The organism is Proteus sp. G2609 (assembly GCF_963896135.1).
GTDB lineage: Bacteria > Pseudomonadota > Gammaproteobacteria > Enterobacterales > Enterobacteriaceae > Proteus > Proteus mirabilis.
Genome location: NZ_CAWQNB010000008.1, coordinates 1 through 196,843 on the forward strand (window position 1 = coordinate 1; position 196,843 = coordinate 196,843).

Annotated in this window: 178 protein-coding genes and 3 pseudogenes; 70 read left to right on the forward strand and 111 right to left on the reverse strand. The window is 36.5% G+C overall.

The window, feature by feature from the left end; all coding sequences use genetic code 11:
• The 4 genes from rsxC to AACV01_RS02450 all read right to left on the reverse strand — a co-directional run.
• On the reverse strand, window positions 1–1,673 hold a 1,673-nt coding region (gene rsxC, locus AACV01_RS02435), incomplete at its 3' end, for an electron transport complex subunit RsxC (RefSeq protein ID WP_161682355.1).
• Window positions 1,666–2,292, reverse strand: coding sequence for an electron transport complex subunit RsxB (gene rsxB, locus AACV01_RS02440; protein ID WP_004243020.1), 627 nt, complete (start codon window positions 2,290–2,292; stop codon window positions 1,666–1,668). The genes rsxC and rsxB, both read right to left, overlap by 8 nt.
• A complete protein-coding gene (gene rsxA / locus AACV01_RS02445) occupies window positions 2,292–2,873 on the reverse strand; it encodes an electron transport complex subunit RsxA (protein ID WP_004243017.1) in 582 nt (193 codons plus the stop codon). The genes rsxB and rsxA overlap by 1 nt, the downstream gene beginning before the upstream one ends.
• A gap of 93 nt (window positions 2,874–2,966) precedes the next feature.
• Complete coding sequence (locus AACV01_RS02450) at window positions 2,967–3,434, reverse strand: DUF2569 family protein (RefSeq protein ID WP_020945673.1); 468 nt, start codon at window positions 3,432–3,434, stop codon at window positions 2,967–2,969.
• A 132-nt stretch (window positions 3,435–3,566) separates the two neighbouring features.
• On the opposite strand from AACV01_RS02450, the gene AACV01_RS02455 reads away from it, so the two are divergent.
• Together AACV01_RS02455 and AACV01_RS02460 are read left to right on the forward strand one after the other, a co-directional pair.
• Complete coding sequence (locus AACV01_RS02455; protein WP_036894957.1) at window positions 3,567–4,610, forward strand: oxidoreductase; 1,044 nt, start codon at window positions 3,567–3,569, stop codon at window positions 4,608–4,610.
• A 22-nt stretch (window positions 4,611–4,632) separates the two neighbouring features.
• The gene (locus AACV01_RS02460) at window positions 4,633–5,619 is read left to right on the forward strand and encodes a bile acid:sodium symporter family protein (RefSeq protein WP_004243014.1); all 987 of its coding nucleotides are present in this window, start codon (window positions 4,633–4,635) and stop codon (window positions 5,617–5,619) included.
• Between the two features lie 68 nt (window positions 5,620–5,687).
• On the opposite strand, the gene add is transcribed toward AACV01_RS02460, so the two are convergent.
• Window positions 5,688–6,689: an adenosine deaminase gene (add, locus tag AACV01_RS02465; protein WP_004248098.1), complete on the reverse strand. Its 1,002-nt coding sequence runs from the start codon at window positions 6,687–6,689 to the stop codon at window positions 5,688–5,690.
• A gap of 559 nt (window positions 6,690–7,248) precedes the next feature.
• Here add and AACV01_RS02470 point away from each other — a divergent pair.
• On the forward strand, window positions 7,249–8,202 hold the full coding sequence (locus tag AACV01_RS02470; RefSeq protein WP_046334312.1) for a hypothetical protein: 954 nt from the start codon (window positions 7,249–7,251) through the stop codon (window positions 8,200–8,202).
• Between the two features lie 81 nt (window positions 8,203–8,283).
• Here the strand turns inward: AACV01_RS02470 and AACV01_RS02475 are convergent, their stop codons facing one another.
• Window positions 8,284–9,957, reverse strand: a complete 1,674-nt coding sequence (locus AACV01_RS02475; protein WP_004251140.1) for a YdgA family protein — start codon at window positions 9,955–9,957, stop codon at window positions 8,284–8,286.
• 574 nt (window positions 9,958–10,531) lie between these two features.
• Here AACV01_RS02475 and fumC point away from each other — a divergent pair.
• Complete coding sequence (fumC, locus tag AACV01_RS02480; RefSeq protein ID WP_004243002.1) at window positions 10,532–11,929, forward strand: class II fumarate hydratase; 1,398 nt, start codon at window positions 10,532–10,534, stop codon at window positions 11,927–11,929.
• A gap of 75 nt (window positions 11,930–12,004) precedes the next feature.
• Here fumC and tus read toward each other — a convergent pair whose 3' ends face one another.
• Both tus and AACV01_RS02490 read right to left on the reverse strand, forming a co-directional pair.
• A complete protein-coding gene (tus, locus tag AACV01_RS02485; protein WP_004248095.1) occupies window positions 12,005–12,934 on the reverse strand; it encodes a DNA replication terminus site-binding protein in 930 nt (309 codons plus the stop codon).
• A gap of 472 nt (window positions 12,935–13,406) precedes the next feature.
• Window positions 13,407–14,672 carry an MFS transporter gene (locus AACV01_RS02490; protein WP_161682358.1) on the reverse strand — a complete coding sequence of 422 codons (1,266 nt, stop codon included), beginning with the start codon at window positions 14,670–14,672 and terminating at the stop codon, window positions 13,407–13,409.
• Window positions 14,673–14,810: 138 nt separating this feature from the next.
• On the opposite strand from AACV01_RS02490, the gene AACV01_RS02495 reads away from it, so the two are divergent.
• The 3 genes from AACV01_RS02495 (at window position 14,811) to bioD (ending at window position 17,933) form a co-directional block, all read left to right on the forward strand.
• Window positions 14,811–15,725 carry a LysR family transcriptional regulator gene (locus AACV01_RS02495; protein ID WP_004242999.1) on the forward strand — a complete coding sequence of 305 codons (915 nt, stop codon included), beginning with the start codon at window positions 14,811–14,813 and terminating at the stop codon, window positions 15,723–15,725.
• Between the two features lie 129 nt (window positions 15,726–15,854).
• Window positions 15,855–17,066 (forward strand): sugar metabolism global transcriptional regulator Mlc, encoded by a 1,212-nt coding sequence (gene mlc, locus AACV01_RS02500; protein WP_004242997.1) that lies wholly within the window; start codon window positions 15,855–15,857, stop codon window positions 17,064–17,066.
• A gap of 195 nt (window positions 17,067–17,261) precedes the next feature.
• Window positions 17,262–17,933, forward strand: a complete 672-nt coding sequence (gene bioD, locus AACV01_RS02505; RefSeq protein ID WP_004242994.1) for a dethiobiotin synthase — start codon at window positions 17,262–17,264, stop codon at window positions 17,931–17,933.
• A 229-nt stretch (window positions 17,934–18,162) separates the two neighbouring features.
• Here the strand turns inward: bioD and AACV01_RS02510 are convergent, their stop codons facing one another.
• The 5 genes from AACV01_RS02510 to AACV01_RS02530 all read right to left on the reverse strand — a co-directional run bounded on the left by AACV01_RS02510 (window position 18,163) and on the right by AACV01_RS02530 (window position 21,165).
• A complete protein-coding gene (locus tag AACV01_RS02510) occupies window positions 18,163–18,399 on the reverse strand; it encodes a DUF1161 domain-containing protein (RefSeq protein WP_004242993.1) in 237 nt (78 codons plus the stop codon).
• A gap of 49 nt (window positions 18,400–18,448) precedes the next feature.
• The gene (locus AACV01_RS02515; RefSeq protein ID WP_004242992.1) at window positions 18,449–18,805 is read right to left on the reverse strand and encodes a DUF1283 family protein; all 357 of its coding nucleotides are present in this window, start codon (window positions 18,803–18,805) and stop codon (window positions 18,449–18,451) included.
• A gap of 97 nt (window positions 18,806–18,902) precedes the next feature.
• Window positions 18,903–19,652 (reverse strand): bifunctional NADP-dependent 3-hydroxy acid dehydrogenase/3-hydroxypropionate dehydrogenase YdfG, encoded by a 750-nt coding sequence (gene ydfG, locus AACV01_RS02520; RefSeq protein ID WP_004242991.1) that lies wholly within the window; start codon window positions 19,650–19,652, stop codon window positions 18,903–18,905.
• Between the two features lie 541 nt (window positions 19,653–20,193).
• Window positions 20,194–20,415, reverse strand: a complete 222-nt coding sequence (gene osmB / locus AACV01_RS02525) for an osmotically-inducible lipoprotein OsmB (protein ID WP_004248092.1) — start codon at window positions 20,413–20,415, stop codon at window positions 20,194–20,196.
• A gap of 258 nt (window positions 20,416–20,673) precedes the next feature.
• Entirely contained in the window at window positions 20,674–21,165 is a 492-nt protein-coding gene (locus AACV01_RS02530; RefSeq protein WP_004242988.1) for a hypothetical protein, read from the reverse strand.
• A 154-nt stretch (window positions 21,166–21,319) separates the two neighbouring features.
• On the opposite strand from AACV01_RS02530, the gene AACV01_RS02535 reads away from it, so the two are divergent.
• The gene (locus AACV01_RS02535) at window positions 21,320–21,829 is read left to right on the forward strand and encodes a GNAT family N-acetyltransferase (protein WP_161682360.1); all 510 of its coding nucleotides are present in this window, start codon (window positions 21,320–21,322) and stop codon (window positions 21,827–21,829) included.
• 134 nt (window positions 21,830–21,963) lie between these two features.
• Here the strand turns inward: AACV01_RS02535 and AACV01_RS02540 are convergent, their stop codons facing one another.
• Window positions 21,964–22,281, reverse strand: coding sequence for a hypothetical protein (locus AACV01_RS02540; RefSeq protein ID WP_237584983.1), 318 nt, complete (start codon window positions 22,279–22,281; stop codon window positions 21,964–21,966).
• Between the two features lie 204 nt (window positions 22,282–22,485).
• Between AACV01_RS02540 and AACV01_RS02545 the strand changes: the two genes are divergently transcribed.
• On the forward strand, window positions 22,486–23,214 hold the full coding sequence (locus AACV01_RS02545) for a RipA family octameric membrane protein (RefSeq protein ID WP_202611848.1): 729 nt from the start codon (window positions 22,486–22,488) through the stop codon (window positions 23,212–23,214).
• Window positions 23,215–23,521: 307 nt separating this feature from the next.
• Here the strand turns inward: AACV01_RS02545 and AACV01_RS02550 are convergent, their stop codons facing one another.
• Together AACV01_RS02550 and AACV01_RS02555 are read right to left on the reverse strand one after the other, a co-directional pair.
• Window positions 23,522–24,229 carry an ArsR family transcriptional regulator gene (locus AACV01_RS02550; protein ID WP_060554669.1) on the reverse strand — a complete coding sequence of 236 codons (708 nt, stop codon included), beginning with the start codon at window positions 24,227–24,229 and terminating at the stop codon, window positions 23,522–23,524.
• 33 nt (window positions 24,230–24,262) lie between these two features.
• Window positions 24,263–24,577, reverse strand: a complete 315-nt coding sequence (locus tag AACV01_RS02555; protein ID WP_004248086.1) for an antibiotic biosynthesis monooxygenase family protein — start codon at window positions 24,575–24,577, stop codon at window positions 24,263–24,265.
• A 221-nt stretch (window positions 24,578–24,798) separates the two neighbouring features.
• On the opposite strand from AACV01_RS02555, the gene AACV01_RS02560 reads away from it, so the two are divergent.
• Entirely contained in the window at window positions 24,799–25,803 is a 1,005-nt protein-coding gene (locus tag AACV01_RS02560) for an alpha/beta hydrolase family protein (protein WP_237584984.1), read from the forward strand.
• 154 nt (window positions 25,804–25,957) lie between these two features.
• Window positions 25,958–26,242, forward strand: a complete 285-nt coding sequence (locus tag AACV01_RS02565) for a VF530 family protein (protein ID WP_004242975.1) — start codon at window positions 25,958–25,960, stop codon at window positions 26,240–26,242.
• A 12-nt stretch (window positions 26,243–26,254) separates the two neighbouring features.
• Here AACV01_RS02565 and AACV01_RS02570 read toward each other — a convergent pair whose 3' ends face one another.
• Complete coding sequence (locus AACV01_RS02570; RefSeq protein WP_161682362.1) at window positions 26,255–27,424, reverse strand: XylR family transcriptional regulator; 1,170 nt, start codon at window positions 27,422–27,424, stop codon at window positions 26,255–26,257.
• Window positions 27,425–27,612: 188 nt separating this feature from the next.
• On the opposite strand from AACV01_RS02570, the gene AACV01_RS02575 reads away from it, so the two are divergent.
• The 4 genes from AACV01_RS02575 to xylB all read left to right on the forward strand — a co-directional run bounded on the left by AACV01_RS02575 (window position 27,613) and on the right by xylB (window position 33,124).
• Window positions 27,613–28,782, forward strand: coding sequence for a MalY/PatB family protein (locus AACV01_RS02575; RefSeq protein ID WP_063108665.1), 1,170 nt, complete (start codon window positions 27,613–27,615; stop codon window positions 28,780–28,782).
• Window positions 28,783–28,788: 6 nt separating this feature from the next.
• On the forward strand, window positions 28,789–30,264 hold the full coding sequence (nhaC, locus tag AACV01_RS02580; RefSeq protein ID WP_161682364.1) for a Na+/H+ antiporter NhaC: 1,476 nt from the start codon (window positions 28,789–28,791) through the stop codon (window positions 30,262–30,264).
• A 10-nt stretch (window positions 30,265–30,274) separates the two neighbouring features.
• The gene (gene xylA, locus AACV01_RS02585; protein WP_049210333.1) at window positions 30,275–31,591 is read left to right on the forward strand and encodes a xylose isomerase; all 1,317 of its coding nucleotides are present in this window, start codon (window positions 30,275–30,277) and stop codon (window positions 31,589–31,591) included.
• 78 nt (window positions 31,592–31,669) lie between these two features.
• Complete coding sequence (xylB, locus tag AACV01_RS02590; RefSeq protein WP_046334349.1) at window positions 31,670–33,124, forward strand: xylulokinase; 1,455 nt, start codon at window positions 31,670–31,672, stop codon at window positions 33,122–33,124.
• A gap of 61 nt (window positions 33,125–33,185) precedes the next feature.
• Here the strand turns inward: xylB and AACV01_RS02595 are convergent, their stop codons facing one another.
• From AACV01_RS02595 to AACV01_RS02635, 9 genes are all read right to left on the reverse strand, one after another.
• Window positions 33,186–33,785 carry a LysE family translocator gene (locus AACV01_RS02595; protein WP_161682366.1) on the reverse strand — a complete coding sequence of 200 codons (600 nt, stop codon included), beginning with the start codon at window positions 33,783–33,785 and terminating at the stop codon, window positions 33,186–33,188.
• Window positions 33,786–34,144: 359 nt separating this feature from the next.
• The gene (locus AACV01_RS02600) at window positions 34,145–34,408 is read right to left on the reverse strand and encodes a DUF3811 domain-containing protein (RefSeq protein ID WP_004242966.1); all 264 of its coding nucleotides are present in this window, start codon (window positions 34,406–34,408) and stop codon (window positions 34,145–34,147) included.
• 172 nt (window positions 34,409–34,580) lie between these two features.
• Window positions 34,581–35,606, reverse strand: a complete 1,026-nt coding sequence (locus AACV01_RS02605; RefSeq protein ID WP_020945661.1) for a threonine aldolase family protein — start codon at window positions 35,604–35,606, stop codon at window positions 34,581–34,583.
• A gap of 137 nt (window positions 35,607–35,743) precedes the next feature.
• On the reverse strand, window positions 35,744–37,096 hold the full coding sequence (gene yegD, locus AACV01_RS02610) for a molecular chaperone (protein WP_036918329.1): 1,353 nt from the start codon (window positions 37,094–37,096) through the stop codon (window positions 35,744–35,746).
• Between the two features lie 91 nt (window positions 37,097–37,187).
• Window positions 37,188–37,586 (reverse strand): DUF6122 family protein, encoded by a 399-nt coding sequence (locus AACV01_RS02615; RefSeq protein ID WP_004242961.1) that lies wholly within the window; start codon window positions 37,584–37,586, stop codon window positions 37,188–37,190.
• Window positions 37,587–37,643: 57 nt separating this feature from the next.
• Window positions 37,644–39,119, reverse strand: a complete 1,476-nt coding sequence (locus AACV01_RS02620; protein WP_036918325.1) for a TolC family protein — start codon at window positions 39,117–39,119, stop codon at window positions 37,644–37,646.
• Window positions 39,116–40,972 (reverse strand): FUSC family protein, encoded by a 1,857-nt coding sequence (locus AACV01_RS02625; protein WP_161682368.1) that lies wholly within the window; start codon window positions 40,970–40,972, stop codon window positions 39,116–39,118. Before AACV01_RS02625 ends, AACV01_RS02620 begins: the two co-directional genes overlap by 4 nt.
• The gene (gene mdtN / locus AACV01_RS02630; RefSeq protein ID WP_004242957.1) at window positions 40,959–41,999 is read right to left on the reverse strand and encodes a multidrug transporter subunit MdtN; all 1,041 of its coding nucleotides are present in this window, start codon (window positions 41,997–41,999) and stop codon (window positions 40,959–40,961) included. Before mdtN ends, AACV01_RS02625 begins: the two co-directional genes overlap by 14 nt.
• 3 nt (window positions 42,000–42,002) lie before the next feature.
• Complete coding sequence (locus AACV01_RS02635) at window positions 42,003–42,284, reverse strand: YtcA family lipoprotein (protein ID WP_004242955.1); 282 nt, start codon at window positions 42,282–42,284, stop codon at window positions 42,003–42,005.
• Window positions 42,285–42,587: 303 nt separating this feature from the next.
• On the opposite strand from AACV01_RS02635, the gene mnmH reads away from it, so the two are divergent.
• The gene (gene mnmH / locus AACV01_RS02640; RefSeq protein WP_161682370.1) at window positions 42,588–43,676 is read left to right on the forward strand and encodes a tRNA 2-selenouridine(34) synthase MnmH; all 1,089 of its coding nucleotides are present in this window, start codon (window positions 42,588–42,590) and stop codon (window positions 43,674–43,676) included.
• Window positions 43,677–43,877: 201 nt separating this feature from the next.
• Here mnmH and AACV01_RS02645 read toward each other — a convergent pair whose 3' ends face one another.
• Window positions 43,878–45,284, reverse strand: a complete 1,407-nt coding sequence (locus tag AACV01_RS02645) for an MFS transporter (RefSeq protein WP_020945657.1) — start codon at window positions 45,282–45,284, stop codon at window positions 43,878–43,880.
• Between the two features lie 92 nt (window positions 45,285–45,376).
• Here AACV01_RS02645 and AACV01_RS02650 point away from each other — a divergent pair, with 92 nt between their 5' ends.
• From AACV01_RS02650 to yidZ, 3 genes are all read left to right on the forward strand, one after another.
• Entirely contained in the window at window positions 45,377–46,168 is a 792-nt protein-coding gene (locus AACV01_RS02650; protein ID WP_004248073.1) for a helix-turn-helix transcriptional regulator, read from the forward strand.
• A gap of 125 nt (window positions 46,169–46,293) precedes the next feature.
• Window positions 46,294–47,478 carry an MFS transporter gene (locus AACV01_RS02655; protein ID WP_004248072.1) on the forward strand — a complete coding sequence of 395 codons (1,185 nt, stop codon included), beginning with the start codon at window positions 46,294–46,296 and terminating at the stop codon, window positions 47,476–47,478.
• A complete protein-coding gene (gene yidZ, locus AACV01_RS02660) occupies window positions 47,471–48,442 on the forward strand; it encodes an HTH-type transcriptional regulator YidZ (RefSeq protein ID WP_004248071.1) in 972 nt (323 codons plus the stop codon). Before AACV01_RS02655 ends, yidZ begins: the two co-directional genes overlap by 8 nt.
• A 76-nt stretch (window positions 48,443–48,518) precedes the next feature.
• On the opposite strand, the gene AACV01_RS02665 is transcribed toward yidZ, so the two are convergent.
• A complete protein-coding gene (locus AACV01_RS02665; protein WP_004251191.1) occupies window positions 48,519–49,919 on the reverse strand; it encodes an amidohydrolase in 1,401 nt (466 codons plus the stop codon).
• A gap of 56 nt (window positions 49,920–49,975) precedes the next feature.
• On the reverse strand, window positions 49,976–50,431 hold the full coding sequence (locus AACV01_RS02670; protein ID WP_004251194.1) for a YaiI/YqxD family protein: 456 nt from the start codon (window positions 50,429–50,431) through the stop codon (window positions 49,976–49,978).
• 250 nt (window positions 50,432–50,681) lie between these two features.
• Between AACV01_RS02670 and AACV01_RS02675 the strand changes: the two genes are divergently transcribed.
• Window positions 50,682–52,280 (forward strand): ABC-F family ATPase, encoded by a 1,599-nt coding sequence (locus AACV01_RS02675; RefSeq protein ID WP_004242947.1) that lies wholly within the window; start codon window positions 50,682–50,684, stop codon window positions 52,278–52,280.
• A gap of 131 nt (window positions 52,281–52,411) precedes the next feature.
• Here AACV01_RS02675 and AACV01_RS02680 read toward each other — a convergent pair whose 3' ends face one another.
• Both AACV01_RS02680 and AACV01_RS02685 read right to left on the reverse strand, forming a co-directional pair.
• Window positions 52,412–53,416: a hypothetical protein gene (locus tag AACV01_RS02680; protein WP_161682372.1), complete on the reverse strand. Its 1,005-nt coding sequence runs from the start codon at window positions 53,414–53,416 to the stop codon at window positions 52,412–52,414.
• Window positions 53,417–53,849: 433 nt separating this feature from the next.
• Window positions 53,850–54,446, reverse strand: a complete 597-nt coding sequence (locus AACV01_RS02685) for a TetR/AcrR family transcriptional regulator (RefSeq protein ID WP_012367925.1) — start codon at window positions 54,444–54,446, stop codon at window positions 53,850–53,852.
• Window positions 54,447–54,600: 154 nt separating this feature from the next.
• On the opposite strand from AACV01_RS02685, the gene AACV01_RS02690 reads away from it, so the two are divergent.
• Window positions 54,601–56,103 carry an MFS transporter gene (locus tag AACV01_RS02690; protein WP_060554662.1) on the forward strand — a complete coding sequence of 501 codons (1,503 nt, stop codon included), beginning with the start codon at window positions 54,601–54,603 and terminating at the stop codon, window positions 56,101–56,103.
• A gap of 3 nt (window positions 56,104–56,106) precedes the next feature.
• Here the strand turns inward: AACV01_RS02690 and AACV01_RS02695 are convergent, their stop codons facing one another.
• A complete protein-coding gene (locus AACV01_RS02695; RefSeq protein ID WP_004242940.1) occupies window positions 56,107–56,994 on the reverse strand; it encodes a LysR family transcriptional regulator in 888 nt (295 codons plus the stop codon).
• A gap of 72 nt (window positions 56,995–57,066) precedes the next feature.
• Window positions 57,067–58,029, reverse strand: a complete 963-nt coding sequence (gene accA / locus AACV01_RS02700; RefSeq protein ID WP_112843375.1) for an acetyl-CoA carboxylase carboxyl transferase subunit alpha — start codon at window positions 58,027–58,029, stop codon at window positions 57,067–57,069.
• Between the two features lie 262 nt (window positions 58,030–58,291).
• On the opposite strand from accA, the gene ydeE reads away from it, so the two are divergent.
• On the forward strand, window positions 58,292–59,476 hold the full coding sequence (gene ydeE, locus AACV01_RS02705; protein WP_046334808.1) for an efflux MFS transporter YdeE: 1,185 nt from the start codon (window positions 58,292–58,294) through the stop codon (window positions 59,474–59,476).
• Window positions 59,477–59,482: 6 nt separating this feature from the next.
• Here ydeE and AACV01_RS02710 read toward each other — a convergent pair whose 3' ends face one another.
• Window positions 59,483–60,328 carry a helix-turn-helix domain-containing protein gene (locus AACV01_RS02710; protein WP_004248060.1) on the reverse strand — a complete coding sequence of 282 codons (846 nt, stop codon included), beginning with the start codon at window positions 60,326–60,328 and terminating at the stop codon, window positions 59,483–59,485.
• A 196-nt stretch (window positions 60,329–60,524) separates the two neighbouring features.
• Between AACV01_RS02710 and AACV01_RS02715 the strand changes: the two genes are divergently transcribed.
• Window positions 60,525–61,070, forward strand: a complete 546-nt coding sequence (locus AACV01_RS02715) for a GNAT family N-acetyltransferase (protein ID WP_049197080.1) — start codon at window positions 60,525–60,527, stop codon at window positions 61,068–61,070.
• A 68-nt stretch (window positions 61,071–61,138) separates the two neighbouring features.
• Here the strand turns inward: AACV01_RS02715 and AACV01_RS02720 are convergent, their stop codons facing one another.
• From AACV01_RS02720 to ddlA, 6 genes are all read right to left on the reverse strand, one after another.
• Window positions 61,139–62,422, reverse strand: a complete 1,284-nt coding sequence (locus AACV01_RS02720) for a cystathionine gamma-synthase family protein (protein WP_161682374.1) — start codon at window positions 62,420–62,422, stop codon at window positions 61,139–61,141.
• 135 nt (window positions 62,423–62,557) lie between these two features.
• Window positions 62,558–63,358 (reverse strand): MetQ/NlpA family ABC transporter substrate-binding protein, encoded by an 801-nt coding sequence (locus tag AACV01_RS02725; protein WP_161682376.1) that lies wholly within the window; start codon window positions 63,356–63,358, stop codon window positions 62,558–62,560.
• A 216-nt stretch (window positions 63,359–63,574) separates the two neighbouring features.
• Window positions 63,575–64,096: a carbapenem self-resistance protein CarG family protein gene (locus tag AACV01_RS02730; RefSeq protein ID WP_004242928.1), complete on the reverse strand. Its 522-nt coding sequence runs from the start codon at window positions 64,094–64,096 to the stop codon at window positions 63,575–63,577.
• A gap of 189 nt (window positions 64,097–64,285) precedes the next feature.
• Window positions 64,286–64,663 carry a lysozyme inhibitor LprI family protein gene (locus AACV01_RS02735; RefSeq protein WP_237584985.1) on the reverse strand — a complete coding sequence of 126 codons (378 nt, stop codon included), beginning with the start codon at window positions 64,661–64,663 and terminating at the stop codon, window positions 64,286–64,288.
• Between the two features lie 257 nt (window positions 64,664–64,920).
• Window positions 64,921–65,304 (reverse strand): VOC family protein, encoded by a 384-nt coding sequence (locus AACV01_RS02740; RefSeq protein ID WP_004248057.1) that lies wholly within the window; start codon window positions 65,302–65,304, stop codon window positions 64,921–64,923.
• A gap of 35 nt (window positions 65,305–65,339) precedes the next feature.
• Entirely contained in the window at window positions 65,340–66,440 is a 1,101-nt protein-coding gene (gene ddlA / locus AACV01_RS02745) for a D-alanine--D-alanine ligase (protein WP_004242920.1), read from the reverse strand.
• 472 nt (window positions 66,441–66,912) lie between these two features.
• On the opposite strand from ddlA, the gene AACV01_RS02750 reads away from it, so the two are divergent.
• Entirely contained in the window at window positions 66,913–68,655 is a 1,743-nt protein-coding gene (locus AACV01_RS02750) for an ABC-F family ATP-binding cassette domain-containing protein (protein WP_161682380.1), read from the forward strand.
• A gap of 94 nt (window positions 68,656–68,749) precedes the next feature.
• On the opposite strand, the gene yqfB is transcribed toward AACV01_RS02750, so the two are convergent.
• From yqfB to leuE, 5 genes are all read right to left on the reverse strand, one after another.
• Window positions 68,750–69,079, reverse strand: coding sequence for a N(4)-acetylcytidine aminohydrolase (gene yqfB / locus AACV01_RS02755; protein WP_036894919.1), 330 nt, complete (start codon window positions 69,077–69,079; stop codon window positions 68,750–68,752).
• Window positions 69,080–69,123: 44 nt separating this feature from the next.
• Window positions 69,124–69,987, reverse strand: a complete 864-nt coding sequence (locus tag AACV01_RS02760) for a methylated-DNA--[protein]-cysteine S-methyltransferase (RefSeq protein ID WP_161682382.1) — start codon at window positions 69,985–69,987, stop codon at window positions 69,124–69,126.
• Window positions 69,988–70,066: 79 nt separating this feature from the next.
• Complete coding sequence (locus AACV01_RS02765; RefSeq protein ID WP_004248053.1) at window positions 70,067–70,678, reverse strand: DNA-3-methyladenine glycosylase family protein; 612 nt, start codon at window positions 70,676–70,678, stop codon at window positions 70,067–70,069.
• Window positions 70,679–70,799: 121 nt separating this feature from the next.
• The gene (locus AACV01_RS02770; RefSeq protein WP_004242912.1) at window positions 70,800–71,417 is read right to left on the reverse strand and encodes a pyridoxamine 5'-phosphate oxidase family protein; all 618 of its coding nucleotides are present in this window, start codon (window positions 71,415–71,417) and stop codon (window positions 70,800–70,802) included.
• Window positions 71,418–71,520: 103 nt separating this feature from the next.
• Window positions 71,521–72,168 carry a leucine efflux protein LeuE gene (leuE, locus tag AACV01_RS02775; protein WP_004248051.1) on the reverse strand — a complete coding sequence of 216 codons (648 nt, stop codon included), beginning with the start codon at window positions 72,166–72,168 and terminating at the stop codon, window positions 71,521–71,523.
• Window positions 72,169–73,007: 839 nt separating this feature from the next.
• On the opposite strand from leuE, the gene AACV01_RS02780 reads away from it, so the two are divergent.
• From AACV01_RS02780 to AACV01_RS02790, 3 genes are all read left to right on the forward strand, one after another.
• Window positions 73,008–73,766: a GNAT family N-acetyltransferase gene (locus AACV01_RS02780; protein ID WP_004242909.1), complete on the forward strand. Its 759-nt coding sequence runs from the start codon at window positions 73,008–73,010 to the stop codon at window positions 73,764–73,766.
• A 315-nt stretch (window positions 73,767–74,081) separates the two neighbouring features.
• Window positions 74,082–74,480: a RidA family protein gene (locus AACV01_RS02785; RefSeq protein WP_004248050.1), complete on the forward strand. Its 399-nt coding sequence runs from the start codon at window positions 74,082–74,084 to the stop codon at window positions 74,478–74,480.
• On the forward strand, window positions 74,477–75,451 hold the full coding sequence (locus AACV01_RS02790) for a threo-3-hydroxy-L-aspartate ammonia-lyase (RefSeq protein WP_060554655.1): 975 nt from the start codon (window positions 74,477–74,479) through the stop codon (window positions 75,449–75,451). Before AACV01_RS02785 ends, AACV01_RS02790 begins: the two co-directional genes overlap by 4 nt.
• Window positions 75,452–75,541: 90 nt before the next feature.
• On the opposite strand, the gene AACV01_RS02795 is transcribed toward AACV01_RS02790, so the two are convergent.
• From AACV01_RS02795 to AACV01_RS02825, 7 genes are all read right to left on the reverse strand, one after another.
• Window positions 75,542–76,453: a dihydrodipicolinate synthase family protein gene (locus AACV01_RS02795; protein ID WP_046334802.1), complete on the reverse strand. Its 912-nt coding sequence runs from the start codon at window positions 76,451–76,453 to the stop codon at window positions 75,542–75,544.
• A 23-nt stretch (window positions 76,454–76,476) separates the two neighbouring features.
• Complete coding sequence (locus tag AACV01_RS02800) at window positions 76,477–77,088, reverse strand: dihydroxyacetone kinase subunit L (protein ID WP_017827726.1); 612 nt, start codon at window positions 77,086–77,088, stop codon at window positions 76,477–76,479.
• Entirely contained in the window at window positions 77,088–78,083 is a 996-nt protein-coding gene (locus AACV01_RS02805; RefSeq protein WP_017628117.1) for a dihydroxyacetone kinase subunit DhaK, read from the reverse strand. The genes AACV01_RS02800 and AACV01_RS02805 overlap by 1 nt, the downstream gene beginning before the upstream one ends.
• Before the next feature lie 133 nt (window positions 78,084–78,216).
• Window positions 78,217–79,704 (reverse strand): tripartite tricarboxylate transporter permease, encoded by a 1,488-nt coding sequence (locus AACV01_RS02810; protein WP_004248045.1) that lies wholly within the window; start codon window positions 79,702–79,704, stop codon window positions 78,217–78,219.
• An 18-nt stretch (window positions 79,705–79,722) separates the two neighbouring features.
• Window positions 79,723–80,157: a tripartite tricarboxylate transporter TctB family protein gene (locus tag AACV01_RS02815; RefSeq protein ID WP_012367913.1), complete on the reverse strand. Its 435-nt coding sequence runs from the start codon at window positions 80,155–80,157 to the stop codon at window positions 79,723–79,725.
• A gap of 30 nt (window positions 80,158–80,187) precedes the next feature.
• Complete coding sequence (locus tag AACV01_RS02820) at window positions 80,188–81,132, reverse strand: tripartite tricarboxylate transporter substrate binding protein (RefSeq protein WP_004242895.1); 945 nt, start codon at window positions 81,130–81,132, stop codon at window positions 80,188–80,190.
• On the reverse strand, window positions 81,132–82,376 hold the full coding sequence (locus AACV01_RS02825; protein WP_004242894.1) for a PfkB family carbohydrate kinase: 1,245 nt from the start codon (window positions 82,374–82,376) through the stop codon (window positions 81,132–81,134). The genes AACV01_RS02820 and AACV01_RS02825 overlap by 1 nt, the downstream gene beginning before the upstream one ends.
• A gap of 793 nt (window positions 82,377–83,169) precedes the next feature.
• Here AACV01_RS02825 and dmsA point away from each other — a divergent pair.
• From dmsA to dmsD, 4 genes are all read left to right on the forward strand, one after another.
• Window positions 83,170–85,614 carry a dimethylsulfoxide reductase subunit A gene (gene dmsA / locus AACV01_RS02830; protein WP_017628118.1) on the forward strand — a complete coding sequence of 815 codons (2,445 nt, stop codon included), beginning with the start codon at window positions 83,170–83,172 and terminating at the stop codon, window positions 85,612–85,614.
• 11 nt (window positions 85,615–85,625) lie between these two features.
• Entirely contained in the window at window positions 85,626–86,243 is a 618-nt protein-coding gene (locus tag AACV01_RS02835) for a DMSO/selenate family reductase complex B subunit (RefSeq protein ID WP_004242892.1), read from the forward strand.
• A 1-nt stretch (window position 86,244) separates the two neighbouring features.
• Window positions 86,245–87,105: a DmsC/YnfH family molybdoenzyme membrane anchor subunit gene (locus AACV01_RS02840; protein ID WP_004242891.1), complete on the forward strand. Its 861-nt coding sequence runs from the start codon at window positions 86,245–86,247 to the stop codon at window positions 87,103–87,105.
• 139 nt (window positions 87,106–87,244) lie between these two features.
• Window positions 87,245–87,856, forward strand: coding sequence for a Tat proofreading chaperone DmsD (dmsD, locus tag AACV01_RS02845; RefSeq protein WP_004242890.1), 612 nt, complete (start codon window positions 87,245–87,247; stop codon window positions 87,854–87,856).
• Between the two features lie 52 nt (window positions 87,857–87,908).
• Here dmsD and AACV01_RS02850 read toward each other — a convergent pair whose 3' ends face one another.
• Both AACV01_RS02850 and AACV01_RS02855 read right to left on the reverse strand, forming a co-directional pair.
• The gene (locus tag AACV01_RS02850) at window positions 87,909–88,370 is read right to left on the reverse strand and encodes a nucleoside deaminase (protein WP_004242888.1); all 462 of its coding nucleotides are present in this window, start codon (window positions 88,368–88,370) and stop codon (window positions 87,909–87,911) included.
• Complete coding sequence (locus tag AACV01_RS02855) at window positions 88,370–89,056, reverse strand: ankyrin repeat domain-containing protein (protein ID WP_060961380.1); 687 nt, start codon at window positions 89,054–89,056, stop codon at window positions 88,370–88,372. The genes AACV01_RS02850 and AACV01_RS02855 overlap by 1 nt, the downstream gene beginning before the upstream one ends.
• 335 nt (window positions 89,057–89,391) lie before the next feature.
• Between AACV01_RS02855 and kdpA the strand changes: the two genes are divergently transcribed.
• Genes kdpA through kdpE form a run of 5 tightly spaced genes read left to right on the forward strand, consistent with a single transcriptional unit; the run spans window position 89,392 to window position 97,152 of the window.
• Window positions 89,392–91,092, forward strand: a complete 1,701-nt coding sequence (gene kdpA / locus AACV01_RS02860) for a potassium-transporting ATPase subunit KdpA (RefSeq protein WP_004248043.1) — start codon at window positions 89,392–89,394, stop codon at window positions 91,090–91,092.
• An 11-nt stretch (window positions 91,093–91,103) separates the two neighbouring features.
• The gene (kdpB, locus tag AACV01_RS02865) at window positions 91,104–93,161 is read left to right on the forward strand and encodes a potassium-transporting ATPase subunit KdpB (RefSeq protein ID WP_004242885.1); all 2,058 of its coding nucleotides are present in this window, start codon (window positions 91,104–91,106) and stop codon (window positions 93,159–93,161) included.
• Between the two features lie 10 nt (window positions 93,162–93,171).
• Window positions 93,172–93,765 carry a potassium-transporting ATPase subunit KdpC gene (gene kdpC, locus AACV01_RS02870; RefSeq protein ID WP_004248042.1) on the forward strand — a complete coding sequence of 198 codons (594 nt, stop codon included), beginning with the start codon at window positions 93,172–93,174 and terminating at the stop codon, window positions 93,763–93,765.
• 4 nt (window positions 93,766–93,769) lie between these two features.
• Window positions 93,770–96,472, forward strand: coding sequence for a two-component system sensor histidine kinase KdpD (gene kdpD, locus AACV01_RS02875; RefSeq protein ID WP_060554652.1), 2,703 nt, complete (start codon window positions 93,770–93,772; stop codon window positions 96,470–96,472).
• Complete coding sequence (gene kdpE, locus AACV01_RS02880) at window positions 96,469–97,152, forward strand: two-component system response regulator KdpE (RefSeq protein WP_004242882.1); 684 nt, start codon at window positions 96,469–96,471, stop codon at window positions 97,150–97,152. The genes kdpD and kdpE overlap by 4 nt, the downstream gene beginning before the upstream one ends.
• 27 nt (window positions 97,153–97,179) lie before the next feature.
• Here kdpE and AACV01_RS02885 read toward each other — a convergent pair whose 3' ends face one another.
• From AACV01_RS02885 to AACV01_RS02895, 3 genes are read right to left on the reverse strand one after another with little or no spacing between them, the layout of a single operon-like run.
• On the reverse strand, window positions 97,180–98,307 hold the full coding sequence (locus AACV01_RS02885; RefSeq protein WP_004242881.1) for an ABC transporter permease: 1,128 nt from the start codon (window positions 98,305–98,307) through the stop codon (window positions 97,180–97,182).
• Window positions 98,308–101,076, reverse strand: coding sequence for a ribosome-associated ATPase/putative transporter RbbA (rbbA, locus tag AACV01_RS02890; RefSeq protein WP_161682384.1), 2,769 nt, complete (start codon window positions 101,074–101,076; stop codon window positions 98,308–98,310).
• Window positions 101,073–102,146 (reverse strand): HlyD family secretion protein, encoded by a 1,074-nt coding sequence (locus AACV01_RS02895; RefSeq protein WP_004242877.1) that lies wholly within the window; start codon window positions 102,144–102,146, stop codon window positions 101,073–101,075. The genes rbbA and AACV01_RS02895 overlap by 4 nt, the downstream gene beginning before the upstream one ends.
• 713 nt (window positions 102,147–102,859) lie before the next feature.
• On the opposite strand from AACV01_RS02895, the gene AACV01_RS02900 reads away from it, so the two are divergent.
• Both AACV01_RS02900 and AACV01_RS02905 read left to right on the forward strand, forming a co-directional pair.
• Window positions 102,860–103,897, forward strand: coding sequence for an isoaspartyl peptidase/L-asparaginase family protein (locus AACV01_RS02900; RefSeq protein WP_004242876.1), 1,038 nt, complete (start codon window positions 102,860–102,862; stop codon window positions 103,895–103,897).
• 307 nt (window positions 103,898–104,204) lie between these two features.
• Window positions 104,205–105,197, forward strand: a complete 993-nt coding sequence (locus tag AACV01_RS02905) for a tyrosine-type recombinase/integrase (protein ID WP_012367910.1) — start codon at window positions 104,205–104,207, stop codon at window positions 105,195–105,197.
• Window positions 105,198–105,276: 79 nt separating this feature from the next.
• Here the strand turns inward: AACV01_RS02905 and AACV01_RS02910 are convergent, their stop codons facing one another.
• The 7 genes from AACV01_RS02910 to AACV01_RS02940 form a co-directional block, all read right to left on the reverse strand.
• Window positions 105,277–106,728 (reverse strand): AMP nucleosidase, encoded by a 1,452-nt coding sequence (locus tag AACV01_RS02910; protein WP_004242872.1) that lies wholly within the window; start codon window positions 106,726–106,728, stop codon window positions 105,277–105,279.
• A gap of 71 nt (window positions 106,729–106,799) precedes the next feature.
• A complete protein-coding gene (locus tag AACV01_RS02915; protein WP_161682386.1) occupies window positions 106,800–108,098 on the reverse strand; it encodes a hypothetical protein in 1,299 nt (432 codons plus the stop codon).
• Between the two features lie 122 nt (window positions 108,099–108,220).
• Window positions 108,221–109,129: an AEC family transporter gene (locus AACV01_RS02920; RefSeq protein WP_004248036.1), complete on the reverse strand. Its 909-nt coding sequence runs from the start codon at window positions 109,127–109,129 to the stop codon at window positions 108,221–108,223.
• A gap of 192 nt (window positions 109,130–109,321) precedes the next feature.
• On the reverse strand, window positions 109,322–109,804 hold the full coding sequence (locus AACV01_RS02925; RefSeq protein ID WP_049197104.1) for a GNAT family N-acetyltransferase: 483 nt from the start codon (window positions 109,802–109,804) through the stop codon (window positions 109,322–109,324).
• 158 nt (window positions 109,805–109,962) lie between these two features.
• Window positions 109,963–110,445 (reverse strand): hypothetical protein, encoded by a 483-nt coding sequence (locus AACV01_RS02930; protein ID WP_004242866.1) that lies wholly within the window; start codon window positions 110,443–110,445, stop codon window positions 109,963–109,965.
• Window positions 110,446–110,706: 261 nt separating this feature from the next.
• Complete coding sequence (locus AACV01_RS02935; protein WP_049197106.1) at window positions 110,707–111,699, reverse strand: alpha/beta hydrolase family protein; 993 nt, start codon at window positions 111,697–111,699, stop codon at window positions 110,707–110,709.
• Between the two features lie 262 nt (window positions 111,700–111,961).
• The gene (locus AACV01_RS02940; RefSeq protein WP_259695278.1) at window positions 111,962–112,102 is read right to left on the reverse strand and encodes an ogr/Delta-like zinc finger family protein; all 141 of its coding nucleotides are present in this window, start codon (window positions 112,100–112,102) and stop codon (window positions 111,962–111,964) included.
• 80 nt (window positions 112,103–112,182) lie between these two features.
• Here AACV01_RS02940 and AACV01_RS02945 point away from each other — a divergent pair, with 80 nt between their 5' ends.
• Together AACV01_RS02945 and AACV01_RS02950 are read left to right on the forward strand one after the other, a co-directional pair.
• Complete coding sequence (locus tag AACV01_RS02945) at window positions 112,183–113,490, forward strand: hypothetical protein (RefSeq protein ID WP_060555128.1); 1,308 nt, start codon at window positions 112,183–112,185, stop codon at window positions 113,488–113,490.
• Between the two features lie 418 nt (window positions 113,491–113,908).
• Window positions 113,909–114,055, forward strand: a pseudogene (locus AACV01_RS02950) (phage portal protein); the annotation flags it as partial.
• A gap of 426 nt (window positions 114,056–114,481) precedes the next feature.
• On the opposite strand, the gene AACV01_RS02955 reads toward AACV01_RS02950, so the two are convergent.
• The gene (locus AACV01_RS02955; protein ID WP_060555130.1) at window positions 114,482–115,870 is read right to left on the reverse strand and encodes a reverse transcriptase domain-containing protein; all 1,389 of its coding nucleotides are present in this window, start codon (window positions 115,868–115,870) and stop codon (window positions 114,482–114,484) included.
• The gene (locus AACV01_RS02960) at window positions 115,871–116,437 is read right to left on the reverse strand and encodes an SLATT domain-containing protein (protein ID WP_161682388.1); all 567 of its coding nucleotides are present in this window, start codon (window positions 116,435–116,437) and stop codon (window positions 115,871–115,873) included. It lies immediately after the preceding gene.
• Window positions 116,438–116,815: 378 nt separating this feature from the next.
• Between AACV01_RS02960 and AACV01_RS02965 the strand changes: the two genes are divergently transcribed.
• Window positions 116,816–117,379: a phage integrase gene (locus AACV01_RS02965; RefSeq protein WP_277274263.1), complete on the forward strand. Its 564-nt coding sequence runs from the start codon at window positions 116,816–116,818 to the stop codon at window positions 117,377–117,379.
• Window positions 117,376–117,594: a tyrosine-type recombinase/integrase gene (locus tag AACV01_RS02970; protein ID WP_275259465.1), complete on the forward strand. Its 219-nt coding sequence runs from the start codon at window positions 117,376–117,378 to the stop codon at window positions 117,592–117,594. The genes AACV01_RS02965 and AACV01_RS02970 overlap by 4 nt, the downstream gene beginning before the upstream one ends.
• A gap of 131 nt (window positions 117,595–117,725) precedes the next feature.
• On the opposite strand, the gene ahpF is transcribed toward AACV01_RS02970, so the two are convergent.
• From ahpF to AACV01_RS03025, 11 genes are all read right to left on the reverse strand, one after another.
• Window positions 117,726–119,291: an alkyl hydroperoxide reductase subunit F gene (ahpF, locus tag AACV01_RS02975; RefSeq protein WP_020945621.1), complete on the reverse strand. Its 1,566-nt coding sequence runs from the start codon at window positions 119,289–119,291 to the stop codon at window positions 117,726–117,728.
• 92 nt (window positions 119,292–119,383) lie between these two features.
• Entirely contained in the window at window positions 119,384–119,947 is a 564-nt protein-coding gene (gene ahpC, locus AACV01_RS02980) for an alkyl hydroperoxide reductase subunit C (protein WP_004242845.1), read from the reverse strand.
• A 292-nt stretch (window positions 119,948–120,239) separates the two neighbouring features.
• On the reverse strand, window positions 120,240–120,947 hold the full coding sequence (locus AACV01_RS02985) for a hypothetical protein (RefSeq protein ID WP_041701119.1): 708 nt from the start codon (window positions 120,945–120,947) through the stop codon (window positions 120,240–120,242).
• Window positions 120,948–121,228: 281 nt separating this feature from the next.
• Complete coding sequence (locus tag AACV01_RS02990) at window positions 121,229–121,384, reverse strand: hypothetical protein (RefSeq protein ID WP_004242841.1); 156 nt, start codon at window positions 121,382–121,384, stop codon at window positions 121,229–121,231.
• Entirely contained in the window at window positions 121,377–122,195 is an 819-nt protein-coding gene (locus AACV01_RS02995; RefSeq protein ID WP_103429219.1) for a PadR family transcriptional regulator, read from the reverse strand. Before AACV01_RS02995 ends, AACV01_RS02990 begins: the two co-directional genes overlap by 8 nt.
• A 355-nt stretch (window positions 122,196–122,550) precedes the next feature.
• The gene (gene disA, locus AACV01_RS03000) at window positions 122,551–124,383 is read right to left on the reverse strand and encodes a swarming inhibition tyrosine decarboxylase DisA (RefSeq protein ID WP_161682390.1); all 1,833 of its coding nucleotides are present in this window, start codon (window positions 124,381–124,383) and stop codon (window positions 122,551–122,553) included.
• A 513-nt stretch (window positions 124,384–124,896) separates the two neighbouring features.
• The gene (locus tag AACV01_RS03005) at window positions 124,897–125,922 is read right to left on the reverse strand and encodes an NAD(P)H-quinone oxidoreductase (protein ID WP_060554651.1); all 1,026 of its coding nucleotides are present in this window, start codon (window positions 125,920–125,922) and stop codon (window positions 124,897–124,899) included.
• A gap of 130 nt (window positions 125,923–126,052) precedes the next feature.
• Entirely contained in the window at window positions 126,053–126,937 is an 885-nt protein-coding gene (locus AACV01_RS03010) for a 4Fe-4S binding protein (RefSeq protein WP_004242836.1), read from the reverse strand.
• Window positions 126,938–126,957: 20 nt separating this feature from the next.
• Window positions 126,958–127,830 (reverse strand): dimethyl sulfoxide reductase anchor subunit family protein, encoded by an 873-nt coding sequence (locus AACV01_RS03015; protein WP_004248022.1) that lies wholly within the window; start codon window positions 127,828–127,830, stop codon window positions 126,958–126,960.
• Window positions 127,827–128,456 (reverse strand): DMSO/selenate family reductase complex B subunit, encoded by a 630-nt coding sequence (locus AACV01_RS03020; RefSeq protein WP_004242832.1) that lies wholly within the window; start codon window positions 128,454–128,456, stop codon window positions 127,827–127,829. Before AACV01_RS03020 ends, AACV01_RS03015 begins: the two co-directional genes overlap by 4 nt.
• A complete protein-coding gene (locus AACV01_RS03025) occupies window positions 128,453–130,849 on the reverse strand; it encodes a DMSO/selenate family reductase complex A subunit (RefSeq protein ID WP_036918287.1) in 2,397 nt (798 codons plus the stop codon). The genes AACV01_RS03020 and AACV01_RS03025 overlap by 4 nt, the downstream gene beginning before the upstream one ends.
• Window positions 130,850–131,414: 565 nt before the next feature.
• Here AACV01_RS03025 and AACV01_RS03030 point away from each other — a divergent pair.
• Complete coding sequence (locus tag AACV01_RS03030) at window positions 131,415–132,173, forward strand: FNR family transcription factor (RefSeq protein ID WP_004248018.1); 759 nt, start codon at window positions 131,415–131,417, stop codon at window positions 132,171–132,173.
• Window positions 132,174–132,315: 142 nt separating this feature from the next.
• On the forward strand, window positions 132,316–133,266 hold the full coding sequence (uspE, locus tag AACV01_RS03035) for a universal stress protein UspE (protein WP_004248016.1): 951 nt from the start codon (window positions 132,316–132,318) through the stop codon (window positions 133,264–133,266).
• An 82-nt stretch (window positions 133,267–133,348) separates the two neighbouring features.
• On the opposite strand, the gene pntB is transcribed toward uspE, so the two are convergent.
• The gene (gene pntB / locus AACV01_RS03040) at window positions 133,349–134,737 is read right to left on the reverse strand and encodes a Re/Si-specific NAD(P)(+) transhydrogenase subunit beta (protein ID WP_049197115.1); all 1,389 of its coding nucleotides are present in this window, start codon (window positions 134,735–134,737) and stop codon (window positions 133,349–133,351) included.
• Between the two features lie 11 nt (window positions 134,738–134,748).
• Window positions 134,749–136,278 carry a Re/Si-specific NAD(P)(+) transhydrogenase subunit alpha gene (pntA, locus tag AACV01_RS03045; RefSeq protein ID WP_049203301.1) on the reverse strand — a complete coding sequence of 510 codons (1,530 nt, stop codon included), beginning with the start codon at window positions 136,276–136,278 and terminating at the stop codon, window positions 134,749–134,751.
• 387 nt (window positions 136,279–136,665) lie between these two features.
• Between pntA and ydgH the strand changes: the two genes are divergently transcribed.
• The 6 genes from ydgH to AACV01_RS03075 all read left to right on the forward strand — a co-directional run bounded on the left by ydgH (window position 136,666) and on the right by AACV01_RS03075 (window position 144,462).
• On the forward strand, window positions 136,666–137,619 hold the full coding sequence (ydgH, locus tag AACV01_RS03050) for a DUF1471 family protein YdgH (RefSeq protein WP_020945613.1): 954 nt from the start codon (window positions 136,666–136,668) through the stop codon (window positions 137,617–137,619).
• Between the two features lie 268 nt (window positions 137,620–137,887).
• Window positions 137,888–139,282, forward strand: coding sequence for an amino acid permease (locus AACV01_RS03055; RefSeq protein ID WP_020945612.1), 1,395 nt, complete (start codon window positions 137,888–137,890; stop codon window positions 139,280–139,282).
• 489 nt (window positions 139,283–139,771) lie between these two features.
• A complete protein-coding gene (locus AACV01_RS03060; RefSeq protein WP_161682392.1) occupies window positions 139,772–140,338 on the forward strand; it encodes a fimbrial protein in 567 nt (188 codons plus the stop codon).
• Window positions 140,339–140,365: 27 nt separating this feature from the next.
• On the forward strand, window positions 140,366–141,040 hold the full coding sequence (locus AACV01_RS03065; RefSeq protein ID WP_161682394.1) for a fimbrial biogenesis chaperone: 675 nt from the start codon (window positions 140,366–140,368) through the stop codon (window positions 141,038–141,040).
• 8 nt (window positions 141,041–141,048) lie between these two features.
• A complete protein-coding gene (locus tag AACV01_RS03070; protein WP_161682396.1) occupies window positions 141,049–143,448 on the forward strand; it encodes a fimbria/pilus outer membrane usher protein in 2,400 nt (799 codons plus the stop codon).
• Window positions 143,449–143,457: 9 nt separating this feature from the next.
• Window positions 143,458–144,462: a fimbrial protein gene (locus AACV01_RS03075; RefSeq protein ID WP_161682398.1), complete on the forward strand. Its 1,005-nt coding sequence runs from the start codon at window positions 143,458–143,460 to the stop codon at window positions 144,460–144,462.
• 388 nt (window positions 144,463–144,850) lie between these two features.
• Here the strand turns inward: AACV01_RS03075 and hrpA are convergent, their stop codons facing one another.
• A complete protein-coding gene (hrpA, locus tag AACV01_RS03080) occupies window positions 144,851–148,747 on the reverse strand; it encodes an ATP-dependent RNA helicase HrpA (RefSeq protein ID WP_161682400.1) in 3,897 nt (1,298 codons plus the stop codon).
• A 221-nt stretch (window positions 148,748–148,968) separates the two neighbouring features.
• Between hrpA and AACV01_RS03085 the strand changes: the two genes are divergently transcribed.
• The 7 genes from AACV01_RS03085 (at window position 148,969) to AACV01_RS03115 (ending at window position 155,828) form a co-directional block, all read left to right on the forward strand.
• Complete coding sequence (locus tag AACV01_RS03085; RefSeq protein WP_041701115.1) at window positions 148,969–149,589, forward strand: FMN-dependent NADH-azoreductase; 621 nt, start codon at window positions 148,969–148,971, stop codon at window positions 149,587–149,589.
• A 299-nt stretch (window positions 149,590–149,888) separates the two neighbouring features.
• Window positions 149,889–150,554, forward strand: a complete 666-nt coding sequence (locus tag AACV01_RS03090; protein ID WP_161682401.1) for a fimbrial protein — start codon at window positions 149,889–149,891, stop codon at window positions 150,552–150,554.
• A 293-nt stretch (window positions 150,555–150,847) separates the two neighbouring features.
• Window positions 150,848–151,051 (forward strand): hypothetical protein, encoded by a 204-nt coding sequence (locus AACV01_RS03095; protein WP_249121620.1) that lies wholly within the window; start codon window positions 150,848–150,850, stop codon window positions 151,049–151,051.
• A gap of 384 nt (window positions 151,052–151,435) precedes the next feature.
• Entirely contained in the window at window positions 151,436–151,987 is a 552-nt protein-coding gene (locus AACV01_RS03100) for a fimbrial protein (RefSeq protein WP_237584987.1), read from the forward strand.
• A 124-nt stretch (window positions 151,988–152,111) separates the two neighbouring features.
• Window positions 152,112–152,813, forward strand: a complete 702-nt coding sequence (locus AACV01_RS03105; protein WP_020945603.1) for a fimbrial biogenesis chaperone — start codon at window positions 152,112–152,114, stop codon at window positions 152,811–152,813.
• Window positions 152,806–155,220, forward strand: coding sequence for a fimbria/pilus outer membrane usher protein (locus AACV01_RS03110; RefSeq protein ID WP_046334780.1), 2,415 nt, complete (start codon window positions 152,806–152,808; stop codon window positions 155,218–155,220). Before AACV01_RS03105 ends, AACV01_RS03110 begins: the two co-directional genes overlap by 8 nt.
• A 41-nt stretch (window positions 155,221–155,261) precedes the next feature.
• Complete coding sequence (locus AACV01_RS03115) at window positions 155,262–155,828, forward strand: fimbrial protein (RefSeq protein WP_161682405.1); 567 nt, start codon at window positions 155,262–155,264, stop codon at window positions 155,826–155,828.
• An 87-nt stretch (window positions 155,829–155,915) separates the two neighbouring features.
• Here the strand turns inward: AACV01_RS03115 and AACV01_RS03120 are convergent, their stop codons facing one another.
• Genes AACV01_RS03120 through AACV01_RS03130 form a run of 3 tightly spaced genes read right to left on the reverse strand, consistent with a single transcriptional unit; the run spans window position 155,916 to window position 159,102 of the window.
• Window positions 155,916–156,248 carry a YdbL family protein gene (locus AACV01_RS03120; RefSeq protein WP_161682407.1) on the reverse strand — a complete coding sequence of 111 codons (333 nt, stop codon included), beginning with the start codon at window positions 156,246–156,248 and terminating at the stop codon, window positions 155,916–155,918.
• Between the two features lie 14 nt (window positions 156,249–156,262).
• Complete coding sequence (locus tag AACV01_RS03125) at window positions 156,263–156,469, reverse strand: YnbE family lipoprotein (protein WP_004242803.1); 207 nt, start codon at window positions 156,467–156,469, stop codon at window positions 156,263–156,265.
• Window positions 156,466–159,102, reverse strand: coding sequence for a YdbH family protein (locus AACV01_RS03130; protein WP_052715537.1), 2,637 nt, complete (start codon window positions 159,100–159,102; stop codon window positions 156,466–156,468). Before AACV01_RS03130 ends, AACV01_RS03125 begins: the two co-directional genes overlap by 4 nt.
• 158 nt (window positions 159,103–159,260) lie before the next feature.
• Between AACV01_RS03130 and AACV01_RS03135 the strand changes: the two genes are divergently transcribed.
• Complete coding sequence (locus AACV01_RS03135; protein ID WP_161682409.1) at window positions 159,261–160,259, forward strand: 2-hydroxyacid dehydrogenase; 999 nt, start codon at window positions 159,261–159,263, stop codon at window positions 160,257–160,259.
• Window positions 160,260–160,386: 127 nt separating this feature from the next.
• Here AACV01_RS03135 and AACV01_RS03140 read toward each other — a convergent pair whose 3' ends face one another.
• Both AACV01_RS03140 and AACV01_RS03145 read right to left on the reverse strand, forming a co-directional pair.
• Complete coding sequence (locus AACV01_RS03140; protein ID WP_060554642.1) at window positions 160,387–161,940, reverse strand: methyl-accepting chemotaxis protein; 1,554 nt, start codon at window positions 161,938–161,940, stop codon at window positions 160,387–160,389.
• A gap of 679 nt (window positions 161,941–162,619) precedes the next feature.
• Window positions 162,620–163,243, reverse strand: coding sequence for a TetR family transcriptional regulator (locus tag AACV01_RS03145; protein ID WP_124725344.1), 624 nt, complete (start codon window positions 163,241–163,243; stop codon window positions 162,620–162,622).
• A gap of 94 nt (window positions 163,244–163,337) precedes the next feature.
• Between AACV01_RS03145 and AACV01_RS03150 the strand changes: the two genes are divergently transcribed.
• From AACV01_RS03150 to fetB, 4 genes are all read left to right on the forward strand, one after another.
• Window positions 163,338–164,252, forward strand: coding sequence for a helix-turn-helix domain-containing protein (locus tag AACV01_RS03150; RefSeq protein ID WP_161682411.1), 915 nt, complete (start codon window positions 163,338–163,340; stop codon window positions 164,250–164,252).
• A 118-nt stretch (window positions 164,253–164,370) separates the two neighbouring features.
• Complete coding sequence (locus AACV01_RS03155) at window positions 164,371–165,294, forward strand: alpha/beta hydrolase family protein (RefSeq protein ID WP_161682413.1); 924 nt, start codon at window positions 164,371–164,373, stop codon at window positions 165,292–165,294.
• 294 nt (window positions 165,295–165,588) lie between these two features.
• The gene (gene fetA, locus AACV01_RS03160; RefSeq protein ID WP_004242790.1) at window positions 165,589–166,239 is read left to right on the forward strand and encodes an iron efflux ABC transporter ATP-binding subunit FetA; all 651 of its coding nucleotides are present in this window, start codon (window positions 165,589–165,591) and stop codon (window positions 166,237–166,239) included.
• Between the two features lie 65 nt (window positions 166,240–166,304).
• Window positions 166,305–167,075, forward strand: a complete 771-nt coding sequence (gene fetB, locus AACV01_RS03165; protein ID WP_004242789.1) for an iron efflux ABC transporter permease subunit FetB — start codon at window positions 166,305–166,307, stop codon at window positions 167,073–167,075.
• 44 nt (window positions 167,076–167,119) lie between these two features.
• On the opposite strand, the gene AACV01_RS03170 is transcribed toward fetB, so the two are convergent.
• The 4 genes from AACV01_RS03170 to AACV01_RS03185 are packed head-to-tail and all read right to left on the reverse strand — an operon-like array spanning window position 167,120 to window position 169,746.
• Complete coding sequence (locus tag AACV01_RS03170) at window positions 167,120–167,563, reverse strand: YcgN family cysteine cluster protein (protein WP_004242788.1); 444 nt, start codon at window positions 167,561–167,563, stop codon at window positions 167,120–167,122.
• A 33-nt stretch (window positions 167,564–167,596) separates the two neighbouring features.
• Complete coding sequence (locus tag AACV01_RS03175) at window positions 167,597–168,253, reverse strand: fumarylacetoacetate hydrolase family protein (RefSeq protein ID WP_004242786.1); 657 nt, start codon at window positions 168,251–168,253, stop codon at window positions 167,597–167,599.
• A 53-nt stretch (window positions 168,254–168,306) separates the two neighbouring features.
• Window positions 168,307–169,434, reverse strand: coding sequence for a lytic murein transglycosylase (locus tag AACV01_RS03180; protein ID WP_161682415.1), 1,128 nt, complete (start codon window positions 169,432–169,434; stop codon window positions 168,307–168,309).
• 24 nt (window positions 169,435–169,458) lie between these two features.
• Window positions 169,459–169,746 carry a YcgL domain-containing protein gene (locus AACV01_RS03185; protein WP_004247993.1) on the reverse strand — a complete coding sequence of 96 codons (288 nt, stop codon included), beginning with the start codon at window positions 169,744–169,746 and terminating at the stop codon, window positions 169,459–169,461.
• A 133-nt stretch (window positions 169,747–169,879) separates the two neighbouring features.
• Here AACV01_RS03185 and minC point away from each other — a divergent pair, with 133 nt between their 5' ends.
• The 3 genes from minC to minE are packed head-to-tail and all read left to right on the forward strand — an operon-like array spanning window position 169,880 to window position 171,689.
• Window positions 169,880–170,581: a septum site-determining protein MinC gene (gene minC, locus AACV01_RS03190; protein ID WP_020945591.1), complete on the forward strand. Its 702-nt coding sequence runs from the start codon at window positions 169,880–169,882 to the stop codon at window positions 170,579–170,581.
• 22 nt (window positions 170,582–170,603) lie between these two features.
• On the forward strand, window positions 170,604–171,416 hold the full coding sequence (gene minD / locus AACV01_RS03195; protein WP_004242782.1) for a septum site-determining protein MinD: 813 nt from the start codon (window positions 170,604–170,606) through the stop codon (window positions 171,414–171,416).
• Window positions 171,417–171,419: 3 nt separating this feature from the next.
• On the forward strand, window positions 171,420–171,689 hold the full coding sequence (gene minE, locus AACV01_RS03200) for a cell division topological specificity factor MinE (RefSeq protein ID WP_004242781.1): 270 nt from the start codon (window positions 171,420–171,422) through the stop codon (window positions 171,687–171,689).
• A 273-nt stretch (window positions 171,690–171,962) separates the two neighbouring features.
• On the opposite strand, the gene rnd is transcribed toward minE, so the two are convergent.
• The 5 genes from rnd to AACV01_RS03225 form a co-directional block, all read right to left on the reverse strand.
• Entirely contained in the window at window positions 171,963–173,081 is a 1,119-nt protein-coding gene (gene rnd / locus AACV01_RS03205) for a ribonuclease D (protein WP_004247992.1), read from the reverse strand.
• Window positions 173,082–173,180: 99 nt separating this feature from the next.
• Entirely contained in the window at window positions 173,181–174,869 is a 1,689-nt protein-coding gene (gene fadD, locus AACV01_RS03210; protein ID WP_004242778.1) for a long-chain-fatty-acid--CoA ligase FadD, read from the reverse strand.
• A 302-nt stretch (window positions 174,870–175,171) separates the two neighbouring features.
• Window positions 175,172–175,765 (reverse strand): Slp family lipoprotein, encoded by a 594-nt coding sequence (locus AACV01_RS03215; protein ID WP_004242776.1) that lies wholly within the window; start codon window positions 175,763–175,765, stop codon window positions 175,172–175,174.
• A 90-nt stretch (window positions 175,766–175,855) separates the two neighbouring features.
• The gene (gene tsaB / locus AACV01_RS03220) at window positions 175,856–176,557 is read right to left on the reverse strand and encodes a tRNA (adenosine(37)-N6)-threonylcarbamoyltransferase complex dimerization subunit type 1 TsaB (RefSeq protein WP_020945590.1); all 702 of its coding nucleotides are present in this window, start codon (window positions 176,555–176,557) and stop codon (window positions 175,856–175,858) included.
• 93 nt (window positions 176,558–176,650) lie between these two features.
• A complete protein-coding gene (locus AACV01_RS03225; RefSeq protein WP_020945589.1) occupies window positions 176,651–178,588 on the reverse strand; it encodes an ATP-dependent DNA helicase in 1,938 nt (645 codons plus the stop codon).
• A gap of 85 nt (window positions 178,589–178,673) precedes the next feature.
• Between AACV01_RS03225 and AACV01_RS03230 the strand changes: the two genes are divergently transcribed.
• The gene (locus AACV01_RS03230) at window positions 178,674–179,018 is read left to right on the forward strand and encodes a RidA family protein (protein ID WP_004242773.1); all 345 of its coding nucleotides are present in this window, start codon (window positions 178,674–178,676) and stop codon (window positions 179,016–179,018) included.
• A 29-nt stretch (window positions 179,019–179,047) separates the two neighbouring features.
• Here AACV01_RS03230 and AACV01_RS03235 read toward each other — a convergent pair whose 3' ends face one another.
• The 4 genes from AACV01_RS03235 to zwf form a co-directional block, all read right to left on the reverse strand.
• A complete protein-coding gene (locus AACV01_RS03235) occupies window positions 179,048–179,911 on the reverse strand; it encodes an SDR family oxidoreductase (protein ID WP_004247987.1) in 864 nt (287 codons plus the stop codon).
• Between the two features lie 292 nt (window positions 179,912–180,203).
• Complete coding sequence (gene mdtI, locus AACV01_RS03240; protein ID WP_004247986.1) at window positions 180,204–180,536, reverse strand: multidrug/spermidine efflux SMR transporter subunit MdtI; 333 nt, start codon at window positions 180,534–180,536, stop codon at window positions 180,204–180,206.
• Between the two features lies 1 nt (window position 180,537).
• Complete coding sequence (gene mdtJ, locus AACV01_RS03245; protein ID WP_004242769.1) at window positions 180,538–180,978, reverse strand: multidrug/spermidine efflux SMR transporter subunit MdtJ; 441 nt, start codon at window positions 180,976–180,978, stop codon at window positions 180,538–180,540.
• Between the two features lie 582 nt (window positions 180,979–181,560).
• A complete protein-coding gene (gene zwf / locus AACV01_RS03250; RefSeq protein WP_004242768.1) occupies window positions 181,561–183,036 on the reverse strand; it encodes a glucose-6-phosphate dehydrogenase in 1,476 nt (491 codons plus the stop codon).
• Between the two features lie 355 nt (window positions 183,037–183,391).
• On the opposite strand from zwf, the gene AACV01_RS03255 reads away from it, so the two are divergent.
• Both AACV01_RS03255 and pyk read left to right on the forward strand, forming a co-directional pair.
• Window positions 183,392–184,234, forward strand: a complete 843-nt coding sequence (locus AACV01_RS03255) for a MurR/RpiR family transcriptional regulator (protein WP_012367880.1) — start codon at window positions 183,392–183,394, stop codon at window positions 184,232–184,234.
• A gap of 230 nt (window positions 184,235–184,464) precedes the next feature.
• Entirely contained in the window at window positions 184,465–185,907 is a 1,443-nt protein-coding gene (pyk, locus tag AACV01_RS03260; RefSeq protein ID WP_004242765.1) for a pyruvate kinase, read from the forward strand.
• A gap of 97 nt (window positions 185,908–186,004) precedes the next feature.
• Here pyk and lpxM read toward each other — a convergent pair whose 3' ends face one another.
• The 3 genes from lpxM to znuA form a co-directional block, all read right to left on the reverse strand.
• Window positions 186,005–186,979, reverse strand: a complete 975-nt coding sequence (gene lpxM / locus AACV01_RS03265) for a lauroyl-Kdo(2)-lipid IV(A) myristoyltransferase (RefSeq protein WP_004242762.1) — start codon at window positions 186,977–186,979, stop codon at window positions 186,005–186,007.
• Between the two features lie 106 nt (window positions 186,980–187,085).
• Window positions 187,086–188,414 carry a murein DD-endopeptidase MepM gene (mepM, locus tag AACV01_RS03270; protein ID WP_004242759.1) on the reverse strand — a complete coding sequence of 443 codons (1,329 nt, stop codon included), beginning with the start codon at window positions 188,412–188,414 and terminating at the stop codon, window positions 187,086–187,088.
• Window positions 188,415–188,426: 12 nt separating this feature from the next.
• Window positions 188,427–189,371 carry a zinc ABC transporter substrate-binding protein ZnuA gene (gene znuA / locus AACV01_RS03275; RefSeq protein ID WP_004251364.1) on the reverse strand — a complete coding sequence of 315 codons (945 nt, stop codon included), beginning with the start codon at window positions 189,369–189,371 and terminating at the stop codon, window positions 188,427–188,429.
• 74 nt (window positions 189,372–189,445) lie between these two features.
• Here znuA and znuC point away from each other — a divergent pair, with 74 nt between their 5' ends.
• Both znuC and znuB read left to right on the forward strand, forming a co-directional pair.
• Window positions 189,446–190,171 carry a zinc ABC transporter ATP-binding protein ZnuC gene (gene znuC / locus AACV01_RS03280; protein WP_004242756.1) on the forward strand — a complete coding sequence of 242 codons (726 nt, stop codon included), beginning with the start codon at window positions 189,446–189,448 and terminating at the stop codon, window positions 190,169–190,171.
• Entirely contained in the window at window positions 190,164–190,949 is a 786-nt protein-coding gene (znuB, locus tag AACV01_RS03285) for a zinc ABC transporter permease subunit ZnuB (protein WP_004247983.1), read from the forward strand. The genes znuC and znuB overlap by 8 nt, the downstream gene beginning before the upstream one ends.
• A 460-nt stretch (window positions 190,950–191,409) precedes the next feature.
• Here znuB and AACV01_RS03290 read toward each other — a convergent pair whose 3' ends face one another.
• From AACV01_RS03290 to AACV01_RS03330, 10 genes and pseudogenes are all read right to left on the reverse strand, one after another.
• The gene (locus tag AACV01_RS03290) at window positions 191,410–191,619 is read right to left on the reverse strand and encodes a hypothetical protein (RefSeq protein ID WP_228077854.1); all 210 of its coding nucleotides are present in this window, start codon (window positions 191,617–191,619) and stop codon (window positions 191,410–191,412) included.
• Between the two features lie 662 nt (window positions 191,620–192,281).
• Window positions 192,282–192,818 (reverse strand): hypothetical protein, encoded by a 537-nt coding sequence (locus AACV01_RS03295; protein ID WP_161682417.1) that lies wholly within the window; start codon window positions 192,816–192,818, stop codon window positions 192,282–192,284.
• A 122-nt stretch (window positions 192,819–192,940) separates the two neighbouring features.
• Window positions 192,941–193,315 carry a hypothetical protein gene (locus tag AACV01_RS03300; protein ID WP_064506292.1) on the reverse strand — a complete coding sequence of 125 codons (375 nt, stop codon included), beginning with the start codon at window positions 193,313–193,315 and terminating at the stop codon, window positions 192,941–192,943.
• On the reverse strand, window positions 193,315–193,410 hold the full coding sequence (locus AACV01_RS17835) for a hypothetical protein (protein WP_367889975.1): 96 nt from the start codon (window positions 193,408–193,410) through the stop codon (window positions 193,315–193,317). The genes AACV01_RS03300 and AACV01_RS17835 overlap by 1 nt, the downstream gene beginning before the upstream one ends.
• Window positions 193,371–193,742 carry a polymorphic toxin type 30 domain-containing protein gene (locus tag AACV01_RS03305; RefSeq protein ID WP_161682421.1) on the reverse strand — a complete coding sequence of 124 codons (372 nt, stop codon included), beginning with the start codon at window positions 193,740–193,742 and terminating at the stop codon, window positions 193,371–193,373. Before AACV01_RS03305 ends, AACV01_RS17835 begins: the two co-directional genes overlap by 40 nt.
• Window positions 193,743–193,830: 88 nt before the next feature.
• Complete coding sequence (locus AACV01_RS03310) at window positions 193,831–194,151, reverse strand: hypothetical protein (RefSeq protein ID WP_049210474.1); 321 nt, start codon at window positions 194,149–194,151, stop codon at window positions 193,831–193,833.
• 577 nt (window positions 194,152–194,728) lie between these two features.
• Window positions 194,729–195,424, reverse strand: a complete 696-nt coding sequence (locus tag AACV01_RS03315) for a barstar family protein (RefSeq protein ID WP_161682423.1) — start codon at window positions 195,422–195,424, stop codon at window positions 194,729–194,731.
• Between the two features lie 145 nt (window positions 195,425–195,569).
• Window positions 195,570–195,815 (reverse strand): immunity protein TriTu family protein, encoded by a 246-nt coding sequence (locus AACV01_RS03320; RefSeq protein WP_017827480.1) that lies wholly within the window; start codon window positions 195,813–195,815, stop codon window positions 195,570–195,572.
• Window positions 195,803–196,105, reverse strand: a pseudogene (locus AACV01_RS17840) (TreTu family toxin). The gene AACV01_RS03320 and the pseudogene AACV01_RS17840 overlap by 13 nt, the downstream one beginning before the upstream one ends.
• A 42-nt stretch (window positions 196,106–196,147) precedes the next feature.
• Window positions 196,148–196,843: pseudogene (locus AACV01_RS03330) on the reverse strand (RHS repeat-associated core domain-containing protein); the annotation flags it as partial.

Genomic DNA, 196,843 nt, shown 5'->3' on the forward strand with positions numbered 1-196,843 from the left:
TCGGCGGTGGTATGGGTATTTTGTGGTACCTGTTGTGCCAATTTAGCAGCTTGTTTTGCTCGGGCTTCTTCTTTACGTTTTTTGCGTGCAGCAATAGCCGCTGCGTTGTCAGGTTGTTCTCCTGCTTTAACAGCAATAATTTTGCCAATGCTATGTTTTTCTTTTACACGAGAAAGTGCAGATTGCACTTCATTTTGTTGGTGATCATCAAGCTTAACTGCAGCACGTTGATGTCTTGCCTCACGTTCAAACTTTTCTCGTTCCATACGGATTTTTTTCGCTTCAAAGCGAGCCTTAGCTTCAGCCGCTCGCTTAGCTTCCGCATCAATTTCTCGTATTTCTGCTTTTTCTTGGCGGTAATATTGCACTAATGGAATATTACTAGGGCAGACAAAAGCACAAGCCCCGCACTCAATGCAGTCAAATAAATTATGTTGTTGCGCTTTCTCATGCTCTTTCCCTTTACTAAACCAGTAAAGTTGTTGTGGTAGTAAACCACTAGGGCAGGCGTCAACACATTGACCACAACGGATACAAGCTTCTTCAACATTATCTGTATCCATCTCTTCTGGAGAGGGAATTAATAAGCAGTTAGTAATTTTTATAACGGGGGCATTTAAGTCAGGTAAGGTGAAGCCCATTAAAGGCCCTCCCATAATGACCATCTGCTCAGAGCCAGCAACAAAGCCTGCTTGTTTTATAAGTGCATAAATAGGAGTACCTAAACGCGCCCAAAAGTTGCCTGGGGTTTTAGCCCCTTGTCCAGTTACGGTGACGACACGTTCAATTAAAGGTTCATCATCGATAATGGCACGTTTAATTGCCACTACCGTCCCCACATTTTGCATTAATACGCCAATATCAGAGGAGCGACCGCCAGAAGGAACTTCTTTGCCCGTTAATATTTTGGTTAACTGTTTAGCGCCTCCAGATGGATATTTGGTAGGGATCACCCGAATAAAAATACGTTTTTCATTTGTGAGTGCTGCTAATGCTTGTTTTAAGGCGGCAATAGCTTCAGGTTTGTTATCTTCAATACCAATCAGCACTTCATCCGGTGACAGTATATGCATTAATATCTGACAACCCGCAATAACTTCATCTGCGTGCTCTTGCATAAGTCTGTCATCAGCTGTGATATAAGGCTCACATTCAGCGGCATTTATGATGAGCGTTTTAACTAAATCACCACCACCTTTTAATTTTGTGGCTGTTGGAAAACCCGCTCCCCCTAATCCAGCAATGCCTGCTTCATGAATACGGGTAAGCAATACCTCTTTACTTTGTGATTGATAGTCAACTAGCGGTGATTTTTCTCGCCATTCGTCTTTACCATCAGAGACAATTTTCACTGCAATTTCAGGCAGACCAGAAGGGTGAGTGCTTGGAAATGGCTCTATTGCCGTGACCGTACCTGATATAGAAGCATGAACAGGTAATGTTCTTCCTACACCACGAGTTAAGGCTTGGCCTTTTAAAACATGATCACCCACTTTAACGCAAAGTTGCCCAGGAGTACCTAAGTGTTGATGAATAGGGATGGTAACCTCATCCGGTAACTGGGCTATACGCATAGGCGTGCGACTTGATTGTAATTTCATTTCGGGAGGATGAATGCCGCCTTTAAAATCCCAAATTTTATCTTTTTTAAATAACGAAAAGAGATTAAACATGAGCGTTATCCTCCGTCTTTAATGACGGTTCATCTTCGGGTGTTTCTTCTGGCTCTGCAGGAATATTTCTTACAGGGATAGTATTTAAATCCCATTTCCAATTAGAGGTCGTCATTTTCACAGGAACTAAAGTAATACAGTCTGTTGGACAAGGTGGAACACATAAATCACACCCTGTGCAGAGATCTTCTATTATGGTGTGCATTGCACGAGTAGCGCCGACGATGGCATCCACTGGGCATGCTTGAATACATTTTGTGCACCCGATGCAGTTGTCTTCATCAATTAAAGCCACTTTTCTCACCGGATTTAATGCTTCTTCATCACCGTCAAGTGGTTGTGGATCAACCCCCATCAGTTCGGCAATTTTTAACATAACCTGTTCACCACCCGGTGCACAACGGTTAATCATTTCTCCATTATTAGCTACCGCTTCTGCATAAGGGCGACAACCAGGATGACCACACTGACCACATTGACTCTGTGGCAATATGGCATCAATTTTTTCCACAATAGGATCTTCTTCTACTTTAAAGCGACGAGCGGAATAACCTAAAATCAGGCCGAATAGAAGCCCTAGTACACCCAGTACACCAATTGCTATCCATAAAGAATTCATTACAGTTTCACCAAACCACTAAAACCCATAAAGGCAAGAGACATTAAACCCGCAGTAATTAAGCCAATAGAAGAGCCTTTGAAAGGAGCAGGAATATTGGCAACAGCCAGTCTTTCTCTAATGGCTGCAAATAACACCATAACTAAGGAGAATCCTACCGCAGCACCAAAACCATATACTGCTGATTGCATAAAGGTATGTGATTGATTGATATTCAGTAACGCGACCCCTAATACGGCACAGTTGGTGGTAATTAAAGGTAAGAAAATCCCCAATAGACGATATAACGTTGGACTCGTCTTTCTTACGACCATTTCTGTAAATTGCACCACAACAGCAATCACTAAAATAAAGCTGAGTGTACGTAAATAGAGTAAGTCTAAGGGAACTAAAATAAAGGTATCCATTAGCCAAGAGCTAATAGAGGCAATCGTCATGACAAACGTTGTCGCAAACCCCATTCCTATCGCGGTTTCTAATTTTTTTGATACACCCATAAATGGGCATAAACCGAGGAATTTGACGAGTACAAAGTTATTCACCAAGACGGTACCAACGAATAAAAGCAAGTAATCAGTCATTGCTATGCCAAAATTGTTAAAAAATGGAGAAAAAGCCTCATAAAATAAAGAGGCTAAACGGGCGAGTATAATATCAAGCTGAAATGTATGAAGTTATCGATCTTGTGTGAAAGTTTCACGGACACGCTTAGCATATTTGATATAAGGCACAAAGCAGACAGTTGCCATAACGGCCCATAATAGTGACTTAACTGCGGTTTGATCATCAACAGGGGCAAAACCGAAACTTTTTATCGCCAACAATAAGTTAATTAATAACCAAATAATAAATAAACGAGGAAAATTTTTAGCGCGGTAAAAGAACTGTCTTAATAAATAAGCGGTAAATGCAAACATCGCCCATGTTGTTAACACGGAAAGATACCAGCTTGATACCACATGAAAAGGTAGCTGGTGGATAATCGAAAAATCTGAAAAATATCGTATTAAATATAAAACAGACATTAAACCTAAGCCCACTATCGACAACAGCAAATAAGCCAAAGGGGCAAGTAACCAACCCGTAATAGGGGCTTTAGGGGAATGCTCGGGCAAAACGTTTGTCTGAGGTTTTAATTTCATTAATCAAAGATCCTACTATTATACTAAGTTCTAAACGAGATATTATCACAAACTTTGTTATTATTTATTTAGCTGTAGAAGTGAAAGTCATTTTTTATTTATAGAATAAAAAGATAAAAGCGGGATAGGGTTATGACAAAAAATTTAAACGTGGGGATTATAGGCTATGGTTATGCAAGTAAAACCTTTCATGCTCCCCTGATCTGTACCACTGAGGGGTTAACACTATCAGCCATTTCAAGCTCTGATGAAAGTAAAGTTATCGCTGATTTTCCTAATATTACGGTGTATGCCAACCCACAACGACTGATTGATGATCCAGACATCGATTTAATTGTTATTCCAACACCTAATAACACTCACTATACCTACGCCTCACAAGCCTTAAAAAACGGTAAGCATGTTGTTGTCGATAAACCTTTTACTTTGACACTCGATGAAGCAGAAAAATTGGCACAACAAGCGAAAGAAGCTAAGAGATTACTCTCAGTTTTTCATAATCGTCGTTGGGATGCCGGTTTTCTTACCGTTCAAAAATTACTCGCCGATAAAACATTAGGTGAAGTCAGTGCCTATGAAGCGCATTTCGATCGTTTTAGACCCGCTGTGCGCCAACGTTGGCGTGAAGATGCCGGACTTGGTGGAGGGCTTTGGTATGATCTGGCTCCTCATTTACTAGACCAAGCGGTATGTCTTTTTGGTCAACCTTATGCAATCACTGCTGATATTGCTCAGTTGCGCCCTAATGCTAAAAATGCTGACTACTTTCATACACTATTAGACTATGGTCATCTGAAAGTTATTTTACATGCCTCTATGTTGGTTGCCTCACCTACGCCTATTTTTGCTATTCATGGGACCAAAGGCAGTTATGTAAAATATGGTTTAGATACCCAAGAAGATGCATTAAAAGCGGGTTATCTTCCGACGGAAATGTATAACTGGGGGGCTGATCCTCAAGAGGGTGAATTAACATTATCGACAGAGAGTGGTGAATTAGTAACAACAAAGTTACCGACTCTATCAGGTAATTATCCCGCTTATTATCAGCAAATTTATCGTGCGATTGCATTTGGTGAAGAGAGTCCTGTTACTGTGTCACAAGCCATTAATGTTATGCGTTTAATTGAAGCCGGTAGCCTTTCAAATCAATCAAAAACCACAATTAAGCTGTAAACATTAGGGAGTGACGAAAACCATGTCTTGGTGGCAAAAGCTAAAAATTGACTCTTTTTTAATGATTATGATCTTGGTGGTCATACTCGCAACATTATTACCTGCGCAAGGTGAGATAAAAGTCATCTTTCAACATCTCACTACGGCTGCGATTGCCTTATTGTTTTTTTTGCATGGGGCAAAGCTTTCTAGAGAAGCAATATTGTCAGGACTTGGTCATTGGCGCTTACATTTAGTGGTTTTTGCTAGTACTTTTGTTTTATTCCCATTACTAGGGTTGGGACTACAGTTTATGGTGCCTGACTGGATGTCACCTACCGTTTATATGGGATTTTTATATCTTTGTGCTTTACCTGCGACAGTACAATCCGCTATTGCCTTTACTTCTGTTGCCGGTGGTAATGTAGCCGCGGCAATCTGTAGTGCATCAGCATCAAGCATTTTAGGGGTATTTTTATCCCCTGTGCTGGTGGGTTTTTTAATGGAAACACAAGGCTCTGCTGAGCATTTTGATACTGCGGGGGCGATACAATCTATTTTATTACAACTGATGGTGCCTTTTATTATCGGTCATTTATCTCGTCCATTAATTGGCCGTTGGGTTGATAATCATAAGATGTTAGTGAATAGAACCGATCGCTCTTCTATTTTGCTGGTGGTTTATGTTGCATTTAGTGAAGCCGTCGTTGAAGGTATTTGGCATAAAATTGACGGTTGGTCATTATTAACTATCACCATTGTCAGTTGTGTATTACTGGCTATTGTACTTGTTATTAATATTTATAGTGCAAGATGGCTTGGCTTTAATAAAGCCGATGAAATCACGATTGTATTTTGTGGCTCGAAAAAGAGCTTGGCGAATGGGGTTCCCATGGCAAATGTACTATTTCCCGCAGCAACGGTGGGTATCATGCTATTACCGCTGATGCTATTTCATCAAATTCAATTAATGGTTTGTGCCATATTAGCTCAGCGTTATGCTAATCAAGCTAAAAAACACCATCAGTAGTCACTGTAAAAATAGAGCAAAAGATAAAAATACCGCCTTAGCAATAAGGCGGTATTTTTTCGTTAATATTAACCTAAACTCACTTTTTTAATTAATGCATCACGTTCAGCTTGGCTAATAAAAGCCATAGTAAGACCATTAATTTGTGCTTGGCGAATTTGTGCTGCGGTTAAACCCGCCGCAGGAGCAGCAACAGTATACTCATGTTTTAACTCAATACCTTCCACGGCCGGATCGTCAGTATTGAGTGAGGCGATAATACCGTGCTCTAAGAACTTCTTAAGAGGATGTTGTGCTAAAGAGGCAATAGTACTGGTTTGAATATTTGAGGTTAAGCAAGATTCAATACCAATTTGGTGCTCTGCGAGATAATCCATCAAACGGGGATCTTCAATGGCTTTAACACCGTGACCAATACGACTTGCCCCTAATTCTTTAATCGCGTGCCAAATACTTTCGGCACCAGCCGCTTCACCTGCATGAACGGTGATCTTCCAGCCAGTATCACGAGCACGATTAAAGTGAGGTTGGAATAAATGCCCAGGGAAACCTAATTCATCGCCAGCTAAATCAAGTGCGGTGATTTTATCTTGATGTTTTAATAGACCATTTAATTCTTGCTGGCAGGCATTTTCACCAAAAGTACGGCTTAAGATGCCGATTAAACGGATCTCAACATCATAAGTGTGTAAGGCACTTTGTACACCATCAATAATTGCTTCAACAACACCTTCAATCGGTAATTGATGCTTCATGGCCATATAGTAAGGTGAAAAGCGTAATTCTGCGTAATCAATACCCGCATTAGCAACATCGACGACGTTCTCATAAGCAACACGGCGACAAGCGTCTAAATCGGCGAGTACGGCAACGCCCCAATCTAGCTTTTGTAAGAAGCTCACTAAGCTAGGCTCATTTTTAGTTATCTGCACATGTGGGCGCAATGTTTCTAGCTCATAGGCAGGTAGGGCAATATTATGTTGTTGCGCTAAATCTAAAATTGTTTCCGGACGGATGTTTCCATCTAAATGGCGGTGCAAATCGGTTAAAGGCAACTGTGTGTCAATCACGTGTTATTTTCCTTTTTAATAATAATAATGAAAATCCACTTGTTATGGTGACTTTCTTTTAAGGGGAATAAAGTAATAAATTGCCTATTATTATGAATGATTTTCAATTGATTCACTATAAATTAAACTGAAGTTGTTTATTTTTAATACATAAAGAGGCGTTTTTTTTGTATTTTTCGATGATAAAAATTATTTTTAAATTAATACTGTACATTTATTATCTTTATTTTTCAGTATAGTTGATGCTTCTTATCAACTTGGCTGAAAATGTAATTTTTCCTTTAAAAACAAATATATCATAGTTTTTGATATAAGCTATCAGATATACTGATAGGTGTTAGTAAGAATTAAGAATGTCTATTAGCGGAAGGGCTGATTATCTAATTATAAATAAAGTGATTGTTTTATTAATTATTGTTAATAATATTGGGATATTAAAAAATAACAAATCTATTATATTTAATAAGGAAGTGAACAAACAAAATAAAATCATAATATATTTTTGCGAGAAAAAGGCTAATCACTTTATTTTTAATATTGCATATATTGGAGCGAGAATATGAATGGAAAAAATAGTTTAATAAATAATGATAGTAATAAACAAATAGCTAAACCAATAATTCCGCCACCAACTGCTAACCCTACTTTAAGTTCACAAATGGAGACAGGAGATGGCAATGTTGCTTTAGATTTAGTTGTGGTAATAGATACGAGTGGCTCAATGGCTGATGAATCTTCTGATTTAAGTCAACAAATAGATGATGCTGTTCAAAAGGCATTAGGACGTTGCCCATCAAGTTTAAGAGTCACTTTTTTAGGAATAGAAGGTACGTGGGATAATACTAAGTTCGATCGCTCAGTGACTGACTATTTAATGACACAAGGTGTATCTGCTCACAAACTACAAGCAAGAGCGCCATTTAAAGAGGCTGATGGACGAGATCATGCTGGAAATAAAGAAGATTTATGCCGAGCCGTCATTGATGTGTGTAAATATTTCGATTGGCGAGATGGCGCTCGTCGAGCAATTTTTGTCTTAGGTGATGAAGGTATGGAAGGTGGCGGAGGTGTATTAACACAAGCCGCTGTGCTTAAAAACAATGAGGCAATAGTGGTTGCTAGAAGCGAAAAAGTAAAAGTATATACTTATCAGGGAACGCCTAATGATGATCCCTCTAATGTGGATCGCTTTCCTACTATTGCTGATAGAGATAACATCACGAAAGAGTATGTGCGCTTAGCGCAGATGACGGGAGGACGCTCTTATATATACACAACAGGTATCGCTAATTTTTCTTTAGTTCTGCAAGAAATTCTATGTGACAGTTTAACATTACCTAAACTTCCTGATCTGAATAAAGATAATTCAACGTGTCGTCATGTTTGTGAAGAGCTCTCTACTATTATATCAACAGTTAATACCCTTGCAGAAATAATGCATAAAGCGATTGATTCATGTTGTAAAGATGATTGGGGCACACGCGAAGTGTTTAAGCCTAATTGTGATTGTTAATAACAATAAAAAGCCCCTTATCATAAGAATGGTGATAGGGGGCTTTATTGATTAGTGACTGTATGTTATCAGTGACTAAAATTAATTGTTTTCAGCAGGTGCTGCTGGGATCTCAATTTGTGGCTCTTCTATTGCATCATTTTGATCTGGCTCTTCTGAATATTCAGGATAATCAGAGTCATCATAATCATAAGAAGAAGCACCCGCACCGAATAACATCGCCGCTAAACCTAACATTTGAGGGGCTTGTGTTACTTCCATAAACTCATCAAAGCTGTAAGTTTTACCGTTCATAGTAAATTTATCAGCAGCATAGTTCAGGTTTAAAGACAGTTTATTACCGTCTTGTGATAACAGCATCAATGGCAGAGCATCTTTCTCGTCTTGAGAAATTTGATTGATATTTTGCTGTAATTCAGTTTTTAACTGTGCCATGTCGTTAGCGGTTGTTTTCTGAATTTCAGCTTTATCTTCGTCTGTTAAGCCTTTTTCAGAATAACGCATAACATCAAGGTATTGTGTGGTACTACGGAACTCCGTTAGCATTGGTACAGAAAGATCGATATTAAAATCGATATTATTAAACAATTCATTAAACAGAACTGAAGGCGCCTTGTCTTCTTTTTTCAGTGCATCAGCATTGAACGCATTTAAATCTAACTTAAAGTTTAGTTTACTTGCGCCACTGCTATTGGTAAGCGATGCTTCATCAATACGGAATACTAAACCTTTTTCCAAAACATCACGTACAGCTTGCTCAATCATCGCTGAATTATCGTATTTATTTTGATTCCAAGGTAAGAAGGTGCTGTTATAAACTTTTGTTAATAGCAACATCGCATCTGGGTCTGCTTTATCAATTGAGTAAGCAAATTTACCCGCACCAAAATCAAAACCACCAACATTAAGAGATTTAAAACTATAATCTTGAGTGATAAAGAATAATTTATCTTTAATTTGGCTCTTAGTAGCAAGAGAAGTATCTTTTAAAGTGAAATTAGATGACTTATCTTGGCTCGTAAAGGTAATATCGCCAAAGTTCAGTGTTTGTGTATCAAATAGATATTGATCGTCTTTAACTTTAGTTCCTTCGACAGAGCCTGCAATATTTTTCAGCGTAAAGGTTTCATCATTACCTTTCTTAACAATGACTTCATCACCTTTTACTGCTGTTGAGATGTTTGTTGCATTTTTATCGGAAGAAAAATCAATCTGAAACGCAGATGTTGTTAACTGGCTACCTTCTTTGCTGTAATTAATAGGATTTATGTTAACTTTACCCGATACACTGCCATCAAACGATAAAGAAGAGTGCATATCAATAAATGATGGCTCTTTGGTCAACTTAAATAGATCTTTAGTGGTCTCATTATTCACTAAAGTATTATTCATTGCTGCTAACTTAGGAGCTAGATTAAATTGAGCAATATCAGAAAGAGGGAATGGCCCATGGTCAATATCCGTCTTAAAGAGCACTTCTTCTACTTTTTTATCTTCATCTGATTTGGCATGCTCTGAAATCACAACCGCAAGATCAGCAGTAGAAGTAAAGACGCCTTTCTTATAGTCACGAATTTCAAGTTTAATATCCGCACCTAATTGGCTTTCTTTAGCGAGTTGCGCTAATTGAACGTTAGTGCGTTTGGTTTCTTCCTGTAAGCGGCTTTCAATTTTACTGCCCATGTACCATGACGCACCGGTCCAAACAACACCTAGTGCAACAATAACACCAACAGCGACAAGCGATTTCTTCATAATTCTAGTCCATCCTCTGTGTATGCTTCGTAGCATACGTTCTTAAGATTGTTTTGCTACCCTTAAACAATCCAACAAATTGGTTTTGGTTATCAATACTCTGAATATGAATATAGATAATTAGCGTATATTAATTGCTATCTATATTCTCTGTAAATATAGATTTAGTGAAATAAGAACGCAATCAGAACTTACTTAGTTATAAGCTAACACAATGAGTTTAAAGAGAAATAATTATAGATAACTTAAATAAGGCAATTAAAGATAAAAATGTCGTTTTTTGGTCTTTTTTGGATTAAAAGTATATTTATTTAAGCCATATTTGTATTTATGATACAGAATAAAAGCTTGTAATTAATATGGTTATAAATAGAGAGCAAAAACACCAATATTATCGTGAGCCAACCTCATTTAATCAGAAAAATCAACCAATTTCATTCTGTTATAAATTTCATAAGCTCGCTTTAGCTCTCATATTTATTATTCTATTTATGGCATGATAGCTGTATCCGAGTTATTTACTAGAAAGTAATTCGGAACTAATCAATTATTCTGTGTACTTAAGGAGATTGAAATGGCAGCCACTCGCATTGAAAAAGACTCAATGGGACAAATCGAAGTACCAGCTGACCAGTTATGGGGAGCTCAAACGCAGCGTTCTCTAGAACACTTCCGTATTTCAGTAGAAAAAATGCCTGTTGCACTGATCCACGCGCTTGCTTTAACCAAAAAAGCCGCCGCCGGTGTCAATATGGATCTCGGGTTATTACCTAAAGAACGTGCAGATGCAATTATTGCTGCTGCTGATGAAGTGCTGGCAGGTAAACACCCAACTGAATTCCCATTAGCAATCTGGCAGACCGGTTCTGGCACTCAATCAAATATGAATATGAATGAAGTGTTAGCTAACCGTGGTAGTGAGATACTAGGTGGTATCCGTGGCATGGAACGCAAAATTCATCCGAATGATGATGTTAACAAAAGTCAAAGTTCAAATGATGTGTTCCCAACGGCCATGCATGTCGCTGCTGTTATCGCATTACGTCAGGATTTACTGCCGGAATTAAAATCATTACTGAAAGTATTTAAAGAGAAAGCAGAAGCTTTCCATGATATCGTCAAGATTGGTCGTACTCACCTGCAAGATGCGACACCACTTACATTAGGTCAAGAAATCTCCGGTTGGGCGGCGATGCTTGAGCATAATATCAAACATATCGAAGATTCAGTTCCTCATGTGTGTGAGCTTGCGTTGGGCGGAACGGCGGTTGGTACAGGATTAAATACACATCCTGAGTACGCAGTTCGCGTTGCTAAACGTATCGCTGAATTATCAGGTCAGCCATTTGTCACGGCTCCTAACAAATTTGAAGCATTAGCAACCTGTGATGCACTGGTTCATTCTCATGGTGCGTTAAAAGGTTTAGCTGCCTCATTAATGAAAATAGCTAATGATGTACGTTGGTTAGCATCTGGCCCTCGTTGCGGTATTGGCGAAATTTCTATTCCAGAAAATGAGCCAGGTAGCTCCATTATGCCAGGTAAAGTGAACCCAACTCAGTGTGAAGCGTTGACCATGCTGTGCGCTCAAGTTATGGGTAATGATGTTGCTATCAATATCGGTGGTGCTTCAGGTAACTTTGAACTGAACGTATATCGCCCAATGATTATTGATAACTTCCTACAATCAGTGCGTTTATTGGCTGATGGTATGCGTAGCTTTAACGAGCATTGTGCTATTGGTATTGAACCAAACCGTGAGCGTATTAATAAATTATTGCATGAGTCTTTAATGCTGGTTACGGCATTAAATACCCATATCGGTTATGACAAAGCTGCAGAGATCGCGAAGAAAGCTCATAAAGAGGGCTTAACGCTGAAAGAATCTGCACTGAAACTGAACTACCTGACAGCAGAAGAATTTGATAGCTGGGTACGTCCAGAAGATATGGTTGGTAGTATGAAAAAATAAGCAATTATACGCTTATTTTATCTAGTACAATATTGGATCCCGCTATCCCAGATAGCGGGATTTTTTATCTATTGCTTATTTTTCAAGATATAAATGTAAGCGTGGAATAATTAATTGTAACTTTTTGGCTTTAGGGCGATGGCGAATTTGAATATTATTCACATCATAATCAGCTAATTCACCTATTATGGGCTTAAAATCCGACGCTTTATCAATATAGAAAGCTAATAATGGTAGGGGACAAGCATATTGTACCTGTTTTTGTTGTTCTGAATACCAAACTCTGGCAATAGGTTGGACTTTCACTGGACGCTTAATTTTTAATTTGGCATTTTCCGGGAGTTGTGAAAGGGTCATTATCTCTTTATCAATACGTTCAGCCCATTGTTCACTAGTATAAGGAGGTACGGCGCGATTGGCTTCTCGACTTTTTTCTAGCTGAGCTAACACATCATTACGAGTTAAGTTTTTTATAATGTTTTTATTGGCCCAGCCAAAACGTACTGTATCAGGATCAGAAAGTAGGGTGAGGGTGCGATAAGCATTAAGTGTAATTAAGCCTTTTAGCTGATTATGGACAAAATCAAAACGTTCTTCTTTCGAAATACCAGACTCTTTCGTCACAATATCTGAAAGCTGTTTTTTTAATGAATTAATGCTCTCTACTTGTGTTTTTACATTCTTAAATACAGGATTGCTGACACTAAAACAGAGTACCCCCGGTAAACGTATCGCACGCTTGCTACTGACATGTGGGGCATTATCATAGATAAAGAGATTGGTCATTAATTTTAAAGAGAGTTCTAAAGCATCGAGATCATAACTAGGTGACACTGTAACATTTGTTATCTCATCATGTTCATCTTCTTTACTTACCTCAGGTAATTCAAAAACCGCAGAAGGAAGTTGCTTTAACTGACGAAGAAAATCGGTAAGAGCATTGATTTCTGTTTCAAGTTGTTGAAAACAGAGATTAAATCGCTGTATTGCATCATATTTGCTCATCTCTATAACCTTATTTAGTTACAACATACAATTAGCCGTTATTAAAAACAATACATAAACTTCAGTGGAATGTATATCGTCTAGTAGGGTGAAAATTAAAAAATTACGCTATACTGTTTATTTATACAGTATAGCGATAAAAGGGTACTTTGTTGATGATATTTTTCTTAAATATCGTTATATGCGGTTTTTTTAAGCTAGCTTGGTTTTATTTTTAATCTTCTTCAGGAGGGTAATGAAAAGCTGTATATTCGTCTACACAATCTGGCTTAGTCGGTGGACAGTTGTCTACTGTGGCAACAGATATAGATGTAAATAATAGTGTTGCTAGTATTATTGGTAATTTTATTGAAGTCATGGTTGTTGTCCTTTTCAAAATAGAGACTCCATACTAAAAAAAGCAAAGTAAAGTCACAATTTTCTTTATTATCAATAGGTTTTTATAAATTAACAGACAGAAAATTATGACTTTTTATTGTGCTATTCGATTAAGGCGCAGTGCGATTAATAGTGCGGTTAACATTAAAAAAGCAATAAACAAACCAACACCAAGCCAACCAAAATTGACCCAGAAGATCCCACCTAGTGTTCCCGCAATACTCGAGCCTGCATAATAGGTAAATAGATAAAGAGAAGAGGCTTGCGCACGTCCTCGTTTAGCTCGACGTCCAACCCAACTACTTGCTACCGCATGGGCAGCAAAAAAACCGGTAGTTAAAATAAGCATACCTATAAAAATAATTGCCAGAGAGTCAAATAGTGTAATTAATATACCCGCTAGCATCATAGAAACACCGGCAATAAACACTTTACCTAATCCATATTTATAGGTTAATAAGCCTGCTTTCGATGCGCTATAAGTTCCACTCAAATAAACAATTGAAATTAAACCAACGGTTGTTTGAGTTAATGAATAAGGTGCATCTAATAGGCGATAACCAATATAATTAAATAAAGTTACAAACCCTCCCATTAACAAGCCACCTTCAATAAAAAGAAGAGGGAGTCCTTTATCTCTAAAATGCAATTTAGTTGTGATAAGAAGATTACGTGGTTTTAAGGTTGCTGGCCTAAAATGTTGTGATGTCGGCAATATTCGCCAAAAAATGATAGCAGCAACAAGGGCAAAAATACCTAAAATAATCACAGACACACGCCAAGAGTAATAATCACTCAAAACACCAGTAATAACACGGCCACTCATACCACCAATAGAGTTACCGCTAATATAAAGCCCCATAGATAAGGCTAGATAAGCAGGATGGATCTCTTCGCTAAGGTAGGTCATCGCAACGGCTGCAACACCACTAAGTGATAGCCCTACGAGTGCTCGTGTAATTAAAATTCCCGTCCAGCTATTCATCATGGCACTTAATAGTGTGAAAAAAGCCGCACAAAATAGCGCAATAACCATCACATTTTTTCGACCAAACGCATCAGAAAGAGGCCCTGTAATCAATAGACCACAAGCCATAAGACCTGTAGAAAGCGATAAAGCAAGACTACTGGTTGCTGGGGTGACTGAAAATTCTTTTGATAGGATAGGTAAGATAGGTTGCACAAAGTAGAGTAATGCAAAAGTGGCTAAACCAACCATAAAAAATGACACTGTCACTTTTATATAAAGCGCGTCATCACGCTGGATATAGTGTTTCGGACTGTTTGGTTTAGAAGTGGTGTTGATAGAAACATCTTCTTTTAGGGCCATGTTTTTACTGCTTATTTCATGAGTGTCCATAAAAAGTGGCTATCCAATACTTAAATTTGATTTATATCAATGTTAGAAACATTTGATTTTTTTGTCTAATATATTAATCATTAGCAATAAGACTTTTAAAGTATCATTGGGCATTTACATAAACGAATAATACAAATTATGAATATAGAACTTCGCCATTTACGTTATTTTATTGCTGTTGCTGAAGAATTACATTTTGGTAAGGCAGCGGAGAGATTAAATATTTCCCAACCTCCTTTAAGTCAGCAAATACAAGCCTTAGAAAGTGAGATAGGGGCTCGTTTACTCGAAAGAACCAATCGCTCTGTTTCGTTAACCCCGGCAGGACAAATGTTTTTAAAAGGATCCTATCAAATTATGGCACAAGTTAAGGCGGTAGCGACACGAGCATCAAGAATGGAAAAAGGAGAATTAGGTGAAATTTCAATTGGTTTTACCTCAACAACACCTTTTATGCATTTGGTTACGTTAAGTTTGCGTCAATTTAGGGAAAATTATCCTGAAGTCGGTATTCATATGCATCAAATGAATACCAAACAGCAGATATCACCATTATTAACTGGCCACATTGATTTGGGAATTATGCGTAATACGGTGTTACCTGATAATTTGCACCACCAGCTCCTATTTCGTGAACCTTTTATTTTGGCAGTTTATGAAGGGCATCCTTTACTTGAATACAAAGAAACAGGCGTAAATATTCAAGATATTGGGCAATATCCTTTTGTATTTTTTGAGCGAGATGTAGGAACGGCGCTTTATGATGAAATTATTCAATTGCTTAGCCTTGCGGGAATTACACCAACGATAGCACAGGAAGCCGGAGAGGCGATGACCATCTTGGGGCTTGTTGCTGCCGGATTAGGGATTTCTATTGTGACAAAATCATTTACCCGCATGAAAGTTGATGGTGTGCATTATCTGCATTTTGCTAATTCGAATGCTTTCTCTGAAGTATGGTTAGTTTCTCATAACAAACGAACGATCCCCGCTGCGGCCAACAGGTTGACTCAATTATTGCTAAAAAATATCTTAGAAGATCAAAAATCTTGATTTATATGTGCTTTCCATCACGATTTTTATGTAATTATTGTACAATTATCACAAACTGACGACATAATCGAAAAATAATTATTTAGAGCTTCGAATTAATTACGGCTTTTTTATTAAGGATAAGATGAAATGGGGATCCCGCCTAGCCATATTGATCATGTAAAACAATTTAATCTTGGCACTGTTTTTCGATTAATTGATGAACATGGTCCTATTTCTCGTATCTCATTATCTAAAAAAGCAACACTTGCGCCTGCCAGTATTACTAAAATTACGCGAGAATTAGTCGAAGCACACCTTATTCATGAAACAGAATTTCCTGGTTTGGGATTTCGAGGACGGCCGGCTGTTGGTTTAAAGTTAGAGAGCAAAGGGTGGCAATTTTTATGTATTCGAGTAAATAATGGTAGCCTACTTTTTAGTTTAAGAGAGCTTGATAATCAATTAGTTGTTGAAGATACCTTCGACTTTCCTAAACAAAATAGTGATGCTTTTTTGCATCATTTCCTTGCTGCAATAGATACATTCTTTCAACGTTATCAATCAAGAGTAGAGCGCCTTACTGCAATTAGTATTACCATGAATGCAATTGTTGATCCGATTAGTGGCGTTATTTATAGCTCTCCTTACTATGCTATCCAAGATATTCCGCTGGCTGATAAAATTCAGGAAAAAACAGGTGTTGCTGTTTTCTTACAACACAGTGTAACGGCTTGGACGATGGCTGAATCACTCTATGGTGCAGCCAAAAATAACACCGATATTCTGCAAATTGTTATTGATGATATTGTCGGTGCAGGGGTTGTGACTAATGGAAAGACATTACATTCAAACAGCCATAGTGCCGTCGAAATAGGGCATACAAAAGTTATTGATTCACAGACGCAATGTTATTGTGGTGCAAAAGGGTGTTTAGAAACGGAAATATCGATCCCTCAGTTAATTAAAAAAGCACAGCACTTGGCGCAAGAAAATCCCACCTCAATACTTAATCAATATCCGATTACGGTAGAAACGTTATGTGATGCTGTATTAATTGGTGATAAACAAGCATTAGACATAATTAATTTAGTGGCGCAACGACTTGGTTTTATTTTAGCCGTGATGGTCAATATTTTTAATCCTCAAAAAATATTAATAGGTTCACCTCTGTGTAGAGCAAAATCTGCACTTTTCCCCCTGATCCTTAGTAGTATCCAACACCATGTATTACCTAGATATGCCCATAATTTGGTTATTGAAGAAACAGAATTGCGCAATAAAGGCACATTGCCAGCGGCATCACTAGTAAAAGAAGCCTTATATAATGGCTCATTATTACTTGAGTTAATGCAAGGCTAATAATAATACAATAAAGTATAATTAAAGTATTCTGTATAGAGAAGTAGGCCAATTGATCACTTACATTACCCTATTTTTACTCAATTAACTAAAAAATTGAGCTAACTCAAGCCACCATAAACAGTGTTACCCTAAACTCTAATCTCTGTCATTTTTCGTAAACCTGATTTATCTGTCATAACGGAAGTAAATTATATGTTAACACGCTTGTTTGTTACGGGGACAGATACCAACATAGGTAAAACTGTTGTCACCCGAGCACTTCTTCAGTCAATAAATCGTGGCGGGACAACAGCAGTGGGCTTTAAGCCTATCGCAACCGAATTACATGAAACGGTTGAGGGTAATCGTAATCGTGATGCTCAGATTATTCATAATTCCTCACCTATTGACGCTCGCTACGACGAAATTAACCCTATTTTGCTAGAAAATTGTTATGTAAGTGAAAATGCAATAGACTTCCATCAAATTTCAAGTGAACTAAATAATTTGGGCCAAAAAGCTGAATGCGTTGTTATCGAGGGGAATGGTGGTTGGCGCTATTTACTTGATGATAATACTTTTTATTCAGACTGGGTGGCTAAAGAAAAAATTCCTGTTGTTCTAGTGGTTGGGATCCAACCTGGTTGTGTCAATCACTCAATTCTAACCGCGCAATCTATTATTAATGATGGTTTAGAATTAGTTGGTTGGGTGGCTAATAGAATTAATCCTGGGTTACCGCACTATGCAAAAATTGTAGAAAGGTTATCTCAACATATTCCAGCCCCATTGATTGGTGAAATCCCGTATTTATTGCGCCCTGAAGAACGTGATCTCTCTTGTTATCTTGACTTAAGCCAGTTAGAAATCGCTCAACCCGCTTAGTTAAGGTCAATCAAAGAGAATAACAATAAGTTATTTCTATTCAATAACTTATTTCCTATTAATATTTAGTTTTACTTATTACTTATCAACGCCTAATGGGTTAACTCATTGGGTGTTTTTTTATTTAACAATGAATACTAAATATTAATAGCCTAATCGCTATTTAGGTTAAAAAAGAAAAGGGCACACAAAGTACCCTTTTTAGCTATTAATTCTATTAAATCAATGATTAATGGCGAGTATAAATGATTTTTTTAGAATCATTTTCACAAGTACCTACAACTTTACCTTCAGTCTGTGCAACTTGATCATTTTCAACCACTGTTAGGGTAAAGTTAGCTGCAGGAACACCATTATTTTCAATTTTTTGTTGAATATCTTGAACGACTTCATCACATCCAGCATTTGCGGCTAAAGGTGCAAATGCGAACAATGTAGCCAGTACTGCAAATAGATATTTTTTCATAACATTTCTCTCCTTGCTTGATTTTTAAAACATCATTGTTTTATTTATATTAAGGGTTAATTGGGCGACCAGTATTACTGTCTAAACAGCGACGTGTTTCTGGCTCCCAGTAAGCATAGATATTGGCGCTTTTTAAACAAGCATCACGCTCATCAATAGCTTTATCTATTTTATTAAACTCAGTTTTTTCGCGTTGGTTGATTTTATTACGGAGATCGCGTTTTTGATCCCAATCTTCTTTCATTTGTCGAGCTTGCTCTTTATCTAAAACATTATCATAGCCATTGCCATTAATGGTTACATTTGTTGAAGCTGCAACAGAAGAAAAAGAAGACACGGATAAACCAAGAAATAGTGAAAATAGCAGAGTCCTTGTTGCTTGTTTCTTAGTTAACGTATTTATCATAATGGCTATCCTCTAAAATTATGTAGCACTGAACAATGACTATTTTATATCAACAAGTATATATGATCCCTTAACAAAAAATGAGTTTTCAGTGCGTTTAATTTTGTCGGTGCACACTTAATCCGGCAAAAGATTGACTGACGGGCATCATCTCAAGCGTATTAATATTAACATGTGCAGGCAATGTTGCCGTCCAAAAAACCGCCTGTGCAACATCTTCAGGGGTAAGCGCATCTGCTCCTGCATAAGTTTGTTCTACTTTATCGGTATCACCTTTAAAGCGTACTAATGAGAACTCAGTTCCCCCCACAAGACCGGGCTCAATATCAGTAACACGTATTTTTTTACCTTGAAGATCGGCACGTAAGCCTAGGCTAAATTGCTTAACAAAGGCTTTGGTTGCACCATACACATTTCCCCCCATATAAGGCCAAGAAGCCGCTGTTGAGCTGATATTAATAATATGCCCGACATTGCGTTCAACCATTGAGGGTAGTAATGCACGAGTGACATGCACTAAACCTTTATTATTAGTTTCGATCATAGTATCCCAATCATCAAGATTGGCTTTATCAGCGGTACTTAACCCTAAAGCGAGTCCTGCATTATTGACTAATACATCAATTGAGCGCCATTGTTCTGGCAATTGATGATAAATTTCACTGACTGCTTTTTTATCGGTGACATCTAATTGTAAAGGATAGAATAGATCGCCCAGTTCTTGATGAAGAGCTTGCAGTTTATCAAGACGTCTCGCGGTACCAATAACTTTGTGTCCATGGTTAATAAAGTGACGAGCAATAGCTTCTCCAAAACCTGCTGAAGCACCGGTGATAAATATAATCATTTACTTATCCTCATTGTTTTAATCTTTGAAAGTAAAAAGCGAACGTTAACAAGAGTCAAGTTGAAAAATGCAGCTTTGAGATAAATCAGGGGAAAGATAAGGTTCTTTGCCAATGTAAAAGATTTTTAACTTTAATCATCACTGAGTTATACGTTTTTCACTACTGATCAAAGTGGGTTGAAAGGGGGTTTTTATTTCGTGTCACAGTAGAGAAGGTTTAATACAGAGGTGTCATAAAAAAGCTAAGGTAAAACAAATAGGCTTAATAAAAACATGGTTACAACAATAATCACGACGCCTATAACGGCGATGGTAAGTGTGGGAGATAAAAGAAAGCAAAAATAACAGAGTACAAAAGTCACCGCGATATGGAGCAGATCGCTAAACTGATGATAAAGCCAAATCATCAAATTTTTAATTTTCAATAGAGCCGTTCTTACCATCATTTACCCGCAACTATGACTACTATATAGGTCATTGCTCGAATATGAGCTTATAAAAATTTATAAGCCCAGTTTAGCATAGTAAATAACGCTAATAGTTATTTTTTACCAACTTGATGGCCAATAACACCACCTAATACACCGCCGCCAATGGTTCCTAATGGACTACCATCTGTTAAAATTGCACCACCTATGGCACCAGCACCGGCACCAATTGCTGTATTACGATCGCGTTTTGTCATGCTTGAACAACCCGCAAGTGAAAAAAGCAGAACAGAAGCGACACACATTGTTCCAATTTTCTTAAACGTGATATTCATTTTTATAAGCTCCAGTATAAAGAACATTATAAAGTTACTGCTATCATAATCGTACTGGCATCAGAATATTCGGGAAGAATAGGGTGCAATACTCCTAAAATGCGTATTAAAAATCACTAAAAAGGCAATAATAACTAACTATCTGATTAAGTTAGTTAATAAAATGAGCATTGTATTACAAAATGAGAGATATTAAGAATAGGCTTAAAATAACTTACAGATCCTAAGCCTATTAAATCTAACGGATCAGACGGGTAGTTAGCGTTTTTTGTTGATCCAGTAATTATGCTTATCGCGTAATTCTTCTTCTGTATATTTTATCGCTTCACTATCAGAAATTTTACGATGTGCATTATATGATTGATAAATTTTTGCTTCCCAAGTCAGTATTTTTGGTAAACATTGTTCAAATACAGCATCTGAATTGTAAGTACATTTATGGGTTATTTTTGACGCGAGATCTTTGTCTGCCGAGGTAAATTGGCTATATGCTTTATTTTCATTCATAAAGCTAACCTCTTCTTTGGTAAATTCGCTTCTTCTTTGATTATCACCAAGTTGTACAATATAAGCACCAATTAGACCAATAACACTACTCAATAACCATTGTTTCCATATTTTTCTTAAAGTAAAAGGCGTTTGAGTCCTAACGCATTTAATAAGATATAGTATTAAATAAATAGCAAAATACAGTGTTGCTAAAGCGATGATTGAACTACCGATAATAATTTTTGTATTTAAATATTCCATTGGTCCTCTATTTGTACAGGTGTTTTATAAAAATATGTTTATAATGGAGGGGAGTATAAATGAAAAACAATAGGTCACCAATAGAATAAATAATTAATATTATTTAACATTATTCCATTAATAAATAAAGGGTTTTATAAGAGCGATAAATCAAATGAGAATTGAATGTTATAGTTGGTCAGATGTTAGTGAACAAATTCTGCAGCAAGCAATAGCCTTACAGAATTCAGCTTTTGAGGATATGAAGGGTAATTTTTATCAGGTTGATATACCTTACAAGTTGGTACTGGCAATTGATGATAATCAGGTTATCGGACATGTAGCTGTTTATTTACGAGATGTTTACCTAGATTCATTTCCTGAAACCATTGGTATATTGAGTTGTGTAGTGGTGGCTCACAAATACCGAGGAAAGGGCGTTGCTGCATCATTAATAAAAAGGGCTCATGCTATACTGAAAGAATATTTTGTTAATTTTTCTATTTTATTTGCTGTTTCTCATGCTTATTATCTCTCCTCTGGATATATTCCGATGAAAAATCTCACCCGTTTTATTGAGAATAATGAGAAGAAAGAATTTATATATGACGGTGGTATGGTGTGTGAATTAGGTAGTCAAAATTGGAATGTAAATATATTAGAATTAAATGGGGAAGTTGTATAATTTACAAGTGGTGTAACAAATGGTGTAAATAGTATAAATAGGTGTAAAATTACTATTTATACCTTTAGATAAATATTAATAAAAAACTTAGTTAATATTGGTTTTAATATCTGATTTCTGCTCAATCAGAATAATTACTCAACGATAAATGAAACATCGACAGCTCCTGAATATTTATCTGCTATAACTTTGCCATTAGCACATAGACCAAATAGAAAAGTTTGATTAAAGGATTTTATATTATCCATATTGGGTATATAGTGACCATCAAAGAATCTAATGGCACTTGTATCATTCGCTTGACATGTTTGATTTGTTAAATTTTTTAATGATGCAACAACATAAACTTCTGATTGATTGTTTGATTTTGTTCCATTTAAAAGCATTCCAGACATATTTCCACTAACAAGACTATTATAAGCTTTTATTGTAATTTTTATGCCGTTAGGCATGGAAGCCAACACGCGATAGTTTCAGGGATAACCGTTTGTTGATTTGGCGATAAAACGGGGGGACTTATCGAGAAGCAAGAAACTGCGCTTACGCCTCCTATCAAGCCTTCTTTTAACTAAGTGAACAGCAATTTAATAGCTTAATGGTCGTAGACAAAATATACTCACAACCTCTAAGGATTACATAATGATTGGGAGTTAATAATGGTTCAACGGGATAGCCATGTAAAAACAGTAAATGCTAAAGATTATAATAAGTTATTTGATGTTCATAATAGAGATTCAAAAACTCTCGAAGCAGCATTTAAACAAGCATCTGATATAAGAAAATTTGAAATAGAACTTTATTGGAAAAGGGCTACGTATTTTTGGGCATTAATTGTAGTTGCTTTTGCAGGCTATTTTTCTGTTTTATCCATAGACATGGATAAGTTAAATGATAAGTATTTGGTTTCTTTAGTTATATCATGTACTGGTTTTGTTTTTACTTTTGCGTGGTTTTTATCTGGCAAAGGAAGTAAATATTGGCAAGAAAATTGGGAAAATCACCTAGATCTACTTGAGAATAAAATAACTGGGCCATTATATAAAACAAAAATTGGTCGCAAAAATGAAACTAGGTTTATAGAAAAATATATTACAGGACCATCAGAAGTTTCAGTATCAAAAATAAATCAATGGGTAGCTCTTTATGTAGGCATTATATGGCTCTTTCTTTGTATTTATTCAGGCTGTAAGTTGATAGAACAAGATGTTGCTGTTTTAAATGCTATATTTTTGATTTTATTGCCGTTAGTATCTGTTTTAACTTGTTTTTTTATGCTTAAAAAAGGGAGAACTCATATAGATTCCCATAATTTAAAAGTAGTATTACGAGAAGTGAATGTTACATCAGAATCAACTTTAGATAGTAACGATAACCAGCATGATTAACCAGCCAGAACACTGGATTTCCTCATTTCACTCCTAGGTTCGCATAAGGTATAACGTTATGTTGCAAAAGGGTTCTTGAGCGTTTCGGCAAAATAAAGAACGCCGAAAGGCTCAAAGTTCGTCTTTAACATAGCGTATCTTGTGCGAGCCATTTTGAATATTAAAGCTTCAGGAAATAAAACTGAACGAAGGAGTTTGTTGGTAAAAAACCGTAAGATTTGAAGCCCATCTGCATTTACCTACCATGGTTCGCATAATGTATATTATGTTAAATAGCATGTAATAACCAATAACTTCATTCCTAGCTCTAATCTGTTATTGTTATATTAAAATATTGGGCAAAAGCTTTATTGCCCTTTTCATTAATCGTCACTTCTCTATATCCTTGGTGGCGTTTTATCCAACCTTGTGTCTGTGCATGATTAAGTAATGCACTGCCAATTTGTCCACCTAGATGAAAACGCCTTTCACTCCAATCTAAACAAGGACAACAAATATTGCGCGAATGTTTTGCTTGGAAATTAAGTCCCATCAATTTAAAACGTTTATCTCCGAATTCAGTTATTTCTGTTCCATCTTTTGTTATCCATTCTTCTTGGCAAAGTACCTGATAAATTTTAACGGCAATTTCACCGGCTAAATGGTTATAGCATGTACGTGCTTTTCTTAAATGTTCTGGGGTGGTAATTTTTGCTTGTGATACATGAACTGTTGAGAAGCTCATCAAATTTTCAATAACTTTTGCTATATCATCACTAGCTAATCGAAAATAGCGATATTTACCACGAGAGATCACAGAAATAAGGCCGCTACTGAGTAATTTTGATAAATGGCTGCTTGTGGTAGATGCGGAGATATCCGCAACAATGCTCAACTCGGTGGCTGTCCACGCCCTTCCATCCATCAAAGCACAGAGTATTTTTACTCTGGAAATATCCGCAATAGCGGCTCCAACCGCGGCTATTGCTGACTCCAAAGTATGCTCATATTCCGTTTTTGTTTTGTAATTATTCATCTTATAACGGCTCTATTGTCCAGTACGGTGCAATTACGTGTGAGTACTTGTAAACTCATAACAACGTTCTAGTTTAACTATACTTATTTTATAAAAATCAAAAATGCTCTTTTTACCTTCCTGCTGTGCTTTGCTGTGCAAAATATTATTTTTCCATTGCAGTATAGCATCTTCATTTTTCCACCAAGAAAGCGATAATAGCTTTCCTTCCGTCGCTAGGCTTTGAAAGCGCTCAATAGATATAAATCCATCAATGTTGTTTAGTAATGGTCTTAGTTGCGATGCTAAAGATAAATATTGCCCCTGCTTACTTGTGGCTATTTGAACTTCGAAAATAACAGCGATCATTTTATTCTCCTTGTTAAGAATAAGCAGGATAACAAGGAAAATAATAAACGTTTCGATACCTATTGAAATGTTACTCCGTACTGAATGTAGAGTAGAAATGATGTTAGTATCTTTATTAAGCAATGATATCTTTAAAAGCACTTGTTACTTGTTATATTTATAACAAAAAATGTAGTATTATCAGGTTTTTATGTACAAAAACATAACGTAAGAGAAAAATAATGAAAGTTCATTATGCTGTAGGTAAATATATAATTGCTATATTTATTCTATTACTGCTTGTTATCACCACCCTATTATTTTTTACAAGCCATATTCAAGACTTTGACTATGAAAACAAAGATCAAGAAGAATTAAGTTTTGTATCTCAAGGAAACCGGCTATCAGGAACTCTTCTTACTCCTCAACATAAGACTCCGTCAGCGGTTATCGTTGTTATTCATGGTGATGGGCCTCAAGATCGTTATTCAAATGGTGGCTACAACCCTCTGTTCAATACATTTTTGGATGCAAATATCGCGATATTCTCGTGGGATAAAGCAGGCATTGGTGATAGTCAAGGAAACTGGCTACATCAATCAATGGAAGCTCGAGCTGAAGAAGCGGTAGCAGCATTAAAATTAATGCAACTTCGTTATCCCGAAGTTCAAGTCGGTTTTTTAGGGTTTTCTCAAGCAGGATGGGTTATTCCTATCGCCGCTAGTCAATCACAACCAGCTTTTTCTGTGATTATTGGTGGTGCTGTCAATTGGCGAGAACAAGGACAATATTATCAAAAATTGCGTTATGAACAGCAAGGAAAAACACCGGATGAAATTATACAATTGCTGGCAAAAGAACAAAAAGAAAATGATGATATTTTTGGACTACATGGTACAAAAGATCGCTCTCGTCGCAATGATATGAGTGAAGATCGATTTAATTTTGTTGTTAAAAATTACTTAAGTGATTCATCAAGTTATTTAAGAAAAATGAATGGTCATATATTAGCGGTATGGGGAAATAATGACTTAAACGTTAATGCTCAGCTTAATGCTTGTCGCTATCGTGCAATATTAAATACTCATCATCAAGCTGATATTGTTGTTTTCCCTCATGCTAGTCATGGATTACTCCGTGTGCCAGAATTTAATTACCAATTAGAAAGTGATTGGCCAATATACCGCTGTGGGCTGGCCGTAAAGCTTACACTGAAGGTTCGTTACCACTTATTATCGATTGGATAAAAAATAAAAATCCGGATTTCTCTCCCTATAATATGGATTGTAATTTATGATTTTTAACCATAATAACAATATAGATGGCTTTATACTTTGGTTGTCTCTTGTGTTACTTTCTTGTACTCTGCTACGCTTTATTATCAACCTATTTGAGTAAACCATGACAGAAGCTCGTTCTAAAGATCCACTACACGGTATCACGCTTGAAATGCAAGTTAATGCGTTAGTGGCTAAATATGGTTGGGTTAAATTAAGCCAACTAATCAAAATTAACTGTTTTAGAAACGAGCCAAGTGTAAAGTCGAGTTTGAAATTTTTGCGCAGAACTCCTTGGGCGCGCTCTGAGGTAGAAGCACTATATCTAAATCTTGTTGAAGAAAACCTTGATGATACAATCAATTATTCTGAAAGTGATCCTTGGGCAAATAGTCGCTACAAAAAATAATTGTTATTTTTATCAATTCTCATCTCTAAAATCCTTTGGTGTCATGCCAAACTCTTTTTTAAAAATAGAGTAAAAATATTGTAACGACGGATAGCCACACATCAAAGAAATCTCTTGTATTGATAATGTTGTTGTGGCTAATAAGTTTTTCGCCTTTTTCAGCTTCTCTTCATAAATCACAGCATGGATAGTCTTCCCTACTTCTTTCTTAAAACGCTGTTCTAAATTAGAACGCGACATATTTACAGCGTCTAACACTTGCTCAGTTTTTATTCCTTTACAAGCATTGTAATAAATATAGTGCATTGCTTGTACAACGGTAGGATCACTAAATGAATGAAAGTCTGTTGAGCGACGTTCAATGATTTTTACTGGAGGAACTAATATTCTTGGTAGTTGTTCGGTTGGATGCCCTTCTAATATTTGATGCAGAAGCTTCGCGGCTAAATATCCCATTTGTCGTGAACCTTGTACTACAGAAGATAACGCTATACGTGATAAATAACGTGTCATATCTTCATCATCAATGCCTATAATACTGATTTCTTCAGGCACATTAATATTTAAGTTATCACAGACTTGCAGTAAATGACGCGCTCTGGCATCGGTGACGGCAATAATGCCAGTTTGTGGTGGCAACGTTTGTATCCAGTCAGATAAACGATTCTGTGCATGTTGCCAATTCTCTTGTGTGATATCCATACCGTTATAAATGATGCCAGGGTATTTTTCGCGAGTAACTAATTGCCGGAATGCATATTCTCTCTCATTAGACCAATGCGGGTAGTTTTTTGCCGGTAATCCATAAAAAGCAAAATGTTTAAGCCCTTTTTGCTTTAAATGTAAAAAAGCTTGATGAATCAATTGGTAATTATCAGTAGCAATATACGGCACAGAAGGATAATCTTTTGCTTGATGATAAGAGCCACCGACACCAATAACAGATAAGGGTGATTGGCTTAAATGTTGAGTAATAATGGGATCGTCAAAGTCTGCAATAATGCCGTCACAAACCCAATGATTAATATTATCAAGACGGGTGCGGAAATCTTCTTCAATAAATACATCCCAATGGCACTGTGACGCCTGCAAGTATTCACCTACCCCTTCAACAACTTGTCGGTCATAGACTTTATTAGCGTTGAATAACAGCACGATACGAAAGTATTTATCTTTTTTCATATTAGATCACCCACTCTTCCATGTTGGCCATTAAACCACAGCTTTGTATTTGCCAGCATTCTCCTTCGTGGCTATGTGATTACTATCACACAAGTCAGATTTCGTAATAGCAAAGTAAAAAATAGGAATAACCAAGAGTAAGTACAACGAGTATTTTGTTGTTAAACCACATTGCCGAGGGGATTTTCATGAATCAGAATAACTTTAATAAATTAATTTCTAGGCAAAATACCTACAGTGCTAAATGGTGCAACAGTAACGCCAATATTATTCCATTATCGGTTGCCGATATGGATATTTCTGCACCAGATTTTATTATTAACAAACTCAGTCAGTTTAATTTAACCGGTATTTATGGCTATACCGATCTTAGTTCTGATTGGAATAATGTTGCGGTAAATTGGTTTAAATCTCAATATGCTTGGCATGTTACACCTGAATCTGTGGTGTTTTGCCCTCGCATTATCCAAGCCGTCTCTCTCTATATTCAAAATTTTACTCAAATTGGCGATAAAGTGACAACCTTGTCACCTGCTTATCATCCTATTAGCAATACAGTTTGTGTAAATCATCGCCAGCTACTAGAAAGTCCATTAATTTATCATAATGGGTGCTATGAAATAGATTTTGACGATTTAGAAGATAAATTTAAACAATCTGTCTGTTTTATATTGCTCTCTCCCCATAATCCAACCGGAACAGTATGGCAACAAGCTGATTTATTAAAAATTGCTAAACTTGCTGAAAAATATAAAGTTTTTATTATTTCTGATGATGTTCATGCTGATTTTGTTTTTGATAATGCCATTTATCGACCTATATCAACTTTAAGTAGCTATGTAGAACAACACTCTTTTATTTGCACATCACCGGCTAAAACCTTCAATTTAGCGGGGCTTGAAATAGCCAATATTGTGATTGCTAATCCAGAATATCGTGAGAAATTTAAACAATGCTTAATTGCCGCTGGTATTCATAATCCTGGTTACTTCTCTGTCCCTGCTTTCTTACAAGCTTATACCTTACAAGGTCAACAATGGATCAAGGAGCTTAAACATTACCTTGCTGAAAACAGGCAGTGGGTAAAAGAGCAATGTGCACGTTATTTTCCTGATTGGGTTATCACTCAAAGCCATGGCACCTACATGCTATGGATCAATTATCAAAAAATGCAGTTAACCGAACAACAATTAAAGCATTGGTTTGTTTCATTAGCCGAAGTAGAAATGAGTTGGGGAAGCGGTTTTGGTGCGGTTGGGGATGGTTTTTTCCGCATTAATATTGCTACACCTCGTTCAATATTAGAAACCGTTTTTACTCGGCTTATTCGTACCTCACCTCACGCCAGTTTGGAATAAATTACAATGAAAACGCAAACGATAAATAATCCGAGAACCCCTACACTTCTCGAGTCACTGTTTCCTATATTTACAATGGTGGTGCTATTAGGCGGAGGTTACGCCGCTTTTGACTTACCTCCTGAACCACTAATGGTGTTATCAACCGTCGTCGCGGCATTATTAGTTAAACGATTAGGCTATCGTTACGACGAAATCTTAACGGCTATCTCACAAAAAATCGCCAAAACGATGCCGGCTTTGCTGATCTTAATTAGCGTTGGTTTATTAATTGGGACATGGATGGTGGGAGGAACCATTCCACTGATGATCTACTATGGATTAAAGATGATCAGTCCTGAAATGCTATATGTTACGGCACTGCTAGTGACATCATTAGTATCAGTTTGTACAGGTACTTCATGGGGCTCGGCGGGCACTATTGGCGTCGCTTTTATGGGCGTTGCTGTCGGTATGGAGGCTAATCTGGCAGCAACTGCGGGTGCCGTTGTTGCTGGTGCTTACTTTGGTGACAAACTCTCACCGCTATCAGGGGATACTAACCTCGCTGCAATGGCGGCCAGAATAGATCTTTATCAACATATCTGTCACCTGCTTTATACCACATTACCTTCCTTGATCCTCACAGCGATTATCATGACTGTTTATGGTATGAATGGCGATTTAGCAGGACAAGGAGTGCCTGAAAAAGTCACCTTAATTACCAATGGGTTGGAGAATATTTATCACTTCAACTTGATCCTGCTTATTCCTGTATTAGTCATTTTATATGGTTCGGTCACGAAAAAACCGACTATTCCAGTTATGCTGGCCTCTGCCGCTATTGCGATGTTGAGTGCTTATCTTATTCAAGGATTTGGCTTACATGATATCGTAAAAAGTGCCGTTGATGGCTTTAATGTCTCCATGATCCAAGGTAAAGAAGTACCTGAATTATTAGGTAATTTATTAAATCGTGGTGGTATGAACTCCATGATGAGCACCCTACTTATCTGTTTCTGCGCACTCTCCTTTGCGGGGACTCTATCTTTAAGCGGTGCATTAGAAGTGATAGTTCATGCACTGCTAAAAATGGTGCATTCAACGGGATCGATGATCTTAGCGACCATTGCCTGTGGACTGACCATGATTGGTGTTACTTGCAATGGACAAATCTCTATTCTTATTCCTATCGAAATGTTACGTGGTGCGTATATTGAACGCGGTTTACACCCTAAAAACCTTGCTCGTACTGTTGAAGATTCCGCCACTATTTTTGAGCCTATCTTACCTTGGACTGCTGCCGGCGCTTATATGGCGGGCACATTAGGTGTTGCAACCCTAAGTTATTTACCTTGGGCTGTATTGTGCTGGAGTGGCATCTTCTTTGCCATGTTATGGGGTTTCACCGGTTTTGGCATTGCTAAATTAACACCAGAAGAGCAGGAAGAAATGACTGCTGAGCTTGGATCACATTCAGAATTACAACTTGATACTAAATAAGGACGGTTCCATGTCTTACTTTGATAAAATTGAACAAATTCAATATGAAGGTACCACCAGCGATAACCCTCTCGCTTTTCGCTACTATAATCCAGATGAAATTATTTTAGGGAAAAGAATGGAAGATCATCTGCGATTTGCTGCCTGCTATTGGCATAACTTCTGCTGGAATGGTTCGGATATGTTTGGTATTGGTACGTTTGATAGACCTTGGCAGACACCGGGAGAAGCACTAGAACAAGCAAAGCGTAAAGCGGATGTTGCTTTTGAATTTTTCCATAAACTCAATGTACCTTTTTACTGTTTTCATGATGTTGATGTTATCTCTGAAGGAAATAATATTAATGAATATATCACCAATATGGCAGCAATAACTGAGGTATTAGCGCAAAAACAGCAAGAAACGGGCGTTAAATTATTATGGGGAACTGCAAATTGTTTTACTCATCCTCGTTACGGAGCTGGTGCTGCAACAAATCCTGATCCAGAAGTATTTGCTTGGGCGGCAACTCAAGTTTGTGAAGCGATGAAAGCAACAAAAACGCTGGGAGGCGAAAACTATGTGTTATGGGGAGGCCGCGAAGGTTACGAAACATTATTAAATACAGATTTACGCCAAGAGCGGGAACAAATTGGTCGTTTTATGCAGATGGTTGTTGAGCATAAACATAAAATTGGATTCCAAGGTACACTGCTCATCGAGCCGAAGCCACAAGAGCCAACTAAGCATCAATATGATTATGATACTGCGACAGTTTATGGTTTCTTAAAACAATTTGGTTTAGAAAAAGAAGTTAAAGTGAACATAGAAGCTAACCATGCAACTTTAGCGGGTCATAGTTTCCATCATGAAATCGCCACAGCTATTGCATTAGGTATTTTAGGCTCAGTCGATGCTAACCGAGGTGATCCACAATTAGGTTGGGACACAGACCAATTCCCCAATAGTGTAGAAGAAAATGCATTAGTTATGTATGAAATTCTCAAATCCGGTGGTTTTACGACTGGTGGATTAAACTTTGATGCCAAAGTACGTCGTCAAAGTAATGATAAATACGATCTTTTCTATGGGCATATATCCGGAATGGACACCATGGCAATGGCATTACGTATTGCAGCAAGAATGATCCAAGACGGTGGACTTGATAAATTTATTGCTCAACGTTATGCGGGATGGAGTGCTGAACTTGGCCAAAATATCCTACAAGGCAAATTAAGTCTTGAAGAAGTGGCAAAATATGCACAAAGCAATACCTTAGCGCCCCGCTTACAAAGCGGGCGTCAAGAGATGCTAGAGAGTTTAGTGAATCGTTATATTTTTGGTTAAGGGTATAAAAAGATAAACACAGCAGAGTAGCGCTGTGTTTATTGATTTAATTAACATAAGATCATGGGGTAAAACGTCATGTATTTAGGGCTAGACTTAGGCACATCAAGTGTTAAAGCGATCATCATGAATGAGCAAGGTGATGTCGTTGCCAGTCATTCTATACCTTTAACCCTCTCACGCCCTCATCCTCAATGGTCAGAGCAAGATCCACAAGCATGGTGGCAGGCAACTGATGAAGCGATAAAACAACTGAGTCGTACTCAACCTATGGAACAGATCCAAGCCATTGGTCTCAGTGGTCAAATGCATGGCGCGGTATTACTTGATGCGCAGCAAAATATATTACGCCCTGCTATTTTATGGAACGACGGCCGCAGTGTGAAACAGTGTTTACGACTGGCAAAGCAATACCCTCAATTTAAAGAAATCACGGGCAATTTAGTTATGCCTGGGTTTACAGCGCCTAAATTGCAATGGGTCGCAGAAAACGAAGCGGAGATCTTTTGTCAGATTGCTCATGTGCTATTACCAAAAGATTTTCTACGTTGGAAAATGAGTGGTAATTTTGCCAGTGATATGTCGGATGCGGCGGGTACACTGTGGTTGGATATGCAAAAACGCGATTGGAGTGATGAATTATTAGCGGCAACGGGGCTTTCTCGATGTCAAATGCCGACCTTATTTGAAGGTAACCAGATAACGGGTTACTTACTGCCAGAAATTGCTAAAAAATGGCAAATGAAACAAGTGCCGATTATAGCGGGTGGTGGTGATAATGCAGCGGGTGCAATTGGTGTAGGAGTATATCAACCGGGTCAAGGAATGCTTTCTTTGGGCACATCCGGTGTCTATTTTGTTGTCAGTGAAAAGTTTCTCCAAAACAGTGATAATGCGGTACATAGTTTTTGCCATGCATTGCCACAAACTTGGCACTTAATGTCGGTAATATTAAGTGCGGCTTCTTGTCTAGATTGGGTATGCCAATTAACGGGGATCAGTGATGTTGGTGCAATGCTTAAAGAAATAGAACAGCATGCACATTCTGATAGTTCCCTACTCTTTTTGCCTTATCTTTCTGGTGAACGGACACCTTATAATAATGCGGATGCCAAAGGTGTATTTTGGGGGTTAACTCACCAACATCAGCGTGCGGATTTATGTCGAGCGGTGTTAGAAGGTGTCAGTTTTGCGTTGAGGCAAGGAATTGAAGTGGCGGATAAGGCTGGACAACACGCAGACAATATAACGTTAATTGGTGGAGGGGCAAGAAGTGAATATTGGCGACAATTACTAGCTGATATTACAGGAAAAACCTTGGATTATCGTCAAGGTGGTGATGTTGGTCCTGCGCTGGGAGCTGCTAGACTGGCGCAATTAGCGATAAATCCGGCTCATTTATCACAAATTATTCTTTCTCAGCCAAAACTTGAAACACGTCATGTTCCCAACTTAGAAAAACATAAGGCATATCAAGATAAATATAATGCCTTTAAAAAGCTCTACACACTTATTGAAACAATGAAAATATAAAACAATATTGCGTTAACATCAGGATTATACAAAGGGCGAGATGATACTTGCCCTTTTCTATTTATTGGAATAATACAGAAATAGCACTTAATGCTAATAAACCACCCATAATAAAATTAAATAGTTTTAATATGTTGGGATTTTTTAATCGCTCTCGTAAGCTATGACCAAAAGTGGCCCATATAGCAACACAAGGAAAATTAATTAATGTGAAAATAATAGCAACTAACAACATTGAAATATAAGGATATTGTGGTGAGGTATATAATGTTATCCCTGAAATCGCCATCATCCATGATTTAGGATTAATCCATTGAAATAATGCAGCCTCTAACAAGGTTAACGGTGAGCCTTGTCTATTACTATTTTGCTCAACAGAATGACTAATTGCCGTTTTCCAAGCTAACCACAATAAATACAGTGCTCCGAGATATTTTAATATATTGTAAATAATGGGCGATGATTTAATAAGTGTTCCTATGCCTATCCCCACAGCCAATAACATCACAAAAAAACCGAGAGACACACCGATAGCATGAGGCATTGTACGCTTTAAGCCAAAGTTAATACCTGATGCTAGAAGCATAATATTATTCGGGCCTGGTGTAATTGAAGTAACAAATGAAAATATGGCTAATGATAAAAAAATGTCGAAAGTCATATATAAAATTCTAATCAATAAATAATGAATAAGGAGATATTAAATTGCCTTTTCTTTTTTTATTTACCAACTAGTGCTTAATTTTATAGGAATGGTAATACTTAGCGCTAGAGAAATTCATTATTTTAGGAATTTGTCTATCTATATGGATAAGTTTCAGTTTTTATTCTATTATATGGAATTTTCTACGGTATGATAAGTTAAAATAACGATATTATATAATAAGGTAATTGAAGGTGACTTATTACTAGAAGATATAACCTGCCCTACAAATATATTATTCTGATACCTTTCAAGAAAATATAACTATTAGCCCTAATAAATATATTGATATATTAGGGCTAATATAATAGCTATTGCTAACGATACCCGCGACGATGGTTTTGGGCAGACCAGCTATAGGTTTCATCACTAGAGACTAATTTCTGTTTTTTCTTCTGGGAAAGGGCTTTTTTGCTGGCTTTTTCTACTTCGAGAGAGATTTCGGTAATAATAGCATCTTTCACTTTATTCATTTCGGCGTTAGTTAATTCACGCCCCAATTTCTTTCTCTCTTGACCGATTCTGGTTCTAACGCGCATCTGTTGGGCATCTGTCATCTCTTGAAGAGTCAGCTTTTTCATACAATCACACCCTGTATTGAGAAAGGAGTCTTTAATATAACATCATTTCAACGACTCACAATCAATCAATTGCCTTTTTTGATAGTAAAACGCGATCGAGATAGATATTACGCGCTTATTACACGCGTAATATCATAAAGTGAGTGAAGGATTAAACTAACAGATAGACCGATTAAATAAGTTTAAGAAATTTAACTTTAAAATCATCAATATCTTGTTGTGTTGTTGCCCAAGAAGTACAAAGGCGCAAACAGCTTAGCTGTGGATCGTCAAGTAATATGCGATGAAAAACAAACTGCTGCGTTAGCTTTTCTGCAATATCATTAGGTAAAATGACAAACACTTGGTTAGATTCTGGTGGTGCTAAAAAATCAAAACCATGCTCAGTAAAGAATGCAGCTAATTGTGAGGCCATCTCATTGAGATGTTTACCTAATTTAAAGTAGAGATCGTCGCTAAATAATGCCGCGAATTGTGCCCCTAATAACCAACCTTTTGCCTGTAATCCGCCCTTTTGTTTTAAGCTAAAGCGAAAATCAGAATTTAATGCAGGATGACAAATCACTAATGCTTCTGCTGACATAGCACCAATTTTCGTGCCGCCAATATAGAAAGCATCAGTTAAGTGTGCGATATCTTCAATCGTTAGATCGCTGTTATCAGACATCAACCCTGTCGCTAAACGTGCACCATCAAGATATAACCATAAATTATGTGCATCACAAAATTCGCGTAACGCTTGTAATTCGGCTTTACGATATACCGTGCCAATTTCAGTGGCATTGGTTATATAAACAAGTTTAGGTTGCACCCAATGTTCATCGTTATGTTCAGCGAGGATCGGCCTCAATAAATCTGGGGTCAATTTACCATCAGCAGAAAAAGTGGTGATCACTTTATGGCCTGTTGCCTCAATCGCTCCCGTCTCATGAGTCGCAATATGCCCGGTGCTGACAGAAATTACTGCTTGATGTGGGCGTAAAAAGTGAGAAATAGCGGTTAAATTAGTGATGGTGCCACCATTAAAAAAATGGATCTGCGCTTCGGGTTGTTTAATTCGCTGTTTGATTAATTCTTTAGCTTGATGACAAAGGGTATCCATACCATAACCATCATAACGTTGACCTACTGTATCTGTAATTGCCTTCATGACCGCAGGATGTGCAATTTCATTATAATCATTTTGGAAGCGGTACACGTGTACTCCTATTTATGTTGTGTTTGGTCTGTCTATTATAGATAAAAGAAAAGCATATGGCCTTTAATTGACAAATTATCAAATAAACACCACATGCTGAGTCTAATATATTTAAAAATAGAGCGATTTAAAACCGCCTATTTAAAACAAACTTCACCCCAACGGGCTAACCCTGCGGTTACTGAGCCGAAATCATTACCTTTTACAATAGGCACATTAGGTAACTGTTGCTCGATAGCTTGACATAAAATCGGTGAACGCGCAGAGCCTCCTGTCATAAACACCACATCAGGTACTACGCCCCCTTGTTGTACGGCATCATTGACCAAATCAATCATCTTATCTTTAGGGGATCCAATGGCTTCAACCATTTGCTGGCGAGTGATATTGGTTTCTAATGTTTCACTTAATAACGCGATGCTGGCTAAATAGGTATGGCAATCTGATAATGCCATTTTCGCCTCTTCCGCTTTGCGGACAATGCCATATCCTAGTGTTTCATTATAGACTTCAATTAAGCGTTTTATCTTTTCTGGCTCTTGGGCATCACGACGTAGTTGATTTAATGCCGCTAAGTTTTGTTGAGAATAAAAATCTTTTTGTGCTTCAACATTATTGATGGCAATAGGATCCCAAAATTGTTTTAACGGTAATTTTATGCCCGATGAAGTTAGCCCTGTCATGCCAAATAAAGGCATTAGCTGTTTAAAAGCTAGGTAGATATCAAGATCATTACCACCCACACGTTGTCCACTATGCGCTAATAGTGTACTGGCACGATCGGTTTTACCCCGATAGCTAGGGCCCATTTGAATCAATGAGCAGTCCGTTGTACCGCCACCAATATCAACTACCAAGACTGTTTGGTCTTTGGTTAATGTGGATTCATATTCTAAACCTGCGGCTACCGGTTCAAATTCAAATAAAACCTGTTTAAAGCCGGCTCGTTTAGCTGCATTAATTAAAATATGCTCGGCTTGCTTATTGGCAGCCTCTCCCCCTAACCCATTAAAGTTAATAGGTTTACCAATCATGGCATCAGTAATGGTTGCTTGGGTGCTTTTTTCCGCTTGTTGTTTTATATTGGCCATCATGGCGCACACTAAATCTTCAAAAAAGCTGATTTGTATCTCATGTAAGCCTGAGGCACCAAGAAAAGATTTAGGCGATTTGACGTAATAAACATCACGGGGATCTTTTAGATACAAACTTAATGCCGCCTGACCGAAAACAATATCCTCAGGCACTAATTCAATATCTTCATCACGATTAAACGCGATTGATTTTCTTAATAGTTGTTCGCCAATAGAGTTGGTAGGTTTAATATTTAAGTGGCGAAATAAATGTTCGGAAACAGATTCACGGGTTGGCGCACAAAGAGTAGATGGAATATAAACATTCTCACCTTCTAAAGGTAATAGCGTTGGTTTCCCCTCTTTCATCATTGCCACAGAACAATTTGATGTTCCATAGTCAAAGCCAATAAACATATCGCCTCCCAGCTAGACTTCGTTAAAAAAAAGACTGAGCACTCTACAACAAGCTTATTGTAATTACTACCAGATTGTGGTGTTTTGTCTTTTAATATTCGAATGGCGTTTCTGGCGAATAAAGTTTATTACAGCTTATTGTTATAGCCATATCAGGTTTTAAACCACCTAAATAACAATCAACAGAATCGGTTAATAGATGAAATAAGCACCCAACGGCAATGGCTTTCCATTTCCAAGAAGGAATAAACCATAAAACGATATAGACAATGGCAGCCCATAGAGTATGCAATGGATGAAAACCAACACTGCAACGATTGGGATCAAAGATTGGCGTTGCAAACAAATGGTCAATGTCTATTGCCATCGTACTCATCATAAGAAGCGCAGCAAGCCGCCAGTTTTTACCCCAAAATAGATAAGCGAGAGCTATTGGCGCTAAAAAATGTAAACCATAATGTATTATTGTTCTGGCGATTTCAAAGATCACAAACGTCTCTATTACTTTATTATTTGATAGGCAGCCCTTTTTATAAGGTGATTATCTCTATTTATCAAGGTGTATATTAGGTAAGCCCTGATCAATATCCCCTAAAGCAAAGGCTAAATCTACTGCGGCAATTAATGAACCTGTATAAGCATCTATATGTGAGAGTTGCGCATTTAATAGTGCAATTTCTGCGGTATTAATCTCCGTTACTGTACCTAGTCCATTGTTAAAAAAATCGACACTGGCGGTATAACTTAATTGTGCGGTATCAACGAGATTTTTAGCCGCTTTGTTTGCTTCAAGGGCCGATCTTAACGCATTCTCACTGAGAGAGATCTCTTTGATTGCCGTATCTTGGCTTTTGCGCAGATTTTCTTGTGCTAATTGGATATCTGATTGAGCATTGCTCATTCGCGACTGACGCATGCCCCCTTCATATAAGGGAATACTCACGCCAATTAAAATATTCGACGATGAAGTTCGTTGGCTAATTTCAGGTAACCCCTGAACATCAAAATGCCCCGAACCACCAGCAAGAGCACCGGCGAGATACACTTTAGGAAAATAGTCAGATTCAACAGAGCGTGCCGTTTTTAATGCCGCTTGCTCTAATTCATAGTGAGCTAAAATATCAGGGCGTTGTGATAACGCTTTTTTTATCACATCGTGAGTCAATGGGGAAATATCATCAGGTAAGCGCGCGTCATTATCATAATTCACTTTTATCTTTTCAAAGGGAGAGACACCTATTGCAGACAGTAATAACTGATATTGATCTTTTTCATGACCTTTAGCTAACACATGTTGTAATTCTACTTGGGCAACTTGTTGTTTGGCTAAAGCAACATCTAATACGGTTGCTAATCCCCGCGCACGTTTTTGCTCTATGGCATATAAAATATCGTTGCTTCTTTGCAGTGCCTCTTGGGTAAGAGTGACTTTTTTAAGGGCCGCACCATAACTAAAATAGGCAACAGAAACATCATGAATTATTTTTTGATGCATCAGATTAAAATTAAGGTTTGTTGCCAAAGAAGCATGTTTAGCGGCATCGGCTAAAGCTCCTCGTTTACCGAAGTCAAAAATAAGCCATCTAAAGGTTAACGCTGGAATAAAAGCACTGTTTGATGTTTTAATATCATCAACAATTGGATTGGCGGGTAAATCTACTTTTCCTCTTTGATAGCCTGCCAATGCTGTTGCGGTAATAATCGGCAAATAAGTACTTTCTACCATACCAATATCGGTGGCTGATTTTTTCGCTAATAACCAAGCAATCCGTGTTTCAGGATTATTTTGCTGACCAAGATCGATAAGTTCGGCCAATCCATAGCTCGTTTTAGTGGTTTGCTCTTGCTGAGGTGTGGCGAGGTATTGCTCAGAGGCTGCCATATAGTTTGTATTATTATAAGGCATCGGTTGTTGTGCTGAGTATTTCCCATAATCGCTAGTATCAATACATCCAACAAGTAATAAACTTAACCACGATGATAGAATATATTTTTTATGATTAATGGCCGATTTTATCATCATTTATTTTCTCTTATTAACTGTTTAAATACTTGTTCTCTTTCATTGATGGGCAACATCTTTATTTCTTCAGTTAAGACATTTTTCTTAAAATCATCTGGAGATAAAGGCAGTGTATCGGAATACTCACCATTATCATCAAAAATAAACCTATCAGCATAACTATGGCGACTGATGTAAGAAATCTTGCTTAATGACTGTTTAAAAAACAAGGTGAATACTTTGTTTCTTTCTTTATCTTTTCTCTCAAACAGCAGTAAATCAATATTATCTTTAGATTGTGCAATAGTCTCATTAATAGAGGCGACTAAATCTAAACACTCACTTTTATTGGCAGAGCATCTTAACTTTGTATAGTCATCTAAAATCGTGGCGAGCTGTTTGTATATTGTATTGACGATACTCGCGGGCCAGACTCGAGTAAAAATGACATACATAACAATATTGCCTAATAAAATACCCAAAATACGGTCGGAAACCACATCCATATCAAAACTCGGTTTAAAGCCATGTAGTGTCGTTAGCAAAAAGGCTAACCCTACTTGTACGCCAGCATAAGAGATACGTTCATTACCGGCGGCAACCCAGGCTGCAGGTAAAAGACAGAAGAAGATCAATACCATCAACTGAAAAATATCAGAAATATTAGGAATAATATAAAGCAGTGAGATCATGCCAATTAATGCGCCAATCAGACACCCTATTATTCTTAGTGTAAGTTTATGAACCGTTTCGCCCACTGAAGTAAGTGCAACCACATAGCAAGTGATCATCGCTGTATGGATACCTTGCCATTTAAAATAATCATAAAACAAATAACATAAAATAGCGGCAAGAGTTGTTTTAATAGCGAAGTATTTATGATTAGGATTACTAAATGCATCGCTTACAAAAAAGGGTGTGGCTTTTTTAATGGGTTTAGTGGTTCGTTTTGTTAGCAAAATAGTATTAAATTTAGCCAATAAAGCGATTCTCTTTATTGGCTGAAGACGTTGCACACTATCTTTAATGTTATCTAACGAGTGATTGGCAAAACAGTCCGCAATATATTTACATCTTTTCGCTAACATAAAACGTAACGATGTTGAGGTATTGTCATCCATTGTTATTGACATAACTAATATTGCATAGGAGTTATCAACCATGTTTTCTAACCATTGGATATCTTCTTTACCTAATAGATAAAGGATTTTCATAACCATCAAATAACGTTGGCATTCTGCTTGTGTTCCTAGTATTTCACTCAGCGTTATCTGATTAGTTTTTTTCCCTAAGAAAAAATCATGGGCTGCCATAAAGCGCGTTGAAATTTTATTAAGCAGTAATTTCCGTGGGCTAATACCAAAAAAATAATTGAATACAATCACCAATAGCATCGGCGAAACGGCCATTAATAACGCATAAAGCAATCCTCTGGTTGCAGCATCACCAAATGGGATATCTTCAATTAGCGTCATTAAAAAGGCGATCACCAAAGCAACTAAATTGCCTATATCACCAAGACTACTTGCTGAAGCTAAATACATAAAAATGGCTGAGAAAAAAGCCATAAAAAAGAAGCGTAAAATAATATTTTGAATAGTGAGATTAAACAGTACTAACGCCACACCAACCACAATGGAGCATAAAATAATGACCCCAAGGGAGAGTAATATATTTTGTACTGCATCCGCTTTAATTAAATAGATAATTAAATAACAGCTGATTGCTGATTCAGGGATTTCATAAACCATAGCGATCACGGCCATTAAGGCACACAGTAACGCTATGCGCCACGTAGTGGCGAATCGATAGTCAAAAGGTAATAAATCTTGTTTGACTTGTTTTGCTATCAGCGAAGATTTAACAGTCATCATCGTTAGGTACAATATTTACAGTAGCAGTGGCACCGATGCGCATGAGTGCTTCTGGTGGTTCAGTAATAATGACTTTGACAGGAAAACGCTGCTCAACCCGAACCCAATTTAATGATTTAGGTACATAAGGTAAGTCTCTTGGAATATTAATCAGATCGGTCGACATGACTCCCCGACTAATTCCTTCAACTTTACCTTTAATGGGGTGTTGATTATCAATCATGGAGTAAATCACCACACAGCTACCAATTTTTATATTATTTAAATCTGTCTCTTTAAAATAGGCCGAAGCAAACCAAGTATCAGAGTCAATTAAGGTAAAAACAGATTGCCCTGACAAAATAAATTCACCGGGAGATAAAACGACCCCTGCGATATATCCATTACTTGGCGCCCTTACCTCAGTATTACTTAACTCCCACTCTGCCATGGCAAGCGATGTTTTTAATGACTTGACTAATGCTTCTTCTGAATCGGTATTATTAATAAGTGCTTCAGATGCCACATTCTGTTTCTGTGCTTGTTTTAATGTCACTTCAGCATCATGTTTTAACGTCCGAGCATCATCGACTTGTTGTGCTGTGACAAAGCCTTTTGCTAATAAAGGTTCTAATCGATTTAATGATTGTGTGGCTAATGATAAATTGACCTGCGCACGTTTTATTTGCTCTTGTGCCACTTCTGAATTGGATGTTTCCGCAATAATAATACGTTGCTTATTGCTTAATGTCGCTTGTGCAATCTGTAGTTGCTCTTTTGCTTGCTCTACCCTGAGTGCGTACATTGTGGGATCAAGTGTAAACAGTAAATCGCCTTTTTTGACTTTACTATTTTCTTTGACATAAACAGCAGCAATGCGTCCAGGCACCGAGGCTGAGATATTAATTTTATTTGCATCAATGATGGCATCTTCACTAAGAGGATTTAATGCCGATATATGAATACTTTGCCATAATAAAATGAGCGTTATCAAAAAAACAATAATGGTGATCACGCGTGCTAGGCTTTTTTTAATTTTTTTATCCATAGTTTAATAAGTAAAATAAAGTAAGGAGATAGTTAAAGAAATTGATAACATAATCGCAAAATAAAATAACAAAGGTACTGGCAATTTATCATCAATTCCCCAGTAGATAAGTAAAACCCGTAGACAAAAAGCACCTAATAGGCCAATAAATGTACATAACATCCAATAGGGAAAATAAGCACCTAGCATGGGAATAAAAGGAGAATGCCCTTGTGAACAGCCCGTCAACAATACAGTCATCACAGTTAAGCTGATAATTCGATGATGTTTTTTTATTAAGTTCAAGGTAATACACCTATCATTTTATGATTAAATCCATTCATAGCTATCAATACTATAATATTTTTAGTTGTAATAAAGTGACTTATATTATTTTGCTAAAAATAGCATAAGGTTATTGTAGTTGAATTATTTATGATCAATTCAATTTTCTTTATTTTAAATACGCTTTTCAAAATAATGCCCCAGTGCTGGTTAAATAGAGTTTGATTTTATTACTCACAAAAACATGCTCTGTGTGTGCTATTAGGTAATTTTAAGAGTATAGTAGACAATCTTTCTGCCTGTTTAGATATTATAGTTTTTATTATGGAATCAACGCTTTCTGTTCAAAATATACGCCAACTCCTTGCCAATGAAACACCAATTATTGATGTTCGTGCGCCAATAGAATTCAATCAAGGAGCGATGCCCAACGCAATAAATCTACCTTTAATGAATAATGAAGAGCGTGCGGCTGTAGGGACTTGCTACAAACAACATGGCTCTCAAAAAGCGGTAGAGTTGGGGCATCAATTAGTTAAAGGCGAGATAAAAGTACATCGTGTTGCTGCTTGGCGTGAGGCTTGCGAGCGTTTTCCTTCCGGATTTATTTGTTGTGCTCGTGGCGGTATGCGTTCACACATTGTTCAAAAATGGTTAGCTGAAATAGGCATCGATTATCCTTTAATTGAAGGTGGATATAAAGCGTTAAGACAAGCGACAATCGAAATGACCAATGAGCTAGTACAACGCCCTATTATCTTAATTGGTGGTTGTACAGGTAATGGTAAAACAACCTTAGTACGCTCTTTACCAGAGGGAATTGATTTAGAAGGATTCGCTCATCATCGAGGCTCCTCATTTGGTCGCACTGTTGAGGCTCAGTTTGCTCAAGCGACTTTCGAAAATTACCTTGCTGTCGATATGTTAAAAAAATCCCCCTATCATTCGCGCTGGGTACTCGAAGACGAAGGCCGTGCTATTGGTGCTAATGGTTTACCGGAAAGTTTGCGTATACAAATGGCAACAGCCCATTTGGTTGTGGTGGATGATCCATTTGAGCGGCGTATGGCAAGACTCAAAGAAGAATATTTTGATCGTATGACTCATGACTTTATTGAAGCGTATGGTGAAGAAAAAGGTTGGCAAGAATACAGTGATTATTTGCATCATGGATTGTATGCTATTCGACGTCGATTAGGTGCTCAAAGAGCCGCGGAGTTAACCCAATTACTTGATAATGCTTTAGCCGCACAAAAAATAAGTGCGAATACGGAAGTGCATTTTTCATGGTTATCGCCTTTACTAAAAGAATATTACGATCCTATGTATCGTTACCAGTTAAGTAAAAAACAAGATAAAATTATCTATACGGGTAGCTATGAAGAAGTTGAACAATGGTTTGCTAACCATTAACTCCCTAGATTTTCTGTACTAAAATAAAGCCCCCAATAGATATTGGGGGTTAATTATTTTTGTTAAAAAAGCACTATTTTCTCTGAATCAAAAGAGTTAACTGACAATTAATATTCTTAGTTCTACGACTATTCACTTTTTTTACACAAACAGTAAAATAACCAAATAGTTCTGTTAAAACGTATAACAAGATGACTAACTTTATAACGTATTCTTATGGTTTGTTATTTTTTTCAAGAAAAAAGCCGCACATATAGCCATTATAAAATTAAACAACATACTAAAACTAAACGCTATCTTATAATGTTCAATTATATTCGTTGATATAACCTGTGTGAGGCTAAATTGCAAAATGATGGAAACAGATGTTACCCCTATAGCAGCCCCAATTTGTTGTAATGTTGCCGTTAATCCGGAAGCAATCCCTACAAGTTCAGGCTTCACTTTTTCTAACACTAAATTCAGCATAGGAGTCATAATCATGCCTTGTGTAAAGCCAACTAACAATAAGAAAGGAATAATTAATGTAGTGTTCTTAGGGGTAATCAAATAATAGACGCCTAAAATAAGCAAAATATAGCTGAAGGCATAACAGACTGCGCCCCAATAGATAACATGTTCGCCAATACTTTTGATCCACTTCGGTGTGAATAAAGAGGAAAGTATAAAACCGATACTTGCAGGAACAAACATTAAGCCAGAATCAAAAACCGTACGATTAAACCCACTTTGTAATAATATCGACATTATCATAGGAAAAGCAGATGATGTTGAATAAACAAAAACAACAATAATGAGCCCAATAACATATTGATGATTAGTAAAGAGTATCAGATCAAATAGAGGTTGCTTCCCTTGGTATTTTAATTTTTTTTCATAACAAAAAAATAGTATTAATAGACTTATTCCAACAAGAAAAAATAATGAACTAAACCATTGCCAGTGCCAGATAGGAAGCATCAACAATGGTAATAACGTAAATGATATACTAAGTGTAGATAAAATGACTCCTCCTATATCCAATTTGATATGATCGGATAATTCATTTTGGGTAAGATAGCGCGAAAAAAATAATGCGATCACACCAATAAAAAGATTTATCAAAAAAATAGTACGCCACGCTAACCCAAATATATTTAATGATATTAATAATCCACCTAAGGCTTGCCCTGCTATAGCGGCAGCACCTAACGTCATACCAAGTAAGCCGAATACTTTTTTGGCTTGTGAACTATCAAAATTAAGGCGAATACTTGAATATACTTGAGGGAATAACAAGGCTGCAGTTAGTCCTTGAAAACAACGGGCAATAACAAGTAAAACAGCACTTGGAGAAATTGCACATAATACAGATGATAACGTAAAGCCAAACATTCCAAAGCGATAGAGTGTTCGACGTCCATAAATATCACCTAATCGTCCACCTGTGATTAATAGCAAGCCAAATGCTAATTCGTATCCGACAATAATCAATGTGAGTTCGGTGAGTGTGGCGTTAAGTGTTTGTTCAATATTAACTATAGCGACATTAACGACAAATAGATCAAAGATAGTAACGAATCCAGCTAATAATAAAACAAATAAAGCGATACGTTGTTGTTTGCTCATTTCTTATCTCAATGATGAAAAAATAAGACTATAATAAGTTGTTTATCCTGATACAATTTAACCATTTATACTATTACTAAAAGCAATAGCCTATGACAGAAAGAAAAAGAACACGCCCCGAGCTTGCTGATTTTTTACGTACTAAAAGACAAAGTATTTCACCTGAGTCAGTTGGTTTACCTGGTACAGGGCGTCGACGCACTCCTGGTTTGCGCCGAGAGGAAGTGGCTGCACTCTCTGGTGTCGGATTAACTTGGTATACATGGCTTGAACAAGGGCGGGATATTGGAGTATCAAGTCAATTTCTAGATAATTTAGCGACAGCTTTACACTTAAATAGCGCGGAAAGGCAGCATCTTTACTTATTATCACATATGAGAGAGCCGACAGAAACCGGCATAGTGGAATACCAAGTTCCTGATACGATTTTAAAAATTTTAGCTGACTTTCCACCAGAATATATTTGCTATGTTTTAAATCTACACTGGGATGTTTTAGCTTATAATCAAAAAGCAGATCTATACTTCCATTTTTCGGACTACTGTACTGAAAATCGTAATTATCTCTATTTGTTATTTATGGATCCTAGATACAAAACACGCATCAATGATTGGGAGCATACAGCGGATAGATTACTTGCTAGTTTCCGGCGTGACCATGCAAGAGCTAAAAATGATCCAAATATTCGTAAGCTAATTGCTAAATTAAACTGTTCATCACCAGAATTTAAGCATATGTGGGAAAAACATGAGATCTACCCTCCCTGTGATGGAGTAAGAACATTAAATTTTGCTGGTAAAAACGAGCGTTATGAATACACCTCATTAGCATTTGATTTAGAAAAATATAATCGAATTTTAGTGTATATCCCTAAAGATAAGTAGAAAATAAAGGATATAAAAACTAAAAACATGCTTATTTCCATTATGGAAATAAGCGATTGCTCTTTTATCATTAGGTTTTATTTTTTTTAGTTACTAGAATGCCACTTTCTAAAACGAGGTGGTTTATGACTAAATATGTTATTTTTAGTTTTTTTTTAGTATTGATTTATCCTCTTGGCGTTGATCTATACTTAACTGGATTAACAGCAATTGCTAGCGATTTAAATGCTTCTGAAGTGACATTACACCATGCATTTTCAATTTATTTGATGGGAATGGTGTCATCCATGTTAATTGCTGGATGGTGCAGTGACAATTTAGGTCGTAAGCCTGTTATTTTATTTGGTACTCTGATTTTTTTCTTAGCGTCATTAAGTGCTGGACTTTCGATAACGGAAAAACAGTTCTTGATTTCACGATTTTTTCAAGGTAGTGGCTCAGGTTTTTGTTACGTTGTTACTTTTGCGATATTAAGAGATACATTAACAGAACAGCAACGTGCTAAAGTACTTTCTATGATAAATGGTATTACTTGTATTATTCCGGTATTAGCTCCCGTTCTAGGCTTTATTATTTTATTATATTGCGAATGGTCAATGATGTTCTATCTTATGGGGGCTTATTCCCTATTGGTTTTTATCTTTTGTTTTTTGGGGATAAAAGAGACTTACCATAAAAAAGAAATTAAAAATAAAAAAGTAAATCTATCTGTAATAAAACCAACAACAGACTCTTTTTTCACTCGCTATTTTTTAAGTCGTTTACTTATTTCCTGCTTAGGAATGGCCGTTATTCTTACTTATGTCAATATTTCCCCTATTGTAGTGATGCAACAAATGAATTATTCAACAGGAGAGTATTCAATATTAATGACATCATTAGCAATGATAAGTATGACCATTTCTTTTTTAATGCCAAAAATATTAATGAAATACCGCTATAAGCATATTTTATCAGTAGGGTTTATATGTTTTGGAATAGGTATTATTTTCCTTTTTATAGGGAAAAAGAGTGACATGCGTTGGTTTTTTATTACCTTTGCATTATGCGGCTCAGGATTTGCGTTATTATTTGGGATTATTATGAGCCAAGCACTTTCTCCCTTTAGCCAACGAGCCGGCGTTGCGAGCTCTGTGCTGGGTATTTCACAATTAAGTTTTTCTTCACTTTATATTTGGGTAATGGGGTGGATTGAAGTATCCTCAATAAATATGTTGGTGGTTATTTTATTTATCAGTTGTATTGTAGGTACTCTTTTTCTATGCTTTCCTCGGTTCACAGAACAAAAAAAGGTTAAATATAATGTCTAACAAACCATTACATAGAATTGATTTGAATTTGTTAGTCATATTTCAAATTCTTTTACAGGAGCGCAGTGTCACCTTGGCCGCTAAGTGGTTATCCATTTCTCCTTCTGCTGTGAGTAAAGCATTAGCCAAATTAAGGATATGGTTTGATGATCCTCTTTTTATCCGTAGTCCACAAGGGTTGATCCCAACACCATTATCGTTAAGTATTGAAGATTCTTTATCTGATTTTATTAATATTAGCCACCATATAGCCAATAAACGTAATACAGAAGTTCCTGTTGGACTTAAATTTAATTTAGTTTTAGAAACACCGTTACATCAGGTCATGTTACCTTCTTTACCACAACAAATATTATCTCATTACCCAAAATCCACACTTCAGATAAAAAATTGGGAATATAATTCCCTTTCTAATATTATTGATGGAGAAGTTGATATTGGGCTTGTTGGACGTGAATACTATTCACGCTCAAAAGAGTTATTAGAGCTACTTCCTGATGTGATTGATTATGAAATATTATTTGATGATATCCCACTTGTTTATCTACACAAAAATCATCCGTTAATGAAAATGAAGTGGGATCTTAATAATTTTTTATCGTTTTCTCAGGTGAGTACAGAATATGACAAACAAAGTCATTGGGCTTTGGATAATATCTTAAAAGAAATGAACAAAAGTCGTCAGATAGCAATTACTTATACTTCTTTTGAGCAATCTCTTTTTATGATATCTCAACCTGACCATCAATTAATTACTTGTGCACCAGGATATTGTCGTTATTATGTGAAAACACATTTTCCTGATATTGTAACATTACCTATCCCTCTCCCCCCTGTGTTTTTAGAACAGCTTCATCTACCTTTTGTTTTGTTATGGCATAAGCGTAATAGCCATAATACAAAAATTATATGGCTAAGAAATACAATAAGAAAAAGTATTAACCAACAAACCTCCGATATCTGATAGTTAAAAATAATAAAAAGGTGATTTGATATCAAATCACCTTTTATAAACTTATTAACGCTATATTAGTATATATCTATTTAACGACTTCACCACTATCAACAACGGTTTGGCGTACTTTATTCGCAAAATTTTGAGCTTCACTGATAATCGCTTGTTCATCTACGGTTAACAGTTGGCGATCTTCCATCAAAATTTTACCATCTACAATGGTATGACGAACATTACTTCCATTCGCACCATAAACTAATGCTGCATATGGGCTATACATAGGCACCATATTAGGAGCTTTAGTATCAACAACAATAATATCAGCAAGTTTTCCCGATTCTAAAGAGCCTAATTTATCTTCCATATGTAATGCCTTGGCTGAGCCTATTGTTGCCATTTCAACGACGGTTAATGGTGGCATTGCGGCGCGATCTTTATTCTCTAATTTATGAATTTTGCCTACTAAATTTAACTCATTCATCGTTGTGAGTGTATTGCTCGACATTGGACCGTCAGTCCCTAAACCAACACGAACACCTTTTTCTAGCATGGCAACAACGGGCGAAACACCTTTGGCTGATTTGGTATTAGCACTAATATTATGAGCCACACCTACATCATATTTCTTTAATAAATCAATATCTTGCTCATCAACCATAATCGCATGAGCGGCAATGACTTTATTATTTAAAGCGCCAATATCTGCCATATATTGAACTGGGCTTTTACCATCGGTTCGTTTTGCAATTTCTTCTTTCTCTCTATCGGTTTCTGCTAAATGGATCATCACAGGGGCATCAAGTTCTACCGATAGTTTAGCAATTTTTTGCAGGTTCTCTGTGGTATTAGTATAAGGTGCATGAGGCGCAAAGGCAGGAATAATGCGCGGGTGATCTTTATATTCATTAATAAAATTGACAGCATATTGAATGCCTTCTTCAGGAGTTTGTGCATCAGCCACCGGAAAATTAATCACTGATTCACCTAAGATGGCTCTATTTCCCATCTTATCAACCGTTTTAGCGACTTCATCTTCAAAATAATACATATCAACATAGGTAGTTACTCCCCCTTTTACCATTTCAACATTGGCGAGGTTTGCTCCTACGCGAACCATATCGCGAGACACCATTTTATTTTCTAAAGGGAAAATATAACGATGTAATCGGTCTGGCACGTCATCGGCTAAAGAGCGAAAAACCGTCATTGATGCATGTGTATGGGTATTAATTAATCCTGGCATCACGATATCACCATCCACATCTAACACTTTGTTGGCTTGGTATTCTTGTGTTAACTCAGGCCCCCCAACGGCGATAATTTTATTTTCTTTTACAACAACCGTTCCTTGTTCGATAACCTGATTTTGTGCGTCCATTGTTAACACTGTGCCATCGACAATCATTAAATCAGCCTGTTTGGCTGCGTGACTAGTAAAAGAAACCGCCATAACAGCGAGTGCAAGCATTGATTTAGTAAATGACATAACTACCTCTCGGATGGTAAGAATATTCAAAAGTTTATTATTTTATTGATAATTTATTATTTTTTACGTTTTTGCTGTAGTAACCATTTATCCAACTCATTAGCAAAAAGTTGCCGGTCGCGCTGTGATAAACTTGCTGGTCCTCCTGTTTGAATGCCACTTGCTCTCATCGTATCCATAAAATCACGAATATTTAATCGTTCGCGGATTGTTGACTCTGTATAACGTTCACCTCGAGGATTTAGTGCAATAGCCCCTTTTTCGATCACTTCAGCCGCTAAAGGAATATCGGCAGTGATCACCAAATCATCTTGGTTTGCACGTTGTACAATTTCATTATCAGCCACATCAAAACCTGCAGAAACTTGCAATGTGCGCAAATAAGGCGATGCGGGTATACTTAATCGCTGATTTGCCACAAAAGTGATCACCACTTTTTCTCTATCTGCTGCCCGATAAAGTATCTCTTTAATAACTTTAGGACAGGCATCAGCATCAACCCATATCGGCATAGTAACTCTCTTTGATTGTTTCTTTTTGAAAATTAATCCTATTAAAATAACACATTCCCACTCATATCGTTATTAAAGCAGGTAAATCACATAGTCTTTTTGAGTTAAGTGTTAAGTGATTAACGCGTAAAAGTGCATGATATCGTAAAATAAGTCATCGGCTAACCTTACTCCACTGTCTTAATGGGGTAAGTTTATGGCATAATGCCGCCCCATTATCTTTATCATTCACTAATCATGAGTATTCGTCTTGTTAATAAGTAATAATATCACTATGCAGTTTGGTTCGAAGCCACTGTTTGAAAACATTTCTGTTAAGTTTGGTGGCGGTAATCGCTATGGTTTAATCGGTGCTAACGGCAGCGGTAAATCCACCTTTATGAAAATTCTCGGTGGTGATCTCGCGCCTACTAGCGGTAACGTATTCCTTGATCCTAATGAGCGCTTGGGTAAGCTAAAACAAGATCAGTTTGCTTATGAAGAGTTTACCGTGCTTGATACGGTAATTATGGGGCACGCTGAGTTATGGGAAATTAAACAAGAGCGTGAACGTATTTATAGCTTACCGGAAATGAGTGAAGAAGAGGGTTTACGTGTTGCCGATCTTGAAGTGAAATTCGGTGAAATGGACGGTTACACCGTTGAATCACGTGCCGGTGAATTATTATTAAACGTTGGTATTCCACTTGAGCAACATAATGGCCCAATGAGTGAAGTGGCGCCAGGATGGAAACTACGTGTGCTCCTTGCACAAGCCCTATTCGCTGATCCTGACATCTTATTACTTGATGAACCGACGAATAACTTAGATATTGATACGATCCGCTGGCTAGAACAAACATTAAATGAACGTAATAGCACTATGATCATCATTTCCCATGACCGCCATTTTTTAAATATGGTGTGTACTCATATGGCCGATCTTGACTATGGTGGATTAACAGTTCACCCAGGTAATTATGATGAGTATATGTTAGCGGCAACACAAGCGCGTGAACGTTTACTCGCTGATAATGCAAAGAAAAAAGCACAAATTAGTGAATTACAATCCTTTGTTAGCCGCTTTAGTGCTAATGCATCAAAGTCTCGTCAAGCCACTTCGCGTGCAAAACAAATTGAAAAAATTCAATTAACCGAAGTTAAAGCTTCCAGCCGACAAAATCCCTTTATTCGTTTTGAGCAAGAGAAGAAATTATTTCGTAATGCGTTAGAAGTAGAGAATATTGCTAAAGGTTATGAAGCAAATACGCCTTTATTTAAAGACGTAAATATGATGCTGGAAGTGGGCGAAAAAGTGGCGATTTTAGGCACCAATGGTGTGGGTAAATCAACCATGATCAAAACATTAGTGGGTGAATTAACGCCTGATAATGGACGCGTTAAATGGTCTGAAAATGCCACTATAGGTTATTATGCACAAGATCATGCCACTGATTTTGAAGTTGATATGACCGTTTTCGATTGGATGAGTTTATGGATGAAGCCAGAAGACGATGAACAGTCGGTGCGTAGTGTATTGGGTCGCCTTCTTTTCTCACAAGATGATATTAAAAAATCAGTCAAAGTATTATCTGGTGGTGAAAAAGGCAGAATGCTGTTTGGTAAATTAATGATGCAAAAACCAAACGTTCTGATTATGGATGAACCTACCAACCACTTAGATATGGAATCTATTGAGTCACTGAATATGGCGTTAGAACTCTATCAAGGGACGTTAATTTTTGTTTCTCACGATCGTGAATTTGTCAGCTCATTGGCTAACCGCATTATTGAAATTACGCCTGAAAAAGTGACTAATTTCCAAGGCACTTATGATGAGTTCTTGGCTAAGAAAGGGATTGATGGTTAGTACCTCCCCTTATTTATTAATATAAAAATAAAAGGCTTGGTGTTATTTTACGTTCCAAGCCTTTATTTTATTAAAGATAGAATTATCGCTGTAGCTATTGTCACTTAATTCATTGTAATTATGGGCGCTTGTTATCGGAGTAAGGAGATATACTCACTTGGTACTATATTATTTATATAAATATTATTTATAGTCTCATCAGTAACATTGAATTCAAGTGATCCAATAAATGGAAAGTTATAATCAATAATAGCTTTCCTTAATGATCCACAGGCTTTTTCTTTTTTGTCTTCATCTTTAAATAAAGTTTCCATTCCATGTTTTATAAATCCTTCTATTATACCTACATGAGGATTGTACAATGACAATAATTCGATTTTAATTAAATTCAAAAACTCTTTTGAATTTTTATCTTTTATATTTAAAGCAACAGTATTCTTCACAAGTTTTATTTGAATATTTTTTCTATATTCTATATCAATATGCTGTATTATATTCATAAGTTTTTGTAATTTACAACGGTCTTCAATTTTATCGTCTACATTAATTCTAGAATTATTTATATTATATAAACGAACAAAATCTGTTACACCATCCAAATAACGCTCTACGTTAAAATAATTATTTGGTAGTAAGTCGTTTTTTATCTGGGATAAATAGACATTGTATTGATTAATATCATAATTGGCTTCATTAGGAATTTCATGCAGTCTTTTTTTTATATAACTTCTTATATTTTCTATATCTTCTTTTATACTTGGATTTTTATTATGTATCCGATCTATCATGTCTTTAATTAAATTATCTAATGATACCTCACCATTATAAACGTTTTTTATAACAAATTTCATTTTTAAATCATAACCATCTTTTAAATATAAATGAAAATTATCTTTATATTGCGCCCCTGTCATAGAATATAATTCTGCAAAGCTATCAACCTTATCAAATATTGAATTTTTAGGATTGAAATAGGTATGATAAAGTAAGTTAAGCACATGTTCTTTTTGACCATGATTAAACCAGTCTTTTATTTTTTCCCAAATAGACATTGCATCTCTAGCTTTAGATGCGTGTGATAATTTGTTTATTTGCGAAGTTGATATATTTACTCCACCAATTGTTAATTTACTCATATAACACCTTAATGATAATTACATATTAATTGAAATGCTTCTCTTTATTTATATTGGGAAAATATTTTATTTTATCTTTTAATTACATCATTATATTAAAAATATAGGTAATATTAATTTCATGTGGTATTTAAATATATAAAGATTAATACATGTTTTTTTGTTTAAAATTTAACATTCTGTTGTTGTATGTTACCAACCACGAGTCAATCATAATCCCCTTTCATTTTTGATGAAATTATCATGTTGCTCTTTTGAAGTCCTACCTTATGGTTATGTTGCTAAGAAACAGACAACCGTATAAAAGTGATGCAACAATATTAGAAACACCACAAATGATTTCGGTTGTTAATCGCGCCCAATTTTCTTTTTTGTGACAGTGTCACGCTTATTTTATATCAACAACCAGAATATTCATTATTTAATAGTCTGGTTAACTTAATAATTGTGTAAATTGTCGATATAATAGCGCACCTAATGTTTGTGATGTGTATTCCGTACTGTGTTCTAAATTATCAACGGCAGCATGCATACCATGATAAATAAGCGTGCAGGTTAATTCAGGCTGTAGGACTTGCCACGTTTTATTCTCTGTCCCCCCCATTAATATCTTTTGTAACTGCTGTAGCGCCCTATTTTCATGAATATTACCGCTTTGATGAAAGACTTGATGAAAAAGCATATCGTGTAATTCTTGTTTTTCAACATAAGCAATAACGCTAGTTTCACACCACTGTTTTAATTTAGCGCGAAAATCTTGAATTTGGCAGCTTGCCATTGCTTGCTCAACTTTATCAATATACCAATCCATATATCGAGTTCGCAGTGCGTCGAGAATATCTGTTTTTGCCGTAAAATAGTGATAATACGTTCCTTTAGCGACCCCCGCTTGTTTTACAATATCGCTGACGGTTGTGGCATCAAATCCTTTTTCAAGAAATAGTGTTTCTGCGGCGTTCATTAACTCTTCTAAACGAACTTCGGCTGGCTTTGTTCTTGGTTTATCGATATTTTTTTCTTCTAATGACATTGCTCATCTCCCTCTAAGTGGCTGTTAAAGGGTACTCCATATTGAGAATAGCCACAATAACCGTAAATGAAACTTATTATCATCAATTGATTGACCGACGGTCAGTCGGATATTATGATACTACTATTATTTCACCATAAAGGTAATAAAACTTATGAGTTATACAAAACGGTTGTCACTTATTTGTGCTATCTGTTTAGGCACATTTATGGCCACTCTTGATATTAGTATCGTCAATGTTGCTCTACCTACTATTCAGAATGATATTAATGCCAATATGGCTACATTACAGTGGATTGTGGATGCTTATGCACTATGTCTATCAGCTTGTATTTTGTCTTCCGGGCCATTAAGTGATCGTTTCGGACGAAAAAAAGTGTGGCTCTGGGGGGTGATTATTTTCACTCTAGGCTCCCTTATCTGTGCTATTGCACAACAACATGAAATATTAATCCTTGGGCGTATTATTCAAGGTATTGCAGCTGCAGCCCTTATTCCTGGCGCATTATCACTTATTACACATGCCTTTCCTGTTGATATTGAACGTATCCGTATTATTGGTATTTGGTCTTCGGTTAGTGCATTATCACTGATTATTGGCCCTATCCTTGGTGGTGCATTAGTTCATGCCAGTGGTTGGGCAAGTATATTTCTTATTAATATTCCTATTGGTGCTATTACAGTATTACTAGGCTGGTATGGATTAAGTGAAAGTGCCGATCCTGAGGATGTTGCGTTAGATCCCCTAGGACAATTAACCAGTATCTTGGGATTAGGTTTACTAACCTATGGTTTTATTGAAGCAGGCGCTGTAGGTTGGTCTGATTATCGTACTGTATTCGCATTAATTGTCGGTCTGATTTTTATTACCCTGTTTGTTATAGTCGAAAAACGTATTGAACGCCCGTTATTACCGCTATCGTTATTTAAAGATCGCTCGTTTTTCCAATATAACCTTTCCTCTTTTACTTTGGGATTTGCCACTTATAGTAATGTCTTTTTTATCGCTTTTTTCCTACAAAAAGCACAAGGCTGGAGTGCATTAGAAACAGGTTTAAGAATGGCTCCTGAGTTTATCGCCATGGCTCTTTTTTCTATGTTATTTGGACGGTTCTCTCGTTATATATCTGTCAGAAAATTAATGATCTTTGGCTTTTTGTTGATTGCAATATCTTCTTGTTTATTGGCAACATTAGCAACAAATAGCTCTTACACAATAACAGGAAGCTATTTATTTATCTTAGGTGCAGGAATGGGATTAGCGACACCCGCAATCGGAGTTTTAGTTATGAAAAGTGTAGCACCGTCTCGCTCGGGCATGGCGTCTGCAACCATGAATGCATTAAGACAAACCGGTATGACAATGGGAATTGCGTTATTAGGTACATTAATGATACAGCAAGCAATTAATTATATGATGATACAAAGTCAAGCATTAGGAATAGTGGTAGAACCGATTAATATTATTACGTTAGTAACAGAAAATAAAACCGCTTCCCTAGATAATCAGTTGGTTGCCCTATTACCTGAAGCATTTAATTCAGGATTTGCCTATGCCATGCTAACCGCAGGACTTTCCTGTTTTATTACTCTGTTTATTATGCTTTTTCCTTGCAAAGAGAAACAAGGTGCACTTTCTCAGCAGATAGCGGATTAATTATTATAAACGCTGAGTTAAAAATGCAAGAAAATGTTCAATATTACGTGAAAGCGAACGACGACTTGCATATATCGCGACTAAACTAATTGATGCGGGCTGTTGAGGAAAAGAAATGGCTCGCAATTTGCCTGCCTTTATCGCATCAAGGCAACAATGTTCAGCTAAAATAGCAAAACCTAAACCTTTTAATACGGCAGCTTTGGCTAAGATAGCACTATTTACACGATAACAGCTATTAATTGTCACTTTTACAGGGTTCTGCTCTTTATCAATAAAGATCCACGGTTGCCCTTCTAATGCACTTAAACTGGAAATACAAGGTAATTGGCTTAGTTGTTCAATATCTGTAGGGATACCCGTTTTTGCTAATAAGCTCTCTGAGGCAACAACAATACTACGCCACGACTTTATGAGACGTGAATGGTAGCTACTATCGGCTAATTGGCCACGATGAAATGTTAGAAGTAAATCAATATCATCTTCTATAACATTTCTTGGCATTAGCTGCGTATCACATTGAATGGTTAAGTTAGGATGAAGTGCAGCAAAATCCGCTAAAATATCGGCAAGTAACTCACTGCCATATTCACTGGGTATCGTGAGTCTAAAGGTTCCTGTTAATGGGCCATCACTCGTTATATGTTCTACAACATTATCTAATTCATATAAGGTCTTTTTGGCTTGCTGATACAAGATTTTCCCTTGCTCAGTTAAACGCATTTTTCGCGTGGTTCTATCAATTAATCGGCAGTTAAGCTGTTGTTCTAGCTGTTTTATTGCCCTACTGACATTAGATGTTGGCATAGAAAGCGATCGTGCAGCACTGGCAAACTGTGCTTGCTCTGCAACCGCAGAAAAAATACGTAATAAATTAAGGTCAATTGACATAAAAATACTGCCTATATGGGAAGTATTGAATATAGGCAGTGTAACATTGATTGCTCTCTCACTTGAAAAGAATTAACAATAACCATAGGACATTAATTTTTGATAACGTTTCTCAAGCAGTTCTTCTTTAGAATAACGATTCAATTCTGTTAAATCTGCGAGAAGCTGTTTTTTTACAAATTTAGCCGCTTGCTGGTAGTGGCGATGTGCGCCTCCCAATGGTTCAGGAATAATTGAGTCTATAATACCCAATGCCTGTAATTTAGGTGCCGTCATTCCCATGGTTTGGGCGGCAATAGGTGCTTTATCAGCATTTTTCCATAAAATAGAGGCACAGCCTTCGGGCGATATGGCAGCATAAGTACTATATTGCAACATATTTACTCGATCCCCCACACCTATTGCTAATGCGCCACCAGAAAAACCTTCCCCTGTTATTGTACAAATTATCGGTGTTTTTAATCGGGACATTTCAAGAATATTTCGTGCTATGGCTTCTGATTGCCCCCGCTCTTCAGCGCCAACCCCCGGATAAGCACCCGCGGAGTCAATAAAAATAATCACTGGTAAATGGAAGCGTTCAGCCATTTTCATCAGGCGTAATGCTTTCCGATAACCTTCTGGTGATGGCATACCAAAGTTTCTTTTTACTTTCTCTTTAGTGTCTCGCCCTTTTTGTTGACCGATAATCATCACTGGTTTTCTATCTAAACGCGCTAACCCTGCAACAATCGCTTTATCATCAGCATAAGCACGATCGCCGGCCAACTCTTGGAAATCAGTAAAAATAGCTTTGATATAATCTAATGTATAAGGGCGCATAGGATGACGTGCTAACTGTACTATCTCCCAATCCCCTAAATCAGAAAATATAGAGCGTGTTAATGAAAGGCTTTTTTGGCGAAGTTTGGCGATTTCTTCGTCTATATCAACTGCCGTTGTTTCATCTTGAGACTGTTTAAATGCAAGTAATGCATCTATTTTCTCGTCTAATTCAACAATAGGCTTTTCAAATTCAAGATGAATAATAGACATAATTTGCCTCTTAGCTAAATCGGGTTATATCAAACTATCTAGTCTAGAGAAAACTAACTTATTGTTATAGAGATATTTTTGATAAACAGTGTTATCAAAAATGGGATAATAAAATAGGTAGTGGTTAAAAAAATTTATTTTCTAGCTTTTATCTCTATACAGTTATTTATAAGTTATGTATAAATATACAGCAGGACAGTTTTCACCAGAAAATTACCAAACACAACAATAATCCATTAATACAAATAATTAAAATGATAATATGTTCTCAAAAAAATCTCGTTCTACAACTGCACTACTCTTTTCATCACTTATTCTGACTATAGGAAGAGGTGCAACACTGCCTTTTATGGCGATATACTTATCACGACAATATAAATTGCCTGTTGATGATATTGGTATCGCAATGTCTATTTCACTGACTACGGGGATAGTATTCAGCCTTGCCTTTGGTATGCTGGCAGATAAATTTGAAAAAAAACGTTATATGGTTTTTTCTATTATTACCTTTATTATCGCATTTGCTGCTATCCCAATGGTCAATAGTACTATTTTAGTGGTTATCTTCTTCTCAATTATTAACTGTTCCTATTTAGTCTTTTCTACGGTATTGAAAGCTTATTTTTCTGAAACTCTATCAATATCAGCAAAGCCTAAAATATTTTCACTAAACTATACTTTTATTAATATCGGATGGACGGTTGGCCCACCTATTGGCACATTATTATTAATGTATGGTACCCAATTACCTTTTTGGTTAGCGGCAATATCCGCCAGTATTCCTTTATTTATGATCCAATGTTTTGTGCAACGTTCAGTGGTAGACCATTCCACAGAAGAAAATAGTGTAAAGTGGGATCCGAAAATAATGCTAAAAGATAAGGCATTAGGCTGGTTTGTGCTTTCAACTTTTTTTGGCACATTAACTTTTGGTACATTTGCTTCGTGTATTTCGCAATACCTTTTAGTTGTTTATGATGCTAAATTGGCTGAATCTGCTATTGCGGTGATCCTCCCCGTCAATGCGGCCATTGTCGTCTCATTACAATATATCGTCGGCAAACAAGTGGTTGCTGAAAGACTACGTAAATTAATGACCTTAGGCACACTCTTTTTTATCTTAGGATTAGCAGGCTTTATGCTGGCGGGTGATAATTTAATTTTCTGGGCAATGGCGATAGCAATATTTACCTTTGGTGAACTGATTTATGCACCTGGTGAGTATATGATGATCGATAATATTGCGCCGTTAGGAATGAAAGCAAGTTATTTCTCTGCACAATCTTTAGGTTGGTTAGGTGCTGCATTAAATCCACTTGCTAGTGGTTATATCCTGACAACCTTGCCCCCTATTTCTTTATTCGCTATTTTAATGGGGATCGCAGTACTAGCTTGGCTTTGTATGTTGCAAGGTATGAACTACAGTGAAAAAAGAATAGCTGCTTAATATATTTTATTGCCGTTGATATTGTTGGCGATATCCAGATAAGGAACAATCAGTCTCGCGCTTAAAATAACGGCATAGATATGAGGGATCGTCAAAATGGAGTTTTATGGCGATCTCATTTACTGATAGCGTAGTGTGCGTCAATAACGCTTTTATTTTAAGAATTACTTGCCTATTAATCAACGTCTTAGGAACATCATTAAAATATTGTTTAGTGAGCTGTGATAGATAAAACGGTGTAATGCTAAGGCGATTAGCATAATAGGCAACGTCTCTGTGCTGGTGGCTATGTTTTATAACTAACTCCCAAAATTGCCAACATAAGTGCTCTTTACGGCTGAATTCTTTTTTAGATAAGGAATAATGAGATGGTATTAATTCTGTTATCGCAAAAAAAAGATTTTGTAACTGCCCTCTCAACATTAACTTTCTATGATCAGTATAACTTTTATCTATATATTTTAATTGTTCCACCCAATTGTTTATGGCGTTTAAGTGAGCCGTTGAAGGGCGACAAATGGGGTTTTCATGCAAAAATGTAAACAAACTATTTGAAAGTGCATAAGCGATCTCAGAGGCAAAAGATTTCTTAAGAAAACAATAAAAAATACGAAAATTAGCTGATTTACGTTGCAATGTGACCATTCTATCATCACCGAGTATCACTATATCATTCGCTTTAATGGTTTTTGTTTGAAAATCTATATTAATAACAGCCCTGCCATCTAAACAAATAATAACCACAACATATGATAATGCTAATGGATAGCCTAATTCATTATGCATATCGCTTTCACCGATAACGGCATACTCCGAAGGGATATTTAATTTTAATAATGATTGACTAAACATAAATTATTCACTCTATTGCATATTGCTACTGTTTTTATTTTTAATGATCTCAATGTTAATCACAAGAGCATTAATGGATTTAGTTGTCAAAAGTACCGATAACACCTTAATTAATCCATTCAGTTTTATATTAGCTCTCTTTAAAATACGATCATCCTAACATAATGAAACATACGTTATAAAAGAGCTAAATTGTATGAAAAAATTACAAACAGAACGATTATTATTACGTCCATGGCGAATATCAGATGCTGAGAGCCTCTATTATTATGCGAGGGATAAGCGAGTAGGCCCTATCGCAGGCTGGCCGGCACATAAAAGTGTTGCTGAAAGTACCGAAATTATCCAGACTATATTTATGCGTGATGAAGTTTATGCTGTCACATTGCTCGATGATGATAAAGCGATTGGTTTAATTGGCTTATCTTTTTGCCATGAAAGCAATTTCCCTATAGGGGATAATGATGCCGAAATTTCTTATTGGATTGGTACCCCTTTTTGGGGGAAAGGACTTATTCCTGAGGCTGTGAAAGCGCTTATTCGTCATAGCTTTGAGACTCTGCAATTAGATAATCTATGGTGTGGTTATTTTGTAGACAATGTAAACTCGAAGAGAGTACAAGAAAAGTGTGGATTTAAATATCATCACATAATTAAAGATCAGTATGTGGAGTATTTAGACGAAATAAGAACAGAAGTTATTTGTCGTTTAACCAAAAGTGAATGGCAAAAACAACAATAAAAAACAGCAAAGCAAAAAAACAACGGATTATAAGATTTATAATCCGTTGTTTTGCTATTGTTTATCCATTAAACATGATCTAATGCTTGAGATAAATCAGCAATAAGATCATAAGGATTTTCAATACCAATAGATAAACGAATGGTTGTTTCTTGAATACCTATATTGTGGCGTAATTCCATAGGAACACCTGAATGTGTGGTAGAGCCAGGATGACATGCCAATGACTCGGTTCCTCCCAAACTCACCGCTAATTTAAATATTTTCATCGCATTGAGAAAACGAAAAGCTTCTGCTTCACCACCAACAATATCAAAGGAGAATGTTGATCCCGCGCCTGTGCATTGTCTAGCAAATACTTGACCTTCAATACTATTTTTATCTACAAAAGGTAAATAGTGGATCACTTTCACTTTTTCATGGTCACGTAGAAATTGTGCAACTAATAGCGCATTTTGATTGGCTTTTTCCATGCGAATTTGCAATGTTTCTAAAGAGCGGCCTAACATCCAGCAAGAATGCGCATCAAGTTGTGTCCCTATTGCACCTCTTAATAGGCGAACTTGATTAATAAGCTCGCGTGATCCCATTGCAGCACCGGCGACTAAATCAGAATGTCCACCCACATATTTTGTTAATGAATAGAGTGAAATATCAGCGCCTTGCTCTATAGGATGTTGATAAACAGGTCCTAATAAGGTGTTATCGCAAATAATAATAGGTCGATAGCCTTGGCTTGTTTCTAATTTATCCGCAACGATTTTTAACGCTTGAATATCAACCAGTGAATTAGTTGGATTGGCGGGAGTTTCGGCAAATATCACCGCAACTCTCCCTTTTTGGCTAGCCATTTCAGCTTGCGATTGGATATGTGCTAAATTTAAACCATCTGTAAATGGTGTTGCTTGAATACCGAACTTAGCGAATGTTTTGGCTATTAATGTTTCTGTTCCACCATAAAGTGGTTGAGAATGTAAAATAACATCGCCAGGTTGTGTAAAAGCCATTAATGTCGTTGTAATAGCTGACATTCCCGATGAGAAGAGGACACATGATGCTGTGTTTTCATAAACTGCTAATCTATCCTCAACGATCTCACTATTAGGTTGGTTAAAACGAGAATAGACTAAACCTGCTTTTTCTCCTTCTGGAAGGGGTTTTCTTCCACTTACCGTATCAAAAAAATTTTTCCCTTCTTCTGCACTTTTAAAAATAAATGTCGATGTTAAAAATACAGGAGGTTTGACGGAGCCTTCTGATAACAATGGATCGTATCCATAGCTCATCATTAACGTTTCTGGAGATAATTGATGTTCGCCAATATATTGTTTTTTCAGTTGAGAACTAGACATTTTTTATTTCTACTATTTATGAATTATAAAGTTTCTATCATCATACTGAAAAAACTTCATATTGTTAGATTGTTTTATTAGGTATAGAAACTCATAGTTATATTGAACTGTTTGTTTTTTAACCTGAAATATGTTCTACCACGCCTTAACCGCGTCCCCTTTATACATTTCTTGCACCTTTAATTCGACTTGTCTTGAATGTAAAACAGTAATTAATTTCTTTATTTTTTCATCATTCATATTATCTATACGAGTAACAACAACATTGGCATAAGGCGAATGTTTATTCTCCATAATTAAGCCGTCGCGGGTAGCAAGTAAGCCAATTTGAGAGGAAAAATTATTGTTGATAACCGCCATCGTAACCTCAGGATCATCAAGGGCTTCAACTAACATGGGAGTTTCAACTTCATGAAATATCAAGGCATTAGGATTATCAATAATGTCTTCAACGGAAGGTAAAAAACCAACTCCCTCTTTTAAAGAAATGAGGTGATTTTCTGCAAGTAATAATAAAGCTCGCCCTTTCATACTTGCTTCATTAGGAATGGCAACCACATCACCATATTCGAGTTCGCTAATATCGCTTATTTTCTTTGAATACGCGGCTAACGGGAAAATGTACGTTTTGCTGGCAATATGAAATTTGTAATTGTGGGCTTTTATCTCTGATTGTAAATAAGGAATAGATTGAAATACATTTACGTCTACTTCTCTATTTTCTAGGGCTTTATTAGGACTTTCATAGTCGTTAAATGCAATAACTTCAACATTTAATCCTTCGGTAAGTTTAGCTAAACGGATCACTTCATCCCAAATGACTTGGTCTGGTCCAGTATTGATTGCTACTTTGACGACATCTGTATCTTCTTGCGAACAAGAGACAGAAAATAAGCTTATTGAGGCTAGAAGCAAACCTGTAATAATTTCCTTCATAACTCCCTCTTAAAAACGGAACATGACAAACACAAAATTATCAGCATATTGATGATTAAGAAATATCCTAAGTGTAGATTAATAACAAGGAATGCTAAATGATACAAGTGATCGTACTATATAAAGAGAGGTATATGAGAGGAAATAAGGTAATTGGTTGATATTAAAAAGAAAAATAATTCAATAAAGTCAACGCATTTACAACCTATGCGTGTATCAATCTCGAATTAATTTATTTATGCAGGGATCAACAAAAGCATCATCAACATTAAGATAAGTAGAATTGGTTACGCAATATGCAGAAAATGCCCATTTATATTGTTTATCTTGTTTCGTGATAGTGTAACTTGAAAAACGTATAGGTGTTGATTGTAACATATCATTACCTATTTTCTCACCGCTGACTAAGATCACTTGATTTTTTTTCTCTATAAATTTGAAATTAGAGATTTTAATATCGCTGTTTTCAGCTTTATTATCAAATAAGCTAAGAGCATTATCATAAATTGAAGGTACAATATAAACTTGTTCATCTGCATCTTTTATATAAACCGTGACCATATTAATTGATGATGCATCATTTAATATACGCTTAGATTTAACGACAATATCTTTTACACCATCACCGTTAAAATCAATCAAATTAATACCGTATGTTAGTTTTATATCTGCAGAAATAGCAATAGTGGATAAGGATGTAAGCAATACTGCTGCGCCTAATTTCGTCATTATATTCATATCATATCTTCTATTTTTAATTGCTACTTTATAATTTAGAGTACTTTACAGGTGGGATTAGTCAAGTTATTTAATGTTTCAAAATAATACAAAAATAATAATTTTATATAACTAAAAACGATAGATTTTGATAAAAAACAATACTTTTAAAATGAGTAGCCTATTTTCAAGATAAGAAGTTCTTTAGTCTTAATATAAGGCAATATAGTTTTTCAGATCATTAATTCTTTCTATGGTTTTATCTTTTAAGCAGCTAGTGTAAACCATTGGAGCCAAACTGCCACCTTGGTAATAGTCTGCCTCATATTGACATGAGAGGTCACGAAATGTCATCCAAACTGACTGTGCATGCTGTAACTGTTGTTGTCGTTTAGTTTCTAATTTCGCATAATATTGTTGATAAATTTGTGACAGCTCTTCATCTTTTTGTTGAAAATCTTGGTATGCACATTGGTTAATTTCTGTTTGTGTTTCCGCATTACGACAATCAAAATTATCCGCTTGTAAATGTATTGACCAAAATAAGATCCCCCCTGATATTGCACTTACAAAAATAACTTTTTTCATCATACCATCCATTGTTACCTGAAAAATAATTGAATAATGCTAACATTATTATAATAAGAAAGGCTATATCATTAAATTATATCTATTAATTTTTATTTTAATCAGGCGAAAATAGCCACAAATAGGTCTATTTATTACTATCATATTTGGAGGGTTCATTTTTTGAATATAAATAATTTAAAATATTTAAGCTAAAAAGAACACTTATAGCTTTTTAGCTAAATATTATTATATTTTATTTAGAATATGTGGTTAATCTATTCAATAATATTAGCAATTTCCAATAAGTTATTATCTGGATCACGTAAGTAAACTGACATAATAGGCCCTGTAGCCCCTGTTCTTGGTACAGGACCCTCTTCTATATTTATACCCTGCTGGTTTATATGCTCTATCACGTCTAACAATGGCGTTTCAGTAATAAAACATAAATCCGCAGAGCCTGCCGTTGGTTTAGCAGCTTTAGGCAAAAACTCTTTTCCTAGCTGATGAAGATTGATTTTTTGATGACCAAAAGCAAGGGCTTTACGCCCTTGTTTAAAGGTAATTATCTCAAAACCCAATACATTATGATAAAAATGACAACTTACCTCGATATCAGCCACTGTTAATACTAAATGATCAAGGTGTGTAATTTTCATCTGAACCTCACTTCGCTATTAGAGTATTATTGTGATTAAAGCTCACACTTAGTTTTTAATACGGCTGTTTTTTTATGATGTTCTAGCGCTAATTCAATTAATTTCGTGATGAGTGATTGATAATCTAATCCCGTACTTTGCCACAGTTTAGGATACATACTGATATTAGTGAAACCTGGTAAGGTATTAATTTCGTTGATAATGACTTGATTATCTTCGGTTAAAAATACATCAACGCGCGACATACCTAAACAGTTTAAAACTTGGTAAGCTTTCAATGCCGTTTGGCGAATATGTAAGCTAATCGCATTATCTAAATCAGCAGGTACTACTACTTTTGCACCATCATCATCAATGTATTTTGTGTTATAAGCATAAAAAGCATCATTTAAAACAATTTCACCACAAGGGCTAACTTCAGGCTCTTCATTACCTAAAACGGCACACTCTATTTCACGGCCAACAATAGCACTTTCGATAATCACTTTAAGGTCGTATTCAAATGCCATGGATAAGGCAGCATTAAACTCGGCTTCATTATTGACTTTGCTGATACCAACAGAAGAACCTAAATTTGCTGGTTTAATAAATAAAGGGAGCCCTAATTGTTCAACAACTTCATTATAGGAAATATCATTTAATTGGTGAGCCATCAGTGTAATAAATGGTGCAACCGCTAATCCTGCATCATCCAGTAAGCGCTTAGTGATATCTTTATCCATACATGCTGCAGAACTCATGATATTAGGGCCTACATATGGCATATCAATCATATGTAATAGTCCTTGTAGGGTGCCATCTTCACCATAAGCACCATGCACAATAGGAAATACCACATCTATTTGTGCAAGAGGTTGCCCATCAGTTAAAGAGATAAATTGCTGACGGGTACTGCCAGGAATAATAGCCACTGGACGCAAAGGTTGGCTTAATGAGATAGTTGAGGGGTTATCGCTATTAATTAAATAATTGTCTTCAGCATATTCATGCCATTGCCCTTGTTCATTAATCCCAATTAAACAAAGGTCGAATTTCGTTCGATCTAATTCATTGATAATATTTTTTGCTGATTGTAATGAAACTTGGTGCTCGGTTGATTTTCCACCAAAAATAATAGCGACTCTTAATTTACTCATTTTCTAACCTTTTATAGGACAGCTATAGCGAATAAATAGCAATATATCATGATAAAAACACGCAATGTAGGGAGATAGTTCTTATCTAGGAAAATTTACGATAAAATGATGAAATTCTATGATTTAGTGTGCAAAAAATAACTATTTTTGATATTAATTCAGCAACGCCTATTCCCTCCTCTTTCACACAAAAAGACACGGTTTCTCATCATTGCATTCTTGCAATCAATAAACCTGTCTTGCTAAACTCACTTTACCGATTAACAGATAAATTTTAAAAGGAGGCTAATTATGTTGTTGTGTGATCTTGTTGAATACTCACACTTCTTTGGTAATCGCCATAGCTCAGGCTTTCACAGTTCTTTACTGCGTTAACCTGCCTGAGCGACGTTAACTATTACCTCTCCTCAGCTTACTGGGTTATCGCGTGATATTACCCAAAGCATTTTTATGCTTAAAAAATGAGTAAGCTATGAGCACATTATTATCTACACAAAATCTCTCTTTTCATAATAATCACGGTATATTGCTGAGTAATATTTCTTTGGCACTCACTAAAGGTGAGAAAATTGGTTTAATTGGCTACAACGGTTGTGGAAAAAGTACCCTATTAAAACTTTTATCACACCAATTAGTACCAACAGATGGATCTATTACTATCGCCAATCAAGTCATTATGGCTTATGTCGAACAACAGTTACCAAGTGAGCTACAGTCAATGCGCCTCATTGATGCGGTTCTTCATAAATTACCTGAAGAACTACGCATATCTGAAAGTTGGTGCAGTGAATTATTATTAAGTGAAATGGGATTTAAAACCAATGAAATCAATATATTAGTCTCACAATTAAGTGGTGGTCAACATACTCGTTTATTACTTGCGAGAGCATTGATTTTGCAACCAGACTTACTGCTATTAGATGAGCCAAGTAACCACTTAGATCTACCGACTATCTTGTGGTTAGAAACATTTTTAACACAGTGGCGAGGAAGTTTTATTCTTGTTTCACATGACAATAGGTTGTTAGATAAAGTGACCAATTGTACGTGGATCATTCGTGATAAAACCCTATCTGTTTTTCGCTTGCCCTGCTCTCAGGCAAGACAAGAGCAAGAAGCACAAGATATCAGTGCGCAACATCGTTGTGATGCACAACAAAAAGAGATAGATCGTATTGCACAAAGTGCGAAGCAATTGGCCATCTGGGGAAAAGTGTATGATAACGAAAGTTTGTCACGTAAAGCCAAACAAATGGAAAAACAAATTGTTCGTTTAAAAGACGAACAAGTCGATGTAACAGAAGGCAATCAATGGACGTTACAGTTATCAGGAACAATATTACGGGCAGATAGATTGCTTGAGCTGCATCAGCTTTCAGTGATCCCTGCGCCAGATGCACCGATTTTATATACCATCGATAATCAACGGATCAAAAGTGGTGATCGAGTCGCTATTGTTGGTGCTAATGGGACAGGTAAGTCATCATTATTAAAAATGATTTGGTCATCATTTCATGGTTCAACCACATCAACAGAAAATATGATCAGGCTTCATCCCAGAGTTGAGTTAGGTTATTACGATCAAAGCCTCGCACAACTTAATGATAATGATACCCTTGCCGATGCACTAAAGCCCTTTGCACCGCTATTAGATGAGCAAAGGAAAATGGCATTAATAAATGCAGGTTTTGTTTATTCTCGCCATAATCAGCAAGTAAAGTCATTAAGTGGTGGTGAACGAGCTCGTTTACTTTTTATTGGTCTCAGTTTGGCAAAATATTCATTATTAATGCTAGATGAACCAACAAACCATCTTGATATGGAAGGTAAACAGGCATTAGCTGAGCAAATTCAACAATTTTCAGGGGGAATTTTACTCGTCAGCCATGATAGAGAATTGATAGAGAAAAGCTGTAATCGTTTTTGGTATATTCACAATGGTGTTCTTAGCGAACATCATGATATTGAAACAATTTATCAGCTTATTTCTCAACAAGATATGTCATCGGTCTCTAATGAGCAAAATGGCCATCATGCTCCATCTGTTGAAATAGTAAAACATCATAATGAAGATGAATTGCTAATGAAATTGATAGCACTTGAAGATAAATTGAATGCTGATTTAGCAAGAAAATCTGCTCATCAAAAGCCTATATTACAGGCTCAATGGCAAGCAGAAATAGAGATCTTAAAGCAACAACTTGATTTGGCTTAATTTTTCTAACGATTAACCTATTGATTTTAAGTTATAATACAAAGCGGAGGAACCCCTCCGCTTTTATTGGTATTAACTAATAAGAGAGAACTACTTATTGTATTAATTTATATTCTATTAAATAAAGATTTTCCGTTGTAGGATAAATGTCTTTAATTAAGGCCTTTAAAGCAGGCAAACTCATACCCTCTTGTTGAGCATGAAATTCATTTATCTCATTAAAATTTAAGGGTGATACAGAAATAATTTGTAACTTTCCATAATAAGTGCCATGTTCATTAGATAATAAATCAACAATAGTGTTTGGTTTATAGTGGCTTTCTGCTTCATCCCTAATTGTGATCACTTTAATACCGGCTAAAATTGAAGGGATTAAACGCTCAAAAAATGTAATATCTGTTGGTACAATCGCTGTTGATGCCATTTTATTTCATCTGTTATAAATTGATATTATGTTTATTATAACGGTTAATCTCTCTTGCTAATAGCCAATCTATCATGCTGATGATGAAGGGACTTTTCTCTTTGTAATAATTTTTCTTTGCGCTCAATCCCCCAACGATATCCAGATATTTCACCATTTTGTCTGATAACTCGATGGCAAGGGATCGCCACTGCTAGTTTATTTGATGCACAGGCATTCGCCACTGCTCGATAAGATTTTGGCGAACCAATTTTTTGAGCAATTTCTTGATATGTCATGGTACAACCAAAAGGAATATCTAATAATGCCCGCCAAACTTTTTGTTGAAATACTGTTCCTTGAATATCAAGTGGTAATGCCAAAGGTTGTGTTGGCAGTTCAACAAAACCAATGACTTGGGCAATCAATTTTTCAAACTCTTGGTTTGCACCAACAAGTTCAGCTTGAGGAAATTGTTTTTGTAATTCATCTAATAAACACGCAGGATCATCGCCAAGTGTTATCGCACAAATGCCCTTTTCACTTTGAGCTACAAGGATATGGCCTAATGAGCAGATCCCTACAGCAAAAAAAATCACGATATTTTGTCCACCATTGCGCCAATGGGTTGGCGTCATACCTAATATGGCCGTCGCATTTTCATAAAATCGGCTATTCGCATTAAAGCCTGATTGATATATCGCATCTGTAATTGTTTTATCGCCAGCTAATGCTTTCTTAATTAGTTTGTGCCGATAAGCATTCGCATACTCTTTAGGTGTAATTCCCATTATAGATTTAAATCGTCGATGGAAATAATATGGGCTGGATTGAATATGTGCGGCGATGTCGGCAAGAGAAACATCACCCTGATTTTCTTCAATAAAACGGCAGGCTTGTTCAATAAGTTGATAATGTCTCTTTTCCATTTTAGTTCCTACATTTATGTATGCTGGATGAAGTCCATTATCAATAAACTTCTATTTAGATCACTCCGATTATTGCTCTTTAGTCTGCGCTTTCTTTAGATAATGCCCATAAATAGAGTGAAGCCGTTGAACCATAAGGAGAATAACGTTTACGATAGCGTTCAAAGCGTGTTCTATCTAAGCTTTGATGGCGATATAAACGCATGATACCACGCTGAATAGCTAAATCCCCCCAACTTAAAATATCAGGACGATTAAGTGATGAAATTAATAACATTTCAGCGGTCCAAATGCCAATACCTTTTAATTTTATTAGGGTATTGATCACCGCTTGATCAGACATAGCGGGGATTTGGTCTAAATCTAACGTATGATTTATAACTGAGTCAGCGATACCTTTAATATAGCCGGCTTTACGCATTGTCATTCCACATTGCTGAATATCTTGCTCTGATAAACTAGCAATATGTACAGGAGTATAAATACCATCACATAGGGTAAGTAAGCGTTGCTGAACCGTGGTGGCAGCCGCAACAGAAATTTGCTGTTCAATAATATTTTTAATTAATGCGGTAAATAAATCAGGGGTAAGTGGACGTTTAATTTCCCCTATTCTTTCCATCACCGCGGCTAGACGCTTATCTTTTTGTTTTAAAAAAGAGATCTCTTTTTCACCATACTGAAAATACATAAAATCACGCTACTAATTAAGGTATTTATATAAAACAGTATAGCGTGCACTTCCCCCTGTTATGCACTCTGTTTCTTGCTCTTTTTAGCAAATGTTAATATAAAAAGAGCAAACTATATGATTAATATAATGTTTTCATAATACGTTCAGGCAATTGTGCATCATATTTATCACCATCAAATTGTTGATGAGAAATGGATTTCAATATTTGTCCCGGTGCTGGAATAGTTGATTTATCAGCTAAATATTTGTTTTCCCACAAACCTGAACGAATAAGTGCCCTACCACATTGGAAAAATACGCGCTCAACATGGATGCGCAAGACAGAGCGAGGTAGTGCATTGTTATATTTAAAGCGTGCGAGTGTTTCTTCATCTATTAAAATTTCCGCATGACCATTAATTCGTAATGTTTCATTAATGCCAGGGACTAGCACTAATAAAGCAATCGCGGGATTAATTAACAAATTGCGCATGCTATCAATGCGGTTATTACCACGTCTATCGGGTAATAATAAAGTATGATCGTCTTCAATATGAATAAAACCTGGCTCATCGCCACGAGGAGAAACATCCATACCATCAGCACTATAAGTGGCTAATGCAACAAATGGTGTAGCTTCAATATAAGGGCGATAAAGGGGGTGAATAAAATCCACTTCTTTTAAGACCGATGGTTCGGCAGGTTGACCATAAATCTCTTCCAGTGTTTTCAGATCTTTTACAATGGTATTTTTCATAAGGTGGCCTTGTTATCATTTAGCTCATTCTCATCATATACAAATTTCGTATAAAAAAAAGGTCACCATAAATGTGACCTTTTCATTCAATCTTATCAATCTGTTAAGCCGTTAAAGCAAGTTTGGCACCAAATAATAAGAATACAGCACCAATGCAACTATTCGATAATGATGCTAATCGTTTGTTATGCTTAACCTTATTAGTAATAGCAACGCCACCAAAAATAAGTACAGATAAGTAAAGCATGCTACATATTTCTAATATTACACCTAATACAAAAAAGGGAACCCCTGCATTTTCATATTTAGGATCAATAAATTGAATAAAAAATGACACATAAAAGATGATCATTTTTGGATTTAATAAACTTAAGAAAAGCGCTTTGATATATAAGCCGTTTTTCGCTTTTACAACCTCTACTGCAACCTGTTCCGGCTGCTCTTTTTTCTTATGGAATGTCGCATAGAGTGTTTTTAAACCTAAATAGGTTAAATAAAGTGCACCGGCATACTTGATCACAATAAAGAAAACGGGTGAAGTCTTGACTAATGAAGCAACCCCCAAAAATGCCAAAAAGATTAATAATGCATCACCCGTAAAAACACCAAGAGCGGCTTTATACCCCCCTTTCACGCCATGCTTCGCACTCGAAGTTAGGACGAAAATTGAATTTGGACCTGGTACTAGTGTAATAAAAATAACGCCTAAAAGGTATGTCCAAATATTTGAAATACCAATACTTTCTAACATATGACGCCTTTTTTAAAAAAATAATATGCTGTATATGTGGGCTATCATATCGATATTAATTTTTTTGTAAAACAATAAACTTATATTTAACGATAAATAAGTAAGTTAAACTGGTTTGATAACTAAAACATAGTCTAATAATTCATTTTTTTATTTATATTTGGATTATATGACTGGTTTGAATGCGGGTAATAGTATGGTGCTGAAATTGCTTTTTTTATATAGATAAAATTCTTAATAAAGCATTTTAATAAGAACTATTGGCTGGATTTTTAGTTATTTATGGGGAGAACAACCTATTGTATCGTTAATGTTATAGTCTATTTATCTCTTTGTGATGAGAATCACTGTTATAAGCCATTTTTTATATAGAAATAACCATATATCTTTATGAAAAATAATTATTTTTTATAAATTTTGCATTTTTTAGCACATAAAGTGAGTATAATATTCACAAGGATTTACCAAAGTGATTATTCTTTAGTAGATCTATCCCTATTGTAGATTACCGATAACGTAGTCTTACACATATTACATTGAAATTAGTGATATACATCACCCTGAGCAAATGCTAAGCCACTAAGATGACTTTTTATGGTAACTTTAGTGATACCGGAAAACGTATGATAAAAAGGCTATAATTGCTCAGCAACGACTACTAAAGATGGAACATCGATTATAGCCCGATGCCCTATTTGCTAAAAGATTTACATGTAGCAACAGACACATTGGTGACACTGTCACCTTTATTAGGTGAGTAAGTTGAACCAAATTAATCTACACAAGCGGATCCTCTGTTAGCCTCTTATCGCTTATCATGATTTATCTAGAGAACCATTATGGATGCACAACTGTATAAAGAGTTTAAAATTATAGAAAAAGCGTTTTGGTCAGAGATATGTGAAAACAATATTCGTATTGGTGATCATACCCACTGCTTTATGACACCGATGGACGCGCCTATTTTTAATTTTATCTATCTTCGTCAAGGCGCTAGCGAAAATACTTTCCAACAAGCAAGTACGCTGTTCTCCTCGCAAAAAAAAGGTCACATGCTGGTTCTGCCGGAATCTCTGTTGCCTGAATTTGAAGAGATAATAAAAAAAGCAGGTTATACGGGTGACGGTATGACAACCGCTATGTATCTCTCATTGTCTGATGCGACTTATCCCCCCTATAAAAATAACCCGTGCGATATTATTTTAACTAACCATGATCTTAAACAGTGGGCGCAACCATTGAAAACCGCCTTTCCTGTTGGTGACGATACGATAACTAATGAATATATTCGTTATCACCAAAAAGCGTTAGATAATGGTGCGACGATCCTTCATTATGCATTATTAGTTGCAGGGCAGCCTGTATCATCATTAACGCTGACATTACATGATAAACTAGCAAGATTTGACGATATTGGGACGGATATTGCCTATCAAGGCAATGGTTATGCCACACATTTAATTACTCACGTATTAGAGTTTTGTCGAGAGCAAGGTGTCGAGCGTTGTTTCTTAGATGCGTCAGCGGATGGTCTAGCGCTATATCGTAAATTTGGTTTTAAGCCACTTTTTAACTATTTAAGCTTTATTAACGAATAACTGCCTACATTAAGAAGGCTCAATCAAGTTATTGAACCTTCTTTTCAACCTTTAAAAGACCTACGACAAAGCAAATGCTAACGCTATGTTATCTATGTTAAAATAACACCATTAAGCCATTACTTTCCCTCCAAACAGTGGCGATTAATTTTACCTTGCTAATAACTACTTTCTATATAGCTATCATAGCTATCGTCAATTTCCTCGTATTTATTATTTGATTTACTAGCTAAAACTACACTATTGATCTAGAGTTAGACATAATGTATAAGTTGTTGTACATTTAATCTAACCAGAGTGAAATAGGAAAATACTATGAGTTCACATCTTGTGATGCAAAATATTGAAGCTCTTTCATCGCCAGGGGGGCACTACTCTCATGTTGTTACAGCCAATAATATGTCCTTTATTTCAGGCCTATTACCTTTAGATAAGAACGGCGTGCCATTAACGGATAAACCTATTGAATTTCAAATTAATCAAGTGCTTGAAAATTTAAACGCTTGCCTTATAGGAATAAAAGCACAAAAAACCGATATTGCCCAAGTTAAGATGTATATTACAGACATTAACGAATGGCCTGTTGTCAATGAGTTATATGCAAAATGGATTGGTGAGCATAAACCGGCCAGATTAGTCGCGGGTGTAAAAGAGCTTCATTTTGGCAGTAAAATTGAAATTGAAGCCATGGTGATCAAGGAGCAAACTTTATGAATAAATTAGCGCTTCCTACTTACCCAGATGTGGTTGAAGCACATCAACGTATTTTGCCATATCTTAATAAAACACCTATCTTAACCTCTCGCACTATCAATGAGTTAACGGGTGCTCAATTCTATTTTAAATGCGAAAACTTTCAGCGCATAGGCGCTTTTAAATTTCGCGGAGCAATGAATGCATTATCACAATTTACGGACGAACAGCGCAAAAATGGTGTGATAACTTTTTCATCAGGTAATCATGCTCAAGCTATTGCACTATCGGCAAAATTATTAGGTATTCCAGCTACAATTATCATGCCTGAAGATGCCCCCACAGCTAAAATGCAAGCAACAAAAGGTTATGGTGGTAGAGTCATTCTGTATAACCGTTATACACAAGATCGCGAAGAGATAGGACAAAAACTTGCTCAAGAAGAAGGATTAACTTTAATACCACCTTACGATCATCCTCACGTTATTGCCGGTCAAGGTACTGCAGCTAAAGAGTTATTCGAGGAAGTTGGTGAGTTAGATATGCTGTTTGTTCCCTTAGGGGGCGGTGGTTTACTTTCAGGTTCATTATTATCAACCAAAGCCCTTTCGCCACATTGTAGAATTTTTGGTGTTGAGCCTTTAGCGGGAAATGACGGACAACAATCATTACGCAAAGGTGAGATAATTTATATTGATACGCCAAAAACTATTGCAGATGGCGCACAAACTCAGCATTTAGGCGATTATACTTTTGAGATCATTCGCAACAACGTAGACGATATTTTAACAGCAACAGATGAAGAACTAATTTCTGCTATGCAATTTTATGCTCAGAGAATGAAAATCATTGTAGAGCCTACAGGCTGTTTAAGTTTAGCTGCAGCTCGTCAATTTGGTGATAAGTTAAAAGGCAAAAAAATTGGTATTATTATCAGTGGTGGCAATGTCGATATTATGCAATATGGTCATTTTTTATCACAAAATAATTGAATAACTAGATGTTATTTATTATAAAAAAGCAGTATAGGTTATTTTTTATACTGCTTAATATAATAAAGATATTTTGAAGCTGAGTCTCTGTTAATTAATTGAAAAAGCGATCCCCGCTTCTTTGCATAATTGCGTTAGATCTTCTTTCAATTGTTGGTTTTCTTCAGGTAATAAATCAAGTTGAGGTAAACGCATATGACCACCGTTTAAGCCACGCATAGTTAATGCTGACTTAAATATCGCCATGTTCGCGCCTGATTTCAAAGCATCACTAAATTTCACACAAAATTGTTGCCAGTACTTCGCTTCTTGATAATTACCCGTAATATAGGCTTGATACATATTCACAAATGGCTCAGGGAAAACACAGGCACATCCTGAAACAGTGCCATCACAGCCTGCATCTAATAAACCAAGGAATAATTTATCGTAGCCATGAAGTACTGAAAAATTATCTGCAACCGCTAAATAGCCAAGTGTCGTATTGTTATCGGCAAAACTGTATTTTATACCAATCACATTTTTGCATTGTTGCTGAATTTTAGCCGCTAATTCAGGCTTGATATTATTAGCCGCACATTGTGGAATGTTATAAAGATAGATTGGGAAATTCTCTGGTACGCTATTGGCGATAGTCACAAAATAGTGCTCTAATTCTCTGTCTGTGGCAGCAAAAAATTGTGGCGTCACTACACCAATACCATCGGCACCAATTTCTACAGCATGTTTGGCGAGTTCAATGGTTTCTGTTACCGTCATTGCGCCAACATGAATAAAAACAGGTAAACGTTTATTTGCCGTCTCTACTACGGTTTGCGCCACACTTTTACGCTCTGATGCGGATAAACGCAACATTTCTCCGGTCGTGCCACAAGGATAAAGGCAATCAACACCTTTAGTGATCAACATATTAGTTAATGCAGACAACGCGTTGATGTCCACATGATCATTTGAATCAAACGGAGTAACCATCGCCACTGTAACGCCAAATAATTTTTTCATGTAAGAGCCTTTTATTTATTCAATCAAATTGCTTCAACAATAACGTTAATCGCTAACATTCCGGGATCGTCTAATCCTATCGATTTTTCTGGGAACATACGGGCACGTCCCAATAAATTAGGCTTAGGGCGAAATTCATTTAGCGTATTATTAATACTTTTTAAAGCAGTGGGTTTTAGTTCAGTCAGAGATGAGATCGACGCTAGATCTTCAGATAAATGATAAAGAATATCTAATACTGACTTTTGCCCTAATTCCCCTTTTCCTCTCGCCATCATGCTTTGGTATGCGACCGTCAATAGTGGGGAAATATCGGCAAGCGCTATTTCTTGCAGGTGGTTTTCTTTGCAATATTTGGCCATTGCCATAAAAGCCGTTGCTTGCAAAGTACCAAAAGAAGACGCACAGGCTTTTTGTAATGATTTGCTGCATTGAAAAAGCGCTTTACTTAAATCGTCAGGCCAATCTTGGGCATCGTTAGCAATTTGTCGCCATCCTTTTTGCATGGTTACCCCTAAATCACCGTCACCAAGTTGGCTATCTGCTTCACATAGTCTATTTTGAGACTGTTCACAGGCAATTGCGATACGTTGTACAGCAAGTTTTATATTATCGAGTGTAATATTAGTCATCATCACACTCTCCAAAATGCACAGTGAGCAGGTGCATTCAATAAAGCTTCAAGCTCATCATCAAGTTTACAAAAAGTTAAGCTAGCACCGGTCATTTCCATTGATGTTGCATAACGGCCGACTAATGGATGAATGATAGTCGCCCCTGTATTATCAATAAGTTGAACAACTTTATTATATAAAATATAGAGTTCTTCTAAAGGCGTTGCACCTAACGAGTTGACTAGAACTGAGACTTTATCACCCTTTTTTAGTGATAATTCGGTTTGTAAACGTTGAAACATTTCTTCAGCAATATCATCTGCACTACGTAATTTATCGCGCCAAATTCCTGGTTCACCGTGGATCCCCATTCCCATTTCCATTTCATCGTCAGCTATTTCAAAGGTAGGATGTCCAACAGCGGGTAAGGTGCAAGATGTTAAGGCACAGCCTATTGTTCGCGTGTTTTCCATGGTTTTTTGAGCAATGCGGGTCACCTCATCAAGAGTTGCCCCTTCTTGAGCTTTGGCTCCTGCCATTTTAAAACCATAAATCATTCCAGCCACACCACGACGTTTATGCGCTTCTTCTGGTGTTGCAGAAGCAATATCATCTGTCGCTAACACCGTTGTACATCGAATATTATCTTCAAAATCTACCGTTTCAGAGGCCATATCAAAATTCATAATATCGCCACCATAATTACCATAGAGCAGTAATACCCCCTGCCCATTATCCGCAGCGCGTATCGCATCAGCCATTAGATCTGCTGACGGTGAGGCAAATACATCACCGACTGCGGCGGCATCTAATAAACCTTCACCTACATATCCGGTGAAAACGGGAAGGTGCCCTGATCCTCCGCCAGTAACAATTCCCACTTTAGCTTTATCTGAGCTGTTAGCACGCGTAATTAAACGTGGTTGTGGTTGACGATAAATATCATTATGTGCAAGGCATAAGCCAGCTAATGTTTCATCAACATAATTTTCTGGTTTATTTAATATCTTTTTCATAAAAACACCCGATATTTTTATTTATCTACGGATATTGCCCTCTTAAATTAAAAATTAATTATTTAAGAAGCATTTTCCCTGGTATTGGATAGAATATGTGTATATTTTTTGAAAATAATAAATAGCTTATTAGTTATTTGGTTTTAAATGCGCTCCTAATTTGCATAGCGACAATTAATAGGAAAACACTGGCTAATACAATTGAAATAGGTCTATTAACAAAATTAATTAGCTCTCCGTCCGATTTCATCAACGAAGAAAGTAAATTCTTCTCTAGCATCGGTCCTAAAATCATCCCTAATATAATCGGTGAGATTGGAAAGTTACGCTGTTGAAGAAAATAGCCGATAACTCCCATCACCATCATAACCACAATGGATGACATCGTATTGGTAATAGCAAATGAACCGACAATACTAAATAAAATAATTGCTGGATAAAGAATTGCATTATCAATAGCAACAATTTTCTTTAAAAAATTAACAACAATAAAAGCTATAGGTAATAAGATTAAATTCGCAATAAAGAAAATGATAAAAACGGCGTACAGTTTATCTGGATTAAATAAAAAGAGAGTTGGTCCAGGTTGCATATCTTTCATATACAATACACCAATGATAATAGCTGCCGCAGAATCACCGGGAATACCAAAAACCAATGAAGGTATCCAACTTCCTGCTAAACTAGCATTATTACTTGCTGATGCATCAACAATACCTTCTTCTGAGCCTTGCCCATACTTTTGCGGTTTTTTTGATAATTTTTTAGATACTGCATAAGAGATCCACGCAGCGATATCGGCACCAGCACCGGGTAAAGCACCTATCAATGTACCAATAATACCACTACGGAAAATGCCCCCTTTACGTTGGCAAACAACCTTTCCCACTCCTTTAAAAATATTATATGAGCTATTATCTGTATTAACTGCTAATTTAATTTGCTTTTCTTTCCAGCGATCGACGTAATATTTAATCGCACCAGAGATAGCAAATAGCCCTATCATGGCGGGAATAAAACTAACACCTTGCATTAAAGAGACTTCACCAAAGGTGAAACGGGCTTGTCCTGTAAATTCATCGTAGCCAATAGTGGCTAAAGCAATACCGAAAAACAGTGCTAGCAAACTTTTTCTAATTTGAGCGCCAGAAACAATAGTGGCGCAGCTTAATCCAATTAAAGTAAGCCACATATATTCGTAAGAGCTAAATTTAAGTGCAAACTCGGCTAACAACGGAGCGGTTGACGCTAAAATAATTGTGCCGATCACCCCACCAATAACGGAGCTTGTTAATGACATCCCTAATACACGATTAGTTTTACCTTCTTTAACCAATGTATGGGCATCGTTAGTATAAGCTGCAGAGGCGGGTGTTCCGGGAATATTTAATAATGCCCCTGGAATATCGCCGGCAAATATCGAGGATGCACCTACGGAGATCATCAGTGCTAATGCAGGAATTGGATCAAGAAAGAAAGTAAAAGGCACCATTAAAGCAATTGCCATGGTTGATGTTAACCCCGGAATTGCTCCAACAAATAAACCAAATAAGCAAGCGCCTATGACAACAAGTATTGTCGTGTAATCAATATAAGCTAATGCGCTAATAAATATATCCATACTGTTTTTCTCTATTTATTAAAATAATTGAGGTAGCGGTACTAACAGTACAGCGGTAAATAAATAGTAAACGCCTAATACAATTCCAGCAGAAATAATAAAACTAAATATCGGTTTTACTTTTGCGTATTTCATCATTAATGGTGCAATAACAATAAATCCCGTAACAATAAAACCAAGGTATTCAGCAAAAAACACATAAAATAGAATGATACCAATAATTAATAACACAAATTTTATTTCATGCCATGTCACCAAAGGTGTATCCATTTGCTGCTTTTTTGCAAAAATATCTAATAATGAAAAAACAATCATTCCTCCACCAATTAGTGAAGGCATAAAAGCCGCACCATATTCACTAAAATCACCTAATGAATAGGCGCTATAAATAATAAGAAATAATCCAAATAGGCAAAATATAAATGATAATATATGACGATTTAGCATAGGCATAAAAACGGCTATTATCAGCCGTTTCCTCAGTTATTTTTTTATAATTTCGCCAAACTTTTTATCTTCATTGGCCATAAATTGTGTCGCATCATCACCATACAATTCAATGACTTCAAATCCTTGTTTATTAGCAAATTCAGCTAATTCACCTGAAGCATAAACTTTCTTCATTGCTGCGGTAAGCTTATCTTGTGCTTCTTTATCAAGCCCTTTAGGGGCAACTAACATATTCCATGCTTGTAAATCCCAATCATAACCTGTTGCTTCTTTAAAGAGAGGAACATCAGGATAAAATGCCGATTTTTCATTAGACATAATGGCCATATGTTTGACTAATCCGGCTTTTACCATACTGTCAGCCTCACCTAATGAAGACGTTACAATATCAACGCCCCCTGAAGCTAACTCTTGTAATGCAGCACTAGCTCCTTGGGAAGGAATAAAGCGGATTGCGTTATCAGGTAAACCTGCTGCACGTAACATGCCAATATTATTAAGATGCCAGATAGAGTTTAATCCACTCCCTGACGCTTTTAATTTTCCTGGGTTGGCTTTGGCATAATCGATAATTTCTTGTGCATTATTAAAAGGCGATGATTTTGCAACTTGTAATCCACCGTAGATTACCGCTAAACGTGTGATCGGGGTATAATCTTGATAGGTTAAATTAGTCATCCCCTGATGATGCATCATCGCAATTTCAACCGTGGCAATACCTAATGTGTAACCATCTGGCTTGGCATTTTTAATAGCATCATGTCCAACAACGCCACTTCCTCCGGTCTTATTAACGACATTAACCGTCACACCTAATTCTTCTTGTAATCCTTTTGCTGCTAAACGAGCAACGGTATCTGTATTGCCACCAGCAGCCCAAGGAACAATAATCGTAATAGGTTTTTCAGGCCATTGTGCAAAAGCAGGAACAGTAAAAACAGAACTGCATAGGGTCAGAGCTAAGAGAGTTTTTTTCATTATATGCACCTTTTCTCATTGCAGATTACTTGTGGTCGAATATCTTCAATTCTTAATTTAAGACGGGCTTGTACTTGTGATAGTGAAGGCATTGAAGTCACCCCTTTTTGTTCTATAAATGCAGACAAGAAAGCACTAGCAAATAAAACACTTTCTGGCATTGTGCCTCCTGCGGCTATTTTTGAGGCAAATGCACCATTAAAAGCATCTGTTGCTGCCATCGTATCAACACGTAGAGAAGGTAGTGGCGGAATATGAAAAGTATTCCTCCCATCAAAATACACCACGCCTAATTCATCTATGTAGATAATCACTTTTTTCTTTTCGTTACCGGCAATAATCTCTACGGCTTGCTTGGCATCATTAATCGTATTAATTTCAATACCTGACCAATCTGAAGCTTGGTAAGCGTTTAACGTAATAAAATCTACATATAAATAAAGTTGTTTTAAATCATCGCTATACGGAGCGACATTAAGTATGACGGTTTTATTAATAGAATGAGCAAAAGAAGCGGCTTTCACATTAGCATCAATATTAATTTCCCCTTGCAGTAATAACACGTCAGCTTCACTAATATAAGGCAGTGATATATCGACCTCTTGCAGGGTAAAAGTGTTATTTGCGCCTAAATAGGTAGCCGTAATATTATTTTGGGTTTTATCTGCTAAATAGCTAATTGAGCTACCTGTTGGCTCTATTTCTGTTTGAAAAATAGTAAATGAATCAATACCGCTCTCTTGCAAATATTTATAAGCATACTTACTAAAATGATCTTCACCGACTTTGGTAATTAAATGCACTTTTGCATCAGAAAAACTGGCAGAAATGGCTTGATTCGTCCCTTTTCCACCCGGACCTATTGAGTTTCCTTTTGAATTTACCAATTCCCCTACACGAGGAAATGCATCAACATTAGCAATAATGTCCACCACAAAAGAGCCTAATACACACACTTTACCTTCTGGTGTTTTCTTTTTATGTTCTTTGACGATCAATAAATCGTGTAGTAAGCATGAGATATCAAAACTATCACTAAATTTACTGATCTTTTTTATTTCTTGTTTCCCTAGTATGGCGCCACCATGACAACGTTTGATCAACCCTTCATTTTCGAGGTATTTCAAATCACTGCGGATCGTTTCTAATGTGACGTTGAATCTTTCCGCTAGCTGAGCCACTTTAACTTTTTTCTGTTCCCTAATAATGCTATAGATTTCCTGTCGTCTTTCTTCTGAAAACATATAAAGTGCCTCCGTATCATTAATACGAGAATAAGGATATCCAGCCGATGATTTTGCGATAACATTCAAAACAAAAAACCAAAAACGGAAGCAAAACCAAATCCGAACAACTTAGATCACATTTTTTTAACAGTAATTCAATTGTGATAGCTGGAAAATGAGAGATGAAACGAATCTTTATCTGATGAGGAGTTTGTTAAGCGTAAGAAAAATCAGTCTATTATAAGTGCATTGATTTTCAATGTTCTATTTTAGAACCAGCTGATTTTGTAAATACCATGTTAACTGACGGTTTATTTGTTTTATTACATAAGACATTATTGATACGCAGTTCAAGCTAACCGACGTTTTTTAATGTTTACTCGATATCAAATGACACTTGTTAAATAACAATAATAAAAAACACACAGATGTAATCATTGATAAAAATAATGAGTTAATGATTCTGTATATTACACATTATAAATTGGACGCTATTGGGCTATTTTAGTTATTTAGTTTATTTTTTCTTATCAATCGATATGTATTAAATTATATATCAATATTAATCAATTGATTAACTTTAAATAATACATAGAGTTAAGAAAACAGCGACAATTGATAACCTTCGTAATAAATCATGTTTCTTTGATGTAAAGCAACTACCACTTTTTATAAGTAAGTAATATCCACATTAATAGTTGGGTTTTATTATCTTACGTTAGCGTGCTTATTTATTAACAAAAATGATAACAATAATTTCTATATAAGCTCTTTATTTTTCTTCTTAAAAATATAATTAAGTGAGTAATGTATGAAAAACATCAAAGAGATGACGTTACTTTCCACCCCCCTATCTCGCCGACGCTTTGTCAAAGTGGGAGCCGCTGGTGGATTAGTTGCAACGGCGGGTGGATTATCTCTCCCCTTTAGCCAAGCCATGGCTTCGGAGCAAACAGCGCCGACATCTACCAATAAAGAAAAAGTCGTCTGGAGTGCATGTACCGTCAATTGCGGTAGTCGTTGTCCATTGCGTATGCATGTCGTTGATGGCGAAATTAAGTACGTTGAAACAGACAATACCGGCAATGACGTTTACGACGAGTTCCATCAAGTACGAGCTTGCTTACGTGGTCGCTCTATGCGTCGGCGTGTTTATAATCCAGATCGCTTACGTTATCCCATGAAACGCGTAGGTAAACGTGGTGAAGGTAAATTTGAACGTATCTCTTGGGATGAAGCCTTTGATACTATTTCCGACACCATGAAACGCCTGATAAAAGATTATGGCAATGAATCTATTTATCTAAATTACGGTACAGGCACCCTCGGTGGCACCATGACAAAATCTTGGCCACCAGGAGCAACCCTTATTGCCCGTTTAATGAATTGCTGTGGTGGTTATCTCAACCATTATGGCGATTATAGTACTGCGCAGATCGCTGCAGGCTTAAATTACACCTACGGGGGATGGGCTGATGGCAATAGTCCTTCAGACATCGAAAATACTAAATTGGTTGTTATGTTTGGTAATAATCCCGGCGAAACACGTATGAGTGGCGGTGGTGTAACTTATTATGTTGAGCAAGCTCGTGAAAAATCAGATGCTCGCATGATAATTATTGATCCTCGCTATACTGATACTGGTGCAGGTCGTGAGGATGAGTGGATCCCCATTCGTCCAGGTACTGATGCAGCTTTAGTTAATGCGTTAGCTTATGTCATGATCAAAGAAGATTTAGTCGATAAACCCTTCTTAGATAAATACTGCGTTGGTTACGACGAAACTACGATGCCAGAAGGGGCACCTAAAAACGCCCACTATAAAGCCTATATTTTAGGTGATGGCGCAGATGGTCAACCCAAAACCCCAGAATGGGCAGCACAAATTACCGGTATTCCCGCGGCACGTATTGTCAAATTAGCCCGTGAAATCGCTGGTGCTAAGCCGGCTTATATTACTCAAGGTTGGGGCCCTCAACGCCGTTCAAATGGCGAATTAGCCTCTCGCGCTATTGCAATGCTCGCTATCTTAACTGGTAATGTGGGAATAAATGGGGGCAATACCGGTGCCCGTGAAGGCTCTTACAGCATTCCTTTTGTCCGTATGCCAACCTTAACTAATCCTGTCACGACCAGTATTTCTATGTTTATGTGGACAGATGCCATTTTACGTGGCCCTGAAATGACCGCTACACGTGATGGCGTGCGAGGTAAAGATAAACTGGATGTACCTATTAAAATGGTATGGAACTATGCGGGGAACTGCTTAGTTAACCAACATTCAGAAATAAACCGTACTCATGAAATCCTACAAGATGATAAAAAATGCGAAATGATTGTGGTTATCGATAATCATATGACCGCATCGGCAAAATATGCAGATATCTTACTGCCGGATTGTACGGCATCAGAGCAAATGGATTTCTGTATGGATGCTTCTGCGGGGAATATGGCTTACGTGATTTTCGCTGACCAAGCGATTAAGCCACGTTTTGAAAGTCGCAATATCTATGAGATGACCAGCGAAATTGCTAAACGTATGGGGGTGGGTGAGAAATTTACCGAAAATCGTACCCAAGAAGAGTGGCTACGCCATCTTTATGAGCAATCTCGTCAAAATTTACCAGAACTGCCTACCTTTGAAGAATTTCGGGCACAAGGTATCTTTAAAAAACGTGATCCACAAGGCCATCATGTGGCTTACCGTGAATTCCGCGCTGATCCACTCAACAATCCACTGACAACGCCGTCAGGAAAAATTGAAATTTATTCTTCGCAATTAGCTGAAATTAAAGCGACATGGGAATTAGCGGCAGACGATGTGATTGATCCACTGCCAATCTACTCCGCAGGTTTTGAAAGCTATGGCGACCCTGCTATGGATAAATACCCATTACAAATGACGGGTTTTCACTATAAAGCTCGTACCCACTCAACTTATGGCAACGTGGATGTATTAAAAGCGGCTTGTCCACAAGAAATTTGGATAAACCCTGTTGATGCTACAAAACGTGGTATCAAACACGGCGATTTAGTTCGTATTTATAACGATCGCGGTGAAGTACGTATCAACGCTAAAGTCACACCACGTATTTTGCCGGGCGTTGTCGGATTAAGTGAAGGGGCTTGGTATAACCCAGACAGTAACCGTATTGATCATGCAGGTTGCATTAACGTGTTAACGACCCAACGCCCTTCACCACTTGCTAAGGGTAATCCTTCTCACAGTAATCTTGTTGAAGTCGTCAAGGCGTAAGGAGTCTGGTTATGTCAACGCAATATGGTTTTTATATCGATTCAAGTCGTTGCACCGGCTGCAAAACCTGCGAACTCGCGTGCAAGGATTTTAAAAATTTATCCCCTGAGGTCAATTTCCGCCGTATTTATGAATATGCCGGTGGTGATTGGACCGAGCAAGATGGTGTGTATACGCAAAACGTTTTTGCTTACTACTTATCTATTTCATGTAACCACTGTGACGATCCGGCTTGCGTAAAAGTCTGTCCAAGTGGCGCCATGCACAAACGCGAAGATGGTTTTGTGGTGGTAAATGAAGAAGTGTGTATAGGCTGTCGTTATTGCCATATGGCATGTCCTTATGGTGCACCGCAGTTTGATGAAGTCAAAGGCCACATGACCAAATGTGATGGTTGTTATGAGCGTGTTGCTGAAGGCAAAAAGCCAATTTGTGTCGGATCTTGCCCATTGCGTGCATTAGATATGGCACCGATTGAAGAGTTACGCGCTAAATATGGTGATCTTGCTGAAATAGCCCCTCTTCCATCTGCGAAATACACTAAACCGAATATTGTACTTAAATTAAATGCCAATAGCCGACCTGTAGGTGACACCACCGGGCATCTGGCTAACCCAGAGGAGGTGTAAGATGGGCATGGGATTACATGAATGGCCACTGATGTTCTTTACCGTTATTGGTCAAAGTGTGGCTGGCGCCTTTATTATTATGGGTTGCGCCATTCTTTCAGGCAAACTGCCTGAAGCGTTAAATCGCAAAGTGCATTACAGCATGTTTGGTTTGTGGTTATTAATGGGGATTGGTTTTTTACTCTCCATGATCCACATGGGAACCCCAATGCGTGCCTTTAACTCTTTTATCCGTTTTGGTCATTCATCATTAAGTAATGAAATTGCCAGTGGTGCCACATTCTTTGCTTTAGGTGGCTTATATTGGTTAATTAGTGTGTTAAATAAAATGCCTGCTGCATTAGGTAAATTGTGGCTAGTGGTTGTCATGATACTTGCAGTGCTATTTATCACGGCTATTTCGCGAGTTTATCAAATTGATACTGTACCTACTTGGTATAATGGCTATACCACAGTTAACTTCGTACTAACCGCATTTATTGGCGGCCCTATTTTAGCGGCACTGTTAATGCGTATTGCCGGTTTTAACTTAAATTGTATTAGTGCATTACCGCTATTAAGTGTTATCGCCATTATTATCAGTGCTATTGTGGCTACCTCTCAAGGCTTTGAATTGGGTTCAATTCAAACCTCCGTACAAAAAGCGGTTGATTTAGTTCCTGATTACGGTTTTTTAATGGGCATTAAATTGATTGCCCTAACATTAGGGTTAGCTTGTTGGATAGCACCGTTATTACGCAAAAATAATCCTTCTGTTTCTTTAATGGTGTTAGGTTTTATTTTGGTGTTTGTTGGTGAATTTATTGGTCGTGGCGTATTCTATGGCTTACATATGACAGTAGGAATGGCTGTTGTAGGTTAATCAACCTATTTATCCTTAAAAACCGCCGTAATGGCGGTTTTCTTTTACTGTGTTACCCTTTTTTAATCTTAGTCATTATGTTTATATAGGGAATAACCTATTATAGATAATATACATTTCAGCGGATAATAAAAATATTATGGAACAACAAGTTATTACAGATATTTCTCTCTCTGCCCGTATTATTGGGGCTGCTTTCTATTACCCACCAACTGAAAAAAGTGACATTGTTGAGTTACTCTCAAGCGGCAAATGGTTAACTGAATGGCCTTATGGCTCTGAAGAAGAAAAACAACGCATTGCCTCATTATTGGCGCAAACTACCTATCAAGATGAAACATTAGCACAAGCCTATCAACGTTTATTTATTGGGCCTTATGCGCTACCTGCACCACCTTGGGGATCGGTGTATCTTGATCATGAGAATGTCTTATTTGGTGATTCAACCTTAGATTTACGTGAATGGATGCTGGAGAATGGTATTGATATTGCCTTGACTCAAAATGAACCTGAAGATCACTTTGGTTTAATGGTGATGATGGTGGCATGGGTTGCAGAAACACGCCCTGAAAAATTAACTGAACTACTTGCTGAACATTTATTACCTTGGGCTTATCGCTATCTAGAGAAATTGTCATTACAAGGAGCATTCCCTTATTATGAAGGTCTTGCCATGTTAGCAACGTTAACGCTTAAAAGCTGGCAATCCCTACTCTCGATTACTCCTGTTGAAAAACAGCTATTTTGCTAATCGACTGATTTGATCAAAAGAAGAACAGCCCTAATTGGGCTGTTATTTTTAGTTAAGATTGTTGAGACCAAAGCTGATAAAGTGCCGGTTGTTTTTCGTCTTCAGGTTTTATTTGCACAAATTGCAACCCTTCTTGTTGCTCCGGAGCGACTCTTAATGCCTTAGCAATATTGGCTGTCGATAATCCATAAGGCTGGGCATCATCATTAGAGTAAGCATAAAATATTTGTGAGATCCCCGCCATACGCATAGCCGCCAAACACATTGGACAAGGTTGACCACTAGCATAAACCACACAATCATCCAATTTTGCTCGTCCTAACACTTTTCCAGCTTCTCGTAATGCTAATAATTCTGCATGTGCAGTTGGATCATTTGTCGCTGTAATTTGATTAACAGCATGAGCAATCACTTGGCCATTTTTCACGATCACCGCGCCAAAGGGACGCCCACCAACTTTCACATTCTCTGTGGCAAGCGAAATGGCTTGCTGTATAAATTGCTTATCTGACATTATTTTGCCCCTGCTTGTTGAAGAATATTGATGATATTGGTATAGCCTTTATCTTTCGCTAAGGTTAATGGTGTACGTCCAGATCCATCAGCTAAATTAACATCCGCCCCACCATCGATCAGCAACGTCACGATATCTGCATATTTTTGACTTCCATCACCTAAAATAATGGCTTCAATTAACGCAGTCCAACCAAGGCGATTAACATGATTGACATCCACACCGGCATCAATCAAGGTTTTTACTGTGGCAACATGGCCGCGCTCCGCCGCAGGAATCAATGCCGTACCACCATAACGGTTGATGCTATTCAGATCTGCGCCATGGGCTAAGGTTAAGGCTAAAATTTCCTGCAATCCTCTCGCTCCAGCATAAAGATAAGGTGAATCATAGATAGCATCGCGGGCATTGACGTTAGCCCCTTGTTCAATCAGGTATTTTGCCACCTCAATTTGATTCGCATGAGTAGCCGCCATTAGCGGTGTACGCAATTTGATATCTCGTTGTTCAATATTCTCTCCTTGCGCTATCTGGCGCTTTAATTCTGGCAAGTTTCCCTCTTGTGCCAGTGTTACTAGATCTGCTTTATCAGAATTTGCCATTGCTTTTACCATAAAGATAGATGAAACCATTAATAGGCCTAAGAAGTAGAAAAACCACTTGGTCTTTAAATAGATAGTATTCATTCAATCTCTCCTCGTGAAGGGGTATTTTCAGCCTGCTTAATCAGCAGATTATTCGACCATTTATTACATCTAACAAAGGGATGGCATTATTTCAACCTATTGAGCAATAAAATATTCCACCATTAAGCCTTGATTTAGGTTTGGTCAGCATTTTTATACTTTTTTTACATCCGCCATAGCGCTTTTATCAACATCTTTACACCTCTTTCAGTAGCTTTACTCAATCTAAATCGCAAAAGGATAGTTCAAATGTTGATATTCGGTGCTGTGGCATTAGTGATTGTGCTCACTGCTTATCTTATTTATGTGTTGTTTCATGCAGAGGCATTTTAAAAATGGCAACAACAACGTTGATCTATATTGCCGTTTTTCTCACCGTCTTACTGATTATGGGAAAAGTGATTGGCAATTATCTTGCTCGTCTCATAGAAGGTGATTTACCTCATTGGGTAACAAAAACAGAACAGGTTATTTGGCGTAGCTGTGGTTTTAAACCTGCCGGCAAAGCGATTCAGTCTATGAGTTGGTATCACTATATGTTCGCCCTGTTAATTTTTAACTCAATGGGAGCACTTTTATTATTGGTAATTTTACTTAATCAAGGTTATTTACCTTTAAATCCACAGTTTGCACCTAATATGAGTTGGGATTTAGCATTAAATACCACCATTAGTTTTATTACTAATACCAATTGGCAGGCCTATAGCGGTGAAACAGCCGTTAGCTATTTAAGCCAAATGATGGGGCTTACAGTACAAAATTTCTTATCAGCAACAACGGGGATCGCTGTTGCCTTTGTATTGATCAGAGCATTAACACAATCTTCTTGCCATTCCATTGGTAATGCTTGGGTAGATATTGGTCGTATTACCCTATATCTGTTACTACCTTTAGCCATTATTTGGTCACTGTTATTTGTTAGCCAAGGCGTGATCCAAAATTTCCATCCCGCGCTATTAAGCCAAGGACTTGAAAATCAGCAATGGTTACCAATGGGCCCCGTTGCTTCTCAAGAGGCGATTAAACTGTTAGGAACCAATGGAGGAGGCTATTTTGCAGCAAACTCTGCTCATCCTTATGAAAACCCAACCTCTTTCAGTAACTTTTTGCAAATACTTGCCATATTCCTGTTACCTACCGCGCTATGCTTCGCCTTTGGCCGACTGAGTGGCACACAACGGCAAGGCTATACCTTACTTTGGGTAATGACATTGATTTTTATTGTTGCGGTTAGCGTAATTGTTTGGGCTGAATGGCGAGGTAACCCACAATTTACTTTAATGGGTGCGGATAGTTCATTAAATATGGAAGGTAAAGAGAGTCGCTTTGGTTTAATAGGCAGTGCGTTATTTGTTGCCGTCACTACAGCCGCTTCTTGTGGTGCAGTAAATGCCATGCATGATTCATTAACTGCATTAGGAGGTATGGTTCCTATGTGGTTAATGCAAACTGGAGAAGTCATCTTCGGCGGTGTTGGTTCTGGTTTTTATGGCATGATCTTGTATGTTTTGTTAGCTGTTTTTATCGCTGGATTAATGGTGGGTCGAGCACCTGAATATCTCGGCAAAAAAATTGGTGTAGCAGAAATGAAATGGGTTGCTGTCGCTATTTTAATATCACCAGCAATCACCTTATTAGGTACAACACTTGCCCTCTTTAGCGAAGTAGGTCGCGAAGCGATTTTAAATCCTGGTCCTCATGGTTTTAGTGAAGTTTTATACGCTTTTACTTCAGCTGCCAATAACAATGGCAGTGCTTTCGCCGGACTGAATGCTAATTCTGTTTTTTATAATCTGTTATTAGGTATCACTATGCTTGTCGGACGTTTTGGTGTCATGTTGCCTGTCTTAGCTATCGCCGGTAGTTTGGCAATAAAAAAACGCCAAGCTGAAAGTTTAGCCACATTGTCCACTACTTCACCGCTATTTATTTTTCTATTGTTCCTCACAGTAATAATGATTGGTGCACTCACCTTTGTTCCGGCATTAGCACTAGGCCCTATTGCTGAGCATTTACAGTTGTTATGGGCTAAATAAGGACACTCATCATGAAAAAAACACCTCTTTTTAATAGAAAAACAATGATGTCAGCTTTCTTGGATGCTATCAAAAAATGCACCCCTCAAGCGCAATGGCATAATCCGGTGATGTTTATTGTTTATGTTGGTGCACTACTCACTACGGGTATTTGGTTTGCCGTTTTACTGGGGTATCTACCACCAGATAATCATTTTACTTTTCAAGTCATGCTTTGGTTATGGATAACCCTACTATTTGCCAATTTTGCTGAATCTTTAGCAGAAAGTCGTAGTAAAGCACAGGCGGCAAGCTTACGAGGTGCGAAACAACAATCTAAAGCGGTGCGCTTACAGCATGCTGATCTTCATGCTCCCCAAGAAATCATTGATTCACTTTTATTACATAAAGGCGATATTGTTTTGGTCAATGCTGGCGAGGTAATTCCTTGTGATGGTGAAGTGATTGAAGGCGGCGCTTCTGTTGATGAAAGTGCGATCACCGGCGAATCAGCTCCCGTTATTCGTGAGTCAGGTGGCGATTTTTCTTCTGTTACTGGAGGGACTCGTGTGTTATCTGACTGGTTGATTATTCGTTGTAGTGCTGAAGCGGGTAACTCTTTCCTCGATCGTATGATTGGTATGGTGGAAGGGGCTAAACGCAGAAAAACGCCGAATGAAATTGCATTAACTATTTTATTAACGGCCCTAACGCTGATCTTTTTATTCGCTTGTACCACACTCTATCCTTTTAGTGTGTTTGCCGTGCAATTCCAAGAGCATGGTGAGGTTATTTCTGTTGTAACGTTAATCGCATTATTAGTTTGTCTGATCCCTACAACCATCGGCGGACTACTCTCTTCTATTGGCGTGGCAGGTATGAGCCGGATGTTAGACGCTAATGTGATTGCGACTAGTGGGCGTGCAGTAGAAGCCGCAGGAGACGTTGATGTTTTATTACTCGATAAAACAGGGACAATTACTTTAGGTAATCGCCAAGCTTCTCGTTTTATTCCTCTATCAGGAATAACTGAAAAACAATTGGCAGATGCGGCGCAATTAAGCTCTTTAGCAGATGAAACACCTGAGGGTCGTAGCATCGTTATATTAGCCAAACAGCGCTTTAATTTACGTGAACGAGATTTAACTTCGATGGGAGCCTCTTTTGTTCCATTCTCAGCGATGACCAGAATGAGTGGCGTAAATATTGGCGAGCGTATTATACGTAAAGGCTCGGTTGATGCTATTCGTCGCCATATCGAAGTTAGTCATAGCCATTTTCCCGATGAAGTCAACACCATAGTCGAGCAAGTCGCAAGAGCTGGTGCTACGCCATTAGTCGTCGTTGAAAATCAAAATATCCTTGGTGTAGTTGAACTTAAAGATATCGTCAAAGGGGGTATCAAAGAGCGCTTTGCTCAACTTCGCCAAATGGGCATTAAAACCGTGATGATCACCGGTGATAACCATCTTACTGCGGCGGCCATTGCTGCCGAGTCCGGTGTAGATGATTTTCTTGCGCAAGCCACTCCAGAGGCTAAACTGGCGTTGATCCGTCAATATCAATCAGAAGGTCGACTTGTCGCTATGACCGGAGATGGTACTAATGATGCGCCGGCTTTAGCGCAAGCCGATGTTGCTGTGGCCATGAATTCAGGAACGCAAGCCGCTAAAGAAGCAGGCAATATGGTTGATTTGGACTCAAATCCCACCAAATTAATTGAAGTCGTTCATATTGGTAAACAAATGCTTATGACCCGTGGCGCCCTAACCACCTTTAGTATTGCCAATGATATCGCAAAATATTTTGCCATTATTCCCGCAGCTTTTGCGGTGACATATCCACAATTGAATATGCTCAATATTATGGGATTACACTCCCCAGCATCCGCGATGTTATCAGCCGTTATTTTTAATGCTTTGATCATCGTCTTTTTGATCCCTTTAGCGTTGAAAGGTGTGCATTATCGTCCTGTTTCTGCTCATTCATTATTACGCCGTAATCTCTCTTTATACGGAATAAGTGGGTTAATTGTTCCTTTTTTAGGAATTAAACTCATCGATATGATTTTAGCTATTATTGGGCTTTAAGGAGAATACTATGCATCTTTTTCGTTCATCTTTAGTGATGTTAGTATTACTGACACTTATCACTGGATTAGCCTATCCTTTATTTATAACCGGATTAGCTCAATTGTTTTTTCCTTGGCAAGCAAATGGTTCACTGGTTTATCAGGACGATAAACTGATTGGCTCTGAATTGATTGGACAGTCATTTAATCGAGCCGATTACTTTCAAGGTCGCCCCTCAATGACAAGTGAAATGCCTTACAATAGTATGGCTTCCGGCGCTAGCCAACTTGCTACATCAAATCCACTCTTAAGCGAGAAAGTGGCTGCAGGTGTTCGTTTATGGCAAAAAAGGGTTGATAATCATCAAGTCGTTCCTGTTGATTTAGTGACCGCTTCCGCCAGTGGGCTTGATCCTCATATTTCATTGGCTGCCGCTTATTACCAAGCACCGCATATTGCGTTATTACGTCAATTCACAATAAATGAAATAAAACAATTAATTACAGAAAATACGACATCGCCATTAATACCATTTTTAGGTGAACCTGTGGTGAATGTCTTTAAACTCAATCAGGCACTTGATAGATTGAGTGCAGAAAAAAACAATAAAGTGAGCGGGTAATAAAATGGAACAAGCTCCGCAGTGGCAACGCCCTTCTCCTGATGATTTGCTGGCATTAACGCGAGCACCCCATCGAGGACGATTAAAGATCTTTTTTGGTGCCTGTGCCGGCGTAGGTAAAACCTACGCCATGTTACAAGAAGCTCAACGTTTACATCAGCAAGGTATTGATGTCTTAGCTGGGGTTGTAGAAACCCATCAGCGCCAAGAAACGGCACAACAACTTGAGGGATTACCGTTATTACCGCCATTAAAATTACATTATCGTGGTAGAAAGCTCTCTGCCTTTAATTTAGATGGGGCCTTAGCAAGACATCCTGCGGTGATCTTAATGGATGAATTGGCTTTTAGTAATCCACATAAATGTCGCCATCCAAAACGTTGGCAAGATGTTGAAGAGTTACTTGATGCGGGCATCGATGTTTTAACCACCATTAATGTACAACATATTGAAAGTCTTAATGATATTGTTGGTAGTATTACAGGTATTCGCGTTCAAGAGACTATTCCTGATTATATCTTTGATAATGCTGATGAAGTGGTTATGGTCGACTTACCACCAGACGACCTACAACAGCGCTTAAATGAAGGCAAAGTTTATCTGGCAGGACAAGCAGAGCGTGCAATAGAGCATTTTTTTCGTAAAGGTAATTTGATTGCATTACGAGAGCTTGCCCTAAGACGGATGGCAGATCGCGTTGATTCCCAAGTAAAAGAATTCCGTGATAGCCAAGGTGGTACGCCTGTTTGGCATACTACTGATAGTTTAATGGTTTGTCTTGGTGCTCATGGAAGAAATGATAAATTAGTGCGTACTGCCGCTCGTTATGCTGCTGCTTTTGGTTGCCAATGGCATGCTATTTATGTTGAAACACCAAAGCTACATCAGATAGGTGAGCATAAACGCCGTGCTATTTTACATTCCCTCAAGTTAGCACAACACCTAGGGGCAAGAACGGCGATCCTTTCTGATAATCAAGCGGAAAAAGCGGTGATCCGCTATGCCAGAGAGCATAATTTAGGCAAGGTGATTATCGGTCAACGCCCCTATCAAAAGTGGCAATGGTTAAAACGTTGGGTCCGTATGCGTTTCGCAGAAAGGTTAGCGCGTTATGCACCTGACTTGCATGTTATCAGTGTCGCTTTAAATGAAGAAGAACCGCGTTATAAAACAAAAACATTTGTGCCACAAAATGATAAATGGCGTCAAAATCTTAAAGGCTATCTAACAGCTATTGGTTTATGTCTAGCTATTACGCTTTTTTCACGTACTTTTTTGTTAGCGTTAGATAAGGCGAATTTAGTTACTCTTTATTTATTAGGCGTTGTTCTTATCGCGCTATTTTTTGGTCGTCGCCCTTCTATTTTTGCCGCTTTAATCAATGTGATAAGTTTTGATTTGTTCTTTGTACAACCGCATTTTTCACTGGCTGTATTAGATATGCAGTATTTAGTGACTTTTTCCGTAATGCTCATTGTTGGGTTAGTGGTGGGTAATTTAACTGCGGGAATGCGTTATCAAACCCGGGTTGCTCGTTATAGAGAACAACGCACTCGTCATTTATTTGAAATGACCCGAGAGCTGAGTCGGGCACTGACTTTAGAAGAAGTGGTACGTACTAGTTATCATTTTTTATCAAGTGCTTTTGATGCCAAAGTTTGTTTATTAATGCCTAATCATCATGGTGAATTAACGCCATACAATGCTGAAGGTATGGGACAACTTCCCATTGATAGTGGTATTGCCCGTTGGTGTTGGGATAAAGATCAAATCGCAGGTGCAGGAACGGATACCCTACCTAGTGTCCCTTATCAGTTGCACCCTATTAGCGCATCTCAACAAGTATTAGCGATTTTAGCGATTGAGCCAAATAATCTACGCCAAGTACTTATTCCTGAACAACAGCAACTCCTACAGACATTTAATGGCCTAATTGCCAATGCTCTTGAACGGTTACAACAGGCGGAAATGGCCGAACAATCTCGTATTAATATAGAACGAGAACAATTAAGAAATGCGCTCTTAGCCGCCCTTTCTCATGATCTAAAAACACCACTTACCGTCCTGTTTGGCCAGTCTGAAATTCTTCTTCTAGACTTAAGTGCTGAGGGCTCTGCTCATACTGAACAAGTTAGTCAGATCCGCCAACAAATTTTGACGACCTCCCGCTTAGTCAACAATTTACTGGATATGGCACGTATTCAATCAGGTGGGATCCAAGTCAACTTGCAGTGGAATTTACTGCAAGAAATTGCTGGAAGTGCAATACGTTCACTCTCTTATTTACTTGATAAACACCCATTACAAATTGATATTCCAGCTGATTTATTACTCTATTGCGATAGTCTGTTAATTGAGCGCGTGTTAACTAATTTATTAGAAAATGCAGTCAAATATACCGCATCACAAACTAAATTAGGCATAAAAGCTACGGTTGAAGAGGATCAAATTCATGTTGAAGTTTGGGATGAAGGCGCAGGTATTCCCACTGAACAATTGCAGCTTATTTTTAATAAATTTTCACGTGCAGTAAAAGAGTCCGCCATTCCGGGGGTTGGGCTGGGTCTTGCTATTTGCAGTGCTATTATCCACTTACATGAAGGTAAAATTTGGGCTGAAAATAATAAAAAAGGTGGAGCCAGTTTTCACTTTGTTTTACCTTTAAAATCACTACCTAATATTGATGAGATTGAAATAAAACAGTGACGCCATATAACATATTGATTGTTGAAGATGAAAAAGAGATCTTACGATTCGTTCGCCTTGCATTAGAGAACGAAGGTTTTCGTGTTTATGACGCCTCAGAATGTCAACGAGGATTAATAGAGGCAGCATCAAGAAAACCTGATTTAGTCATTCTTGATCTGGGATTACCTGATAAAGATGGGCTCTGCTTTATTCAAGATTTCCGCCAATGGAGTAGCACGCCGATTATTGTGTTATCCGCCAGAGATTCTGAACAAGATAAAGTTGATGCTTTAGACGCTGGAGCTGATGATTATTTAACTAAACCCTTCGGTATGAGTGAATTACTAGCTCGGGTTCGTGCTTCATTACGTCGCTTTGTCAAACAAGAAACAGAAACGACTCAATTTACATTTGGTGATATCACTATTGATTGGGTTAAAAGAATAGTCACTCGCCAAGGCGTACCCATTCACTTTACTCCGACCGAGTTTCGTCTACTCAGTGAACTTGTCAACAATAGTGGAAAAGTATTAACTCAACGTCATTTAATGCAGCATGTTTGGGGGCCTAACTTTGTAGAGCATAGCCATTATTTGCGAATTTATATGGGGCATCTACGTCAGAAAATAGAAACCGATCCCACCTGTCCAGTGCACTTAATTACTGAAACGGGGATCGGTTATCGTTTTATGCCTTAAGTCTCTTTTTTCGGTTTATCAGAACGACTAAGCCATTGCAGATATCGTTTTTCTAAAACGTAACAGTGCCAATGCAAAAAAGACTGAGCCAATAATAATTAAAACGATAAATTGAGGCCAAACAATCGAGAAATCTGCGCCTCTATACAATATCGCTTGTGCAAGGCTGACAAAATGTGTGGTTGGCATAGTTTGCATCACATCTTGTACAAACTGAGGCATACTCTCTCTTGAGGTCATCCCTCCAGACAACATATTTAATGGCAACAATACCATAATCATCAATAAACCAAATTGTGGCATTGAGCGCGCCATTGTGCCTAAGAAAATACCAATGGATGTCGTTGCAAATAAACTTAACGCGACCCCACACATAAATAACAAAACAGAGCCTTCGATCGGCACATGTAGCAGTGATTTAACCACTAGTACTAAAGACATGGCCGACGCTAACAATACAACCAATCCCATTGACCATATTTTAGAAAGCATGATCTCAAATGGTGTGACAGGCATAACTAATAAATGCTCAATAGTGCCATGCTCTCGCTCTCGTATTAGTGCCGCCCCGGTTAATACAATAGATAGCATGGTAATGTTATTGATTATCGCCATAACAGAGCCAAACCAAGATTGTGTTAAGTTTGGGTTAAAGCTCATTCTAACTTCTAAATCCACAGGCAGTGGATCGTTAGTGCGCTCTTTAGCAAGAAAAGTTTTCGCTTCTCCCATAACGATATTTTGAATATAGCTATTTCCTAAGAAAGCTTGACTCATCCGTGTTGCATCAATATTGACTTGAATTTCTGGCTTACGTCCTGCGAGTAGATCGCGTTGAAAATTAGGCGGAATATCTAACGCAAAAGTATAAGTTCCTCTATCTAATAAACCATCAATCTGCTCGGGTGTAATATCTGCAGGTGGTAAAAAGTAAGGCATATAAAAGCTATTGACAATACGGGCCGAAAGTTGAGATTTATCCTGATCAGCCACCGCTATCGGCGCATGGTGTAATGAGCCCGGTGTTACAGTAGCCGATGAGTATATTGATACGGTAAAGGCAAACACAATTAATGCCAGCATCGCCTTATCACGGGATAAACTTCGTAACTCTTTTATTCCTAAATTAAAAATATTTTGTACGGTATGCCACATTTAAGCCTCCTGCTTTTTCAAGAAAAAGACACTCAGCCCAATCACAATGGGGATCGTGATAAGTAACGGAATAAAAGACCAAGGCAAATCAAATAAGTTAAGTCCTTTTGAAAACGTTCCTCGAGTGATAGTAAGAAAGTGAGAAGTCGGATAAATATGCCCTATCCATTTACCAATACCTTCTAAGGATGATACTGGGTCAATCATGCCGGAGAATTGTGTAGCAGGAATTAAGGTAATAATTGAAGTACCAAAAATAGCCGCAATCTGACTTTTCATAAAACAAGAAATCAGTAATCCCATTCCCGTAGCAATAGTGATATAAAGCAACGCCCCTAATGAGAGTGTCAACATGCTTCCTTTAAAACTGACACCAAAAATAAATACCGAAAGCGCACAGAGCATAAAAAAGTTAAACATTCCCAATAAAATATAGGGGATCTGTTTGCCTAATAAAAACTCGGCTTTAGTGACTGGAGTAACGTATAAATTAATAATAGAGCCTAGCTCTTTTTCACGTACCACACTCAAGGCGCTTAACATCGCGGGGATCATCATCAACAACAACGGAATAACCGCAGGTACTATGGCGGGTAAACTTTTTACATCAGGGTTATAACGATAACGGGTTTCGATATCAATGGGGGAAAATTGATCAACCATATTGGTAGGTTGACGCATGGCCATATCTAACATCCAAGTTAGATGCATTGCCTGAATATACCCACGGACAGTTTCTGCACGATTTGGCATCGCGCCATCAATCCAAACCCCTATTTTTACTTTATGTCCTTTAGCAACATCTCGAGCAAAATTAGGCGGAATTTCAATCGCAACAGTAATATCACCACTGCGGAGACGACGCTCAAGTTGGTTATAATCGGTAATCGGCGCTTTTTCAATAAAATAGCGAGAGCCTGATAGGTTTTGACTATAAGCCTGACTTAGCCCTGTTTGATCTCTATCCATAATGGCAAAGCGTAGGTTTTCAACATCCATACTGATGCCGTAACCCATAATAAACATCAATATTACCGTGCCTAGTAATGCTAAGGTAAGGCGTACTGGGTCACGGCGTAATTCCATCCCTTCACGAATACTATAACTAAATAAACGGCGTAAACTAAATCGTTGTTTTAACGCTTTTTCCGCACTTTCTTCACTAGAGGCAGGCAATTGTAGCTGTTTATCTTCAATATCGGGCGTTTCTGTTTCACCGGATGCTTTTTTCAAATAATCAATAAATACTTCTTCTAGTGTATCAAATTGACTATTTTTCACTAAATTAGCCGGAGTATCTGTCACTAGCACTTTTCCGGCATGCATCAGAGACATTCTGTCACAGCGCGCCGCTTCATTCATAAAGTGGGTAGAGATAAAAATAGTGACACCGTCACGTCTTGAGAGATCAACCATCAGATTCCAGAACATATCTCGAGCGATAGGGTCAACCCCAGAGGTGGGTTCATCAAGGATCAGCATTTCTGGTTTGTGGATCACTGCCACCGCTAACGATAAGCGTTGTCGAATACCTAAAGGTAAACCATCAGGCATCATATCTTCCACATCGGTCAAATTAAAACGCTCACTCATTTCTTTGATACGTTGAGGAATATCCTGTTCTGGGATATGAAAGAGTTTGGCATGTAGCTCTAAATTTTGTCGAACCGTTAATTCGCTATACAGTGAGAATGCTTGCGACATATAACCAACACGTTTACGGGTTTCGATATCTTTTGGATCAACCTCTTGCCCAAATAACCAAGCGTGCCCTTCACTTGCCTCAAGTAAACCTGTAAGCATTTTCATGGTGGTGGATTTACCACAACCATTCGAGCCTAGAAAACCAAAAATTTCGCCTTTAGGAATACGAAAACTGACATGATCAACAGCAACAAACTGACCAAAGCGCATTGTTAACTCTTTGGCCTCAATGGCGATAATATCGTCATCACTTTTATCCCGTGGAGGAATAATCACTTTTTGATGGTTTTTACGTTTTTCTTCCGGTAAAAGCTCAATAAAAGCAGCTTCTAATTCATCTGTCGCCGTTTGCGCCTTTAATTCTTCCGCATGACCAGTGGCTAAAACCTTACCTGCATCCATTGCAACCAGCCAATCAAAGCGTTCAGCCTCTTCCATATAAGCCGTTGCAACCAATACGCTCATATTGGTTTGACGTTTACGAATACGATTAATTAACTCCCAAAATTGCGCCCGTGATAATGGGTCAACCCCTGTGGTGGGTTCATCGAGGATCAGTAATTGTGGATCATGAATTAATGCACAGCAAAGCCCCAGTTTTTGCTTCATACCACCAGATAGTTTACCTGCAGGTCTATCCTTAAAAGGCGCTAGCCCCGTACTTTCAAGTAAATCATTGATGCGCTCTTCTCGCTCTTGTTTTGATTGACCAAATAAGCGACCAAAGAAATCGACGTTTTCAAAAACAGAAAGAGTGTGATAAAGATTTTTACCTAACCCTTGCGGCATATAGGCAATTTTGGGGCAAACAGCTCGCCGGTGATTAACATCATTCATATCACCATTAAGTACTATCACTTGCCCTTGCTGAATTTCTCTGGCTCCTGAAATAAGAGAAATTAAACTCGATTTTCCGACACCATCCGGGCCTATTAAGCCGACCATTTTTCCGGCAGGAATAGTCAATGTCACATCATCAAGTGCTTTGGTATCACCATAATGTTGGGATACATGAGTCAATTCAATGATATGAGAATGACTTTGCGTTCTCATTAGTTGACTCATTGTGGTAATTTCACCTCTAAATCAGTCGGCCAAGGTTGGCTATTATCTAAGCGAATATAGGCACGTCCCGGTAAACCTGTTTTGACATATTCAAGGTGTTTCTCTAGTAATTCAGGGGAGATCCTCGCTCTTACACGAAACATTAGCTTCAAACGTTCATTGTCAGTTTCAACCGTTTTAGGGGTAAACTGTGCAACACTGGCAACATAAGTCGTTTTCGCAGGGATCACAATATGTGGGGCTGCGTCCAAAATAATATGGACATCACTGCCTAAGGCTGCTTTGCCAGCGGCTTCAGTTGGCAAAAAGAATGTCATATACACATCACTAAGGTCGACCATATTTAACACTCGACCGCCAGCGCCTAGCACTTCACCGGGTTCCGCAACACGATATTGTACACGGCCATTACGAGGAGCTTTTAAGATACTATCATCCAACTCAGCCATAATACGTCGTTCGGTAGCTGTTGCTGCATCAACTTTAGTTTTTGCTTGAATAATTCCAGACTTTGCCGAATCAATTGCCGCAATAGTTGCAGTCACTTGTGCTTTTGCAGCTTCAACAGCAGCACGAGCCCCTTCGGTTCTTGCTATATCATCATCCAGTTGTTGAATAGAAATTGCTTTTGTTTTAACTAATGCCCGGGAGCGATTAAGGCGTTTTACTGATGCGTCAAGCTCTGCAATACGCTGACGAACAACCGCCTGCGCTGCAACTTGCTCACTTTGACGTTGAGAAAGTGCCGACTCTGCGGTCATAACGCTACTTTTGGCTTGCTCTAGTTGGGCTTGAACTTCATGAAGTTGCTCTTTTAAGGTACGAGTATCCATTGTTGCCAACACTTCACCCGCTTTAACAAAATCCCCCTCTTTGACCAAAATAGTGTCAATTCTTCCTGGTGTTTTGGTTGAAATATCAATTTCAGTAGCTTCAATTCTCCCATTACTTTGAGCAAACCCATCAGGGAGTGCTGGTGCTTGTGTTTTCCACCAAAAAATACCTGCTGCAATAATTGCAACAATAATAATGCCGTAAACAAAAAAACGATTCGTTTTTTGATTTTTCATATAAATTATTTAACCTTCCTTTTGCCATAAATAACCCAATTTTTTGTGATTTACTGTGTGTAAGAAAATAGTTAAATAACAATTTTTAATTTTATTTCATCTACTTTAAAAATAGTCCATTTATATATATAAAGCGAATTAAAATAAAATAAAAAAAGAGAAAAACAAAAGTTAACCATATGAATTATAAAATATAATAAGAATATGATAGTGTGTTGTGTCAATTTAATGTAGTACTTTTATCACATAATACACTATCAAAATTTGATTATTCGAGATAACACACAAAATGTATAAAATTTAGCATCCATTAGCTTCATTAAAATCAAAATATAATAATAACACTTGGTTACGATAATTGATCGAAGTCACATATTTAATGTTGATGGAGTTAGCTATTTTTTGATTTTACTATAAATTTAACAGCGTTAAAAATAAATAATAACCAACATACTTTTATTTTAATATTTTATTTGCAAGATTTAATTTTAAATTAATTGCATAAAACCCCTTAAATATAACAGTTTGATTATTATAGCATTAATTTAAATTAAAATTATTTGTTATTTTTGCCTGTCATCAGACCACTTATTAGGTAAAGTTTTTATATAGTGATTATTGCAGTTAATAATTATATATCAAATAACAATATACAATTAAAGTAATAACATCCCTGCAAATACACAACTCAATCCGATTAAGAGAAGGTTTATATGAAAAACATTAACTATAAGCTCGCTACACTTACCCTTTGTACTCTTTTTGCCTCTTCTGCGTTAGCTAATAATACACAAGCCCCTATCCGCCTCGTTATTCATGGTGGTGCAGGTACAATAACTAAAGATACCATCACCCCAGAGCAAGAAAAAGAATATAAAGCCAAACTGACCGAAGCATTAAATGCTGGATATGCTGTTTTAAATAGCGGAGGCACCAGTATTGAAGCTGTACAAAAATCGATTAATGTTATGGAAGACTCTCCTCTTTTTAATGCAGGTAAAGGTGCTGTTTTTACTCACGATGGTAGAAACGAACTTGATGCTTCTATTATGGATGGTAAAACGCGCAAAGCGGGTGCTGTTGCTGGTGTTACCACAGTAAAAAATCCGATTAATGCCGCTATTGCGGTAATGGAAAAAAGTCCACATGTTATGATGGTTTCTCAAGGGGCTGATCTTTTTGCCAAAGAGCAAGGGTTAACCATCGTTGATCCGAGTTATTTCCGTACTGAATATCGTTGGCAACAACTACAAAAAGCATTAGAAAAAGAACAAGTTGTATTAGATCATGATGGTAAAACGGCGGCTCTTTTTGCTGATCCGATGATGTATGATTATAAATATGGCACTGTTGGTGCTGTTGCATTAGACCAACATGGTAATTTAGCGGCGGGAACATCAACAGGGGGAATGACCAATAAACGTTATGGTCGTGTGGGCGATTCCCCTATTATCGGTGCAGGTAATTATGCGGATAATGAAACGGTTGCGGTATCGGCAACAGGATCAGGTGAAATGTTTATTAGAACGCTGACCGCATTTAATATTGCAGCCCAAGTTAAATATCAAAAACTACCTCTAGAGCAAGCGGCACAAAATGCACTTGATGAAGTAAAAGCGATAAATGGAAGTGGTGGTGTTATCGTATTAGACAAATCTGGAAACTACACGATGAGCTTTAACTCTGAAGGAATGTATCGAGGCACCATTGGTAATGATGGCAAACCACTAGTCGCCATTTATAAAGATTAACCTTCATTATTTTAAAACTATGCCTTTGGTTTTTAGCGACTGTTATTAAAAATACAGATAAACCAAGGGCATAATATTAAGCCATTTCCACGATCATCCCCCTATTTTGATCTCTTTATTCCTTTCATGGGTAAACCCCACTGTTCACTTTGCACTCCAAAACAGTTCATAAAACAAACGTTATACGCTAAAAACAAACACGATCGCCTCTACTTATTAAAATGATCCTTTGAAAAAGTAGCTTTTTTCTTTTTTAGATCTGTTAGAATATTCAGCATAGTTATATTGATTTAATAAGGAAATTGCTGTGGATTTTCACCACGACGATCAAGAAATAACACCAGAAACATCACTTGTATTGGCGGAAAAACAACCATTATTAGATCTCAATGCAACTTTCACCTCTCCGACACAAACTAACCCTGCACTGGCTTATTTACGCAGTTTAGGCTCTAAACGTAGTCGCCAAACGATGGGATCGTTTTTAACTATCGTGGCAAAAATGATTGGTTTCTCTTCAATAAAGCATTGCCAATGGGGAGCACTTCGCCGCCACCATATTCAAGCGATTATCGACATGTTATCTGATGCGGATAAAGCACCCGCCACAATTAACACTTATTTAGCTGCACTAAAAGGTGTCGCTTTAGAAGCATGGGCGATGAAGTTGATGGATACAGAAAGCTATCAACATATTCGCCAAGTAAAATCGGTAAGAGGAAGTCGATTACCTAAAGGTCGAGCGCTTACTGGACATGAAATTCGCGCACTTTTTCGCTGTTGTGAAAAAGACCACTCCTCAAAAGGTTTAAGAGATGCGGCCATATTAAGTGTACTACTTGGCTGTGGATTACGCCGTTCAGAAATTGTTGCGCTTAATTACGAGCATATTCAATTTCGTGATCAAGCCTTTATTGTCAGAGGAAAAGGTAATAAAGAAAGAATATCCTATATGCCAGAAGATACTTGGGAACGTGTTCAATTATGGATCGATGAAATAAGGGGAGCACAAGATGGTGCCCTTTTCACACGTATTCGCCGCTTTGATGATGTAACGGATGAACGAATAACAGACCAAGCCATTTATTATATTTTAGAGACACGCCAACAAGAAAGTGGCATTGATAAATTTGCTCCTCACGATCTGCGACGCACTTTTGCCTCTGCAATGTTAGATAATGGCGAAGATATTGTAACCGTAAAAGATGCCATGGGTCATGCCAGTATTATGACTACACAGCGCTATGATAGACGTGGTGATGATCGTCTTAGAAAAGCGGCTCGACATTTACGTTTTTAGCTTTTTATATTGTAAAAATATACCCAATTCAATCAATGAAATTGGGTATAAATTTCCATCTTATTAATATGGCTATGATTTATCTAAATGGTGGCTCATTAAAGGTTCTTAATTTACGAGAATGTAATTTATCTTCTTCGTCTTTTAATAACTCAATTGCATGAATACCTATTTGCAAATGCTCTGATACCGCACCTTCATAAAAGTGATTAGCTTGTCCTGGTAATTTTATTTCACCATGTAACGGTTTATCAGATACACATAACAAAGTGCCATAAGGAACGCGAAAACGATAACCTTGAGCGGCAATAGTGGCACTTTCCATATCCACGGCAACGGCTCGACTTAAACTAAATCGCCTTGATGTTGCTGAAAAACGTAATTCCCAATTGCGATCATCTGTTGTCACAACCGTTCCTGTTCTTAATCGTTGTTTGATTTCATGCCCAGGCTTACCGCTAATGGCTTTAGTGGCATCATAAAGTGCACGCTGAACTTCAGCAATATTAGGAATAGGAATATCTGGCGGTAATACAGCATCTAAAATATGATCATCTCGTAAATAAGCATGAGCTAAAACGTAATCACCTAATAATTGGCTTTCTCTTAAGCCTCCACAATGACCAATCATTAACCAAACATGAGGACGTAGAACCGCCAGATGATCACAAATTGTTTTGGCGTTTGACGGCCCAACACCAATATTCACTAATGTTATTCCCGGCCCTTCTTTTGCAATTAAATGATAGGCGGGCATTTGATATTTTTTCCATGTCAGATCAGAAATTAATTTTTCCGGATCAACCGTATCGGCGGTTATTTGCTGAAAACCTGCACAAGAAAGTACACAATATGGACTATTTTTATCAGCAACTTGTGCACAGGCCCAACGAACGAATTCATCCACATAGCGGTTATAATTGGTGAATAAAATATAAGGTTGCACATCTTCAGGTAAAGTTCCGGTATAATGCTTTAAACGAGCCAAAGAAAAATCCGTCCGTAGTGCATCAAAATGTGAAAGAGGTAAAAGCTCGCTGTCATCAATTAAACCATCGGTAATATCATCACCAATTTTAGAGAGATCGGTAGTCGGAAAATATTTTGCTAAAGAAGCGCTCATTGACCGATCAAAACCAATGCCAGTGCCATCAATGACAAAAGGATATGGTATCTCCTGTTTTGAGGCCGTCACTTCAAAAGAGACATGATAAGCATCTGCAATAAGTTGCAGTTGCTCAGTTAAATAATTTTCAAATAAAGTTGGATTGGTGATAGTAGTAGAATAAGTACCTGATTTTGATAAACGCCCATAAGCTCTTGTTTTATCTTCTTTTTTAACATCACCATACCAATGTACGGTTAATTGCGGATAAGCAAATAGACCTTCAGCCCTTTGTTTTATATCAGGTAATTTTCCATCTTGAGCATACATAATAATAGCATTACGTAAGGCATCAACAGCATTTTGATATTGTTGTTTTAACTCATTAATAATTTTTTGAATTTCTGGGTTATGAGGTTTTGACATAAAGGAGCCTCTACTTATTCTCACGTTTTTCACATCATAGCAAGAAGCTCTATTTTGACCAAAGAATAAAATTAATAAAAATTATATGAGCATTCTCCACCTAATGAGACTAGTTGTCCTTTATTTAGTTTTAACGTAATATCAACGCTGTCTTCTTTAATGATTTTATTTCGACTCAATAGATGGGAGAATAGCTCTCCTAGCTTTGGTTTTTTATTATTTAGTTGTTTTATTATCTCGTTCATCTTTTCATTTAAAATTTTATCATCAGTTATTTCGATATTATTATTAATAGCAACCATATCATAGATAAAATTATATAACTTACTTTCAAATGGTTGAGCTAAGGGAATATCTAGATTTATTTTATCGCTACTTTTTTTAAAAAATTTTATTTTTAATTCAATTAAATCATCAGAAAGAGTCTTTATACTATAAATTTGTTCTTGCTTAACAACATTACTCATAGAAAAAGATGTTGTTAATGTGTAGTAATCAAAAGAATCATTATATGATTTAATTAAGGTGATCCCTTCTTGATTTAGTAAATAATAAATTGCCTTTTTATTTTCCTCTGAGATATCTTTAGTTAAAGTTTCAAATTCTTCCATTGCCTCGTCTTGATCTTTACTTTTTATTTCTTTACCATTGAAAATATAAGTATTTCTATTTATATCTTTTATTAGTGCCTTTTTTATATTTAAGTTAGCATTATCATTTTCTAAGTTAATATTATCATTTTCTGTATCTAAGTTAGTATTATCATTTTCTATCGCTTTGCTTACGAGCTGTCTTATTGCACTAAAGTTAACTTGATTAAAGTTACTTTTATTAAGCTTTAAGTCTATTTCACCAGAACGTATTTTATTATCTAATTCAATATACAACTCAGCAAAAATTTGATCATTAAGCTCATTTTTATCTAACTTTTCATATAGATATTTCAATGCAATTTCATTAGAAAAAATTGATGAATGCCGATTAAATGCATTAATTATTGTTGACATTTTATTAAGTTGTTCATTGTCTATATCCGTTATAGAAATATTATAATTATCTATTGAAATCGTAATATTTTTATCATTATCATTATCATTAATATCAATTTTTATTCTTTCTTTATATGCATCTGAAGCCATAGTTTTTAGCATTAAAACATGATATAGCATTTTAAAATGATTTTTGTCATCAAATAGATCTTGATATACAATATTTTCAACTGTTTTTAGTGCTTTTTCTCTTTTGCTTGATTGGAACCAGTCTTTTATTTTATCCCATAATGACATCACATCTTTTGTTTTTTCTCCTTGTGATATTCTTAATATTTGTGAATTAGAAATATCATTGTGATTAATTTTTACACTCATCATATTTTCCTCTTAAATTAACCATATAATAATTAAAATTACATTTAAGAGAAGAACACTTTTAGTGAAACTATGCTATAAAAAATCACCCACTATAAATCATATTAGTCGTATTTCCTTTAAGTTTATGGAATTAAAAAACTTAATACGATCGGCAAGGTAACTGCTGCAAGCATGGTTTGTGATGTAATGATCCCCGCCATTAGCTCAGAATCCCCTCCTAGCTGTCGAGTTAAAATATAAGAAGTTGGGGCTGTAGGGATAGAAAAGAAAATGACTAAAAGCATCATAACTAATGGAGACAAACCTAAAAAATTAGCAACACTATATGCAATTATCGGTACAATAAGCAACCGAGTCACTGTGTTAATACTAATCATTTTACTTTCTGCTTTTAGTGTTGATAAATGTAATGCCGCACCAATACAGATAAGCCCTAAAGGTAAACTAGTCGCAGCTAACAATTTTAGAAACTGATCGCTACCAAAAGGAAGCCCTATTCCTGATAAATTGATAACAATCCCTATTACGCAAGAGATAATTAATGGATTTTTAATGATTGGGAAGATTAATTGACGAAAAGTTACATTTTGCCCTGCGGTTAAACAAAGCACTGAAGTCACATTTGATAGAGGAACCAAGGTTGCTAATATCAAAGCAGCTATTCCTAAACCTTCAACGCCAAATAAATCAGCGACAATAGCTAAACCTAAATAAGTGTTAAACCGAATATTGCCTTGAACGATCGCACCAAAACGGCCAGCAGACCAGCCGGTTATTTTTTTAAAAATAACACACAAAATAGTGGTAATGATGACTACTGAGAAAATAGCCCCAGCAAGGTGAGGTAATTGAGGATCAGATAAAGGAGCATTAGCCAAGCTATTGAGAAGTAATGCAGGAAAGAGTAAAAAATAATTTAATTTTTCAGCTCCTACCCAAAATGCAGGTTCAAATGCTTTATTTCTTCTTAAAATAGCGCCTAGCGCAATTAACGCAAATAAAGGCCATAACGTTAACAACACATTTTGCATAGTGTTTGCCCCAGAAAAATAGTCATAATTTACAATATCGTAACATTAGCAAAATTACCAACTGATATTGTTAATATAAAAGCTAATTCAAAAAATGATAAAAATAAAAAATTTTCGCATTTTAAGCCCAACTTTTTCTGTTCTATAATGCTAGGTATAATTTTTATGTCAATAAGGCACTATTTATAAATTTTATAAATCAATATACATTCGATAACAGTGTAAACTTGCCTGAGCCAAGTTAGAATAGTACTCTCGCTCTTCTAAAACAGTGAACCCTTGTTTTAAATAAAATAGCATCGCATTAGGCGTTGCATCTAAAAATAATTTAACAAAATTTCTTTGTTTAGCTTCATATTGTAGCTGTTTAAGAATAAGTCCTGCATATCCTTTTCCCATGCATTCCGGTAATGTAAAAATAGCTTCAGCAAAGCCTGTTTTAAGATCTAAAAATCCAGAAGCTACGGGAATAGATAATTTTTTATCATCAATAACATAGAAAGGATTATTAATAATAGATTGTCTATAGCCGTCAGGCATTTCATCAGGAGTCCAAGCGGCTAATATATCGGGTGGATAGACATGTTGACAGCCAAAACGTAACGCTTTATTTCTTAAATACCATAATCGTTTTGCTTCATGAGGCTCCGCAAGCCTAAGTTGAACACCTTCCATTATAACCTCATTAGCCACTGTATATATTGCAATTATAGAAGTTATTATTCACTATTTTTATATTTTCTTCTTATACCACTATTATAATATTATTTTTATAATGTCCTAAGTGTATCCATTACGCCTGATACACTTAGGATAATTCACTTATTAGTTAACTATTTTAGTATGGTTATCTTATTATTTTCATCATTATTACACTCAACATTATTCGAAGATGGTAATAATAATGCAATAACGTATCCTAATAATAAAATAAAACGCACTATCACCATTGTATCTGAAGAAATAAGTAATGGATATGGTGTAAGGACCATGGTGCCAATGGTAAAGATCAGTGCAATAGTGATAGGATATTTGAAACCGAAATCTCTTACTCGTTGAGTTAAAATAAGTGCAAATACGTAGATTTGTGCTATTAATAATATGAATTCGACTATACCATAAGAACTAAAAGAGAATTGGTAGAAAAATAATTTATCAGGATCATTCTCAACGGAATCAGGTAACAAGGTCATAAATAACATATATATTAAACCGTTTACAATACCAAATAACACAGAAAAAACCACTTCTGCTCCTAAAAAAGAGAGTCTATCCCGTCTTTTTTCCTTCCATTGATAAACTATTTTAGTTTTCATATTCAATCCTTTCTATTTTAAAATTGTGTTCTTTCATATCATATATAATATACTTAATATTTTTACCTAAAACTATATGTTTATAAGACAGTATAAGCAATTCTAACATCTTCTGTTTTGATTATTGAAAGAGACAATCAACAAAGTTCTAAATACTTTTAAGCACATATGATGAAATTTTAAACGCACTATATTGGCTCTAAATAGATACTAACGCTCTTTTATCTAATTGATAATAGAGCGGTTTTATCATTTTAAAATTTATTTCACCATTTTATTGATCCACTTAATTTCTTCGTTAGTGAATCGAATATTGCTTTCTTTATTTGTATCAGTATCTTGCAATATTTTTTCTTTAATTAACTGACTGACAGGGACAATAATATTAAAATGGTCTCCATTTTTTATATTATAAATTTTCAGAGGAATATCGTGTTCCATTGCAACCACACGCAATTGATTGAATTCATCCCAAAAATAATCATGACCTTCAAAATAAAATGTTGGTGTTTTTATTGATTTAATATAGCGGTATACAGAGCGGACATTAAATTCTTCTTCGTTATTTTTATCAAAGGGTAATTCAACCATCATCCGCCCTTCTGTGCGTAGTTTAAGATCAGGTATTCCTCCTAAAGAGAATATTGCCCTGAATTTATCACTGTATTCACTAGCCAATAATGCTCTCGTTCCCCCAGTGCTATGTCCTACTACGTAAATACGTTTAGGATCAACATAAGGTAATGACGCTAAATATTCTCTAGCTGAGTCTAAATCTTCTAATTCACCATAAAACATTTCATAGCGACCAGGGTTGGTATTTTCACCACGAAAAGAAGGTATCATGAGTACCATATTAGGATCACGAAACGTCGCTCCTGTTTGGTCATTTTCAACTGGTTGTGGTGTCCAAAAATAATCATCTCCTCCTATCCCACCATATCCTCCATTCAGCCAAATCACCGCTGGTAGTTTATTTTTTTTATTCGCCGGCGGAGGGGTTAAATAAGCATACATATCACCTAGTTTGGTGGGATATTTAACTACATTGAATATTTCTGCTGGCGCTTCCCAAGGTGCTTCAGTATTGTCAAAACTATCATTTATAATTTGTGTTTTAAAACGCTGATGTGCTTCAAATAAGGTTTCATCGCGAACATCGATATTCGCATTTGCCGAGAAAGTACCAATTGTTAGTAAAGAAAAAATAAGCGCAGGAGCAATTTGTCTAAAACATCTCTTTTTTAGATCCATATCAATCAATTTCCTTATAGATTATTTAAGTAGTGGAATAATAGTATAGATTGCTTAAAAATTTTGAATAGCATTTTTCTTGAACAAAGAAAAATAGATGTAAAAAGTATCTTAATTGGAATGGTTAAATTGCTTAAAAATTAAATACTGTTTATCAAAACATCTTCATCTGTTTTTCTCTTCGATGTGATCTAGGTAACTCATCCATCGGGATCTCAAAACCTTCAGGTAACTCTTGTGGAATAGTTTTTGTTAGATAAATCTACACTGAGGTTATTGTCGTAAAAGAGCAGCCAGACAGCATGTTTTGACATTGGTGGTAGCTTCTACGGGGTTCACTGCTCATGGATTTACTGGTTTTTGTATAAGTCACAGCGCCACATAGGGGACAATTGAACGCCATTTTTTAACCTAGGATTTGGAGTATGCCTTAAGCTGGGCTACTCTTTTCATAACAAAAATCAATTAAAAGGATTTCATCATATGTCTAAGGGTTCATATTCTTCTAAAATCACATTATTGATATCCGTATCTGTCCTTATATCACCTATAATATTATTTATTTATCTTAGTACACTAAGTGCTCAAAATTTCTTTTCTTTTTTATTACAAGAGAGCTACTTATTCCCTTACCTGATATTTATTTCTATCGCTTGGTTTATTTTTACATTTATATTTTATAGCCTTCCATTTTTAACATTTAAATTTATTAATCTATCTATTAAAATAACCAATGATAATAATATAAAACAAAACTTTGGATTATCTACCTGGAGTTATTTGTTATCAATATGTATAAGTCCAATTATAATATTTTCTATGATTTATTTAACTACGGACTATCCCAAATATGTGAAACTCATGGCATTCATAATATTTATGATTATGATACTGCTAATATTACGATACAAGAATAATGTTAAAATAATAAGAATAAAATTAATTTTTTATAAGATTATTCTATGTAAAACCATTAGTATTTTATTTTTAACAATAATTTTTATTATAGTTTATAATTATTTTAGCGAAAAAAAATATCATTTGGCATCTGTGCCTTACTTTCTTTGCCTTTCATTTGTATTAACCGAAACTATTTTTAATTTCAAAAAAGCCCAAAAAGAATTATTCCGCTCAGTGAAAAAAAATTTCCAAACAATAATAAAAACACCTTACTTCATGACGCACCCCAATGAATTTAAAGATATTTTTAGAAGTAAAAAAGACAACAACAGAATAACAAATCTAGATAGATTTATAATGCTATTATTGTTTTCACTGCTTATTATTCCTATGTCTATACTATCTATCTCTGCATTAGTAAATAACCTTGATGGTGAAATGCAATTAGAGGAAGCATTCATACCATTTATTATATTGTGCTTTATCTTATATACAATTCCAAACATGATGCTTTTACTCCCAAACATTGGGAACATAAAAAAAACTGTTTACCTTTCACTTTATTTAATATTTTTATCCTTCACCACTAATATTCTTAATCTTCTGGCTTATAAAACCTTTGACTCCATACATTTCATTAATAAAAACAAAATCGAAATAACATCAAAAAAATGGCATGATGCTGACATACCTATTCCTGCAACACTGAATAAAATTCAAATGACTGCTTTCAATGCATTTCAAACACCAACCCATTCTATCTTTTGTAACTACGATGATATAAAATCATTAACCACAAAAATTGAATTTGTTTTCTTTAAACATGAAAAAACTCCTCCTAAATGTATATTTGTCAACAATGACGATGTGAGTCTAGTTGAAAAGGATTAGTTTATAATATTAACAGAACCTCTGATGAGGTTACTCCTCATTCAATACCAACATCTATGATCCTTATTTCTAACTCCAAATTTGTGATAAAGCCGTGATCATCGAGTTAATGAACAACACGGCTAATCCCCCACTGGTGCGGTTTAAATCCAGTTACAGTGACAGGCGTGCCCCCTAGGCCAATGTAATATTAAATCCTACTACGCCCCTTTGTCATTTTGACCACTTTGCGGCAGCGGCACATTTAGCGAATTGCTCGTTTTTAAAGGTTTGTCGCATCACAAAAACATTACCCTCAGCACCCTCAATATAATCGCCCTCTTTTTTTGCTCTACTTCTCTTTTTTGGTTTTTTGCTTGCGTTTTAGATGGATTTTCTTTTGTTTGTCGTAGTTCAAATCGAGCTAGTAAGCTTGTATACCGGTGGCTTTGGTGATGTTGAAAAAGCAGTAAAAATTTTCTTTCGTAATGAGTTGACGCCGCTACAAAGCAAGATATTACAAATTAATGATTGGCTAGGTGAAGAAGTGATTAAGCTTGATAAGTACACACTAGATGATAAGTAACCTCACCACACAAAGAACAATACCGCCGACACTGGCGGTACTTTTTTGCCTATAAGGTATAGGTATCCGTCTGACTAATAACAATAGTGACTCAACTCTATTATACCTTTTACACCCTGACAAGGCGAATCCGCCTAATTTTCACCCTCTCAAACCCGTATTAAATGTGCCTACAATCCATTTTAAGCGTACATAGATAACTTTATCTTGTTTTAATCGCACTACGCGCTGGAAATTTGCGAACAATAATGTTTTTAACTCCCTCAAAACGCAATCGTGCCCCTCCACCACGCCCGCTCACTAAATGTATCGGTTTTTGTGCAACTGCAGACAGTAGCTAATGTCACACTTATACTGATAAAGGACTAAAATATTGTTAGTACTAAAATCATACAAATTTATGCTAAATTACTCAGAACTTACTAATTATGATATTTCGGAGATGTCTTGCTCTAACTCTTTAACAGAGATTGATATTTTTTGTCTAAACATTTTACGGACTTGTTCGTTTCTAAGAGAATCTACCCTTTTTTTATCTAACCACATTAACAGCATTTCTCTTTGTTGCTTAATAGTCAAATTATCTAAATTAGGTATATATTTATGTTCATTTTTATCGCCTCTACGCAATTCATAATATGCTTTAATCAAGGACTTAATCTTAATTTCATTTTCTAATCCAAATCTAACCAACATTTTTTTTATAACATGATTTAGAGAGCGTAATTGAGTAGTTGATGAAATTTGTGAGAAATAAGCTACCCAACCAAATCGTCGGCCTTCAAATATACACCCTGTTATGCGTAAATTTAATTTCCATTTACAATATGCTAATGCTCTGTTTCTAATTTCCTTATTTCTAATTTCAGATACACCTTTGTATTTGGATAAATTATATTTAAAAGCCGTCAGTATTTTTGCTATAGATGATTCAAACCTAAGTATACTTTCTTTCTTAACTAGAATTTGATTGGATTTTATACTATAACCGAGAAAGGAAAAATCTTTGGCAAAAGTTGCAACTTCTGATTTAGACCCATCAACACCTATTGGGTGCGGTTTAAGCCCCATAAACTCTAACTTTGCTATTAAATTTTTTGCAAGAGTTGTAGCACAACCTGACTTAGTTAAAATTAAAATATCATCAACATATCTTTTGTACCAAATATTAGGTATTGAGCTAATTTGTTTATCAATCACTTGCAAAGAAATTTCGGCTAATATATTTGAAATTGATAAACCTTGAGGAACGCCAACATCATTATCTTCAGTATCTTTTTTTCCTATATTGCCATTTACCGTAGGGGTTTTAATTGCTTTATTTATAATATCTCTAATTTCTTTTTTATATATTTTACTTTTTAATGATTTTTTTATTAGTTCATGAGGAATGGATGGATAAAAACTTTGTAAATCTATTTTTATATATTCGCTATATTCTTTACTTTCCAATGCTAAACTTAATGACCTAATCACATCTTGAGGTAATGACAATTTTGCATCAGGAAATATTTGAGCAAGGCTATCACAAATTGCTCTTAGAGTTATTCGATCCCTTGCCGTTGGAATTGATATTTGTCTAGGAAAAGATGATGCACCTTTGGATATTAACTTTTCTTTATATGCCGTAAACTTATAACTTCCATCATGATATTTTCTAGAAATCAGAGATGCTTCATCTGATATGTTATTCGTTAGACTACTTGGTTTTATCCTATCTAAACCAATTGCCCCAGAACCTTCTATTTTCTCTGTATAGATCTTTGTTAGGTTTCGTTCTGAAAAGTTTTTTTTAAAAATTAATGACGCAATCATTCAAATATCCAATAAAAAGATAGAAAAAGGAGCGATATAAAAAAATATGCAACATAACATCCGAAAAATAATAGCAGCATAAACATAAATGATTTCTACTATTTTAGGTTTTCGATTTTTTAAGCCATGAGCAAAAACTCTAAATTTTTTATCATCAAGATCATTATGATTTTCTATATCTTTTAATAAATAAAAATATTTATTTACAACTTCACTATTATTAACTAATGGACATGAACTATAAAGCTCTTGTAAAGCTAAATAGTTTTCACGCATTTTCAATGAACGCCCTCTAAAATCTCGATTTGATATAACAAGAGAGATAACAAGAAGCGCAACGGACATTATTGATGCATAAATACTCGTATTTTTACCTAATATCTCTGGGTACGGAATAGATACAATAGCTAGAGTTACACCTAAAATAGCATACCAAACTAATAGTAGTTGCGAATGAAAATCCCACCACTCAAGTCTATTACATGCTTGAATTCGGGCTTTATATGTAAACCAAATATTGTCATTGTCATTGTCATTGTCATTGTCATTGTCATTGTCATTGTGCATAAAATCTGTTCCTAAAAAGTAAAAGAGGCAAGTAGTTTTGAGATAACTTTGAACATCCAAAAGGATCAGTGGTTATTCACCAACAGTATAAATACTGTTCTTTATTAGAGCCACCCCTACCTAAATAGGAGGAAAAACCTGCCTCTTTGAATAAATTAAACTAATATTTCATACATAAATCAAAAGTATTTCTATGGTACGAGACTTTTATCACATAATATCTAAGAGTTTCTCATTCAGAATAAAATAATATATTGAATTCGTGTATTTAATGAACATTATTAATGATGTTCATTAAATTACTTTGTTAGTTTTCAGCAAACAAAAACATCAACCGATATTCGCCCTCTTAGCGACTTAATTGATATTTGCTGGGAAGTGTTCGGCAAAAATACACCTTATGGAAGAATGACGCATCTAAGGGTAAGACGTATTGCTGAATCACTGAATAATCCCCCTGTTTGCCAATTAACCGATAAGCAATTGGTACTCTATCGTGAACTCAGGCTCGCTTCTGGCGTAAAAGCTTCAACGATAAATAGGGATATGTCAGCACTCGGCGGTATGTTTACTGCGCTTAAAAAAACGGATTTCTTTTTAAGTAAACATCCCGTTCAAGGAATATCACGGTTAAAACAGCAAACGACTGAAATGTCATATCTAACAGATAATGAAATTCAGCAATTATTGGCATTATTGAAAAGTGACAACCTAAAAGTTGCCGTTCTTTGTTTAAGTACTGGCGCCCGTTGGGGCGAAGCGCTCAAGCTAAAACGTGAACATGTGATCCAAAATAAGGTGAGATTTACGCACACAAAAACTAATAAGCCAAGAATTGTGCCAATTTCTCAAGCTGTTACTGACATGATTTGTACAAAGAAATCAGGATTGCTCTTTACTGAAACATCTTATCACATGTTTCGTAGAGCAATTAAAAAGTGAAACCGAGTATGGCATTAGGTCAGGCAACCCACGCATTACGCCATACATTCGCCACCCATTTTATGATGAACGACGGAAGTATTATTACGTTACAACGCATCTTAGGACACACTAATTTGCAACAAACGTTGACCTATGCACACTTTGCACCAGACTTCTTACAAGATGCCATTCAATATAACCCCTTGAAAGGTAGTACAGAATTACTGGTTTAGAGTGTCCACATATTGTCCACACTTGAACACTTAAGGGCACTTTTCAGCCATTTTTGATGATTTTATGTACAAAAAAAGGCATCTTAAAAAAGATGCCTTTCTCTATAACTTATTGATTATCTTTGATTTGCTTATTTTGCCGTTGTGCGAATTAAGTAATCAAAGGCGCTTAATGAGGCTTTTGCACCTTCACCCGCGGCGATAATAATTTGTTTATAAGGAACAGTTGTACAGTCACCCGCAGCAAATACCCCTTTAATATTGGTTTCACCACGTGGATCAACCACGATCTCACCAATTTTATTACGCTCAACAGTTCCTTCTAACCATTGTGTGTTTGGCAGTAAACCAATTTGGACGAAAATACCCGCTAAGGCAATATCATGCATAGAATCGTTAGTGCGATCTTTATATTTCAGTCCTGTTAACTTAGTGCCATCTCCATATACTTCTGTTGTTTGAGCATTTAAGATAACATCGACATTACTTAAGCTACGCAGTTTCTTTTGTAAAACAGCATCGGCTCTCATTTCTGAGGCAAATTCTAGTACGGTCACGTGCTCCACTAAACCAGCTAAGTCAATGGCAGCTTCAACACCGGAGTTACCACCACCAATAACAGCCACTCTTTTACCTTTAAATAGAGGACCATCACAATGTGGGCAGTATGTTACACCGCGAGTACGGTACTCGTTTTCACCGGGTACGTTCATATTTCTCCAGCGAGCACCCGTGGCAATAATTAAGCTACGGGTTTTTAAAATCGCACCAGATGCGGTTTCAATTTGGTGTAGATCACCTTCCGCTGCTCCCGGAATTAAACGGCTGACAGTTTGGCTGTCAATGACATCAACTTGATAATCATCAACGTGAGCTTTTAAAGCCCCTGCTAATTTTGCGCCTTCTGTTTTAGGTACAGAGATATAGTTTTCAATATCAACAGTATCGAGAACTTGTCCACCAAAACGTTCACCGATAAGACCTGTATTTAAGCCTTTACGTGCAGCATATACTGCCGCTGACGCCCCCGCAGGGCCGCTTCCGACAATCAGAACATCAAAGGCATCTTTTTTATTTAATAACTCTGCAGTGCGTTTTTCTGCATTGCTATCTACTTTGCTAACAATTTCAGCTAAAGTCATTCGACCTTGGCCAAACTCGTTGCCATTTAAGAATACCGCAGGAACGCCCATGATATTACGTTCCTGAATTTCATTTTGGAACATGCCTCCGTCAATCGCCGTATGGGTGATGTTCGGATTTAAAATCGCCATTAAGTTTAATGCCTGAACAACATCAGGGCAGTTATGACAAGAGAGCGAATAATAGGTTTCGAAATGAAACTCACCGTCTAACTGACGAATTTGTTCAAGTAATTCTGGGGCTTCTTTAGATGGATGACCACCGGTTTGTAATAATGCTAATACTAAAGAAGTAAACTCATGACCTAATGGCGAGCCTGCAAAACGAACGCCAGTTGTTTTCCCTGGGTTGGTAATAAGAAAAGATGGTTTGCGCACATTAGCACTGTTATCTTCACGGTATGTGACTTTATCAGATAACGGTTCAATTTCTTTTAATAAGGCTTGGATATCAGCAGAATGTTTGCTGTCGTCTAATGTTGCAACTAACTCAACTGGCTGGGTTAATCGTTCTAGGTAAGCTTTCAGTTGAGCTTTTAAATTATTATCTAACATTTTTGCACCCTCAATAAAATCGGGTGCCGAAACACCCGATAAATAACTACGTTAGTAGCTTCTTTAGTGGCTTGATTCTTATTTAGAATTTTTTAGATTTTGCCAACTAAATCCAGTGATGGAGCTAAAGTTGCATCACCTTCTTTCCATTTTGCTGGGCAAACTTCACCTGGGTGGCTAGCAACATATTGAGCTGCTTTTACTTTACGTAACAGGTCAGCTGCATCACGACCAATACCTTCAGCAGTAATTTCGATTGCTTGGATGATACCTTGTGGGTCAACAACGAAAGTACCACGATCTGCTAGACCTTCCGCTTCACGCATATTTTCAAAGTTACGAGTTAATGCGCCAGTTGGGTCACCGATCATGCCGTATTTGATTTTACCGATAGTTTCTGAGCTGCTATGCCATGCTTTATGAGTAAAATGAGTGTCAGTAGAAACAGAGTAAATTTCTACACCCATTTTTTGGAATTCTTCATAATGATCAGCTAAGTCACCTAATTCTGTTGGACAAACAAAGGTAAAGTCAGCTGGATAGAAGAAGAAAATGCTCCATTTGCCTTCGACGTCCTTTTCAGTCACTTCTACGAATTGACCGTCTTTAAATGCCATGTTTTTGAATGGTTTGATTGGGGTATTAATTAAAGACATTGTATTTCCTCCTGTTTGGTATGAATCTAATGTACCTATTCCAATTGAGAATATCTAATACATTCCTACTATCATATCAATAGGTTTTACCTAATGAGTTTAATAAATTGATAGAGATAGATTAACGAAATGTAGCGACTAACGCAAATGACTAAAAAAAATACAAAAAAACACGATTTAATGACAAAAAAAGCTAATTATTGCTATTTTTAGCAGTAAAAATATAAAATTAACTCTATAAAAAGTAACAATTATTTTTTCAATTTAGCGCTTTTTATCACATATATACAGATCAAATCTCTTTGGCGGTTTTTAAAATAGTATAAGTGCATTTAAAAGCGGCCTGCTGGATCCGATAAATATCTTGTTTATCGGTGGTAGATTGCACAACTGCATCACCAGCTTGAAAACGTTGTAGCTCTCCCCAAGGCGCTTCCATTGCAAACTCAGCGGTTTGTTTTGGAACAATAAAATAATTCATTTCAATCCCTTTAGGGATAAAAACTTGATAGCCTTGCCTTATCGGTGTGATGCTTTTCGCTTTGTCTGCATCAGCCAGATTATAGCGCTGAGCAAATTTATCTTTTCTGACCAGAATTTCTTCATTACCTGTTGCTGGACAAATATTTTGTACAACCCAATCACCGGCTTTGGCTGGCTCCGAAATAGTTTCAACCCCTTCACCTTTTATGTAAGTGGTGATCACTTCTCCTTCTTTTGCAGGTCTGGCTAAAACGGGTTTGGTTTTAATTGCCACACCAGTGATGGCCATTTTCTCCGCTTGAGCAAAATAAGAAATGCGATCTTTTTGAGGTAAATGAGTGAGTGATTCAGCCACAGAAAATCTAGGTAGCAAGGCAGAGGCGAGAAATAATATTGCTATGCTATTTTTATAATGTTTGTAAGGCATATAGGTACTGTTTATCTTATCTGTCATCTTATTTATCTTATCTATCATCTTATTCATATAGATGCATGGGTAGCATTTTGGTTTTACCATATATCAATGGTATCTCGAATATTATGACAAATTAAAAAATAACAGTATCAATAAAATCAGCAAATAATGAACTAAGAATAAAAAAGCGAGGAGTCTCACAACTTATAATAAAAAACTAATAAAAAACCACTGAAATAGTTATAAAGTGCCTCATTAGTAGTGAGAACTATTTGAAAAAACAGTGCGTTGAAAAAAATGATGACATGATAAAAGAAATATGCGAGGCAGCATGCTCAAAACGACAGAAGCTATAGCATATGGATAGCCTCTGTCTAGCATTATCATAGTCTACCTGTTTTTCGTAACGCTCGTCGAAAATAGGATACTGGCATTTTAGGACAAATTTGCTCTTTGACGGCTGGATTATTTTCTAGCTCTTCTTTTTCAATATCATTATTTTTGCTTCTGTTCCGTAATGGTGTTTCTGTTTTATTCATCTTCCCTTACCTCAGAGATCAATGCCTCATTAATGGCTTCTATTTTTTCGACTGCTTCATTAAGTATAAAAGCAATGCGTTGCGCTTTTTCTACAGAAAGTTGTTTCAATACTAACTTATGACGTAATACCGCTTTTAATTTTCCTACCGCAAATTCGATTTCCTCAGAAACTCCCCCTGCGTTTTGTGATAAATCACGTGCATAAGCCAGCTTATTTTGAATATTTTTTTCTGTTTCTTGGTTTTCTGCTAAAAATGCTGAACCTTCTGGCGTAATACTATAATTTTTACGGCCTTTTTCAGCGATATTAGCAACAACTAAATCTTGCTCTTCTAATAGTGTCAGTGTTGGATATATAACCCCTGGACTTGGTACATATAGTCCTGAAGATGCTTCGTCTATTCCTCGAATAATTTCATACCCATGGCTAGGTTTTGCCGCGATCATACTCAACAGAAGAACACGTAAATCACCATGGTCAAACATACGTTTTAATTGACGACCTTGGCCTCTTCCTTTTCCTTTACCGGCACCACAACCTCGGCCATGTCGTTTACCATGCTCTTGCTGTTTTTCACCGTGACAACAGCCATGATCGGCATGACCATTATGCTCATGACTTTGCTCACCATGTTGGCAACATTCGCCATGACGTTCTTGGTGATGGCCCCTTTCACCATGACAACAATGTTCATTATTGCCATTGTGGTGTTGTCCTCTGTGTTTACCTTTACCACCACAACGTCCGATGCCATGACCACCATTATCGGTGTGTTGTTGATAAAGCGAATGTAACGCTTGGATCATCATAATATTCCCTCATTGTTTAGATATATCGAAATCATTGATGACCAATATAATCCGATATATCTAAATGATCAAGTTTTAGATATATCTATTTACTTTTATCTATCATAAGGAATAGTAACAATATGATTTATCTATAGTTACATTCTATCATTCACGCCTAATTATGAATGATTCTCATTCTCGAGCTTGATTTTATGTGCTATTTATAACGAAAATAAGGAGCTAGACAAACGAAACAAGCAAAGGAAGGAGTAACTTTAGTGACAGCGTCACTTTTATAAGGGTAAAATAAAAAAGTTAGCAACCTTTTCCTTGCTAACTTTTACTATGTTAAATAATAAATAGAACAAAATAGCTATTTTAATGCAGATAGGACAACTTTTTTAATATAGTCGCACCCTGCTTTAATATGCTCTTCACCCCATTTGTCAGTGTTTTTTATCGTTAATTGTAAAAGACTTAAGTGGTTAATTTGCTTCCATTCATCTTTGCCTAAATGACATTGTTGACAAAACTGAGCAGGTATATCATCGCTATTACGAGCACACAGCACTAATAGGTTGAGATCTTGCTTATATTGGCTCTTTATTTCTAAATTTTTATAAATAGCATTATTTAGCTGATTTTGTATTTTTAAACATTGGTTGCCTTTAATTGCAATGGCAAAAGTAAGTTTATTAAAATCTGAAACTGGCAAAATATGAATAGCATAAGAGATACCCGATTTTTCAAATTCGTTCTCTTGTTTTAATTGTTGTTCCAGTTTTACTCTAGCTTCCCATTGATTTTGAGCGCATTGCCCATACCCAAAATTATTAAAAGCATATAGCTGATGGATCCCCCACATTGATGCAACTGCAGGTGCTGATTGGATCCCATCAATTTCATCGGGAATATTCCCCTCTTCTGGGCATAGTTTTGGCGGGTTAGCGAGAAAACGGCTTAATCGAGCATCTTTTATACAAACAATCCCCGTAGGATAAGGAGAAAATCCCGCTTGAAATGGCTCAAAAGAAACAGAATCAGCTCTTGATAGCTGAGTAAAACTATCATAAATATCTGAGGTTAACTCAAGTAAAGGTGCTTCTTGCTTAAGTTTATCGCACAATATGTTATAAGGGATGATGCTATTATTTTCGTCAAGAAACAGGCTTTTCATATAGCCTAATTGGGATGCATCAATGTGAATATAGAATGAGTTGTTATGTTGTTTTTCACACTCTTCACGTAATTCGAAAAGAGGCTTAAGTTTGTCAATGCTACCGTATGTCGATGAGCCTAACACGCCAATAATACCGAGTATCGGCTCTCCCTGCTCTATTAAGCGAAGCACAATATGACGCGTTTTAGCTATATCTGTTTTAAACTCTTCATCTATTGGTAAGGCAATGAGATTATCATAACCTAACCCCAAGATATCCATCGCCTTCTTCCAAAATTCGAAGCGGTATATCGGTACTAGTAATTTACCTAAATGCATCGTTCTTGTCATGCCGGTGCCACGACAAGTTAAATGGCTGACATCATCAAAAATATCTCGTTCATATAGCTGTTCACTGATGGATAAAATATCAGTGATAGACATATTAAATAACTCAAATGCTTTTTTATCTGCAACCAGATCTCTTGATTTGGGATGACGTGCAATCGCCATCGGCAGTGTTTTTAAATTTCTCAAAGCCCACAAAATTTCATAACAAGCAAAAACATGACTGGTGGTAATATGCCCAAATGCTTTATCTGGTTCAAAACCGATTAGTTTACACAAATCATGCGTTATTTTTTGCTCTTGCTGTTTTTGTATGGGTGAATGTTTGTTAAAAACATTATCAGCATTATAGGCCAGTGCAGAAAGGTAGCCTAATTTCGCCAATCGCATGACGGGAGAGTTGTAATGTGAGAAATAAGGCTCAATCTCAGGTTTATTATTCATTAGCTGCTGGTTTAAATTATTTAAAATATCACCATAGGATCCCTTCACAGCTTTATTTTCAATGGTATTGCTTTTTATTTTGTTCTCTAATCTCTCATTAGTATTTATCTGTGAGTTATTTGGACTAGAATAAAAGGACTCACTATCCATCAACATCTTTACCATCTCTCGATGATAACATGTTAGGGTATCCACGGTTCGGGTATCAAACACACGCTCTGCAGCACTCAGACAGATTTCTTTGTGATTTGCCATCATCGCACCTATATATAAATTTTTGTTATCAATTTTAATCAGAATTGAGTTTATTTTACGTAAATAATTAGTCTCTTTTTAAATGATATACTACATGATGAGTAAGAATCTTCTTTATTTTATTGATATCAGATAAGATTTTCCAAGTTCGTTCTAAAGTTTTAACTTTTTCATGATAAATGATTTAGTTTTATTAATTAGTTTATAAATTTCATTATCAATTTTGATTTATGCTATTTTTCAAAACTTATTATAATATTTTTACCATAGTCGATACTTAAATCTGTTTTATTTTAAATAAGTGATTTTTTATCTTAGATATGATGAATTATTAAGTGAGGTTTATTTTTATAATGACGCAAAAAACACAGGATCATATTAAAGCTTCTTAAATTTTTTATAGAGAATAAAAAAACACATAATATCTTTATTATGTGTTTTTTCAGAATAATCGTGATTGAGAATGAGAATGCTTTTATAACTTATAATAAATAAAATAAATTTATTTTCGCTCTACACAAGTGATTTATTCATATCAATCTCAAGCACTACTTTACCAATTAAGTCACCAGACTCCATTAATTGATGTGCTTTGGCAACTTCTTGTAAAGAAAAGACCGCATTAATAATAGGCTTAATTTGACCTTTGATAATCAACGGCCATACTTGTTGTTTTAATTCTTGTGCTATATGCGTTTTTTCTTCTGGCGTTCTAGAACGCATGGTAGAACCTGTATGAATTAATCGCTTAAGCATCAGTGGCATCATATTTAAGTTTTTAGGGGCCCCTTTCATCATGCCAACTTGGATCACTCTGCCAAATTTCGCCGCAACTTGATAATTTTTTTCCACATAATCGCCGCCGATAATATCAAGTATGACATCAACGCCTTTGCCTTGAGTTAATACAGGAATTTCTGTAGCAAAATCTTTCTCACGGTAATTAATAACATGATTAGCCCCTAATTTTTGGGCAACTTCGGCTTTTTCTTTTGAACCTACCGTTGTGTAAATTTCACAACCAAGATTGTGTGCTAACATAATCGCCATAGAGCCAATCCCAGAAGTGCCCCCATGGATCAAAACCGATTCCCCTGCTTTTAACTGACCGAGTTGAAATAGATTTGCCCAAACAGTAAATAAATTTTCAGGTAATGCTGCCGCTTCAATATCGCTTAATCCTTGCGACGGTAAAGCGATATCTTCATGGACTAAGCAATATTCAGCATAACCGCCACCAGCAACTAAAGCACAAACACGATCACCTATTGCCCATTTTGTACAATGTTCACCTAATTTCACCACTTCACCAGCAATCTCTAATCCTAATATAGGAGATGCATCGGCTGGCGGTGGATAACTACCTTGACGTTGAAAAATATCAGGGCGATTAACACCCGCTACATTAACTTTTACCAACATATAATGAGGGGGCAATGACGGTAATGGGCTATTTTCTAATTGCAGCTTATCAACGCCACCGGGTTCAGTAATAACCACTTGCGTCATAAAAGCAGGTAAGTCATTATTTTTTATCATGATGTCACCTTACTTAGAAATGAATGAGATCTTTATCAACAATCACTATCGCATAAAAATAGTCATTTTATTTAAGTAATGATGTTATTGAGATAAATTTATTTTTGCATAGAACAAATTATAAACACTGTTATAGCCATCCCTGTTTTTGATGCTGAGTACAAATCGGACATAAGGTGGCATTAGGCTCCCAAGCAAAAAAAGCAAGGCGGCATTTATCACATTGTGCATCATAATAATGGTAATGTGTCGGTGTGCTATTTTTAGCAATTTGTTCTACGACTTTTATTGATTTTGGAAAACAGACAACTTGGCAGTTCATACAACCGGTGCAACGTTTTTCATCAATGATAAAGCGATTATCTTCGATTGTGATTGCACCTTCATCACACACCTTGGCACATGCAGAACAAAGAATACAACTTTCTTTATCTAATTGAATATGGAACCAGCTATCTTGCGGATAAAGCTGTTTCCTTGCATTTAATCCTGTTTTTACGTGACCTTTATTAAGTGGCTTTTCATCTAATTTTTGTCGAAATAGCATAAAGCGACGACCACTATCGACCGGTTCAGGCTCCACTAAAACTAATTGCCAAATAGGCTCTTGTAAGGTTTTTAATTGCAAATTAAGTTGTGCGAGTATCGGCAGCCACTTATCAACCAAGGGTTCCGCTATTTTCATACCGCGTATTTGATATTGTCGATGCCAAACCAAAAGCTCTTCAATACTGGCCAGTGGTTCATCATGATTAATGACTAATAGATTATCTTGAAAGCTACGTTCATGGGGGGAGATATTTTCTATAGCGTCAACAGGGCAAGTAAATAGACAATTACCGCATTGGAAACAACGCTCATTATCTATTTCAACGTTCAAAAGACTAAAAGTGATAGCATCCACAGGACAGACTTTTGAACAGCTATCACAAAGGCTTTGTTTGAGGCGTTTCCTAACACATTTATCATTAATGATAGGTTCAGGAGGAAGATCTACCCTAATAAAACGCCTCATACTTCATGACTCCATTACTATTACTTAACAATAAAAAATGCAAATCGGTTAAGTATTTCAGCAATTAACAGGACAATACCGCTACCCCAAATTAGAGATAACCCAGAAGTAAATACAGCTATACGATATTTATACAGGCTATATCCCATCATTAATATACTGATAATAGACAATATCCATGCAGATATTCTTAATCCGAAAGTCTCATTATACGCAATTATAGGGGTATGAGGAAAAGTAATTGCATCATTGGTTAATTGTATTTCTGACATCCATGATAAATAAAGTGGTTGCTCTGCCATACGGATAGTCACGGCAAGAAAAATACCAACCAAAGCACTTAATACTATTTTTTTAGCAAGTTCGCCATCAGCAAAGGCTTTAACCCTTATTGAAGTGATTAATAACGTGATCACCGCTCCCGCAGAAAAAACAGAACCGATAAACATAAAATAGGTATTAACATGCATCCAAGTTATCATCGATGTGCTGTAATAAAGCGAAGCCATACAGAAAATATCCACTAACCCCAGTAAACCGATAATGGCTAAGAGGGTTTTATTCATATGACCTTTTATTAGTACTAGCAAGGTATATAAACATAGTGCGCCCAGGTAAAGAGCAGCAAAGATAATCTCACGGCTTAGCCATGATGATGATATATGGCGTAAGGCATGAAACGCATTCCACGGATATCCCATATGCAGTGTTGAGGCTAATAATCCTAAGCATCCCAATATAGCACTTGTCAGTAATACGGGGCGCAAAGTGCGTGTTGCTCGTTGATTACCTATTTCTTTCTCTAACCAACAAAAATAGAGGGCAGTAAAAATAGTAACACCAACAGAACTTTGTACTAACAAAGTAAAGGTAACTAATGGCCATTCACTCATGCTTGGTTCCCTCCTTTTTTAATTGCACCAGTATGTGGTTTGATGACCAAATTAGGGTGAGTGATTGTAAAATCAGGTAACCCTTGAACTTGGCTTAAATGGCCATATTTAGCGCGTAGATCTTTAATTTTTCCAAACTTAATCGCATTTAATGGACATGTATCAACACAAATAGGATTTTTACCTTCTGCTAATAAATCTACGCAGAAATCACATTTCGACATTTGTCCTGTTTCAGTATTCATTTGTGGTGCACCATAAGGACATGACCATGAGCAATAACCACACCCAACACATTTGCTGGTATCAACACGGACAATGCCATCTCCGGGGCGTTTATGCATTGCTGTTGTTGGGCAGTTTTTTACACATATAGGATCGTCACAGTGATTACATGAAATCGTTAATGTGTATGCAAAGACATTATTTTCAAATGCACCTTGCCCATTAGGTGCAAATCCCCCGCCCTGTATTTCATAAATACGGCGAAAACGGCGCCCAACCTCTAAATTATTTTTATCTTTACATGCAACTTGGCATGCTTTACAACCTGAGCAACGAGAAGAATCAATAAAAAAACCAAGCTGTTCATCGCTAACAGGCGCATATTGTTTGAATTCACTCATGCTTTGGTTACCTCAACTAAAACGGTTAAATGTGAATTACCATGGGCTAATGGTGTCATACGTGTTGATGTCAAAACGTTAGGACACCCACCATGATCAACACCGTCTTTATCAGGAGACCACCAAGCCCCCGCCTGTAAACCAACCACACCAGGAATAATTCGCTCGGTAACTAAAGCGGGTATTTGGGTGATCCCTCTGTCGTTATAGATACGCACCATATCGCCATTTTTGATGCCTCTATTTTGTGCATCAATAGGGTTTATCCACATTTCTTGGCGTTGTACTTCTTGTAACCAAGGGTTAGCATATTGCGTTGAATTGGCTCTATTTTTTCCTTTCCAAGTTAACATTTGTAGTGGATATTTCTCGGTCAATTTATCTTCTGGACCTTCAATTGCAGGAACATAATGAGATAATGCAGGAATATCGACATTATTCATGTCATAGAGACGTTTAGAGAAAATTTCAATTTTTCCTGATGGAGTTGGGAAAGGATGATTTTCTGGATCACGAATATTTTCTTCAAATGCAACAAAAGGTGCATCTTTGAAAAGATAGCGGCGAGTCTTGAGTAATTCATCAAAAGTTGGGAAATCAGGTCTATCTTTAAAGCGTTCTTTGTTAGTATTAACGAGATAAGCTATCCACTCTTTTTCTGTTCGTCCTTCGGTAAAAGCCTCTTTGACTCCCATTTTCTCAGCAACATCGCTGATCCATTCATAATCAGAACGTCTTTCAAAAGCAGGTTCAACGACTTTTTCTGACAGTAAGAAATAGTTGCCCGTTCCCCAAGTATTACCGATATTCCAACGCTCTAAAAAGCTCGTTTCTGGTAAAACTAAGTCTGCGTATTTGGCTGACGGCGACATATATAGATCACTAACAACAATAAACTCTACTTTAGATTCATCTTCAAGTAACTTAGCTGCCGCATTAACATCAGGGTTTTGATTGACAAGATAGTTACCCGCTAAAGAAAAGATCATTTTGATATTACTATCAAGTTTGTCGACGCCAATAAGGCCGTCTTCTGGCGTCACTTTGCTCGCATCCTCAACAGCTTGCATCCAATTCATAATGGATATTTGTGCAGTTACCGGATTTTTGCCAATATTGGGACCACGAATAGATTGACGGTTACCAATTCCGCCATATCCAGCCGCCCAAGCCCCTTTTTTACCCACATTCCCAGTAATTGCTGCTAATAACGTTGAACCACGGGCGGTACGTTCACCACAAATATGACGTTGTGGCCCCCAACCTTGAATTAAGGCCGCGGGTTTTGTCATCGCATATTCACGTGCTAATTGACGGATAGTATTGGCTGGGACTCGTGTGATTTTTGTCGCCCATTCAGGGGTTTTCGCTATACCGTCTTTTTTCCCTAACAAATAAGCCATTAATGATTCGTTAGCTGGCACCCCTTCTGGCATATGATCTTCATCAAAACCTACCACATATTTATCGATAAACGCTTTATCATGTAAATTTTCGGTCACAATGACATACATCATTGCATCCATCAGTGCATTATCTGTGGTAGGAAGTAATGGGATCCATTGATCAGCTAAAGATTGAGCTGTATCTGAATAACGAGGATCGACAACAATAAATTTGGTCCCATTATTTTTCATTTTTTGAAAATAGTGATTGGTGTGACCAAAAATGGTTTCGTTGGGATTATGTCCCCACAAAATAACTAAAGGCGTATCCGCTAAAGTATCAAGAGAACTTCCTGTTTTAGATACGCCATAAGTATAAGGTGTTACTTTAGCGGTATTCCCTAAGCTCACTGAATGATAATAAGGAAGATATCCTCCTGTGAGATTAAAGAGTTTTTTCATCATAGTATCACCAGAGAAGATCCCCCCAGTGACAGCGGTATTTACCGTAAGAAAACGGCTTGCTGCACCATGCTGTTGAGTTAATCGTGTTACATTATCAGCAATTAAAGAGGTTGCTTCATCCCAAGAGATACGCTCAAATTTGCCTTCACCGCGCTTACCCACACGTTTCATGGGATATTTAAGTCTATCCGCATGATAAGTGAATTTACGATAACCTCTACCTCTTACGCAGGCCCTCATTATCGGCATTTGTTCATCTAAATCAGCATCTGGTCTTGTGGTAATACGGGTAACAATCCCCTCTTTAACATGAGCTCGGATATCACATTTACCACCACAGTCAAAGGTGCTACATGTTGCGACGACAGTAGCAGGTTTCTCATCAATGTTGGCAATAGGTAGGCTTTTATCAAGATTGGCCTGTGCATTTTGTGCGAAAAAAGGCATACTCACTAATGCTGCACTGGCTTGTACAAAATGACGACGCGTTAATGGCATCCCCTCTTGATTAGCAAGCCTTTTTTCTTGTTTTTTTATAGACATATCATTCTCACATAACTATTTTTATTAATGAAAATGATAAAAGATAGTGGATAACCCTTATTGATACATATCAATACCACTTAATAGGTAAGCGAATGTTTCAAAACTCCATTCGTCTTTGTATGGGATCTGCCATTTTATAAGGAAAAGCTAATTCAAGTTAGCATTAAGTTGTATCAAAAATACATTTAGCTAACTTTACTTAGGTAGTGTTAACAGATGATTAATTTCTGTTGGCAAAACGAAAAGTTAAGAAAATAAAGTGAATAAGATGTTAATCCTTGAATAAAATTTCTTGAGTTCCCTCCTAATTTTTAGTTTTACCAAAGATAATTTAGCAAATACCCTATGACTTCCTTAAAAAATCGAATAATATACCAACCGTGTATAGGGTTAGCGCAAATTATTCTAAATAAGTCACCAAACAAAACACGGGCTTAATCAATCTATATCGTTTTTTACATTCAGAATTATTTCTATGCGTACCATTATTCCCCTTACCAATTACAGCAATGTGTGTTAAAATTGACACATATCAATATTTTTATTTGTAATGAGCAAGCTTATGATCCCAGAAAAACGCGTCGTTCGCCGAATCCAATCTGGCGGTTGTGCAATCCATTGTCAAGATTGCAGTATTAGCCAGCTCTGCATCCCGTTTACTTTAAACGAGCATGAGCTTGATCAACTGGATAATATTATCGAGCGTAAAAAACCTATCCAGAAAGGTCAAACCTTGTTTAAAGCCGGTGATGAGCTGAAGTCACTTTATGCCATTCGTTCAGGAACTATTAAAAGTTATACGATCACTGAAGAAGGCGACGAACAGATCACAGGTTTTCATCTTGCAGGTGACTTGGTTGGATTTGATGCCATTATCAACACCGAACACCCAAGCTTTGCACAAGCTCTTGAAACATCAATGGTTTGTGAAATACCATTTGAAACACTAGATGATTTATCAGGCAAAATGCCTAATTTACGTCAACAGATGATGCGTCTAATGAGTGGCGAAATCAAAGGTGACCAAGAGATGATCTTACTGCTATCAAAGAAAAATGCAGAAGAACGTTTAGCCGCCTTTATTTATAACCTCTCTCGCCGCTTTGCGCAGCGCGGTTTTTCACCTCGTGAGTTCCGTTTAACCATGACCCGTGGTGATATTGGTAATTACTTAGGCCTGACAGTAGAAACCATTAGCCGACTATTAGGTCGTTTCCAGAAAAGTGGTATGTTAAGTGTAAAAGGTAAATATATCACTATTGAAGATAGTGAAATGTTAAGTGAACTCGCAGGCAAACTGCCTTCCTCAACAGAAGCTTAATCTTTTACATTACATCACCTATTTTTATAACGGGGCACACAAATTTGTGTCCCGTTTTCTATTTTGTGCTATTGCATTTTAGCTTCTTGGGTTATCTTTAAAAATGTAGATGGATAAATCCAGCCCTAAAGAGGATATAGCAATGGAAAAATATCAAAACCTTCTCGTTGTCATTGATCCTAACCAAGATGACCAACCAGCACTACGTCGTGCTGTTTATATCGTTCAGCGTAATGGTGGGCGGATAAAAGCTTTTCTACCTGTTTATGATCTCTCATATGACATGACCACCCTTTTATCTCCCGATGAACGTAATGCGATGCGCAAAGGCGTGATTAATCAAAAAACCGCTTGGATAAAACAGCAAGCTCGCTATTATCTTGAAGCCGGCATTCAAATCGACATAAAAGTGATTTGGCATAACCGACCGTATGAAGCCATTATTGAAGAAGTGATCACCGATAAGCATGACTTACTGATTAAAATGGCTCATCAACATGATAAGTTAGGCTCCTTAATTTTTACTCCTCTAGATTGGCAATTGTTAAGAAAATGCCCTGCTCCTGTATGGATGGTAAAAGATAAAGAGTGGCCAGAATACGGCACTATTGTTGTCGCCGCTAATCTGTCCAATGAAGAGTCATATCATGATGCATTAAATTTAAAGTTAATTGAATTAACTAACGATTTATCTCACCGTATACAAAAAGATCCAGACGTTCATTTACTCAGTGCCTACCCTGTTGCACCCATTAATATTGCAATTGAGTTACCTGACTTTGATCCTAATCTTTATAACAATGCTTTGCGTGGACAACACCTTATAGCGATGAAAGAGCTTCGCCAGAAATTCTCTATTCCTGAGGAAAAAACACATGTCAAAGAAGGATTGCCTGAGCAAGTTATCCCTCAAGTATGCGAAGAGCTAAACGCGGGTATTGTCGTATTAGGTATTTTAGGGAGAACCGGACTTTCTGCCGCTTTCTTAGGCAATACAGCAGAACAGCTGATCGACCATATAAAATGTGATTTACTCGCTATCAAACCTGATGGCTTTACCTGTCCTATCACTGTCGATTCAGATAACGAATAACGCTTTTAATACTGTATAGCAAAACGCCCGCTATCGCTTAAATAGTCGGGCGTTTTTTATTAAAGATTATTTGCTAAACAGATCACAAGGCTTTTAAAATCGCATCGACACTGGCTTTAGCATCACCAAATAACATTTGGGTATTTTCTTTAAAGAATAATGGATTTTGTACCCCCGCATAGCCGGTATTCATAGAGCGTTTAAACACGATCACGTTCTGAGCTTTCCATACTTCTAATACCGGCATACCTGCTATTGGACTATTAGGATCGTCTTGTGCGGCTGGGTTAACAGTATCATTTGCACCAATAACTAAAACGGTATCTGTATCAGCAAAATCATCATTGATTTCATCCATTTCTAAGACAATATCGTAAGGTACTTTCGCTTCTGCTAACAATACATTCATATGCCCCGGTAGACGACCCGCAACTGGGTGAATACCAAAACGTACTTTTATACCACGCTGACGAAGCTTTTCTGTTATATCATGTACTGGGTATTGTGCTTGTGCCACTGCTAAGCCATAACCCGGCGTAATAATCACTGAAGTTGAGTTTTTCAATAGTTCAGCAACTTCTTCTGCGGTTGTTTCACGATATTCCCCTATCTCTCCTTCGTCACTGGAGCTGCTACCATCTGTACCAAAACCACCGGCAATCACGCTAATAAATGAGCGGTTCATTGCTTTACACATGATATAAGAAAGAATAGCGCCCGATGAACCCACTAATGCCCCTGTCACAATTAACAAATCGTTGCTTAACATAAAACCAGCAGCGGCGGCGGCCCAACCCGAATAAGAGTTCAACATTGACACAACAACAGGCATATCCGCACCACCAATGGAGGCAACTAAATGCCAACCAAATGCTAATGCAATGACTGTCATCACAATCATTAAAAAGACTTGTAAACCAACACTGTCAGTTTTGACAAACCAGATCATTAATAAAAATGAAATAACTAAAGCCGCTAAATTAAGTTTATGGCGATTAGGCAACATCATAGGTTTGGATGACATTTTGCCACTTAGTTTGCCATAAGCGACAATGGAGCCGGTAAAAGTAACCGCACCGATAAAGATACCTAAAAAGACTTCTGTGAGATGGATGTTGGCCATTACAGGATCAATGGCAGGATTGTGATCTAGATAACTATTAAAACCAACCAGAACCGCGGCTAAACCCACAAAACTATGCAAAATAGCCACCAACTCTGGCATTTGCGTCATTTCAACTTTTTTGGCTAAACGGATACCAATAACGGCACCAATAACCATAGCAACAATGATCCAACCTACATTATCAGCATAAGGCCCAAAGATAGTCGCAAATAACGCGATAGCCATCCCTGCAATACCAAAGTAATTCCCCTGTTTTGAGGTTTCATGTTTGGATAACCCTGCAAGGCTAAAAATAAATAATATTGCGGCGACAATATATGCCGCTGTAACAACACCGCTGGACATAATTGTCTCCCTTATCCTTTACGGAACATTTTCAACATACGTTGAGTGACGGTAAATCCACCAAAAATATTAATACTGGCAATTAAAATAGCGATAAATGAGAAAAAGCTTACCCAACCACCACTACCAATTTGTAGTAATGCACCAACGACAATGATACCTGAAATGGCATTTGTCACCGACATTAATGGGGTGTGCAATGAATGGCTGACATTCCAAACAACGTAATAACCAACAACACAAGAAAGTGCGAAGACAGTAAAGTGTGATAAGAACTCTTTTGGCGCAACATTAGCCAACCATGCGAATAGTAAAAAGGCAATAGCCAATAAACCATATTTTTTCCACGGAGAAATAGGTTTTGCAACGGGTTTTTCTTGGGGTTTTGCAGCAGGAGCTGCTTTAGGTTGCACCGAAACTTGAATAGGAGGCGCCGGCCATGTCACTTCCCCTGCTTTAATAACGGTAACACCGCGAATAACCACATCATCAAAATCAATATTGATATTACCATCTTTTTCTTTACAGAGTAATTTCAATAGGTTAACTAAGTTAGTACCATAAAGTTGAGATGATTGAGCCGGTAACCGGGCGGCTAAATCAGTATAACCAATAATTTTTACACCATGTTCAGTGGTAAAAATCTCACCAGGAACGGTATATTCACAGTTACCACCATTTTGGGCTGCCAAATCGACCACCACACTGCCTGGTTTCATTGAATCAACCATCTCTTTAGTGATTAAACGTGGTGCAGGTTTTCCTGGAATTAGTGCTGTTGTAATAATGATATCAACATCTTTGGCTTGCTCTGCAAATAATGCCATTTCTGCATCAATAAATGCTTTTGACATCACTTTAGCATAGCCATCACCACTCCCCGCTTCTTCTTTGAAATCAAGCTCTAGGAACTCAGCGCCCATACTTTGCACTTGCTCTTTAACTTCAGGCCGAGTGTCAAATGCACGAACAACAGCGCCTAAACTACCTGCGGCCCCAATAGCGGCAAGCCCAGCGACACCCGCACCAATTACCATCACTTTGGCTGGTGGTACTTTACCTGCAGCAGTAATTTGCCCAGTAAAGAAACGGCCAAATTCATGAGCGGCTTCAACTACGGCACGATAGCCGGCAATATTCGCCATTGAACTTAATGCATCTAAAGATTGTGCACGGGAGATACGCGGTACACTATCCATAGCCATTACATTAATCTCTTTTTCAGCTAATTTTTCTAGCAATGGTGCATTTTGTGCGGGCCAGATAAAACTAATTAAAGTCGAGCCTTTTTTGAGTAAAGCAATTTCATCTTCTAGGGGGGCATTAACTTTTAAGATAATGTCGGATTGCCAAATATTTTGACAATCTAAGATCTCAGCCCCTGCTTGTTGATAAGCGTCATTATCGAAACTAGAAGCAATGCCAGCTTCATTTTCTATCGCGACTGTAAATCCTAATTTCAAGAGTTGTGTGACTGTAGCAGGTGTTGCTGCAACTCTTGTTTCGTTAGAAAGTCGCTCTTTGGGTATACCAATTCGCATAATTTTCCCTTCTTATCCATCCGAAAACTGTTAAAATTTCATGGCTAATTTCATTAATATGCAAAAAAATTGTTAAGCATTATCATTCACATGCCATTTATTGGGGTACTAATAACCTACTGAAAATAAAACCAATAATCTAGATCTGTGTAAAGCTAAAATTGAACTTAATGCGATCATTTTAGTCGAAAAGGCATATTAATGAATTATTCACTATATTTAAGTAAATATCTGGTAACATATACTGGTCATTTGACCCAGTGGCTATTCACTAAATAAAATAATGCGACAAACGCTATTATTACATGTAATAATTGCACTCTATGTGATAGATCACTATGTTCAGCACATGACCAATATTAATTGCGCAAGGCGGAAGGATTTTGTATGAAGCTGAAAACCTCAGTCATCGCAGCAGCGGTGTTATCTTTAACTAATATTACTGTTGCGCAGGCTGCACAGGAACTGTCTCCAGAACAAGCGGCAGAGCTAAAACCATTTGAAAGAATTACAGTCATCGGTCGTTTTAATGCGATTTATGAAGCAGCTGACGCAGTATCTCGTCGTGCTGATAAAATCGGTGCTGATAGTTTTTACATTCAAGGTCTAGATGATATCAGTGATAGTGGCAACATGAGTGTGACTGCCGATCTGTATCGAAAAGATGCACCAAAAGCAACTGAAGAAGAATACCGCGTATTTCATGGTGTAAAAGAATTACCAAAACCTGAAGCTATTTTGCTACAGCCTTTTGATACCGTTACTATTCATGGTTACTATCCAACAACACCTGATATTAATAACGAAATCGGAAAAGAAGCAGCAAAAAAAGGCGCAGCATCATTCTTTATTGTCCGTAATATCTCGGTAAATGATGGTGGTAACCAAGAAGTTACTGCTTATATCTATAAAAAAGATGCCCCTAAAAGAGCCATACAGTCTTCAGAAGCCGTGGTTCCTTATGACTCTGATGCGGGTCGAGCGCTTATTGCCGAAGGTGGAAGTGCAGCCAATAAAGTTGAAAAACCAGGACTTGCGTCAAATAGTGACTTTGATAGAAATGTAGGTGTATTTTCTGAAACACAATCATCAGGTAAAAGCGGACGTTACACTGTCACCTTACCTGATGGCACTGAAATTCAAGAGGTTAATAAAGCAGCGGCTGCATTAATGGAACCTTTTGATACCATTACTTTCAGTGGTTATTTTGTAAACTCTCCGGAAGTTTCTTATCAAGTTGCTAAACGTGCAGCAGAGAAAGGTGCAAAATACTACCATATTACTCGTGAATGGCAGAGTAATGGTGGTACGGTAACAATCACCGCTGATTTATTTAAATAATCTGTTGTTACTTTTTCTTTTAAAAACCTTGCTCTATGCAAGGTTTTTTTATACTTGTCCAAATAACCTCACTCAATTTCTTATCCTTATGCATAAAATTTATGATTTTATGCATAGACAACCAAGTCAACTCTCCGTAAAATCTCGCTGTTTTTTAGTGGTTTTATCTTTGTCTTAAATTAACAGATTCATATTTATGCTAATTATTAAACCAAAAACAAGAAAATACGCTATTTATTCACAATTTTAATCATGCAGGAACTTATCTTTGAATAAAAAACTTGGTTTAATGTCACTAACAGCGTTAGTGCTAAGCTCAATGGTTGGTGCAGGTGTATTCAGTTTACCTCAGAATATGGCTGAGGTTGCAAGCCCTGCGGCACTGATTATCGGTTGGATAATAACAGGGGTTGGCATCCTTTTTCTCGCCCTATCATTGTTATTGCTTTCTCGCTTAAGACCTGATCTTGATGGCGGTATTTTTACCTATGCAAAAGAAGGATTTGGTGAATTTATTGGCTTTTGTTCTGCTTGGGGCTATTGGGTCTGTGCGGTAGTTGCCAATGTCTCTTATTTAGTCATCGTTTTCGCTGCTGTGAGTTTTTTTACCGACAGCCCTAATAATATTATTTTTGGTGATGGTAATACATGGCAGGCATTGTTGGGTGAATCAATCTTGCTTTGGGTTGTACACTTTTTAGTTCTACGAGGTGTACAAACAGCCGCTAGTATCAATTTAATGGCCACGATGGCAAAACTAATACCATTGGGGTTATTTATTATTGTTGCCCTACTTGCCTTTAATATGGATATTTTTACCCTTGATTTCGAAGGGATAAAAATGGGCGTGCCCGTTTGGGAACAAGTAAAAAATACCATGTTAATTACTTTATGGGTATTTATTGGTATTGAAGGTGCGGTTGTCGTATCTGCAAGAGCAAAAAATAGAAGAGATGTTGGTTTAGCAACAATATTTGCGGTTGTGATCGCGCTGATTATTTATATTCTCGTTACCCTATTATCTCAAGGATTAGTTAGCCAACCAGAGCTTGCTATGATGAAAAACCCATCTATGGCACCTTTACTGGTTCAACTAATTGGAAATATAGGTGAGATAGTTATTGCCGCCGGCCTTATTCTATCGGTATGTGGCGCTTATTTAAGCTGGACAATTATGGCTGCTGAAGTCCCTTATATTGCCGCATTACACCACTCTTTTCCTAAACAACTGAGTAAACAAAATCACAATGATGCGCCTTCCTCTTCCTTGTGGTTTACTAATTTAGCTGTTCAATTATCACTAGTATTAATTTGGCTTACTGGTAGTAATTACAATACCCTACTGACCATCGCGTCAGAAATGATCCTCGTTCCTTATTTCCTGGTTGGTGCTTTCTTATTTAAAGTTGCCATAGAACGCAGTAGCCGAGGATTATTACTGATAGCAATACCTGCAAGCCTCTATGGTTTATGGTTACTTTATGCATCAGGTGTAATTAATTTATTACTTTCCGTCGTTCTCTATGCACCCGGTATATTAATATTTTTATATTCACGAAAACAATATAAAGATAAGCAGTCATTAAATATTAGTGAAAAAATACTACTGATGATGGTATTAATTGGCGCAATTCCTGCTTGTGGCTATTTAATATTTAATTAAGATCTATATTCCCCCTTGAGAAAGAAGCAAGGGGGCATCTCTTGCCCTTCACTCCCCTTTTTTTCTACCCAAGCTTCTCTTGTTCATTTCCTTAAGCTTTGTAATTAGAAATTGAATAACGCCATGTTTTGATTACTTAGCAAGTAAATATTATTGATGATGGTTAGGTGCATTATATTAGAGAAATAAATTGTATGTTGTAACTAATAATTTTATTATTTGACCACAATTTACCCATATAATTTTTATATAAAATTCATTTTTTATATGATGTTTTTTAAAAATCCAGTGAATAACACAATAAAATATATTATTTTTAGTTAACACTACCACAGAAAATATAATATACAGATAAATAAACTGGTTTTCTAACAAAAAGCAGATAAATACACTTTATTTACTTTTTGTTAGAAAACTATATTATCCACTCCGTCGCAACAAATAGGATAAACCTATTGCGTTATCAAATTATTTATTAAAGGAAAAACTATGAAAATAAAAAATCATATCAGATTACTATCTGCATTATTAGTTATCTCTTCTAGCATGAATGTATTAGCCAATAATAGTAAAACAGCAGAAAAGAAAAATAGCAATATCATTGGTTTTAGTGGAACAGTAATATCAACATCCTGCAATATAGATAGCCCTATTTCTCCTATCACTTTGCCTACAATTAATAAATCGGAAATAGTCTTAGATAAAGATTGGACCAATGCCAAAAGCAGTACAGGTAGTAATTTTGAAATTAAACTATTAGATTGTGGCAATAATAATGCAACATTAACATTTAACGGTACTGATTTAGCGGGTGAAAATAAAATTATGAAGAATAAAAGCATCACAAATAATAGTGCTAAAGGAGTAGGAATTTTCATTCGTAGTGATGAAGGTAATAAAAATATTATTCATTTAAATGGTAACCAAGCAATAACTAAGAGAATTGAAAATAAAACAGCAACTTATAAATTCCATGCCAATTACGCGAGTTATCTTCCAAATCCAACATCAGGAACTGTCAATACATCAGTAAATTTTACCGTTAAATATTCTTAATTAAAAAAAACACAGGATTATTTTATTATGAAGTATAATGTTTATATTTTATTTATCATAATTCTGTGTTCTACTTTTTTTACACAAGCAAATGTAATTTATAGTGGAACACGGTTTATCTATAATGAAGACGATAATGATATTATTATTAATATAAAAAATAAAAACTCCGCTACTGATTATTTAATACAAAGCTGGATCACAAAGGATGAAAATGATAAAAATACACCTTTTATGATTACCCCACCTTTATTTAAATTAAATAAAGAACAATCTGCAATTTTGCGAATTGCCAAAATCACATCAATAGCTCAAACAGATCGTGAAAGTCTTTTTTATATAAATAGCAAAGCGATCCCTATCGCTGAATCAAAACATAATAGTATTCATATATCAATTAAGTCAGTGTTTAAATTATTTTACCGACCACATAGCTTAACAGAAACAGTTGAAGAAGCGACAAAAAAAATTATTTTTTCTATAAATAATAAAAAAGAAATGATAATAAAAAACAACTCTGAATACCACTTCACTATTATAAATATTTTTTCTAATGGGGAAAAAAAAGAGATCTCAGTCATGCTATCCCCTTTTAGTGAAATTAATATAGGAAAAAATCATTTTGGTACAGCTAAAGTAGGCTGGAGCTATATAAATGATTTTGGTAATGAAGTTAATATCAACATAAAAAATAGCGAATAGTATTAATTATGATAAAGTTATCTCCTATTTCTTTACTCTTATTATTTACGCCCTATGTATATGCAAATGCACTTTACTTACAAGCAATTGAAAACCACAATGGAAATATTGATTTTTCACTCTTGCTTAATGAAAATTTTCTCGAAGGAACCTATAACATAACAATTTATATAAATAACAATAAAAAACAAAATACTGAGATATCATTTAAAAACAAAAACAAAAACAATAACTTAACTCCAATAATAACTCTATTTGATTTAAAACGATGGGGAATAAACACCAATTATTACGAGCCTTTAAAAAATAAGTTAGACAACGATATCGTTGACTATGATTTATTAAAAAAATTATTTAATATAAAATTAGAAATTAACAAACAGTCGATTTACTTTAAAGTACCATTAATTGCGATAGAAAAAAACACTTCATATTCCAAAGAAAAATTGGATGATGGTGATAATGCTGCTTTCATTAAATACAACTATCAAGGCCATTATTATAAACAAAATAGTTTAAATGGACAACACATACATAATCTACAGCTATATAATGGAATTAATTTATTTGCATGGCGTTATCGTCAAGATCTAAATTATAATAATAATAATTCTTTTTCTATAAACCAGCAATATATATATAGGACACTTAGAAATATTAATTCCATTTTAACTATGGGTGATTTCTATGCTTATTCTCCTAACTTAAACACTTATAAAATACTAGGCGTGCAAATCAATAGTGATAATGCAATGAAAGATGGCGCCCTAGTAGGTTATGCACCCATTATAAGTGAAACCGCCTATACCTATGCAGAAGTTAGTATTGAGCAAAATGGAGAAACACTATATAGCACATCTGTACCACCTGGGCCATTTACTCTTAATAACCTTCCCTCTTTAGGTACAAATGGTGAACTCGTGTTAATTATAAAAGAAGAAAATGGCGAAGTACGAAAGAAGAAAATCTGGAATTATTCTTCACAGTATTTATTAAGAAAGAACCAATGGAATTATTACTATACTATAGGTTTAGTAAACAATCCTCAAAAAAGACAGTTTCCTTCTAATAAGAAAAAAGAACTATTAACTCAATTGAATTTAAGCTATGGAGTGAGCAATTATTTAACGACAATGATAGGAGCTGAAAAAAAAGGAGATGATATTAAAGCACTTATTGGAAATACCCTAGGATTAAATATTCTAGGTATAGTCTCATTAGAAAACGCTTGGATAAGAGAAAAATATCATCAACAATATCAGTCCAATAAGATTAATTACCAAAAAGTATTTTCTATGGAAAATACAACTATTTCATTAAACTCATCATTCTACTTTAGATTTAAAGAGAATTATACTGTAAATAAAGAATATAAGAAATATGATTTAGGATTTCACTTTTCACAATCATTAAATAATAATATTGCTTTAACGTTGGGGTATAATATTGCAACCTATTATCACTCAAAAGAAAAAAGCCAACGACTTTTTATTAATACTAGTTCAAATTATAAAAAACTTTCCTATTCATTAGAGCTAGAGAATAGCAAAGATCAGTACAGCAATAATAATCAATTATCAATTTTTTTAAATTATCCTATTGGTCAAGATCTCTCTCATTGGGCAACAGCAAGGATCAATTATGATAATAGAGAAAAATATTTTCATGAGAATATTTCATTTAGTGGAAATACATTAGAAAATAACCGGTTAAATTATAACTTTGATTTTTCTAAAAATAATAAAGAACACTTAGATTCATCAATGAAAATTAATTATTTAAGTAGGATAGCCAAACTAAATATAAACTCTCGATTTAATAAAAATAGTTATTCTTTAGGCTATGGACTCAATGGTGGCATTGTGTTTCATAATGGAGGAATAACTTTAGCCCAAGATCTAAATGATAGTTTTGCTATCCTAAATTTTGCAGGTGCTAAGAAAGTAAAAATAATAGGAAAGCCAACAATAGAATCAGACCGAAGAGGTTATTTAATCATTCCTAACTTAACTAGTTATCATAACAATAAGTTCCACATTGATGCAAAATCATTAGATTATAATTATAATATTGATAATTATAGCTATCATTTAATTCCTACTAAAGGAGCTATTATTGCAAAAAATATTAAGATAACTAAAGGAGAAAGTGCTTTATTTACATTTCACCAAAACATTCCTTTTGGTGCAACAGCCTATGTGAAAAATTCTGATGGCACCCTATCCGATATATCCTATGTAAATGAAGATAATAAATTATATATTTCTAATTTACCCATCTTAGGAAAGATTTTTGTAAAATGGGGAAGTTCCAACAAACAACAGTGCTCATTTAACTATCAATTAAATGATAATGAAAAACAAAATAGAATTTATTTTAAAACTGTAAATTGCATTAAAGAGGAATAATATATAAAAATGAAATACATTATTATTTTAATTTATTTACTCTCATTTCATTGTTATTCTGATGAACCATATAAAAGCTTTAGTAACAATTGCGTTTATGACGATATAACAGACAATGGGTTTATTCCAGTACATACTATTAGATTTAAAGCTAGTGATATTGATTTAGGTGTCGATATTGGCCAACCTATCGCAGAAATGAGTTTTACTGATGCCGCTCTATCTACGTCAATTCTTCATTGTAAAAAGGAAGTTGATCTAAAATTAATCATTAACGCAAGGCATTATAAAGATGATATTTTCAAAACAAATATTCCAGGAGTTGGCTTTAAGATATCAGTTAATAAAACACCTTTTAACTTTGTAGGCAATGAGTTTAATGTAACACCTGAATATGCAAATGTCTGTAACGCTCAAAATAGAAAAGAAGGATATAAAAATATATATTGTACTGATAGTTGGCCAAGACTATATATTCAATTAATAAAAATAGGCGAAATCGTTCTAGAACCTCTGAGCGACATATTTGTTATGGATGATTTTCTTGTTTATACATTAGATAATAAAAAATTTACTTATAATAATTTGATTATTGAGAAGCCCCAGAATAAAGTTTGCGAACTTAATATTGACCAACCTAATATTGAATTAGCGCCTGTAGAAAAAAACAGTTTAAGTGATTCAATACCCGCTAATGAAACACATTTTTCTATTGGTGTTATTTGTAACCAAGATACATTAGTTTCATTAAAGCTTGATGCACCTGCTATTTATAAAAGTAGAAATACTAATTTATTAACACTTCTTAATAATGGCACCCCTTCTGGGGTAGGTTTATCAATTAAATATAATGATAATAAATATTATTTAGGTAATGTTATTTATAATAGCGTTCATAGAACACCTTCGACTGAATATACTTTCCCTTTCTCAGTAGGGTATGTGAAGATGAGTGAAAATATATTGCCCGGTAAGGTAACATCACAGATTAATGTAAACTTAGAGTATAAATAATTTATGTCCCCTATGAAAAAACATGTAACTCCTATTATCATGTTATTAATATTACTACCTGTGTTTTCTGTAAATGCTTATTATATCTATGAAACTAGCTGTGAATACATAATGGATGATAATAAATCAAAAGAGAACCAAGAAGTTATATTGAAGATATCAAATTGTCCATCAATAATAAAAAACGCTAATAGTATATTGAATATTAAAAAGAACACTGCCATTTCAATAAAAAATAGCGCAATAACATCTTTTATCTTAGACAGTAATAAAGTGGTTTTAGCTGACAATATTAATGATCAATTTACCATTTCAGTACATTATCAATAATAGTAGTATATAAACCCACAATGGCTATAACTCACCATTGTGGGTTTATCTATCAGCATTAACTTAATGAGATAGACTCAATAGCTTGTAAGATGCGTTTATCAGAGATGGGATAAGGTGTTCCTATCTGTTGAGCAAATAAACTCACTCTTAATTCCTCTATCATCCAACGAATATTTTGTACCTCTTCTTGCTGCTTTTGCTTCTCGGTTAACTTAGCTAACCACTGTTGCCACTGCAAAATGACATTTTCAACTCGGCTCATTTGTGCTCTATCACGGTTAGGATCAATCGCTAATTTCTCCATACGTTTTTCAATGGCACTGAGATAGCGAGGAATATCCGCAAGTCGTTTCCAGCCATGGGATGTGACAAATCCGGGAAAAACTAATTGATTAAGTTGTGCTTTAATATCAGACAATGCAAAAGCAACACTAATATCGACCCGCCCTTTTAAGCGTTTATTTATTGCAAATACCTGAGTTAAAATAGATTCAACTTGTTTAGCAATTTCGACAACAACATCGTTTAATTCAGCACGGACATAATCTTGGAGTTTTTGGTATTGCTCTTCTTGCCATATTAATCCCCCATAAGAAGCAATGAGTTTATCAACCCCACAAGCGATACAGTCATCAATCAGATCTAGCACCTTGCCATAAGGATTAAAATAAAGACCTAATTTTGCTTTATTAGGCAATTTTTCATGCAAGTATTTAATGGGTGAAGGAATATTAAGTAGTAATAACCGTCTTATCCCCTGCCACATTGCCGCTTGTTGCTCTGTTTCTGTTTCAAATAGCTTGATACCAACACTATTCTTTTCATCCACTAATGCCGGATAGGCTTTAACTGAATAGCTACCACGCTTTTGTTCGTAGCGTTGTGGCAAGTCACCAAAACTCCAAATATGTAAATCTTGCTGCTCAATACCATCATCTGCTACCGCTGATAATGTTTCTTGAACTTTGTCCTTTAAACGTGCTTTTAACTGATTAAGATCTTTTCCTTCAGCAAGGGTTTTATTGTTGTCACCAACAACTCGAAAAGTCATTTTTAAGTGATCGGCCACTTGCTCAAGTTGCCAACTGTCACGTTCGACCGTAACGCCGGTCATTCTACGTAGCTCTTTTTCTAATTTATCGAGTAATTCACCTTCAGGGGTAACCACTCGTTCTAAAAAAGCTGAAGCGTAGTTAGGCGCAGGAACAAAATTACGACGTATAGGTTTAGGTAATGATTTTATTAAGGCAACGACTAATTCATGACGAATACCCGGAATTTGCCAATCAAAACCTTCATCTTTAACCTGATTTAAAATCGGTAATGGAATATGGGCAGTGACGCCATCTGCTGCTGTACCTGGCTCAAACTGATAAGTTAAGCGTAATTTTAAATTATCTTGATGCCAATAATTTGGATAATCTAATGCACTAACACGTTTAGCATCTTCTTTGATAAGCATGCTTTTTTCAAAGCTCAGCAAATCAGGTGAATTCTTTTGCGCTATTTTCCACCATTTATCAAAATGGCGGGTAGAGATAACATCTTGTGGTATTCGTTGATCGTAGAATGTAAACAGCGTTTCATCATCTACCAAAATATCGCGACGGCGTGATTTATGCTCTAACTCTTCAACCTCGGTACGTAATTTTAAATTTTCACGGAAAAAAGCATGCCGAGTTTGCCAATCGCCTTCTACCAACGCATGGCGAATAAATAGCTCTCGACATAATAGTGGATCAATTTTGCCATAATTTACTAATCGCGAAGCCACAATAGGTAAACCATATAAGGTGACTTTTTCATTAGCCATTACCGCACCCTGTGCTTTTGACCAATGAGGCTCACTATAGTGGTGTTTAACTAGGTGGGTGGCGATAGGTTCAATCCATTCCGCTTCAATGCGTGCAGCAATACGCCCCCATAGCCGTGATGTTTCTACTAATTCTGCCACCATGGTCCATTTGGGCGGTTTTTTAAATAACCCCGAGCCGGGATAAATAGCAAAACGCGCATTTCTCGCGCCAGTAAACTCCTGCTTATCGCTATCTTTTTGCCCGATATGTGATAATAGCCCACTTAATAAAGCCACATGAATACTTTTAAAATCGGCCGGTTGGCTATTAATTGGAAAACCTAATTCCTTCACAACTTGGCGTAGTTGCGTATAGACATCTTGCCATTCCCTAACTCGCATAAAGTTTAAAAACTCTTGGCGACAGTGTTTTCGAAACTGAGAGTGACTCAATTCTTTCTGCTGAGTTTTTAAATAGTCCCATAAATTGAGTAATGAAAGAAAATCTGAATCTTTATCTTGGAAACGACGATGTTTTTCATCTGATGCTTGTTGCTTGTCCATCGGTCTTTCACGAGGATCTTGAATAGAAAGCGCCGATGTGATCACCATTAATTCTCTAACTGCACCATATTTGCGCGCTTCAAGAACCATTCTCGCTAATCTTGGATCGATAGGAAGCTGAGCTAATTGTTTCCCCATCGGCGTCAAACGATAAGCACCTTTATTATCAGTACCCTCTTGTAAGGCACCCAGCTCTTCTAATAAGCGTACACCATCTTGTATATTGCGTTTATCGGGCGCTTGTACAAAAGGAAATCCGCTAATATCCCCTAATCCTATCGAGGTCATTTGTAAAATAACCGAAGCAAGATTGGTTCTTAGTATTTCAGGATCGGTAAATTGCGCACGGGAAATAAAATCATCTTCAGAATAAAGACGAATACAAATACCATCAGAAACACGACCGCAACGCCCTTTTCTCTGATCCGCAGAAGCTTGAGAGATTGGCTCTATGGGTAAGCGCTGAACTTTGGTTCGATAACTATATCGACTAATACGTGCATAACCCGTATCAATCACATATTTAATGCCAGGTACCGTAAGAGAAGTTTCGGCAACATTGGTTGCTAATATGATGCGTCTTCCGGTATGAGGCTGAAATATCCGGTTTTGTTCACTATTAGAAAGACGAGCAAATAGTGGTAAAACTTCGGTATGACGTAGTTGTAATTTATTTAATGCCTCTGCGGTATCCCTTATCTCACGTTCACCGCTCATAAAAATAAGAATATCACCCGCACTTTCTCGACTTAACTCATCAATCGCATCAATAATGCCCTCAGTCATATCCTTATCACTATCCAAAGCGTCACCACCAATAGGACGATAGCGCACTTCGACCGGATAAGTTCGGCCAGATACCTCAATAATAGGAGCTTGATTAAAATGCTTAGAGAAACGCTCAGGATCGATAGTGGCAGAAGTAATAATCACTTTTAAATCTGGGCGTTTGGGCAAAAGCTGCTTTAAATAACCAAGAATAAAGTCAATATTTAAGCTACGTTCATGGGCTTCATCGATAATAATAGTATCATATTGTAATAACAGCTTATCTTGTTGTAGTTCAGCTAATAAAATCCCGTCAGTCATTAACTTAACCAGCGTGTTATCACCAACATGATCACTAAAACGAACTTTATACCCGACAGACTCACCTAATGTTGTGTTTAATTCATGGGCAATTCGCTCTGCGACAGAGCGTGCAGCTAAACGTCGAGGCTGCGTATGCCCAATATAACCTTTTACACCTCGCCCTAATTCGAGACAAATTTTCGGGATCTGAGTTGTTTTACCCGATCCCGTTTCCCCTGCAATAATAACCACTTGGTTATCTTTGATTGCATTGTAGATAGCCTCTTTTTTCTGGCTAACAGGCAAGTTTTCTGGATAAACAATTTTAGGACAGTGAGCTTGTCGATTTAATATACGCTGTTTTGCGACAATAATATCCTGCTCAATCTCGCTTAATACCGCCTGTTTCGACGTTTCTTTACTTATTTTATCAACGCCACGTAAGCGTTTTCTCAATCGTTGCTGATCCCGCAACGAGAGTTGCTCTATCTCTTTGTAGAGCATCGCAGATGATAGTGCCACCTTTTGTTATCCTTTTTGAGGTTTCTTTAACCCAATAATATTGTTGCCATGATATCACAACAGCCAATTTGCACATAAAGGGTTGATGAATTTTCTTATTCTATGAATATATATAATCAATAAATTTGAATAGCATATTCAAACGATTATGGTGTGAAATTTTTCAGATAAGATAAAATTTGACTTATATAAACATAACAGATAGTTACCGAGAGAATAAAATGAACAAGCTTCTTGTACTAAAATCCAGTATTTTAGAAAATTACTCACACAGCAATAAAATGGCTGACTATTTAATAGAAAATTGGCAAAAACATCATCAAAATGATCTCATTACCCTACGTGATCTGGCAAAAGATCCCATTCCCGTTTTAGATCAAGCCACATTATTTGCTTTTGGCAAAGATACGGCTATGTTATCAGAACAACAAAAAGCCGCTAGAGCACTCTCTGATACATTAATTAATGAATTAAAAGCACATGATATTATTGTGATCACAGCGCCTATGTATAATTTCTCCATCCCCTCTCAATTAAAACATTATATTGATTTTATTGCTCGTGCAGGCGAAACCTTTAAATATACTGAAGCTGGGGCTGTCGGATTACTTGAAGATAAGCAAGTTATTGTATTAACGAGTCGTGGCGGTATCCATAAAGGACAACCCTCTGATTTAATTATTCCATATCTAACACAATTTTTATCATTTATTGGTATTAATAATGTACAGTTTATTCTCACCGAGGGTACTGCGCTGGGCGAAGAATGTGCCCAGCAGTCACATGCTCAAGCACAAAAAGAAATAGATTTAATAATTAATAAAGAAATAATGATAAAATAAAAATATATCTAATGGCACCTTTAATCGAGGTGCTATTTTTATAAATATAATTACACAAAACAACCTCTGTTTTTTTTAAAAAAAAAGCCCAATAGATAAATACTTCACCGTTTACCTATACTTCGATATTTAAATCCAACTTACCCACCATATAAAGCACCCATTTCTAATTATTTAAAAAACAAATACTTATTGCAATTATATATAACTTGTCAAAGTTCACGTAAAAAAATATTATTATCTCGCTCTTAATTATGAGCAAATTTGTAACTACAATTAATACTTAAATGGACTTTAGAATGAAAAAATCATTATTTTCACTATTAATTCTATCTACACTTTCTTTATCAACACAAGCTATTGCACGACATGTTACACTTGACGCTAAGGATATAACTATCCAAGGCAGAGTAGTTAAAAAAGATGCCCCAACTTGTCAGGTTCAACCTGTAGGTACAGTTAAATTACCGAATGCTGAAATTGATGCTTTTTCAAATACTCCTTTTGCATACTTTAGTATAAATTTTACTGACTGTGATAAACCGAAGGGAAATAAAAAAGTTAAAGTAGTTTTTAAACCACAAGCTGATTCTTATTTAACAAATACTCATAAGGGACCAGATGCTACCAATGCTCGAGTAGCATTATTAGATTATAGTAAGAATGAACCTATTCCACTTAATGCTAATCAAGATGAACGTACATTTTCTTCGGATTATCTATCTGATTATTCGATTGGGGCTAGCATGATTTTTTTATTAAAATATGAAGGACCAGGAGGGAGTGATGAGGTTACCGAAGGTGTTTTCAGTTCTACCTTATCTTTTGATGCTTACGTCACTGATGATATCGTCGAAGTTTCCGACGGAAGAGAGTCCATGCAAAGTAATGCCGACGAAGGATTCCCAGCAGCAGTCCTCCTAAGTGGTGCCGGCTTCGAAAACGTAAGATTCGACGATGAATAAAAAAGGCCAAAATTAAATATAATTCTGCTTTAATTTTTAACTCAATAAAAAGTCGGGGAAATACCGGCTTTTTATTTATGGATTAAGACAATAAATAACTTATCTAATGGTTTATTAAAAAACATAAGATTATAAATTGGCAAAAACACCATCAAAATGACCTCATTACCCTACGTGATCTGGCAAAAGATCTCATTCCCGTTTTAGATCAAGCCACATCATTTGCTTTTGGCAAAGATACGGCTATATATAATTTCTCCATCCCCTCTCAATTAAAACATTATATTGATTTTATTGCGCGTGCAGGCGAAACCTTTAAATATACTGAAGCTGGGGCTGTCGAATTACTTGAAGATAAGCAAGTTATTGTATTAACGAGTCGTGGCGATATCCATAAAGGACAACCCTCTGATTTAATTATTCCATATCTAACACAATTTTATCATTTATTGGTATTAATAATGTACAGTTTATTCTCACCTAGGGTACTGCGCTAGGTGAGGAATATATATATCAGTCACATGCTCAAGCATAAAAAGAAATAGATTTAATAATTAATAAAAAAATAATAATAAAATAAAAATATATCTAATAGCACCTTTAATCGAGGTGCTATTTTTTATAAATATAATTACAAAAAAAAACCTCTGTTTTTTTTAAAAAAAAAACATCAACAGATAAATACTTCACCGTTTACCTATACTTCGATATTTAAATCCAACTTACCCACCATATAAAGCACCCATTTCTAATTATTTAAAAAACAAATACTTATTGCAATTATATATAACTTGTCAAAGTTCACGTAAAAAAATATTATTATCTCGCTCTTAATTATGAGCAAATTTGTAACTACAATTAATACTTAAATGGACTTTAGAATGAAAAAATCATTATTTTCACTATTAATTCTATCTACACTTTCTTTATCAACACAAGCTATTGCACGACATGTTTCCGTTGACTCTAAGAATATAACTATCCAAGGCAGAGTAGTTAAAGATCCCCTAACTTGTCAGGTTCAACCTGTAGCTACAGTTAAATTACAGAATGCTGAAATTGATACTCTTGAAAGTACTCCTCCGACAACGTTTTCTATAGATTTTACTGGCTGTACTAATCCGGAAGTAGATAAAAAAGTTATAGTAACTTTTAAACAACAAGATAATTCTTATTTAACAAATAGTAATAAGGGATCAGATGCTACCAATGCTCGAGTAGTATTATTAGATGATGAGAATAACCCTATTCAACTTAATAGTGATAATCCACGTCAACGTACATTTTCTTCGAATTATACATCTAATCCGCTTGGGCATGGAATAATGTTTTCATTAAAATATGAAGGACCAGGAGGGAGTGATAAGGTTACCGAAGGTGTTTTCAGTTCTACCTTATCTTTTGATGCTTACGTCACTGATGATATCCAATAAAAAAGTCAAAAATTAAATATAATTTTTCTTTAATTTTTAGCCCAATAAAAAGTCGGGGAAATACCGGCTTTTTACTTATGGATTAATACAATAAATAACTTATCTAATGGTTAATTAAAAACATATGATTAAAAAATACATTATTTATATAATATCATTTGCCTTTACATTCTCATGTTATGCTTCTATTAAAATTAATAAGGATAGATTTTTTTATAAAGAACAAGATAAAGAAATTCTATTTGATATAAAAAATAACAGCGAAAAAGAAAGCTATATTATTCAAAGTTGGGTATCACACTATAACAAAGAAGATAATAGTGAGGCACCATTTATCATTTCTCCTAGTTTAATAAGATTAGCACCAAATGATAATTTTACATTAAAAATTATCAAAACGGATGATATAAAAGAAATCAACCAAGAATCTGTATATAGAGTAAATATAAAATTAGTTCCAGTTATAGATGATGAAATGGCTGATAAAAACTTGCTTCTTATTTCTTTAAACTCAATATATAACCTTTTCTATACACCTAGCAATATTATTAACAAAAGTGATAATAAAGACATTAATTTTTTTATTAATAATGAAGATTTTATTAAAATAAACAATCCCACTCCTTATTTTATTACCATAGCAGAAGCAAAGGTGGATGATATTGATATATTAAATGAGAGAATAACCCTATCGCCATTTAAAGATTACAGTATAAAAAATAAAAAAATAACTAAAAATATTAAGGATAAAAAAGTACATTGGAAGAGAATCGATGAGTATGAACAGACTATCATTGCACCCCCAAAGGAGCTTGTTTATGAGTAAGGCAAGTTTTAGACTAAAAACATCTTTGCTATTGATATTAAATGCATACCCTTTCTTTTCTATTGCTAACAATAATATTCATTCTCTATATAAAAGTGTATTGTCAAATATTGATAATAAAACCATCAGTAACTTATTAAATAATGAACATCCTGATGGCTATTACTCAACAAATATTTATATCAACAACATGGAAAAAGAAACTATTATTTTATATTATGAAAATAAAGAAGGTATATTAACGCCAAGAATTAATGCTAATGATTTAATTCGTTTAAATATTGATCCATCTTTTTATAATATTCCTGTTGATTTAAGTTCTGATTTGTTATTAAGCGATTACAATATTGATTTCAAATATAACTTTTCCTCGCAATCATTATATTTAACTATTCCACAAAAAGCCTTAGATAATAAAAAAAATAAGCTTGCTAGCCAAGTTTTATGGGATGATGGTGTCCCTGCTTTATTTAGCTCGTATTCTTATTTTGGTAAATATAACAATCAAAATAAGATAGACCACAACATCAGTTTTAATTCAGGTGCTAACTTAGGTGCTTGGCGAGTACGTAGTAAAAGTTATTATCACCACACGGATAAGCAACAGCAATTTAAACTATACTCATTATATGCTTATCATCAATTAAATACGCTGTTGGCAACGCTTAATGTGGGGGAATTTCGACCAACCAGTAGAATGTTATCAACAGATAAATTAATTGGATTTCAACTTATATCTAGTAATTTGCTCTCTGGTAATGATCTCTATATGAATAGTCCTATCATAGAAGAGATTGCAGAATCTCATGCTGAAATTAAAGTGAAACAACAAGGAAGAACCATTTATGAAACTATTGTTCCTCCTGGGCCTTTTGTTTTAAACGATCTACCTGTTATAGGTAGCAATGAATTGGTATTAGAAATAAAAGAAGCAGATGGACGTATAAGAAAAAGTACGCATTACTTTACTACAATGCCAAACCAATTAAAAAAAGGTCGTTATCAATATAATTTTATTTCTGGATATTCTTATGATAGATATAACCAGTTTGATAATCAAAATAATAACCCTATTTTTTTACTGGGTGAGTTCTCCTATGGTATTAATCAAAAAATAACTGCCTATGGTGCAATTAGAAAGAAACTGAATAGCAATACTTTCTTTTCAGGATTATCATTAGATTTAGGACGTTGGGGGGGAGTCGCTAGTGATATTAGCTATTTTGATTACAATAGTCTATTAAAATACCAGTTGCGCTATAATAAACGATGGAGCAATATTGGTACTTCTTTAAATATATCTTCTAGCCATTATCAATCAATAAAGCCTGATAGTGTTAACTATAGGCAAAGTCAAAAAGACAACATAAAAAATAGCTATACAATTTCTCTTTTTCAACCGATTAAATCTTTCGGGACATTTTCTATTGGTTACCATCAAAATTCTTATGCCAAAAGAAAAAACGACTTTACAATCAATACTTCTCTATCATCTTCTATAAAAAAAATGAATTATAGTATAAAATATCAATATAAAAATGAAAGATATTATAATGACAATCATTTTTCTTTAAATTTTAATATTCCACTAACAAATAGCTCTCAATCCTATCATTGGGTAAGCAATCAATTTGATTATCATCCAAACAATAAACGTTATATAAATAGTACGACTATTGGGGGAAGTTTACTAGAACACTACCGCTTAGGATATTCTATTAATTACCAACGGGATTTTAGCCACCCAAATGCTGGTTATCATACTTCAGTAAATACTCAGTATAAGGGGAGATATCAATCTTATTCTATTAATGCAACTAAATTGTCTAATAATAAAACCAATTTAAGATTAGGGATTAATGGTGCAATAGTGTTACATCAAAGTGGAATAACTTTGGCACCTGATTTAGGTAATACTTTTGCTATTGTAAATACAAATGGCATTGCCGGAATTAAAACTAATCGTTCTTCACAAGCCACGACAGACAATAACGGTAATTTAATATTACCGCACATCATGCCATATCGTAAAAATACTATTGGACTAAACATAAATTCGTTACCCGAGTTTAGTAATACTAAAACTCAAAGTAAAATCATCGTACCTACTTTAGGTGCGGTAGCAAAAATCAATTTCCCTATAAATGTCGGCTATAATGTTTTATTTACCTCAAATACACCAATTCCTTTTGCTGCCAATGTAATGGTATTTGATGATAATAACAATCTCATTTCTATTGATTCTGTCTATGACCACAATAGAATATTCCTCTCCGGAATAAAAGAAACCGGAACGGTACAAGTAAAATGGGGAGATACAGAGGAGCAACAATGTTTCTTCAATTATAACGTAAAAAATGAAAGTAAAAATAATTCAATTATTAAGAAACAAATTGATTGCCAATAATGAATAATTTTTATTCTTGAATATTTATGTAAGGTGTTTCTATGAAATCAATAAATATAAAATTTTTAATTCCTCTATTATTGCTATACTTCCCTTTTATTGCTTTATCTGATAATAGAAGAGGTAGTTTACCACCATCAGTAAATTGTGATACTTCCATATATCCCATTATACTTCGTGATATAAGTACTGATGATTTTGCTACACATCATGCTGGAACCTTAGCTGATGAACGCTATACTAGATATATTGGAATGTTTTTTAATAATTGTTCAGAAAGTAATACTAAAATAACCGTAAATTTTGATAATAAAGATATTGATCCTAATAATGGTTACCTTATCAATCATGCAACAGGCCCTACAGCAAGTGATAATGTGACATTCCAATTAATTGATCTTGAAGATAATCCTATTAATTTAAACCAGAGAAATGCATTCACCAAAAATATTGATGAAAATAATGAAGCTTTTTTTCGTTTCGCTGTAAATTATGTCAAAAAAGATAATCTTCCCCCAAAGCCAGGAAATGTAATTGCTCATATTACGTTCATTGCAGAAGCGAACGATCAGATTGTTGAATCTGATAAAATCAAAATAGTAGACTAAAAAATAAAGTGATAATAGGAATTATCACTATATCAACGCTATGAGAATAATTTAGTCTCTCTTTTATCGCTACTTGGGTAGTGGATATTATTTCTTAATCCACTGCCCATTAATTCCTTTAACAAACTCACCTGAACTGGCTCTTGCTACTAATTTTTCACCCGCTAAACGGGCAACAGACTCAGGAGTCACTTGATTGGTTTTAGCAATTTCAGCGTATTTGGCTTTTCTGGCTTGATTGATGTCATTCACCAATATTTGAGCTTGCTTATGGTTTGGTTGCACTAACTCAACATAACCACTAAAGGTTTCCCCTACTAGACCTTGCGCGCGCGCCTCATCAAGTGTTAACGCAACGGCATTTGAACTAATCAATGCTGTGATTAATGCAAAACTAAAGAGATATTTTTTATAATTCATTATTCACTCCAGCGTTAGAATATAGCACTATTGTTTTTCAGCAAGTCTTCAACTTGGCGATCTATTTTGACATTAATTTCATGTTCAATCTTAACGTTCATATTAATGTTTATCGGTTTTTCCGGGGTAGCAACCTCTAATCGAATACATCCAGTGAGTGCTGATATGCCGATAGTGAAAATAACAAATAAAAATAGTCTTTTTAAAAATAATAACATCATTCTGACTCACTCCCTAAATCGGATAGGCTCTTTTCTAACCACTCTTCCAATTGCGAACCAAATCGCAAGCTGCGCCATAACTGAAAAATATTTTCTTGATGGCGATAATTAAGATTTACTTGTCGCCGTTTGTCTTCCAATGGATTTTTCCCTTGGATTTCCGCTTCAAGTACTAATTCACCTAGGTTGCTTAAATTAACCCGCGTCCAAGAGCGGCTAATCTCTAAATATCGTAACCATGCCATAGCGACACCGGCTGTCATATTGCTATCATCAATAGAGTCAACAAAATCTTTATCAAGCCTGAGGGTTAAGTACGATGAATTAGCCAGCCACCCATCTTTCACTATCCACTGATTGTTATTGATAAAGAAAGGTAATTCGCCACTTACTTTACCTGATGCGGCAAATTGGGTCACCTTCAATAAAGTGAAAAGCCGACTTAATTCTAGATTATCTAATGAGATAATCGCCGCTTCATGCTGTGGTAATGCTAATTTAGCCATAGAAATAGTGCCATCAAGCATAGCAACCTTAACATTAGATAAAACTAAAGGTTTTGCTTCTGTAATAGGGTAAAATCCTTGCAGATCGGCGGTAATATCTGTCATTTCAAATAAATTGTTGACGCGCTTAATGCGTAGTTGCACTGGTTGCTTTACACCTAATTGCCATTCGTCACCGTTTAAACGCCAAGGTAAAATAAAATCGAGTCCTTCTAATACGCCATCTTTTAGCCACATGCTGCCTTGCTTAACCACTAGATGTCCACCAGCAACTAAACCTTGTTGAGGGGCAATAGAAAAGTCAGCTTGTGTATAAAATTCGCCATTATCTAATGTGATGCCTAATTTTTCTGGCAATAAAGATTGAAAGGCATTGATTGGTTGTGCAGGCCAACGCATCTGCCCTCTTAGCCTTTCACCATCCCAACGTGTATTAATCGTTATAGGTCCAATAGTTGGCTTGGCATTGAGCTCGCCTTTCATATAAAAACGAAAAGGAGATTGACCTTTTACACTGGCAATAAAATCCGCTCTATCTAAGAATCCCCCCGCAGGAAAATCAATTCGTTGACTGGTTAACTTTAATTTGCCTTCAAATAACGGGTTTTTATCGTCTCTTAACCAACGAAATGGCGTTAAAAGCGTCAACCTAGGGGCTAACATACTGGTATGCTGATAAGTTAAAACATCAAATCCGGTATTTAATGTCTCAAAACTCACCATGTTATCTACCCAAGAGCCAGTTCCAGCGATATCCCAACGCGCTTTTAATGGCAATAAATTGCCCTCTCCCCAATAACGCCATTGCCAATTGCCCTGATCAGGTAAGAAATCGGTCGAACGTCCAGCAAAATGGACCCGATAATCCCCCCAAATAGTATCTTCAGCTAACACAATCGCATTTAGGTGACCATTAAATCCTTTGGAAGATAATGTTGAGCCAGCCAGTGGTAAACGAGCATCTTTTACCGTCAGCGTTTCTGTTAGTTGCCCTTTAAAGCGTAATAGTGAACCGGGCTGAAATTCGATAGTAGGATCTGTCAACATACCGGTCACTTTAACGGGAAGTTGTGCACTGGCTTGCATGAGATCTTTATTTACAATTCCTGTCAATTGAATAGGTATATCTGCATCTAACCAGTTAATCGCCGTTTCAGGTATCGTCATCACTAAATTCCCTTTCCCTGCATGCCCTTGCGTCATAACATTTAAGCGCGCAGTTAAGCGTAATCCCGTTAATCCTTGCTGCCACTGGGCAATGTTGATATTCACACCACCACGTAAGGGTTGATCAAGCCCAAACCATTCCCAACGCCCTTTTTCTATCGTGATATTTTCTGCAGTTACATTCCAAGGCAACACAGCTAACGCTTGCCCTCCTCCTTGTTCAGCAATAGAAATGGTACCGCTATTCCCTTGCCATTGAGCAATAAAGACTAATGGGTAAGCATAATGGGATGTTAACAATGTTGTGCTGATAGAACCATTTTCTGGTAATGAATCAACATTAAGAGGTAACGCGATTTCAGCCGCCAGCTCTATCTGATTATCGTCAGGCAAATTAATCTTTAATTGTTTAATATCTAACCATTGATTATCACGGATCAGCGCTTGTATCTGCGTATTATCTCCCTGATAGCTGATTAATCGCCCATTTGTATCACTTTTAAGCTGAAAATGGCCGTTATAGCGCTGATTATCCATTAAAGAAACATGATTGATATCAACCGATAAGTGAGGAATAGTAGCTAATAACGCATGAATATCGAGAGGAACTGTTGCGGTTTCTTTTTTATCTGCAAAAGATAATTGTGAAAAACACCCTTCGTTAATAGTAAGTTGTTGACTATTAAATGATAGGCTATCAATTTGCTGTTTTTGATAGTTAAACGTAAATTGCTGCACATTAGCCAAGGTACAGCTATCACTTTTTAATGCGATATCATCAATAAAAACACCCCATTGTTGTAACCTAGGTTGTGTTAAAGAGAGTGAAACACCTTCAGGTAAATAGCTTTTAGCCACAACAGGTAACCAACGTGGAATGGTGAGCCACAAGGTCGTGCTAACTGCGCCGACACCCAGTAGTATCATCCCTGTCCATTTGATTGTTTTCTTTAACAACACCTCATTTTCCTTTTGATCACATTAACCACATTCCGAACATCCACTTTACCCATTAAATTGTTTATAATAATAGTATTAAATGCTTCTCTATTGGGGTTAGATAATTCTTGTTTTCTCACTCTCAAAATAAATTTTAATCGATAATAAGCGAGTACAGGATGAAAATTGTTTCCTATAGTACTAAACATTATGACCGCAAACACATGGAATGGGCCAATCAGCATAATGGATATCATTATGATATCGAATATTTTGACTTTAATTTGACTGAACAAACAGCAAAAAATGCCGTCGGCGCAGATGCAGTCTGTATCTTTGTTAATGATGATGCTAATCGTGCGGTATTACAAGAGCTTGCCAGTCTCAACATCCATATCCTTGCACTGCGTTGTGCGGGATTTAATAATGTTGACCTTAAGGCAGCGGCAGAATTAGGGATCACCGTAGTGCGTGTGCCGGCTTATTCCCCAGAAGCGATTGCTGAGCATACTGTTGGGATGATGCTCTCGTTAAATCGTCGTATTCACAGAGCCTACCAGCGTACCCGTGATGCAAACTTTTCCTTAGAAGGCTTAACTGGCTTTAATATGCATAATCGCACTGCAGGGATTATCGGTACGGGGAAAATTGGTCTAGCGACTTTACGCATACTAAAAGGCTTTGGTATGAAGCTATTGGCCTATGATCCTTATCCAAACCAAGCTGTATTAGATTTGGGTGCGGAATATGTTGACTTAGCGACTCTTTACGCAAATTCACATGTTATTTCGTTGCATTGCCCATTAACCGCAGAAAATCATCATTTATTAAATGAAAGTGCTTTTTCGCAAATGAAAGATGGCGTAATGATCATCAACACTAGCCGTGGGGCCTTAATTGATTCTGCAGCTGCTATTAATGCCTTAAAACAAGGTAAAATTGGCGCATTAGGCATGGATGTCTACGAAAATGAGCGCGATTTATTTTTTGAAGATAAATCAAATGATGTTATTCAAGATGACGTGTTCCGTCGCCTTTCCTCTTGCCATAACGTATTGTTTACCGGGCACCAAGCATTCTTAACTGAAGAAGCATTAATTAGTATTAGTGAAACGACATTGCACAATATTAAAGAGGTTGCTGCAGGTATAACATCACCTAACGAAGTGAAAGCCTAAGTCTCTAAAAACCCCTGTTAGTCACCTTTGAGTGGCTAAAGGGGTTTTATCTTATTCGTCTTGGTTAATGAATTAACAACATATTTATCTTCTTAGGTACATTTTTATCAAGCGTAAGCTATCCCTTTTATGCATGCCTAGTATTTTCTTTCTCATCTACTTTAAATTGACAGACTAAATTGGCAAGCTGATGAGCTTCGTCATCCATATTGGCAGTAATAGTGGCAGACTCTTCCACAAGTGCCGCATTTTGTTGAGTCACGGTATCCATCTCACTTACGGCCATAGCAATTTGATTAATCCCCATACTTTGTTCATTAGAGGCTAAGGCAATCTGTTGCATAAAATCATTAACTTGACTAATGGTAGTCACAATTTCCGACATGGAGCGCCCTGCTTCGGTCACTTGTTGTGATCCAACCTGTACTTTATTTACCGAATGGGTAATAAGTTCATTTATCTCTTTGGCTGCCTCTGCACTACGACTGGCTAAGTTACGCACTTCGGCTGCAACAACGGTAAATCCGCGACCTTGTTCACCCGCTCTAGCCGCTTCAACCGCGGCATTCAATGAGAGAATATTGGTTTGATTGGCAATACTGTTAATGATGTCATTAATATCTGAGATCTTCTTTGCACTTTCAGAAATCGACGACATGGTTTCGATAACATTATCCATCACCTTTTCGCCGTTTTGTGCTGACGTTGTCGCTCTTAATGCCAACTGGCTAGCTTGGCGTGAGTTATCAGCATTTTTTTCAACCGTGGTTTTGATTTGCTCCATGCTTGCAACGGTTTGTTGTAGCGCACTAGCCTGCTCTTCAGTACGTGAGGAGAGGTCAGTATTACCTGTTGCTATTTCACTTGCACTGACGCTAATGGTGTTTACTGCATTTTTTACCGAAGCAATCATTTGACTTAATGAAACTTTCATTTTATTCATTTCATTAAATAGCTTACCAAATTCATTGTTACCGTGATTTTCTACTCGCATACTTAAATCGCCTTGGCTCATTTTACTAAAAATATTAATAAGCACTTTAATATTGCCGATAAAGCTATGAGAGAACCAACGTAAGATAATGATAAAGAGCATAATGACAATAATCGCTGTGACTAACGCCATTAGCATAATGCGCTGTTGTGAGGTTTTCGCAATATCAATATAATTATTCTCAATACCATTGGCGACTGCATAATATGTCATGGTGATCTCGTTGAGTTCATCCATTTTTTGACTAGCAGAGTGCGTAGTCAATTGTCCTTTACGTAATTTAGCTAAAGCATCGGTAAATATATCTAAAAGCTCATCAAAACGTTTCGTCATATCATCGGCAACCTGACGCCCTTCCATGGTTAACTTTTCAGCATCCGCCCAACGGTGGATCTCTTCACGGGTGATTTTTATATATTCTTGAGTTTGATGAAGGTATTTAGCAGAAGGTTTTTCATTCACTCTTAACTGCCCATCCAAGCCATTAATATTCGCTCTGATCACCGCCATTTGATAACGCGCTTTTCCCATCAGCAACATTTGCTGACTTAAGTTATTTGATGAAACAAAGTTATGATAAGAGCGTGTTGAAGCATCATAACTAAAGTAAATAATGCTCATAATAAGTACAAATAAAATAGCCAGCATAACTTTAACGGTTTTTTCTATACTGATGTTTTTAAACATAATCATATTCCAGCAAAATATACAGCTTTGATTTTTCTGTATATTTGTAAGATATCAGAATGCACTCTTTAGTAAAAAAGAGTGCATTCCCTAGTGTTAACAAAATAAATTAAAGATTATTTTTTAGATTATAGAGACAGGTAAGAGACTGCTCACATTGATAATGTCGGTCATTTTCATCAAAAACTTTAGAGCATAGTGAAATCTATTTTTTATTTTTGAAATAAACATTTCATTTCACTGTCCACTAAGCAATTCGTTACATAATATTCCATTAGCATTATGATTTGATTGATAAAAAATTAAATGATTAATTATCTTTTAGAATGAACAGGATAAATTTTAAAGCATGACCAATTCATCATACAATATCAGTATTTATTTTATAAATTAAACTAATCATACTTTTTTATTTAAACAGAAAGAATTGTTGTTACTTTCTTAAAAAATAATGCTATTGCTTAATACTGTGGACATTAGGTTATTTAACTCAAATAGATTAACGATATTAAGAAAGATTACTTATTCTATTTTTAATTATTTTTTAGTTAGTTCAATTAAACTTATCTCTTTATTCAATCGCTATGTTTTGCTATTCAATAATACAGTAATAATTGAACAGAATTATTTGTTGATTGTTAATCTTTTGCACAATGCTTAGAGGTATTTTAATACCTCTTTATGCCATATGTTGATGACGCTGTGGTGATGCTTGTTTTACCCCGATTAAAAAATCAGCAAAAATAGCTTTAAAGTCACTACATGCCTCTTTCGGCAATGACGCTTCATTTTTTAGATTGATAGCAATATGAGTAATAAAACCATAAATTAAATTCACCACAATAGCCGGTGAATAAGCACAGATCTGTTTTTCAGCAAAGAGAATATCAACACAGTGTTGGATACGAGGAATAAGAATGTTGGCGTCAATCTCTTCCCACTCTTTCCAACCTAATACCGAGATAACTTCTTGTAAGGGAATTAACTCGTTTTTACACTGATAAATATGGTCAACACAAAGAGAGAAGAGCGCCGTTAGCTCTTGCCATTTATCATCATAAGTAGGCACTTCATCTAATTTTTGAACAGCATGCTTAACTTGCAGTAAATAACACTCTCTCAAAAGGGCTTTTTTATTACTGAAATGATGATAAAACGCCCCTTTAGTGACCCTTGCATAACGTGATATTTCATCAATGGAAACATCATAATAGCATTGATTTACAAAGAGATATTGCCCGGCTTCAAGTAAAGCTAAGCGTGTTTGTTCTGAATTCTCTTGTTGCCGTGATTTTAATTTCATGATAAAAAACCCATAAAACATACCATAAGTATGTAATAATATATGGGTATCAGTTTTGTGTAAACTGAACAAAATATCTTTTCAGGAAATCATCATGTCATCTCAGTTCAATGGACTTATCCCTTCCAATTCTTTATCTTCGTTTAATATAGAAGTGATTAAAGAACTTCTGCTCTGGATCGAGGTAAATCTAGAAAAGCCGTTATTACTTGATGATGTAGCGATAAAATCAGGTTATACAAAATGGCATTTGCAACGGGTGTTTAAGCAAGCAACGGGCTTAACATTAGCCTCTTATATTCGTGGTAGACGACTGACCAAAGCCGCCACTGAATTGCGCTTAACTAAACTTCCGGTATTAACTATCGCACTACGCTATCAATTTGATTCGCAGCAATCTTTTACACGCCGCTTTAAAGCTGTTTTTGGCGTTACTCCTTCGGAATACAGTAAAGTTGATGTGTTGTGTAGCGACAATTTTCAGCCCCCCATCAATTTTGAAGTTACCGACCTCCCTATTCCAAATATTATCGAGCTACCTGAAAGCTTTCTTTATGTTATTCAATACCAATACTTTTGCTCTATCGAGGATATTGGCAAGCTACATGAAGATATTCGTCATCAGTTTTGGAATGATTTTTTGTTGTACACAGATAAAAACTTTACGGAAAGTAGTGTGTTAATTTCTTATCAGCCAAATACATTACGTAAAGATAAGATCCAGATTGATTATGAAATTGGCCTAAACAATTTAGATCACTTTACCAGACCCCGTGGTTTCAGAAAAAAAGCGATTGCAGGCGGGCGTTATGTTCGTTTCCAATTTAAAGGCACGTTAGAAGAATATAAACAATTTGCCATCAAGATCTACTTTTATACTTTACCGGCTTTGGGGTTATGTCGTCGTTTAGGGCCAGATATTGAAAACTACATTTGTATAGAAACAGATAGCGACATTATGGAACTACCAAAAACACTGGAAATTGATTATTACGTTCCAATTCATTAATCAGTAATAAGTACTTAACGACTTGACTTTCAGTTTATTGATATGGCTAATTAACCGTCTTGATGGATTATTTAGCCATCCTTCTCTCTCACCCTCCCTTGGTTAATAAGGTTGTTCTATGCGTATTTGTTCTTTGTTGCTCTGCACCACTTTCTTAGTATCATCAATAACATCAAGCTACGCAGAAATAAGCACACATAAACTAATTCGCCAAGATAATAGCGAACTGATTTATTATCTAGATAAACAAGCTGAACATAACAAAACACTGTTAGTTTTAATGCAAGGTTCTGACTGTAATAGCATAAAAAATAATACTTTTATTCAAGAAACCTTTGGTAGATGGCTACCGAGTAGTGATGTTTTAATGGTTGAAAAGTATGGTATTACAGCACAATTGACTTATTCCGACGATAATGGTGAAAGAGAAGATTGCCCTAAAAACTATAAACTGCATGATAATCCTAGCCAAAGGCTTGCTGATTATTTAGCAGTGCTAGATAAATTATCCCCTAATTACACCAATATTGTATTACTTGGAGGAAGTGAAGGCGCAACAATGGTTCATTTAGTTGTTGCTGAACGTCATGATGTTAGCGCTGCAATCGCATTAAATGGCGGTGGTCGTTTTTTCCTTGATGATGTACTGTACAATATACGCAATACAACACCTAAAGAGCATGTGGAAGAAGCAATAAATAGCTTTCAACAACTCGCTAATGCAATAATAACGAATCAAATTGGTGATGAGCAATTTGTTAGTGAACATAGCAAATTATGGTGGCAACAATATCTTGCTATTGATCTACTTGAGGTGATTAAGCGCAACACGCAAACTCCGGTATTAATTGTTCAAACATTAGATGATATCAATGTAGATGTGGTTGCATTCCATCAATTATCTCAAGAGATAACGCAACCTAATGTGACATTTATTAAATATGATAAATTAAATCATGGTTTTTATAATCAACAAGGTGAGCGATTAACCGGAAAAGTCGTTCAAGATATACAGCAATGGTATGCGCAATATAATAAATAACTTATTCATCCTATCTTGACTTATTATATTAAGATAATTTTTACGAGCCGATGATTAGGCCTATTTTATCATGCTTAATCTTTTATGCCGCGTTATCTTTCTGTTTCCCCTATTGGCTATTTAATATTGATTGACTGATAGTAGTGATAGAGAAAAGCAATTTATCATCACACCTTTATGCTCTTATACTTAAGTTAAATCTTGTTATCAGATCACTGATATGGAACAGGATCATTATACAATTAACCTTGTATAATAGTGATAACTTCTCTCTTCTAGATGTATAGGATCAGAATGAACAATAATCGCGCACTACTATGTCTGGAAAAAATTGGCTTTCAACTCGATAGCAAAATTATTCTAGATAATGTGACTTTCTCACTACAACCTTCTGAATTTAAATTGATTACAGGCCCTTCTGGCTGTGGAAAAAGTACGTTATTAAAAATCATTGCTTCTTTATTATCACCGACAAGTGGCACACTTTTCTTTGACGGAAAAGACTACTTAACCCTTTCTCCTGAACAATACCGACAACAAGTTTCGTATTGTACTCAAACCCCGATGTTATTTGGTGAAACGGTTTATGACAATCTTAAATTTCCTTATTTACTACGCAAAATCGCCGTTGATGAGAAGAAATTAGCGAAAGATTTAGATTACTTTAATTTGCCCAATGAGATTTTAAATAAAGGTATTAATGAACTTTCTGGTGGTGAAAAACAGCGTATCTCACTTATCCGTAACCTACAGTTTTTGCCTAAAGTGTTATTGCTTGATGAAATTACTAGTGCTCTTGATGAAGACAATAAAATAAAAGTCAATGAGCTTATCCATCATTACGTCAAAGAGCAAAAAATCGCTGCATTATGGGTAACTCACGATCAAAATGAAATCAAACATGCCGATGATGTGATCCACTTACCGAGTCATATGAACAATTAAGGTTAGGTTTACTTCCATTACCCCCTTAGTTTTAACTTTATTGAGCAGTGAGTAAATAAATTATTATGAACGAACATACAATCAGTAATGAATCTCTTATTTTTTCTCTGTTACTGGTCTTAGTGGCTATATTTATTAGCCGAAAAGAGAAACTTTCATTAGAGAAAGATATTATTTGGAGTACCGCCCGAGCGATAATTCAACTCTTTATTGTTGGCTACGTATTAACTTATATTTTCGATGTCGACCATATTATCCTTACATTTCTAATGGTCTTATTTATCTGTTATAACGCTGCCTATAATGCTAAAAAACGCAGTAAATACGTTAAAGATATTTTTATTATCTCATTTGTCGCTATTACCACAGGGGCATTGCTCACCTTAAGTATTTTACTTTTTACTCATGCCATTGCCTTTACCCCTATCCAAATCATTCCTATTACCGGTATGATCGCGGGGAATGCAATGATTGCGACCGGACTTTGTTATAATCAGCTTGGGCAACGTTTTGAAAATCATCAACAACAGATCCAAGAAATGTTAAGTTTAGGGGCAACCCCTAAAATTGCTTCAATGGCTATTATTCGAGATAGTATTAAATCGTCGTTAATTCCGACCGTTGACGCAGCCAAGACCGTGGGGATCGTAAGCTTACCTGGAATGATGTCTGGATTAATTTTTGCCGGTGTTGATCCACTACAAGCGGTTAAATACCAAATTATGGTCACCTTTATGTTGATGGCAACCGCCAGTATTTCAACAATTATTGCTTGCTATTTAACCTATAAGAAATTCTTTAATCAACGCCATCAGTTAATGACGTTTAATCAATAAGATAATGACTCTCCCTCTGTGTAACACAAAGGGAGAGCGCAATATTAACCGCGTCCTTTGGGGCGATTAAGAATATGATCTTCCCAGTCCTCAACTTCCACTTCAGGAACAGCAATATATCTTACTGAGATATTACCTTGATGCATTTTTGCTTTATTACCTGCAATAAGGGGATGCCAATCCGCTAAAGGCTTCCCTTCTGCTAATAAGCGATAAGCACAAGTCATCGGTAACCATTCAAACGTCGGCAAATTATATCGCGTGAGTTTGATACAATCAGGCTCATAACGAAAACGATCTTCATAGTTACTGCATTGGCAAGTTTTAATATTTAACTGATTACAAGCGACGTTAGTAAAATAGATCTCATCAGTATCATCATCCATTAACTTGTGTAAACAGCACTGCCCACACCCGTCACATAACGATTCCCACTCATCATCACTCATTTCATCCAAAGTTTTTGTCTGCCAAAAAGCCTGTGTCATCTCTACGTTATTACCTTATTGCTCATCATATTATTAAATAACCCGTGTGGTCAGCTGATGTTCATTGACACTTAATACCAACATATCACCCGATGCTAAGGGACCGACACCTTCTGGTGTTCCCGTTAAAATGACATCACCTGGGCGAAGGGTAAAAAAGCGCGACATATAACTGATAAGGGGTAAAACAGGCGTTAGCATATCACGACTGTTCCCTTGCTGACGAATTTCACCATTAACTTTCAACATTAAGTCAACATTTTGGGGATCACCAAAAGAGTTCACCGGAATAAATCCCGACAAAGGCGCTGAACCATCAAACGCTTTACTTTTCTCCCAAGGTTGTCCCGCTTTTTTTAATTGACTTTGTAAATCACGTAAAGTGAGATCTAAACCAACACCAAAACCAGCAATAGCACGATCAACCCTATCTTCATTGGCTTGTTTCAGTGGCTGACCAATTAATACCGCTAACTCTATTTCATGATGCACTGCCCCCATTTCTTTGGGGATCGCAATAGGTTGGCGAATATCACACATCGCCGTTTCTGGTTTAATAAAGATAACCGGCTCTTCAGAGCGCACCGAGCCCATCTCTTTTATGTGGTTTGCATAATTACTGCCCACACAAATCACTTTATTGACAGGAAAATCAAGCAACGAACCTTCCCAATCTCTATGTTGATACATAATATTTTCCTTATTAGGTAAATCGCTGTGTTTTATGTCACTGCTAACGTGATTTAGTGTTGAGTTGGCAGTGTATTTATTTTATTGGCAACGCCATCAGCCATCGTCACAATGCTCAAAGCAAAAAAGTAAGAGCTATTCCAATGCATGATAGTACGGAAATTTTGGGTGACTAAATAACTTCTATGCAAATCATCATCAGGAATTATCAGCCATACCTTCATATCATCACTTAATTGGCTATTAGCGGGTAATTGCACCCCTAGCGCCTTCCATTGTGCGACCGTTTTTTGTTGCTCTGTTTTTATACCTTCCAACTGTTGATTAAAATTAGCAGGTAAACTGACTTGTTCCCCCCAAGGGAGATCGCGTTGCCATCCCTCAGTTGCTAAATAATTAGCGGCTGAAGCAAACGCATCTTCACGGCTATTCCATATATCAATATTGCCATCACCATTGCCATCAGCAGCGTAAGTCAAAAATGAAGATGGCATAAACTGTGTCTGCCCCATTGCGCCTGCCCAAGAGCCTTTTAAACGCTGGCCTACAGGTAAATGTCCATTTTCGATTATCTCAAGTGCAGCCATTAATTGGCGACTAAACAAAGCCTCACGGCGACCTTCAAAAGCTAATGTGGCCAGTGCTGAGATAACATCTTCTTTCCCTTGTACTCGACCAAAACCACTTTCTAATCCCCATAAGGCAACAATATAATTTGCAGGCACACCATATTGATTGCTGATCTGCGCTAGGGTTTGTTGGTTAGCTTGATAAAGTTTCGCCCCTTCTGCGATACGTCCTTTCGTCACCACTCGAGGTAAATACACATCTAAAGTAATTTTCTTTTCTGGCTGATTACGGTCTGACTTCACCACTCTGTCAATAAAGTGAATTTCCGAAAAGGCAAAATTGATAGTTTCAGGTTTATAACCCAATTCAGCCGCTTTTTGTTTTAAAGCATCTACATAAGCAGGAAATTGTGCAGGTGTCCGTGACTGTTTTGGAAAAGCCTGTTCAAATGAGGCAACATCAATCTGTTTCCAGCGAGCCGGTGCTGATGTCGTAATATCGGCAATTTCACTTGTTACAGGTTTTTTTTCTGCACTCTTCTGATGGCTATCTGCACAAGCAGATAGCAAAACAGTAGAAACAATCACCGCGATGAACGAATATTTGAACATTTATGCTCCTTTTATCTCGATGATTTATTCAGTTTTTTCTGAATTTTTTAATTCATCTAAATAAGCATTTAACATACTTTCGACGGGAGGTGGCACTTGTAGATAAAAACCTTGGTCAGTCAACGCTTGTTTGACTTTTTCTATGTCAGCATTCGCTAAACGCTGTCTTTGCGCCAGATCTAGCAACATTGCAAACTGTGGTTCACCAAAACTTTGTAATAATTCCTCAGGAATTCGAGAGAAATCATCTTTTTTTTCGATGTATAAATAAGTTTGATCACGCTTGGTACTACGGTAAATTGCACAAATCATTTTCATTAAACTCTAATTATTAAAATAAGCGACTTGCCTGAATATTTTAGTAAATATAACATGCTTATATAATTTCGTAATATCGTCTCTGGTTTTTTGTGCCAGATTATAGAAAATTTACTGAGTCAGATAGATGTCAAACACGCCCATTGAGTTAAAAGGCAGTAATTTTACCCTCTCGGTACTTCATTTAAATGATGGATCACCGAAGGTTATTCGTCAGGCTATTTCAGATAAAATTGCCCAAGCGCCTCAATTTCTGAAAAATGCGCCTGTTGTTATCAATGTCTCTGCTATCGCAGATCAAACGATTGATTTTAAAAAACTGAGGCGAATAGTAGAAGATGCTGGCTTACGTGTTGTGGGAATTAGTGGTAGTCATGACGCTCAACAAAAAGAAGCGATAATTGCCGCACAGTTACCTATTCTAAATGAAGGTAAAATAACTAAGCCAACAGCTCAGGCAAATAACGATAAAACGAATGAAGTACCGATAAATGTACGACAAAAAACCAAAATCATTCATACACCAGTGCGTTCCGGGCAACGTATTTACGCACCAAACAGCGATTTAGTCGTGTTAAGCAATGTCAGTGCTGGCGCTGAATTAATCGCAGACGGTAATGTGCATATTTATGGTGTATTGCGTGGACGGGTTCTTGCCGGTGCATCAGGCGACCAAGAGAGCTATATTTTTTGTACACATTTATCTGCAGAACTAGTTTCCATTGCTGGTCAATATTGGCTAAGCGACCAAATTCCTACAGATTTTGTTGGCAAATCAGTCCAACTTAGTTTGCAAGAGAATGAATTAACAATCGAGAACTTAATTTAGAGCATCGACAAGGAATCACTCCATGGCACGCATTATTGTTGTTACGTCAGGTAAAGGTGGGGTTGGTAAAACAACTTCCAGCGCGGCCATTTCTACCGGCCTCGCTCAAAAAGGGCATAAAACGGTTGTTATCGACTTTGATATCGGATTACGTAATCTTGACCTAATTATGGGTTGTGAGCGTAGAGTCGTTTATGACTTTGTTAATGTTATTCAAGGTGATGCTACTTTAAATCAAGCCCTGATTAAAGATAAACGTACAGAAAACCTTTATATCCTCCCTGCTTCACAAACAAGAGATAAAGACGCTTTAACCCGTGATGGTGTAGAGCAAGTGTTAGATGAACTGGATGAAATGGGTTTTGATTTTATTATTTGTGATTCACCTGCAGGGATTGAAAGTGGCGCACTTATGGCACTCTATTTTGCAGATGAAGCCATTATCACCACCAACCCAGAAGTCTCCTCTGTACGTGACTCAGACCGTATTTTAGGTATTTTAGCCTCTAAATCACGTCGCGCTGAACGAGGCGAAGATCCTATTAAAGAACATCTTCTATTAACACGCTATAATCCAGGCCGAGTAAGCCGTGGTGATATGTTAAGTATGGAAGATGTGCTAGAAATTTTATGTATTCCACTGCTGGGTGTTATTCCAGAAGATCAATCCGTTTTACGTTCATCAAACCAAGGTGAGCCTGTTATTCTTGATAGTGAATCTGATGCAGGTAAAGCTTATTTAGATACAGTAAATCGTTTATTAGGTGAAGAACATCCATTCCGTTTTATTGAAGAAGAGAAAAAAGGCTTCCTAAAACGCCTTTTTGGGGGGTAAAAGATGGCTTTATTAGATTTTTTTCTGTCGCGTAAAAAGTCGACAGCAAATATTGCCAAGGAGCGCCTACAAATTATCGTAGCAGAGCGTCGACGTGGCGATACTGAGCCAGCTTATTTACCTGATATGAAAAGAGATTTATTAGGTGTTATCTGTAAGTATGTGCAGATAGATCCCGATATGCTATCTGTTCAGTTTGAGCAGAAAGGCGATGATATCTCCGTATTAGAATTAAATGTGACATTACCTGAAAATGAAGAATCACCTAAGTGATCATATTTAATTCGCTGATATAAGCTAATGATCCACAGAGCCAGCTATAAACTATCACATATTTGCTTGGCTCTGTGTTTTTAATTATATATAAACTGGCTGAATACAAATATGCAAATAGCGCTATATATTGTTGCTATTTTAAACATTCATTAATAATAAGTTGGAGTTGCTATTTATTGGATGATAGAAGGATGATAGAAACTCATATTGGGTTTGAGAAAATTTCAGGCTAAATAATTACTCTTTAGCCTGAATTAATATAACGTGATATTAAGGATATTGCGCCAAAATTGCAGTAATTTTTTCTGCTAATAATGCTTTACGCCAGCGTGAAAGCAATTCAGGCTCCCCTGTTTTAATTTTCCAGTGAATATTAAGCAATTGGTTTATTTGTCTTCTTGAGGCTAATAACTCGGGGTTATAACGCTGTCCTTCACTTACCTCTTGGATCACCGTTTTTATTGCTTTAAAGGCTTTTTTATAGTTAGGTTGTTCAATTAAATTGCCAATAGGCTCAGGACAATCTTCATCTTTGATCTGTTTGGCTTTAGCAACAAAATCCAACAAGCGGCGGCCATGACAACGAATTTCTTGCCCCGATAGAGAAAGCGCATCTAATTCAGCAAGAGAGGTCGGTAAATAGCGTGCTACTGACCATAAATGCTCTTCCCTTACAACAAAATTTAATGCCATATCACGGGCTCTAGCTTGATTTAAACGCCATTCAGCCAACATTTTTAAGCATGCTAATTGTTGACCTCGTAATTGCCATGCATTACCAATATCGCGATAGGCAAGCTCTGGTGATACGGTCTCTTGGCGACGCTCGGCTATCATTTCACACTCATCAACAATCGCGTCCATATAACCGGCTTCTTGTGCCTGCGCGATTAATTTCTTCGCTAGAGGTAACAAATAAAACACATCACCACTCGCATATTGGCACTGTTTTTCGGTTAATGGGCGTGCCAGCCAATCTGTTCGTGATTCACTTTTATCGAGAGCAATATGTTCATATTTTTCTACTAAGGTGGCAAAACCACAAGAAATGGGATAGCCCAGAAAAGCGGCCACGACTTGGGTGTCTATCATGGGTGTCGGAACACAACCAAATTGATGAGAAAACACTTCAAGATCTTCACTTCCAGCATGCAAATATTTAAGTACTGCGGGATTAGTTAATAATTCAACAAAAGGAGTCCACTCAGTAATGGTCAGGGGATCAATAAGAGAGATCTGTTTACCATCGTACATTTGGATAAGCCCCAAATGTGGGTAATAGGTGCGTATACGGACAAACTCTGTATCTAATGCAATTTGTGATACCTCGGACGCTGCTTTACAGACATCTTCTAGTGCTGTGTTTGTCGTGATAAATTGATAATTCAAAACAGGTTTCTCTTGTGTTTTTATGTCTAATGACTTTTTCGTAAAGACAAAAACGCCGGTATAAACCGGCGAATTTATCAAAGGTTATACTTTGTTGTATCAAGATCCAGTTGATGTTTTCAACTGTTTTTCTTCATTTCTTAATTCTCTGCGTAAAATTTTACCAACATTTGACTTAGGCAGCTCTTCTCGAAACTCAATAATCTTAGGTACTTTATAACCCGTTAAGTAACGGCGACAATGAGTTTTAAGTTCATCTTCTGTCAATGAAGGATCTTTTTTGACAACAAAGATTTTCACAGTCTCACCCGAGCTTTTACTCGGTACACCAATCGCTGCTGATTCTAAAACTTTCGGGTGCGCAGTAACCACTTCTTCAACTTCATTAGGATAGACATTAAATCCTGAAACCAAGATCATATCTTTTTTACGGTCAATGATGCGGATAAAGCCTTCATCATCCATTGTGGCAATATCACCTGTGGCAACCCATCCATCATGTAGTACTTCTGCTGTCGCATCAGGACGATTCCAGTAGCCTTTCATGACCTGAGGGCCACGAACCCACATTTCACCGCCTTCTGTGCGAGACACTTCATTACCTTCATCATCCATAAATTTTACTTCCGTTGAAGGTACAGGAAGCCCAATACTACCACTGTATTTTTTCAGGTTATAAGGGTTACCTGTTACTAAAGGCGAACACTCAGTTAAACCATAACCTTCTAATAGATGCTTACCGGTTAATTCTTCCCACTCTTTCGCAACACTACTTTGTACGGGCATTCCGCCACCAACAGAAAGGTTGAGCTTAGAAAAATCAAGTTGACGAAACTCAGGATTATGTAACCAAGCATTAAATAGTGTATTTACCCCGGTAATCGCCGTGACAGGATAACGCGATAACTCTTTAATAGTGCCTTTAACATCTCGTGGGTTCGTTATCAGTAGGTTTTTCCCGCCAACTTCAATAAATAACAAGCAGTTCACGGTTAAAGCAAAGACGTGATACAAGGGTAAAGCGGTTACCACCAGCTCTTTCCCTACATTAAGTGCAGGAACATAAGCGGCTTTAGCTTGTTCTAGATTAGCCAACATATTACGATGAGTTAACATCGCGCCTTTCGCAATTCCTGTGGTACCACCAGTATATTGTAAGAAGGCTAAATCATCTCCAGTAATTTCTGGCTTAATATATTGCATTCGATAGCCTAAATGCATCGCTCGACGAAATGATATCGCGTCAGGCAAATTATATTTTGGGACTAATCGCTTGATATATTTAACCACAAAATCAACCAGTGTCGCTTTAGGACGAGATAGCTGATCTCCCATACGTGTTAAAATAACGTGTTTAATGCTGGTGTTAAAGACGATTTTTTCCAGCGTATGGGCAAAGTTAGAAACAATGACAATAGCTGTGGCGCCACTATCATTAAGCTGATGTTCAAGCTCTCTTGGTGTGTAGAGTGGGTTTACATTGACCACTACCATACCGGCACGAAGAATGCCGAAAAGCGCTATAGGATATTGCAGTAAGTTAGGCATCATTAAGGCGACACGATCACCTTTTTTCAATCCTAAGCCATTTTGCAAATAAGCGGCAAAAGCACGGCTACGCTCTTCTAGTTTGCGGTAAGTCATGACCTCGCCCATATTGATAAAGGCGGGTTGATCTGCGTAATTTGCGACAGCGTTTTCAAGCATCTCTGCAAGAGATGCAAAACGGTCCGGGTCAATTTCAGCCGGAACATCTGCCGGATAACGTTTAAGCCAGACTTTTTCCAAAGTAGTACTCCTGATTAATCGCACTTCTTGGTTAATATTATGTTTCTTTTTAACAAAGTATTAACTCATCCTACCAGCACAAACAATTTTCTGTTGTGAAGATGCGAAGTGTATCACTAAATTTTTTCTTTTTATGTTTAACAAAAAAGAAGGCGGTCAAAACCGCCCTCTCTTTTGTTGTCTTCATCTTTAATAATTATATTAGATAATTGCCATCTAATATATTACAGGCATTGATTATACACCGTTTCAAACTCATAAAGGTAAAATATTATATCGTCATTAACGATTATTCTAGTTTATTACTCCAAAACGGGGACAACTTGGCCAGTGCCATATGGATATGCCCCATAGCCACCATAGCCATAATTATACCAATAAGGGGCATTACCATAGTATCCCCATGTCATTACAGGCGCAGGCATAATAACTTGTTGCGTTAATGTCCAGCGTTTCATTCCTGTAACATCGATACGTAAAAATGGATAAACGGCTTCACCCACTTTGCCTGTTTTTACACCTTTGATCGTACCCACTACCGTGACATACTGATTTTTATAATCTGTTGGATCTAAAAAATGGGTAACATTCGCATAAAGACGACCAACAGAAGGTTGCTGTAACTCAGGAGCCGCATCATAGTGAGAAAGTGGCATCACAGCAATTTCTAACTGGGTTGATGAAGGTAGATTCTTAACCTCAATCACTCGCCCACCAAAACGACCTTCTTGACCGACATAAAGCTCCGGTGCCGCTAGAACTACATTTAAGTCAGTAACAGGAGTTGCTGTTGTCCCTTTAATAGATTCAGGTATAGAGACGCAGCCCGTTAGTAATAGAGCGCCAGATAAAAATAGCGCTTTACTTACCAAACGGTAGTTTAATTGTCTGTTCATAAACCACCTCTTTGTACGTCATTAAGTACGTTACACTCTAAGATAAGTATAGCGTCACTCTGTCACTTCTAACAGAAAATCGCTAACAATCTATTCCCGTCCTGGTAATTTTTTCCAAGTGACTTCATTACGTAAATAAACAGGCTCGGCCTCTTCTACTTTAGTTGCTTTCCCTTCATGCCATGCTGTAACGGCAAGTGGCAACATATCTTGTGCCGCAGGCAAAGTAATTTGCGTTTCAACCACGGTAAAAGGCAATGATAAAGCTAAATCAGGATAAGCTTGCCACCCCGTACCCGCAATTGCCCAGCGACCTGTGATAGCTTGTAGCGTTTCGGCAAATTGTTCTGGTTTCATTACCGCTTCTGTTTCTTCACCAGACCAAATGCCAACGTCATTACGCTGATATTGGGCACAGTAGATTTCCCCCATACGGGCATCAATGGCGACTAAAACTTGCTTAATGCCTGTTGTTCTAAAAACGCCTTCTGCCATGGTGGCAAGAGAAGAAATACCAATCAGTGGCAAATTAGCCCCTAGTGCGATACCTTGCGCAACACCGACACCAATGCGAACACCGGTAAAACTGCCCGGACCACGACCAAAAGCGAGGGCATCTAAGGATTGCAGTGATAAATTGGCTTCTTCTAAAGCACTTTTCACCATTGGTAAAATTTTTTGTGTATGTTCACGCGGTGAAATTTCAAAACGTGAAGCAACGACACCTTCATTCCAAACCGCAACAGTACAAGACTCAGTTGCGGTATCAATTGCTAAAATTCGCAGTGACACGCCATAACTCCGGCAGATTCAATAAGTAAAAAGAGAAAGAATAATATCATAATAGTATTCAACAGAATAAATACACATCATATGTAATCACTATTATGACTCCGACACTATTTTATTTCGTTGTGCCCGTTGGCTTAAAAAATAACTGGTTTTTTCTAATGAACGGGTTCGTGGTGATGGGGGCAAACTACTTAAAAACACTTCCCCATAAGGTCTTGAAACTAATCTATCATCACAAACAATAATGGCACCATAATCATGTATATCGCGGATCAAACGCCCGACGCCTTGCTTTAGAGTGATCACCGCATCAGGGATTTGTACATCCCGAAATGCATCACCACCACGTAATTGACAATCTTCAATACGTGCTCTTAATAATGGATCGTCAGGTGCGGTAAAGGGTAATTTATCAATGATCACACAAGAAAGTGTATCTCCCCTGACATCCACCCCTTCCCAAAAACTTTGGGTCGCAACAAGTAACGCATTGCCTGAGGAAACAAATTTTTTCAATAATTGCGATTTCCCCATTTCGCCTTGCATTAACACGGGAAGTGGTAAGCTGGCTTTAAACTCTTCGGCTAATCCACGCATCATAGCGTGAGAGGTACAAAGAAAAAAACAACGCCCCTGATTTTTTAAGATCACAGGAGCCAGCATAGCGGCTAAACGCTTCGCGGTGTATGGTTGATTTAACGGAGGTAAATAACGTGGTACACAGAGCAACGTTTGATGTTGATAATCAAATGGGCTATTTAAAATTAATGTTGTGGCATTTTCCAGTCCTAATCTATCTGTGTAATAAGACATTTTTTCATCTACAGAGAGTGTTGCAGAAGTAAATATCCAACTACTTTTATGGGACTTTATCAGCTCACGAAATTTATCAGCAACCGAAAGTGGCGTGATCGCCAGTAAAAAATGGCGACCATAGCTTTCAAACCAATAACTGTATCCGGCAATCGTCGTATCAATTAGGCGTTTTAAGCGATTACGATAAAGTGTTGCCCGTTCAAACGCACTATCCAGTAATTGGCTACGCCCTAAAGAGAGCTTCATTACATCATAACTTAGCTCTAACGCATCATCTAATAAGGTTAAATAGCGTTTGGTTTCCTTATTTTGTAATAGTTCCCTTAAGTTACCCCGAAAACCCGTATCACCTAAGCTAAGACGAAAATCTTGTACCATTTGAGTTAAACGGTCAGCACTTTTTTGCAGTTGCACTTGATCACGCACCTCAGTGCGATACGCCACAATCATATCGCGCGCTAGATCGAATAATTGACGACTAGTGAGCTGTTGACCGAAATAGTGGCTTGCTATATCAGGAATTTGATGCGCCTCATCGAAGATCATTATCTCCGCATCGGGGATCAGCTCACCAAAGCCAGTATCTTTTACTACCGTATCTGCCATAAAAAGGTGATGATTAACAATCACCACATCAGCGGCTAACGCATTTTTACGGGCACTTAATACATAACACTCTTTGTAGCGAGGACAATCACTGCCCAGACAATTATCATTAGTGCTAGTCACCAGTGGCCATACTTTGCTATCTTCCGCCACACTATGACAGCGACTAATATCACCATCTTCTGTTTGCGTTGACCATTGGCGTACATGCATAACATCAGCAAGTACTTCTGCTTCTAAATCACCGCCACTGAGCATTTGCTGATCTAAACGTTCTAAACACAAATAATTAGAGCGACCTTTTAATAAAGCCGTTGTACCATCGTAGTCTAGCGCTTCTATTATGGTGGGGAGATCACGACTATACAGTTGATCTTGTAATGCCTTAGATCCGGTAGAGATGATAGTTTTTTTCCCAGAACGTAATGCAGGCACAAGATAGGCATAGGTTTTCCCTGTCCCGGTACCCGCTTCTGCAATAAGCACACCTTGTTTATCAATAACCTCTGTTACTGATATCGCCATTTGTCGTTGAGCTTCACGGGGATGAAATCCAGGAACGCGTCGGGTTAAAATCCCGTTTTCTGCAAAATCGTCTGACACAGGCATACTCTTTTTATAAAATAAGACGTAAATTATGCCAGTGGATAGCTAAAAGTACCACCCACGTTGTTAATACAAAGGAGAATTTATCGTGACTATAAAACGTATCGATCCAGAGGACCGTTGGTCTGAAGCGGTTATTTATAATGATACTGTCTATTACACTGCAGTTCCTGAAAACTTATCAGGGGATATAATCGAACAAACTGCAGATACATTAGCTGCTATTGATGTGTTATTACAAAGAGTGGGATCGGATAAAAGTAAGATCCTTGATGCAACACTATTTTTAGCAGATAAAGCCGATTTTGCAGGTATGAATCAAGCATGGGATGCATGGGTTGCTAAAGGGAGCGCGCCAGTACGTTGTACCGTTCAGGCTCAACTCATGCATCCTGAATATAAAGTAGAAATTAAAATCATCGCTGCTCTCTAATTTTTTATTAGCACCCGCACATGCGGGTACTATTTTCTCTTATATGTCGGATCAGCTAATTCAATATAATAATTTGATAAATGATCATGCCCATAACATATACCAATATGACTGTTTGCCATAAAAGTTAAAAAAAACTCTAATGGCCCATAAAATTTTTGGCTCGTAAAATGACGTAACGTAAAAATAGTTATTTTTCTTAACGTATCGGGTAAATGGATTATTTTAATTTTTTTATCTAATGCGCTTCCTGCGAGTTCACATATTTGATTCAAAGATAGAATATCCGGTCCACCTACAGTGAATTCATTTATATTGGTTGTCATTTTCTCGACAATAAATTGCGCTAAATCTTTTCCAGAGATAGGATTTATTTTTTGTTCGCCATCACCAAATAAATAAACTTTACCTGATGCCGCCATCTGTAAAAAATCCCCCATATCGCTAAAATAGCCATTAGGTCTTACAATACAGTATGCTAAATTGGCTTGTTTTAATTTATCAACAAAGCGCTCCTTTGCTTGAAAAATCTTTAGATTTCGGTGTTTTTCGCCATCAATAGCCGAGATATAAATAAATTTATTAACCTTCGATTTAATCGCTTCTTCTAATAAATTGGCATTTGCCTGATAATCCACATCCATATAGGTTAACCCTTCTTTTTGCCGAGTGATCCCTACCGTTGATATCACGCAATCAATATTTTGAGCAATCAAAGAGAGTTGCTCTGGTTTTGTGATCTCGCCAATAAATATATCATCAACATCAGCAAACTTTGTCGCTTGTTGATGATTTCTAACTAAAACACGTACCCAATATCCTTGTTTTTTTAATTCTTGAACTAAAAAACCACCCAAATATCCTGTTGCTCCCGCGACTAATATCCGTTTCATTTCAACTCCTTTCTTTTTTAATTATCATGAAAAGTAACATCAATGATAAATTAATAGCAACTGCGTTTAGCATAATAAATGCAATATACTCACCGTTGTTAGTGATAGATTCTATTGCATCTTCAAATTTCACTCTTTTTAGTGTTGAAATAGTAAGGTTATTTTTAATATAAACTTTTGTTATTTTAAACACATCGTTTTTAATAGATATTTATAGAAACAAAAAAGCTAAGTTTACAAGAAACTTAGCTTTTTTTATTTAATATGCTTTACTTTGCTATGTAAAATAGAGTTAAGCGAATTTAATCATTATCATACCGACTAATAATAATATAATTCCACTCCATCCTTTATAATTTAGGCGTTGATTAAATAAGATCCACCCAGCGGCGATAGTGGCAATAATACCAAAAGCTCCCCATAGTGCGTAAGCAACAGAAAGCTCTATCCCCTTTACGGCCATTGCCAATGAACTAAATGCGCCTAACACACAAAGCAATGACAATATTCCCAACCCCCAACGACTAAAACCGTTAGACATTTTCAAGAATATATTGGCCACGATTTCAAGCACAACAGCAAGAAGAAGAAAAGCACCATGCCACCATTCAAATTGAGCTAACATATTAAGCCTCTTTAACATTAGAAGAAATTGGCTTATTAACTCCCTTTACCACAGTAGCAACCTGTTTGGCTTTTCCGGCAATATTTTTTACCGAATCGGTTGTTTTTTTAGCAACCGCCGATTTTTTAGTGCCTGACTTAATCAGAGTGATCCCCGCAATTAACATTGCTAAACCACCTAATTTTAATGCTGACAGTGATTCACCAAACCAAAGCACGCTAAATGTTGTAATAATGACAATTCCAATACCTTCCCACAGTGCATAAGCTACACCTAATGCCACTTTTTTTACGGCTATGGCTAAAAAGATATAGGAAGTGGCAATCATTAACCACATAACGATCATACCAGTGTAACCACCGCTGACACTGGCATACTTCATTGATAAAGTGCCGATCACTTCACAGATAATAGCTAAAACTAAAAATATCCAATAAATCATTTTTCATCTCTCATACACGTTTAAAGCACGCCTAAACGTTTCTTGCGCAGAAGATAGAGAATATGCAGATAGTCTTTCTGGCGGTATAAAACCGAACGTTAAGGCAACGTTATTTCCTGATATATCAGGAAGTAGGATGAGAAATTTCTATAATGCGCCACACCAGTAGTGTTCGCTGGATAAAATAGCAGAAAGGAATAACTTATAAGTAGAACGTTTAACTTTTACGCTTTTGGCGCTAGTCATGATTATTTATTCTTTCATCGCGCAGACCATCCGCACGATATACTCCGAACCCTCATATAATATGGATAAATGTTACATGATATTTCTATCATGCCGAATTATTTAAAGCAAGGATCTTCTGCAAAAATTTTTTAGGTAATTGATTGGTTTTATTTAGGTTTTAAGTTGAAGATTGCAATACACTGCATAGTTAATCAATTCTTAGCTGAACTTGTTATTAATTTATTCATTTATATCGCAGTAATTAAGCTTAATAAAAAAACACCGCAAAACTCGACCTCTTATTTTACGGTGTTATTTATATTAGTTAGGGACTATATCTGACGATGAAATTCCCTACTCAATTTCATTCCAAGAGCGGCCATCACGAGTGATCATTGCAACAGATGCAACCGGCCCCCATGTTCCTGCTTGGTATGGCTTAGGTAATTCATTATCGCATTCCCATGCATTAATAATTGAATCGACCCATTTCCATGCTTCTTCTACTTCATCACGGCGGACAAATAGCGCTTGAATACCCCGCATTGCCTCAAGCAACAACCGCTCATAAGCATCAGCTAAATGAGTTTGATTAAAAGTTTCGGAGAAACTTAAGTCTAATTTAGTGGTTTGTAAGCGGTGTTTATGATCAAGACCTGGTGCCTTATTTAGCACTTCAATATCAATACCTTCATCAGGCTGTAAACGAATAGTGAGTTTATTTTGTGGTAACTCTTGATAGGTTTCACTGAAAATATTCAGAGCGGGTTTTTTAAAATAGACCACCACTTCCGAGCATTTACTTGGCATACGCTTACCGGTTCTTAAATAGAAGGGTACACCCGCCCAACGCCAGTTATCAATATCAGCACGAATTGCAACAAAGGTCTCTGTATTACTGGCTTTATTGGCACCCTCTTCATCCAGATAGCCCGGTACTTTTTTACCTTGTACAAAACCGGCCGTATATTGCCCACGAACCGTTTTTTCACGGACATTAGTCATATCAATACGACGTAATGAGCGCAGCACTTTCACTTTTTCTTGGCGGATACTATCAGCCGTTAAATCAGCAGGTGGTGACATGGCGATCATCGTCAAAATTTGTAATAGGTGATTTTGCACCATATCACGCATTTGACCCGCTTGATCGAAATACCCCCAACGTCCTTCAATACCAACTTCTTCTGCTACCGTGATTTGGACATGATCTATCGTTTTGTTATCCCAATTATTAACAAATAAGGAGTTAGCAAAACGTAAAGCCAATAAGTTTAAAACGGTTTCTTTACCCAAGTAGTGGTCAATACGATAAATTTGACTCTCTTTAAAGTATTTCGCCACACTATCATTAATAGAAACTGAAGAGGCTAAATCTGTTCCTAGTGGTTTTTCCATAACCACACGGTTTGGCTCTTTATTTAATTTAGCATGTCCCAAACCTTTACACATCGCACTGAAAGTACTTGGTGGCATTGCAAAATAGTAAATCGCCGGTAATTTGTCTTGTTTTAGATGTTTTGCTAACTCAATAAAGTGGTCAGTTTCATTGACATCAAGATTACAAAAATCGAGACGAGCACTTAAACGTTGCCAAATTTCAGGGTTAATCTCTTCTTTTAAAAAAGTTTGTAATGCTTCATGGGCAACATTTGTATAAGCAGCTACATCCCAATCAGCACGACCAACACCGATGATACGTGTATCAGGGTGAATATATCCTGCCTTTTCCAGTTGATAAAGTGATGGAATTAACTTACGACGGGCAAGATCCCCTTTAGTACCGAAGATAACCAGATCACAGGCCTGAGCAGTCGATATCGCTGCCATAGTACGTCTCCTCATGATGAGATTTTGTAATTTTGTTACATAATTTCGTATTAATGTACTCTTTTGGGTGTACGCAGTAAATACGCTTGCGTGTTTTAGTCTTTAACGCCCCTTACATCTTATTAACCAACGGTTTTTTTATGTCTAGTTTTTTCTATTTCTATGTAAATTTACAACAGTTTTGTTCATTGTTTTCAGCTTTGAAAGTTAGACACAGGTCATACTTTGATGAAAAAAGCCCTTTTAAGGGGCTGTCAGCGATGTAAGTGCTGTTATATGCGTAGTATATTTTCATAAAACCGTTATAGATTTCTCCTTTTATTGAAATTGGCAAAGCCAAGGATCTGTATATTTAATGAATATATTGGAAAGGGTTCAGTCTAGTCTGGACATCTTGAGTAAATCAGAAAAAAAAGTGGCTGAGGTTGTTTTAACAACACCACAAACCGTGATCCATTCAAGTATCGCTCTTATGGCGAAAACAGCTGATGTTAGTGAGCCCACTGTAAATCGTTTTTGTCGACGCATGGCAACAAAAGGATTTCCAGATTTTAAGTTACAATTAGCACAAAGCATTGCCAACGGTACACCTTACGTCAATCGTAACATTGATGACTCCGATTCTGTCTCTGCTTATACCAATAAAATATTTGAATCCGCGATGGCGGGTTTAGAGAATGTCAAAAATAATCTCGATATTGCTGTTATTAATCGAGCTGTCGATATTCTTACTCAAGCAAGAAAAATCTCGTTTTTTGGTCTAGGTGCTTCTGCCGCCGTCGCACATGATGCCATGAATAAATTCTCACGTTTCAACATTCCCGTGACCTATTTTGATGATGTTATCATGCAACGAATGAGCTGTATAAATAGTATCGACGGTGATGTTGTGGTGATTGTGTCTCACACAGGTCGTACTAAAAATTTAGTCGAAATTGCTAAAATTGCACGTGAAAATGATGCATCAGTAATAGCGATTACCACTTCTGGCTCTTTATTAGCCGCCGAAGCAACATTACCCATCTTACTTGATGTACCGGAAGATACCGATATCTACATGCCGATGATTTCTCGCCTTGCACAACTTACCGTTATTGATGTTCTGGCTACAGGGTTTATTTTACGCCGAGGGCCAAAATTTAGAGATAACTTGAAGCGTGTCAAAGAAGCATTACGCGATTCGCGCTTTGATAAGTAACCGTTTTAAATGAATTTGTTAGTATAGTCACATTTAGCAGTGTGCCCTTGACTAGATAACTTTTTGAAAAATGGTAGCATAACTGCGAGCTAACTCTCACATATGATGAAAACACCTAAGTATGTTACAATTAGCTTGAAGCGTTTCACTTAACATATTGGATAGAATGTTACTTACCTCCGTTTTATCCAATAGCCAATACCTTTCGTTCAAGGTCAACGGAGTAATGCATGTCCAGACGGCTCAGAAGAACAAAAATTGTTACCACCTTAGGCCCAGCAACAGATCGTGATAATAACCTAGAAAAAATCATTACTGCTGGTGCAAATGTTGTTCGATTAAATTTCTCTCATGGCTCTGCAGAAGATCATCTTGCTCGTGCTAATCGCACCCGTGAAATAGCAGCTAGACTTGGTCGCCATGTTGCTATTTTAGGCGATTTGCAGGGTCCGAAAATCCGTGTTTCGACATTTAAAGAAGGCAAAGTATTTCTTAATGTGGGAGACAAATTTCTCCTTGATGCCAATTTAGAAAAAGGCGAAGGCGACCAAACAAAAGTCGGTATTGACTATAAAGGGTTACCTGCCGATGTTGTTCCTGGCGATATCTTGCTACTTGATGATGGACGTGTTCAATTAAAAGTCCTTAAAGTCGAAGGCCTGAAAGTTTTCACTGAAGTGACTGTCGGTGGCCCATTATCTAATAATAAAGGGATCAATAAACTCGGTGGTGGTCTTTCTGCTGAAGCATTAACTGAAAAAGATAAACAAGATATTATTACTGCAGCCAAAATTGGTGTTGATTATCTGGCTGTCTCCTTTCCAAGAACAGGCGAAGATCTTAATTATGCACGTCGCTTAGCACGTGATGCAGGCTGTGAGTGCCAAATTGTCGCGAAAGTTGAACGTGCCGAAGCCGTTGCCAATGATGAAATTATCGATGAGATCATTCTCGCTTCTGATGTTGTCATGGTTGCCCGTGGTGATTTAGGCGTAGAAATTGGTGATCCTGAATTAGTCGGGGTACAGAAAAAACTCATCCGTCGTGCTCGTCAGCTAAATCGTGTTGTTATCACAGCCACTCAAATGATGGAATCGATGATAACTAACCCAATGCCAACTCGTGCAGAAGTCATGGACGTCGCCAATGCGGTATTAGATGGTACAGATGCCGTTATGTTATCGGCTGAAACAGCAGCAGGACAATATCCCGCTGAAACTGTAGCCGCAATGGCACAAGTCTGTTTAGGCGCGGAAAAAATGCCTGCGGCCAATGTATCAAAACACCGTTTAGATATGGTATTTGATAATGCTGAAGAAGCGATAGCCATGTCAACCATGTATGCAGCTAACCATATGAAAGGCGTTAATGCGATTATCGCTATGACTGAGTCCGGTCGTACTGCCCGTATGATGTCACGAATTAGCACCGGTTTACCTATTTTCTCTATGTCACGCCATGAGAAAACATTAAACCAAACTGCACTTTATCGAGGTGTTACGCCTGTTTATTGCAGTACTCATACTGACGGTATTGCTGCCGCTAATGAAGCTATTATGCGTTTATGTGAAAAAGGCTTTTTAGTTTCAGGTGATTTAGTCTTAGTCACGCAAGGTGACCAGATGGGCACGATCGGAAGTACCAATACTTGTCGTATCCTTACCGTAGAATAATCGTTCTTATTCTTTTATAGCAAAATAGCAAAATGGCAAACGGGCACTTTAAATAGTGCCCGTTTTTTTATCTTCCTATTCGTTCACCAGCAATAGACTAGTCTAGGATATTCTCACGCGCATAAGGTTCTATTTCCCCCTCTTTACGCGTTTTTAATAGTTTTAAGATCCAAGTATATTGCTCTGGTGTTGGTGAAACTAACGCTTCTAGCTCTTCATTCATCCGACGCGCAATATAACGATCATCTTGCCCTTCTATATCATCCATCGGCTCACGGATAATAATCTTTAGTTGATGCGTTTTATGACAGTAAACAGGAAACAGTGGCACAATGGCCGCTCTGCATACTTTCATTAATCGGCCAATCGCCGGTAATGTGGCTTTATAAGTACCAAAAAAATCCACAAATTGACTATGCTCGGCACCATGATCTTGGTCAGGTAAATAATACCCCCAAAACCCTTGGCGCACCGTTGAAATAAAAGGTTTTATCCCCGCTTCGCGCGAGTGTAAACGTCCGCCGAAATGGTAACGTGCTTTATTCCATAAATAATCAGTCACCGGATCTTTTTGGTGGTGAAACATTGCTGCCATTTTTTGCCCTTTAGCAGCCAATAACATGGCAGGTACATCAACAGCCCATCCATGCGGTACCATAAAAATAACATTACGCCCTTGTGCTTTTAAGCGCTCTATAATCTCTATCCCTTCCCAAGAGGTACGCTGTAATGTGTGTTTAGCCCCTCTTAAACAAAGATCTGCAAGCATCACGAAAGACTGTGGCGCTGTTTCAAACATTTTATCAAGCACATCTTCTCGTTGTGCTTTATCCCAGTGAGGAAAACAATATCTTAAATTGATATCTGCACGACGTCTGGCACTTTTCGCTTTACGCCCAACAAAACGACCTATAGAAGCAAGGAGCGGATCACGCCATTTTACCGGCATATACGCTAATGCACACAATACGCCTGCACCAAACCAGGTTCCCCAATGACGAGGATGCAAATAGGCGCGGTGAAAAGTCGGTACATAACCCGCTTTACTATCTGTATCTTTTTCTTTATTCATCAGATAACTCGCTGAACTGACACCTCTAAATAGGCGTAAAAATCATTAAAACAAAAACGGATGATATCAATCATCCGCTTTTATGTCTTTAACTTCTTGTTTAATGTCAATTATCTAACGTTAATTGAGGCATGATCTCTTTTACTTTAGCTAAGTATTCACGCTTCTCTTTACCTGTTAGGCCATCTGCACGGGGTAATTTAGCTGTTAATGGATTAACCGCTTGTTGGTTGATCCATAATTCATAATGTAAGTGTGGCCCTGTGGAGCGCCCTGTATTTCCGGATAGTGCAATGCGATCACCTCGTTTTACACGTTGTCCCGGTTTGACTAACAGTTGGCGTAAGTGCATATAACGAGTGGTATATTGGCTACCATGACGGATAGCAATAAAATTACCTGCTGCACCACTGTATTTAGAGACAATGACTTCACCATCTCCCGTAGCTAAAACAGGCGTACCAACAGGCATAGCAAAATCAACCCCTTTATGCGGTGCAACACGGCCTGTGACAGGATTGATACGGCGAGGATTAAATTGAGAAGAGACTCTAAACTGTTTTACCGTTGGAAAACGCATAAAACCACGTTCTAAACCACCTGCTTGGCTATCATAGTAGCGGCCATCTTCAGCAAGAAAAGCATAGTAATCTTTACCACCACTTCGTAACCGCACACCAATAAGTTCGCTCTGTTCGGTACGACCATCTAATACTTCACGAGAAAAAAGGGCTGAGAATTTATCACCACTTTGTAATTTTCTAAAGTCTAATTGCCATTGCAAAGCTTTAGTCACTGCGCGAGCTTCTGCGTTAGTTAAGCCAGCATTTGTTGCACTTGCAGAGAAACTACCACGGATAACCCCTGTGGTCACACTATTTTTCCATTCGCCTTTTTGGAACTCTTTCGCTTCAGTAAAACCTGTTTCCGTACGCGTATAAACACGAGTTTCTCGGCGAGAAACGCCCCAACTTAACTCTTGCAATAAACCATCATCATCAAGTTTCCAACTTATTGGTTGGCCTATTTTAAGGTTTCTGAGATCTTTATTTTGATTGGAGAGCGTTGCAATATCGGCTGAGTCGATACCAAATTGCGTTAATATCGAACTTAATGAATCTCCACTGGAGACAATATAAGTATGAGGAACCTGTGCCACTGCGGTGCTAGTATCGACACCATCATCAGCACCTACAAGTCCTTCATCTGTTAGCTGATCACTACTGTCGGTGATAATATCGTCGGTGTTTTCCCCTTGAGTTGTTAGGGGAGTCTGAATACTGATAGGAACTTCTCTGCTTTGTTCGGTGTGAAGCACAACTGGCCGCCATATTGCGACAGCCAGTGTTGCTGCAGTTAACGAACCAAGCATAATTTTATGTGGTAAGGGTAAATTTAAATATACCTGTGCAATGGATCTCGTCTTCTGCTGCACGTTCTTAATTCCTTATTGTGTTTCATTCAGGCAGCTCGCATATTGGTTAGCTAATTGGGTAAGGAATTTCACATAACTATCTTGAGTTAATGCAATCCCACTTCCTAGGGGATCTAATACCCCCATTTTAACTCCAGTGCCTTTCGCCACTGTCTCAATTACTGTCGGCCTAAATTGTGGCTCAGCAAAAATACATGTGGCTTTTTGCTCAACCAACTGTGTTCGTATTTGATGTAATTTCTGTGCACCTGGTTGTATTTCAGGGTTGATCGTAAAATGACCTAATGGCTTTAAATTATAATGTTTTTCGAAGTAGCCATAAGCATCATGAAAGACAAAATAACCCTTGTTTTTAACAGGCGACAGAATATTAACAAGATTTTTATCTGTTTGCTTGAGTTGTTCGCTGAATTTACTTAGGTTTACGTCCAGAAGTTCTTTTTTATCTGGATAGAGCATCACTAACCTATCGTGGATCTGTTTTGCAGACGACAACGCAATCTCTGGTGATAACCAGATGTGCATATTATAATCACCATGAGAATGATGTTCGTGATTTTCCTCATGTTTATGCACATTGTCATTATCATCTTTCAATAAAAGCGACTTTATTTTGTCAGTTTCCGCTAAAGCCAGCTTATTTTTGTCACTAAGTCTATTTAATGGTCTATCTAAAAAGACTTCCATATCCGGCCCAACCCATACCATTAAATCTGCTGAGGTGATTTTGCGTAAATCCGAAGGTTTTAATGCATAATCATGTGGCGATGCCCCATCAGGTAATAAAACTTCTGTTGGCGTTACACCATCAGCAATTGCTGCCGCAATAAACCCTATCGGCCTAATTGAAGCAACAACATCTGCCTGAACAGATGAACTAAATGAGGCTATCATAGCAGTCACTAAACATGATTTAATTAAAAAACCATGCGCAAATTTGTTGTTTTTATGTAACATAGGCAAAATTCTCGTGAAACGTCATTGGAAATGTTATATTATAACGTTTCAATGATTCTGCAAGTGCTAATTTTATGTCTGACTTAATTCGTTTAAAATCGGTTGGTGTCTCTTTTGGTGAAAGCGTTATTCTAAAAGATATCTCTTTTAATCTAAAAGCAGGCCGTATTCTTACCTTACTTGGCCCTAATGGTGCGGGTAAGTCAACGATTATTCGTTTGGTTTTAGGGTTGTTGGCTCCCTCTTCTGGAAAGATTGAACGTCAACATAGTTTACGTATTGGCTATGTACCTCAAAAACTCTATCTCGATCCAACTATGCCATTGACAGTCAAACGGTTTATGACCTTAAAACCGGGTGTTAAAGATAAAGATATTTTACCTGCTTTAGAACGAGTCAATGCAGCAAAATTAATAAACGCCCCTATGCAAAAATTATCAGGGGGTGAATCGCAACGTGTTTTACTCGCCCGAGCTTTACTTAATCAACCACAACTGTTAGTGCTAGATGAACCGACTCAAGGGGTTGATGTAAATGGTCAATTAGCCCTCTATGATTTAATTAATCAGCTTCGCAATGAATTAGGCTGCGCAATTTTAATGGTGTCACATGACTTACATCTGGTTATGGCTAAAACAGATGAAGTGCTCTGTTTAAATGGTCATATCTGCTGCTCAGGTACACCAGATGTGGTTTCTTCTCACCCTGAATTTATAGCTATGTTTGGTAGTCGTGGTGCTGAACAACTGGGTATTTATCGTCATCATCACCAACATAATAAGGAGTGTCATCATGATTGAGTTGCTGTTACCGGGCTGGATCGCCGGTATGCTCTTAGCGATGGCCGCAGGTCCATTAGGCTCCTTTGTTGTTTGGCGCAGAATGTCCTATTTTGGCGATACCCTCGCCCACGCCTCTTTATTAGGGGTCGCTTTTGGCCTGCTGTTTAATATCGAGCCTTTTTATGCCGTTATTGCCGTAACTTTGCTGTTAGCTATTTTATTAGTTTGGTTAGAACTAAAGCCTCAACTTTCTGTTGATACCTTGTTAGGTATCATGGCTCATAGCGCCCTTTCTTTAGGGCTTGTTGTCGTCAGTTTAATGGCCAATGTTCGTGTTGATTTAATGGCGTATCTCTTTGGTGATTTACTCTCCGTTAATTACCAAGATGTGATCAGTATTTTTATTGGTGTCGTTATTGTTTTATTAGTGATTATCCGTTCATGGCGTCCACTTCTTTCAATGACTATTAATCAAGATATGGCTTTTGTCGATGGTGTGAATATTCAACGCGAACGTTTAAAATTGATGATGATCACCGCATTAACAATTGGGTTGGCAATGAAATTTGTTGGTGCACTTATCATTACGTCACTATTGATTATTCCCGCAGCAACAGCGCGCCGTTTTTCACGTTCACCAGAACAGATGGCAGTGATTGCCGTCGCTGTAGGTATGTTTGCTATCACTGGGGGATTAACTTTCTCTGCATTCTATGACACCCCAGCAGGCCCATCAGTGGTATTAGCCGCCAGTAGTTTATTTGTATTGAGCTTGCTTGTACCAGCAAAGCAGTAGTTGTTTAGCGTTTATCTTATAAACAAAAAAATAGCCTTTGCTAATTTATAGCAAGGGCTATTATAATTTTTTAATTACATCGGGTATTTCTTTACTCGCAAACTTTGTATCACTACCAGTTGGGATAAAATATTGTCCTTTGGGTGAACGGTTTCATTCAACTATTTTTATTCTTTCTTTACTTATATCCGCTATGCGGCACCCATCTGGATCGAAGACTATAATATGCCCACCAGTTGCTTTGAAATATGTTCTAGGTTCTCCCATCAACGGTAACTTGCCACTTCAGTCTTCCGGCTTTGTTGATACAGTAATATTTACTCATTGTATTCGATAGTTGCTTCTAAGGCCGTTTTGAGCCAATCCCAAAATGAATCAAACTTACCGACATATTCATAACCTTCACTTGCAAAATCATGAATAATAATAACCTGATGACGGCTATTTTTATCCCAACACGCTACATCATCATTATCTTCCCGATGGGCAAAAGGAATAATATTTCTATTTGGGTATCTTTTTTTAAACCACCAAAACGAACCCTGAGCCGCTCTCCTTCCAAAATAATCCAAGGATCAAAATTAAGTAAATTTTGCTCAACTATTCTGAGAAATTCACGTGGGTAAGAAAACCATTCTGGCATTTCGGTTTTGGTTAGTAATTGTTCCATATTAATCAAGAGATCCTATAATTTGCGTATTGCTAGTTGAGTTTCTTCTTTAATTCGAATAAATTAATTGTTGAACCTAAATAAACAGAATTTTACAAGTTAAAACCTTTAATTAGCGCCAACTTAAATTGACCATCAATTTTGAACGAAGGTCTCCAGTCTATATCTAAAAGATATCCATTAGTAAATTCTACCTGCAATATATTTTTTAATTCCCTCAAGTGGGATATCATCACTAATAAAGGATCCAGAAGATTAGAAGATCTTCCGGCTATAAATTATGTATTACTATTTATATTATTCAACTTCATAAAAAGTCATACAAAAGCCGTCTTCATCAAACAACCCATTTTCTAAATGGATAAATTCAAAAATTTTTCAGGAAAAAGTTCTTTCAATCTTTGACGCAAAAAAATTCTAATACACTAGAAAATTTTAACATTAATTCTACACTTTCACTTGCTTCATTAGCAGCCATTAAAAAACTCAGAAAGACAAAAAATTATTATTAGTCATTTCTAATGTTTTCTTATCTTTTGCATTCCCCCATATGGTTTAAACCTTTCATCAGTGCCATCTTTCCTATAAATTACATTATCTATTTCAATAAATGTTGGGCAAAATAAACCAGAACAAGATCACCGTTTTTTCGGCTATTTTATTTAAAATAATGAAGAAAGTTTTTCTAAATAGTCAATATCATCAATGACCCAATACTTTTCTTTCTTAGACAAAATAATTTCATCAAATTTACGCATAAAATCAACAAACTCACCATTCCAACCATCTGGAATATATCTTTCTACAGGTATTTTCCCTGGATATGGATAATATGCACTTACTTTTTTTGAATCAAAATCAATGAATGCCATTGGAAATAGTTCGTGAGAGTCCCACCAAGAAGAAGAGTCTTGTATTTTTTCTTTGAATTCATTGAGCTTCTTATTATCAACTTTAAAAGGCAAAATATTTTCAAGAAATTTTTCTTTAGTACCATCATTAACAATTAAAATACCAAATCGATCGTCGGCGCTGTCTTCTGGACAAGCTATGCCATTATCAACAAAATCTCTATGCCATTTTTGTCTATCCAGCACCCATATCTCTCTGTCTGCTTGATACCAAGTAATAATGTTATCGTTCTTTATTGCAACAACAACATTATCATCAGCTAATAAACAATCATCTTCATCGAACATATAACTACCTCAATACATCAATAGATAAGGGTACATTTTTTCATGTTTTGTGCAACTCAATTGTATCTTCAACAGACTTAAGGGATTCAGTCAAAAATGTATTGTTCATTATTTTCTATTCATTAAGTTAGTATATCATCAACACATTCTAATATCTCTTCTGTTGAATTCGATGTATTACTGCTTTTCCTCCATTTTCTTATTGCGTCTAGTTCTAAGCTTATTTTTAATTTTTTTGCATAAAGATGAATATCATTCATAGCAAAGATCGCATCATATCTATTTCCATAAAAATTACTTTTAAGGAATACACTAAGCAATACATCCCACAGTTCTTCAATAACATTTTTGTTAGCCACTAATTTAGTAGTATAAACTGAAGAAAATAGATCATGAACTGATCCTATTAATTCATACATATCAGTACATTGATTTGACAATGATATTTTTATTTCTATTATTTTTTCCTTTAGAAAAGTATCATAATCTTTAGACATCATAGAACCTTAGGAAATTTCGTCGGTTTATTTATAGGAATATGAACATCATTAATTAGTGATGGATTATAATTAGGGCTGTCTGTGTTAAAAATACCGGTAGGATGATAATTTCCATTAATATCCATACTTTTTTACCATCCATAATCCTCACAACCCAGCCTTGACTAGCGTTTGTACCAGCAGGTGCTGTCTCACCTATTCCATGAATACGCACCGTCGTTGTACCACCATTAGTATTTTTCCATTTATATTCATATCCGTAGTCTCCTATATATCCTTTAGTAGGGATCAGTTTACGAACTTTAGCATTTTCTGGAATAGTAATTAAATCTGAGCCATCAAATTTTTTTATAGTATTCCCTGATAAGGTTGTTGGACAACACGTCAACCCAAACAGATCAATATACCCCGTCGGACAATGCACATACCCATATGGATTCTGCCCACCCAATAACCCTATCGGGTCTGGGGAAAAATACTGCCTATCTCCTTACTAAACAGCTATTGTTGGCTTATGAAAGCTTATCTACCCATTTAAATGTAATATTTATAGGATCTAGTTCTAACGTTCTTTTACCGCGATTAGAATCAAAATCACCATAAATTTTATTATCTTTTATACTCAATGTTTCCAATCCATAACCAAAACAAAAAGCAATTGAAATATCATTTAAATACAGTGAAATAGATACTGTTTTATCCATAGAGTATACAAAAAATAATTTGATGCCTTCTTTACTAAAAGTATAATTCCATTGTAAAAAATCCACATCAAAACTATCTGGCTCTATTCCAAAAATATCTAATATTTGGTTATCAAATTGTTCAATCATAATTTAGGGATCATCGTTGTTAATCTTAAAGTTTCATCATTCATCACTTTCCAAATGCACTATACTGAGAATAGATATTGCAAAATAAGTAAAATTTTCAACCTAGTTCACATACTATCTTTAAAACTATACCAAAATAAATATATTTTTCTTATGTTGCTGAAATTAAATTATCTAAAGACAAATTTATATCTTTAAAATCATACAGTACTTTATGAAAATAATTTTTACCTTTTTAGTTGTAATTTATTCATTTCAGTATGATTGCGACGAGTAAGAGTTGGAAGTTTTTTACGATACCTACATTATATTACTTTTTCATTAAAAAATAAAATTTCATCACCACCTAAAATAGGTAGTAACTCTATATCATAAATATAGATACCATTGATACTGACATCTTTAATTCTGTTATAAAATACACTCTCCAAAAAGATTTTTGTCAAGAGTAACAACTTTAAGTATGAGAGAATATCAACATCTCAAGTACAATATCATCCATATCATTTTTAATGACTAACTAGTTATTCGGAAATATACCCAATCAATAAGTCACACAACTCATATAATCTATTGATTACTCAAGCATTATATTAAAATAACCATCTAATAATATCAAAATATCTTCTGATGAAGATTGTAAATAATCGGCAGGTATACTATTATCAATTGCTTTAAATGATAATATACTGTCTTTCCAAATTAAATTTCTCTTTTCCTCGACAACATCATTAAGTATATCATATAGTGCATTAAGATTATTGCCTACATATCCATAGCTACCAAAAATAGAATACCCTAACTCACAATAAAAAGAGTAATAATCATGTATATACTTTCCATCTAGAATGATGCTATCATTTCTGATTACTTTTTGAAAACCATTTTTCAAATAACTCGCTGATATATAGTTTTTCTTTGCTATCCCTCTCATATCCAACCAAATCCGTTCTTTACTATTTAAGTAAAACTCAAGTATTGATAATGCACCAAACTTATACATTCCAGATGAAATATTAACATTTAATAGCAATCCATTGTTAAAAAAATGGAATTCATTTACACTGAAATTGAAATTTAACCTACCTTCAAACAAATTACTTTGAAGAGAGTAAAATGTATTCTTACTTAAATTTATATTTTTTTCATTTATTCCTATCAAAGAATAAGTGCATTTTCCACCGCTCTCAGTATAATCATAACATTCAATCAAATCACTAAAAGACATAATCAACTCATTAGAAAGATTAAATATTTTATATTCACCATTCATTATAATTCCTTGTTATTCTATTTTTTGATAATAACATCAAATATTCTATCATAATGGCCATTACTAAAACCAACTTGAGTTTTACCATTACCTAAGTCTTTTGTAAGTATTCTAAGATCGTTATTTCCGGGAATAACTTCCCATTCTAAAGTAGACTATGAAATTCTTTGAATGCTTTAATTACTTCCTCATCAGAGGATAATTCTCTCCTTTCATTGAGAATATATTTTTCAGTATCTATATCCATAATTTCTAGCATACAAGATAGATCATCCCATACCGTAAATCGGGCAATACTTTTATCAGTATCAATATCAACAACTAAACTCTCTGTATTTACAATTACAGGGTAGTCATAATTAGATGTAATCCACAAATTTATTTTTTGCATGTTATTATTTTTCCGTCTGTCGTTTTATGTGCCTTAACCTCTATGTTGGTCACTTCAGGCATTTCCGGTATAGGTAAACCTTTACGTTTTGCTAAACGCCCTTCTAAAGAATCTGGACCTACTATTTTTGCCTATTCATCATTTGTTTTTATCAACGATTCTTTAGGCACACTAAATTCAACATATACTGCTCCCAGCTTAGCTTGTTTACCAAAAGCATCAATATGAGCTGGGTAACCGATATGTGTTGTTCCCGTATTACCTTGAACTACTTTGTCAGTAGTCCGCATTTTTTAGAGTTCATCTGGACTCATCCAACGACCAACAGTAACAGTTGATAATCCAAAAGGGTCAATAAAATTGACTAGATTATGGACATATCCATACGGATTCACACTACCTAGCAGCCCTATCGGATCTGGGGAAAGATACTGCCCTGTCTCCTTATCATAATAACGGAAGCGATTATAATACAAGCCACTTTCTTCATCATCTCTCCAGATTGATACAGCCATTGGATTTGCTGAGACACCGCAAGAGTACCATCGGCATATATCGGCGTTTCTTCTATCAGTTGGTCCTCCCGACCATAAATAGCGCCATTCTCTGGGACGAAAACCGCGTGTATGGACAATTTTTTTAGCTAATCGCCCATTAACATCATAATGGTAATCTTGATATCCCTTCGCTGTGTAACGGCGAGTCACCCGTCCTGCTTGCTGTTGCTGAAATAACTGTAGCATCGCCCCTTGTGCCTCAGAAGGTACCATCGACGAGGACGGCGTTGTTAAGTGCTCCGTGATATTGAGGTTGTTATCATACTGGAACTTTTCGTCCTGATTACCCCATTGTGGACTGTATTGTGTCTCAGTGATTTGGTCATTGGCATTATAGTGATAACGTGTCTGTCGCCAGCGATCATCTTCAATGCCCACCACATTATAAGCGCGATCATATTGATAACTGCGGTGCACATCCGTACAAAATGGCGGTTGTTGGGGATGGGCTTGTATCGATTGTAAAAACTG

Coding starts and splice junctions, on each gene's coding strand:
- xylB (WP_046334349.1), top strand. CDS start 31,670: ATGTATTTAGGGCTAGACTTAGGCACATCAAGTGTTAAAGCGATCATC.
- znuC (WP_004242756.1), top strand. CDS start 189,446: ATGTCTGACTTAATTCGTTTAAAATCGGTTGGTGTCTCTTTTGGTGAA.
- AACV01_RS03295 (WP_161682417.1), bottom strand. CDS start 192,818: ATGTTCGATGAAGATGATTGTTTATTAGCTGATGATAATGTTGTTGTT.
- AACV01_RS03315 (WP_161682423.1), bottom strand. CDS start 195,424: ATGAATGGTGAATATAAAATATTTAATCTTTCTAATGAGTTGATTATG.
- AACV01_RS03105 (WP_020945603.1), top strand. CDS start 152,112: ATGATTAAAAAATACATTATTTATATAATATCATTTGCCTTTACATTC.
- AACV01_RS02825 (WP_004242894.1), bottom strand. CDS start 82,376: ATGTTTTCAGAAGAAAGACGACAGGAAATCTATAGCATTATTAGGGAA.
- AACV01_RS02920 (WP_004248036.1), bottom strand. CDS start 109,129: ATGCAAAATGTGTTGTTAACGTTATGGCCTTTATTTGCGTTAATTGCG.
- mdtJ (WP_004242769.1), bottom strand. CDS start 180,978: ATGATTTATTGGATATTTTTAGTTTTAGCTATTATCTGTGAAGTGATC.
- AACV01_RS02710 (WP_004248060.1), bottom strand. CDS start 60,328: ATGTTTAGTCAATCATTATTAAAATTAAATATCCCTTCGGAGTATGCC.
- AACV01_RS02455 (WP_036894957.1), top strand. CDS start 3,567: ATGACAAAAAATTTAAACGTGGGGATTATAGGCTATGGTTATGCAAGT.
- AACV01_RS02960 (WP_161682388.1), bottom strand. CDS start 116,437: ATGCACAATGACAATGACAATGACAATGACAATGACAATGACAATGAC.
- AACV01_RS02750 (WP_161682380.1), top strand. CDS start 66,913: ATGAGCACATTATTATCTACACAAAATCTCTCTTTTCATAATAATCAC.
- AACV01_RS02460 (WP_004243014.1), top strand. CDS start 4,633: ATGTCTTGGTGGCAAAAGCTAAAAATTGACTCTTTTTTAATGATTATG.
- ddlA (WP_004242920.1), bottom strand. CDS start 66,440: ATGAGTAAATTAAGAGTCGCTATTATTTTTGGTGGAAAATCAACCGAG.
- AACV01_RS03015 (WP_004248022.1), bottom strand. CDS start 127,830: ATGAGTGAATGGCCATTAGTTACCTTTACTTTGTTAGTACAAAGTTCT.
- AACV01_RS02805 (WP_017628117.1), bottom strand. CDS start 78,083: ATGAAAAAGATATTAAATAAACCAGAAAATTATGTTGATGAAACATTA.
- AACV01_RS03065 (WP_161682394.1), top strand. CDS start 140,366: ATGAAGTATAATGTTTATATTTTATTTATCATAATTCTGTGTTCTACT.
- AACV01_RS02725 (WP_161682376.1), bottom strand. CDS start 63,358: ATGAAGGAAATTATTACAGGTTTGCTTCTAGCCTCAATAAGCTTATTT.
- AACV01_RS02600 (WP_004242966.1), bottom strand. CDS start 34,408: ATGAAAAAGCTGACTCTTCAAGAGATGACAGATGCCCAACAGATGCGC.
- AACV01_RS03255 (WP_012367880.1), top strand. CDS start 183,392: ATGAATATATTGGAAAGGGTTCAGTCTAGTCTGGACATCTTGAGTAAA.
- AACV01_RS02740 (WP_004248057.1), bottom strand. CDS start 65,304: ATGAAAATTACACACCTTGATCATTTAGTATTAACAGTGGCTGATATC.
- AACV01_RS02490 (WP_161682358.1), bottom strand. CDS start 14,672: ATGGACACTCATGAAATAAGCAGTAAAAACATGGCCCTAAAAGAAGAT.
- AACV01_RS03140 (WP_060554642.1), bottom strand. CDS start 161,940: ATGTTTAAAAACATCAGTATAGAAAAAACCGTTAAAGTTATGCTGGCT.
- ydgH (WP_020945613.1), top strand. CDS start 136,666: ATGAAGCTGAAAACCTCAGTCATCGCAGCAGCGGTGTTATCTTTAACT.
- AACV01_RS03155 (WP_161682413.1), top strand. CDS start 164,371: ATGCGTATTTGTTCTTTGTTGCTCTGCACCACTTTCTTAGTATCATCA.
- mnmH (WP_161682370.1), top strand. CDS start 42,588: ATGGAATCAACGCTTTCTGTTCAAAATATACGCCAACTCCTTGCCAAT.
- AACV01_RS02915 (WP_161682386.1), bottom strand. CDS start 108,098: ATGATGAGTGTAAAAATTAATCACAATGATATTTCTAATTCACAAATA.
- AACV01_RS02780 (WP_004242909.1), top strand. CDS start 73,008: ATGGATGCACAACTGTATAAAGAGTTTAAAATTATAGAAAAAGCGTTT.
- AACV01_RS02450 (WP_020945673.1), bottom strand. CDS start 3,434: ATGAAATTAAAACCTCAGACAAACGTTTTGCCCGAGCATTCCCCTAAA.
- AACV01_RS03090 (WP_161682401.1), top strand. CDS start 149,889: ATGAAAAAATCATTATTTTCACTATTAATTCTATCTACACTTTCTTTA.
- AACV01_RS03030 (WP_004248018.1), top strand. CDS start 131,415: ATGATCCCAGAAAAACGCGTCGTTCGCCGAATCCAATCTGGCGGTTGT.
- yqfB (WP_036894919.1), bottom strand. CDS start 69,079: ATGGCATCAACAGCGATTGTACCAACAGATATTACATTTTTTGAGCGT.
- nhaC (WP_161682364.1), top strand. CDS start 28,789: ATGAAAACGCAAACGATAAATAATCCGAGAACCCCTACACTTCTCGAG.
- AACV01_RS02985 (WP_041701119.1), bottom strand. CDS start 120,947: ATGGTAAAACCAAAATGCTACCCATGCATCTATATGAATAAGATGATA.
- kdpC (WP_004248042.1), top strand. CDS start 93,172: ATGCATCTTTTTCGTTCATCTTTAGTGATGTTAGTATTACTGACACTT.
- lpxM (WP_004242762.1), bottom strand. CDS start 186,979: ATGAATAAAGAAAAAGATACAGATAGTAAAGCGGGTTATGTACCGACT.
- AACV01_RS02945 (WP_060555128.1), top strand. CDS start 112,183: ATGTCTAAGGGTTCATATTCTTCTAAAATCACATTATTGATATCCGTA.
- AACV01_RS03010 (WP_004242836.1), bottom strand. CDS start 126,937: ATGAGGCGTTTTATTAGGGTAGATCTTCCTCCTGAACCTATCATTAAT.
- AACV01_RS03100 (WP_237584987.1), top strand. CDS start 151,436: ATGAAAAAATCATTATTTTCACTATTAATTCTATCTACACTTTCTTTA.
- minE (WP_004242781.1), top strand. CDS start 171,420: ATGGCTTTATTAGATTTTTTTCTGTCGCGTAAAAAGTCGACAGCAAAT.
- AACV01_RS02655 (WP_004248072.1), top strand. CDS start 46,294: ATGACTAAATATGTTATTTTTAGTTTTTTTTTAGTATTGATTTATCCT.
- minC (WP_020945591.1), top strand. CDS start 169,880: ATGTCAAACACGCCCATTGAGTTAAAAGGCAGTAATTTTACCCTCTCG.
- AACV01_RS03290 (WP_228077854.1), bottom strand. CDS start 191,619: ATGGAACAATTACTAACCAAAACCGAAATGCCAGAATGGTTTTCTTAC.
- AACV01_RS02900 (WP_004242876.1), top strand. CDS start 102,860: ATGAAAAACATTAACTATAAGCTCGCTACACTTACCCTTTGTACTCTT.
- AACV01_RS02620 (WP_036918325.1), bottom strand. CDS start 39,119: ATGATGATAAAATCGGCCATTAATCATAAAAAATATATTCTATCATCG.
- AACV01_RS03170 (WP_004242788.1), bottom strand. CDS start 167,563: ATGACACAGGCTTTTTGGCAGACAAAAACTTTGGATGAAATGAGTGAT.
- ydfG (WP_004242991.1), bottom strand. CDS start 19,652: ATGATTATATTTATCACCGGTGCTTCAGCAGGTTTTGGAGAAGCTATT.
- AACV01_RS03180 (WP_161682415.1), bottom strand. CDS start 169,434: ATGTTCAAATATTCGTTCATCGCGGTGATTGTTTCTACTGTTTTGCTA.
- leuE (WP_004248051.1), bottom strand. CDS start 72,168: ATGTTAGAAAGTATTGGTATTTCAAATATTTGGACATACCTTTTAGGC.
- ahpC (WP_004242845.1), bottom strand. CDS start 119,947: ATGTCTTTAATTAATACCCCAATCAAACCATTCAAAAACATGGCATTT.
- AACV01_RS02695 (WP_004242940.1), bottom strand. CDS start 56,994: ATGTCAATTGACCTTAATTTATTACGTATTTTTTCTGCGGTTGCAGAG.
- AACV01_RS03120 (WP_161682407.1), bottom strand. CDS start 156,248: ATGAATTATAAAAAATATCTCTTTAGTTTTGCATTAATCACAGCATTG.
- AACV01_RS03075 (WP_161682398.1), top strand. CDS start 143,458: ATGAAATACATTATTATTTTAATTTATTTACTCTCATTTCATTGTTAT.
- AACV01_RS02570 (WP_161682362.1), bottom strand. CDS start 27,424: ATGAAAAAAGATAAATACTTTCGTATCGTGCTGTTATTCAACGCTAAT.
- AACV01_RS02575 (WP_063108665.1), top strand. CDS start 27,613: ATGAATCAGAATAACTTTAATAAATTAATTTCTAGGCAAAATACCTAC.
- AACV01_RS02720 (WP_161682374.1), bottom strand. CDS start 62,422: ATGTCTAGTTCTCAACTGAAAAAACAATATATTGGCGAACATCAATTA.
- minD (WP_004242782.1), top strand. CDS start 170,604: ATGGCACGCATTATTGTTGTTACGTCAGGTAAAGGTGGGGTTGGTAAA.
- AACV01_RS02765 (WP_004248053.1), bottom strand. CDS start 70,678: ATGTATTTTCAGTATGGTGAAAAAGAGATCTCTTTTTTAAAACAAAAA.
- osmB (WP_004248092.1), bottom strand. CDS start 20,415: ATGAATATCACGTTTAAGAAAATTGGAACAATGTGTGTCGCTTCTGTT.
- disA (WP_161682390.1), bottom strand. CDS start 124,383: ATGGCAAATCACAAAGAAATCTGTCTGAGTGCTGCAGAGCGTGTGTTT.
- AACV01_RS02795 (WP_046334802.1), bottom strand. CDS start 76,453: ATGAAAAAATTATTTGGCGTTACAGTGGCGATGGTTACTCCGTTTGAT.
- AACV01_RS02790 (WP_060554655.1), top strand. CDS start 74,477: ATGAATAAATTAGCGCTTCCTACTTACCCAGATGTGGTTGAAGCACAT.
- pyk (WP_004242765.1), top strand. CDS start 184,465: ATGTCCAGACGGCTCAGAAGAACAAAAATTGTTACCACCTTAGGCCCA.
- AACV01_RS02840 (WP_004242891.1), top strand. CDS start 86,245: ATGGGCATGGGATTACATGAATGGCCACTGATGTTCTTTACCGTTATT.
- AACV01_RS02515 (WP_004242992.1), bottom strand. CDS start 18,805: ATGATAAATACGTTAACTAAGAAACAAGCAACAAGGACTCTGCTATTT.
- AACV01_RS03215 (WP_004242776.1), bottom strand. CDS start 175,765: ATGAACAGACAATTAAACTACCGTTTGGTAAGTAAAGCGCTATTTTTA.
- AACV01_RS03150 (WP_161682411.1), top strand. CDS start 163,338: ATGTCATCTCAGTTCAATGGACTTATCCCTTCCAATTCTTTATCTTCG.
- AACV01_RS02730 (WP_004242928.1), bottom strand. CDS start 64,096: ATGAATATAATGACGAAATTAGGCGCAGCAGTATTGCTTACATCCTTA.
- AACV01_RS02760 (WP_161682382.1), bottom strand. CDS start 69,987: ATGGAAAAGAGACATTATCAACTTATTGAACAAGCCTGCCGTTTTATT.
- yidZ (WP_004248071.1), top strand. CDS start 47,471: ATGTCTAACAAACCATTACATAGAATTGATTTGAATTTGTTAGTCATA.
- AACV01_RS02565 (WP_004242975.1), top strand. CDS start 25,958: ATGACAGAAGCTCGTTCTAAAGATCCACTACACGGTATCACGCTTGAA.
- fetA (WP_004242790.1), top strand. CDS start 165,589: ATGAACAATAATCGCGCACTACTATGTCTGGAAAAAATTGGCTTTCAA.
- AACV01_RS02540 (WP_237584983.1), bottom strand. CDS start 22,281: ATGCCTAACGGCATAAAAATTACAATAAAAGCTTATAATAGTCTTGTT.
- AACV01_RS02550 (WP_060554669.1), bottom strand. CDS start 24,229: ATGAATAATTACAAAACAAAAACGGAATATGAGCATACTTTGGAGTCA.
- AACV01_RS02670 (WP_004251194.1), bottom strand. CDS start 50,431: ATGCCGATATGGGTTGATGCTGATGCCTGTCCTAAAGTTATTAAAGAG.
- AACV01_RS03005 (WP_060554651.1), bottom strand. CDS start 125,922: ATGATAAAAAATAATGACTTACCTGCTTTTATGACGCAAGTGGTTATT.
- AACV01_RS02810 (WP_004248045.1), bottom strand. CDS start 79,704: ATGGATATATTTATTAGCGCATTAGCTTATATTGATTACACGACAATA.
- AACV01_RS02560 (WP_237584984.1), top strand. CDS start 24,799: ATGAAAGTTCATTATGCTGTAGGTAAATATATAATTGCTATATTTATT.
- AACV01_RS02930 (WP_004242866.1), bottom strand. CDS start 110,445: ATGAAAACTAAAATAGTTTATCAATGGAAGGAAAAAAGACGGGATAGA.
- rsxB (WP_004243020.1), bottom strand. CDS start 2,292: ATGAATTCTTTATGGATAGCAATTGGTGTACTGGGTGTACTAGGGCTT.
- znuA (WP_004251364.1), bottom strand. CDS start 189,371: ATGTTACATAAAAACAACAAATTTGCGCATGGTTTTTTAATTAAATCA.
- tus (WP_004248095.1), bottom strand. CDS start 12,934: ATGAGCAAATATGATGCAATACAGCGATTTAATCTCTGTTTTCAACAA.
- AACV01_RS02850 (WP_004242888.1), bottom strand. CDS start 88,370: ATGTCAGATAAGCAATTTATACAGCAAGCCATTTCGCTTGCCACAGAG.
- AACV01_RS02645 (WP_020945657.1), bottom strand. CDS start 45,284: ATGAGCAAACAACAACGTATCGCTTTATTTGTTTTATTATTAGCTGGA.
- AACV01_RS02665 (WP_004251191.1), bottom strand. CDS start 49,919: ATGTCATTTACTAAATCAATGCTTGCACTCGCTGTTATGGCGGTTTCT.
- AACV01_RS03310 (WP_049210474.1), bottom strand. CDS start 194,151: ATGATTGAACAATTTGATAACCAAATATTAGATATTTTTGGAATAGAG.
- AACV01_RS03185 (WP_004247993.1), bottom strand. CDS start 169,746: ATGATTTGTGCAATTTACCGTAGTACCAAGCGTGATCAAACTTATTTA.
- AACV01_RS02910 (WP_004242872.1), bottom strand. CDS start 106,728: ATGTCAAAACCTCATAACCCAGAAATTCAAAAAATTATTAATGAGTTA.
- pntB (WP_049197115.1), bottom strand. CDS start 134,737: ATGTCCAGCGGTGTTGTTACAGCGGCATATATTGTCGCCGCAATATTA.
- AACV01_RS02650 (WP_004248073.1), top strand. CDS start 45,377: ATGACAGAAAGAAAAAGAACACGCCCCGAGCTTGCTGATTTTTTACGT.
- AACV01_RS02690 (WP_060554662.1), top strand. CDS start 54,601: ATGAGTTATACAAAACGGTTGTCACTTATTTGTGCTATCTGTTTAGGC.
- AACV01_RS02990 (WP_004242841.1), bottom strand. CDS start 121,384: ATGAATAAAACAGAAACACCATTACGGAACAGAAGCAAAAATAATGAT.
- AACV01_RS03060 (WP_161682392.1), top strand. CDS start 139,772: ATGAAAATAAAAAATCATATCAGATTACTATCTGCATTATTAGTTATC.
- AACV01_RS03115 (WP_161682405.1), top strand. CDS start 155,262: ATGAAATCAATAAATATAAAATTTTTAATTCCTCTATTATTGCTATAC.
- pntA (WP_049203301.1), bottom strand. CDS start 136,278: ATGCGAATTGGTATACCCAAAGAGCGACTTTCTAACGAAACAAGAGTT.
- AACV01_RS02530 (WP_004242988.1), bottom strand. CDS start 21,165: ATGGAATATTTAAATACAAAAATTATTATCGGTAGTTCAATCATCGCT.
- AACV01_RS02680 (WP_161682372.1), bottom strand. CDS start 53,416: ATGAGTAAATTAACAATTGGTGGAGTAAATATATCAACTTCGCAAATA.
- zwf (WP_004242768.1), bottom strand. CDS start 183,036: ATGGCAGCGATATCGACTGCTCAGGCCTGTGATCTGGTTATCTTCGGT.
- AACV01_RS02625 (WP_161682368.1), bottom strand. CDS start 40,972: ATGATGACTGTTAAATCTTCGCTGATAGCAAAACAAGTCAAACAAGAT.
- AACV01_RS02545 (WP_202611848.1), top strand. CDS start 22,486: ATGGTTCAACGGGATAGCCATGTAAAAACAGTAAATGCTAAAGATTAT.
- AACV01_RS02715 (WP_049197080.1), top strand. CDS start 60,525: ATGAAAAAATTACAAACAGAACGATTATTATTACGTCCATGGCGAATA.
- AACV01_RS02940 (WP_259695278.1), bottom strand. CDS start 112,102: ATGGCGTTCAATTGTCCCCTATGTGGCGCTGTGACTTATACAAAAACC.
- rbbA (WP_161682384.1), bottom strand. CDS start 101,076: ATGAGTCAACTAATGAGAACGCAAAGTCATTCTCATATCATTGAATTG.
- yegD (WP_036918329.1), bottom strand. CDS start 37,096: ATGTTTATTGGCTTTGACTATGGAACATCAAATTGTTCTGTGGCAATG.
- AACV01_RS02535 (WP_161682360.1), top strand. CDS start 21,320: ATGAGAATTGAATGTTATAGTTGGTCAGATGTTAGTGAACAAATTCTG.
- AACV01_RS02835 (WP_004242892.1), top strand. CDS start 85,626: ATGTCAACGCAATATGGTTTTTATATCGATTCAAGTCGTTGCACCGGC.
- AACV01_RS03225 (WP_020945589.1), bottom strand. CDS start 178,588: ATGCCTGTGTCAGACGATTTTGCAGAAAACGGGATTTTAACCCGACGC.
- kdpA (WP_004248043.1), top strand. CDS start 89,392: ATGGCAACAACAACGTTGATCTATATTGCCGTTTTTCTCACCGTCTTA.
- AACV01_RS03175 (WP_004242786.1), bottom strand. CDS start 168,253: ATGTATCAACATAGAGATTGGGAAGGTTCGTTGCTTGATTTTCCTGTC.
- AACV01_RS02735 (WP_237584985.1), bottom strand. CDS start 64,663: ATGAAAAAAGTTATTTTTGTAAGTGCAATATCAGGGGGGATCTTATTT.
- dmsD (WP_004242890.1), top strand. CDS start 87,245: ATGGAACAACAAGTTATTACAGATATTTCTCTCTCTGCCCGTATTATT.
- AACV01_RS03025 (WP_036918287.1), bottom strand. CDS start 130,849: ATGTCTATAAAAAAACAAGAAAAAAGGCTTGCTAATCAAGAGGGGATG.
- AACV01_RS02800 (WP_017827726.1), bottom strand. CDS start 77,088: ATGATGACTAATATTACACTCGATAATATAAAACTTGCTGTACAACGT.
- AACV01_RS02935 (WP_049197106.1), bottom strand. CDS start 111,699: ATGGATCTAAAAAAGAGATGTTTTAGACAAATTGCTCCTGCGCTTATT.
- AACV01_RS02885 (WP_004242881.1), bottom strand. CDS start 98,307: ATGTGGCATACCGTACAAAATATTTTTAATTTAGGAATAAAAGAGTTA.
- rsxA (WP_004243017.1), bottom strand. CDS start 2,873: ATGACTGATTACTTGCTTTTATTCGTTGGTACCGTCTTGGTGAATAAC.
- AACV01_RS03135 (WP_161682409.1), top strand. CDS start 159,261: ATGAAAATTGTTTCCTATAGTACTAAACATTATGACCGCAAACACATG.
- AACV01_RS02595 (WP_161682366.1), bottom strand. CDS start 33,785: ATGACTTTCGACATTTTTTTATCATTAGCCATATTTTCATTTGTTACT.
- mdtI (WP_004247986.1), bottom strand. CDS start 180,536: ATGTTAGCTCAATTTGAATGGTGGCATGGTGCTTTTCTTCTTCTTGCT.
- AACV01_RS03020 (WP_004242832.1), bottom strand. CDS start 128,456: ATGAGTGAATTCAAACAATATGCGCCTGTTAGCGATGAACAGCTTGGT.
- znuB (WP_004247983.1), top strand. CDS start 190,164: ATGATTGAGTTGCTGTTACCGGGCTGGATCGCCGGTATGCTCTTAGCG.
- AACV01_RS03110 (WP_046334780.1), top strand. CDS start 152,806: ATGAGTAAGGCAAGTTTTAGACTAAAAACATCTTTGCTATTGATATTA.
- dmsA (WP_017628118.1), top strand. CDS start 83,170: ATGAAAAACATCAAAGAGATGACGTTACTTTCCACCCCCCTATCTCGC.
- AACV01_RS02470 (WP_046334312.1), top strand. CDS start 7,249: ATGAATGGAAAAAATAGTTTAATAAATAATGATAGTAATAAACAAATA.
- AACV01_RS03300 (WP_064506292.1), bottom strand. CDS start 193,315: ATGTCTAAAGATTATGATACTTTTCTAAAGGAAAAAATAATAGAAATA.
- AACV01_RS03085 (WP_041701115.1), top strand. CDS start 148,969: ATGAACAAGCTTCTTGTACTAAAATCCAGTATTTTAGAAAATTACTCA.
- AACV01_RS03145 (WP_124725344.1), bottom strand. CDS start 163,243: ATGAAATTAAAATCACGGCAACAAGAGAATTCAGAACAAACACGCTTA.
- AACV01_RS02815 (WP_012367913.1), bottom strand. CDS start 80,157: ATGCCTATGCTAAATCGTCATATATTATCATTTATATTTTGCCTATTT.
- AACV01_RS03070 (WP_161682396.1), top strand. CDS start 141,049: ATGATAAAGTTATCTCCTATTTCTTTACTCTTATTATTTACGCCCTAT.
- AACV01_RS03235 (WP_004247987.1), bottom strand. CDS start 179,911: ATGAAACGGATATTAGTCGCGGGAGCAACAGGATATTTGGGTGGTTTT.
- AACV01_RS02785 (WP_004248050.1), top strand. CDS start 74,082: ATGAGTTCACATCTTGTGATGCAAAATATTGAAGCTCTTTCATCGCCA.
- AACV01_RS02685 (WP_012367925.1), bottom strand. CDS start 54,446: ATGTCATTAGAAGAAAAAAATATCGATAAACCAAGAACAAAGCCAGCC.
- AACV01_RS02555 (WP_004248086.1), bottom strand. CDS start 24,577: ATGATCGCTGTTATTTTCGAAGTTCAAATAGCCACAAGTAAGCAGGGG.
- xylA (WP_049210333.1), top strand. CDS start 30,275: ATGTCTTACTTTGATAAAATTGAACAAATTCAATATGAAGGTACCACC.
- accA (WP_112843375.1), bottom strand. CDS start 58,029: ATGTCTATTATTCATCTTGAATTTGAAAAGCCTATTGTTGAATTAGAC.
- kdpD (WP_060554652.1), top strand. CDS start 93,770: ATGGAACAAGCTCCGCAGTGGCAACGCCCTTCTCCTGATGATTTGCTG.
- ahpF (WP_020945621.1), bottom strand. CDS start 119,291: ATGTTAGATAATAATTTAAAAGCTCAACTGAAAGCTTACCTAGAACGA.
- AACV01_RS02995 (WP_103429219.1), bottom strand. CDS start 122,195: ATGATGATCCAAGCGTTACATTCGCTTTATCAACAACACACCGATAAT.
- mlc (WP_004242997.1), top strand. CDS start 15,855: ATGGGGATCCCGCCTAGCCATATTGATCATGTAAAACAATTTAATCTT.
- AACV01_RS02925 (WP_049197104.1), bottom strand. CDS start 109,804: ATGGAAGGTGTTCAACTTAGGCTTGCGGAGCCTCATGAAGCAAAACGA.
- AACV01_RS02770 (WP_004242912.1), bottom strand. CDS start 71,417: ATGAAAAATACCATTGTAAAAGATCTGAAAACACTGGAAGAGATTTAT.
- fetB (WP_004242789.1), top strand. CDS start 166,305: ATGAACGAACATACAATCAGTAATGAATCTCTTATTTTTTCTCTGTTA.
- AACV01_RS03125 (WP_004242803.1), bottom strand. CDS start 156,469: ATGATGTTATTATTTTTAAAAAGACTATTTTTATTTGTTATTTTCACT.
- AACV01_RS02955 (WP_060555130.1), bottom strand. CDS start 115,870: ATGATTGCGTCATTAATTTTTAAAAAAAACTTTTCAGAACGAAACCTA.
- AACV01_RS02820 (WP_004242895.1), bottom strand. CDS start 81,132: ATGAAAAAAACTCTCTTAGCTCTGACCCTATGCAGTTCTGTTTTTACT.
- AACV01_RS02510 (WP_004242993.1), bottom strand. CDS start 18,399: ATGAAAAAATATCTATTTGCAGTACTGGCTACATTGTTCGCATTTGCA.
- AACV01_RS02895 (WP_004242877.1), bottom strand. CDS start 102,146: ATGAAAAATCAAAAAACGAATCGTTTTTTTGTTTACGGCATTATTATT.
- AACV01_RS02495 (WP_004242999.1), top strand. CDS start 14,811: ATGAATATAGAACTTCGCCATTTACGTTATTTTATTGCTGTTGCTGAA.
- AACV01_RS03320 (WP_017827480.1), bottom strand. CDS start 195,815: ATGCAAAAAATAAATTTGTGGATTACATCTAATTATGACTACCCTGTA.
- AACV01_RS02475 (WP_004251140.1), bottom strand. CDS start 9,957: ATGAAGAAATCGCTTGTCGCTGTTGGTGTTATTGTTGCACTAGGTGTT.
- mdtN (WP_004242957.1), bottom strand. CDS start 41,999: ATGGATAAAAAAATTAAAAAAAGCCTAGCACGCGTGATCACCATTATT.
- AACV01_RS02855 (WP_060961380.1), bottom strand. CDS start 89,056: ATGAATACTATCTATTTAAAGACCAAGTGGTTTTTCTACTTCTTAGGC.
- kdpB (WP_004242885.1), top strand. CDS start 91,104: ATGAAAAAAACACCTCTTTTTAATAGAAAAACAATGATGTCAGCTTTC.
- ydeE (WP_046334808.1), top strand. CDS start 58,292: ATGTTCTCAAAAAAATCTCGTTCTACAACTGCACTACTCTTTTCATCA.
- fumC (WP_004243002.1), top strand. CDS start 10,532: ATGGCAGCCACTCGCATTGAAAAAGACTCAATGGGACAAATCGAAGTA.
- uspE (WP_004248016.1), top strand. CDS start 132,316: ATGGAAAAATATCAAAACCTTCTCGTTGTCATTGATCCTAACCAAGAT.
- bioD (WP_004242994.1), top strand. CDS start 17,262: ATGTTAACACGCTTGTTTGTTACGGGGACAGATACCAACATAGGTAAA.